The sequence below is a fragment of the Enterobacter sp. UPMP2060 genome (assembly GCF_053709655.1).
In genome coordinates this window covers 226,463-457,148 of the sequence record NZ_JBSKJQ010000001.1, presented here as the reverse complement: position 1 = coordinate 457,148, position 230,686 = coordinate 226,463, and the positions used below count along the sequence as shown (strand labels likewise).

Genomic DNA, 230,686 nt, shown 5'->3' with positions numbered 1-230,686 from the left:
CGCCAGGTGGCAGGCAAACATTCGCATTGAGGTGGTCGATCCGGGTAATCAGCAGATTTATCTGCCGGCATTTCCGCACTCAACGCCCATCGTTAACCTCAACCTGACCAACTTCCCGGGGCGGCCGGGAGGTAGTGAGATCCAGGGTGAAAACTCGCTGGATATGTGCCTTTACGACGGCAAAAACAGTACCAGCACCCGCGCCTATCTTCGCTTTGAGGATGACGGACTCCCCTCAGCGGATCGTGCCGAAGGCGCGTTTTCAATCAGGCGACGCGGCGGTAGCCAGACCGATGCGCGGGATCGTCTCGATTATCGGGTCTCCGTCACCAACCCAATCACAGGCGCAACCGAAGCCGTCGCGAACGGTAAAACCCTGGTCTGGCAAGGCACGAACGATCCGCAGCATCTGCGTCAGGTCGTGCTGCCCGGCGGACGCGAGAGCGTATTGTGCATCCCTGCCCCTATTATCCTGAAAACCCCAGCGTTTGCCGCCAGCAGCAAAAACGCGGGCGACTATACCGGCACGCTGCGCGTTATCTATACGCCCAGCACGTTATAACGAGGTCACCGTGAGTTACGCTATTCTCGACAATAATCGATTTTACGCCGAAGGGTTGCGCTACGCGCTGCTGCGTCGGGGCGTTCAGCCAGAGGTCCAAAGCGACACCGTGCAATGGCAGCCAGCGCTGCTTACCCGCCGCGTGGTTGTCGTACGCTGTCGTTTTTCCGTGGCGGGTACGCATCAGGCACTGATTAACATTTTGCTCAGACTGGAAGCCGCCCGCTGGCAAGGCAGCCTGTATCTGGTCTGCAATGAAAAGGGGTGGGCGCTGGCGACGCATTTACGCAAGCGTTTCAGTACGTTGACCCTTTATATCATCGATGACCGGATCGCCGTCGCTGATGCGGCATATTTGCTGGCAAAAGAGCCTCGCCGCGTCCGAAGTCTTGACTGCTGTCTTACCGGCCTTGAATTCAACGTGCTCGATCTGATGCTTACCGGCTTGCCGGTACGCCACATTGCCATCGTGACGCGTATGTCTGAGAAGCAGGTTTCGACCCATAAATGCAACGCGCTGAAAAAGCTTAATGCCAACAATCTGCTGCAACTGCTCCTGTAGGGCACGGCTTATCCTTCGGCGGCTTTTTTGCTACACTGTCGCCGTTTTTTTCACAGACGACAGAAGATTATGTTCATTTTTGCAGGCCAGGAAATTGAGACCGATAGCGAAGGCTATCTGAAAGATACGACGCTCTGGAGCGAGCCGCTGGCGGAGAAAATTGCGGAAAACGAAGGGATTACCCTCTCCCCCGAACACTGGGAAGTGGTGCGTTTTGTTCGCGAGTTCTATCTTGAATTCAACACCTCTCCGGCGATCCGCATGCTGGTTAAAGCCATGGCCAATAAGTTCGGCGAAGAGAAAGGCAACAGCCGCTATCTGTATCGTCTGTTCCCGAAAGGCCCGGCAAAACAGGCCACCAAAATTGCCGGCCTGCCTAAGCCGGTGAAGTGTATTTAATACCGAATCCCGAAGTTTACGTATTCCCGCCCGGGTTGATGCGGTTCCGTTAACACCTTATCAACCCGTGCGCTGCGCGGCCCGCCCGCTTTCAGCCACGCCACCAGCTTGTCGACCTGCTCCGCTTCGCCGCAGGCGACCACCTCAACGCTGCCGTCGTCCCTATTTCGCGCGTATCCCGTGAGCCCAAGCTCAACCGCTTCGCGCTGGGTGCTGTAGCGGAACCCCACGCCCTGAACAACGCCGTGAACCCAGGCAATGGTGCAGACTTTTGACATTTTTCTTCTCCTTAACGTAGCGTTTTCGGCAAACAGCCATAGTGCTGCCGGAAACGGGCGGTGAAACGAGAGCTGGAAAGATACCCACATTGTAATGCGATTTCGCCAATTGGTAATCGGGTTGACTGGAGCTGTGACAAAGCAACGGCCATCCTCACCTCCTCCACGATCTGGCGAAAACTCTGCGACTCTTCACGTAAGCGTCTGCGCAGCGTCGGCACGCTTAAGGCCAGACGGCTGGCAACGTCCTGCGCGGTCCAGTCTCTGGCGGGCGATAGCATAATGAATTGCCGCACCTGCTCGGTCAGGTTACTGTTGCGCTCAACAAGCAGCGGACCCGCCACGCCATCTTGCAGCAGGGCCAGCAAAAGGCCGAAAGCCTGATGCTTTTGTAGCGCCTCCGGTAAATCCTGACGCACGGCGTGCAGCAGATTGTCCCACATAAACGCCAACCCCTCGCTCAGCGGGGCGCAGAGCGAATGCAGCGTCGTGCGCGGCCAGGATTTCAGGTACTGCGCCTTAAACTCGGCGACGATCTCCGGGGATAACATCAGCAAATCCGAGTGAAACAGACCGTTTACAGGCTGATTGATAATCTCCATCGCCGTATTGGCCGGGATAATAATGAGCTCATCCCGTGTCGCCTCCAGGCGGTTATCATCCTGAACTATCACCTTAGTGCCGTGAGTGATATGACAAATAGCCGGAAAAAAGAGCTTAACCTGGTGCAGGCGATGCATTTTGCTGGCAGTCACTTCACCCGCGGTAAGATGGTTATGTCGAAAATGAAACTCCTGCACCCTGCCATCCTTATCTGCTGTAGGTTGCTGTTAACTGAGCCTTTGCCAGAACGTGACTATTGAGCATAAAACCGACCAGCGCGCCGCTGGCATTGTTGTCGACGGGCAGTTTATCCACGTCCAGGGCCCAGACGGTAATCTGATAGCGGTGAGGCTTGTCCCCTTCGGGTGGACATGCGCCGCCGAATCCAGAATAGCCGAAATCATTACGCCCCTGCACAACGCCGGCAGGTAATTTTTCGCCGTTCGGGTTACCGGCATCAGCGGGCAGCGTCATTGTCTTCGCCGGAATATTGGCTACGGTCCAGTGCCACCAGCCGCTGCCGGTAGGCGCATCCGGGTCATATACCGTGACGGCAAAACTTTTCGTACCGGCGGGCGGATTTTTCCATGCCAGCTGCGGTGAGATATTCCCACCGTGGCAGCCAAATCCCTCAAATACCTGCTGTTGCGCCAGCTGCCTTTCGCCGGAAATATCCCGGCTGGTGACGTCGAAAGGCGTTGTTGCTAAAACCTGAAAACTCATCGCCGCCAGAGCGGCTATGGCTATCACACTGCGCTTTTTCATGGGTGCTCCCTCTGCTGTACCGGAAGCCCTACTGTAAAGCCTGCTGCAATGCCGGAATGTGCCTAAGCGATTTGATTTTGTGCCGAAACGCTCAACGGTATCCGCAGATGATTGCGCCTTGCTGAATGTGGTAATCTACGCGCCATTTCCTGAAATCGACAGAACAGCAAATTATGAGTGTACGTTTAGTGTTAGCCAAAGGGCGCGAGAAATCATTACTGCGCCGTCATCCCTGGGTCTTTTCCGGCGCGGTTGCCCGTATGGAAGGCAAAGCCAGCCTCGGTGAAACCATTGATATCGTTGACCATCAGGGGAAATGGTTAGCGCGAGGCGCCTACTCGCCAGCGTCCCAGATCCGCGCTCGCGTCTGGACGTTTGATAAAGATGAAACCATCGACATCGACTTCTTCGTTCGCCGTCTGCAGCAGGCGCAGCAGTGGCGCGACTGGCTGGCAAAACGCGACGGGCTGGACAGCTACCGCCTGATTGCCGGTGAGTCCGACGGCCTGCCGGGCGTGACCATCGATCGCTTCGGTAACTTCCTGGTGCTGCAACTCCTGAGCGCCGGAGCGGAATACCAGCGTGCCGCGCTGATCAGCGCGCTGCAAATGCTGTTCCCGGAATGCGCCATTTACGACCGCAGCGATGTGGCGGTGCGCAAAAAAGAAGGCATGGAGCTGACTCAGGGGCCCGTAACGGGCGAACTGCCACCGGCCCTGCTGCCGATTGAAGAGCACGGCATGAAGCTGCTGGTGGATATTCAGGGCGGGCACAAAACGGGTTACTACCTCGACCAGCGCGACAGCCGTCTGGCTACGCGTCAGTACGTTGCCGACAAACGCGTGCTGAACTGCTTCTCCTATACCGGCGGTTTTGCCGTTTCGGCGCTGATGGGCGGCTGTGCTCAGGTGGTGAGCGTGGACACCTCGCAGGAAGCGCTGGACGTGGCAAAACAGAACGTCGAGCTCAACAAGCTGGACTTGAGCAAAGCGGAGTTTGTCCGCGATGACGTGTTCAAGCTGCTGCGTAAATATCGCGATCAGGGCGAGAAGTTCGACGTCATCGTGATGGATCCGCCGAAGTTTGTGGAAAACAAAAGCCAGCTGATGGGCGCGTGCCGCGGGTATAAAGATATCAACATGCTGGCTATCCAGCTGCTGAACCCGGGCGGGGTTCTGCTCACCTTCTCCTGCTCCGGCCTGATGACCACAGATTTATTTCAGAAAATCATCGCCGATGCCGCAATAGATGCTGGTCGTGATGTACAATTTATAGAGCAGTTCCGTCAGGCAGCCGATCACCCCGTGATTGCTACCTACCCGGAAGGACTGTATCTGAAAGGGTTTGCCTGTCGCGTCATGTAACTTGAAAAGAGAAATATTGCCCGCACATAACGTGTAAGTCGTATTTCCCGGGAGGTGACTATGATTGCCAGCAAATTCGGTATCGGCCAGCAGGTCCGCCACACTTTGCTAGGGTATTTGGGTGTGGTCGTGGATATCGACCCGGAGTATTCCCTTGATGAACCGTCAGCAGACGAGCTGGCGGTGAACGCAGAGCTTCGCGCCGCGCCCTGGTACCATGTGGTAATGGAAGGTGATGATGGACAACCCGTTCACACCTATCTGGCCGAAGCGCAGCTGAGTAGCGAGCTGCAGGAAGAGCATCCGGAGCAACCCACAATGGATGAACTTGCTCAGACTATCCGCAAACAGTTACAGGCTCCGCGCCTGCGGAACTAAGCGTGTAAAAAAAGCCCGATAAACGGGCTTTTTTTTATTACTTCGCCAGCCCCAGACGGGGGATGTCGATCGCCGGACAGCGATCCATGACGACCTTCAACCCCGCATCCCGCGCCAGCACGGCGGCCTGCTCGTTAATCACGCCCAGCTGCATCCACAGCGTTTTCGCCCCTACGGCGATAGCGTCCTGCGCCACTTCCCACGCTGCCTCGGAATTACGGAAGACATCGACCATATCGATTTTTTCCGGCACGTCCGCGAGCGTGGCGTAACCCTGCTGACCCAGCAATGTTTTCCCCGCCACTTTTGGTGAGACCGGGATAACGTGATAGCCCTGATCGAGAAGGTATTTCATCACCCGATAGCTGGGACGATCGGGTTTATCGCTCGCGCCCACCAGCGCAATGGTACGCGTGGATGTCAGAATCTCGGCAATATCGTTCTCTTTCATGGTTTTTCTCCTGGCTTTTTTAAAAGTGTACGCCAAACCGCACATCTCAACCATCCATCCCATACAGATGCATGAGGGCAAAACGGCGAAATATGTCTATATGTTAGTAAACGTGATTATCGAAAAATTTAGATACATTAATGCGGCGACAGGATTTCTGACGGGAGCCTTCTATGAAAACCGGTATTGCCACTGCCCTGATTGCGTTAGTGATGCCGGTCTGCGTTTTTGCTACCACGCTCCGGCTCTCTACCGACATTGATCTTCTTGTACTGGACGGAAAAAAGGTCTCCAGCTCGTTATTGCGCGGTGCAGACAGCATCGAGTTAGATAACGGGCCGCATCAGCTGGTCTTTCGGGTAGAAAAGTCGATCGGTCTGGCTAATCACGAGCAACGGATGTACATCTCCCCGCCGCTGATCGTCAGCTTTAATACCCGGCAAATCAGTCAGGTGAACATCACCCTGCCTCGCCTTGAAACGGAGAAGGAATCTGCGGCCTTCGACGCTTCACCCCGCGTTGAACTGCTGGACGGGAATGCGATGCCGATTCCGGTGAAGCTGGATATTCTGGCGTTAACGACCTCGCCGAAAGGCCCGGATTACGAGGCCGCGACCCAGACCTATAACAAAGCGGGAAAACGCGCATCGCTTCCGCAGTTTGCCACCATGATGGCGGATGACAGTACGCTTTTATCCGGCGTCTCTGAACTGGACGTTATTCCTCCCCAGTCCCAGACCCTGACGGAACAGCGCCTTAAATTCTGGTTCCAGCAGGCCGATCCCGACACGCGGGCCCGTTTTTTACAGTGGGCAAAACAACAACCTTCATCATAAGCCACATTTTTTACGCCTTTCTCTTGCAGCGTCAGACGGTTCCCGTCATCGTGTAGTCAGTTAACCTGATGGATATGATTATGGAACTGACAACACGCACGCTGCCTGAGCGCAAACACATTGCTCTTGTGGCGCACGATCACTGTAAACAAATGCTGCTTAACTGGGTTCGCCGCCATCAGCCTTCGCTGGAAAAGCACGCCCTGTCGGCGACCGGCACAACCGGTAACCTGATCCAGCGCGAAACGGGTCTGCAGGTGAATGCCATGCTTAGCGGCCCGATGGGCGGCGATCAGCAGGTCGGCGCGCAGATTTCCGAAGGGAAAATTGATGTGCTGATCTTCTTCTGGGACCCGCTGAACGCGGTTCCGCACGATCCGGATGTTAAAGCGCTGCTGCGCCTGGCGACGGTGTGGAATATTCCGGTGGCGACAAACCTGTCGACGGCGGATTTCATCATCGAATCGCCGCAGTTTAACTCGCCGGTTGATATCCTTATTCCGGACTATCAGCGTTATCTTTCCGACAGACTGAAGTAGCTTTTTTGCCGGGTGGCGGCTACGCCTTACCCGGCCTGGAAAATCTTTCCTGACATCGTTATGGCTTACGCGCCACCGGCAAATCAATACTCTTCAGGATATCGACAAACACGGATGGCTCCTCTTTATTGAACAGCAGCCACACGCGATGCCGCGCGCGGGTGATGGCCACATACAGCAAACGCCGCTCTTCGGCATCCGGGAAATCTTCCGGCACCGGCAGCAGGGCCTCTTCCATCACCGACTCGCGGGCCGGGGCCGGGAAACCGTCGCTGCCCTCTTTCAGCCCCAGCACAATCACATAGTCAGCCTGCTGCCCTTTGCTGGCGTGAATTGTCATAAATTCAAGCTGCAGTTTCGGCCAGCGGGTGGCGGCTTTTTCCAGCGCTGCGGGCTTAAGGTGATGGTAGCGCGCCAGCACCAGAATACGTTCATCGGGCTTCGCGTAGCCGCTGAGTTTGTCCAGCAGCGGCTCCAGCTGGTCATCTGCCAGCAGGGTGACCGCTTTTTTATCCCCTGGGCGCAGGCTATTGAGCGGCTTGGCCAGCTGATGCGGGTTTTGCTGGATAAAGCGGTTGGCGATCTCACCAATGCGTGAATTGAAGCGGTAGGTGGTGTCCAGATCGCTGCGATCCCCTTCGCCAAAATAGTGGTGGAACGCGGTTGTCAGGGAGAGCTGCGCCCCGCTGAAGCGATAGATGGCCTGCCAGTCGTCGCCCACCGCAAACAGCGACGTATGTTTATTTTGCGCCCGTAGCGCCGAGAGCAGTGCAGCACGCTGCGGAGAGATATCCTGGAACTCATCCACCAGAATGTGTTTCCACGGGCTGACAAAACGTCCCTTTTCAAGAATGATGATGGCCTGATGGATCAAACCGGAGAAATCGACGGCATTTTCCTCTTTCAGCGCGGTTTTCCAGGCTTTCAGCAGCGGAGCCATCAGCTTGACCCGCTTCGAAAACAGATCGCGGATCGCCTCCGGCGCGCTTTCAATCATCTCTGCCTGCGTTCCACCGTGCATTCGCATCAGGCTGACCCAGCGGTCAAGTCGCGAACCCAGCCGACGCGCCAGTTTGTCATCCTGCCAGAAGCTGCCCTCTGGCACCTCCCAGCCGAGCTCCTCCTCCAGCCACTGACGCCACCCTTTCGCCTGCGCCTTTTTCTCACTGCACTGCTGGCGCCACGTTTTGATGAACAGCGCCTGACGCGCCTGCGCGTCGTTTTCCAGCTTACTGATGGAAGGCTCTTTTTTACTGCCCTGCTGAATAATATGCAGCGCAAGGGCATGGAAGGTTCTGGCCGTGATATCCCGCGTGTGCAGACGTTCCTGGATACGTTCGTCCATCTCCTGAGCAGCCTTGCGGCCAAAGGCCAGAAGTAGTATTTGATCGGCTACCGCTTCTCCGGTCGTCAGCAGCCAGCCGGCACGCGCCACCAGTACCGACGTTTTACCGCTACCGGCCCCCGCCAGCACCAGCAGCGACTGCTCGCCGTTGACCACCGCGCGCGCCTGGGCCGGATTGAGCGGTGAAGATTCCACCGTACTGAAAAAGTCGGCGTATTGAGAAAGCATGGCGTCCGTCCAGGCCTGGTTATGGGCGAGACGGCTTTTATCCTTATCATTCAGCCACGCCTGACACTGGCGCCAGGCGTCGCGACAGTTGTCAAACTCGTCGAGACGCGTCACGGAGAGCGGCAGCGCCGAGAGTGCCTGTCGGATCTTTTGCTGCAGCCCGGCGGTCTGCTGACGGGTCAGCCACGCGTGCTGTGCGTTGCTCTGCGCGATATCGTCCAGCACCTGCTGCAGCACCCGGGCGGCAATCACGCTCATATCCTGGCTCCACTGCTGCCACAGTGCGTTCAGGTGATGATGGAAACGCTGGGTTTCCGCCCACTCGGTGCCGTGAAGACGCACGACTTTATCGTCAGGCAGAACGAACTCCAGCTCGCCCCACACCAGCCCGCGTTTACAGTGGATAGCCAGAAGCTGATTAAACGGAATAAGGTATTCGTGGCGTTCCCCGGAGACTTTCACCCCGGCATTAAGGAGAACCACCCTGTCGTAAGGGTGTTGCGCCAGGCGTTTGCCTAACGACGTTGCTTTCAGTTCCATGTTCCGCCAAATCCACGAAGAGATAATTTACCTGACAGTTTAACTGCCAGTTTTAAGGTGCTCCAGCCTAAAAAAACGTTACAATCATTGGGCGTTAATTTTATCGAAAGGAAGTGAGGGTTTATGCGTACCGTTCTGAATGTGTTGAATTTTGTGCTGGGCGGTTTTGCCACCACCCTTTCCTGGCTTTTTGCCACGCTGGTGAGCATCGTCCTGATTTTCACGCTTCCCCTGACTCGTTCCTGCTGGGAGATCACAAAACTCTCCTTAATCCCCTACGGGAATGAAGCTATCCACGTTGACGAACTCAATCCGGAGAGCAAAAACGCCCTGATGAATACGGGCGGAACCCTGCTGAACATACTGTGGCTGATTTTCTTCGGCTGGTGGCTGTGCATCATGCATATTTTTGCCGGTATTGCACAGTGCATCACGATTATTGGTATTCCTGTGGGGATCGCAAACTTTAAGATCGCCGCTATCGCCCTTTGGCCCGTCGGTCGCAGGGTTGTTCCGGTAGAAGTGGCCCAGGCGGCGCGTGAAGCAAACGCGCGTCGTCGTTTTCAGTAAATAAGGACCGGCCGCGTTTATGCTAAGCCCATTGCTTCGCCGTTATACCTGGAACAGCACCTGGCTATACAACGTCAGGATATTTATCGCGCTTTGCGGCACGGTTGCCCTGCCCTGGTGGCTGAATGATGTCAAGCTCACCATTCCGCTTACGCTGGGAGTGGTGGCCGGGGCGCTGGCGGACCTGGACGATCGTCTGGCCGGACGTTTACGTAACCTGGTCATTACGCTCGTCTGCTTTTTCATTGCGTCAGCGTCCGTTGAGCTGCTTTTCCCGTGGCCCTGGCTGTTTGCCCTGGGCCTTACGCTCTCAACCAGCGGGTTTATTTTGCTGGGCGGCCTCGGGCAGCGCTATGCCACCATCGCGTTTGGTGCATTGCTGATCGCCATCTACACCATGCTGGGCGTTTCCCTGTACGACCAGTGGTACCAGCAGCCGGTTCTCCTGCTGCTGGGCGCCATCTGGTATAACCTGCTGACGCTAACCGGTCATCTGATCTTCCCGGTTCGCCCGCTGCAGGATAACCTTGCCCGTAGCTTTGAGCAGTTAGCCCACTATCTGGAACTGAAATCCCGGCTGTTCGATCCGGATATCGAGGAAGAAAGCCAGGCTCCGCTCTACGATCTGGCGCTGGCAAATGGCCAGCTGGTCGCCACCCTTAACCAGACAAAAGCCTCTCTGCTTACCCGTCTGCGCGGCGATCGCGGTCAGCGCGGAACGCGAAGGACCTTACACTACTATTTTGCCGCCCAGGACATTCACGAACGTGCCAGCTCCTCGCACGTTCAATACGCGGCCCTGCGCGAGAAGTTCCGCTACAGCGACGTGATGTTCCGCTTCCAGCGCCTGTTGTCCATGCAGTCCCAGGCGTGCCAGCAGCTCTCGCGCTCCATTCTGCTGCGTACGCCCTATCAGCATGACCCCCGCTTTGAACGCGTATTCAGCCATCTTGATGCGGCGCTCGACCGCGTTCAGGCCAGCGGAACGTCACCGGAGCACATCAAAGCGCTGGGCTTTCTGCTGAACAACCTGCGGGCGATTGATGCTCAGCTGGCGACCATTGAGTCCGAACAGGCGATGGCGCTGCCGGGCAGTGAGGTGGAAAATCAGCTTGCTGATGACAGCGTGCACAGCGTTAGCGATATGTGGCTGCGTCTGAGCCGTAACTTTACGCCGGAGTCGGCACTCTTTCGCCACGCGGTAAGAATGTCGCTGGTGCTGTGCGTGGGGTATGCCTTTATCCAGATAACCGGGCTGCACCACGGCTACTGGATCCTGCTGACCAGCCTGTTCGTCTGCCAGCCAAACTATAACGCCACCCGACACCGTCTTGCGCTGCGTATTATCGGCACGCTGGTCGGCGTCGCGATCGGCCTTCCGGTGCTCTATTTCGTGCCCTCCGTTGAAGGTCAACTGATTCTGATTGTGATCACCGGCGTGCTGTTCTTCGCGTTTCGCAACGTGCAGTACGCCCATGCCACCATGTTCATCACGCTGCTGGTGCTGCTCTGCTTTAACCTGCTGGGTGAAGGGTTTGAAATTGCCCTGCCCCGCGTGATCGATACCCTGATTGGCTGTGCGATTGCCTGGGCTGCGGTCAGCTTTATCTGGCCGGACTGGCGTTTCCGCAATTTGCCGCGCGTGGTAGACAGAGCAATGAACGCCAACTGTCGATACCTTGACGCAATCCTGGAGCAGTACCACCAGGGGCGCGATAACCGCCTGGCTTACCGGATAGCCCGTCGCGACGCGCACAACAGTGATGCAGAACTGGCCTCCGTTGTCTCTAATATGTCAACGGAGCCTCGCGCCACGGTGGAGATTCGTGAGACTGCGTTCCGCCTGCTCTGTCTGAACCATACGTTCACCAGCTATATTTCGACGCTGGGTGCCCACCGTGAGAAACTCACCAACCCGGGCATTCTCAACCTGCTCGATGACGCCGTCTGCTACGTTGATGACGCACTTCATCACCGACCGGCCGATGAGCCGCGCGTTCAACAGGCCCTGGATGAACTGGCTCAACGCATTGCGCATCTTGACCCAGGAAACGACAGCAAAGCGCCGCTGGTTCTTCAGCAAATAGGCCTGCTTATCGCTCTGCTGCCTGAAATTTGCCGGCTGCAACAGCAAATCGCTACCTGGAGAAGTGATTCTCCTGTGGCTCAGGCAGCGCATTAAACCACTCCGTCAGCTCCCGGCGAATGCCTGCCGGGAGTGCCGCCTCATGCAGCCCCTCGATAGCCCCTTCCAGTGCGAAGAGAACCTTAATACCGAGCGCTTTGTTTTTTGCCCGCATCTTCAGCCAGCTCGCTCTGGCACCCAGCGCCCGCAGCGTTTCCTCATTGGTAATGCCCGCTTCAAAGAGCAAGACTTCAAGCTGAAAGGTCAGGTTTGGCAGATCCTTGAGTCGGTTTCGTTGATGGCGCTGATAGCGCTCTTTTCTTGCCGCACTGAGCGCAAACGAGGAGAGCTGAAGCAGGCGCTCTCTGTCCTGCCATAATCCGTCATCCACACGATAATAGTTGAGCAGCACCGGGCGGCCTCGCTTCATCAACGTCAAAAAAGAGGAGGCATTTTTTACACAGTATTTCGCACTCTCCTCACAGGCGCGAAGATAAAGCTCACCGTCTGACACCATGGCAAAAACCGCATCATCCACCGCCAGGGTATAGCCTCCAAACAGCGCGCGATGATGAATCTCGCCCAACGGGGAGAGGTATTCCTGGGATTTATAAATCCGTTCATAAGATATCTTTTTCATGATATTTCCCTTCAAAATCATAAAGTAACAACGAAATTTCTTACTAGCGGATCCGTTAGCAGGAAAATAGGCAACTTATTGCCGATGAGCAAGATGATTTTTCGAGGGACATCAACATTGAATGAATTTTGCGAGTCGCTTTCCGAAAATGAGGTTGATCTTTATGCATACAGGGGTTACTGTATATCCATACAGTAACTACAGGGCTGGAATGAATATGCACACTTCAGGCTATGCAAATCGCTCAACCTCTCTCTCTTCTACCGCAGGCAATGTCGCGCAGAATTCCGTCGAGCGTGTTTCCACGGGGCTTATCAGTGAAGTGGTTTATCGTGAAGACCAGCCCCTGTTGACGCAACTTCTTTTGTTGCCGTTATTACAACAGCTTGGTCAGCAATCGCGCTGGCAGCTTTGGCTCACGCCTCAGCAAAAACTGAGCCGTGAGTGGGTTCAGTCCGCAGGCCTTCCGCTTACTAAGGTCATGCAAATTAATCAGCTCCCGCCGTGCGATACCGTTGAGTCGATGATCCGCGCGTTACGCACCGGAAATTACAGCGTGGTGATTGGATGGTTACCGGAAGAATTGACGGAAGAGGAACATTTCCGTCTGACTGAAGCAGCCGAAGAAGGGAATGCGATCGGGTTCATTATGCGTCCGGTTCGATCGGATTCTTACCGCAGAGGACAACTTTCTGGGCTAAAAATTCACTCAAATTTGTATCATTGAGTGAAATTAAGATTTTTCCTGGAATTTTTTTTGACCACAAGATGGCATTAAAGTTCCCGGCCTGAAAATTGCGGCAAGGCTTGTCTGGTGCGGTTCTCCTTAATTTTATTGCACAAAATTCGTTCGAAAAATGTTAAATAATCGGTATACGGAACTTTTTTTTTCATATGCCTGACGGACTTCACACTTGTAAGTTTTCAGCTACGTTGTAGACTTTACATCGCCAGGGGTGCTCGGCCTAAGCCGAAGATATCGGTAGATTTATATTTGACCACGCCCCCCGGTGAAGGATTTAACCGTGATTCTCTCCTGAGACTTTCATGGCGAATTTTGGATGATAACGAGGCGCAAAAAATGAAAAAGACAGCTATCGCGATTGCAGTGGCACTGGCTGGCTTCGCTACCGTAGCGCAGGCCGCTCCGAAAGATAATACCTGGTATGCAGGTGGTAAACTGGGCTGGTCTCAGTTCCACGACACCGGCTGGTACAACAGCAGCCTGAACAATGATGGCCCAACTCACGAGAGCCAGCTTGGTGCAGGTGCGTTCGGTGGCTATCAGGTTAACCCGTATGTTGGTTTTGAAATGGGTTACGACTGGTTAGGTCGTATGCCATACAAAGGCGACACCATCAACGGCGCTTTCAAAGCACAGGGCGTTCAGCTGACCGCTAAACTGGGCTACCCAATCACTGACGATCTGGACGTGTACACCCGTCTGGGCGGCATGGTATGGCGCGCAGATTCCAGCAACAACATCTCTGGTGACAACCATGACACCGGTGTTTCCCCAGTATTCGCTGGTGGCGTTGAGTGGGCTATGACCCGTGACATCGCTACCCGTCTGGAATACCAGTGGGTTAACAACATCGGCGACGGTAACACCGTTGGTGTTCGTCCAGACAACGGCATGCTGAGCGTAGGTGTTTCCTACCGTTTCGGCCAGCAGGAAGAAGCAGCTCCAGTTGTTGCTCCAGCGCCGGCTCCAGCTCCAGAAGTACAGACCAAGCACTTCACTCTGAAGTCTGACGTTCTGTTCAACTTCAACAAAGCGACTCTGAAACCAGAAGGCCAGCAGGCACTGGATCAGCTGTACACCCAGCTGAGCAACCTGGATCCTAAAGACGGTTCCGTAGTGGTTCTGGGCTTCACCGACCGTATCGGTTCTGACGCATACAACCAGAAACTGTCTGAGAAACGTGCTCAGTCTGTTGTTGATTACCTGATCTCTAAAGGTATCCCAGCTAACAAGATCTCCCCACGTGGTATGGGCGAATCTAACCCAGTTACTGGCAACACCTGTGACAACGTGAAAGCTCGCGCTGCACTGATCGACTGCCTGGCTCCAGATCGTCGCGTAGAGATCGAAGTTAAAGGCATCAAAGACGTTGTAACTCAGCCAGCGGCATAAGTTATCGTCTTATAAAAAAACCCCGCCATGCGGGGTTTTTTATTGTCTGAAGAAAAGAAAAATCTATTTTTTACCCAACAGAGCCTGAAGGTCGTTCTTCAGCGTCGACATCTGGTTGGCGTACTTCTCTTTATGCTCGGCATCCTCAATCAGCTGCACGATGGTTTCCGAAAGCGTTTTGCCCCGTCGTTGTGCCAGCCCAGCCAGGCGTTGCCAGACCACGAACTCCAGGTCGATTGATTTTTTGCGAGTGTGCTGATGCTCAGCATTAAAATGCCGTTTGCGTCGCGCGCGGATAGTTTGCTTCATCCGGTTTAACAACGCTGGATTGATGTGTTTCTCAATCCAGCCGTTAACCTGTACCGGTTCATTTTCGAGGGTCAGCAAAATATCCACGGCTTCTTGCGCAGCGCTGGCTTCGACGTAGCAGGTGATCAGCTCCCCTTCACGGTGCTTTTTGACCAGGTACTTCCATTTCCAGCCGCTTTCGAGATTTTCCAGTTGTTGATATTTCATTGCGATCTCAGTGTTACCACGTAACTCTGTTCAGAATATCAGTTTTTTAGCAATCTGCTGAAAAGAAATCATATCCTGAGAGTGAATGCAGCCAATCGCCCTGTCGAAATCCCCAATCCTGCTTGGGTAGAGCCCCCCGCTTACGGTATACTCCACGCTTTTACATCTGACTAAAAAACATCAACTTTGACCATTACGAAACTTGCATGGCGTGACCTTGTTCCGGATACCGAAAGTTACCAGGAACTCTTTGCACAGCCCGAACTCGCAAAAGAACACGAATTCATCCTTAGCGATACGCAGCCTCGTTTGCATTATGCGCTGGAGCAGGTGTTAAGCCCATGGGCAACAGCGCCCTTCATGCTGCTCAAGGCCCCGGAAGAAGCGGAATACCTGACGCTGCTCGGTGATGCCGTGCGCCAGCTGAAGCCGGAAGCGAACGCAGTTTTTGGCGGCCAGTATCGTATTGCGGGACATGATGTCACTTTCGAACCAACGGCGCAGGCCGATGGCCGTTTTGCCGTTAAAGGCGAAGTGATTACCGCTAACTGGGTCGAGGCGGAACAACTCTTTGGTTGTCTGCGCCAGTTTAACGGCGAACTTTCGCTGCAGCCGGGGCTGGTTCATCGCGCAAATGGCGGTGTTCTCATCATCTCACTGCGTACCCTGCTCTCGCAGCCGCTGCTGTGGATGCGTCTGAAAACTATCGTCAACCAGCAGCGTTTCGACTGGGTCGGCTACGATGAGTCTCGTCCTCTGCCTGTCGCTGTTCCGTCTATGCCGCTGTCGCTGACCGTCGTGCTGACGGGCGACCGCGAATCGCTGGCGGACTTCCAGGAAATGGAGCCGGAACTGGCTGAGCAGGCGGTGTATAGCGAATACGAAGACAACATCCAGATTGCTAATGCCGACGATATGGCGCAGTGGTGCCAGTGGGTGATGGTCGTTGCTGAGCGTTTTGCGCTGCCAACCCCTGCGGCTGACGCGTGGCCGGGCTTAATCCGCGAAGCGGTACGCTACACCGGTGACCAGGAAACGCTGCCGCTTTGCCCACTCTGGATCGGCAAACAGCTGCGTGAAGTGGGTGTGATCAGCGGTAACGGGACGTTCACCGGAGAACAGCTCACTCAGATGCTGGCTCAGCGTGAGTGGCGAGAAGGCTATCTTGCCGACCGTATGCAGGATGAAATTCTGCTGGAACAAATTCTGGTGGAAACCGAAGGCGAACGCGTCGGGCAGATCAACGCCCTGTCGGTGATTGAATTTCCTGGCCATCCGCGCGCATTCGGGGAACCGTCCCGTATCAGCTGCGTTGTGCACATTGGCGATGGCGAGTTCACCGATATTGAACGAAAAGCCGAGCTGGGCGGCAACATTCACGCGAAAGGCATGATGATCATGCAGGCGTTTTTGATGTCAGAGCTGCAGCTTGAGCAACAGATCCCCTTCTCCGCCTCGCTGACGTTTGAGCAGTCCTACAGCGAAGTGGATGGCGATAGCGCCTCTATGGCCGAGCTGTGCGCCTTAATCAGCGCCCTGGCGGAAGTGCCCATCAATCAGAACATCGCGATCACCGGTTCGGTGGACCAGTTCGGTCGTGCACAGCCAGTGGGAGGCCTCAACGAAAAAATTGAAGGCTTCTTCTCTATCTGTCAGCAGCGCGATTTAAACGGCAAACAGGGTGTGATTATTCCTGCTCCCAACGCACGCCATTTGAGCCTCAGCCAGGATATTCTGGATGCGGTTGAGCAAGAGCAATTCACCATCTGGGCCATCGAAGGGATTGAGGATGCGCTACCCTTACTGACAAATCTGGTTTGGGATGGCGAAGGGCAAACTACCCTGATGCAGACTATCCAGGAGCGCATAGCTCAGGCGACACAGCAGGATGCTCGTCATCGTTATCCATGGCCGTTACGCTGGCTGGGCTGGTTTAGTTCGAACTGATCGGACTTGTTCAGCGTACACGTGTTAGCTATCCTGCGTCCTTCACTAAAATAAGGCTTACTGAGAACATGGTAGATAAACGCGAATCCTATACAAAAGAAGATCTTCTTGCCTCTGGTCGCGGTGAACTGTTTGGCGCTAAAGGCCCACAGTTACCGGCCCCGAACATGCTGATGATGGACCGTGTCGTGAAAATGACCGAAACCGGCGGCAACTTCGATAAGGGTTACGTAGAAGCAGAACTCGATATCAACCCGGACCTGTGGTTCTTCGGTTGCCACTTTATTGGCGATCCGGTAATGCCTGGCTGTCTGGGCCTGGATGCCATGTGGCAGCTGGTTGGCTTCTATCTGGGCTGGCTGGGCGGCGAAGGTAAAGGCCGCGCGCTGGGCGTGGGCGAAGTAAAATTCACTGGCCAGGTTCTGCCTACGGCGAAGAAAGTGACCTATCGTATTCACTTCAAGCGCATCGTTAACCGCCGCCTGATTATGGGCCTGGCAGATGGCGAAGTGCTGGTCGACGGTCGTCTGATCTATAGCGCAAGCGACCTGAAAGTTGGCCTGTTCCAGGATACTTCAGCTTTCTGATCGTGCTTTTGGCACCCACAGAAAGGCGAAACCTCCGCATTGCGGAGGTTTCTTTTTTGAAAGAGACGTTATCAGGCTATGAGTGCCCTGTCGCCGATGGCTTCTCGCCAGCCTCCAAGCCATTGTGACCTTTGATTTATCGTCTGATAAGGACACATTTCTTTAGAACGTCCAGCGATGCCGGCCTGATAACCACGTTGATGAGCCCGTTCCAGGCGATCTCGTTTCTGTCTCTTCATGCCTCGTTTCCCTCATTCTTTTGTCTGGTGGAAAGAAAACAGTGTCTGCACTCAATGCACAGGCACAGATAACGAATACCCCGAATTAGTCGCATCGTCAATGTTCAAAATTCATACGGGTGTCATATTTGTGAGCTAGCCGGAAGTTCATTTGTACAAAAATTGTGACGTGGCACAAGTAACAAACTGAACTGAAAACGAAAAAAAACCGCAATCAGCAACAGGCCAACTGCGGTTTTTGATGATGAATTTTACTTATGGCAGCCGGGAAATTTCTCTCGCGATGCTGGCCGACTCCTGTGCCCAACCCTGAGCCAGGACTTTCACCATTTCATCATAGCCATCTTTCTGCTGCTTAAGCTCCAGATGGAAAGGACGCTTAATCAGCTGCCCCTGATGGTTCAGCAACCACTCCCCGCTGATCACCACCGCACCGTCATAACGGCCGTGGAAGCCTGTTACCGTGACGTTAAGCGTATCCTGGTCGTTACCCAGCGGCTGCGACGCGACAACCCAGCCCGGAAGCTGGCTGCCCAGATTGGCCACCAGCGTGTTGCGCAGCTGCTGATCCAGCGGGCTGGCCCACAGGTTGTTCGTCGCAATCACGTATTTAACGTCGCTGGTCTGATAGACCACGCCGTTTCCTGCCAGATAATCCGGCACGGCAACCTGCTCAACCCACAGCTGGCGGTTTCCCTGGCTGGCCGTGCTTTGCCCACCGCTGTGGGTAGCCACAGGCAGCTGATAGTAGCTTTTATTATCTACCCCTGAACTGCACGCCGTTAACAGCAGAGCGCCAACCATCAATAGCCACTTTTTCATTCTTTTGCCCTCTTCGGCTCAGGATCCTTTTTATCTTTCGCTTCGAACACCAGCGCATTGCTCTTCTCGTTGAGAGTTTTCAGCACCGGCTGCAGTTCACGCAAGACCTGATCAAGACGCTGCATATCTGCCACCATCTTATTGTACGCCGCTGAACCCGGCTGGAAGCCCTGCATGCTGCGGTTCAGCTCACGCAGCGTTTTCTGCATATCCTGCGGCAGCTGCTGCATGCTCTGGCTCGCAGTGATCTTGTTGATGTTATCCAGCGTGGTTTGCAGACGACGCATCGTTGCCTGGCTTTCGCTCAGAGAGTTCGTCGCCGCTTCAATCATCGGATTCAGTGGCAGATTGTTGATCTTATCCAGCGTTTCCATCAGACGCTGCTGGATCTGAGCCAGACCGCTGCTCACCGTTGGGATGATCTTGTAGCCACCAAATTCACGAATACCGGTAATCGGCGGTGCTTTCGGGTAGAAGTCCATATCCACATACAGCGCGCCGGTCACCAGGTTACCCGTTTTCAAGGATCCACGCAGACCACGGTTCATCAGTTCGTTAATATGCGCCGCGATATCCTGGTTCTCGCCAATCTGGTTAAGCAGACGCTCCGGCTCAATGCGGATCAGCACCGGAATACGATAATCATCGTCCAGCATCTGGCTCAGGTCCGGAACAAAGAACGGAACTTGCCCCACCGTACCAAGACGAATACCGCGGAACTCAACGGGTGCGCCCGGCTGCAGACCGCGGACGGAATCCTTGAAGAACATCAGGAAGTCGATGTGGTCGGTATAGAGCGCGTCCTGAATGCTTCGCTGATCGTCAAAGAGTCTGAACGCCGTTTTCTCGGCAACCGGCTGCCCGAGATCCTGCCCTTCCGGCACATCAAAGCTCACCCCGCCGCCAAACAGCGTGGTTAAGGAACCCATTTCTACGCGCATTCCCGCCGACGTAAGATCGACCGCGATCCCGCTGTCCTTCCAGAAGCGAACGTTGCTGGTCACCAGACGATCGTTTGGCGCATTGATGAAAAGCTGATAGCTGATGGTACGCTTTTGCGCATCGAAGGTGCTGGTTTCAACGGAACCGACGCGGTAGCCGCGGAACAGTACTGGATCACCCGCCGTAAGCTGGCCCGCTTTTTTGCTGTCGAGGATCACGCGGATACCCTTGGCATCAGGCGGCGCAAGCGGCGGTGAGTCGAGAAGCTGATATTGCCCAGGCTGGCTGCCCTTCGTGCCGGGCTGCAGTTCAATGTAGGCTCCAGAGAGCAGCGTCCCTAAGCCGCTGATCCCTTCGCGCCCCACCTGCGGTTTAACGACCCAGAAAACGGAATCGCCGTGCAGCAGTTTTTCCATGCCGGCATTAAGGCGCGCCTTAATTTCCACATGGGTTAAATCGTCGGTCAGGGTTGCGCTTTCGACCACGCCCACATCCACGCTACGGCTTTTGATGGTCGTTTTACCGCCCTCAATCCCCTCGGCATTGGTGGTTATCAGCGTGACTTCCGGTCCCTGATGGCTGTAATGATAAAACAGGATCCATGCACCGATCAGCGCGGTCACGATGGGGAAAATCCACACCGGCGACCAGTTTTTGACCTTCTGCACTTTCGCCTCTCCACTCTTATTTTCCATGCTCTTACTCTTCCTCATGGCTTGATTCAGGCTCACGATCCCACGATAAACGAGGGTCGAAGGTCATGGCCGCAAACATGGTCATAATCACGACCAGTGCAAACATTAAAGCCCCCATCGCGGGATAAATACTCATCAAACCGCCCATCCGCACCAGTGCAGAGAGAACGGCGATGACAAACACGTCAATCATTGACCAGCGTCCGACAAACTCGACCACTTCATAAATCAGGTGCATGCGTTCGCTGTCGCGTTTTCCATGACCCTTCGCATCCCAACAGAGCCAGGCGATGGCGATCATTTTTAAGGTTGGCACCATAATACTGGCGATAAAGATCACGCCGGCGACAGGATAGGAACCTTCGCCCCACAGCAGGATCACCCCGGCGAGGATCGTCGAGGGCATTTTATCGCCGAGCAAATCGGTGATCATGATCGGTAGAATATTGGCTGGCAGATACAACATGATGGAGGTGACCAGCAGGGCCATCGTCCACTGAAGGCTATTTTTACGGCGTACGTGACCTTTCGTTTCACAGCGCGGACAAACGTCGAGATCGGCGGGCAGCACGGCGGTGCAGCATGGGCAGGAACGCAGCCCCTGACGAATGCCGGGCACGCCGACTTTTACCGTCTGCGCAAGCGTCGGTGCCGGGGCGATATCATCCCACGCCCAGCGTCTGTCCACGCACTGGAAGGCACGCAGCTGCAGGACACAGTACAGGCACCACGGAACAAAGCTGCTGCCGATCCCCACATCGCCGTACGCCATGAGCTTCACGAAACTGACCAGAATGCCCGCCAGAAAGATCTCGGCCATGCCCCAGCTTTTAAGCTGAAAAAGGATACGCGCGAGCCGGATTTTCAATGATGAGGGCATCCTGACGCGGTTGACCAGCAAAAGGATAACGACCAGGCAAAAAGCCGGGACTATCTGGACAAACAGGAGAAAAAAGGTGCCGAGGCTGGCGTAATCTTCCGAGAACATCACGCCCGGGATTTCAAGCAGATCCACCTGGCTGGTTATCCCTCCCACCTTCATATAGATGAAAGGGAAGAGATTGGAGAGCAGCAGCATGAACAATGCTGCCAGAGCGTAAGCAGTGGGACGCTGCCGCGGCGCGTCCCACTCGGTTGTCAACGTTGCGCCGCAACGTGGACACAGGGCTTTATGTCCGTGACCAAGCTCTGGCAACGCCACGAGCATATCGCATTGCGAGCATAAAATATGCCTGTCGGCATGGTGCTGGTCACACATATGTTATCCCTGTCTATGCGCCGTTTTTCAGAGACTCAAGGTACTCCCAGCGCTCAAATGCTTCTTCCAGGGCTTTTTCAGCCGCGGACAGTTCAGCCAGTACTTTCTGAGTATAGTCATGCGATTGGGTAAAGAATGACGCATCAGCGACCTGTTTTTGCAGATCCTCAAGCGCGGCCTCCAGCTCTTCAAGACGCTGCGGTAGCCCCTCCAGTTCGCGCTGCAGGTTATAGCTTAGTTTAGCCGAGGTTTTCTTGACAGTTTCTGCTTTTGTTACAGCAGGTTCTGAACTTATTTTGGACTTTGACTGTTTCTGCGCCAGAGACTGCGATTGCTGCCCTTTTGCATCGTGATAACCACCTACGTATTGTCCAATTCGCCCTTCACCTTCGAAGATCCAGCACTCGGTTACGGTGTTATCCACGAACTGACGATCGTGGCTGACCAGCATTACGGTCCCCTGATAACCGTCAATCAATTCTTCGAGCAATTCCAGCGTTTCGACATCCAGGTCGTTCGTTGGTTCATCGAGAATCAACAGGTTACTTGGTTTCAGGAACAGACGCGCCAGCAGCAGACGATTACGCTCTCCGCCAGATAACGCACGCACTGGGGTCATCGCACGTTTCGGATGGAACAGGAAGTCCTGCAGATAGCCCAGCACGTGGCGCGGTTTGCCGTTTACCATCACCTCTTGCTTGCCTTCGGCGAGGTTATCCATCACCGTGCGGTCCGGATCCAGCTCCGCGCGGTGCTGGTCGAAGTAGGCCACTTCCAGCTTAGTCCCACAGTGAATGCGGCCGCTGTCGGCCTGCACCTGGCCCAGCATCAGCTTCAGCAGCGTGGTTTTACCGCAGCCGTTCGGGCCGATAAGCGCAATTTTGTCGCCGCGCTGCACCTGGGCGGAGAAATCTTTCACCAGCACTTTGCCATCAACCTGATAGTTGACGTTTTCCATTTCGAAGACAATCTTGCCGGAACGGGACGCTTCTTCCACCTGCATTTTGGCGCTGCCCATCACTTCACGGCGTTCGCTGCGCTCACGGCGCATTGCCTTCAGAGCGCGCACGCGGCCTTCGTTACGGGTACGGCGGGCCTTGATGCCCTGGCGGATCCACACCTCTTCCTGCGCCAGCTTGCGGTCGAACTCCGCATTTTGCAGCTCTTCCACGCGCAGGTTTTCTTCTTTCTCCAGCAGATAGGTGTCGTAATCGCCAGGATAGGTGACCAGCTTGCCGCGGTCGAGATCGACAATACGCGTCGCCATGTTGCGAATAAACGAACGGTCGTGCGAGATAAAGATGATGGTGCCGCTGAAGGTTTTCAGGAAGCCTTCCAGCCAGTCAATCGCTTCGATATCCAGGTGGTTCGTCGGTTCGTCCAGCAGCAGCACCTTCGGCCCGCTGACCAGCGCGCGGCCCAGGGCCGCTTTACGCAGCCAGCCGCCGGAGAGCGCCGACAGCTCCATGTCCGCTTCCAGACCAAGCTGGGCCAGAACCTCGTTAATGCGGTTTTCAAGCTGCCACAGACCGTGGTGATCGAGCATCTCCTGCACTTTCGCCAGTTCGTTGAGGTTCTTGTCGCTCGGGTCGGTCATCACCAGATGCGAAATCTCGTGATAGCGCTTCAGGTATTCGGCCTGCTCAGAAATGCCTTCCGCCACGAAATCGTAAACGCTGCCTGTCACGTGACGCGGCGGGTCCTGCTGGAGGCGGGAGACGATCAGATCCTGCTCGTAAACGATGCGGCCGTCATCCAGCCCCTGTTCACGGTTGAGGATTTTCATCAGCGTGGATTTACCCGCGCCGTTACGGCCCACCAGACAGACGCGCTCGTTATCTTCGATATGCAGCTCTGCATTATCGAGAAGCGGCGAGTCGCTGAAAGAGAGCCACGCGCCGTGCATACTAATTAAAGACATTTATTTTTCCTTTCAGGCCGCGGTAATCAACCAGCAGTTATGAATTTGACGGTTACGGGCAAAGTCCTGAGACAGCGTTTTTTGGCTGATTTCTTGTGCTTTCAGTCCCAGGGCTGCTAAGCCGTCATGATCCATACGGAAGCCGCGTTTGTTGTTCGAGAACATAATGGTGCCGCCCTTGCGCAGCAGGCGCTTCAGGTCGGTCATCAGGCGCAGGTGATCGCGTTGAACGTCAAAGCTATCCTCCATGCGCTTGGAGTTGGAGAAGGTCGGCGGATCGATAAAGATCAGGTCGAACTGCTCGTCGGTATCACGCAGCCAGCCCAGCACGTCGGCCTGCATCAGACGATGCTGACGTCCGGTCAGCCCGTTAAGACGCAGGTTGCGCTCCGCCCACTCCAGATAGGTGCGGGACATATCCACCGTGGTGGTGCTCCGCGCACCGCCCAGACCCGCATGCACGCTCGCGCTGCCGGTATAGGAGAACAGGTTGAGGAAATCTTTGCCCTTGCTCATCTGACCCAGCATGCGACGGGCGATACGGTGGTCGAGGAACAGGCCGGTATCCAGATAGTCGGTCAGGTTCACCCACAGGCGAGCGTTGTATTCGCCCACTTCGATAAAGTCACCCTTCTCGCCCATCTTCTGGTACTGATTTTTCCCTTTCTGACGCTCGCGGGTTTTCAGCACCAGCTTGTTTGGCGCAATGCCGAGCACGGCGATGGTGGCCGCGATAACGTCCAGCATGCGCTGACGCGCTTTTTGCGCATCAATGGTTTTCGGTGGCGCATATTCCTGAATCACCACCCAGTCCGCGTAGCGGTCAACCGCCACGTTGTACTCCGGCAGGTCGGCGTCGTACAGGCGGTAGCATTCAATCCCTTCCTGCTTCGCCCACTTTTCATATTTTTTCAGGTTCTTGCGCAGGCGGTTGGCATAATCTTCCGCCACGCCGGATGGCTTACTGTCCGCCGCTTTCTCCGCCAGATGGTAGTTTTTCTGCACGCAGTCCAGCGGGCCGTTTTTCGCCTTAAACTGGCGATCGGCACGCAGCTGCAGGCAGCTCAGCAGCTCCGGCGAGGCGCTAAACAGCGACAGGTTCCAGCCGCCGAAGTAGTCCTTCATATTGCGGCCCAGCAGGCTGTGCAGGGCAATCAGCGCCGGCTCGCTGTCCAGACGCTCGCCGTATGGCGGGTTGCTGATCACGGTACCGTACGGGCCTTTTGGCAGCGGGTTGGTCAGGTTCGCCACGTCTTTCACCTCGAAGGTGACCAGCTCGCCGATACCGGCGCGACGGGCGTTGCTGCGCGCGCGTTCGATTACGCGCGGGTCACTGTCCGAACCGTAGAAGTGGGAGGTATACTCCGCCAGACCTTTACGCGCGCGGGTCTGCGCGTCGTCTTTGACCTCTTTCCAGAGCGCTTCGTCGTGCTGGGCCCAGCCTTTAAAGCCCCAGTGACCGCGATGCAGGCCCGGCGCGCGGTCGGTTGCCAGCATGGCCGCTTCAATCAGCAACGTACCGGAACCACACATCGGATCGAGCAGCGGCGTGCTCGGCTGCCAGCCGGAGCGCATTACAATGGCGGCGGCCAGGGTTTCTTTAATTGGCGCCATACCGGTACGATCGCGGTAACCGCGCAGGTGCAGGCCCGCGCCGCTAAGATCGAGAGAAATACTCGCCGTGTCACCGTTGAGCCAGACGTTAATACGCAGATCCGGATTTTCGCGATCGACGTTCGGACGTTCCTTATTTTTACGCGTGAAGCAGTCCACAATGGCGTCTTTTACGCGCAGGGCACCGTACTGGCTGTTGCGGATCTCGTCGTTCACGCCGTTGAAATGCACCGCAAAGGTAGCATTGGGCGTGAAGATCTCTGTCCAGTCGATCATCTGTACGCCGGTATAGAGGTCCAGGTCGCTATAGACCTTGCACTCCTTCATTGGCAGCATGATGCGCGACGCCAGACGGCTCCACATCAGGCTCTGGTAAATAAGCCGCGTGTCGCCCTCAAAGTGGACACCACCCTGAACCACCTGGCACTCTTGCGCGCCCAGGCTTTCCAGTTCAGTTTTTAACAGCTCTTCCAGCCCACGGGCCGTACTGGCAAACAGAGAATTCATATCGTCACTTTTACTCTTAGAAAATTGTCGCGCATTATAGCTAATATGGCGTGTATGTCATAAAGTTGAAGGCTTATTTTCATTTGTGGGAGTGTGCAGTGGCGACGTTATCCAGGCTTTTTATTCATCCGGTGAAATCCATGCGCGGCATCGGCGTCTCTCACGCGCTGGCCGACATGAGCGGATTCGCCTTCGATCGTATTTTTATGGTCACCGAGCCTGACGGCACGTTCATTACCGCACGCCAGTTCCCGCAGATGGTTCGCTTTACCCCTTCCCCGCTTCATGACGGTTTGCACCTTACCGCGCCGGACGGTTCCAGCGCGGTCATTCGCTTTGCTGATTTTGCGCCTGTCGATGCGCCAACGGAAGTGTGGGGCAATCATTTTACCGCGCGCATCGCCCCGGATGAGATTAACCGCTGGCTGAGCGGTTTCTTCTCCCGCGACGTGCAGCTGCGCTGGGTAGGTCCTGAACCGACGCGTCGCGTGAAGCGCCACGACGCCGTTCCCCTCTCCTTCGCCGATGGTTTCCCGTTCCTGCTGACTAACGAAGCCTCGCTGCGTGATTTACAAGGCCGCTGCAAGGCCGGCGTTCAGATGGAACAGTTCCGTCCGAACCTGGTGGTCACGGGCGCCGACGCCTGGGAAGAAGACACCTGGAAAGTGATCCGCATCGGCAGCGTCATCTTTGATGTCGTAAAATCCTGCAGCCGCTGCATTTTCACCACGGTGAGCCCTGAGAAAGGCCAGAAGCACCCTTCCGGCGAACCGCTGAAGACGCTGCAGTCGTTCCGCACCGCGCAGGATAACGGCGATGTGGATTTCGGGCAGAACCTGATCCCTCGCTCCAGCGGCGCAATCCGCGTCGGTGATGAGGTAGAAATTCTTGCCCGAGGACCTGCAAAAGCGTACGGCTCAGGTCAGGAAGAAGAAATGGTCGACGTTGTGACGAATGCCGCCTCTGCGGTAGATATTCACTGGCAGGGCAACGTCATCCGTGGCAACAACCAGCAGGTATTACTTGAGCAACTGGAGCAGGCAGGTATTCGCGTACCCTATTCCTGTCGCGCAGGCATTTGCGGATGCTGCCGCATCAGGCTGGTGGATGGAGAGGTCAGTGCGCTGAAAAAATCGGCAATTGGAAATGACGGCACAATTCTGTGCTGTAGCTGCATACCGAAAACGTCCGTACAGCTGGAAGCTTAAACCGCCTGTTCAAGGCTGAAGGAATCTACGCGCAGCTGCGGCTTCAGCCTGTCGTTCATCACTTTAATGGCATCGCCAAGCTGCATCGTCCGCCCGGCAATGGTTACGCCGGGCTGCGCCAGCAGGCAGAGCGCAGCATTTTCGCCTGGCTCAACCACCAGCAGGCTCACCTCTTCTGCGGTATCGCTCAGATTGACGCTGGCCGCGTCACCCGTTGCCGGGGTCCAGCTCATACCATGCGCAAGAAAATGCCAGCTTTTTGGCATTTGCGGTTTCAGGAAGCGGATAGCCACCAGCGCATTTAATACCAGCTCGGCACGCTGCTCTTTAGAGAGCACCAGATCGCGGCATTTTTCTTCAAAGGAGAAATAAAGCGCCGCATCGTCAACGCAAAAGCCCGACGGGGAAAATGCATCCGGGGTTAACATTCGGCGGGCAAAACGAGAACGAAACAACATGCCATTGGCTAAATCGAGCATCATTCGGTCATGCTCGTCGCAAAAATACCAGCGCCAGTTATCGTCAGGTTTAATTCGCATGTGTCTCTCCCGTCCCCAAACGTCCTGTACTAAAAATGTCCTGTTTGCCGCCTCGTTTATAACACCATTAATAAAAGACTATAATGACTAAATAAGCAACAGTGACGGAATATAAAACAACCAGGGCTGGAAATAAAGCCCTGGTTGTCTGATTAAGAGAAAAGATTAGATATGAGTAACGATTTCTTTAATCAGCGGCGGTCCTTTAAAAATAAAGCCGGAATAGATTTGCACCAGTGACGCACCTGCCGCCATCTTCTCGCGCGCAGCAATCACTGAGTCAATGCCGCCGACGCCAATAATCGGCAGACGTCCTTTTAATTCTGCAGACAGGGCGCGAATAATTTCGGTGCTTTTTAATTGCACCGGACGTCCACTTAACCCACCCGCTTCGTCACAGTTTTTCATTCCCTGCACGAGGGAACGATCGAGAGTGGTATTGGTCGCAATAACACCATCAATATTATGGCGAACCAAACTGTCGGCAACCTGGATCAATTCTTCAGGAGAAAGATCCGGGGCGATCTTAACCGCGACCGGAACATATTTACGGTGGATCGTCTGGAGTTCATTTTGTTTATTTTTAATGGCACTCAGAAGATCGTCCAGCGCTTCGCCATATTGTAAGGAACGCAGACCCGGAGTATTGGGTGAAGAAATATTCACCGCAATATAACCGGCATAGGCGTAGACTTTTTCCATACAAATCAGATAGTCATCTTTACCCTGCTCTACCGGCGTGTCTTTATTTTTACCGATATTGATGCCTAATATTCCGTCAAAATGGGCTTTTTTTACGTTCTCAACCAGGTGATCAACACCGAGGTTATTAAAGCCCATGCGGTTGATCAGCCCTTCGGCTTCAACCAGGCGGAACAGGCGCGGCTTGTCATTTCCCGGCTGCGGGCGCGGCGTGACGGTACCGATTTCAATGGAGCCAAAGCCCATCGCGCCCAGGGCATCAATGCACTCGCCATTTTTGTCCAGACCGGCCGCCAGACCCAGCGGATTCTTAAAGGTCAGACCCATGCACTGCACAGGTTTTTCCGGCACATTCTGACGCACCAGAGCGGCCAGCGGCGTTCCGGTAATACGACGTAATTGCTGGAATGTAAATTCATGAGCGCGCTCAGGGTCGAGCTGGAAAAGGGCTTTACGAACGAAGGGGTAGTACATGAACTCTCCTGGATTCCCGGTGTGCAAACCGGGAGGGGATTATGGGCGATCCACGCGCGAAAGGGAATTGACCTGCGGCAAAAAATCAGCGTAAAACGCAATCGTTTACCTCCCCCGTCTATTTCTTATGCACTTTTTCGCATTTTAATTGCAGATAAATCATTTAGTGGAATAACCGCGCGGTGTCACACTCCTGAAAATTGTTATGAATGTTAGATAAAAGCAAACAATTGGTTATAAGGAGGAAGTATGCGCGTCATTACCCTGGCCGGAAGTCCACGATTCCCTTCGCGCTCCAGCGCCCTGCTGGAATATGCCCGCGAAAAACTCAATGCCCTGGATGTGGAAGTGTGCCACTGGAACCTGCATAACTTCGAACCTGAAGATCTGCTCTACGCCCGCTTCGACAGCCCAGCGCTAAAAACGCTCATCGAGCAGCTTAACGGCGCTGACGGCTTAATTGTGGCCACGCCTATTTATAAAGCCTCTTTTTCCGGGGCGCTGAAAACCCTGCTCGATCTGCTTCCGGAACGCGCCCTGGACGGCAAAGTCGTGCTGCCGCTGGCAACGGGCGGTACGGTTGCCCATTTACTGGTCGTGGATTATGCCCTGAAGCCGGTGCTGAACGCGCTGAAAGCGCAGGAGATCCTCCACGGCGTTTTCGCAGATGACTCCCAGGTTATCGATTATCAACATAAACCTCATTTTACGCCGAACCTGCAAACCCGCCTCGATACTGCCCTGGAAACCTTCTGGCATGCCCTGCACCGCCGGGATATCCAGGCCCCGGCGTTTGGTCAGCCTCAAGGAGTCGCACATGTTTAAAACGTTAACCCGCATCGGCCTGGCAGGTCTGATGGCGCTTACCTCGCTGGCCCATGCCGCAGAAGCGGCTCCGGAAAGTTTGCGCATTGGCTATCAGAAAGGCAGCGTCAGCATGGTGCTGGCGAAAAGCCATCAGCTTCTGGAAAAACGCTTCCCGGACACCAAATTCTCCTGGGTGGAGTTCCCGGCTGGCCCGCAGATGCTGGAGGCCCTGAACGTCGGCAGTATCGATCTCGGCAGCACGGGTGATATTCCGCCGATATTCGCCCAGGCGGCGGGAGCGGACCTCGTCTATGTTGGCGTTGAGCCGCCCAAACCGAAGGCCGAAGTGATTCTGGTGCCTGAAAACAGCGATATTAAAAGCGTCGCCGACCTCAAAGGGCATAAAGTGGCTTTCCAGAAAGGTTCCAGCTCGCACAACCTGCTGCTGCGTGCCCTGCAGGAAGCCGGGCTCAAGTTCACTGACATTCAGCCCGTTTACCTGACGCCTGCCGACGCCCGCGCCGCGTTCCAGCAGAAGAACGTTGATGCCTGGGCCATCTGGGATCCGTACTACTCCGCCGCATTGCTACAGGGCGGCGTTCGCGTGCTGAAAGACGGTACCACGCTGAAGCAGACCGGCTCGTTCTATCTGGCCGCGCGTCCTTATGCGGAAAAGAACGGCGCATTTATCCAGGGCGTACTGGATACCTTTACCCAGGCCGATGCGCTGACCCAGACCCAGCGTCAGGAGAGCATTGCCCTGCTGGCGAAAACCATGGGCTTACCTGAGCCGGTGATCGCGAGCTATCTCAACCACCGTCCGCCGACCACCATTACGCCCGTGGACGCGCACGTCGCCGCGCTTCAGCAACAAACGGCTGACCTTTTCTATCAAAACCACCTGGTGCCAAAACAGGTCACTATTCGCGAACGCATCTGGCAGCCCGCAGGCAAAGAAGGAGCTAAATCATGAGTCTGAATCTTTTCTGGTTTTTACCCACCCACGGTGATGGACACTATCTTGGTACAGAAGAGGGCTCGCGCCCGGTTGACCACGGCTACCTGCAGCAGATTGCGCAGGCGGCGGACCGAATCGGTTTCACCGGAGTGCTGATCCCGACCGGACGTTCATGTGAAGATGCCTGGCTGGTCGCCGCGTCGATGATCCCGGTCACCCAGCGTCTGAAGTTCCTGGTTGCCTTACGCCCGAGCGTGGTCTCCCCCACCGTGGCGGCGCGTCAGGCGGCAACGCTGGACAGGCTGTCCAACGGCCGCGCCCTGTTTAACCTGGTGACGGGCAGCGATCCGCAGGAGCTGGCGGGCGATGGGGTGTTCCTCGACCATACCGAGCGCTACGAAGCTTCCGCCGAGTTCACCCGCGTCTGGCGACATCTGCTGGAAGGTGAAACCGTCACCTTTGAAGGCAAGCATATTCACGTTCGTGACGCGAAGCTCTACTTCCCGCCGGTGCAGCAGCCGCGACCGCCGCTCTATTTTGGCGGATCGTCGGACGTAGCCCAGGATCTGGCGGCAGAGCAGGTCGATCTCTATCTGACCTGGGGCGAACCGACTGAGCTGGTGAAAGAAAAAATTGCCCAGGTACGCGCTAAGGCGGCCGCCCATGGTCGCAAGGTGCGCTTCGGCATTCGCCTGCACGTAATTGTGCGGGAAACCAATGAAGAAGCCTGGCAGGCCGCCGACCGCCTGATCTCCCACCTGGACGATGAGACCATCGCCAGGGCGCAGGCCGCGTTTGCGAAAACCGACTCCGTCGGACAGCACCGAATGGCGTCCCTGCACAACGGCAAGCGCGAGAACCTGGAGATCAGCCCGAACCTGTGGGCGGGCGTTGGCCTGGTGCGCGGCGGTGCGGGCACGGCGCTGGTCGGCGACGGACCGACCGTAGCCGCCCGGATTAATGAATACGCAGACCTGGGTATCGACAGCTTTATTCTCTCCGGTTATCCGCATCTGGAAGAGGCGTACAAGGTGGGCGAGCTGTTATTCCCGCATCTGGATGTCGCCATCCCGGAGATTCCGCAGCCGCAGCGGCTTCAGCTTCAGGGCGAAGCCGTGGCGAACGAGTTTATTCCACGCAAAGCCGCACAGAGCTAAGGAGTGACCATGTCTGCCACCTCCCAAAAATGGCTGCTGCGCGCCGCGCCGTGGTTTTTACCCGTCGGCATTGTGGCTCTCTGGCAGCTCGCGTCGTCCACCGGCTGGCTGTCGAGCCGCATTCTGCCCTCTCCGGAGGGTGTTGTAGAAGCGTTCTGGTCGCTGAGCGTCAGCGGTGAGCTGTGGCAGCACCTGGCGATCAGCTCCTGGCGCGCGGCGATCGGGTTTTCCATCGGCGGCAGCATCGGTCTGGTTCTGGGCCTGATCAGCGGCCTCTCCCGCTGGGGCGAGCGGCTGCTGGATACGTCGATACAGATGCTGCGCAACGTGCCGCATCTGGCGCTGATCCCGCTGGTTATCCTGTGGTTTGGCATTGATGAGAGCGCTAAGATCTTCCTCGTGGCGCTGGGCACATTGTTCCCGATTTATATCAACACCTGGCACGGCATCCGCAATATCGATCGCGGTCTGGTGGAGATGGCGCGCAGCTATGGCTTATCGGGTTTTTCCCTCTTTATTCACGTGATTCTGCCGGGCGCCCTGCCCTCCATTATGGTCGGGGTGCGTTTTGCGCTCGGCCTGATGTGGCTGACGCTGATTGTGGCGGAGACCATCTCGGCCAACTCAGGTATTGGCTATCTGGCGATGAACGCCCGCGAATTCCTGCAAACGGACGTGGTGGTGGTTGCCATCATTCTGTATGCCCTGCTCGGCAAGCTCGCCGACGTCAGCGCCCAGTGGCTGGAGCGCAGCTGGCTGCGCTGGAACCCGGCCTATACCCTTCAGGAGGCGAAAGCATGAATACTGCACGACTGAACCAGGGAACGCCGTTACTGCTGAACGGCGTGACCAAACGCTACGGCGAAAACACCATTCTTAACGGGCTGGATCTGCATATTCCCGCCGGACAATTTGTGGCCGTTGTCGGGCGCAGCGGCGGCGGCAAGAGTACCCTGCTACGACTTCTGGCCGGACTGGAAGCCCCCAACGGCGGTGACATTCTGGCAGGAACGACGCCGCTTTCGAATATTCAGGACGATACCCGCATGATGTTTCAGGATGCACGCCTGCTGCCGTGGAAAACGGTTATCGACAATGTCGGGCTCGGTCTTAAGGGCAGCTGGCGGGATGAAGCCCGCCAGGCGCTGGCCGCCGTTGGGCTGGAAAATCGTGCGGGTGAATGGCCTGCCGCCCTCTCGGGCGGGCAGAAGCAGCGCGTGGCGCTGGCGCGGGCGTTGATTCACCGTCCGGGCCTGCTGTTGCTTGATGAACCGCTCGGCGCGCTCGACGCCCTGACGCGGATCGAAATGCAGGATTTGATTGGATCCCTTTGGCAGGCGCACGGCTTTACGGTACTGCTGGTGACGCATGACGTGAGCGAGGCCGTCGCGATGGCTGACCGGGTGCTGTTAATAGAGGACGGGAAAATAGGTCTGGATCTGACGGTGGATCTTCCGCGGCCTCGTCGCGTGGGCTCGGCAAGGCTGGCGGAGCTGGAAGCTGAGGTATTGGATCGGGTGATGAAGCGCGGGGGGACGGAGTTACAGCGAGCCAAGGCTAATGCCTGATGCCCTCACCCCGGCCCTCTCCCACGGGGAGAAAACACTAAAAACGGCAACCGAGGTTGCCGTTCTGCTTTTACCTGCCCACAGGGCAATTTTTTATTACGCTAAGGCCTTAGCAATCTTCTCGTACAGATCGCCAGACAGGTTCTCCAGCCCTTTCAGCTGCTCAAGCGCGGCGCGCATCTTCGCCTGACGCTTCGCATCGTAGCGTTTCAGACGGATCAGCGGCTCAATCAGGCGCGACGCCACCTGCGGGTTACGGCTGTTCAGCTCGGTCAGCATTTCCACCATGAACTGATACCCGCTGCCGTCTTCGGCGTGGAACGCGGCCGGGTTGCTGCTGGCAAACGCGCCAATCAGAGAACGCACGCGGTTTGGGTTGCTCAGGGTAAAGGAGCGATGCTTCAGCAGGCTGCGCACGTTGCTGAGCGCATCGGCCGCCGGGCTGGTCGCCTGCAGGATGAACCATTTGTCCATCACCAGGCCATCCTGATGCCACTTGTCGTCGTACTCCTGCATTAACGCATCACGGCACGGCAGTTCAGCGGCAACGCTTGCACCCAGCGCGGCCAGGGCGTCGGTCATGTTATCCGCTTCGTGGTACTGCTTGCTCACCAGGGTGTTCGCCAGCTCGGTTTCACCAAACGCCAGATAGCGCAGGCAGGTATTGCGCAGAGAACGTTTGCCAATGTCCGCGTGCTCAACGCGATAAGCGTCAAGCTTGTTGGCGTTATATATAGCCAGGAACTCATCGGCCAGCTCTGCAGCCAGCGTACGGGTCAACGCTTCACGCACCGCCACGATGGCAATCGGGTCGATGATGTCAAACAGCTCGGCGATTTCAGTCGCTGACGGCAGGGTCAGAATTTCAGCGGCCAGGGCCGGGTCAATCTTCTCATCCAGCAGGATCGCGCGGAACGCGTCAGCCACATGGACAGGCAGCGACAGCGGCTGGCCCTGCTGATGGCGGTTTACGTTGAGCTTGATGTAGGTCGCCAGCAGGCTTTGCGCCGCGTCCCAGCGGGAGAAGTCGTTACGCGCGTGACGCATCAGGAACGTCAGTTGCTGATCGCTCCACTTGTATTCCAGCTTCACCGGCGCGGAGAATTCGCACAGCAGCGCAGGCACCGGCTGGAAGTAGACGTTATCGAAGATAAAGGTCTGTTCGGCCTGAGTCACGTTCAGCACGTGGTGTACCGGGTGGCCGCCCTTCTGGAGCGGGATGACTTTGCCTTCGTTATCGTACAGCTCAATGCTGAACGGAATATGCAACGGATATTTCTCTTCCTGCTCCGCCGTCGGCGGCGTGCGCTGGCTGATGGTCAGGGTGTACTGCTCGGTTTCCGGATTGTAATCGTCTTTGACGGTGACAACCGGCGTCCCGGCCTGGCTGTACCAGCGGCGGAAGTGAGAGAGATCGACATTAGAGGCATCTTCCATAGCCTGCACAAAATCGTCGCAGGTGGCCGCGCTGCCGTCATGACGCTCGAAGTACAGCTGCATCCCTTTCTGGAAGTTCTCCTCGCCCAGAAGGGTGTGGATCATGCGGATAATTTCAGCGCCCTTCTCGTACACCGTCAGGGTGTAGAAGTTGTTCATCTCGATGACTTTATCCGGGCGGATCGGGTGCGCCATTGGGCTGGCATCTTCCGCAAACTGCAGGCCACGCATGGTACGCACGTTGTTGATGCGGTTCACCGCGCGTGAACCCAGATCGGAGCTGAACTCCTGATCGCGGAAGACGGTCAGGCCCTCTTTCAGGCTCAGCTGGAACCAGTCGCGGCAGGTGACGCGGTTACCGGTCCAGTTGTGGAAATATTCGTGGCCGATAACGCGTTCGATATCGAGGTAGTCTTTGTCCGTTGCGGTATCGGTACGCGCCAGCACGTATTTGGAGTTAAAGACGTTAAGGCCTTTGTTCTCCATTGCGCCCATGTTGAAGAAATCGACGGCGACGATCATATAGATGTCGAGGTCATATTCGAGGCCGAAGCGCTCCTCGTCCCACTTCATGGAGTTGATGAGGGAGGTCATCGCCCACGGCGCGCGGTCAAGGTTGCCGCGGTCAACAAACAGCTCCAGCGCCACCTCGCGGCCTGAGCGCGTTTTGAAGATGTCGCGCAGCACGTCGAAGTCCCCCGCCACCAGCGCAAACAGGTAGCACGGTTTCGGGAAGGGATCCTGCCACAGCACCCAGTGACGGCCATTCTCCAGCTCGCCTTCGCCTACGCGGTTACCGTTAGAGAGCAGGAAGGGATACAGGGTTTTATCGGCGATGATTTTGGTGGTGAAGCGCGCCAAGACGTCCGGACGATCGAGATACCAGGTTATGTGGCGGAACCCTTCCGCTTCACACTGGGTACACAGCGCCACGCCCGACTGGTAAAGCCCTTCCAGCGCGGTGTTGGCGGCTGGGCTGATTTCATTCACGATGCGCAGCGTAAACTGTTCCGGCAGGTTGTCGATGACCAGCTGGTTGTTTTCTTCTTTATAGTCTGACCAGGCTTCATCATTAATATGCAGGGAGACCAGCGTCAGGTCTTCACCATCCAGACGCAGCGGCACCGCAGTTGCGCTATGGCGCGTCACCTGGCTCACCGCCGTGACAACGGTTTTTGTGGCATCCAGGTCAAAAGTCAGATCGATTTCGCTAATCAGGTAATCCGGCGCACGGTAGTCGTGGCGGTATTTGGCTTGTGGCTGTTGTGTCATAGAAAACCTTATGCATCGTTTGTCGAGTAACGTTTCAATATATTCCTGTTGCGCAAATCGCGCTATGCAGAATGTTCATCTTTTCAGGGTCAAAACCTTTTTTTGCTACATTTGTATAACACGGGGCACAAAATGCCCTCGACCATAAAACGCGCTTATGTTGTGATCGGGGTTCAATAAATCACTAAACAAGGTATACTCCGGAGTTGTTTATTGTACTAAACGCTCCTGTGAGAGGATGCTACTGCGCACCTATGACTCAATTCGCTTCTCCAGTTCTGCATACGTTGCTGGATACCGACGCGTATAAACTGCATATGCAGCAAGCCGTTTTCCACCACTACTATGACGTTCACGTCGCGGCGGAATTCCGCTGTCGTGGCGACGACTTGCTCGGTATCTACGCAGACGCCATTCGTGAACAGGTCGATGCTATGCAGCATCTGACGCTGCAGGACGAGGAATATCAGTGGCTTTCTGGCCTGCCTTTCTTCAAAGCCGACTACCTGAACTGGCTGCGCGATTTCCGCTATAAGCCGGAGCAGGTCAGCGTGGTTAACGATAATGGCAAGCTGGATATTCGCCTTGAAGGTCCGTGGCGGGAAGTGATCATGTGGGAAGTGCCGCTTCTGGCGGTGATCAGTGAACTGGCTCACCGCTACCGTTCGCCGGAAAAAGGCGTCGAGCAGGCGGTCGCCGCGCTGGAAAATAAACTCGCAGCCTTCTCCACGCTGACCGAAGGGCTGGACTTGTCCCGCTTCCGCCTGATGGACTTTGGCACGCGTCGCCGTTTCTCGCGTGACGTTCAGGAGGCCATCGTTAAACGTCTGCAGCAGGAGCCGTGGTTCGTGGGCACCAGCAACTACGATCTGGCACGCCGCCTCAGCCTGACGCCAATGGGCACCCAGGCACACGAGTGGTTCCAGGCGCATCAGCAGATCAGCCTCGATCTGGCTAACAGCCAGCGCGCGGCGCTGGCCGCATGGCTTGAAGAGTACCCGAATCAGCTCGGAATTGCCCTCACCGACTGTATTACGATGGATGCTTTCCTGCGCGACTTTGGTCCCGAGTTCGCTGAACGTTACCAGGGATTACGGCACGACTCCGGGGATCCGGTTGAATGGGGCGAGAAAGCCATTGCCCATTACGAAAAACTCGGCATTGACCCGATGAGCAAGGTGCTGGTCTTCTCGGATAATCTCGACCTGGCGAAAGCGGTCGACCTCTATCGTCATTTCAACACCCGTGTGAACCTGAGCTTCGGGATTGGTACCCGTCTGACCTGCGATATTCCTCAGGTAAAACCTCTGAATATCGTCATCAAACTGGTGGAATGTAACGGCAAGCCGGTGGCGAAACTCTCCGACAGCCCGGGTAAAACCATCTGCCATGACAAAGCATTTGTCCGCGCATTGCGTAAAGCGTTCGACCTCCCCTTGATCAAAAAAGCCAGTTAAGCGCTTACGGGAGCCTTTATGGCTCCCTTCTTATTATTTATTTCTCAATTCTTCTCTTTTGACTGCGAAATTTACTTGTCTGATAGCGGATGGCAGGTAACATAGATATCCCCCCATAAGGGTGGACAAGTGTTTATTTTTTCCGACTATTAACAGAGAGAATATTATGAGCGTTGTGCCTGTAGCCGACGTACTCCAGGGCCGTGTCGCCGTTGACCAGGAAGTCACCGTGCGCGGATGGGTGCGTACCCGCCGAGATTCTAAAGCTGGCATCTCCTTCCTCGCCGTCTATGACGGTTCCTGCTTTGATCCTGTACAGGCCGTCATTAATAATTCTCTGCCCAATTACAATGATGACGTTCTGCGACTGACAACGGGTTGCTCCGTCATTGTTACCGGCGTGGTTGTGGCTTCACCGGGTCAGGGCCAGAGCTTCGAAATTCAGGCCACTGCGATTGAAGTCACCGGCTGGGTTGAAGATCCGGATACCTATCCGATGGCGGCAAAACGCCACAGCATCGAATATCTGCGTGAAGTCGCCCACCTGCGTCCGCGTACCAACCTGATTGGTGCGGTGGCGCGCGTGCGTCATACGCTGGCGCAGGCGCTGCATCGTTTCTTCGATGAGCAGGGTTACTTCTGGGTGTCTACCCCGCTGATCACCGCGTCCGATACGGAAGGTGCCGGTGAGATGTTCCGCGTTTCGACGCTGGACATGGAAAACCTGCCGCGCACGCCTGAAGGTAAAGTGGACTATGACAAAGACTTCTTTGGTAAAGAAGCCTTCCTGACGGTATCTGGTCAGCTCAACGGCGAAACCTACGCCTGCGCGCTGTCTAAGATCTACACCTTTGGCCCAACCTTCCGCGCCGAAAACTCCAACACCAGCCGTCACCTGGCGGAATTCTGGATGCTGGAGCCTGAAGTGGCGTTCGCCAACCTCGACGATGTCGCTGGCCTGGCAGAAGCCATGCTGAAGTATGTGTTCAAAGCGGTGCTGGAAGAGCGTCCTGACGACATGAAATTCTTCGCAGAACGCGTAGACAGCGATGCTGTAGCGCGTCTGGAGCGTTTCGTCTCTGCCGACTTTGCGCAGGTGGACTATACCGACGCGGTGGCGATCCTCGAGAAATGCGGTGAGACGTTCGAGAACCCGGTTTACTGGGGCGTTGACCTGGCGTCTGAACACGAACGCTATCTGGCCGAGAAGCATTTCAAAGCGCCGGTTGTCGTTAAAAACTACCCGAAAGACATTAAGGCCTTCTATATGCGCCTTAACGAAGACGGTAAAACCGTGGCAGCGATGGACGTTCTGGCGCCGGGCATTGGTGAAATCATCGGTGGCTCTCAGCGTGAAGAACGTCTTGACGTGCTGGACGCGCGTATGGAAGAGATGGGGCTCAACCCAGCTGACTACAGCTGGTACCGAGATCTGCGTCGTTACGGTACCGTACCGCACGCCGGTTTTGGTCTGGGCTTCGAGCGTCTGATTGCCTACGTTACCGGTGTTCAGAACGTACGTGACGTGATTCCTTTCCCACGTACTCCACGTAACGCCAGCTTCTAATCGGTATAAGACTGAAATGGCCAGCAGATGCTGGCCATTATTTTATTCTGTATTGTCAGTTTTCGTCAGCGCAAAGTCAGCGTCTTTAAACCTTCACCCCGTCACAACCACTACCTGTTACGTTTTGTTTCCGCGAAATATCCAGCCACAAAAAATAAACCCCATTCTTATTGCGATTATTACATCCTCAAGCGATAGCACAAATTTCAACCACTTTTACAGCCGTCCGGAAGGCCTTTCGCAGTCATAAGAAAAAACAAGCCGTTTAGCGTCTGTTTATATGAATCGCCTTTATCTCAATTAATCATAAGGAATTCATATATATAGGATATGGCTTGCTGTTTAATTCGCCAGGTCGTTCTGAAGTTTGAGGTGGTTCACAAAGTTCCCAAAAATACATATTTAGTTACATATATTTTCTTTCGGTTACTTAATCTTGAGAATTGTAGCACTTTCAGGCTAGCGAAACGCTTCGCCGAATGGAAAGATGCCTGTCAGATACATAAAGACACCAAACTCTCATCAATAGTTCCGGAAATATTTATTGACAGAATTTATTGACGGCAGTGGCGAGTGTCATAAAAAAACCAATGAGGGTAATAAATAATGATGAAGCGCAATATTCTGGCAGTGGTAATCCCTGCCCTGCTGGTAGCCGGTGCAGCTAACGCTGCAGAAATCTATAACAAGAACGGCAACAAGCTGGACTTCTACGGTAAAGTTGTGGGCGAACACGGCTTCACCACTTCTGGCGAACACAAAAACGCAGACTCCTCTTACGGCCAGATCGGCTTTAAAGGCGAAACTCAGGTTAACGAAAACCTGATCGGTTACGGTCAGTGGGAATACCGTGCGAAAGCTGGTGCAGCTGAAGGCGACCAGACTAACGTAACGCGTCTGGCATTCGCAGGTATCAAAGTTTCTGAAGCAGGTTCTCTGGACTACGGTCGTAACTACGGTATCGTTTACGACGTAGAATCCTACACCGATATGGCTCCGTCCTTCTCTGGCGAAACCTGGGGTGGTGGCTATGTTGATAACTACATGACCAGCCGTTCTACTGGCCTGCTGACCTACCGTAACAACAACTTCTTCGGTCTGGTTGATGGTCTGAACTTTGGCGTTCAGTACCAGGGTAAAAACGACCGTAGCGATCTGCGTAAAGCGAACGGTGACGGCGTTGGTCTGTCCCTGGGCTACGAGTTCGGCGAAGGCTTCGGTCTGATCGGTGCATACAGCACTGCAAACCGTACTCTGGATCAGAAAGAAGATGGTAAAGGCGATAAAGCTGAGTCCTGGGCAGTTGGCGCGAAATATGACGCGAACAACATCTACCTGGCGACCGTTTACGCTGAAACCCGCAACATGAGCATCCTGGGTGATAGTACAGCGACTGTGTACGACGTTGCTAACAAGACCCAGAACTTTGAAGTTATCGCTCAGTACCAGTTCGACTTCGGCCTGCGTCCTTCCGTTTCTTACGTTCAGTCCAAAGGTAAAGACCTGAACGGCATCGGCGACCGTGACCTGGCGAAATACATCACCACTGGTGCGACTTACTACTTCAACAAGAACTTCAACGTGTACGGTGACTACCGCTTCAACCTGCTGGACGACAAAGATGCGTCCACCAGTTGGGTTGGCTCTGACAACCAGGCTACCGTTGGCGTAACCTACCAGTTCTAATCAGTACACCACTTTGTTATATGCTTAATGAACAGGGCTTCGGCCCTGTTTTTTTATGCGTGACAGAAAATAATGGCGACTTTTGAAAAGCCGCACGCTTTTCGTCGCAAACGGTTGGCATTTTGTAAATCTACCGTTAACCTGATAGCGGATTTCACTTCTGTAATCACAATGGAACTTCGTCATGTTTGAGAACATTACCGCCGCTCCTGCCGACCCTATTCTGGGCCTGGCCGATCTGTTTCGTGCCGACGACCGCCCTGGCAAAATCAACCTGGGTATTGGTGTATATAAAGATGAAACCGGCAAAACTCCGGTACTGACCAGCGTTAAGAAAGCTGAGCAGTATCTGCTGGAAAACGAAACCACCAAAAACTACCTCGGTATTGATGGTATCCCTGAGTTTGGTCGCTGCACCCAGGAGCTGCTGTTCGGTAAAGGCAGCGCAATTGTGAGTGACAAACGTGCCCGTACAGCACAGACCCCAGGCGGTACCGGTGCGCTGCGCGTAGCGGCGGATTTCCTTGCGAAAAACACCTCTGTTAAACGCGTATGGGTGAGCAACCCAAGCTGGCCGAACCACAAGAGCGTGTTTAACTCTGCGGGTCTGGAAGTGCGTGAATATGCATACTACGACGCGGCAAACCACTCTCTCGACTTTGACGGCCTGCTGGCGAGCCTGAGCGAAGCGCAGGCAGGTGACGTGGTTCTGTTCCACGGCTGCTGCCACAACCCAACCGGTATCGATCCGACGCTTGAGCAGTGGCAACACCTGGCGAAGCTGTCCGTTGAAAAAGGCTGGCTGCCGCTGTTTGACTTTGCCTACCAGGGCTTTGCCCGTGGTCTGGAAGAAGATGCCGAAGGCCTGCGCGCGTTCGCAGCCGTTCACCAGGAGCTGATTGTCGCAAGCTCGTATTCCAAGAACTTCGGTCTGTACAATGAGCGCGTGGGTGCCTGTACGCTGGTTGCCGCTAACGAAGAGACTGTCGATCGCGCGTTCAGCCAGATGAAATCGGTTATCCGCGCTAACTACTCTAACCCACCGGCACACGGTGCGTCTGTTGTTGCCACTATCCTGAGCAACGATGCGCTGCGCGCTATCTGGGAACAAGAGCTGAACGATATGCGTCAACGTATTCAGCGCATGCGCCTGCTGTTTGTGAACACACTGGCTGAGAAAGGCGCGGACCGCGACTTCAGCTTTATTATCAAACAGAACGGCATGTTCTCGTTCAGCGGCCTGACCAAAGAGCAGGTTCTGCGTCTGCGTGAAGAGTTTGGCGTGTACGCCGTGGCCTCAGGCCGCGTGAACGTTGCAGGCATGACGCCTGACAACATGGCGCCACTGTGCGAAGCGATTGTCGCCGTACTGTAATTTGCGTCCATAAAAAAGCCTGCATTATGCAGGCTTTTTTTATTCTGGTTACCAGACAGGCATCTCATCCTGAAGGAACGGATTATGGAGCCGTTCGTAGCCCAGCGTCGACATCGGACCGTGTCCAGGGATAAACGTAACGTCATCACCCAGCGGCAATAACTTTTGCTTAATCGACTGAATCAGCTGCCCGTGATCGCCGCGCGGAAAATCGCTGCGTCCTACGCCACCTTTGAAGATCACATCGCCGGAAATCAGCAGACGGGACTGGTCATCAAAGAAGACGATATGGCCTGGCGTATGCCCAGGACAATGCAACACCTGTAAAGTCACATTCCCTACGTTAACGCGCTCTCCTTCGTTCAGCCAGCGATCGGGCGTCAGGGGCTGACACTCATCAAGGCCAAACATGCGGCTTTGGGCGGGTAACCCCTGCAGCCAGAACTCATCTTCTTTTTCCGGACCGACGATCGGCACACCGTAGTGTTTAGCGAGTTCAGCCGCTGCACCCACATGGTCGAGGTGACCGTGCGTCAGTAAAATCTGCATGAGCGTCACGCCGCTGTCGGCGACTTCCTGCTTGATTTTCTCAGCGTCACCGCCGGGATCGACAAGCGCGGCCAGTTTAGTCTGTTCGCACCAGATCAATGAACAATTCTGGGAGAACGCGGTAACCGGAATAATACGATAGTTCATACTGCTCCTGTGTTTCGTTATTACCAGTGCCGAACCGGACCGGTATCAATATGCACAAAGTTGCTGCTGGGGTAATATCCTACACCACCTGCGCGCATAGATAACGCGGCTTTGCGAATATTGGCTAACGAAACGCCTTCAATATGGAAATCCATTGCCTGTCCCTTCGTGTGATAGCTTTTTTTGGCTACCCCGCGACTGTGGGCGCGCAGTTCATTATTGGTATCAATCGAACGATAGCCAGAAATGAGCTGCACCGGCCTGCTGGTGCCCAGCAGGCCCTGAAGGCGGAAAATCTGATCAAACAGTCCTGGATCGATGGCTTTTATTTTATTCGCGCGGAAATCACGGAAAAAATGGTTAAGTCTTGCTAATTCATCCTGAATATAGCCTCTGCCATCGAAAAACTCCGCTTTTAGCGACTCACCGGTATGCAGGTTGTTGAGCGTTAAAACTCGCGGACGAGGTGTCGAGAGGGTGGCAAATGCTGGCGTCGGCAGGATGGCCGCTGCGCCAAGCGCAACACCACCTAACGCCAGCAGTTTGCGGCGATTAGCGTCAAATTTGTCCATGATAATCAGGTCTACAGGTAAAAGAAATCGTAATATGCTTAGCGCACGAAGGGCACCTTAACTGGCAAAACCAGGTACGTCAAGGCGCCCAACCCCAGTGAATACGCGGCTTACAGCGATATTGCCCCCTATTCACCCTAACTTACGACAATCATTTTTCCCGAACTGCTTCATTTACCTGATTAATTGTTCCGCTTTTGGCAAAATTTGTGCGCCGGATCGCGCGGTGAGATCATAATTGTAAATATCTGTACGATACTGGGTACGCCCGTCCTCACCCACAAATGCCGTCAGATAGTAAAGATTGACCGGAATATTGTGGCGAATATTCACGTAACGCGTATCCCCCTGCTTCAGGGCATCCGAGATACGCGTGTCGTTCCAGCCCGCATCCTGCAACAGCATATTGGCCAGCTCCGAGGCTTTGTTCACGCGCACGCAGCCAGAACTCAGCGCGCGCGTATCTTTCTGGAACAGATTGTGGTTCGGCGTATCGTGCAGATAAATAGCTTCTGAACTCGGCATGTTGAATTTGTAGCGCCCTAAAGAGTTATGCGCTCCGGGAGCCTGCTGGAAGCGGAACGGCAGATTCGACGCTGTGATGGTCGACCAGTCGACCATATAAGGATCGATGGCCTCTTTACTGTTCCATCCACGCATCACCGTGTAGCCATGACGCTCCAGATAACCCGGATCGTTCCAGACCTTCGGCAGAATGTCTTTACGCGCCAGCGTCGGCGGCACGTTCCACGGCGGGTTAACCACCACGTTATTCAGCGCGCTGCTCATCATCGGTGTTTTACGATCCGGACGCCCGACAATCACGCGCGACGCCAGCACTTCGCTGCCGTTCTGGTAATAGACCAGGGAATACGCCGGGATGTTAACCATAATTCCGGTAGAAAGCGTTCCCGGCAGCAAACGCAAACGCTGGATATTGAGCGCCAGCACCCCTGCCCGCTGCGCAGGCGATACGTTCAGCCAGTCGCGCGTCGTCTGGCCAATGACGCCATCGGCCCCCAGCCCCTGAGCGGTCTGAAACTGTTTAACGGCCGCAACCAGCTCGCGATCGTAAGCCGCGGGTTTGTTGCTCAGAACAACGGCTTTCTTCTCTTTCACAGGCGCTGACGGGCTGACGGCGACGCTTTGTGGATCGTCACCCGGGAGAACAATCTTTGGCCCGCCGTCAAGAAGACCGGAACGCGTCAGGATCTCGCGCAGGGCGGGCACATCGCTGCTCCACTGCCCCGGACGCAGCGTCGCGGTACCGCGCATCTGCGGCCATGGACGCGTGTCCCCCACCAGCGTGAGGAGCGACTGGTGCAGGGTGGCATAGTGTGGATGCGCCGGTGCCAGGCTGGCAATAAAACGCGGCAGTTCACCATTGTCCAGCGCGAGCTGCCACTGGTTAATCACCGACAGCGCCGGCGTCGCCAGCTTGTACGGCTTATCGCTGTACAGCCAGCGGTTGCCGTTGACCGGAATACCCGCCACGAACTGCAGGTAGCCCATCATGGCATCGGAAAGCACCACGTCACGCGCCTGCCCGGTGACGGCAGGATCGGTTAACAGCTCAACCCACTTTGTAAACTGCGGCTGAAACCCTGCAATCGCGACTTCCGCCAGCTGCTGCTGGAAGGCGCGCACGGCATCGCGGTTTTCCCACATCGGTTTCATATCGCGGGCGGCATAGAGGAGCGTGAGCTGGTTGATATAGACAGGCGTGTAGCCTGACGGCAGCCCCGACTGCAGCTGCTGGCTGAGCGATTCCGCGTCGATGCCTTCCGGCAGCGGTTTAATTCCGGCCATGATAGCCGTCGCCGGAGACTGGTCCAGCGGCTGGGACAACGACGTTGGCTGCGCGCCTGTCGTTGCCGAGCTGTCAGTCGGCACAATTTCAGGCTCGTCGGCCTGGGCGGTTAACAGCGGAGCAAACATCACTGCCAGGCATAAACTCAGCGCAGACAGCTGACGACCACATTCTTTCTTTAGCAACATCCCTTGCCCCCTGTTTTCACGACATGCCCATCACGCTGGGGCTTTCTTTCATTATAGGTAGACGGCTAAGCTGTTGCCTTACCTTATGTAAAGAAGTTTAAAGATAACGCAGCCCCAAGCACAAGTTAAGTTTAAAAAAAAAGCGGCGCCAGTGCGCCGCTTCGGGTCAGAAGACGCTTCAGGAAGCGTCCGCCGTGGTTTCCGTCAACGACTCCGGCGGCTGCGGCGCAAAGCCACGCAGCCCCACAACGTGAACGTGTTCGCTGTTCTGGAACACCTTACGCACCAGTTTGTAGGTGGTGCCCTTCTCGGGGCTGATGTTCTCCGGCGCCGCGATAATGAGCTGCATATCGAGACGTTCGCAAAGCTCGAACAGCGTGGCAATCGAGCGGGCATCAAGTCGCGCCGCCTCATCCAGGAACAGCAGTCGGCATGGCGAGATATCTTTGCCGCGCAGGCGGCGCGCTTCATCTTCCCAGCTCTGTACGACCATCACGAGAATTGACATGCCGGTACCGATCGCTTCACCGGTAGAGAGCGCCCCGGATTCCGCACGCAGCCAGCCGTCTGAGCCACGGTTTACCTCGACTTCCATTTCCAGATAGTTACGGTAGTCCAGCAGCTCTTCACCGATGGTTTGTGGCGTACGCTGGCCCATATCAATCTGCGGGTTCAGGCGCTGATACAGCTTCGCCAGCGCTTCGGAGAAGGTCAGACGGTTGCTGTTGAACAGATCCTGATGCTGCTCGTGCTGCTCTGAGAGCACTTCCAACAGCGTCGCGTGGGCTTCACGCACGTTGACGTTGAGGCGCACGCTGTTCACCTGGCCAAACGACACGCTCTGCAGGCCCTGGTTCAGCTGGCGGATACGGTTCTGCTCGCGCTGAATGGTTTTACGAATGATGTTCGCCACGCTGCGGGAGCTGATCGCCAGTTTCTGCTCGCGGGAGGTCAGTTCTTCCGTCAGACGGCCCAGCTCGATTTCCATCTGTTCGATGGCTTCAACCGGATCGTCGGTACGGATGATGTCCTGACGAATACGCTCGCGCAGGTGCTGGTAAACCGCCACGAAGAACTGAATTTTACGTTCCGGACGTTTCGGATCCTCCGACATGCGCAGCACGTCGCGCAGGTGTTCGTTATCCGCCACCGCCAGACGCAGCGCACCCAGCGCCTTATCCGACATGGAGCGCAGCTCATCGGCAGAGAGATACGCCAGCTCGCGGCGGTGCAGACGACGCTCAACGTTATTGTCTTTCACCATGCGCATCACCGCGCACCAGCCCGCCTTGGCGGTCACGACCTGCTCGCGCATTTCGTGATAGTCGCGTTCCAGCTTGCGCAGGCGACGGGTCAGGTTATCCATTTCGGCTTCGCAGAAGGTCAGCGCTTTTTCCAGCTGATTACGACGCGCGCGGTTATTGCTGAGCTGCGAATGCAGCTCGTCACGACGAATACGCGCGCGCTCTTCTGCCCCGCTGTCGGCACGAACGCCGATGTCCTGAAGCTCTTTCTGCAGATCGTTTAACAGCTCTTTCTTGGTGTCGAAGGAGCTTTTCAGCGAGGCCAGCACCTGGTTGTACTGGTTCAGCTGAGCGGAATGGCTGCGCATTGCTTCGCGGGCGCGAGTACGTTCCGCCTCCGCCTGCTCAAGGCGCTGACGCAGTTTTTCGTTCAGATCGCTGTTACCGCTCAGCATTTCAGCCGAATCGGAGTAGCCAAAGTGGGCCCGACGCTGCACCACTTCCGTCAGGGCAAACGCCTGCTGACGCGCTTCGCGCTGCACCTGCTGCGACCAGGCATAATCTTCTTTTAACTGCTCGAACTGTTCCGGGTCGCTCTGCAGGACAGACACGACGGGCTCCAGCTTCGCCAGCTGATTGCCGTGCTGCTGAACGAAACGCGCGGCTTCCTGCGCTTCATCCAGACGCTCCTGGATCTCATCCACACGGTCAGCCAGCGTGTCATCCGCCAGCAGATTCAGGCGCGGCAGAATGCGGTTAAGGGCAGCGACGCCCTCTTTCGCCTGTTCAAACTGAACGCGACTCTGCTGGTTATCGCTTTCATGGCTGGCAATCGCACGTTCCAGCTCGCCACGGCGGGTATTGAGCTTGCGGATTTCGGCTTCCGGATCCGCGTCAAACGCTACGGCGAGATGGCTGCCGATAAAGCGGCTGAACGACTGGTGCAAACGCTGGGTTTTCTGCACGTCAAACGACAGGGTCGCAAAACGTTCAGACAGCGTTTCACGCTCGGCGTGCAGGCTCTCGATGCGGCTTTCGCGCGCGGCGCGGCCAAACAGCGGCAGCTCCGGGAAGCGGGAATAACGCCACTGACGGTCGGCAATTTTCACCACCACCGCTTTTTCCAGCTCGTCGACGCTGAATACGCTGTCATCGAACGACTGCGGATCCCCTTCGATCAGGTAGAGATCTTCCGGGCAATCCTCCAGGCCGGCAAGCTGCTCAGAAATCAGCGACAGATCCGGGACCACAATCGCGTTGCGGGATGGACCGTACAGCGCGGAGAAGTACGGGGCATCATCGAGGCCAACGTCGTCATAAATCTCGGACAGCAGCACGCCGCCAAAACGCTCCGCTAGCGCATTCAGGCGTGGATCTTCTGACCCGCCCGGCTGGCTTAAGCGCTCAATTTCTTCATCGACGTCGCGCTTGCGGGCGCCCACTTCATCACGCTCAACGATGGCTTCACGTTCGCGCTCCAGCAGCTGCTGCAGGTATTCGGTCACTTCCTGACTGGATTCGAACTGCTCGCCGCACTGCTCGCTGAGCTGGTTCAGGCTGCTTTGAGCCGCCAGCCAGACCGGCGCACGCTCCAGGAGCGTCTTAGAACGGGACTGAATCTGCTCCAGCTCCTGACGCAGGGTCATACGCTGTTCGCTGGCGTTTGATACGGTATCGGACAGGGCCGCAATGCGCGCTTCCAGCTCCTGATGCAGGGCCTCAAGCTCGTCGAAATCGTAATTTTTTCCCTGACGCTTGCAGAATTCCGCCAGCAGACGCTCGGCTTCCTGCTGCTCGCGCAGGCGCTGCTCCAGCTCGTTCAGACGCATACGCAGCGGCTGAACCTGCTCGGCCAGATGACGCTGGTTCACACCGTCGCGCAGCAGTTCACGGGCAACGTCCCAGGCTTCGTTACGCGCCAGCGGGCCGTTAATCGCAACTACCAGCTGATAAGCCTGCTCAAACTGGCTGTGCGCCGTTTGCGCGACGCTCATTTTCTGTTCGAGGGAGAGCAGTTTCTCGGTGGCTTCCTGCTCTTTGGCCTGGAAGGTATCCAGCCACTCGTCGGCGCTGTCCGGCGTCAGGTCAGGCAGATGGCACAGCTCTTTTGCACGCTGTAATGCCTGCAGTGCCTGGGTGTACTGAATCGCTCGCGTCTGCTGCACGTCGAGTGCCTGCTGGTAATCGGCAAGCTGGCTTTTCAGCTCATCCACTTCCAGCTCGGCCGCTTCGGCGCGGGCTTCGTTCTCTTCCTGCATGTCGGCGGCTTCAGCCACCACTTCATTTTGCTCTTCGAGACGAATCTGCAGCTCATCGAGATCCGCTTCATAGCGCTCGATTTTTTCCTGCTGACGCAGCGCGGTCTGCACCAGGTTCAGGTGATCGCTGGCGGCCTGATAGTCGGCTTCCAGGTCGCCTTCAGCACCGTTGTGCTCACCCAGCTCGCGCGCCATTTCGACGTGCTTGTACTGTTCGGCCACAAGCTGTTTACGGGAGGTAAACAGCTCGCGACGGTATTCTAATGCCTGATCGAGATGCACGCGGCGCTCGTTGGCGTGGCGCATGTAGTCCGCCGCCACGTAGTTGGTGGCTTCGCTGATCAGGTGTTTAAACAGGTCGCGGTCAGACTGGGTAACGCGAATCGCTTCCAGCGTCATGCGGTTTTCGCGCAGCGCCGCTTCCATATCCTGGAAGGCCTTACGTACGCCGCTGTTTTCCGGCAGCAGGTAGTCGCGCAGGGAGCGGGTAATCGCGCTGGAGATACCGCCGTAAAGAGACGCTTCGATCAGGCGGTAGTATTTGCTACGGTCTGATGCCGTGCGCAGACGACGCGCCACCACGCCCAGATCGAACATCAGCGAGTGGTAGTCGGTAATGGAGTTAAACTGCTTGAACTGTACGCCTTCGATGGCTTCAAGCTTGTCTTTCAGCTCCTGCAGCGTCAGCACGCGCGCCTGGCGTTCGTTCAGGGTTTCCGTCAGCAGCGCCGTCGGCTGCACGGAGGTCGGCAGTCCCTGGATCGCAAACGGCTTGATATCCACTTTACGGTCGCGACCGGCGACCTGCTGCAGGCGCACGCCCACTACCACACGCTGATGACGGGAGTTAATGACGTCCAGAACCGAATAACAGACGCCGGCCTTCAGCTTACCGTGCAGACCTTTATCACGTGAGCCGCTTGTGGCTCCCGCTTCGGTGGTGTTACGGAAGTGAAGCAGCGTCAGATCGGGGATCAGCGCCGTAACAAAGGCCGCCATGGTGGTGGATTTACCCGCACCGTTACCGCCGGAGAGCGTCGTGACCAGCTCATCCAGATCGAACGTTCGGGCAAAGAAGCCGTTCCAGTTAATCAGCGTCAGTGAGCGAAATTTACCGCGTTCAATCATTACTCTTCCTCCCCGCTATCCGGCAGATTCTCTTCATGCTCGTCATTGAGCTGCAAATGGTTTTCCACCGGCATCGCTTCACCGTCGCGGATCATGCGGAGCTGCGCTTCACGCGCGTCATCGCCCGCGCGCACGTCGGCGCCGAAGCGGAAGACAGATTCCGTAATGCGGAATTTGCTGCTGTCGTGGCCCATAAACCAGACCATCCCCAGACGGCGCAGACGGTTCAGGGAAGAGCGAACTTTTTCCTGTAATTTCTGACGGTCAAGATCCGACCCCGTGGAGCGGTTGTTCACCAGCTTCAGCAGCTTGCTTTCATCTGCCAGCGTCAACAGCTCGTCGTAAAGTTCCTGCTGGGTGAAGATCCCTTCATTCGCCAGACGTTCCGGGCTGAGGTAGAGGTAGCAAAGAATTTTGCCGACCATCATATCCAGCTCGGAGAGCACGGAACGCGGGATCAGCGTCGTGGAGCGCGGACGCAGGTAGAAAAACCCTTCCGGCGCGCGGATAAGTTCCACGTTATAGCGTGCGTAAAACTCTTCCAGGTACTCCTGGAAGTCCATCAAAAAGGCGTGATTATCCAGCTCGTCTAATCCAATGTGACGACCGGCACGCAGCTGGCTGTCCAGCGCCGGAAATAACGGATTCGCCAGCGCCTGTGCCAGCTTAACTGGCATCACTTGTTCAATATTTGTCAATGACATGCGCCTGTACCTTGGCTCCGTAATCGTTGATTGGCTGCCACTTCGGCGGCAGTCCGGTGAAATCTGCTTGCGCAACGCCCAGGCGCACCGCCTGGTCTACCACAATGCGGGCAATGTCAAAGTGGCGCGCGCGTGGATATTGCGCCAGATAGTCGCGCACCACGAGCCCAAGATCCAGCGGCACTTGTCTGGTTTTATAGACAGCGAGCTGTTCTTCGATCATCGCCGCAAGCTGCTCGCGAATTTCGTTAAATTCTTCGTATTCCAGATCCGGCGGCAGTTCACCGGTCACCTCTTCATCGCGCAGCGCCATCTCTTCGTCGCGCATATCCAGCAGACGATCGGCATTGGCGTAGGTCAGCGCCCACGGCGCATCGAAATAGGTCTGCACCGACTGTCGCAGACGCTGAGCAAAGACGCGGTTTTTATCCATATCAATCGCGGTACGGATAAATTTATGCACGTGTCGGTCGTAGCCGATCCACAGGTCGATCGACTGCTGGCCCCAGCTGATAATGCGGTCGAGTTTGCTTTGCAGGTCGAAGACCAGACGATCGACAAAATGCAGATCGTCATGCGCCAGCGTCGCGTCCTGGATGCGCAGAAGATTCGCCTGCAGCTTGTCCCCTGCGGCTTCCAGGGTATCCTGGAGCTCACGCAGCGTGCCGGAGGTTTCTGACAGCAGAAGTTCACAGCTGGAGATGGCCGCTCGCCAGTCTTTATTCAGCAACTGGGCAATATCATCTTTCACCTGCTGCTGCTGTTCGTCCATCAGGCGCTGGGTGAGATCGATACTGTCGAAAATCTCGGCCACCGAATATTTCAGCGGCGCGTAGACGTTACGGTGCCAGTGGAATTCGTCACCGTTTTCATCCGCCGCGTCGGCGGCGCGCTTAAGCTCACCCGCCACGATCGAGAGCTGCATGGAAAGACGCAGCGTAGAAAATTCACGCTGGCGAATATAGTAATCGGTGATGCCGATGCCCAGCGGCGTCAGGCGATAGATGGCGTTTCCTTCCGCCTGCTCGCTGGTAAAGCGGTTCAGCAGACGTTGACGCACCATATCGTTGATTGCGTTGTTAGCACGCACGCTAATGGTTTCGCTGGTTTGCTCAAACGCATCACTGACATGGCGGAACGCATCCACCAGTTCACCCTCGCTCATTTCACCATCCAGCCGCTCGCCGTTCAGCGTGGCAACCGCCAGCAGGAAAGAGAGTCTGTCTACCGGCAGCGAGATGGAGAAATCGTTTTTCCTGGCCCAGGCAACCAGTTCGGGGACTGTCTGGGAAAATTCACTCATAGGTTATCCTTGCATCTGCGGCTTGTGCGCGGTGACGTGAATATAGCGGCCAAGGCTGATAAAAGGCTCCTGACGGCAATACCGCGTTTCTAATTCTGTTAAGGTGTCAAAACAGTCACGCTGTTTGTGTTTTTCACGCAGATAATCATGAAACACCCTGACGCCCGTCTTCCCGACGATCTGCCAGCCAATCGCTTCCAGCCAGCCATAAACCTGCTGTGGATCGCGCGGATAGTCCGGGGAAAGCGTGCGCTTTTTCTTTTTGGGCATCCCGACCTGCACATAGTCGAAGTTTCCTGCAACCATGTTGTGCATCAGGAAGCCGTTAGCATTGTAGAACATCAGCGACAGCGTGCCGCCCGGGCGCAACATAGACCACAGGGTTTGTAACACGCTTTGCGGATCGGCAACCCACTCCAGCACCGCATGAAACAATATCAGATCAACCTGTGTTTCCAAATGCTGTGCGATGTCCTGAGCGGCGCATTGTATAAAATGCATGTTGTCGCTCACACCTTTCTCTTCTGCAGCACGCGTCGCGCGGGCGACCATTTCAGCAGAAAGATCGCAAAGCGTGACGTGATGACCGCGCTCGGCCATTTTTATCGCCGTCTGCCCTTCACCGCCACCGGCGTCCAGCACGCGCAACGTTTGACCACCAAAGGTAGCCAGAATGGTGTCCAGATCCTGCCAGAGGATCGTCTGACGGAGCTGACCTTTCGTGGTGCCATAAATGTTGCGCGAAAACTTTTCCGCGATGTCATCAAAATTGCGATCCCGCATTGGGAAGTTCCACTCGCTAACTGCAAAACCGCTATTTTGTCACACCCGCGCGGAGAATGAACCTCTCTGGTGTAATATCACGGGTAATCACCTGCTATATGGTCAAAAAAGGAACCAAAAAGGATGCTTTTTACCCTTAAGAAATACATTGGAGGGATGATGCTTCCCCTTCCGCTGCTGCTCATCACCATCGCGCTGGGGCTGGCGCTGGTGTGGTTCAGTCGCTTTCAGAAGAGTGGCAAAACGCTTATCTCGCTCGGCTGGTTTGTCCTGCTGCTGTTGAGCCTGCAGCCGGTCGCGGATGGTCTGTTACGCCCCATCGAAAACACGTACCCAACATGGCAGGGAAATCAGAAAGTGGCGTACATCGTGGTGCTGGGCGGCGGATATACCTGGGATCCTGACTGGGCCCCCAGTTCAAACCTGATCAACAACAGCCTGCCGCGGCTAAACGAAGGCATTCGCCTCTGGCTGGCGAACCCGGGTTCAAAAATGATCTTCACCGGCGCGGCGGCCAAAACGAACCCGGTAAGTACGGCTGAAGCGGGTGCCAGGGTCGCAGAATCACTCGGCGTGCCGCGTTCCTCGATTATCACTCTGGACAGTCCAAAAGATACCGAAGAAGAGGCTGCCGCAGTGAAGCAGGCAATTGGCGATGTCCCGTTCTTACTGGTGACCTCCGCCTCACACCTGCCCCGCGCGATGATTTTCTTCCAGAAACAAGGCCTGCACCCGCTTCCCGCACCGGCAAACCAGATGGCCATCGACGCGCCGCTCAACCCGTGGGAACGGGCGATCCCATCCCCGGCCTGGCTGATGCATAGCGATCGCGTCGGTTATGAGACGCTCGGGCGCCTCTGGCAGTGGCTGAAAGGATCGTCAGGCGAGCCAGGGCAAGAGTGATTTTGTTGCCAGGTCGAAATTTGCGCGATTAAAACGTCCGGTGTTAACCAACTGCGCGACTTCGTCCCAGAGCAGGTAAAGCCAGCGCCGCCAGAGAAACGCTTCTGCAACGGGTGCGCGTTGAAGGTAGTGCCACAGTAGACCTTCCGCCGCCCCGCTGTCGCTGAGCCTGAACAGCTCGTATTCGCGCGGAGCCCAGAGCATGATCCCCGGCCCAAGCATCGCCAGAAGCTGATCGCTGCGGGAGTCCTTGAGCATGCTGCGCAGGGTGAAATTACCGTGAATCAGCACGCAGTTGTCATTAAAACCGTCGAATAGCGCCGGTAAGCACTCGCGGGTGCGAAACAGAATACGTTTGTCCTGCATGGTTAAACCGGTATTGCTGAACTGGTTAAGCGTTCCCCACAGCACTTCCACCCGCTGGCGATACCACAGCGGCCACAGGTTTTCCTGAGTGCTGTCGACCGGACCGACAAGCCCGCGGCTATCCTGACGGTGCCAGGCCAGCAGCGCCTCGACAATCTGGTCTTTTAACTGCTCCCAGCGTTCGGGTGTGCGCGCGGGCGCTTCAACGGGCACGCCGCGTAAACGCTCAATCAGCAGCACGTCCGGGCCGGGGTGTTCCTCGTGGGTCATCACGCCGTACACCGTCGGCATACGGACGGTTCCCTCCCGCGCCAGCATCGACATTTTCCATGCCAGCTGCCTGGCAACGCCCGGCGAGGTGAAACTTCTGGCCATCAGCGGCATTGGGTTGCCCTGACTGTCATACAACGACCAAAGCGCGGTATCGGCCTTTTCACTCACGCATTCGACCCGGCTTAATTTCTCACCCAGCAGATGGCTAAGTTCGGCACGCAGCTGTTCCATATGAGATTACCCCCATTAAGACTACTGCTTTTATAATGAGCGTCCTGAAGGGAGATGTCACCCGGAAGAGAACAATTAGGAAAAAGAAAGGGGAATTAGCGAGGGAGAGAACATCCCTCCGACAGGAGGGATGCAGGCGGGATTAGCGCAACTCGGCGCGAACGCGCTCAAGATCTTCCGGCGTATCAACGCCCGTTCCAGGCACTTCGCTGGCAACGGCAACGTGAATTTTTTCGCCGTACCAGAGCACGCGAAGCTGCTCCAGCATTTCGATCTGCTCCAGCGGACTCGGCGCCCAGGTAACATATCGACGAATAAAACCGGCCCGATAGCCGTAGATCCCGATATGACGCAGGAAAGTATCACCGATTGTCTCTTTAGAGAGCGCAAAGCGATCGCGATCCCACGGGATCGTGGCGCGGGAGAAATAGAGCGCATAGCCTTCGGCATCCATGACCACCTTCACCGCATTGGGATTGAATGCCTCTTCAGCGTGGTGAATGGGCACCGCGAGCGTCGCCATACCGACCTGACGCTGAGCCAGGTTTTCTGCCACCTGACGGATAATCACCGCCGGGATCATCGGCTCGTCACCCTGCACGTTCACGATGACCGTATCATCACCGAAGCCACATTTTTCAACCACTTCCGCCAGACGCTCGGTGCCGGACTGGTGATCGGCGCGGGTCATGCATACCTCACCGCCTGCCGCCTCAACCGCACGGGCGACGTCAGGATGATCGGTAGCAACAATCACGCGATCGGCACCGGATTCACGCGCACGCTCAAGGACATGCACAATCATCGGCTTGCCGTTGATATCCACCAGCGGTTTACCCGGCAGACGCGTTGAGGCATAACGCGCAGGAATAATGACAACAAAACTCATGGTTTGCTCTCTTCTGCCACCAGGGAACGAGCTTCATTTTCCAGCAGTACCGGAATGCCGTCACGCAGCGGGAAAGCCAGGCTGTCCAGCTTGCAGATCAGCTCCTGTTTGTCCTGGCTGTAGTAGAGTTTGCCGTTGCAAACCGGGCAGGCAATAATTTCAAGTAAACGGTGATCCATAGTTCCTCCGTATGGGTAATCGCTAAAGCTTAACACATTCCCTTTTCAGGGAGTGCCTGTTTCCCAGCCACTTCGACAGGATGTAAACAGCCCGTCGGGCACCCGGCCCAGCGTCACGTCGCGGGCACCCTGCCAGCGCGCGAATTCGCTAATGGCGAACGTTAACCCTTTTTCCAGGCTCGCCGTCACCCTGACGCCCTCTTCCAGATAAAGCGCAATGATTTCAAGCGTGCCGGTCTTGCGGTGCATTTTGGCGTCCATGCGCCCGACCAGTTGCCCCTTATGCAGCAGCGGGAGTACAAAGTAACCATACTGGCGCTTTGGCGCCGGGGTATAACATTCCAGCCGGTAGCTAAAATAGAACAGCTGCTCGGCGCGTTTTCTGTCCCAGACAACCGGGTCGAAAGGCGACAACACCGCACTGTGAGTTGCCTGAAGTTTCCCCTCCTGGGCCAGAGGCAGTAGCGGGAGGAGATCCGCATGCAGCCACATTTCGCCCAGCGTTTCCACCGTGACGGGGATGACGCGCTGTTCGCGTTGCCAGATGTCCAGCAGCGGTTTCAGCGCGGGCTGGCGAAGGCGATAATAATCAGCCAGCCATTGCGGGCGGAAAATCCCCAGGCTGCGGGCGCTGTTCTCCAGCATGATGGCCTCGGCCGCCTCCTGGGTAAGCAGGTCACGCTCGTCGTCCCAGTGTGGCATCACGCGATGCGTCAGGTCGTAGACGCGCTGAAAATTACGCCGCTCAATCACCATGACTTTGCCTGAGGTAAACAGCCCTTCGAGATGACGTTTATGCGGCTTCCACTCCCACCAGCCGCTGGTGCCTTTGCGCGGGTGTTCAAAATCGGCGGAGCGTACGGGGCCGTTTTCCTGAATATGCGCGATAAGCTGCTCAATTTCGGCCGCATGTTCCAGCATCCACGCCTGACGGTATTTCCAGCCCATCTTTTCAGGGGCAAGCATGCGGTGTCGAACCAGGGCAAAATCGCTGCGGGGCAGGAAGCAGGCTTCGTGCGCCCAGTACTCCATCAACCCCCCCTTGCTGAGTGCCTCATCCAGCCACTGCGAAGGATAATTTCCCAGTCGGCTAAACAGCACCAGGTAAGGGCTACGGGCCACAATGTTAATGGTGTCAATTTGAAGCAGCGACATGCGCTGGACGGTAGAGAGAATATCGGCAGGCTGCGCGCGGCGGCGGGGCTTTTTAAGAAGCCCCTGCGCGGCAAGGTGTAAATGACGTGCGGCTGAAAGCGAGAGTTGCGGTAAAGACATGCGTTTTCCTGTCAGTCAAAGCGCCACCAGAACCGCGTAAGCGTTTATTTCACCAACGCAATCAGTTCCTTGAGCAAACGTTCCGGCTGCTCGCCGCTGAGTTCAGCGTCAACCGGCAGATACCACCAGTTTTCTTTCGCGAAGGCACGGCATTTCACCGCATCTTTTTCGGTCATGATCAGCGACTGCCCGGGTACGGTCAGGGCGTCGACCTGCCCTTCCACCAGCGCCTGGTGGTCGGCCAGCGGAACGCGTTTTTCCAGCCGGGCACCGCACTGTTCCAGCGTCGCGAAGAAGCGCGGCGGATGTCCAATCCCCGCCATCGCCACCGGTGAAGGCAGCTCAGCAACCGACCGGCGTTCACCCGTCACCAGGTTGATCGCCAGGCCCGGCTGCAGGTACATCGGGATTTCACCCGCTTTTGCCTCACCACCGTTCACAATCACCGCATCAACGGACTTAAGACGCGAAGCGCGTTCGCGCATGGGCCCGGCCGGCAGCCACCAGCCGTTACCGAAGCGGCGAACCCCGTCGATGACCACAATCTCTTTATCACGCGCCAGGGCGTAATGCTGCAGGCCATCGTCAGTGATAATAATTTGTACCGCGTGTTCGGCAAGCAGTGCCTGAACGGCGTCGCTGCGCACCGGGGAGACCGCAACCGGCGCGCCGGTACGCTGGAAAATCAATACCGGCTCATCACCCGCTTCGGCAGTCGTGGTTTCCGCCGTCAGCAGCAGCGGATAACGCGCCGCTTTACCACCATATCCGCGCGATACCACCCCCGGGCGGATACCGCGTTTTTGCAATTGCTCCACCAGCCAGATCACTACCGGCGTTTTACCGTTGCCGCCCGCCGTAAGATTCCCGACCACCACCACCGGAACCGGCGCGCGCCAGGCGCGCTTCAGCCCCAGACGGTAAAGCAGACGGATAATGCCGCTCACCAGGCCGTATAGCCAGGAGAGCGGCAAAAGCAGGAGCCACAGCGGAGATTCACCGGACCAGATGCGTGCAATCATTCGCCAAACTGCATCTTATGAAGCTGGGCGTAAACGCCGCGGTGTTCCAGCAAATCAGCATGGCTTCCGCGTTCAACAATGATACCGTCCTCAACCACGACGATTTCGTCAGCCTGCTCGATAGTCGACAGACGGTGCGCAATCACCAGCGAGGTACGGTTCTTTTGCAGCTCATCCAGGGCAGACTGAATAGCGCGTTCAGATTCCGTATCCAGCGCGGAGGTCGCTTCGTCCAGGATCAGAATCGGGCTATCGCGCAGCAGCGCACGCGCAATGGCGATACGCTGACGCTGACCGCCGGAGAGCAGTACACCGTTCTCACCGATTATCGTATCCAGACCGTTATCCATCTTGTTGATAAAGTCCATTGCGTAGGCCATACGCGCGGCATTCTCAATCTGCTCACGGCTGTATTCATCCGTGCGCGCATAAGCAATGTTGTTTGCCACAGTATCGTTGAACAGGTGCACGTTCTGGGAAACCAGCGCCACCTGGTTACGCAGCGACTGCAGGGTATATTCCCGCAGGTCATGACCGTCCAGGAGGATCTCACCTTCGTTAATATCGTAGAAACGGGTGATCAGGCTGGCAATCGTCGATTTACCCGAGCCGGAACGGCCCACCAGCGCCACGGTTTTACCCGCCGGAATGGACAGGTTGATATTACGCAGCGCCGGCGTTTCACGTCCAGGATAGGCGAAAGTGACATTGCGGAATTCAACATCGCCACGGGCGCGCTCAATCTCGCGAGTACCTTCATCTTTTTCCTGTTCGGAATCCAGAATGCTGAACAGCGTCTGACAGGCGGCCATCCCGCGCTGGAACTGGGCGTTCACGTTCGTCAGGGATTTCAGCGGACGCATCAGGGCGATCATTGAGGAGAAGACCACGGTGATAGTACCTGCCGTCAGCGTCTCCATCACGCTAGGGAAACTTGCCGCATAGAGGACGAATGCCAGCGCCAGTGACGCAATCAGCTGAATAATCGGGTCAGAGATGGAAGAGGCCGAGACCATTTTCATCCCCTGCAGACGCATTTTATTGCTGACTTTATCAAAGCGTTTGGTTTCGACGTCCTGACCGCCAAAAATCAGAACTTCTTTATGCCCTTTCAGCATCTGTTCCGCGCTGGTCGTCACCTGCCCCATCGTGTTCTGCATATTCTTACTGATATTGCGGAAGCGCTTTGAGACGACGCGGATAGCAATAGAAACTATCGGTGCCAGAACGATAAGGATGATCGACAGCTGCCAGCTGTAATAGAACATCATCGCGAACAGGCCGATGATTGACGCACCCTCACGCACAACGGTGATCAGTGCGCTCGAGGACGAGGAGGCAACCTGCTCTGAGTCGTAGGTAATACGGGACAGCAGCGTCCCGGTAGACTGCTTGTCAAAGAACGAGACCGGCATGCCCATCATGTGGCTGAACAGGCGACGGCGCATGGTCATCACCACTTTCCCTGATACCCAGGAAATACAGTAGCTGGAGATATAGCTGGTGATGCCGCGTAAGATCATCAGTCCGATAACCACCAGAGGCATCCATAGCAACACTGAGCGATCCGTTTTACCAAAACCGTCGTCCAGTAACGGTTTGAGAAGCGATAGCATAAAAGTATCGCTGGCTGCGTTGAGGATTAACGCTACTCCCGCCACGATCAGGCCTGTTTTAAAGGGCGCAATCATCGGCCAGAGTCGGCGGAAGGTTTGCCACGTGGAGAGATCTTTGTCGTTATGCATTCAAAAAACCAGCATTCGTTGAAATAGCCGCATATTCTACCCGTTATCGACGGGCTCGCCAAACCACTGATGATACCAAACGGGTAAAAATTGCTCTCGCAAGCGCCGGATTTGCCAGTGATGTTGCGAGAATGTCACCGATATTTGTCCAGAATGAGGGGTATCGTGCCAGATATACCCCTCTTTTCGATAACGTCGAACAACTTTTGCCGACGGGAATCGCCATGCGTTATAGCGGGCCGCTGAATCCAGGGCGATCTGACCTTCCACCCGCTGTACCAGCGGCAATGACGACGAAGTATTGCTGCCATGATGGGGCACCTGTATAAGCGTGGACGTCAGATAACGCCAGTAATGGCTAAGCATAGCCTGTTCCGCTTGCGCTTCAATGTCCCCTGTTAGCAGAACACTCTGCTCACCGTCGTCCACCTTGACTACGCAGGAATGGTTATTTCCCTGAGCCGGGTAATTTTCGGGGGGGCAGTGGACGGTGAAGGAGAGTCCCTGCCATTTCCATCTCTGCCCGCGAAAACAGGGGCGATGTCCCGCCAGGCGCAATGGGCTTCTTACCCACGCGTCAGGCCACGCTTTTTGCAACGATGCGAGTCCTCCCGCATGGTCGAGGTGCTCATGACTGAGAATAACGCCTTCAGGCCGCAGGTGATGCCAGCGAAGCCACGGGATAATCAACCGCTGCGCGCTATCCCCGCCCGGCCAGGCGAGCCCGGTATCATAGAGAATGGCTTTTCCCTGCCGTTCAATGACCATCGCCAGCCCCTGCCCCACATCCAGCATATGCAGCGTCCAGCTCTCGCTTTTTTCCGTTCGCCACAGAGGAAATGTCAGTAAGGCACTTCCTGCAAGACAAACGGCAGGAAGGGTTTTCCAGGCACGAAAGCGCCAGCCGATGATGATAAGCCAGGGCAGTAATGTCATGTACTGCCAGCGTTGGTCGACATTTTGCCAGCCGTCAGGCAGGCGCATGAGGAGCCAGAACAGCCCCGCAAGTGATTTATCGGCTGCGAACCAGACGACGCTTTCAGGTGCCGCCAGCGGCAGCAGATGAAGCAGCATACCGAGCAGAATCAGCGGCACGGACACAAACGTCACCAGGGGAACGGCAAAGAGATTCGCGACCAGAGAAGAAATGCTGAAGCCGTGGAAAATCAGAACCTGTAACGGCATCAGCAGCATCAGCATGCCCACCTGCAGATAGATCAGGTTCAGCAGCGGCCGTAGACGTCGTGCCCTGCGCCAGCCAGGAAGAGGCAGCCACTGAAACCAGAAAATCAGCGCGGCGACGGCAAATGCAGATAAGAGCAGACTCTGCGAGAGTATGGCTAAGGGATCGCTTATCAGGATCGCCGCGATACAGCAGACCCACACCTGCCAGGGAGACCATTGTCGGGCAGCGATCCGCAACATTGCAAGCACAGCAAGCGCGATGACCGTTCGTAGCGCAGGCGGTTGAAGACCGGTAAGCCAGGCGTAGAAAGCGGCAAAGCATAACCCGGCCAGAAGAGGCATTTGCCAGTGGATCCAGTGGCTGGGTAATAAAAACTGTAGCCCACGTGCGAGTAACCAGGCGAGGGATGCCGCCAGCGCGATATGCAGTCCCGAAATCGCCATCAGATGCAGCGTCCCGGTTTCGCGCATCAGGTCTTGTATTTCCCGGGGCATATCCAGACGTTCACCCATTCCCAGTCCGAGGATAACCGCCCCCCATCGGTAAGCAGAAAGGCGGTTTTGCAGTGACATGAGATATTGCGCTCGCAGGCTGCAGCGTCCATCAACGAGTTCCGCACGGGTGAAACGCCCGCTCAGCGTTTGATGGCGGGCAAAAGCGCTGCGCTGAGAATCATAACCGCCGTCGTTCAGCTCGCCGTGGGCAGGCCTGAGCCTGAGCGTCATGGTCCAGCGCTGACCGGCACACGCTTTCTGTGGCAGATAATTGCCATACAGCGTTATGCCGGTAGAGGCCCACCAGCGCTTGCCATCAACGCTAAGAATGTTTCCCTGATGCTGCGTTGCGCCATCTGTGGCGGCGATCGCTACCTCAGCCTGCACGGCCCCCGTGGTTAAATGCTGCATCGACCAGACGCTCTCCTTCGCAGCCAAAATACCCCACACGCAAAATAACAGCGTGATACCCGCATACTTCAGTCGTACGTTTCGCCGTGCGGCCAGCACGATCCCGCCAACAATCATTATCCACACGGTATGACGTGATGGCAGTTCAGGTAACCAGAGTAACGGGGCTATCGCCAGAATGGCGCAGATACTAAGCGCGGGAATTCCCATTGCTACCTCCCTGTTTCAGAGGGGCAGTATGTAATCAGGTAGAAGGAATTGTCAGATGGTAAGAATGCGTTTTACAGCGCGCGCTGTGCTGTTTTTATCGGTTTGCAGAAAACGAAACGGAAAATGCGGGGTATCTTCAGAATGAAAGCGACAGAGACAAAAAAAGCACCCGCAGGTGCTTTCTTTCGAACCCAGTTTAACCGACTGGCTAAACTCAGTTACCGTAAATATTGGCGCGATCGCGCAGTTCTTTACCCGGCTTAAAGTGTGGAACGTACTTACCTTCCAGCTCGACTTTATCGCCAGTTTTCGGGTTACGCCCGGTACGTGGAGCACGATAGTGCAGAGAAAAACTACCGAAACCGCGGATTTCAATGCGCTCGCCCTGGGCAAGAGTGGAGGCCATATGCTCCAGCATCTCTTTTACGGCATCTTCCACTGCCTTGGCAGGGATATGCGGTTGCTGACTGGCAAGTCTTTCAATCAATTCTGACTTGGTCATGATTCCTCCGGTTCCTTTCAAACCAATTAGCTGAACAGCTCATTAAACAAGGGCGGCCGTAGCCGCCCTTTGTTATTGATTACAGGACGAATCCTGCAATCTGTCAAGTTTGCTCCTCATCCTTCACGCTGTAAATGCGTTACAGCGCAAATGATGCTGAGAACCTGATATTACTCGCCTTTAGCTGCTTTGAAAGCTTCAGCCATTGCGTTGTTAGAGAAGTTTGCATCTTCCTGTTTGTTAACAGTTGCGATTGCATCTTTCTCATCAGCTTCGTCTTTAGCACGAACAGACAGGCTGATTGCACGGTTCTTACGGTCAACACCGGTGAACTTAGCTTCAACGTCGTCGCCTACGTTCAGAACCAGAGTGGCATCTTCAACGCGGTCACGTGAAGCTTCAGAAGCGCGCAGGTAGCCTTCAACGCCGTCAGCCAGTTCTACGGTTGCGCCTTTAGCGTCAACTGCAGTCACTTTACCGTTTACGATTGCGCCTTTCTTGTTCAGTGCAACCCAGTTGTTGAACGGATCTTCTGCGAGCTGTTTAACGCCCAGGGAGATACGCTCACGCTCTGCGTCAACCTGCAGAACAACTGCAGCGATTTCGTCGCCTTTTTTGTATTCACGAACTGCTTCTTCGCCTGCAACGTTCCAGGAGATGTCAGACAGGTGAACCAGGCCATCGATGCCGCCGTCCAGGCCGATGAAGATACCGAAGTCAGTGATAGACTTGATTTTACCTTCAACACGGTCGCCCTTGTTGTGGGTTTCCGCGAACTGCTGCCATGGGTTGTTTTTGCACTGTTTCAGGCCCAGGGAGATACGACGACGTTCTTCGTCGATATCCAGAACCATCACTTCCACTACATCACCAACGTTAACAACTTTGGATGGGTGGATGTTTTTGTTGGTCCAGTCCATTTCGGAAACGTGCACCAGACCTTCAACGCCTTCTTCGATTTCAACGAAGCAGCCGTAGTCAGTCAGGTTGGTTACGCGACCAGTCAGTTTAGTACCTTCTGGGTAACGCTTAGCGATAGCTACCCATGGATCTTCGCCCAGCTGTTTCAGGCCGAGGGATACACGAGTACGCTCGCGGTCGAACTTCAGCACTTTAACAGTGATTTCGTCGCCCACGTTCACGATTTCGCTTGGGTGCTTAACGCGTTTCCACGCCATGTCGGTGATGTGCAGCAGGCCATCAACGCCGCCCAGGTCAACGAATGCGCCGTAGTCAGTGAGGTTCTTAACGATACCTTTGACTTCCATGCCTTCCTGCAGGTTTTCCAGCAGCTGATCGCGTTCTGCGCTGTTTTCGGATTCGATAACGGCACGACGGGAAACAACAACGTTGTTACGCTTCTGGTCCAGCTTGATTACTTTGAATTCAAGCTCTTTGCCTTCCAGGTGCAGAGTGTCACGAACTGGACGAACGTCTACCAGAGAACCTGGCAGGAACGCACGAATACCATTCAGCTCAACAGTGAAGCCACCTTTAACTTTGCCGTTGATAACACCGACCACAGTTTCAGCTTCTTCGTAAGCTTTTTCCAGCGTGATCCATGCTTCGTGACGTTTAGCTTTCTCACGAGAAAGCAGGGTTTCACCGAAGCCGTCTTCTACTGCGTCCAGAGCAACGTCAACTTCGTCACCTACCTGGATTTCCAGCTCGCCCTGGGCGTTTTTGAACTGCTCTGCCGGAATGGCGGACTCAGATTTCAGACCGGCGTCAACCAGTACTACGTCTTTGTCGATAGCAACAACAACACCGCGAACGATGGAACCCGGGCGGGTTTCGATTGTTTTTAAGGATTCTTCAAACAGTTGAGCAAAAGATTCAGTCATGTTTAATCTTCAGGTTAATATTAACGTCCACCTGGCTCCGTGCCGGATGGGGTTGTTTCACATACCCGCCGTCAATCCATTGCAGCGGGGGTACTGCTAAATCGGTCGCGATTACGCGAGTGCCAGTTTTTGGCGCGCATATTGTAGCGCTTTTTCAATCACTTGCTCAATAGTTAAACTGGTTGAATCCAGAACTAATGCATCTTCTGCAGGAACAAGTGGGGCGACGGCGCGGTTACGATCGCGGTCATCGCGCTCTTTTATCTCGGATAAAAGGCGATCAAAGTTAACACTAAACCCCTTTTCCTGCAACTGAAGCATGCGGCGTTGAGCACGTTCTTCCGAAGAGGCGTCAAGGAAAATTTTCACTGGCGCATCAGGGAATACCACCGTTCCCATATCGCGTCCGTCAGCGATCAGCCCCGGGGCTTCACGGAACGCGCGCTGACGACGTAACAGCGCCTCGCGAACGCGCGGGAACGCCGCGACTTGAGAGGCCGCATTAGCCACTTCCTGCGTACGGATTTCGCCGCTCACGTCTTCCCCTTCAAGGATGACTTCCAGGTTGCCATCGGTCGATACGAAACGCACATCCAGATGCGCAGCCAGCGGAACCAGCGCTTCTTCAGACGCGACATCCACATGGTGATGTAGCGCGGCCAGCGCCAGCACGCGATAGATTGCTCCCGAATCTAAAAGATGCCATTGCAATGCTTCCGCCATCGCTTTGCACAGAGTACCTTTCCCTGCGCCACTCGGCCCATCAATGGTGATTACCGGGGCAACTGCCGTCATCTTTTTCTCCTTAAATAAGGCATACCGTTTACATGAACGCCGCGCATTATACGCGCCAACGTGCGCAACTGTTACCTTTGCGTGCAAATTACGGAATGATTGAAGCAGAGTGTAGAAGAAATGAGCGGAGGTGTTCGTAATGAAGCGTAAGCAAATGCCGCATCGGGCGATGCGGCAATACGTTATCAGGCCAGCGTGCTAATGCGTGCCAGCTGTTCGAAGTAGTCCGGGAACGTTTTCGCCGTACATTTCGGGTCAAGAATGGTGACAGGCGTGTCTGACAGCGCCACCAGCGAGAAGCACATCGCCATACGGTGATCGTTATAGGTGCCGATTTCCGCAAACTGCAGTTTTGCCGGAGGGGTCACACGAATGTAGTCTTCGCCCTCTTCCACCTCGGCACCGACTTTTCGCAGCTCGGTCGCCATCGCGAACAGGCGGTCCGTCTCTTTTACGCGCCAGTTGTAGATGTTACGCAGCGTGGTAGTGCCTTTGGCAAACAGCGCCGCCGTGGCAATGGTCATCGCCGCATCCGGGATATGGTTCATGTCCATATCGATGGCGTTCAGCTCGCCGTGGGTACAGGAGATGAAGTCATCCCCCCAGGTGACAATGGCACCCATTTTTTCCAGCACGTCCGCAAAACGGATGTCGCCCTGCACGCTGTTACGGCCAATACCGGTCACTTTTACCGTGCCGCCTTTAATCGCCCCCGCAGCCAGGAAGTAAGACGCGGATGACGCATCCCCTTCAACCAGGTAGTTGCCCGGAGACTGGTACTGCTGCGCCCCGCGCACCACGAAGCGCTGATAAGACTGATTTTCCACCTCAACGCCGAAGGTTTTCATCAGGTGCAGCGTGATATCAATGTACGGTTTGGAGACCAGCTCACCTTTAATGGTGATAACCGTATCCTGCGGTGCCAGCGGCGCGGTCATCAGCAGTGCCGTCAGGAACTGGCTGGAGACGCTGCCGTCCACCTCGACGTGACCGCCGGTAAAACCGCCGCGCAGACGCAGTGGCGGATAGTTTTCCTGCTCCAGATACTCAATCTGCGCGCCGCCCTGACGCAGGGCGTCCACCAGGTGACCAATCGGACGCTCCTTCATGCGCGGCTCGCCGGTCAGCACGATGTTGTTGCTCCCCAGGCACAGGGCCGCCGCCAGCGGGCGCATCGCGGTACCCGCGTTGCCCAGAAACAGCTCAAGCTCTTCGCCCGAACGCAGCGCGCCGCCGTTGCCGGTCACTTCGCAGCGGGTACGATCGTCGGAGAGAGTGTAATGAACGCCCAACGCTTTCAGCGCATTGAGCATATGGCGCACGTCATCGCTGTCCAGCAGGTTTGTGAGGACGGTGGTGCCGTTTGCCAGAGCTGCCAGCAGCAAAGCGCGGTTCGAGACACTTTTTGAACCAGGCAGATTAATGGTGCCATCTACCCGCGCGATAGGTTGTAACGTCAGGGATTCCATGAAAACTAAACTCTCAACTCAACATAATAAAAACCCCGCAGGGACGCTGCGGGGGTGAAAAACAGCAAATTAACCGTGACGACGTTCGAAGTCGATCATGAAATCCGTCAGGGCCTTAACGCCTTCCAGCGGCATCGCGTTATAGATGGAGGCACGCATGCCGCCAACGACACGGTGACCTTTGAGCGCATGCAGACCTGCCGCGAAGGACTCTTCCAGGAATACTTTGTCCAGGCTGCTGTCCGCCAACTGGAACGGCACGTTCATGCGGGAACGGTTAGCGTTTGCCACATCGTTGCGGTAGAAATCGCTCTTGTCGATCACGCCATACAGCAGTTCAGCTTTCTGCTGATTGACCTTGTCCATCTGCGCCACGCCGCCGTTTTGCTTCAGCCATTTGAAGACCAGGCCGGAGAGATACCAGGCAAACGTTGGTGGGGTGTTGAACATCGAATCGTTATCGTTCAGCACGGTGTAATCGAGAATCGACGGACAGGATTTATGTGCTTTACCCAGCAGGTCTTCACGCACAACGACGATAGTCAAACCGGCCGGGCCGATATTTTTCTGCGCGCCCGCATAGATAACGCCGTAGCGGCTGACATCAATTGGCGCAGACAGAATGGTGGAGGAGAAGTCGGCGGCAACCACGACATCGCTACCGAAGTTTGGCGTCTCGTCAATGGCAATCCCGTCAATGGTTTCGTTCGGGCAGTAGTGCAGATACGCTGCGTTATCGGAAAGCTGCCACTCGCTCATTGGCTTCACGGCGCGCAGACCGTCAACGGTCACTTTGGCGTCGATAACATTCGGCGTGCAGTATTTATGCGCTTCTTTAACGGCGCTTGCCGCCCAGTAACCCGCGTCAACGTAGTCAGCCGTCGTTTTGTCGCCGAGGATATTCAGCGGAACGCCTGCAAACTGGCCACGTCCACCGCCGTGACAGAACAATACTTTGTAGTTCGAGGGAATATTCAGCAGATCGCGAAAATCCTTTTCTGCCTCTTCCGCCACCTGAATAAACTCTTTACCACGGTGGCTGATTTCCATCACCGACGTACCGAGACCGTTCCAGTCACAGAGTTCCTGTTGAGCCTGTTTAAGCACGTCTGCCGGTAACATCGCCGGACCTGAACTGAAATTAAAGACTTGAGCCATTTCCCCTCACCACGCTAAAAGCCATAAGTTATAACTGTGGATATCGGTTTTATCATTCAGTGACACGCGCCGCAATGTCTAAAACTTATGACCCGTGAAATGTGCCCCGCGTCACACAAAACAATCTGCCGCCTCGCCAGGACAAAACCGACAAAATGGCTGTCAGGTGATACGTTTGGCCCGGCTAACCTTCGTCCATTCCGGATTTGCACAGCGGGGGCATAATTGGCGATCCCCCGGCTGCATCGCGACTACATGGCTACATCTTACGCAAGCATACTCGCCTGACTCAGGTACGGTTCTGAAACGCTCGATCAGCATATCCGGCAGGATACACAGTCCCGGCTTCACCTCGTCGTCAGAATAGTAATAGACGCTGATCTGCCCGTTGGTTTCCATGATCGCCAGACGCACCTGCCCGAGCTGTTCAACGCTGTTCAGGCGAAGCTCCATAAAGAACTCAAACTCGGTCATATTGGCGCTTTGTACATTTTCCCAGGCCAGCTGTCCGTCCTCGACGATAACGACCGGCTTCCCTTCAAGCAGATCTTCCAGCTTTTCGCTTTTCGACATCAGCCACATGACAAGGCGATAAAGTAGCGCCAGTGAGACAAAAACGATAAACACCGGCACCATCGGCACGTCGTCATAAAAGGCGACGTCACCCGCCGCCGAGCCCAGCGTCAGGATGATCAACACCTCAAAGAGCGACATCTGCCGCACGCCTCGGCGGCCGGTGATTTTAAGAAACAGGAAGACGAGGACGAAGGTATACAGGCTGCGCAGCGCCACTTCGCCCAGAAATTCAGGAGGAACTTTATCAAACGCCATCCGCTGGAGATCAAATGCTTTCATTTTTCTATGCCTTAACAGTCAGTTACTGCCACTAAGCATAGCCCAGCCTTTTATTTTCGCCGAAGATAGCACCCGTCACGCAAAACCCGTATCATTGCGCGCTTTACGTACGATAAAAGTGAACGCCATGACTCAAACGTTTATCCCCGGCAAAGACGCCGCTCTGGAAGATTCCATCGCTCGCTTCCAGCAGAAACTGACCGACCTGGGTTTTAACATCGAAGAAGCCTCCTGGCTCAATCCGGTGCCTCATGTCTGGTCCGTGCATATTCGCGATAAAGACTGTGCCCTGTGCTTTACCAACGGTAAAGGCGCGACAAAAAAAGCGGCACTGGCCTCTGCGCTGGGTGAGTATTTTGAGCGTCTGTCCACCAACTATTTCTTCGCTGACTTCTGGCTGGGCGAAACCATCGCTAACGGCCCGTTCGTTCACTATCCAAATGAAAAATGGTTCCCGCTGACCGAAGATGACGAGCTGCCGGAAGGTATTCTCGACGCGCGCCTGCGTGCCTTCTACGATCCAGACAGCGAACTGACCGCCAGCATGCTGATCGATCTGCAGTCTGGCAATGAAGACCGTGGGATCTGCGCCCTGCCGTTCACCCGTCAGTCTGACGAGCAGACCGTATATATTCCGATGAACATCGTCGGCAACCTGTATGTGTCCAACGGTATGTCCGCCGGTAACACCCGCAATGAAGCACGCGTGCAGGGTCTGTCTGAAGTTTTCGAACGCCACATTAAAAACCGCATCATCGCTGAATCCATCAGCCTGCCACAAATTCCGGCAGACGTGCTGGCGCGCTACCCGGGCGTAGTGGAGTCCATCGCTAAGCTGGAAGCAGAAGGTTTCCCAATCTTTGCCTATGACGGCTCGCTGGGCGGTAAGTATCCGGTTATCTGCGTAGTGCTGTTTAACCCGGCCAACGGTACCTGCTTCGCCTCATTCGGCGCGCACCCTGACTTCGGCGTGGCGCTGGAGCGTACCGTTACAGAGCTGCTGCAGGGCCGTAGCCTGAAAGATCTCGACGTCTTCACCCCGCCAACGTTTGACGATGAAGAAGTGGCCGAGCATACCAACCTTGAAACCCACTTCATCGACTCCAGCGGTTTAATTTCCTGGGATATGTTCAAGCAGGACGCCGACTATCCGTTCGTGGACTGGAGCTTTGCCGGTACCACGGAAGAAGAGTTCGCCACACTGATGGCGATCTTCAACGCGGAAGATCGGGAAGTTTATATTGCCGACTACGAACACCTTGGCGTCTACGCGTGCCGCATTATTGTTCCAGGCATGTCCGACATCTACCCGGCTGAAGATCTGTGGCTGGCGAATAACAGCATGGGCGCGCACCTGCGCGAAACGCTGCTGGCTCTGCCGGGCAGCGAGTGGGAGAAAGAAGATTATCTGAACCTGATCGCCCAGCTGGACGAAGAAGGCCACGATGACTTTACCCGCGTACGCGAACTGCTGGGCCTGGCGACCGGTAAAGACAACGGCTGGTATACCCTGCGCATCGGTGAGCTGAAAGCGATGCTGGCCCTGGCGGGTGGCGATTTGGATCAGGCCCTGGCCTGGACCGAGTGGACCATGGAATTCAACCAGTCGGTCTTCTCTGCCGAGCGCACCAATTATTACCGCTGCCTGCAAACCCTGCTGCTGCTGGCCCAGGAAGAGGATCGCGAGCCGCTGCAATACCTGAATGCTTTCGTGCGGATGTACGGAGCTGAGGCCGTAGAAGCAGCCAGTGCAGCCCTGAGCGGCGAAGAGCCGTTCTATGGCCTGCAGGCTGTTGATAGCGATCTGAAAGCCTTCCCGGCGCATCAGTCGCTGCTGAAGGCCTACGAAAAACTTCAGAAAGCAAAAGCCGCTTACTGGTCAAAATAAGCGCACATAACATTACCAGCTGTAGGCGTATTCAATCGTCTGGGCTATATTACGGGGCAATTTCATTGCCCCGTTTTTTATTTTCTTCGGCAATGACTGTTGATTGTAATAATAAAGTTAAACATGGGTAAATATAATAATATTTACCCGGGCTTTACTGTTACTTTTTATGGTAAATACTCCATATTAATTAACTGCGTCAGGGGTGGCTGAACGAAAAAATTCAACTCTTTTCATAACTTTTAAAATTTATTTTTATACGGATAATCAATTACTTACTCCGCATTTACTGTAAAACCATACACACTGCGGGCCTATAAGCCAGGCGAGATATGATCTATATCAATTTCTCTTCTATAATGCTTTGTTAGTATCTCGTCGCCGACTTAATAAAGAGAGAGTTAGTGTGAAAGCTGACAACCCTTTTGATCTTTTACTCCCTGCTGCGATGGCCAAAGTTGCCGAAGAAGCGGGTGTCTATAAAGCAACGAAACACCCGATGAAGACGTTCTATCTGGCGATCACGGCTGGTGTGTTCATCTCTATCGCTTTCGTCTTCTACATCACCGCCACCACCGGTACTGCCGGAATGCCTTTCGGCATGGCCAAACTGATTGGCGGCATTTGCTTCTCACTGGGTCTGATTCTCTGCGTCATCTGCGGCGCCGACCTCTTCACCTCAACGGTGCTGATTGTCGTGGCAAAGGCCAGCGGAAGAATTACCTGGGGTCAGCTGGCACGTAACTGGCTTAACGTCTACGTGGGTAACCTGGTTGGCTGTCTGCTCTTTGTTTTGTTGATGTGGCTTTCTGGCGAGTACATGACCGCCAACGGTGGCTGGGGCCTTAACGTCCTGCAAACCGCCGACCACAAAATGCACCACACATTTATCGAAGCCGTTGCTCTCGGCATCCTCGCTAACCTGATGGTCTGCCTGGCTGTATGGATGAGCTACTCGGGTCGCAGCCTGATGGACAAAGCCTTAATTATGGTTCTGCCGGTTGCGATGTTTGTTGCCAGCGGCTTTGAGCACAGTATCGCGAATATGTTCATGATCCCAATGGGCATTGTCATCCGCGACTTTGCAAGCCCGGAGTTCTGGACCGCAGTTGGTTCATCCCCGGAAAGTTTCACTCACCTGACTATTATGAATTTCATTACTGATAACCTGATCCCTGTCACTATCGGGAACATTATCGGTGGGGGTCTGTTAGTTGGGTTGACATACTGGGTCATTTACCTGCGTGGCGACGATCATCATTGATGGTTTTCTCAGGCAGTAAATAAAAAATCCACTTAAGAAGGTAGGTGTTACATGTCCGAGCTTAATGAAAAGTTAGCCACAGCCTGGGAAGGTTTTGCGAAAGGTGACTGGCAGAATGAAGTAAACGTACGTGACTTCATTCAGAAAAACTATACCCCGTATGAAGGTGACGAATCCTTCCTGGCTGGCGCAACTGACGCGACCACCAAGCTGTGGGACAGCGTAATGGAAGGCGTTAAACTGGAAAACCGCACTCACGCGCCAGTTGATTTTGACACCTCCGTTGCTTCCACCATCACTTCTCACGATGCTGGCTACATCAACAAAGCCCTTGAGAAAATCGTTGGTCTGCAGACTGAAGCACCACTGAAACGCGCAATCATCCCGTTCGGTGGTATCAAAATGGTTGAAGGTTCCTGCAAAGCGTATAACCGCGAGCTGGACCCAATGCTGAAAAAAATCTTCACCGAATACCGCAAAACCCACAACCAGGGCGTATTCGATGTTTACACCAAAGACATTCTGAACTGCCGTAAATCTGGCGTTCTGACTGGTCTGCCAGATGCGTATGGCCGTGGCCGTATCATCGGTGACTACCGTCGCGTTGCGCTGTACGGTATCGACTTCCTGATGAAAGACAAGTACGCGCAGTTTGTTTCCCTGCAGTCCGATCTGGAAAACGGCGTAAACCTGGAAGCGACTATCCGTCTGCGTGAAGAAATCGCTGAACAGCACCGCGCGCTGGGTCAGATCAAAGAGATGGCGGCAAAATATGGCTGCGATATCTCTGGTCCGGCTACCAACGCTCAGGAAGCTATCCAGTGGACCTACTTCGGCTACCTGGCCGCTGTTAAGTCTCAGAACGGTGCAGCAATGTCCTTTGGTCGCGTATCCACCTTCCTGGATGCGTACATCGAACGCGACATCAAAGCAGGCAAAATCACCGAGCAAGACGCTCAGGAAATGATTGACCACCTGGTCATGAAACTGCGTATGGTTCGCTTCCTGCGTACTCCTGAATACGATGAGCTGTTCTCTGGTGACCCAATCTGGGCAACAGAATCAATCGGTGGTATGGGCGTAGACGGCCGTACTCTGGTAACCAAAAACAGCTTCCGCTTCCTGAACACCCTGTACACCATGGGTCCTTCTCCGGAGCCGAACATCACCGTTCTGTGGTCTGAAAAACTGCCTCTGAACTTCAAGAAATTCGCGGCTAAAGTGTCCATCGATACCTCTTCTCTGCAGTACGAGAACGATGACCTGATGCGTCCGGACTTCAACAACGACGATTACGCTATCGCTTGCTGCGTAAGCCCAATGGTTGTTGGTAAACAAATGCAGTTCTTCGGTGCGCGTGCAAACCTGGCGAAAACCATGCTGTACGCAATCAACGGCGGCGTTGATGAAAAACTGAAAATGCAGGTTGGTCCTAAGTCTGAGCCGATCAAAGGCGACGTTCTGAACTTCGACGAAGTGATGGAGCGTATGGATCACTTCATGGACTGGCTGGCTAAACAGTACGTTACTGCACTGAATGTTATCCACTACATGCACGACAAGTACAGCTACGAAGCCTCTCTGATGGCGCTGCACGACCGTGACGTTATCCGCACCATGGCGTGTGGTATCGCTGGTCTGTCCGTTGCTGCTGACTCCCTGTCTGCAATCAAATATGCGAAAGTTAAACCAATTCGTGACGAAGACGGCCTGGCTGTAGACTTCGAAATCGAAGGTGAATATCCGCAGTTTGGTAACAACGACTCTCGCGTTGATGACATGGCGGTTGACCTGGTAGAACGTTTCATGAAGAAAATTCAGAAACTGACTACTTACCGTAACGCTATCCCGACTCAGTCTGTTCTGACCATCACCTCTAACGTTGTGTATGGTAAGAAAACCGGTAACACCCCAGACGGTCGTCGTGCTGGCGCGCCATTCGGCCCAGGTGCTAACCCAATGCACGGTCGTGACCAGAAAGGTGCGGTTGCCTCTCTGACCTCCGTTGCTAAACTGCCGTTTGCTTACGCGAAAGATGGTATCTCTTACACCTTCTCTATCGTGCCAAACGCGCTGGGTAAAGACGACGAAGTGCGTAAAACTAACCTCGCGGGTCTGATGGATGGTTACTTCCACCACGAAGCGTCCATCGAAGGTGGTCAGCACCTGAACGTGAACGTCATGAACCGTGAAATGCTGCTCGACGCGATGGAACACCCTGAGAAATATCCTCAGCTGACCATCCGCGTATCTGGCTACGCAGTACGTTTTAACTCCCTGACTAAAGAACAGCAGCAGGACGTTATCACCCGTACTTTCACTCAGTCCATGTAAGTGGAATTGACTGAAATCACGCGTTAAAAAGCGTACAATAAAGGCTCCACGTCAGTGGGGCCTTTTTAGCACCCTCTCCACCTCAGTCTCTTTTGTCCGCTATCTATACTCTATGGATATCAGCCAAAACAGACTTCAACACAGCCGGCTTTGAGCTGTGCATACTCAGGCCCCGGACGGGCCGATGCTGGAGATATCACCGCAATGTCAATTATTGGTCGCATTCACTCCTTTGAATCCTGTGGCACCGTCGATGGCCCGGGTATCCGCTTCATCACCTTTTTCCAGGGCTGCCTGATGCGCTGCCTGTACTGCCATAACCGTGACACCTGGGATACCCATGGCGGTAAAGAAGTGACCGTTGAAGACTTGATGAAAGAGGTGGTGACCTACCGCCACTTTATGAACGCGTCCGGCGGCGGCGTCACCGCATCCGGCGGTGAAGCCATTCTGCAGGCCGAATTTGTCCGCGACTGGTTCCGCGCCTGCCACAAAGAAGGCATTCATACCTGCCTCGACACCAACGGCTTTGTACGCCGCTACGATCCGGTTATCGACGAGCTGCTTGAAGTGACCGATCTGGTGATGCTCGATCTCAAACAGATGAACGATGAGATCCACCAGAACCTCGTTGGCGTCTCAAACCACCGCACGCTGGAATTCGCCAAATACATTGCCGATAAAGGCATCAAAACCTGGATCCGCTACGTGGTGGTTCCCGGCTGGTCAGATGACGACGACTCCGCGCACCGCCTGGGGGAATTTACCCGCGACATGGGCAACGTCGAGAAAATCGAGCTTCTGCCCTATCACGAGCTGGGTAAACATAAATGGGTGGCAATGGGCGAAGAGTACAAACTCGATGGCGTGAAGCCGCCGAAGAAAGAGACGATGGAACGCGTCAAAGGTATTCTTGAACAGTACGGCCACAAGGTGATGTATTAAAGAAAAGGCCCGGTGAGAACCGGGCCTTTTTATATTCTATTTAAAGACGCCGTTAATAACGGAGGTCACAATGGCTGTACTCAGCGCAATTAAGACCAGGTCATCTCCGACCACGCGCCATTCATAGCCCGGGTAGGAAGGAAGCTGGCCCAGCATTGAGGCCGGCACGGTTTTCTTCGCAATGCCCGGAGGCAACGGCTTACCGCGCGCCAGGTTTTTCGCGATACCCGGAGGCAGAGAGTCATAGCCCGTTAAGCCATAATTCAGCGCCAGATGGCGGGCATGATCGAAGCTCACGCGAGCGTCGACATCGTTACCGACATCTTTACTGCTTTTAAAGCTTTTATCCGATTTTCCAGGGTTATCCTGACCGTTATTTTGCTTATTGCCATGGTTACCAGAATTCCCGTTACCATGATTACCGCCATTACCTTGCCCGCCACCGTTTCCGTGACCACCGCCATTCCCGTTTCCAGGATTAGCCATGACCGGAGCCGTTGCAAACGTTAAAGACAACACTACGGCAAGTGCGGTAGTGGAAAAACGACGAATAGACATGATTGCTGCCTTATAGTGGTAGGACTCACATGAATTATCGCCTGGCGCAATAAACAAACAATAAGTAAAACTCTTAGTTGTGACAGGGACAAAAAAGCCTGTCATCGACAGGCTTTTATTTAATCAGGCATGTGCCACAGGCGTTGGATGCTCGCCTGCTTTGCGCAGCAGCATCAAGAGATAAATAAACGACACGCTGGCGATCATGATAAACAATAAATTATCGGAATAATTCTGCATCAGCATCGCGGTAAACGTCGGCCCTAATAAACTGCCGATGGTATAGCTCAGTAACAGCGCCTGGTTCATTGCCACCAGCTGGTGATGTTCAACTTTCTCACAGGCCCAGGCCATCGCGACCGGATAGAGCGTAAAGCCAGCCGCCCCGAGAATAAACAGCGCAGGCGCCATCGCGGCGTTGCTGAGCATGGCAAGGCATCCCATAATGACCACAAAGACCTGCACGCGCAGCACCAGCAGACGACCGAAGCGGTCCGCCAGACGGCCAATCGGCCACTGCCCAACGATCCCCGCACTCACCATCACCGCCATCCAGAAGCCAATTCCAGAATCGCTGACGCCCTGATGATTCAGATAGAGCGGCATCAGGCCGTAGAGCGAGCCCAGTACAATCCCCGAGATAATGCAGCCGTTAACGCCCAGGCGCGCCTGACGGAGTCTGAGCATCGGCCAGACGTGGGTCGCTTCCTGATGCTCGCTGTTCTGGTTCACAATGCGCGTGAAGAGCAGCGGCAGGATCGCGGCCAGCACCATGCCCGTGACCCACGGCAGAACGCTCATCAGATCGGTTGGCAGCTTGCTGACCATCAGTTGACCCAGCACGGTGCCGACGTAATAAACCATCATATAGGCTGCCAGCAGGCGTCCACGGTTGCGCGAAGTGCCGCTGCACATCAGCGCGCTTTCAACCACCACCCAAATCATCGCGCAGCCTACGCCTGCGATAAAGCGCCATGCCATCCAGCTCCAGAAGCCGACCATCAGGCCCAGCCCGGCACACCCGGCGGCGAAAATCAGCGAAGCCAGATAATAGCTGCGATTAAAGCCAAAGCGCTTAATCAGGCTCCCGGTCATTAGCGTACCCAGCAGGTTCCCGGTAAAAAAGGACGAGCTGACCATACCCACCTGCCAGGTCGGTAAGTTTTCATGGGCGAGCCATAGCGGGACGAGCGTATTTAACACTGCGATCGCCAGGGTCAACAGAAGCAGGCCACAAAGCAACAGAAGCACTGGCCGGGTATAGGTGGTCATGGATTAAAAACCGTGAGGAAGTTCAGATTTCGTGCGCATCATGCCACTGGCAAAAACAAAGTCAATCCACTGATTTAGCCGCCTCGCACAATATGTTCCCTGTCGATTTAAAAAACTTATCCTGCTAATGCCACGCCTGCTATAGATATTAATTATGTGTCTGTTTTTATTTATTAATGAGCGAAATTAAAACAAAACGACAGTCGAAAAATTTCATGATCGAAAAAAGAAAAGCCGGGCACTCAGACCCGGCTTGATATAACTCAATGCAACGTTAACTGGCGATAGCCATACCTACGGTCATATGCAACCCGTAGAACACACCGCGGCCAATCAGTTCACCCGCCAGGACCAGCACAAAGGCCAGTGACAGCAGCGGCAGCGCGGGCTGATAACCTTTGAGCTGAGGAGCAATCCAGAATACCAACGCAGCGACCAGCAGAACGATGCGCCAGGCCATCAGAGAACCGTAGTCCGGCACCAGGGCAGAAGCCTGCTGGATAGAGCTGTGAATGGTTGCCAGTTCTGCCCCCTGCATCAGAGCGACCATCGCACTCACCACCAGCGCCAGCAGCGAAACAGCCGGCAGCAAACGCATTGCCCACCCGTCTACGCCCGCCACGCGCAGCAGCAGGTAGCCCAGCAGCGGCCCGCCGATAAACATCGTCAGGAAGAAGCTCATCGGCGTCCAGACGCTGTACCAGGTTGGAACGGTATCGATGGTGTTATAGACGCGCACCATCATCCACACGAACACCACGCCCAGCACCATGGTCACGATCAGCCACAGGCTGCGCAGACCCGCAGGCAATTTCTTCAAAGCGGCCAGCAGCCAGCCCAGCCCACCGACGGCAAAGAAAATTGCCCCGCTGGCAATCTCGTTACTGAGGGATGAGGCCCCCACGCGGTTCAGAGAGTTAAACGCGCGCATCGGCGAACCCAGGTGCAGCGTAGAGGCGATAAACCCAATCCCCATCAGCACCCACAGGCCAAACATGCTCAACACTAAACGCTGCTGCTGTTCAGCGTTGAGATTTCCCTTCAGCAGCGCCAGCGCGAGCACAATGAAACCGCCCGCCACACACTGGCCAAAGACCGTGAAGATCATCAGCGGCCATTCATGCCATCCACTTCCCATCTCACACCTCCTTCGGATTTGCCAGGTAGCCGGTGGTGTCACCTGTAGGACGGCTGTTGGCGTTAGGTTTAATCACAATGCTCGGCTTCGTGAAGTGCGCAGACGGCAGCGGTGCCACTGCGGCAAGCTGACCGTGTTTTTGACGCAGCTCTTCAATCGGACCGAAGTCCAGCGCGCGCAGCGGACAGGACTCGACGCAAATCGGCTTTTTGCCGTCCGCCACGCGGGTGTGGCAACCGTCGCATTTGGTCATATGACCTTTGGCGGCGTTGTACTGCGGCGCGCCGTACGGGCACGCCATGTGGCAGTACCGACAGCCGATGCAGACATCTTCGTCCACCACCACAAAGCCGTCTTCACGCTTGTGCATCGCCCCACTCGGGCAGACCTTGGTGCAGGCCGGATCTTCACAGTGGTTACAGGCAATCGACAGGTAATAGGCAAAGACGTTCTGATGCCAGACGCCGTTATCTTCCTGCCAGTCGCCCCCGGCGTATTCGTAGATGCGGCGGAAGCTGACGTCAGGAGTCAGGTCTTTGTAATCTTTACAGGCCAGCTCGCAGGTTTTGCACCCGGTGCAACGGCTGGAATCGATAAAAAATCCATACTGGGTTGTCATCGGCTACTCCTTAAACCTTTTCAACCTGGACAAGGTTTGTGTGGGATGGGTTGCCCTTCGCCAGCGGCGACGGACGCTGCGTGGTCAGCACGTTAATACTGCCCGCCTGGTCGATGCGGTTGGCATCAGGGTTGTACCAGGCCCCTTCCCCCAGCGCCACCACGCCTGGCATCATGCGCGGCGTCACTTTGGCCTCAATGTGCACCTCGCCGCGGCCGTTGAAGATACGCACGCGATCGCCATTGCTGATGCCGCGTGCTTTGGCATCCATCGGGTTGATCCACATCTCCTGACGGCAGGCGGCCTTGAGTACGTCGACGTTACCGTAGGTGGAGTGCACGCGCGCTTTGTAGTGGAAACCTGTCAGCTGCAGCGGGAATTTCGCCGTCAGCGGATCGTTATAGTTTTCAAAACCTGGCGTGTAGATCGGCAGCGGATCGATAACGTCCCCTTCCGGCAGCTCCCAGGTCGACGCGATTTTTGCCAGCTCTTCGGAGTAGATTTCGATTTTGCCCGACGGCGTGGTCAGCGGGTTCGCCTGCGGGTCTTCACGGAACGCTTTGTACGCCACGTGGTGCCCTTCCGGATCGCGCTGTTTGTACATACCCTGCTTGCGGAAGGTATCGAAATCCGGCAGGTCAGGGACCGCCTTACGGGAGAGTTCATGCAGATGGCGCATCCACCCTTCCTGAGTACGCCCCTCGGTAAACTGCTGCTCAACGCCAAGACGTTTCGCCAGCTCAGAGGTCATCTCATAAATGGTTTTGCACTCGAAGCGCGGTTTAATCGCCTGGTCGGTAAAGATCACATAGGACATGTTACCGCAGGAGGCATCCAGCGCGAAATCCATCTGCTCAGAGGCCGTGCAGTCCGGCAGCAGGATATCGGCATATTTCGCCGAGGAGGTCATGTGGCAGTCGATGACCACAATCATCTCGCACTTCTTATCATCCTGCAGGATTTCATGGGTGCGGTTGATTTCGGAGTGCTGGTTGATGAGACAGTTACCGGCATAGTTCCAGATCATCTTGATCGGCACGTCCAGCTTGTCCTTGCCGCGCACGCCGTCGCGCAGGGCGGTCATTTCAGGACCACGTTCGATCGCATCGGTCCACATAAACATGGAGATGCTGGTCTGAACCGGGTTATCCAGCGTCGGCATACGTTCAAACGGCACTTCATACGAGCCTTCACGCGCGCCGGTGTTACCGCCGTGAATACCGACGTTGCCGGTCAGAATGGAGAGCATGGAGATGGCGCGAGTCGCGATTTCGCCGTTCGCATGGCGCTGCGGTCCCCAGCCCTGGCTGATGTAGGCCGGTTTGGCCGAGCCAATCTCACGCGCCAGCTGAACGATACGCTCGGGCGGAATACCGGTGATGGTGGACGCCCACTCGGGTGTTTTCGCCACGCCGTCGCTGCCCTGCCCGAAAATATAGGCCTTGTAATGGCCATTTGCAGGCGCGCTGGCTGGCAGGGTTTTCTCGTCATAGCCGACGCAGTATTTATCCAGGAAAGGCTGATCGACGAGGTTTTCTGTGATCATTACCCACGCAAGCGCCGAGACCAGCGCTGCATCGGTACCCGGACGGATTGGGATCCACTCGTCTTCACGTCCGGCGCCGGTGTCGGTATAGCGCGGATCGATGATGATCATGCGGGCATTGGATTTGGCGCGGGCCTGTTCGAGGTAATAGGTTACCCCGCCGCCGCTCATGCGGGTTTCGCCCGGGTTGTTACCGAACAGGACGACCAACTTACTGTTTTCGATATCGGACGGGCTGTTGCCGTCCGCCCAGCCGCCGTAGGTGTAGTTCAGGCCCTCAGCAATCTGCGCCGATGAGTAGTCACCATAGTGATTAAGATAACCACCGCAGCAGTTCATCAGACGTGCCACCAGCGTTTTACCCGGTGGCCAGGAGCGGGTCAGCGTACCGCCGAGCGTCCCGGTGCCGTAGTTCAGGTAGATGGATTCGTTGCCGTACTCTTTGATAAGGCGCTGCATATTGGTGGCGATAATGTCGTAGGCTTCATCCCAGCTAATCCGCTCGAACTTCCCTTCCCCACGCTTACCGACGCGCTTCATCGGATATTTCAGGCGGTCCGGATTATACACGCGACGACGCATGGAGCGGCCGCGCAAGCAGGCGCGAACCTGATGTAACCCATCGTAGTTATCGTCCCCGGTATTGTCGGTTTCGACATATTTTATTTCGCCATCCACCACGTGCATACGCAGCGGACAACGGCTACCGCAGTTTACGGTACAGGCACTCCACACCACTTTTTCCGGAGCTGAGGCTGGGGATAGTGCATCAGCCGCTGAGGCCAGTCGGGTAAAAGGAAGCGTGAAGGCGCTGCTGGCTACGGCCAGGCCGCCTATTGCCGTGGTTTTCATCAACCCACGGCGAGTGACCTCGGCAGCCATTAATGCTTCAGGCGCGTTGATTTTCATAGAGACTCACTTTGGTTGCTCACAAAGAAAAGAGTGGCGGCGCAAACCGCTATGTAGTTTTATATACAACGAATTTTTACGTAATCAGCTTTTTATGCTGACTTTCATTCGGAGGAGTATTACTACTTTAGAGGGAGGGGGTATTGCGTCGTGTCAATTCAGAGGCATAAAAAAAGCGCCCAAAGGCGCTTTTTTGTTGTGAGGCAAAGAATTAGCCGATGTACTGCTGGCCTTTCATGTATGGACGCAGCACTTCAGGGATCTCAATACGACCGTCTGCCTGCTGGTAGTTTTCCAGCACGGCAACCAGCGTACGGCCCACAGCCAGACCAGAACCGTTCAGGGTATGCACCAAACGGGTTTTCTTGTCAGATTTGCTGCGGCAGCGTGCCTGCATACGACGCGCCTGGAAATCCCAGACGTTAGAGCAGGAGGAGATCTCACGATAGGTGTTCTGAGCAGGCACCCACACTTCCAGATCGAAGGTTTTGCAGGCGCCAAAGCCCATATCACCGGTGCACAGGGCCATACGACGGTACGGCAGGCCCAGCAGCTCCAGCACTTTCTCAGCGTGGCCGGTCATCTCTTCCAGCGCGTCCATGGACTCTTCAGGACGGACGATCTGCACCATCTCAACTTTGTCGAACTGGTGCATACGGATCAGACCGCGCGTGTCGCGACCGTAAGAACCTGCTTCAGAACGGAAGCACGGTGAATGTGCCGTCAGCTTAATTGGCAGGTCGTCTTCATCGATGATCTCATCACGCACGAGGTTAGTCAGCGGCACTTCAGCGGTTGGGATCAGCGCGTAGTTGCTGCTGTCTGCTTCCTCGTCCAGCGGACGGGTATGGAACAGATCGCCGGCAAATTTTGGCAGCTGGCCTGTACCGTACAGCGTATCGTGGTTGACCAGATACGGCACGTAGGTTTCGCTGTAGCCATGCTGCTCGGTGTGCAGATCCAGCATGAACTGCGCCAGTGCGCGGTGCAGATGGGCAATCTGGCCTTTCATCACCACAAAACGGGAGCCGGTCAGCTTAACCGCTGCCGCAAAGTCCAGGCCCACGTGCATTTCGCCCAGCGTCACGTGATCGCGCACTTCGAAGTCAAACTCACGAGGCGTACCCCAGCGTTTCACTTCAACGTTGTCGTTTTCATCTTTGCCGACAGGCACGCTGTCGTCAGGAATATTCGGGATAGCCAAGGCAATATCACGAATCTCGGCCTGAAGAACGTCCAGCTCAGCTTTTGCCTGATCCAGTTCTTCACCCAGTTTGTTCACTTCCAGGCGTAATGGCTCAATATCTTCCCCGCGCGCTTTCGCCTGGCCGATGGATTTCGATCGAGAGTTACGCTCTGCCTGCAGATTTTCAGTTTGTACCTGCAGAACTTTACGACGCTCTTCGAGAGCGCGCAGCTTATCTACATCCAGCTTAAAGCCCCGGCGTGCCAGTTTTTCAGCGACTGCGTCTGGCTCATTACGCAGCAGATTGGGATCGAGCATGCTTATCCTGTGCTTATCGAATTAAAATAGGAAAATGTGACCACAGCCTGCGGCCACAAGGATACATTGCCAACATTACCGCAACGATTGAACTAACGGTAGCGTTTTATAGGGCTATTTTGATCCTGTCCGGCGAGCCAGGTGAGCTTTTCACCAATCTTGCCTTCAAGACCTCTGTTTGTGGGGTGATAATAGCGCGTTTGTGCCATCTCCTGCGGGAAATATTCCTCCCCGGCAGCGTAGGCATTGGGTTCATCATGAGCGTAACGATACTCCTGCCCATACCCCATCTCTTTCATCAGTTTGGTCGGCGCGTTACGCAGGTGAACCGGCACATCGTAGTCCGGACGTTCACGCGCATCGGACATCGCCGCTTTAAAGGCGGTATAAACCGCATTGCTTTTCGGCGCGCAGGCCAGATAAACAATCGCCTGCGCAATGGCACGTTCGCCTTCCGCGGGCCCAACGCGGGTGAAGCAGTCCCAGGCCGACAGCGCAACCTGCATGGCGCGAGGATCGGCATTGCCGACATCTTCTGACGCAATCGCCAGACAGCGACGCGCGACATATAAAGGATCGCCGCCCGCAGTGATAATGCGCGCGTACCAGTAAAGCGCCGCATCCGGCGCGCTGCCCCGCACGGACTTATGCAGCGCCGAGATCAGGTCGTAAAAACGGTCGCCTTTGTTATCGAAACGCGCGCTGCGTTCACCCGCAATTTCGGTGAGCAGTTCCGGTTTCAGCACCCGCTTCCCGGCATCGTCGATTTCGGCCATATCGGCCATCATTTCCAGCGTATTCAGCGCACGCCGCGCATCACCGTTGACCAGCTCGGCAATCGCACGACGCGTGTCGTCAGGCAGAACGATATCCTGTCCGCCGTAGCCGCGCGCTTTGTCGTCCATCGCCTGGGTGAGAACCTTTTCGATATCCTCGGTGGTGAGCGATTTGAGCAGGTAAACGCGCGCGCGGGAAAGCAGCGCCGAGTTCAGTTCAAACGACGGGTTTTCGGTGGTCGCACCGATGAAGAAGATCGTGCCGTCTTCAATATGCGGCAGGAAGGCATCCTGCTGGCTCTTGTTGAAGCGGTGGACTTCGTCCACGAAGAGGATGGTACGCCGCCCGGCATTGCGGTTCTGCCGCGCACGCTCGATCGCCTCACGGATCTCTTTCACGCCGGAGGTGACCGCCGAGATACGTTCAACGTCCGCGTTGGCATAGCGGGCGATCACTTCTGCAAGCGTGGTCTTGCCGGTACCAGGGGGTCCCCAGAGGATCATGGAGTGAAGATGCCCGGCCTCAATGGCGCGCGGCAATGGCTTACCGGCAGCCAGCAGATGCTGCTGGCCGATGTACTGCGCTAAATTTTCTGGCCGCATACGAGCGGCCAGAGGTTGAAACGCGTTATCTGAAAAATCGAGCGACAGATTGCCCACTCACGCCTCTTACTTATTGCGTTGGTCGTCCACCGTTACGCCCTGCGGCGGGGTAAAGGTGAATTTCGATGCATCAACGGCGCCGTTCTGCTGAGACTTGAGCTGGTAGCTGCTGCGCTGATCGTCCTGCTCAACCGCGCCGAACTGATTAATCGTACCGTTGGTGCTTACGTTAATGGTGAACTGCTTCAGGTTGCCGTTACTGCCTTTCGGCGTCAGGACAAACTCGTCACCCGTCTGTTTAATATTGTACTGCTGCCAGTCGCTGGACTGGTTACGGGCAATCAGCATAAACGGCGTATTGCTGGTGGCATCTTTCAGCCAGGTCGCCGTTGCCTGCTCAACGAACGGGTTGAAGAACCATAAGGTTTTACCGTCAGAGACCAGGATGCTTTCATCCGGCTGAGTCATGTGCCAGTTGAACAGATTCGGGCGTTTTACCCACAAATCTCCCTGACCTTCCTGCACCGCGTTGCCGCTGCCATCCGTCACTTTTTGCGTGAAGCTGGCGTGGAAGCTGCTTACTTTATCCAGTCGGCTTTTAAGGTCGCTGGCTGCATCAGCCCAGACGCTGCTGGCGACAAAACTGGTGAGTAATGCACAGGCGATGGCGATTTTTTTCATTGTTATTCCTTAAAATACGTCTTCCCGATATGGGGTTTCCGTCTTCTATTCTGGACCTGCCCGAAGGCAGGCGACAGAAGAAAATGCTTAATTTTGGCTGATTTACCCTTCTTTGCAATCGCTGAAGGTTAATCAAACGGCGGCGGTGCCAGCACCTCGCGGTTACCGTTATGCCCCTGCTCGCTCACAATGCCCTGCGCTTCCATCTGCTCGATGATGCGCGCCGCGCGGTTATAGCCGATGCGGAACTGACGCTGCACGCCTGAGATGGACGCTTTGCGTTTTTCGGTAACGAAGTTAACCGCCTGATCGAATAACGGATCCAGCTCTTCGCCGCCGTCGAAGCCACCGCCGCCGCCTTCGCTTTCCGTGTCGCTGGTAATACCGTCAACGTATTGCGGACGACCGCGCGCCTTCCAGTCCTGCACGACGGCGTGAACTTCCTCATCGCGGACGAACGCACCGTGGACACGCACCGGAGAGGTGGAGTTCGGGCCGGAATAGAGCATATCACCCATACCCAGCAGCGACTCTGCGCCGCCCTGGTCAAGAATGGTACGGGAGTCAATTTTACTGGATACGGTAAAGGCGATACGCGTCGGGATGTTCGCTTTGATAAGACCAGTGATCACGTCCACGGAAGGACGCTGGGTCGCCAGCACAAGGTGAATACCGGCCGCACGCGCTTTCTGCGCCAGACGGGCAATCAGCTCTTCTACTTTCTTACCGACGGTCATCATCAGGTCAGCGAATTCATCGACCAGCACGACGATATAAGGCAGTTTTTCCAGCACCGGATGCTGGGCATCCATGCTGTCACCCGGCTTCCAGTAAGGATCCGGGATCGGACGCCCCATGCGCACAGCCTGGGCAATTTTCTCGTTATAACCGGCCAGGTTACGCACGCCCAACGCAGACATCAGCTTGTAGCGGCGTTCCATCTCGTTGACGCTCCAGCGCAGGGCGTTGGCGGCGTCCTTCATATCGGTGACCACTTCGGTCAGCAAATGTGGGATGCCTTCGTAGACCGACAGTTCGAGCATTTTCGGGTCGATCATAATGAAACGCACATCTTCCGGCTGCGCTTTATAGAGCATGCTGAGGATCATGGCGTTCACACCAACAGACTTACCGGAACCGGTGGTACCTGCTACCAGCAGGTGAGGCATTTTGGCGAGATCCGCGACTACCGGATCGCCAGCGATATCTTTACCCAGCACCACGGTCAGCGGAGATGGGTTATCGCGGAATTTGGTGTTATCCAGCACTTCACGCAGGTAGACGGTCTGACGTTTCTTGTTCGGCAGCTCAAGGCCAACGTACGGTTTGCCCGGTATTACTTCCACCACACGTACCGCCACGGTCGAGAGAGAACGCGCCAGGTCGCGGGACAGGTTGGAAATACGCGCGGCTTTAACGCCAGGCGCCAGGTTCAGTTCAAAACGGGTGATCACAGGACCCGGCGAGTAGTTCACCACGTCCGCCTTGATGCGGAAGTCAGCCAGACGCGCTTCAACCAGACGCGCCATCTGCTCCAGCGCGAAGGTATCGACCGGCTCCACTTCTGACGGCGGAGGCGTTAACAGATCCAGCGACGGCAGCGGAGTGCTTGGACGCTGCAGCGGACGGCTGTCACCGTTACGCATCAGCAGCGGGTGAATCAGACTTTCCTGCGGCTGAGGCGCAGGCTGCTGGAACTGCGGCGGCTGTGGTGGCTGTGGTGGCTGCTGCGGTTGCTGAACAGATTGGTGCGGCTGCGCATACGGCTGCTGAACAGGCTGCTGCGGCTGCGCGTAGGCCTGTGGTGCTGGCTGCTGGCGCACAGGCTCCGCTTCCGGCATCACGCTCGGGGTAAATAAAGGCTCGCTAGGGCCATCATCCACCAGATCCTTCATCGGCGAGAATTCAAAATCAGACAGCGAGAACGGATTTGCTCCAGCCGGTTGTTCACCGGAATAGCGCTGCTGCTGGGTGGCGGCGAACTGGCGCGCCAGTTCTGCTTCAGCCGCGTCCTCTTCGTCTTCCAGCATAGGTTCATCGTGCTGGTATTCATTACCGTAGCGCTGATTCTGCTGCGCGGCGAACTGACGGGCCAGCTCGTCCTGCTGCATTTCATCGGCGTCATCTTCGTACTCAGGCTCGCGCGCTTTCTCTTCCGCCATACGCTGGGAAGGCAGCTTGATGCCATAAGAGGCAAGCTCACGGCGGGTTGGAACGCGAACGCGGTTAGGGCGAGGCAGTTGCGGACCTATCCCCTCCTTCACCTGAGGACGTGGCGCGCCACTGGTTGCCAGGCTAAAAACAGGTGCAGCCACGGCAGCGGCCGCGGTAGCCTGCTTCACGCTTTCCGCTACGGGTGCGACTGCAGGCGTCGGGTCGATCGGTGGAACGGAAACTGAAGGCGCTTTCGTCACCGGCTCCTGCACCGGTTCAGGCACAGGCTGGTACCAGGCCGCCAGCTGCTCGCGTTCACGCGCACGACGCTCTTCAACTTCTTCAAAATAGTACATTGGTGGACGAGAGGGTTTTACCTCTTCCACGATTTCAGGTTCAGGCTGCGGCTCTACATAAGGCTGCACAGGTTCAACCGGTTCAGGCACATACTCCTGATAAGGTTGGGCCACAGGCTGTTCATAGTGCGGGTACTCTTGCGGTTCATACGCAGGCTGCGGCGGCTGATATGGCTGCTGCCACTGCTCCTGCTGTACAGGGATGTAGCTTTCAGGTTCAGGCGCGATAACCGGCTCCGGCGTGTGAACGCCTGGCGCAGTCTGCCAGTCAACCTGAGGCTGCTGAATAACGGATTCCGGCGGCGAAACCGGCGCGGATGGCATCACGGCGTCGACAGGCGCGGCATACGCCTGCGCAGCGGTCGTCGCGGCTGCGGCGGCTGCAACCGGCTCGGTAACCGAGTGGCCATTTAACAGCGGATCGTATTCGTCGAAGTCACCCGGAGTGGCCCGGCTGCCGGAGAAGAGCACATCGTCAGGATCGACGGCGACACCCGCAGCGCGATACGCCACCTGCTCGTCTTCATCCATGCGTTTACCGGAGAAGAGCGCCGCATCGGTTTTACGACCCAGCGGGTTGGCAAATTTCTCTGCAACACGCTGACGACGCGCCAGCGCGCCGCGCAGAATACGCGCACGACGAGACTCGCGACGCTGCACAGGCGCGTCATCTTCCTCTTCATCTTCGTATTCGTCTTCATCAACCCACGTATCGTCACGGCGGGTACGGTTGCTGGCGAAAGTCAGAATGGTGAGGATAAAACTTCCGATCTTCTCAGCAATGCTTACCCAGGACCAGCCGGTAAACAGCGTCAGCCCGGCAGCCCAGATGCACAGCAGCGCCAGCGTGCCGCCGCTGCTGTGCAGCATCGGCTGCAGAGCAGAACTGAGTAAACTGCCGATCACTCCGCCAGAGGCGAAGTACCAGATATCATCCGCATTGATTGCCGCCAGCCCGCACGAGGTGAGGATCAGCGCCAACGCGCCAATCAGGCGCAGCGACACGGCAAAATAGTCGATGTAATCATCGTTCTGACGATGACGCCACGCAAACCAGCATCCGCCAATGATAATGACGGGAAGGGTGTAGGCCATCACACCGAAAATGAAGAACAGCGTGTCCGCAAGCCAGGCACCGGGGACACCGCCTAAATTATGGATAGGCTCATGCCATGCAGTTTGTGACCAGCTGGGATCTGAGGGGTTGAAACTGAGTAAGGCTGCCATCAGCCAGACGGCAAAAAGGGCAATAACAATCAGCAAAGCCTCGAGGAGACGACGTCCGCTGCTTAGCTTCGATAGTGTGACTTCTTTGTCTTCAGTGTATTCCTGGCTCAAAAAAGGCTCTCCAGGTATCAGGCATATCCTGCCTTTTTGCTAAAACGGACAACAGCGCCGGGACTCCCCGGCACTGTTGCTGTATGGATTAACAGGAGTGTAATCAAACTACGCTGATTTTGCACCTGTTCCGTGTTAGCGCGTCTTAATAACCAGACGATTGCTCTGTTTGACCTCTTCCATCACCACATATGTACGGGTGTCGTTCACGCCTGGCAGACGCAGCAGGGTTTCCCCCAGCAGCTTACGGTAGGCGGACATATCAGGCACACGGGTTTTCAACAGGTAGTCGAAATCACCGGACACCAGATGACACTCTTGAATTTCTTCAAGTTTTTGTACAGCGGCGTTAAATTGCTCAAACACATCCGGCGCACCACGATTCAGAGTAATCTCAACAAATACCAGAAGTGAGGCATCCAGATAATGCGGGTTCAGCAGAGCAGTATAGCCCTGAATGAAACCCTGTCTTTCCAGTCGGCGCACACGCTCAAGGCACGGCGTCGGGGAAAGTCCCACACGTTTTGAAAGCTCGACGTTGGAAATACGCCCATCCTTTTGCAATTCATTAAGAATGTTACGATCGATACGGTCGAGATCTTTGCCAGGGCGCTTCTTGCTATCTACCATTATTATTGTCTCTCTGTATTCCTTCCCTACTCCTGCCTGGACCCTGTGCACATCACTGTTCAGAGCCTGTACCCGTTAGTCATCACATCGCCTGGTTTTGTATTAGACGCGATGCGGATTCGGGTTCTGTTGGTAAGAAGACCGTTGCCCGAAGGCAGTCACCGACATCACGTATGGCGTCTGTCCACGCCATGCGTAGATTTCACTGACCCGGTAAAAATGGCATTTACGTGCATGCCTATGCGGCATACGGTTAACGCGGTTTTTTTTCTTCCTTGAATGTTTTCGCAAAAGCGCAGGGGATTGTCAAAGCAAAACATCGTTTTTTAGTACAACATGCCGGATATTCATTACGGCAGGGTATTAATCCTCATTTTATTGCCTTACAAACGACCGGTTTTCAGGCGAAAGCGTGATGTTATAGCGCCTCATTCATCGCCCGTGGCTATTACACAGATTGATATCAAAATTGCTGCGCTCTTTTTTTACGACAACAAATTCCCTACAATCCAGCCAAATGTCTGCCAACAACAATGGGGATCTCATGGGCACGGCCAAACACAGTAAGCTGCTAATCCTTGGTTCTGGACCTGCGGGATATACCGCAGCGGTCTATGCTGCACGCGCTAACCTGCACCCGGTACTCATCACCGGCATGGAAAAAGGCGGTCAGCTGACCACCACCACCGAAGTGGAAAACTGGCCAGGGGACCCGAACGACCTGACCGGGCCGCTGCTGATGGAACGTATGCACGAGCATGCCGCTAAATTCGAAACTGAAATTCTGTTCGACCACATCAATAAGGTCGATCTGCAGAACCGTCCGTTCCGCCTGACGGGCGACAGCGGCGAATACACCTGTGACGCGCTGATCATCGCCACCGGCGCCTCTGCCCGTTACCTCGGTCTGCCATCCGAAGAAGCGTTCAAAGGCCGCGGCGTCTCTGCCTGCGCAACCTGTGACGGTTTCTTCTACCGCAATCAGAAAGTCGCGGTCATCGGCGGCGGCAACACCGCAGTGGAAGAAGCGCTCTACCTGGCGAACATTGCCTCTGAAGTGCACCTGATCCACCGTCGCGAAACCTTCCGCGCGGAGAAGATCCTGATCAAACGTCTGATGGATAAAGTGGCAAGCGGCAACATCGTGCTGCACACCAACCGTACCCTGGAAGAGGTGACGGGCGACCAGATGGGCGTTGCCGGTCTGCGTATCCGTGATACCCAGAACACCGATAACGTCGAAACGCTTGAAGTGGCGGGTCTTTTCGTGGCGATCGGTCACAGCCCGAACACCGCGATCTTCGACGGTCAGCTGGAGCTGGAAAACGGCTACATCAAAGTGCAGTCCGGCATTCACGGTAACGCGACCCAGACCAGCATCCCGGGCGTGTTCGCGGCTGGCGACGTAATGGACCATATTTATCGTCAGGCGATCACCTCCGCTGGCACCGGCTGTATGGCCGCGCTGGACGCTGAACGCTACCTCGATGGACTGGCTGAACAAGGTAAATAATCTTTACAAGTCAGTAACAAACGTAAATAAAGGCGGCGATAAGTCGCCTTTATTGTCTCCCCGTTGTAACATTGCGCTGCCCAATTTCTAATAACGTCACCTGCAAAGTACGCAATGGAAAAAACCCGTCAACAAGAGTTAACACGCTGGCTGAAACAGCAAAGCGTTATTTCCCGCCGCTGGCTTACGATTTCCCGTCTCCTGGGGTTCGTTAGCGGTCTGTTGATTGTTGCCCAGGCATGGCTGCTGGCCCGCATTCTTAATCACATGATCATGGAGAACATCCCGCGCGAAGCGCTGTTGCTACCTTTTATTGTCCTGATCCTGATTTTTATCCTGCGCGCCTGGGTGGTGTGGCTGCGTGAGCGCGTCGGTTTTCACGCCGGACAGCACATCCGCTACGAGATCCGTCGTCAGGTGCTCGATCGTCTTCAGGAAGCCGGGCCCGCGTGGATCCAGGGTAAACCGGCCGGTAGCTGGGCGACGCTGATCCTTGAGCAGATTGACGATATGCACGACTACTATGCGCGCTATCTGCCGCAAATGGCCCTTGCCGTCTTCGTTCCGCTGCTGATCGTGATCGCCATCTTCCCAGTGAACTGGATGGCTGCGCTGATTCTGATGGGCACCGCCCCGCTGATCCCGCTGTTTATGGCGCTGGTCGGCATGGGGGCAGCGGATGCCAACCGCCGTAACTTCCTGGCACTGGGTCGCCTGAGCGGCCATTTCCTCGATCGTCTTCGCGGCATGGAGACGTTACGCATTTTTGGCCGCGGTGAAGCGGAAACCGAAAATATTCGCCAGGCATCGCAGGACTTCCGTCAGCGCACCATGGAAGTGTTACGCCTCGCCTTCTTGTCTTCCGGCGTACTGGAATTCTTTACCTCGCTGTCGATTGCCCTCGTGGCGGTCTACTTTGGCTTCTCCTACCTTGGCGCGCTGGATTTCGGCCATTACGGCACGGCGGTGACCCTTTCTGCCGGGTTCCTGGCGCTGATCCTGGCCCCGGAGTTTTTCCAACCGCTTCGCGATCTGGGGACCTTCTATCACGCCAAAGCGCAGGCGGTTGGCGCAGCCGATAGCCTGAAAACATTCCTGGAAACGCCGCTGGCACACCCGGAGCGGGGTGACGTGACGCTGAATGCTAAAGATCCCGTGACCATTGAAGCGCAGGACTTTTCTATTCTGTCACCCGAAGGCAAAGTGCTCGCGGGTCCGCTGAATTTTACCTTACCTGCCGGACAACGGGTGGTGCTCGTCGGCACCAGCGGTTCCGGTAAAAGCTCGCTCCTGAATGCGCTATCCGGCTTTATGGCCTACACGGGTTCACTGCGGATCAACAAAACCGAACTGCGTAACCTCGATCCAGACGCCTGGCGTAAACAGCTCAGTTGGGTAGGACAAAACCCGCAGCTTCCAGCCTCTACGCTGCGTGAAAACGTCCTGCTGGCGCGCCCGGACGCGCGTGAAGATGAACTGCAGTCGGTGCTCGACCGCGCCTGGGTCAGCGAGTTTCTGCCGCTGCTTCCGCAGGGGGTAGATACCGTGGTCGGCGATCAGTCCGCCGGGCTGTCGGTCGGACAGGCGCAGCGCGTGGCCGTTGCCCGCGCGTTGTTGAATCCTTGTCAGCTGATGCTGCTGGATGAGCCCGCCGCCAGCCTGGATGCCCACAGCGAGCAGCGCGTAATGGAGGCCCTGAACGCCGCCTCCCGGCAGCAAACCACCCTGATGGTTACCCATCAGCTGGAGGGGATTGCCGACTGGGACCAGATCTGGGTCATGGAGAACGGCCGTATTGTTGAGCAAGGCGATTACGCCTCTCTCGTTGCCGCGCAGGGACCGTTTGCCGCCCTGCTGGCGAACCGTCAGGAGGACATCTGATGCGTGCTCTGCTGCCTTATCTTGCGCTCTATAAACGCCACAAATGGATGCTGACGCTGGGGATTGTGCTGGCGATTGTCACGCTGCTCGCCAGCATTGGCCTGCTCACGCTTTCCGGCTGGTTCCTGTCGGCCTCGGCCGTCGCGGGCTTTGCCGGTTTATACAGCTTCAACTATATGCTCCCGGCTGCCGGTGTTCGCGGTACCGCCATCACCCGTACTGCCGGTCGCTATTTCGAACGGCTGGTCAGCCACGACGCCACTTTCCGCGTGCTGCAGCACCTGCGCATCTACACCTTCAGCAAACTGCTGCCCCTCTCCCCTGCCGGGCTGGCGCGTTTTCGTCAGGGTGAGTTACTTAACCGTGTCGTTGCGGATGTCGACACGCTGGATCACCTGTACCTGCGCGTGATTTCCCCGATCGTGGGCGCGTTTGTGGTGATTGTGGTGGTCACGCTGGGGCTGTCTGTTCTGGATGTTTCCGTTGCGCTGACGCTGGGCGGGATCATGCTGCTGACGCTCATCATTCTGCCGCCGCTGTTTTACCGCGCCGGGAAATCCACCGGGGAAAACCTGACGCGCCTGCGCGGGGACTACCGCCAGCAGCTCACCTCCTGGCTTCAGGGGCAGGCAGAGCTGACGATATTTGGCGCCAGCAAGCGCTATCGCGCCCGCATGGAAAGTACGGAGCTTAACTGGCATGAGGCCCAGCGCCGCCAGTCGGAGCTGACAGCCTTCTCTCAGGCGCTGATGATGTTAATCGGCGGCGTGGCGGTGATTGCCATGCTGTGGCTGGCTTCCGGCGATGTCGGGGGGAATTCACAGCCGGGTCCACTTATTGCCCTTTTCGTCTTCTGCGCGCTGGCGGCGTTTGAGGCGCTGGCCCCGGTAACGGGCGCCTTCCAGCATCTGGGCCAGGTGATCGCCTCTGCCCTGCGCATCACGCAGATTGCCGAGCAGGAGCCTGAAGTCACGTTCAGTGCCGGGCAGACCGCGGTACCAGAGCAGGTTGCGCTGACGCTTGAAGAGGTCACCTTCGCCTATGACAAACAGGCGCAGAACGCGCTGGACGGTATCAACCTTTCTGTTAATGCAGGACAGCGGATGGCGATCCTCGGCCGTACCGGCTGCGGTAAATCGACGCTGCTGCAGTTGCTGACCCGCGCCTGGGATCCGCAGCGCGGCCAGATTCGTTTTAATAACACGTTGCTGACTGATTTCAGCGAGCAGGCCCTGCGCAAGACGGTGAGCGTCGTTCCGCAGCGCGTGCATCTGTTTAGCGCCACACTGCGCGATAACCTGCTGCTGGCCGCGCCAGAGGCCTCTGATGATGCGCTTCGCGCCGTGCTGGAGCAGGTCGGACTGCAAAAACTGCTTGAGGACGACGGGCTAAACAGCTGGCTGGGCGAAGGCGGCCGTCAGCTGTCCGGCGGTGAACTGCGCCGTCTGGCAATTGCGCGCGCGCTGCTGCACGATGCGCCGCTGATGCTGCTCGACGAACCCACCGAGGGGCTGGATGCCACCACCGAGAGCCAAATCCTTGATTTGCTGGCGAATGTCATGACCGGCAAAACCGTGCTGATGGTCACACACCGCCTGCGCGGACTGGCGAGTTTTGATCAGATAATTGTGATGGACAACGGACACATTATTGAGCAAGGTAGTCACGCAGAGCTGTTGGCGAAACAGGGTCGCTACTACCAGTTTAAACAGCGTCTGTAGACTATATTTGTAGCGTCCTTACTCGCGTACTGGAGTTTTGCTGTCATGCGCCTGGTCCAGCTTTCTCGTCATAACATCGCGTTCCCTTCTCCGGAAGGGGCGCTGCGTGAGCCCAACGGGCTGCTGGCCCTTGGTGGTGACCTCAGTCCCGCACGGCTTTTAATGGCGTACCAGCGCGGTATATTCCCCTGGTTTTCCCCCGGCGATCCGATTTTATGGTGGTCCCCCGATCCGCGTGCCGTGCTGTGGCCAGCGCAGTTTCACGTGAGCCGCAGCATGAAGCGTTTCCATGCGAAATCACCCTACCGCGTCACCCTCAACTACGCCTTTGGTCAGGTCATTGAAGGCTGTGCCGAAGACCGCTATGAAGGGACATGGATAACCCGCGATATTATTACCGCCTACCACCAGCTCCACGAGCTTGGCTATGCCCACTCCATCGAGGTGTGGGAAGGCGGAGCACTCGTCGGCGGCATGTACGGCGTGGCGCAAGGCACGCTATTTTGCGGCGAGTCGATGTTCTCTCGTGCGGTTAACGCCTCGAAAACCGCACTGCTGGTCTTCTGCGAGGCGTTTGCCCAGCGCGGCGGACGCCTGATCGATTGTCAGGTGCTCAACGAGCACACGGCCTCGCTGGGTGCTGTTGAAATCCCGCGACGCCAGTACATCGAACATCTCGATACCAGCCGTCAGGAGAAGCTCCCGCGCGACTTCTGGATACCGAGAACGCTCTTTATGCCCGATGCCTAAATGTTTTCCGCATATTTTTTGTGAGGGTGTTATAATTATGCCGCAGAGTAGCTTCTGCCTGTTGCCCCGCCGCCGTTTGGGACCCTCGCTTCAGATAACGTCCTGACGTTTATCCTGTTGTCTCCCCTTTACGAATGCGCTTCCTGTTCGGTTGTACCGTGACGCTTGGGCAATGCGCCGAAACTGTTTTGCTGCGTTTTAATCGCGCAATTCTTTACTTAATTGATGAATTTCGGCATTATCTTGCCGGTTCAAAACTTGGTAGTGATACCCCAGAGGATTAGATGGCCAAAGAAGACAATATTGAAATGCAGGGTACCGTACTTGATACGTTGCCTAATACCATGTTTCGCGTAGAGCTGGAAAACGGTCACGTGGTAACTGCGCACATCTCCGGTAAAATGCGCAAAAACTACATCCGCATTTTGACGGGCGACAAAGTGACTGTTGAACTGACCCCGTACGACCTGAGCAAAGGCCGCATTGTCTTCCGTAGTCGCTAATTGTTTTCGCCTGTAATGGCAGATGAATATTAAATAAGGCCGGGATTTTCCCGGCCTTACTTTTTTGTGCTGCAGGTTATTATTTGAACAATTATTTTTGCCGTTCGATACAGCGTCAGGGCTGTCTGTTCGACAGCAATGCCCTTTTAATGGCTGTATCTTGCTATGCTATCAGCCGTTTGCCACCTGATAACCTATATTTATCAAAGCATCAAGCTCGTCTTTTGCAAACAACCTTGCCCGGTAGCATTCACCAGGGAACTCTGGATAGCCATCCATCGAGCAAATCAGATCGTAGATTGTGGCAATAATATGGCCTGTTGCATCGCTGATAAAGAAAGAGCGTGCGTGGTTGGTGTAGATGCCATAGTAGTCACCATAATCTATTGCTGCCCCCATAAAATCAGTGACCTGAGGAACACGATCGGAGGGTAACTGGATAATGCTACCTGCCTGGGTTGCTGTATTGGCGACGAGATCAACAGCATAGAACATGACTCTCGCAGGATCGGTTTTGTAAGAATCAGCCGTTGAATCACGTGTAATATCTCGAGTAACCGCATTGCCTTCATTATCAACGCAGGAGCGATTATCAAAGAGCGAAAGAACAAATTTTCCTTCAGTCTCATTGCTTAACCCAGCAAAAGCGCTATTTTTAGTGACGAATACGGTATGAGCGCCATTTTCAAAACTCTCAATACCGGAAGTATCTATCTGCGTAACGCCCTGTCCTGCTGCGAAATTACCGTTAAATCCCCCGGTATTAATACTCCATAATATCTTGCCGTCGGCAGGAGAAATACCAAACGTCAGGCCTGCAGAGCGAGTATGGACAACAATCGCTTCAGCATTTGCCTCACCCGCGGGGATCCAGGAAAGCGAGTTAAGGTGAGCATCGTTTGTGGGGCTATTATTCAGGATCTGAGTATTATCAAATGCACGAGTATAATTTTTTGCCCACAGCATCACGCCTGTCTTTTCATCAAATTTTAAAATTGATGCGTCCTGTCTCATCGTGTTGGTCGAACGGTCCGGGTTATCATTACCAATCATGAAAAGATTATCGGCGGAATCCCAGATCAGATCGTGGGTGTTAGCATAGCGGTTACCATCGTGGTCACGTAAATCAAACTCCAGAATCTCGTTGCCCAAAATATCGATTTTGAAAAAGCGTCGCCCATACCAGTGTTCATCTTCATCACTGCCGATATAGAAATAACCATTATGCGTTTTTAGCATCTGATTACGGTAGGGCTGAGCATAATAGCAGCGAAGATCGCCGTTCCGGTCGTAGCCATCACAATTGGTAGTCATTAACCAACTGTTTCCCCATACGGTCGTGAAGTTAGCGGGATCCGTTTGCTCAATATCGATATGGAAAATTGTCCCATCGCGGTAGAGTTGTTCCTGTGTGCTTACCTGGATGGTTTGATTAAAAACTTCCACTCCGCTAAGGTTTTTAAAGACAACCTGCACATGGTTAAGGTAGTTTGCATACAGTCCAATAACCGGAATTTTTATCTCAGGTAAAGAGACAATGTCATTTGATGAATACGTAAAGTTTAAACTTGTCGTGCTAGTCGATCTTCCCAGTACCGTATAGGAATATGTTATCGCCTCATCAATTATAAACTTCAGATAGACCGCAAGCTGGTTGTTAGCAGGGGCGAGTTCCATTCCAAGATAGGTAATTGCCATATTATTCACCTGTTGTTAATTATTACTGTGTAACTTCTTTTACTCGCATCTCATTCACCTGTTGGGGAATGATCTTATTTCCTTTCACCAGGTAATCAATAACCGCATCGGAAAGGTTATATCCACCTTTTACCTGTTTGTTCTGACCATCAATGAATGCAGTAAAGCCATCGCCACCAGGAGCAAGGAAACTATTTGTCGCTACGCGATAGGTTTCAGAGTCTACAATTGGCTTGCCATTAAGCGTAAATAGTACAACGCGTTGTCCGACAGGTTTATGTTGGTCGTAGCGCATCTCCAGTCCTTTCGACATCTGCAAAACACCGTTAGTGAGTGACGCACTGTGCTCCATAAGATTTCGTAAGGATTTCCCATTCAAATCCATTACGGTAAGCTCATTTGGAAACGGAAACGCGCTGATAACATCGCCGAGGGTTATCGGACCGGCATTCAAATCAGCCCGCAGACCACCTGAATTAGTGAGCGCCAGTTGCGCATCAGGCGCAGCAGCAAGCATTGCATCGGTAAATAAATTGCCCAGCGAAGATGATTCTCCGTAGGCGCGCGTAAGCGTAACAGGCGTCTCTCCAACTTTTTGGCGAACCGTTTCGGAGAGCTGTTTATTCCAGCTATCAATAACACTCTGAGTTGCCGGATCGGGTTTCCATTCATCAGCGTAAAGGGTTTTAAGTTCGAAGCTTTTTATTTTGTTGTGATGTTTTTTTAGATCCACATCCAGGACCAGCTTACCAATATCAATCCCACCGCTGTCAGTCGAAAGCACCAGCGTGTTACCTACTTTAAGCGGCTCCGGCGTTCCAACATGCGCATGTCCGGTAATCAGAATATCCAGTCCTTTCACCTGCTTCGCCGTCTGGATATCCTTATCAAGGGCGCGTTTGACATCAGTATTGCCGATACTGGACTGGCGTGCAGGGAAACCTTCATGCATGAGTGCAACGGTTATATCTACTTTTCCACGTAGTTCATCCAGATAACGCTGGAGATATTTCACCTCGTCACGCGCTTCAATACCCTGACGCATTGACGATGAAACGGTATCATCGAAAGCGAATACGCCATGCAACCCAATGACCCCAATTTTAACGCCATCCTTTTCGATGATGGTATACGGCTTATTCCAGAAAAGGACATTACTATTTTTATAAAACACGTTCCCTAACAGTATCGGGAATTTAGCCTGACTGAGCTGTATCAGCGTATTATCCCATCCATGGTCGAACTCATGATTGCCGACAGATGCAGCATCAAATGACATTGTATTCATAATATCTATGATTGCCCGCCCTTTTGTCAGGCTGCTAATGTACGGACCGGTAAAGTAATCTCCAGCATCGAAATAAAAAGTAGCCTTATTCTTTTGCTTTTCTTGCTTAACGTAAGTCGCAATATTTGCGAAGCCACCGACAGCTCTTTTACCTTCTGCAACATAAGGGAGTTTATAGGGCTCAACATGTGCATGCAGGTCATTGGTATAAATGACGGTAACGTCCTGCGCTGGACTTAGCGAAGCATATCCCGATAGTAATAAAACCGCGATTACTGTTTTTTTCATTTTTTAACTCTCGAATTAAAGAAAGAATTTCATTATCGATTAGCAAAAAACAGATTTTGTGAACCTTCTCACGACATATGGAAAAGGGAGACGCGAAAATTTGCGACTAACAGAATCAGTTGGTGAAGCACATGGAATCCGCTCCAAAAATAGATCTCAATGTTTGTAAAAGCTGGTCATGTCCAAATCTCGGAATACCAGATGCGAGTGATTATGTTTTTCCTGTTTATCGTCTGGGCTACGCTGCTCTTGAATGTCAAAAATGTGGCAGTCTTCCTCCAATTTTTAATACAAAAGAATGTGACGAGTGGTTCAGTCAATTCATGCAACGAAAATTAGGAAATACAGGACAAGGTTGTCCCCGCTGTTTTACAGCGCACATCATTCGCTATGGATACACAAAAGCCAGAACACCCCGCTTTCAATGTTGCACCTGCCGTTATGTATTTACTCCACACTATGACAATGCTGTAGGCCTGAATAAAAATCTCACCCTTCTTTCCCAGCTCGAACAAGGGGTGCACTCTGGTGAAACGACAAACCAAAGGGTCCTTGCACACGCGGTTAACGGGTTCGAACACGATCTGCATGTTTCACTCCCTGCGCTAACAAGGGTGTCAACGACCACAATGGTTATACCGTTTCAGGGTCATTCTGCGAGGCAGAAACTGTATGTTGTGATCAGTGCCGATGCTGACTCCGGCAAAATTATTCAAGTAACAACCAACTATTGCGACTGGAAGGCAGGTGATTCATTGCTCTATCAGGGTTCTAAGTCTTTCCCTTCTTCGATACTACCGTCGAGCAATACCGATCTTATTCGGGAGCAAGAGATGCAATTTCTTAAACGGAGTCAATTTGATGAAATTCAGTACGGTAGTGCCGAGCTTAAGCGAAACGACCGGGGAAGCATGGTCCGTCCTGTCATTACCATACACAGTCATTTCCAGAGATTAAAACGACGCTTCCCGGGTGTAACCGATCATTATCTCGCCCACGAGTGCGTTTTGCGCGGCGGGGCTATAACGGCCTGGTCAACAGAAGTCCGACTTGGGAAAACCGATCTTTGGTTTGTGTCTGAAAATATTGAAAACGCCAACCTCTCTGACAAAGCATTTTGCCTTACTGGTAGCTGGAAAATAGGATGGTGGAAAAATGTGTGGCAGCGTTGGGATAATGGCGAGATATGCAAGATGATTGGCCTACTGACCGGACAGCAAAGTACAGCGGAGCCCGCGTTGATTTCACTTGCATCCTGCACTGCATTTGCTGTCTGGCTGAAATCCCATCCATGGTCATTACGATGTCATAACTTTGGGGCGCGGGTAGTGAGCCAGCATTTAGTGGGTCTTGGCTGTATTTACAACCAACAGATGAAGGAAAATTCAGGCAGTTAAGGGCTACATAACGCGAGCTGTACGGCAGCGAACTGCACTATTTTATTGTCATCAAAAGTTATTAACGTCTTCCCGTAACACCCATTTTTACGAAGATTAATCCATTTGGCGTCAGAGGAACTCCCCCGACGCCTCGGATCGACGTCAGGAAATAATGTGAATTACCGTTTTTGCACTTTGAGGTGCAACGACATCTGCGACCATCGAATGCGTTATGTCATGCAGCAGTCCCGTCAGGTGCGGCAACATATCGCGGTCAAAATGCGATACCAGCAGTATGTGGTTTAACGCCCGGCAGTAATCACACTTTGTTTCGGTATCTTCCAGCAGCCACTCTTTTTGTCGCGGTTGTTCCGCTTCGTCCTCAAATTCCACCACCTGAAAATCACACATTTATTCTGTGAGGCCAGCTTTCATTTCTTCCAGATACGCACCCAGGCAGCGGCAAACGGGCTGCGTTTGTGGGAGTGATGTGCAGTCGAGGAGGATTTCAGTGAGCAGTTTGCAGCGCTCTGCAAGGGTTGGGAGATCGGGGTTGAGGGAGAGTTCGCTGTAAAGCAGTGAAAGATTGTTATGTTCCATTTGATTTTGACTCCGTGTGAAATGATGAGATCTCCACCCGAACGCCAACTCAGGTGGCAGACTGAACCGGTTTGGCGTACCGACCCACACGGGAAAATCGGCGCTTCAAAAGAAGCCCCGGTTCAGCCCACCATAATTGAGTCTGCGGATTATATCGCTAGCTTTCAAAAGTGTGAACGAACCTGATGATAGTTGACGTATCAACATCATTTCTCATGTGTAATCAGGACGCCAATCCCGGCACCTGATTTTGCAGGTGCGCCGCCATTTTATTACTGTAGATTTATCCAGCAACTGACTTCGAAAGAAACTGGAAAGCGCCTTGCAAAATTCCTCTGCGGCCTGATGCCCTCTCCCACAGGGAGAGGGAGAAAACACTAGAAACGACAACACTGTTGTCGTTTTGCTTTTACCTTGGCAGGCATAAAAAAACCGGGCAAATGCCCGGTTTTTAACATTAACGTTTAACTCAGTGAGCCGCTTCCGGCTTGTGCTTCGCCGCACTCTGGAAATCATACGTCAGTTCGTTCTTCGCCTGGTCCAGCGCCACGGTCACCTGACCGCCGTCCACCAGCGAGCCAAACAGCAGCTCGTTCGCCAGCGGTTTCTTCAGGTTGTCCTGAATCACGCGCGCCATCGGACGGGCACCCATCGCACGGTCGTAGCCTTTCTCGGCCAGCCAGTTGCGGGCCTCCTGGCTCACTTCCAGCGACACGCCTTTCTGATCCAGCTGAACCTGCAGCTCGACGATGAACTTGTCCACAACCTGATGGATCACCTCGGTAGACAGGTGATCGAACCAGATAATGTTGTCCAGACGGTTACGGAACTCCGGCGTGAAGATCTTCTTGATCTCCTCCATCGCATCGGTGCTGTTATCCTGGTGGATCAGGCCGATGGATTTACGCTCGGTTTCACGCACGCCGGCGTTGGTGGTCATCACCAGCACCACGTTGCGGAAGTCCGCCTTGCGCCCGTTGTTGTCGGTCAGCGTCCCGTTGTCCATCACCTGCAGCAGGATGTTGAACACGTCCGGGTGCGCTTTCTCGATTTCATCGAGCAGCAGGACCGCGTGCGGATGCTTGATCACCGCGTCGGTGAGCAGGCCGCCCTGGTCAAAGCCCACGTAGCCCGGAGGCGCACCAATCAAACGGCTGACGGTGTGACGCTCCATATACTCGGACATATCAAAGCGCAGCAGCTCAATGCCCAGCGCTTTGGAGAGCTGAACCGTCACCTCGGTTTTCCCCACGCCGGTCGGGCCAGCGAACAGGAAGGAACCGACAGGCTTGTGGTCATGCCCCAGCCCGGCGCGGGCCATCTTGATTGCTTCGGTTAAGGCCTCAATGGCTTTATCCTGACCAAAGACCAGCATTTTCAGGCGATTGCCGAGGGTGCGCAGCGTGTCGCGGTCGCTCTGAGAAACGCTCTTCTCAGGGATACGCGCGATGCGGGCCACCACGGACTCAATATCCGCCACGTTGACGGTTTTCTTACGCTTACTGGCCGGCATCAGGCGCGCACGCGCCCCTGCCTCATCAATCACGTCAATCGCCTTATCCGGCAGATGACGGTCGTTGATGTATTTCACCGCCAGCTCCACCGCCGCACGTACCGCTTTCGCGGTGTAACGCACGTCGTGGTGCGCTTCATACTTCGGCTTCAGGCCGTTGATGATCTGCACCGTTTCCTCGACGGACGGCTCGGTCACGTCGATTTTCTGGAAGCGACGCGCCAGCGCACGGTCTTTCTCAAAGATGTTGCTGAACTCCTGGTAGGTCGTGGAGCCAATCACGCGGATCTTGCCGCTGGAGAGCAGCGGTTTGATCAGGTTCGCGGCATCTACCTGGCCACCGGAGGCCGCACCTGCGCCGATGATGGTGTGGATCTCATCGATAAACAGGATGCTGTTGGTGTCCTGCTCCAGCTGTTTCAACAGCGCCTTGAAGCGTTTTTCAAAATCACCGCGGTATTTGGTGCCCGCCAGCAGCGAGCCGATATCCAGCGAGTAGATGGTGCAGTCGGCAATCACTTCCGGCACGTCGCCCTGCACAATGCGCCAGGCAAGCCCTTCGGCAATCGCGGTTTTACCCACGCCTGACTCACCCACCAGCAGCGGGTTGTTCTTGCGGCGACGGCACAGCACCTGGATCGCGCGCTCCAGCTCTTTATCGCGACCAATCAGCGGGTCGATACCGCCAACGCGAGCAAGCTGGTTAAGGTTGGTGGTGAAGTTTTCCATACGATCCTCCCCGCCTGCTTGCTCTTCATTGTTATTGACCTGATTGCTGGAATCCGATGCCTGGTTAGGCTCGTCTTTGCGCGTTCCGTGAGAAATAAAGTTAACCACGTCGAGGCGGCTGACTTCGTGTTTGCGCAGCAGGTAGGCAGCCTGTGACTCCTGCTCGCTGAAGATGGCGACTAAGACGTTTGCGCCAGTCACTTCGCTACGCCCGGAAGACTGGACGTGGAATACCGCGCGCTGCAGCACGCGCTGGAAGCTGAGCGTCGGCTGAGTGTCGCGCTCTTCTTCACTGGCTGGCAGCACCGGTGTGGTTTGTTCGATGAAGGCTTCGAGTTCCTGACGTAGCGCCACCAGATCCACGGAGCAGGCTTCCAGCGCTTCGCGGGCAGATGGGTTGCTAAGCAGTGCGAGCAGTAAATGCTCGACGGTCATAAACTCATGTCGGTGCTCACGCGCTCTGGCGAAAGCCATGTTTAAACTGAGTTCCAGTTCTTGATTGAGCATAGGCACCTCCCCCAATTTTATGCCTTATCAGGCCTTTTCCAGCGTACACAGCAACGGATGCTCGTTCTCCCTCGCATAGTCGTTCACCATCGCCACTTTGGTTTCCGCCACTTCGGCTGTGAAGATGCCGCAGATAGCTTTGCCACGATAATGAACGGTAAGCATCAGTTGCGTTGCACGTTCTACATCATAAGAAAAGAACTTTTGTAGCACGTCAATAACAAATTCCATCGGCGTGTAATCATCGTTCATTAACATAACTTTATACATAGATGGCGGTTTTAGCGCGTCGCGCACTTTGTCTTCCGCCAGCTGGTCGAAATCCAGCCAATCGTTGGTCTTACCCATTATGCATAACCACTTTGAATCTACCTCAGATGTTAGATAACAATCATCTATTACTGTCATCCGCGATGTCTGTCACAAACTGTTGCAATAGCGTTAACTGCTTCAAACTTTGGTTGATTATTGTCCCATCTCCAGCGCCAAACGCTTGACGACTTCTTTCGTTTCTCTAAATTGTACAAGCGTGAGATGGCGAGGTTTTGAACAGCCCCCACTCCACCACCGGTTCATTCCATCTTAACTTATAAGATTTACGAAGGATGTCGAAGCATGGAAATGGGTACTGTTAAGTGGTTCAACAACGCCAAAGGGTTTGGCTTCATCTGCCCCGAAGGCGGCGGCGAGGATATCTTCGCTCACTATTCCACCATTCAGATGGATGGTTACAGAACGCTCAAAGCCGGGCAGTCCGTCCGGTTCGATGTACATCAGGGACCAAAAGGCAATCATGCCAGCCTAATCGTACCCGTTGAAGCAGAGACGGTTGCATAGCTCTCTGTTTTATTGTGTACATCCCGCAGTCAAAATGCCAGCCCGATCGGCTGGCATTTTTATTTTCGGGTTATTCCCGAGCCAGCGCGTCCACCGGATCCAGCCGCGCCGCGTTGCGTGCGGGCAACCAGCCAAACAAAATGCCGGTAAAGGTCGAACACAAAAATGCGGTGATAATGGCAACCGGCGAGAAGCCAATCTCCCAGCCGGGTAAAAAGAGCTGAAGCGCAAACGCGATCATCATCGAGAGCGCAATGCCCATCGCCCCGCCAACCAGACACACCAGCACCGCTTCAATCAAAAACTGCTGCAGCACGTCGCTGGCCCGGGCCCCGACCGCCATGCGAATGCCGATCTCCCGGGTACGTTCGGTGACCGACACCAGCATGATATTCATCACCCCGATACCGCCGACGACCAGCGAGATCACCGCCACCAGCGTGAGGAACAGCTGAAGAGTACGTGTGGTCTTTTCCGCCGTTTTCAAGAGGCCGTCCATATTCCAGGTGAAGAAATCTTTCTTCCCGTGGCGCAGGGTTAACAGCCGTTCAAGCTGCTGTTCGGCCAGCGCGCTGTCGTAGCCCTCCTTCACGCGTACGGTGATGGAGTTGAGCCATGACTGCCCCATAATCCGCCCTGAGATGGTGGTGTAGGGCAGCCAGACGCGCAGGATCTTACTGCTGCCAAACATCGACTGCTTCTCTTCCGCCACGCCGATGACCGTGGCAGGCATGTTGCCGACCAGAATCACTTCGCCCACCACATTGGCTTTGTTTGGGAAAAGCTGCCTGCGCGAGTTCGCGTCCAGCACCACCACCTGCGCCCTGCCCGCCAGCTGCTCGGCGTTGAAGGTAGCGCCTTCGCTGAAGGTCATGCCGTAGACGTTGAAGTAGTCTCCGCTCACGCCGTTAGCGCTGGCGGCCACGTCAACGTTGCCCACGCGCAGACGCAGGTTCTGCGAAACCGCAGGCGTGGCGGAGTTCACCCACGGCTGCTTCTGAATCGCCGCCAGATCGTCGTATTTCAGCGCCTGCTGATACTGCGGCTCGTCGTCGCCAAAGTCTTTGCCGGGATAGACGTCAATGGTATTGGTGCCAATGGCGCGGATATCGGCCAGCACCAGCTGCTTCGCCGCGTCGCCCACCACCACGATCGACACCACCGAGGCGATACCGATAATGATGCCGAGCATCGTCAACAGGGTACGCATTTTATTGGCCGCCATCGCCAGCCAGGCCATGGTCAGCGCTTCGCGAAAGCCGCTGGAGAACTGCCCCCAGCCGGTTGATGCCGGCAGCACTTCTTTCGGCGCCGCTGCCCTGGACTCACGCGGCGGCGGATTGCTGACCAGCTCGCCGTCGTGGATCTCAATAATGCGTTCCGCCTGCGCCGCCACCTGCGGATCGTGGGTGACGATAATCACCGTGTGGCCCTGATCGCGAAGCTGATGGAGGATTGCCATCACCTCTTCGCCGGAATGGCTGTCTAACGCCCCGGTCGGTTCATCCGCGAGGATCACCTGCCCGCCGTTCATCAGGGCGCGGGCAATACTCACGCGCTGCTGCTGGCCGCCGGACAGCTGCGAGGGCTGGTACTCCACCCGCTCCGCCAGCCCCAAACGCGTCAGCAGCATCTGCGCGCGCTCAAGTCGCTTTTTCCGCTCGACGCCCGCATACACCGCAGGCACTTCCACGTTCTGCGCCGCATTCAGGTGAGAAAGCAAATGGTAACGCTGGAAGATAAAGCCGAAATGTTCCCGGCGCAGCTTCGCCAGCGCGTCGCCGTCCAGCGTGGAGACATCCGTCCCGGCCACGCGATAGGTACCGCTGGTCGGTTTATCCAGACAGCCGAGAATGTTCATCAGCGTCGATTTACCGGAACCCGATGCCCCGACAATCGCCACCATCTCGCCCGCCTCGACGCGCAGGGAGATGCCCTTCAGCACCTCCACCGGACCGTCGCCTGACGGATAGCTGCGACGAATGTTATTCAGCTCAAGCAGCGCCGTCATTTAGCGGCTCCGGGCAGGCTTTCGCTGACAACAACCTCCTCGCCCTCTTCCAGACCTTTCACCACCACCACGTCGGTGTCGTTGCGCGCGCCGATCACGACCTCGCGTTCGCGCGTTTCGCCGTTGCGCAGCACTTTCACTTTATAACGGCTCTCCCCGGCGGACTCGCCGAGCGCAGAGAGCGGAATGGTCAGCACGTTCTTCACGCCGGTCAGCTGGATATGCACTTGTGCGGTCATGTCCAGACGCAGCACGCCCTGCGGGTTTGGCACCTCAAAGCGGGCATAGTAGAAGATAGCGTCGTTAACTTTTTCCGGCGTCGGCAGAATGTCTTTCAGCACGCCTTCGTAGCGCGTCTGCGGGTCGCCCAGCACCGTAAACCAGGCGTTTTGTCCGGGCTTAAGATGGATAACATCCGCCTCTGAGACCTGGGCTTTGACCAGCATGGTGCTCATGTCAGCCAGCGTCAGAATGTTTGGCGCCTGCTGCGCGGCAATCACCGTCTGGCCCTGCAGCGTGGTGATCTGGGTGACTTCGCCCGCCATCGGCGCGACGATTTTGGTGTAGTCGAGGTTAGTTTTTGCCGTATCCAGCGAGGCCTGGTTGCGTTTGATCTGCGCGTCAATCGTGCCAATTTGCGCCTGTTTGACCGCCAGTTCTGTGGTGGCAGTATCTAAATCCTGTTTTGAAATAGCCTGGGTTTTGGCCAGCGCCTGCTGACGGGTCAGCGTAACCTGAGCCAGGTTACGTTCTGCCAGCGCCTGCGCACGCTGCGCGCGCAGCTCCATCAGCGTGGCTTCCACCTCGCGGATCTGGTTCTCAGCCTGCTCAGGATCGATAACGCCGAGCAGCTGGCCTTTTTTCACCTTGTCGCCAATCTCAACCGACAGCGTTTTCAGCTGGCCGCTGACCTGAGCGCCGACGTCAACCTTGCGCAGCGCGTCAAGCTTGCCCGTCGCGAGGACGTTTTGCTGCAGTTCGCCCGGGCGAACAATCAGTGTCTGATACTGCGGCACCGGCGCATTCAGCACCTGCCATAGCCAGTACCCACCGGCTAAAACCGCGACCGCCAGCAGCAGAAACAGCGTTCTGCGTTTTCCCTTGAGGTTCATAAATATTCCAAATAAATGTTCTGGCAATTATAAATGTTGATTCTATCTAAACGACTCCTCAACGAAACCCCTGTTCTCCGAAATCGTCCTAATTTGTTTACGAGACGTTGACATTTCCCCTGTTGAAATAGCGATATTCCAAAAGGATTAGGATCTACCATGTCTTCTATCGTCGATACATCACTTTCAAACCTGCCGCAGCCAAAAACCGGCTGGCAACTCTTCAAAAACCTGGCTTTTGGTGAGATCGCACCCGGGCTGGCATGGGAAAAAACCGCCTACCGACGTAAGTTCATGCTGCGTTCACTGGCGACACCGCTCAGCACCGCTCGCCTGCTGTCTGATCTTGCGAAACATCCGCACCTGATGCAAATGCTCCAGGTTCAGCCGGGGCTGCCGTGTCGCCTTCATCGTCCGTGGCTGACGGTCAATATGGATCGACAGCGTGCGCTGGAATCGCTGTCCTGGCACTATCAGATGATGTGTCGCCAGCTGCCGGCAACGCTGACAAAGGGTTACCTTTCAAAGCAGGGCGTGACTCTGCTGACCTTAACCGGAAAAGATGAACAGCAATTTACCGTCCGCCTGTGTGCCGACGCGTTTATGGATAAAGAGGGAGAAGCTACCCTCGTTTTCTGTGACAGTCAAAATACGGCGCTGGCGGAGATGACCTTTACGCTATGCCAGTTTGAGGGAAAATCAACGCTGTTCATTGGCGGTTTGCAGGGCGCAAAAGCGCATGTTCCCCACGAGCTGATCCAGGGTGCGACGAAAGCCTGCCACGGTCTGTTCCCGAAACGTCTGCTGGTCGAGGCCGCAATGACGCTCGGCGCCGCGTTCCCGGTAGAGCAAATAGTCGCCGTCAGTAACGATACCCACATTTATCGCAGCTGGCGCTACCGTAAGAAAAAAGAGGGCAAACTGCTGGCCGATTACGACAGTTTCTGGCTCTCCATCGGCGGTGAAAAGCAGGACAACGGTAACTTTATGCTGCCGCTCGTCATGCCGCGTAAACCGATGGAAGAGATCGCCAGCAAAAAACGTTCCGAATATCGCCGCCGCTACGAGCTGCTGGATAGCCTGATTCAGCAGGTGAAACAGGCGACCCAGCGCTAATCCGCTTTCCCGCGTGCCAGCCACAGCACGCGGGAGAACATCTTCCGCAGCAGGGTCGGTACCGCCTCCACGCCGCGCCTTCCCGCTTCCGTCGCCACTTCAATGGCTAAATCCGGTTTTGACGAACGGTGAATGGCTTTGGCGATCACCCGCCGCATGTTCATTGGGACATCGACCGGCACCATGGCAATTCGGTGGAAGACGTCGTCGAACCCCTGCCGATACATAAAGTGTTCCATGTCCATCGCGGGCAGCATGGTTAAATGGTCGCGCTCTTCCTCGCGCTCGTTATTCAGCAGGCTCCGCACGGTCGAGGCATATTTTTTACCCGCCTCATCACCGTCGACCAGCACGTGCCACTCGATCCCCATCCGACGGGCAAATTTTATCAGCGGCTTTAATCCCGACTGGGCGAATTCGATCACCTTAATGCCTTCCGCATCAAAATGGTGGCCACACTGGCGCGCCAGTTCGTTGATGACCCAGGTTTCCGTCTCCCCCTCCACCAGCAGCCAGCAGCGGGCAAAGAGCGACGACGCCCGGTTAAAGCGAATATGAAACGCGATGCGCCGCCCGTCTTCCGCATTCAAACCGCCCGGCCCAAGCCGGAAAGCGGAGACGCGGGAGGATTCACGCACCAGGCGACAGACGTGTTCTACCGGCGTCAGCGATAATAATTCCCCGGAATTGGTGGTCGTAATGCGCTGGAGCGGCAGCAGGTTCAGCAGATGCCATGCCACGGAGAGCATGATGGGATGCAGGCGCGTTTCCGGGTCTTCCACCAGCAGCAGCGGCCGGGCGTCCCGGTCCAGACGAACGGTGCCTTTGGCCTGCAGAAGCGTTGAAAACAGCCCCAGCAGAATCACCCGATGGGTGCGACCGCCGGGCCGGTCGATCATCCGGTTAATGATGTCGAGGTAACGCCAGCTTCGCTGCTCATCATGAGAGCGGCGGCGCATCAGACGGTGGCGCGACTCAGAGGTTCCCTGCTCGGAAAAATAGTGCTCCAGGAGTTGCACCATTGCGGACAATCCCTGACGAATTTGGCCATCGGTCAGATTCTGCGGACGCGACACCAGCTCTCTGGCCAGAAAATCCAGCTCGCGGGCGGTGACTTCCACTTCCGGCATATTGGGTACGGTACCGTTACGAATACGCCGCATAAAGCGCGCATCGCGCAGGCGTAACACCGGCGTCAGGCGGATCAGGTGGCGGGCCAGGTCGTCGATATTGTCCAGCGGGATCGGGTTGGCTTTCTGATCGAGAAAATCACGCAGGGTGAGTACCCCCTCGTTCTCCGCCATCTCGCCTTCCAGCCGATAGAAAATCCGGTGGAAACCGTCATCGCACGGCACCCAGCAGGGTGACAGCGGGCGGAAGCGACGCACGCGGTGACGTCCGGGTTCGGATTCGCGGAACGTCAGGATGATATGCAGGTGCTTCTCGCGCCCCGTCACGTCGCCGGGCGGGAACCAGAAATCGTCGCGGACGAAGTGATACAGATCGTCCTCGGGCGAAAGCAGTAGCGTCAACGCATCCAGCAGGCTGGACTTACCCCACGCGTTCTCGCCGATCAGGACGTTGTTCTGCTCCAGCTGCAGCGACAGGCGGTTAATACCGCGAAACCCGACAATTTCCACACGTTCGAGAAGCATAAATCCCCCGCGATATGATCACTTTTTCCTTCAAGTTATCAGCAGTATAGCGGGATGCAGACGGGCTTGACACTGCAATCCGCCTCCATAACCTGGCGGAAGCACGAAAAATTCAGAATTTATCCATCAGGTTTCATTTGAAATAACCCACATCTCGCAAGATACTACCGCCCGCAAATTGGACTATGCTCTATTTACCTCCAGTTTGAACAAGGATTGACATCACATTGCCTTAAATCAAATTAATCGAATTTATTTAAGTGGCGAAGGGGTGTTGTTGGTTTTTAAAATACGGGCTCTTTGAGTCGTCATCCCTTTATGGCGATATATCCCGCACGCGGGAATGCGTGCGGATAATTATTTGAGGTGGTTATGTTTAGAAAATTGGCAGCAGAATGCTTTGGTACATTCTGGCTGGTATTTGGTGGCTGCGGTAGCGCCGTTCTGGCAGCAGCATTCCCGGAATTAGGTATCGGTTTTGTCGGCGTCGCGCTGGCGTTTGGTTTAACCGTATTAACCATGGCGTTTGCCGTGGGGCATATTTCCGGCGGTCATTTTAACCCGGCAGTGACGTTAGGTTTATGGGCGGGCGGCCGTTTCCCGGCGAAAGACGTGATTGGCTACATTGTGGCGCAGGTGGTTGGCGGTATTATCGCGGCGGGCGTTCTGTACGTGATTGCCAGCGGTAAAGCTGGGTTCGACGCGGCGGCCAGCGGCTTTGCCTCTAACGGCTTTGGCGAACACTCTCCGGGCGGCTACTCCATGCTGTCTGCCATTGTGATTGAAATCGTGCTGACCGCAGGCTTCCTGCTGGTGATCCACGGCGCAACGGACAAACACGCCCCAGCCGGTTTTGCCCCGATTGCCATTGGTCTGGCGCTGACGCTTATCCACCTGATTTCTATTCCGGTCACCAACACCTCCGTTAACCCGGCACGCAGTACCGCCGTCGCCATCTTCCAGGGCGGCTGGGCGCTTGAGCAGCTGTGGCTGTTCTGGGTGATGCCAGTTATCGGCGGTATTCTGGGTGGCGTGCTGTATCGCACCCTGCTGGAAAAACGCGATTAATCTTTCCTCTCTCTCCCCGTGGGAGAGGTCCGGGGTGAGGGCTTCAGGCCGCACACCCCACGTAGACACAAGCCGGGTAAAGCGTAGCCGCCACCCGGCTTTCTTTTGCCGCTTTACTGAACAGCCTTTATTGGGTAGTGTCACTGGCGCTTAACCGATACTAAAAAGGACCGGCTGTTCATGTTTTCAGGACTCCTCATCATTTTGCTGCCCTTGATCGTGGGCTATCTTATTCCGCTGCATCGTGAATCCGCATTAAGGCTCATTAATCGATTCCTGAGCTGGATTGTCTACGTTATTCTTTTCTTTATGGGGATTAGCCTGGCATTTCTGGACAACTTATCGGCGAATTTACTCTCCATCCTCCATTATTCTGTCGTCACCGTAGTGGTTATTTTGCTGTGCAATATTGCCGCGCTGCTGTGGCTGGAACGCACTATTCCATGGAAAAATCACCATCATCAGGAAAAACTCCCTTCACGAATTGCAATGGCGCTTGAATCATTAAAATTATGCGGCGTCGTGGTGCTCGGTTTTCTTCTTGGGCTGACCGGTTGGGCATTTTTACAGCACGCGACTGAGGCCAGTGAATATACGCTGATCTTCCTGCTGTTCCTGATCGGTATTCAGCTGCGAAATAATGGCATGACGCTGAAACAAATTGTCCTCAACCGTCGGGGAATGATGGTTGCGGTTATGGTTGTTGCCAGTTCAATGGTGGCGGGCGTCATCAACGCCTTTATTCTCGATCTTCCCCTGAAAACCGGCCTGGCGATGGCGTCCGGTTTTGGCTGGTATTCGCTCTCCGGTATTCTGCTGACCGAATCATTCGGACCGGTGATCGGCAGCGCCGCCTTCTTTAACGATCTGGCGCGCGAGCTGATTGCCATCATGCTGATCCCGAGCCTGGTTCGCCGCAGTCGTTCTACCGCGCTGGGCCTGTGCGGCGCGACGTCGATGGACTTTACCCTGCCGGTACTACAACGCTCCGGAGGTCTGGAGATGGTTCCCGCGGCTATCGTGCACGGCTTTATTTTAAGCCTGCTGGTTCCGGTCCTGATGGCCTTCTTCTCTGCCTGATACTTCTTTGGCGGTAGGTTTCCTGCCGCCAAAATTGCGCTAAATCAATCTCCCTCTATTTTGTAGCAGAAAGCCCTTTTCTCCGTTCTGGCACAGGCATAACCTTAAACATGTATATCAAATATAACTTTAACAGGTGTGATTATGTTTTGTGTGCAATGTGAACAAACCATCCGTACCCCGGCAGGCAATGGCTGCTCTTACGCACAGGGTATGTGCGGCAAAACCGCAGAAACATCTGACCTGCAGGACCTGCTGATTGCGGCTCTGCAAGGCCTTTCCGCATGGGCGTTCAAAGCCCGCGAATACGGCATTGTCGAGCACTACGTCGACAGCTTCGCCCCGCGCGCGTTTTTCTCCACGCTGACCAACGTTAACTTCGACTCTCCGCGCATTGTCGGCTACGCCCGCGAAGCGATTGCCCTGCGTGAGGCGCTGAAAGCCCAGTGCCTGAAGGCGGATGCCTCCGCTCGCGTGGAAAACCCGATGTCAGAACTGCAGCTGGTCAGCGACGATTTGGGCGACCTCCAGCGTCAGGCGGCAGAATTCACCCCGAATAAAGACAAAGCGGCGATTGGCGAGAACATTCTCGGCCTGCGCCTGCTGTGCCTGTACGGCCTGAAAGGCGCTGCGGCCTATATGGAGCACGCGCACGTTCTGGGTCAGTACGACAATGAGATTTATGCCCAGTACCACAAAATCATGGCGTGGCTGGGCACCTGGCCTGCCGATATGAACGCCCTGCTTGAGTGCTCAATGGAAATCGGCCAGATGAACTTCCGCGTGATGAGCATTCTGGATGCCGGTGAAACCAGCACCTACGGCCACCCGACGCCGACGCAGGTCAACGTCAAGGCAACCGAAGGCAAGTGCATTCTGATTTCCGGTCACGACCTGAAAGATCTCTACAACCTGCTGAAGCAAACCGAAGGCACCGGCGTTAACGTTTATACCCACGGCGAAATGCTGCCGGCGCACGGCTACCCGGAGCTGCGTAAATTTAAGCATCTCATCGGTAACTACGGCAGCGGCTGGCAGAACCAGCAGGTGGAGTTCGCCCGCTTCCCTGGCCCTATCGTGATGACCTCTAACTGCATTATCGACCCGACCGTCGGCGCGTACGATGACCGCATCTGGACCCGCAGCATCGTTGGCTGGCCGGGCGTGAGCCATCTTGAAGGTGACGATTTCGGTCCGGTTATCGCCCAGGCGCAGCAGATGGCAGGCTTCCCGTACAGCGAGATCCCGCACCTTATTACCGTCGGCTTCGGTCGTGAAACCCTGCTGGGTGCCGCTGATTCGCTGATCGATCTCGTCAGCCGTGAAAAGCTGCGCCACATCTTCCTCGTCGGCGGCTGCGACGGCGCGCGCGGCGAGCGTAACTACTTCACCGATTTCGCCACCAGCGTGCCGGAAGACTGCCTGATCCTGACCCTGGCGTGCGGCAAATACCGTTTCAACAAGCTGGACTTCGGCGACATCGAAGGTCTGCCGCGCCTGATCGATGCAGGCCAGTGTAACGATGCTTACTCGGCCATCATTCTGGCGGTCACCCTGGCGGAGAAACTGGGCTGCGGCGTGAACGACCTGCCGCTGTCGCTGGTGCTGTCATGGTTCGAGCAGAAAGCGATTGTCATCCTCCTGACCCTGCTCTCTCTCGGCGTCACCAACATCGTGACCGGACCGACCGCGCCTGGCTTCCTGACGCCGGACCTGCTGGCGGTGCTGAACGAGAAATTCGGCCTGCGTTCCGTGACCAACGTTGAAGATGATATGAAACAGCTGCTGAGCGCGTAAGGAGTTATTCATGACCATGCCAACCTCACAATGTCCGTGGCGGATGCAGGTTCATCACATCCATCAGGAGACGCCGGATGTGTGGACGCTGTCGCTGCTGTGCCATGACTACTATCCGTACCGTGCAGGCCAGTACGCGCTGGTCAGCGTTCGCAATTCGGCGGACACGCTGCGCGCCTACACGATCTCCTCCACGCCGGGCGTGAGCGAGTACATTACGCTCACCGTCCGCCGCATTGACGACGGCGCGGGCTCGCAGTGGCTGACGCGGGACGTCAAGCGCGGGGATTACATCTGGCTGTCTGACGCGCAGGGGGAATTCACCTGTGACGATAAGACGGACGATAAATTCCTGCTGCTGGCGGCGGGCTGTGGCGTAACGCCGATTATGTCGATGCGCCGCTGGCTGGCAAAAAATCGCCCGCAGGCCGATGTGCAGTCGATCTTCAGCGTCCGTTCCCCGGAAGATGTGATTTTTGCCGGGGAGTGGCGTGATTATCCGGTAACGCTGGTGGCGGAGCACAACGCGACCCACGGCTTTGTGCCCGGTCGCCTGAGCCGCGAGCTGCTGCAAAGCGTGCCGGATATCGCGAACCGCACCGTGATGACCTGCGGCCCGGCGCCGTACATGGATATCGTGGAGAAAGAGGTGAAAGCGCTTGGCGTGACCCGCTTCTTCAAAGAGCAGTTCTTCACGCCGGTGGCGGAAGCGGCAACAAGCGGCATTACCTTCACCAAACTGCAGCCTGCGCAGACCTTCTTTGGCCGCGTGGGGACCACGCTGCTGGAGGCGCTGGAAAGCAACAAGGTGCCGGTAGTGGCTGCCTGTCGTGCGGGCGTGTGCGGCTGCTGTAAGACGAAGGTGGTTTCCGGGGAGTACACCGTCACCAGCACCATGACGCTGTCGGACGCGGAAATTGCCGAGGGTTACGTGCTGGCATGCTCATGCCATCCACAGGGCGATCTCGTCCTCGCATAAACGGTAAACGTTCGATCGTAGGCCCGGTAAGCGTCAGCGCCACCGGGCTTTTTGTCGGGTGGCACTGCGTTTACCCGACCTACAATAACCCTACCGCCACGCGGGCGCTTTACCCAGCGCAAACCGCCCCGCCCCTAAAAACGCGACCGCCAGCGAGCCGATAAAGAAATACACCAGGCTTTCAATCGCCCATGCGCCTACCTTATCGAGGGCGAGCGTTTCCCCCATTCCCACCATCAGCCACGCCACAATCATCGTAAAGGCCAGCACCAGCGCGGCCGGACGCGTAAAGAGCCCGACAATAATCAGGATCGGTGCCACCACTTCGCCAACCAACACGCCGTAGGCGATAAATCCGGGCAGCCCTTTTTCCACCAGCATGCCGCTGATAAAGCCCACGCCGCCAAAAAGCTTGTGCAAACCATGAAAAAGCATCAGCCCGCCGACGGCAAGTCGTAACAAGAGTTTGCCAAGATCGTCGCACGATAGCTTTTCATTAAGAGCGATTAACAATGATTTAACCATTTGAAATACTTCCTGTTTTTACTGAGGTAGCACCAGATTATGCCGAATAATTGCGCATGAAAAGCACCTTTTAATTGGGGGGATGCGACGGGCAATACGGAGACTTTCTTCTAAGCTTGTAAGCGATATCACAAAAAGGAGACGGACAACCATGAAACAAACCGTGGCTGCATATATAGCGAAAACGCTCGAACAGGCTGGCGTGAAACGTATCTGGGGCGTAACCGGCGATTCCCTGAACGGACTTAGCGACAGCCTCAACAAGATGAAGACCATCGAATGGATGCCCACGCGCCATGAAGAGGTTGCCGCCTTCGCCGCAGGCGCTGAAGCACAGATCACGGGGGAACTGGCCGTCTGCGCCGGATCGTGCGGTCCCGGCAACCTGCATCTGATCAACGGCCTCTTTGACTGTCACCGTAACCACGTGCCGGTGCTGGCAATTGCCGCCCATATCCCCTCTTCCGAAATCGGCAGCGGCTATTTTCAGGAGACGCATCCGCAGGAGCTGTTCCGTGAATGCAGCCACTATTGCGAGCTGGTTTCATCCCCGGAGCAGATCCCGCAGGTGCTGGCGATAGCCATGCGCAAGGCCGTGCTGAACCGCGGCGTTTCTGTGGTCGTCATCCCGGGAGACGTGGCCCTCAAGGCCGCGCCGGAAGGGGCCAGCACCCACTGGTATCACGCCCCGCAGCCGGTGGTGACGCCTGCGGAAGAGGAGCTGAAAAAGCTGGCACAGCTGCTGCGGTACTCAAGCAATATCGCCCTGATGTGCGGCAGCGGCTGCGCGGGCGCGCACAAGGAGCTGCTTGAATTCGCCGGTAAGCTTAAGGCCCCTATTGTTCACGCCCTGCGCGGCAAAGAGCACGTCGAGTACGACAACCCCTTTGATGTGGGGATGACCGGTCTGATCGGTTTCTCCAGCGGCTTCCACACCATGATGAACGCCGACACGCTGATCCTGCTCGGCACCCAATTCCCGTATCGCGCGTTCTACCCGACGGATGCGAAAATCATTCAGATTGATATCAATCCGGCCAGCATCGGCGCGCACAGCAAGGTCGATATGGCGCTGGTGGGCGACATCAAATCCACGCTTGCCGCCCTGCTGCCGCTGCTTGAAGAAAAAACGGACCGCAAGTTCCTTGATAAGGCCCTGAGCGACTATCGCGACGCCCGCAAGGGGCTGGACGACCTCGCCAAACCGAGCGACAAAGCGATTCACCCGCAGTATCTGGCGCAGCAGATCAGCCATTTCGCTGACGACGACGCCATCTTTACCTGCGACGTGGGCACGCCAACCGTCTGGGCGGCACGCTATCTGAAGATGAACGGCAAGCGTCGACTGCTCGGCTCGTTCAACCACGGCTCGATGGCCAACGCCATGCCGCAGGCGCTGGGCGCAAAAGCGACGGCGCCGGAGCGTCAGGTGGTGGCGATGTGCGGCGACGGCGGGTTCAGCATGCTGATGGGGGATTTCCTGTCGGTGGTGCAGATGAAGCTGCCGCTGAAAATTGTAGTCTTCAACAACAGCGTGCTGGGCTTCGTGGCGATGGAGATGAAGGCCGGAGGCTATCTCACGGACGGCACCGAGCTGCACGACACCAACTTCGCACGCATCGCCGAGGCCTGCGGCATCACCGGTATTCGCGTGGAGAAAGCCTCAGAGGTGGACGAAGCCCTGCAGCGCGCATTTTCCATCGACGGTCCGGTGCTGGTGGATGTCGTCGTCGCCAAAGAAGAGCTGGCGATCCCGCCGCAGATCAAGCTTGAACAGGCCAAAGGCTTTAGCCTGTATATGCTGCGCGCCATCATCAGCGGGCGCGGCGACGAGGTGATCGAACTGGCAAAAACCAACTGGCTCAGGTAAAACATTTCGCATGACCTCTTAAAATAAAGGGATGTGAAATGATTGATTTACGCAGCGATACCGTAACCCGCCCGAGCCGCGCCATGCTCGAAGAGATGATGGCCGCCCCGGTCGGGGATGACGTTTACGGCGATGACCCAACGGTTAACGAACTGCAGCGTTACGCGGCAGAGCTGAGCGGCAAGGAAGCGGCCCTGTTTCTGCCAACCGGCACGCAGGCTAACCTGGTGGCGCTGCTCAGCCACTGCGAGCGGGGGGAAGAGTATATCGTCGGCCAGGGCGCGCATAACTATCTCTACGAAGCCGGCGGCGCGGCGGTGCTCGGCAGCATTCAGCCGCAGCCGATTGACGCCGCGCCGGACGGCTCCCTGCCGCTCGATAAAGTCGCGGCGAAAATCAAAGCTGACGATATTCACTTCGCCCGCACCCGACTGCTCAGCCTCGAAAACACCCACAACGGCAAAGTGCTGCCGCGCGAATACCTGAAAGCAGCGTGGGAATTCACCCGCGAGCGCCGGCTCGGCCTGCACGTTGACGGCGCGCGTATCTTTAACGCCGTCGTGGAGTATGGCTGCGAGCTGAAAGAGATTGCGCAATACTGCGACTCGTTCACCATCTGCCTCTCAAAAGGGCTGGGCACGCCGGTGGGCTCTCTGCTTGTGGGCGACGCGGACTACATCAAGCGCGCCAACCGCTGGCGTAAAATGACCGGCGGCGGCATGCGTCAGGCGGGTATTCTGGCGGCTGCCGGGCTGTATGCCCTGAAAAATAACGTGGCGCGCCTGAAGGACGATCACGACAACGCCACGTGGATGGCGGCGCAGCTGCGCGAGATTGGCGCCGACGTGATGCGCCACGACACCAACATGCTGTTCGTACGCGTGGGCGATGACCGCGCCGCCGCGCTGGGTGAATTTATGAAATCACGTGGCGTGCTGATCAACGCCTCACCCGTCGTGCGCCTGGTCATGCATCTCGACGTGAGCCGCGAACAGCTGGCGGACGTGGTGAAACACTGGCAGGCGTTTTTACAGCGATAAGGAGCATCACGTGCCGCAACGAATTCTGGTGCTCGGCGCCAGCGGGTACATCGGTCAGCATCTCACCGCGGCGTTAAGCCAGCAGGGACACCAGGTGCTGGCAGCGGCACGCAACACCGAACGCCTGCAAACGCTCAGTTTGCCTGGCGTCACCTGCCACAGCGTTGACCTCAACTGGCCGAAGGAACTTCCCGCCCTGCTGGAAGGGGTCGACACGCTTTACTACCTGGTGCACAGCATGGGCGAAGGCGGGGATTTCATCGCCCACGAGCGGCAGGTGGCGATGAACGTTCGCGACGCCCTGCTGCAAACCCCGGTGAAGCAGGTCATTTTTTTAAGCTCGCTCCAGGCGCCCGAACACGAGCAGTCCGATCACCTGCGCGCCCGCCAGCTGACGGCTGACACCCTGCGCGGGGCGAATATCCCCGTCACCGAACTGCGCGCCGGGATCATCGTCGGCGCAGGCTCCGCCGCCTTCGAAGTGATGCGCGATATGGTCTACAACCTGCCCGTACTCACGCCGCCGCGCTGGGTACGCTCGCGCACCACGCCGATTGCGCTGGAGAATTTACTGCATTATCTGGTGGCCCTGCTGGATCGCCCGGCGGAGCAACACCGCGTGCTGGAGGCGGCAGGCCCTGAAGTGCTGAGCTATCAGGAGCAGTTCGAACATTTCATGCGCGTCAGCGGCCGCCGCCGCTGGCTGATCCCCATCCCCTTTCCAACCCGCTGGATTTCGGTGTGGTTTTTGAATGTGATCACCTCGGTGCCGCCGACGATCGCCAAAGCGCTGATCCAGGGGCTCAAACATGATTTACTGGCGGACGATCGCGAACTGCGGGCACTCATTCCCCAGGATCTGATCCGCTTTGATGATGCCGTGCGCAATACGCTGAAAGAGGAAGAGCAGCTGGTGAACTCCAGCGACTGGGGCTACGACGCCCAGGCGTTTGCCCGCTGGCGGCCGGAGTACGGCTATTACTCGAAACAGGCGGGCTGCACGGTGAAAACTTCCGCCAGCCTTGCAGATCTGTGGGAAGTCGTGAACCAGATTGGCGGCAAAGACGGTTATTTCTTCGGCAATATCCTCTGGCAAACGCGCGGAGCAATGGATCTGCTGGTGGGGCACAGGCTGGCAAAAGGCCGCCCGGCACGCCCGTATCTTGAGGTGGGCGATGCGGTCGACAGCTGGAAGGTCATCATCGTCGAGCCGGAAAAACAGCTGGCGCTGCTGTTCGGCATGAAAGCCCCGGGGCTGGGCCGACTCTGCTTTACCCTGAAAGACAAAGGCGATTGTCGTGAACTGGACGTCCGAGCCTGGTGGCATCCGCACGGAATGCCGGGTCTGTTCTACTGGCTGTTGATGATCCCCGCCCACCTGTTTATCTTCCGCGGGATGGCAAAGCGGATTGCGCAACGGGCAGAACAAAAGACGGAAAAGATCTAAATAAAACTCTCTTTCTTTCACCTTTCCCATTGCATAGCGCCGTAATTCACGAAAGAATGCGCACGAAATTCTTTTCAACACAGTGGATTGATATGAAGGTACTGGTTACCGGGGCGACCAGCGGCTTAGGCCGAAATGCGGTCGAATTTCTGCGCAACAAGGGCATCAGCGTCAGGGCTACCGGTCGCAACGAAGCGATGGGAAAGCTGCTGCAAAAAATGGGCGCGGAGTTCGTCCATGCTGACCTGACGGAGCTGGTCTCCTCTCAGGCGAAAGTGATGCTCGCCGGTATCGACACGCTGTGGCACTGCTCCAGCTTCACCTCCCCGTGGGGTACCCAGGAAGCCTTTGATCTCGCCAACGTGCGGGCAACCCGCCGTCTGGGCGAATGGGCCGTTGCCTGGGGCGTGCGTAACTTTATTCATATCTCGTCACCTTCACTCTATTTCGACTATCACCACCATCGTGACGTGCAGGAAGATTTCCGTCCCGCTCGCTTTGCCTGCGAGTTTGCCCGCAGCAAGGCGGCCAGCGAAGAGGTGATTGACCTGCTGGCACAGTCGAACCCGCACACCCGTTTTACGGTCTTACGTCCGCAGAGCCTGTTCGGGCCGCACGACAAAGTGTTTATTCCGCGCCTGGCGCAGATGATGCACCACTACGGCAGCGTGCTGCTGCCGCGCGGCGGCGATGCGCTGGTGGATATGACCTATTACGAAAACGCCGTTCACGCCATGTGGCTGGCAAGCCAGCCGGACTGCGATAAGCTGATCTCCGGTCGCGCCTACAACATCACGAACGGCGAACCCTGCACGCTGCGCAGCATTGTGCAGCGTTTAATTGACGAGCTGCAGATCGACTGCCGCATCCGTTCAGTCCCTTACCCAATGCTGGATATGATTGCCCGCAGCATGGAGCGTTTTGGCAGTAAATCGGCCAAAGAGCCTGCGCTGACGCATTACGGCGTATCGAAGCTTAACTTTGATTTCACGCTGGATATTTCGCGGGCGGAGAACGAGCTTGGGTACAAACCGATCGTAACGCTGGATGAAGGGATTACGCGTACGGCGGCGTGGCTGCGGGATCACGGTAAGTTGCATCGGTAGATCGGGTCCTGCATTTTTACGATGAGAAAAAAACGGCAACCCGAAGGTTGCCGTTTGTCATTTTGCTGTTGTGCTGATTACAGCGCAGTCCACGCGTCCTGCCATGCAATCCCTTTACCTGGCTCGTAGTAGGATGGCGCGTTATTGCACCAGCCGCTGTACGGATAAGGTTTGCACTGGAACAGCTGGCCGCGGTTGTTAACGATATCGCCTGCTTTCCATTTGGTTTTGGAGGTCCAGGTCGGGTAAGTCCCGGTCTGGCCGCCGTTGGTCTGCTTAGCCTGTACGTTCAGCGTATAGGTGGTAGTGCTGCTCAGCTCGCCGTCACTGACGGTAAGGTTGATCGGGTACTGCGTCGCCGCCGCCACTTCCGGTGCATTGAACGTAATAATCGCTTTATCATCGCCGCTTACGGTCTGGCCGTTCGGAGCCGTCCAGGTATAAGTCAGGTGGTTACCGTCTTCGTCAGTCGAGCCAGACGCGTTCAGAGAAACAGATTTACCCGCTTCAACCGCCCCCACCGGACCGGCGATTTTTGCTACCGGCGCATGGTTTACCGGCGCTGGCGTATTATCTTCCGGAGCCGGGGTGTTATCGTCCGGCACCGGCGTGGTGTTGCCTTCGTCCGTTGGGTCGACAGGGGTCGGCGTCGGAGCTGGCGTGACGCTACCGCCGTCGGAAGTGCCGTCTTCACCCACCACGTTGACGTTGAAGTAATGCTTCACGCATTTGGTGTAGTCACCCTCTTTAAAGGCGCTGAATGGCGTCTGGTAACCCACCAGCTGGCAAGAGTAGGTCTGGCCTGACGGGGTATCCGCGCTCCATCCCCAGTCCTGTTCCCAGTAGATCTTCAGCGCGCCGGCACCGCCTTCGTCGAACTGCTTCATGTTGGCGCAGCCCAGCACTTCGTTAGACGGAACAGGCACCTTCAGGTAGTTGGCGAACTCTTTGTAGTATTTGATACGGTTTTGAGACTGGGCGATCTCAGTCGGGCCACCGCACTCCACGCCGCCGTTGATGATCTGCGTGGTCACGCCGAAGCCCGGAACCAGACCATTCGCCTTATCGTGATCGTTCGGCTGCCAGGTGCCGTCGATAACCTGCAGCATGCTCGGTTTTGGCGGCTGCGGGTAGGCGAAGAAGAAGATCGCGGAAGCAAGGTTCAGCCAGGTGTCCGCCACCAGCTCAGGTTTGTCCAGCAGTACGCGGACGTCGCCGTACATCGCTTCAGAGAACGGGCCGTAGTTGTAGTTATAGGAGAGCTGTTTCGCACCGCGACCAAAGTAGCTAACGAAATCGCCATCTTTGTCTTTACCGCACGGCCAGGTCTGACCCTGCCAGACATCCGGGTTACATTCGCCGTTATAGCCGCCCTTCTGACCTTCGCTCCAGCCCATCTCACGCACGTAAACCAGCGCCTGACGCCACTCGGCTTCCGGACGCCAGGACTCGTGGCCGCCGGTTTCCTGCGCGAAGTGCGCGAACATGGTTGCCAGAGACTTACGGCAGATGGCATCGCTGTTACGACCATCGGTATAGGTCTGGCACAGTGCCGGGAATTTACCGACCGCTTTCAGGAAGTTGCTGTAGGTATATTCCGGCGCACGCAGTGGGAAGAGATATTCCCAGTCGCTGGCCTTGATGATCCCTTCCACGCGCTTGACGTTTTCTGGGTTCGTCGATTTACCCGGCTCAATTTGTTCCACCAGGCTGTTGTCCAGCGTGCGAATGGTTGACTTCACTGAAGCCATCAGCGGGAAGTTGGTCAACTCCTGCTCTTTCTTCTGCAGATCGCTGGCCTTAACGGTGTAAGGTTCGCTGCTGGCCTGCAGCTGGGTTGCCTGAGCCATAAACGGTGCAACACATGCGCCCGCAATAAGAACACTGAGTAATGTTCTTTTGTTCATGTCAATGGTCCTCTTAATTATATTAAGGGTATATAAAAGTTAATTTGTTTCGCGGTTTATTTATTAATCATTTAATAAATAAACCCGGGAGCAGTTTTCGTTTTATGAAGAGCACCAGTCGGTACTCTTCAAAAAACAAAAATCAATAATAATAACGGTTACGGGTGCTACGTTTTAATTTCTGATATTTATTCCAGACCTTACGGGCATAGACCATGCGCTGCGGGTAATTCTCTTTTTTCAGACCCGCGTTATAGGCGCCGACCGCCTCCCAGTTATAGCCATAAACTTTAATCATTCCGGATAATATCGATGCGCCAACCATAATCGAGGTGCAGGGCTCGGTAATTAACCGGTACTCATTAATGCCTTTTCGCTCCAGCTCGGAAAAATGTGAACTATTAATCTGCATCAGGCCCACATCACGCGTGCCATCATTATTCTGTCCAATCGCATTGGGATTCATTCCCGATTCAACATTAGCAATGGCATACAACAGATAAGGATCCACATGGTAATAACTGGCGGCTTTATCCCAGCAGTTGGCAAAGACGCTATGGCTTATTATCAGCAACAATAAAAATAACGTTTTCATTTTCAGTCCGGCTCTTTTTCATTGTCTCCTTACGCGCTTATCGCGCTGTTTCCTGATTTACGGCCCACGCCCGTCTCGGGACGTGGACCGTGATGGCGGGCAAGTTACTTACCCGCATCGTTATGGCTATGACTTACTGGCAGTCAGCCGCAGGGCCTTTTTTCACCCATACATCGCTGCTACCGGGTTTATCACCCTTCGTCCACCATTTCGCGGTGTAGGAGTAACCGTTGTAGGTAGTGGTGTCGCCGCCGTTATAGACCACGTCGGAGCGCCAGTTGAATTTCACCTGACTTACCAGCTCCCATGCATCCACACCGAAGCCCGGCTGGTTGCCCTGAGTCCAGTATTTTGCTTTCCAGACCAGGTTGTCGAAGCTGACGGTATTGCCCGCGTTGTAAACCTTGCTTGCACTCCAGGCAGCGTATTTGCTGGCGTTGGCGTCAACAGGCTTATCGCAGCTACTGGTGGCAGAACCTTCGTCAGACGGCGTATTGCCTTCATCGGATGGGGTGTTACCTTCGTCAGACGGCGTGTTGCCTTCATCGGATGGGGTATTACCTTCGTCAGACGGCGTGTTGCCTTCATCGGAAGGGGTATTGCCTTCGTCAGACGGCGTTTCCGCCGCTTTAGGCGTTACCGTCACCTGCACGTTAGTCTGTACGCTGGACTTGCCATCGCTTACCACCACGGTCAGCGTGTAAGTTGATTCCGCGTCCACGTCCGGTGCGGTGATGTTCAGGTTCGCGGTGTCTGCGCCTGTCGCCTGCATATTCGCAGGAACGCTCCAGGAGTAGGTCAGCGCGTCGCCATCAGGATCGTTAGCCTGAGCGTGCAGAGAGTAGCTCTGGCCCGCTTCCAGCGTCACGGCTTCCATCTGGTTCACGACCGGCGCCTGGTTTGCTTTCGGCGCTTTGTTCACGACCTGGACGTCAGCGGTGCTGCTCAACCCTTTCGCATCAGTGACCGTCAGGCGGAACGCCAGAGTCTGGTTACTGGTGACAGCGGCAACGTTGAAGGTCGCTTTCGCTTTGGTGCTGTTGGTGAGGGTCACCGACGGGCCAGAGATCTGCGTCCACTTGTAGGTGATGGCATCGCCATCCGGATCGGTAGAAGCCGAGCCATCCAGGGTCACCGTCGCCGGACCGGTTACGCTCTGGTCCGCGGAAGTCGCCACCGGCGCATGGTTGGTCACCACCGGATCAACCGGCGCAGCGCCGCCGCCTGTCAGGCTTTCATTCATCGCGTTCAGAATGTCTCCGGTATCGGAGTCGATAGACCAGGCAAACAGACCGCCCAGGTTTTTCGCCAGCACATACTGACCTTTCGCCGTTGCGGAACGCGCATCTTCATAGGTGATCAGATCGCCGGTGGTTTTGTTAAACAGATACGGCGCTTCAGCGGTGGCATCATAGTTGTATTCCCAGCCCGCTTTGCCTTTGTACTCGTTAACGATCTGACGATAGTCAACCACGCCCGGTTCCCAGGTCCCTTTCACCATGCCCGTTGCCGTGCCGGTGAACGGGTTGTTATTGCTGTAACCGTGAACGCCGGTCCAGCCGCGGCCATACATGGCCGTCCCCACGACAATTTTGCCGGGCTGTACACCCTGCGCCAGCAGCGCATTGACGCCGTTTTCGGTGGTGTAATTGGTATCCGGTTTGTTCGCCGGCGCACGCAGTGCCGCCTGGTGACCCAGATCGGTATTGCTCCAGCCGCCGTAGAAGTCGTAGCTCATCAGGAAGATGTGATCCATGTACTGCTGGGCAGTGGTGTAATCAACGTCTTCAATTTTGTCGCTGCCTGAACCGATTGCTGAGGTCAGTTCAAAGGTACGGCCGGTTTCGGCTGACAGTTCATTCATCATGGCGCGCAGTTCGCGCATCAGTGCGGTATACGTCTCTTTATCCTGCTGCGGGTTGCCCAGCGTTTCGTTCTGACCGCCGCCGCCCGGGAATTCCCAGTCGATGTCCACGCCGTCGAAGAATTTCCAGGTTTTCAGGAAATCTTTCACGGAAGCCACGAAGCGATCGCGGATCGCTTTGTCATGCATTTTGAAGAACGGATCGGAGAGGGTCCAGCCACCGATAGACGGCAGTACTTTCAGTCCTGGATTGGCTTTCTTCATTGCCATCAGCTGGCCGAAGTTACCTTTGTAGGGCTCGTCCCAGCTGTCGAGGCCAGTCCGGGATTGCTGCAGTGCGGCCCACGGGTCGTGAATCGCCACCTGGAAGTCCTGACGGCCCGCACAGGCGCGCTTCAGCGCTTCGAAGCTGTTACCCCCTTCGATGGTTTTCAGGCTGTCGTTGATGCCATCGCCGCCGCAGATTGGAATGAAGCCATACAGAATGTGGTTAAGGTTAGCTGCCGGGATTTTATCCACCGGGAATTTACGGTCATAAACGCCCCACTCAGGGAAATAGGCACCGACCACTTTATCGGTATGCTTAGAGAGGGTTTTATTATTTTCCTGCATGGTGGTGTTAAGCGGCAGCAGATGGCTACCGTCGGTATCCGCGACGATAATCAGTTTGCTGGCGCTGGTGCTGCACCCGCTGGCATTGCAGAGTTCAACCGTTTCCTGATAGCGACCGCCTTTGGTCACTTTAAATGCTGCCGTGCCGGACATGCTGCCTGCACCGGTCCAGACGGTTTTGCCGTCGAGCAACACTTTCGCTGAAGTCGGCGCCGCGCCGCTCCAGACATCCCACTGCACTTTAACATCGGCGCCATCATGGACTTTGACGAGGTTGTTGTAAGCAGTAGCAGACTGATCAACTTCGACAATGGCAAATTTATCATTACCACTGGCGATAGTTGCTTTACCTGGCACGGCTGCGAACACCGGGCTTGCAGCCGCTGCAACGAAGAGTGCCAGATATTTAGGCTTCAGAAATTTCATTATTTGATCCTGATAATACGATTTGTGAAATTAAATACCCATGCTTTTCCATTAAACATGGACAAACGTTATTTACTGATAAATTAATCGTGAACGTTTCTGGTTCGCGAAAGACCTGCTTATTATTGCGCTGTACCTTCCTCCACTCATAAACTTCGACAAATGTTTTATTGCGTAGAGAAGAATACAGTGGGGAATTTATTTTCGCCTTTCATTCCCCCGATGAAAAAATTTCAAAAAAAACTTGACTGCATTATTTAAAAGATGAGGCGTGGGATTTGCGCGATAAATACAGCCAGCCCGGAAAATGCAATATATGGACCAAAGGAAATAAGGTTATTTTTATTCTCAAAGGGCTTTAACAGGCAATGCATGATAATGCCCCCCAGCGCCGCCAGCAGCTTAAAATCACCATAGCCTAATCCTTCCCGGCCGGTCAGCAGGCGGAATGCCCAGAAAACCAGCCAGAGCGAGAGATATCCCGCCACTGCGCCATAGATAGCATCGGTCAGCGGTAGCGTACGGAACAGGGCATGGAACATCAGCCCCGTCCACAGCAGCGGCTGGGTCAGACAGTCCGGCAGCAGCATATGGCGCGCGTCGATCACCACCAGCGGCAGCAGCAGACTCCACATCACCCACAGCGCAATCAGCGCCAAAAACGACGGCGCCAGCGCAGCGCTGGCGGCAAAGAAGAGAGCGCTACAGACTTCCACCAGCAGCAGTCGCAGCGGAATCGCGCTATGGCAGTGGCGGCAGCGGCCGCGCAGCGCACACCAGCTAATGATGGGAATATTTTCCCACGCGCTCAGGGCGTGGTGGCATTCCGGGCAGTGAGAGGCGGGAAACAGCAGATTGCCTGCCCCCTCTTCTTCCATTACCAGCGGCGGAATACGCTCCGCCACGACGCCGAGGAAACTGCCGAGGATCGCGCCCAGCGCTCCGCTCATGACGCACAGACCCGGCAGATTCGCCTGCTGCAACAGCATTAGTGGGTTCATGCGCTTTTCGCCCAGCTCAGCGTAATGTGCGCTTTCACGTCACTCTGACGATCCACCGGCGTTAACGCGAGTTTCTCCAGATGGATACCGGAAGAGACGTTCATTTCACGCAGCCAGTTTTGCAGGGCAGAAACGCTGACGCGCTCGACATCAAAGGTCAGCGACTGCTCTTCCTGACGCACGTTTGTCAACGCGACGTGCACGACTTTGGCACTTTCTTCCACCACGCTGCGCGGGTTCGGGGTATTGACGATTCTGGACTGGAGATGGTTTTTATCAATTTCCTGGCGCATCCAGTTCAGCGTCTGCTTCTGCTTAAATAACACGGCCTCGTTATTTTTGATGAGAGTATCGAGCGGCATCATCGCGCCGTAATAAACCATCGCGCAGCAGAGTGCCCCGCCGCAGAGTTTAAATAAATTACGCTCGCGTGGACTGTAATGTTGCCAGCGGTTTTTTAACTGGGCTATTTGCGTTTTCATTTATAGCTCCCGGTAATAATGGCGGTATAAGGCGCCTCGCCGGAAATCGGCTGCATCGTAAATTCAAAGGTTTCGGCGCTGCGGGCGACAAAATCCTGCAGGGTCTGTTTATCCATGGATTTCACATTCAGCGTCAGCTGATTTTGCGTTTCGTCATATTCCACGTTATTGATCTCCAGCGACGGCAATGACTGCCTGATTTGATTCAGCGCTTCGAGCTGCAGGAAGATCCCTTTCTTCGCCTTGCTGATATTTTGCCCGACGTAGTATTTCAGGTTGCTGGTCTGGCGCAGGGTCGGGAAATAGTGCTGCGCTACGGTGGTCATCTCCCGGTGGATCTCGTTTTGCTGATGAGTGAGCATCCACGCCATACCAACGCGGGGGCCGATCAGCAGTCCGACGCAAAGCAGCGCCGCCGCCGCGAGGGCCTTTTTCGCGTGGCGAAAACGCGGACCGCTGGCGCTGCGCCCGGAAAACTCCCCGTGCAGCATGTTGATACGACAGCCCTGCCACTGGGGCTGGATCAGCACCAGCGGATGCTGCCACGCCAGCCGTTCATCCACCTGTACCTCCTGCGGCGCATCGCCGTAGCAGCACACCTCACCCGCCCGGCATTTACTCAACAGCAGCGGCAGCAGGACCGTATCGGCTTCGCCAGCGCTGCCGGGGGAAAAACGCAGCCAGTAGCTCTCCTCCAGGCTCACCAGCGTCGTGCCCCCTTCGCTCACCGGCAGCAGCCAGGCATCCGGCAGCGCCTGGGCCACCGTGAGCCCCGCCTGAGCGAACAGCTCCAGCCAGTGGCGCAGACGTTCAGCGTCGATGGCCACGGCATCCACCTCCGGCCCCTTTTTGTTCAGCACCGTCCAGTGCAGCGTATCTACCTCGCCGAGCAGCGTCTCTTCCGCCATCCACGAGAACTGCGCCGTCTGGGCGGAAAGTCCTTTTTTCGGCAGGGTAAAATGACGAAAGATCGTCTCGCTCGCCGGCAGCAGCAGGCACACCTGCTGAGAAAGCGGGTGGCAGGAAAGTTCGCTCAGTGCGCTCCAGCCCGTCAGATATTCCACCCGATCGTTACCGGATTCACACCACCAGATTTTGCCGTCCTCACGGGTGTCGGGACGAATAAAAAGCACCTTTTTCATTATCATCTACTTATCTTATTCAACCATTCGGTAGCGGCGTTGCCAGGTCACGACCTTGCCAGCCTCACTGTCAACGTGAAGCTGGCTGACGACGCGCAGCGTTAAATCATCGGTATTGCCGGTGGTTTCCACCCGAAAATAGCGACTGATGACCGCAACCCTGTCCTGAATCTGCGCCAGGATATCTTTGGTCTGCGGATAGTTGCTCTCCAGCACTTTGCTGAATGCCTCCAGCGACGCCCACCCCTCCTCCGGGCGTGAATCGATCAGGCGGGCAGCGTCGTCCGTGTTTAGCACGCCGGTAAAAACCGCCGCCAGCAGCGGTGCCTGTTCGCGTGTTAAGGTATTGACATTTATGGTGCCATCCGTATCCGGCAAGGCGCACAGCAGCTTGCCGACCTTCGGCCACGCTGCCTGCGGAAAGGCGGGCAGCAGTCTGATTTCGTTGATGGTGCGCATCATTTGATTCGCCGGACCGCGGGCGGGCGTCACGCTCGCCCAGGCGTCGACCTCCTGGCCCTGTTTCGCCGTCACGTCGTCGGCGTCAAGATAATCCACCAGCTGCTGGTAAATCTCTTCTGCCGCCAGCGTACCGACGCCACTTTCAGCCAGCAGCTGTTCGATAATCTGCTCTTTGACCGGTTTTTCCGGCAGCGCAGTTGGGTCGGCCGGGGCCGCTGGCGCCGCGTCACCGCCCAGCAGACTATTGACGTTAAAGCAGGTCCGGGCATCCTCCACCTGACTCACCACGGTGTAATTATCCCCGTGGGTTTTCAGCGGCTGTGCCCAGTCACCTTGCGGCGACAGCCCCGCCCCTTCTGAACTGGCCGCTTTCTGCAACACGTTTTCCAGTACCTTCTGTTGACGGGCAATGGCCCAGCGCAGCGTCTGCTGGCTGACCTGATAATGCGTTTTTTGCAGGTGGCGGCAGAACTGCTGACTGATTTTCGCCGCCAGGGCGGACATCATCACCAGCAGGATCAGCACCACCAGCAGCGCCACGCCACGCTCTTTTCGCGCTGTTTTGCCGCTCATGAACTCACTCCTGGATCGACTGCCGTATCGGGCTGCGGGGTTGTTACGGGCTGGGCCGCATTCTCCGCTGCCGGCTGCGCCGGGTCCGCATTCGTCTCTTTTGGCGCGGTCTGGATCTCAGGCATATCGCCGGGAGTGAGAAAAACCCAGCGCCAGGTTTCGCCGTTTTCCATGGTCAGATTCAGCTCAACGCCATCAGGCTGATGGGCGATGTCGGTCCATTTTTCCTTCCAGCCTTCGTGCCAGAAGCGCCATTTCATCTCTTTCACATCGCTCAGAATCGGCACTTCTTCCGGCTGCGCGCTGGCAGGACCGTCGATAGCAGCCCAGACGTTGCGCCACACGCGCTTGTCCTTTAACGTCCAGCGCACCCGCTCCAGCTGCACCTGGCCGCTAATGCCGTTCAGGGTTGTCATTTCCACCCCATTCTGCTGCTGGACGAACACCTCGCCGCTGTTGCGCGGCGCGCGCGCCTGTTGCTGATAAAAGTCACGCGAGAGGAGGTTGTACGTGCGCTGAAGCGCCGTCACTTTTGTCGCCGCCTCGTCGCTGGCCGTCGAGGTCCGCATCGCGCCGTCGAGCGTTTGCCAGGCGAGAATGCTGATCACCGCGAAGATGGCCAGCGCAATCATAATTTCCAGCAGGGTAAAGCCCTGCTGACGCTGCACCTTACTCACGATCTACCTCCGGTTCGGCGAGCTGAAGCGCCACCACCGGTTGCGCATCGCTTGCTTCGCTGTAAACCCGTACCTCATCGGCAAAGGTATTTTCGGCGGTTTTCACCCGCTGGATATGCCAGGTCCAGGTTTGTCCGCCCATGGTTTCGGTACCCACCTGCTCGGCGTCCGGGAAGTCGGTCTGAGCCAGCTGCGCTTGCGCCAGCTGATTTTCCGCCACCCAGCCGGCCTGCAGCGTTTCCGACAGGCTGTGGGTAAAGCGCACGTTCAGGGTGACGGAGTTCATCAGCGCCAGCGCCGCGGTGGAGAAAATCACCAGCGCCACCATCACTTCCAGCAGGGTCATCCCCTGCTCTTTGGTTTTGCGTTTAGTCATCGTTTTCCACCACCACGGGAACAGAGCCCTGTGACGTCACGTGAAAGCGCTGCTTTTTATCCAGGCTTTCGAGGCTGAGCGTGAAGCGGCTAAGCTCGCCGTCCGGCAAAAAAATGATTTGCGGTTCATCGTCCAGCGTGGCCGCCAGCGTTCGCGATGAGAGGGAGACATGCATCTCCTCAGGAAACTCGCCGCGTGTGGCGATCCGCCCCGACTTTAACGGTGCCCAGTGGCGCTCGCCGTTATTTACAACCTGCGTCACCAGTTCAAATTCTGACGAGGTCATCACCAGCCCGACAATATTTCCGTCCATTACCGCACGGTCAGAACCATATTCAACGAGGGATTTTAGCTGCTGACCAAATGTATCTGCGCCGCTGCGTGATGGAATGGTAGTGACCACCATCATGGCGCTCAGGGCGAATATCACCAGCGCCACGATAATTTCCAGCAGGGTAAATCCACGTTGCTTATTCATTACTTAGCTTTTTTATCAAAAGACCAGTTGCTGATATCGTCGGCAGTATTAGCTTCTGCATCCGGACCGGCTGAGAAAATATCAACAGCGCCATGTTCACCCGGGCTGACCAGAATATAGTCATTGCCCCATGGGTCCTGCGGCAGGCGACGAATATAGCCATCGTCACGGTAGCCTTTCGGAACAGGCGCAATTTCAGGTTTGGTCACCAGCGCCTGCAACCCCTGCTCGGTGGTCGGATAGCGATGGTTGTCGAGTTTGTACATATCCAGCGAACCTTCCAGCGCCACAATATCGCTGGTCGCTTTCTGAATATCGGCTTTTTCTTTATTGCCCATTAAATTAGGCACAACCATACTGGCCAGCACACCGAGAATAACGATAACTACCATTAATTCGAGCAGCGTGAACCCCGCCTGACGCTTCAGGCTATTTTTTTTCAAAGACATGATTAACCCACCATATTATTAAGTTGAAGAAGCGGTTGTAATATTGAAAGAACGATAAATAAAACAACGGTCGCCATAGTTACTACCAGTGCCGGTTCAAATACCGACAGCGTTAACGTAATTCGATGCTGTAATGCAGATTCCTGGTTTTCCGCCGCACGATCCATCAGCGAGCCCAGCTCGCCGCTCTCCTCCCCGGAGGCCACCATGTAGAGCATGGTGGGTGGGAAAATTTTCGCCTGTTCCAGAGCGTTGTAGAGGGATGCCCCCTGGCGCACGGTGTCCGCCGCCTGCTCAAGCACCTGCCGGGCATAGAGGTTTTCAATCCCGTCCATCGCGATGTACATCCCCTCCAGCAGCGGAACGCTGCTGGCCTGCAAAATACTCAGCGTACGGATGTAGCGCGCGCTGTTGATGGCGCAGACCAGTTTTTTCAGCGGTGACTTTAGCAACAGCCACCGATGGTAAACAAACCGGTTCTTTTCTACTTTTATCCAAAATTTAAAGCTCGCCGACGCCCCGAACAGGCCGCCGGCGATAACGATGCCCCAGGCCTGTAAAAAGTCGCTCACCGCAATCAGCGTGCGGGTGGTTACCGGCAGCTCTTGTTTCATGTGGGTGAACTGGTCGATGACCTGCGGCACCACGGCGACCAGCAGAATGGAGATCACCGCGATCGCCACCACCGTCAGGGTGATGGGGTAGACCATCGCCTGGGTGAGCTTGCTTTTCATCTTCTGGCGCTGCTCGTTGTACTCGGCGAGCTTTTCCAGCACGCCACCGAGATGACCGGTCTTTTCACCGGCCATTACCAGGGTGCAGTAGAGCTTGTCGAAGCTGCGCGGAAACTGGCTGAAGGCGTCGAACAGCGTGTGACCTTCCACAATCTTGTCGCGGATCTCGGTCACCATCGCCGCCAGGGTTTTATCTTCCGTCTGCTTCGCAATCGCCTTCAGCGCACTCTCCAGCGGCAGCGCGGCATTGACCAGCGTCGCGAGCTGTCGGGTAAACATCGACAGCACCGGAATCGACAGTTTTGCCCCTTTACGGGCGTTTTTTCCCGCCGCCGGATCGCTGGTCGGCGCAATGTTCACTGGCATCAGCTTCTGTTCGCGCAGCATCTGGCGCACCTGCTTTGGCCCTTCGGCCTGCAGGTTGCCGCGCTGGGTTTTCCCCGTAGCGTCCGTCGCGGACCACGCATACCAGGCCATTACGCATCCCCCCCGCGCTCGGCGGTGACGCGCATCACCTCTTCCAGCGATGTCACGCCGGAGATCACCTTCAGCAGACCGTTTTCACGCAGGCTGTAGGCCTCTTTGAAAAGCTGCGTTTCGATGGACATCTCATCTTTGTCTTCATGGATCGCACGGCGCATGGCGCTGTCGACCACCAGAAATTCATGGATGCCTGCGCGTCCCTGGTAGCCGCTCTGGCGACACTGTTCACAGCCCACGGCGCGATAAATCGCTTTCGGCGGCGTTTCCATAAAGGTGAACAGCGCTTTCTCATTGTCATCCAGCGGACTGGTCGTGCGACAGTGCGGACACAGCCGACGCACCAGACGCTGGGCAATGACGCCAAGCAGCGACGAACCGATTAAAAATGACTCCAGCCCCATATCACGCAGACGGGTAATAGCGCCCGCAGCGCTGTTGGTGTGCAGCGTGGACATCACCAGGTGTCCGGTGAGCGAGGCCTGTACCGCGATTTGCGCGGTTTCCCCGTCACGAATTTCCCCGATCATCACCACGTCCGGGTCCTGGCGCAGAATGGCGCGCAGTCCGCGCGCAAAGGTCATGTCCACGCGCGGGTTGACCTGGGTCTGCCCTACCCCTTCCAGTTCATACTCGATCGGATCTTCCACGGTCAGAATGTTGCGTTCATGGCCGTTAAGCGCCGACAGCAGCGCGTACAGGGTGGTACTTTTCCCCGAACCGGTCGGGCCGGTCACCAGGATGATGCCGTGCGGACGTTCAATCAGTCCCTTTAACTTCACCAGCTCTTCGTCAATCAGACCGAGCTTGTTGATGTCCGGCTTAAGGTTGCTTTTGTCCAGCAGACGCATCACCACGCGTTCGCCGTACTGAGACGGAATAGTGGAGACACGCACGTCAATGGCCTTACGACCAATGCGCAGCGAAATACGACCGTCCTGGGGAAGGCGTTTTTCGGCGATATCCAGTTTGGACATCACTTTGATACGCGACACCAGCAGCGGCGCGAGCTTGCGCGCTGGCTGCAGCACCGGACGCAGCACGCCGTCAACGCGAAAACGAACGCTCAGGGTACGCTCGAAGGTCTCGATATGAATATCGGAGGCCCCCTCTTTCACCGCTTCGCCCATAATGGCGTTGATCAGGCGGATCACCGGCGAGTTCTCGTCGTTATCGAGCAGATCTTCATTGTCAGGGATCTCCTCGGTTAACGCCATCAGGTCAATATCGGCGTCCATGTCGTCCACCAGCTGCTGCGAGACGCCGCTGTTCTGCTGCCAGATGTTGGTCAGCAGTTCGTCAAACGCTTCCGCCGTCAGGATCGTCGGGGCATAGGAGCGCCCCAGCACGCGGCGCATCTCCAGCAGGGCATACGCCTGCGCATCCTCGCGGATATAAACCTCATCGTTATAGAACAGGACCCCGTTCTCTTTCGCCCAGGTGCTGGTACAGAGCGCATTACTCATCTCGGTCATGTCGCTTGCACCTTACTCTTTAAACGGGTTGCGGGACGACACCGGCGCACTGGCGCTCACCGGCGCGGCGCGGCTCTGGGACGGATAGGCTGGCAGCATCGGTGAATCCGCATTCTCTACGATGCCCAGCTTGTGCTCTTCCATACGATGCTGCTGACGCGCCTGGATCTGCTCATATTTTTCTTTCGACGCCGCGCCGTAGTTGTCGTCGTCGCGCAGTACGGTGGTGTGGATAAACACCATCAGGTTACGTTTGGCGCTGTCCTGGGAGGTATAGCGGAACAGCTGACCCACCACCGGAATATCGCCCAACAACGGCACTTTCGAGACCGACTGTTTGGTGACGTTTTCCATCAACCCACCCAGCACCACCGTCTGCCCGCTGTGGACCATCACTTCGTTGTTGATGGTGCGGGTGTTGAACGTTGGGCCCAGGCTGGCATCGGCCGTCGAGGTGTTATCCACGCTGGAAACTTCCTGCTCGATCTTCAGATGGATCATGTCGCCATCGTTGATCTGCGGTACGATTTTCAGCTTCGTACCGACGGTTTTACGTTCCACCGAGTTAAAGACGTTATCGCCGCTGGTGGTCTGCGAACCGGAGAGGACCGGAACATCCTGACCGACGTTGAACGACGCCTCTTTGTTATCCAGCGTCACCACGCTCGGCGTCGACAGAATGTCGTTTTTGCCGTTAGTGGACAGCGCCGTCATCAGCGCGCCAAAGTCGCCGTTAAAGAAACCGGTCGCCAGGCCCGTATAGCTGCCAATGACTTTTGACTTCTTGATCTGGCTGATCGGCAGGCCGGTCGAACCAAACTGAACCCCACCGTGTTTACTGGTCCACTGCACGCCCAGATTCAGACCGTTACCGTCCTGAACTTCGGCGATGATCGCCTCCACCAGCACCTGCGGACGGCGGATATCCAGCTTGTCGATCACTTTTTCCAGTGAATTCATGACGTTTGGCTGGGCGGTGATCACCAGCGAATTGGTAGACTCGTCGGCGGAAATATTCAGATCGCCTGCCATCGGCGCGGCTTTGCTCTTGCCACCGCCCGCTTTATCCTTCAATTGCTCGCCGATCCCCGTCAGCACCGGCACAACTTTGCTGGCGTTGGCGTATTTCAGGTAGAAGACGCGGGTGTTGCCCTCGTTGTTCTGCTCGCGATCGAGCTGGGAGATCAGCGTCCGGGTGCGCTGACGCGCCTCCGGGCTGCCGCTGATCACCAGGCTGTTAGTTTCATCGTCGGCGACCACTTTGGTCGCCAGCTGCGGAGCGTTTTGCCCTTTCTGCTCTTCGTTGTTGAGGTTGTTCAACATGTCAGAAAGCTCTTTGGCCGAGGCAAAACGCAGTGGCACGATTTCACGGCGCTGGACGCCGCTTTGGTCCACACGCTGCACCAGATCCACCAGGCGGTTAACCACCGAGGCTTTGCCGGTTAACAGCAGCACGTTTGACGGTTCAAAATGGACCACGTTACCGATGCCGGAGGCGTCGTTAAGCTGACGCAACAGGGGGGCCAGCTCACGTACCGGAACGTTCTCCATCCGCACCACGCGGGTGATGACTTCGTCGCCTTTGCCTGGGTTTTTGCTGTCGGCAATGGGTGCGCCCGACATGCGGGCCACCGACGAGCGCACGACTTTCACCATCCCGTTATCCATCGGAATCACCGACAGACCATAGAGATCCAGCACGCTCAGGAAGAACTGGTAATATTCATCTTCCGTCAGTACGTTGTAGGTGCGAACCGACACCGTTCCCTGAACGGAAGGATCGACCAGAATGGTTTTATTGAGGTTACGCCCGACGGTATCGATAAATTCGCGGACATCGGTATTTTTAAAACTGGCGCTAAAGTTCGCCGCGAACAGCGAACCTGAATATAACGACAATGCGGTCAGCGCTACGCACGCCCATGGAAATTTCTTCATGTCTGTACACTTATTAATTGTTAAGAACATTGACCCGAATATTTTCAAGGTGAGCGTGACGCCGGATAACGACATCCGCTTCTTTCATTTTTGACCAGCGGGCAACGAGCTCTTTTGCCTGCGCCTCTTTAGTCATATCCACATCGTCAACTTTTACCACCACATCACCTTTTTCCAGGCCAGCATGGCTGTAGAAAGGCGACGCATTGCGTGGATTAATGTTGTAGCCTTCCAGCTGGCCTTTTTCGATTAATGGTTTTAACACCAGATAATCATCCAGATGCAGATTATCTAACCCTGCATCTTTCTTCGATTTGGTTACCGGGGCGCTGTCAACGCCGCCTTTGAAATAGTCTGGTTTTTTAAGTGAAATAACCTGCGGTGCGCCTTCATAATTCACCACCACATTATCAGGATGAATTTCGGCAATATAGGCATTGTCAAAACCGGCGAGCATTTCGCCCTCGCGATAGCTCTTTTGTCCTGCAGGAGTTTTTATCACCGCAAAGGACAGCCAGGCTTCATCGCTGCTGAGAATACCTTCGATTTCCGCACTGAGCGGCTTTTTCACCGCCGCTGGCTGTTTCGCTGGCATCACCGCCGGCGTAAAAAGCACAAACTGGGTTTCATCGTGACTTTTTTTTGCATAGTCTTTTTTGAATCAGACAACCTGTTCGTCACTTTTTTATAATCTTTATAAACCATATACCCTTGCTGGCCGCAGAATATAAGCAGCACAAACATGACGCAGGGCATAATCAATTGAGTAACAAATGACATCCGCATTTTTTAACGAGCCTTTCTGCCAGTCAGTAATTCACAGCACAGGGCTGTATGAGTAAGTGGCGTAAATACTAATGTGTATCCTCACTCCCGCCTATTCACACTTCCGCTAACAATAATTTAGAAAAAGATTGATCGTTAAATAAACCTATGATAGAGGCGCAGACAGAATATTTTTATCCTGCATTCAAATTGCCCCTTCCGCCTATATCCTTTACTTTTCCGGCTCCTTGCTATGAATCAAAGAGACGGTAATACGCTATGTATATGCGCCATTTTAATTTCACTACCCAGCCTTTCCGGGCTATCACCCGGATGTCAGGTGATTTTTTTGTTCCGTATCATCAGGATGTGTTCGGTTTGCTGAAAGAGAAGTGCCAGACAACAGGCGTCACTGCGCTCTTTAGCGACGACAGCTATCTCGCCTCGCAGTTTTGCGATGCGCTGAAAAAGCATGACGGCACGCTGCTTGCCATTAACGCCTTCCCAAAACTCAGCGCCAGCGGCCTGCTCTATAAACTCAACGCCACCACTAAAGAGAGCAAAACCCGGATCCAGGCTATTGATGCCGTGCTGCGTCAGTGGCAGGACGAGATGGTGTCCCGCAAAACCACGCGTAAAGTGCTGGTCATTTCGCATATTCAGTCGATGAAAGCGAATTGCCATGAGGCATTGTCCATGTTGTTAACCCGCGCGCAGGAGCTGGATGTGGCTCTGTCGGTTGTGTTGATGGGATCGGCCGACCAGGAAGCCGCCCTCCAGCAGTCCGGGTTGCGTGAATCTCTTCATACGCACCACACGCTCCGGCCCCTCACCTGCCGCGAGTCCCTGAGCTATGTTCAGGCCCAGTGTGAAGCGCATGGCAGCGACGCGACGCCGTTCACCCGGGCCCGCATGCGCAGGATGCATGTTCTGACCAAAGGACAGACAGGCAAACTCAACGAGCTGGCGCACCTTGCGATGCTAGCCGCCTGGACCGAGCGTTCAGCGCAGGTATCGCCGCGCCATCTGCGCCTCGCCGCAGGAGAAGTTCTGCCGGCGAAACCGAAGGGCAAACGCCTTGCCGTTATGGGCCTTTTTGCCTCCGTACTGTTTGCCGCCTGCGGCTGGACATTGATGCCCACCATTACCGCCAGACTGCCGGTACAGCTGCCCGTGATGGCCAGCTGGAAACCGCAGACGCCAAAAACCGACGCCCCAGCGGTGCCGGTTATTGATAATGAAGTGGTGAATAAGCCCGATGCGATGCATCAGCTCTATACCATGTGGGGTTATGACGCCACGATGGAAGAGGCGCTCTGCCAGAACGCCGGGCAGGTCAACCTGATGTGTAAGGAGGGCAGCGCTCCGGTCGAGGAGCTGGCAAAAGAGGGTTACCCGTGGATCGGCGAGATCAAAACAGGCGATCACCTGAACTATGCCGTGGTGGCCAGAGTAGATGATAACTCGCTGGATCTGCTGATGAATAATCGCACCTGGCAGGTGAGCCGTAGCTGGTTTAACCAGCATGCGACCGGCAATTACACCCAATTGCACCGCCTTACGCCGCAGGGGAAAGATGCCGTGAGCGCCGAAAGCAGCGCCAAAGATCTGGGCTGGATGGATCAGCAGCTTAGCCTGGCGCTGAATCTACCCGAAACCCATACAAAGGCGTGGACGGCCGAACTGATGCAACGTACCCGCGAGTTTCAGCAGAAAATGCATCTGCACGTGGACGGGATTGCGGGTGAAGATACATTGATGCAGTTAATGCGTGAAACCCGGACTACGCCAAGCGTACTTATTCAGTCCGCAAATGTATCTGCGACCCCCACCGCGCAGGAGAAACATTCATAATGTCGACAATTACTCTGGCTGCTCAGCGCAGCTATACCCTGAACGCACCGGTCTGGTTTTCTTACCGGCGCCCCTCGCTGAAAAAAGCGGTCTGCACCACCCTGCTCTGGGTGGTGGGAATAGTGATGACGATCGCTGCGGGACTCTACGCTCATCTCTACTGGGATCTGCGCCATCCGGCACCTGAGCCAATAAAAGCGAGCGCCGTTAAGCCAGAAACGACGCTATCGGATATGCATTATGTCTATGTCAGTAAACCGTTCCCGCAGCCTGAACCAAAGCCAGAACCAGTAACAAAAGAGATGCCGCCGCTGCAGGAGATGCCCATTGATAGCGGCGATGCCGACTGGCAGCAGGCGCCCGACGGTGAAATGCCGAATAATCTTTCCCGGGATACACTGCCAGGGACAGAAGTGAGCCATTCTGCTATCCCCGAACGGGATAATACCGGTCAGACAGTTGATGACGGGGCGATCAAGGCATTATTGATGAAGGCGTTAAAAGAGCAGGAAAAAGATTATTCGCAAGGGAAAATGCCCGCGCCTCCTGTAGATGAATCCACGGCAGGAACGCAGGCAAATAATGTAATGAACCATAGCCCTCCTTTCAGTTAAAAAGGAGGTAAATAGCGATTAATATTTCTCCGGCAATGCTGATAAATACATAAGGCGGCCTTTCTCAACCTGAATATAATTACCTTTTTTCAGGTCGGCGAGAATTTTAATAATGGTACTGCGGGCCAGGCTGGTATATTCCTGAATATAGTCATAAATATTGATATCGCGCTGATGGTGCACAATCAGTTCGTTAATTTCCAGCAAGAACTCGCGAACAATCGAGTACGCGCTGCGGGCCACCAGCACTTCGTCACGCTTGCTGAGCAGGCAAACGTACCAGGAGAGGACTTTACTCAAGGCTTCCCACAGGTTTTTTTCGCTTATCAGACGGACAAAATCATCTTTTTTAATGGTGCGCACCACGGTATTGGCACGAACCAGGCCGTACATATGCGTTGAGTTGTAATAAATAGAGGAGAGACCAAAAATACATTTATTCTGTAAGGTGAACATACACAGTTCATCCGACTCGCGGCGGAATTCAACTTCACCGCTAACGATAAAATGAATATCTTCGTTGTTATCGGTACTGATACGCTGCCATTTGCGTAAGGTTCTTTCTTCAAAACCTTCAGTTGCCGCGATAAGGGCGTCAAGTTCTGCTTGTGGACGGCTATTTTTACTGTAGATACTTAACATTGTTATACCTATTAATATTAAATTGAAAAAGGTGAACGTGTGCAATCACAGCGCATAAATGCGTAGTCCATTTAACAAATGTAAAGTAAAGCTAAGACTTTAGAACATCCGTATTTCTTATTTGTCGTGCTGATATATTGTCAACCACGTTTGCGAGTAATTTCGACTGAGGAAACTATAAAACATTTACGACGTGAATGTGATTAAAATATCAGTCCAAAAGAAGACCCTATAAAGGTGAAGTCGGGTAACCCGAAGGATTACCCCTGCCCGTAGCGCTCCAGCAGCGCCTCCGCGATAGCCAGCGTTTCGCGATCGGCCACGCCGTCCCAGCGCGCCGGGCGAAAATGCATCTGAAACGCGACGATAACGCGCTTCTGCTGCGCATTTGTCATGTTATCGGTCAACTCATAGCCGTAGCGCGCCAGCAGATCGAGCAGCACCTTCGGCTCCACGAGCTCATCGCGCGGCTTGCCGTTCAGGTAAAACGCCACCCGCGCCGGGTCGGGCCATGCACCAATCCCCTGCTGCGCCAGCTCACGCCACGGGAACAGCGGGCCGGGATCGTCTTTGCGCTGCGGGGCGATGTCCGAATGGGCCACCACGTTTTCAGGTCTGATGTTGTAGCGGGTAATAATGTCTTTGGCGAGCGGAACCAGCGCCGCAATTTGCGCAGGCTCAAACGGCGTAAAATGCTTAACGCCCGACGTTTTTTGCCAGCCGCGGTTCTCCAGCTCAATGCCGACAGACGTATCGTTAATCCGGTTGGTGCCGCGCCAGAAGCTGATGCCCGCATGCCAGGCCAGTTCGCTTTCAGGCACCAGCTGCCAGATGCGGGGCTTACCGTCCGGAGCAGGGGGTTTAGCCGGGATCAAATAGTGGGAGCTGACGTTCTTATCCGTCAGCGTGGCCAGCGAGCTGTCAAAGTCATCTGCGGTGTAGTGGATCACCAGCACCTTGATGCGCGGGTAAGCCGCCTGCGCCTGATGACGCGTGTCCAGCTCGTAGGCGCCTTTGTCGATAATCCCTTTTTCCGTGACGCATCCTGCCAGCAACAGCGCCAGCAGGAGCGTGGCAAACGAACGCGTCATCGGAGGGTTTTCACCGCCGTACCGCTTACGCTCACCATCAGCATGCTGGCATCTTTCCCGACCGTTTCGTAGTCGATATCAATCCCCACAACCGCATCAGCGCCGAGGGCTTCCGCCTGCTCGCCAAGCTCTTTAAAGGCGATTTCGCGCGCTTTACGCAGCTCTTTTTCGTATGCGCCCGAGCGGCCGCCAACGATATCGCGGATGCCGGCAAAAAAGTCGCGGAAGATATTGGCGCCGAGAATGGCTTCGCCGGTAACCACACCGCAATACTCGGTTATTGTCTGCCCTTCCAGGGTTGGCGTTGTTGAAAACTGCATGGTTTCTCTCCTTCTTTAGCGTTCAATGCCTTAGGCACAGCATTATCGGTTCGTTACGCTATGATTGAAAGGATAGTTAATAAATAAGGAAATCAACATGCGCTATTCTGCTTTAACACTTTTGGTGCCCTGCGCGCTGGTGCTCAGCGCCTGTACCACCACGGTCACGCCAGCCTTTAAGGATATCGGTACCCGCAGCGGCCCCTGCATTGAGGGCGGCCCGGACGCCGTGGCGCAGCAGTTCTATGATTATCGCATTCAGCACCGCAGCAACGATCTCACCGGCCTGCGCCCGTATCTGAGCGACGGTCTGGCAAAACTGCTTAACGACGCTAACCGCGATCCGCAGCATAACGCCCTGCTGAAATCCGATCCGTTCTCGAGCCGCACCACGCTGCCGGACAGCGCCGAAGTAGCCAGCGCGTCAACCATCCCGAACACGGATGCGCGTAATATTCCGCTGCGCGTTAAGCTGACGCAGGGAACCCAAACCTGGCAGGATGAAGTACTGATGATCCGTGAAGGACAGTGCTGGGCGGTAGACGACGTGCGCTACGTTGGCGGCAGCGTTCATGCCCCGGCAGGCACGCTTCGCCAGTCGATTGAGAATCGCTAAACTCGCCGATATAACCTGGTAACCCCCGTAAAATGTGCGGCATTTCATGCGGAATGCCGACATTTATTCTCGCCGACCTTACCGTTCGCTATTTTGTGCTATGTTTAAGAGGAAACACGGGTTATATTTAACTTTTAACGCATAAATATTGCATAACTATTCTGTCAACGGTACTATCTGCGGCCTCAATTGCTATAGATTGCCTGGATGAGTAAAGACTGCCCCGATGAGTATTAAACTAAACGGCATTAACTGCTTCTACGGCGCACACCAGGCGCTGTTTGACATCACGCTGAACTGCCCGGAAGGCGAAACGCTGGTTTTGCTTGGCCCAAGCGGTGCAGGCAAAAGCTCCCTTCTGCGCGTCCTTAATCTGCTTGAAATGCCCCGTTCAGGTACGCTGGCAATTGCCGGTAACCATTTTGACTTCGCGAAAACGCCGTCTGATAAAGCGATTCGCGAACTGCGTCAAAACGTCGGCATGGTCTTCCAGCAATACAATCTCTGGCCGCATCTGACCGTCCTGCAAAACCTGATTGAAGCGCCGTGCCGCGTGCTGGGGTTAAGCAAGGATCAGGCGATCGCGCGCGCTGAAAAGCTGCTGGATCGTCTGCGCCTTAAGCCCTACAGCGACCGCTATCCGCTGCACCTTTCCGGTGGCCAGCAGCAGCGCGTAGCCATTGCCCGCGCGCTGATGATGGAGCCTGCGGTACTGCTGTTTGATGAGCCAACCGCGGCGCTGGACCCGGAAATTACCGCCCAGATCGTCAGCATCATTCGCGAGCTGGCGGAAACCAATATTACTCAGGTTATCGTCACCCACGAAGTGGAAGTGGCGCGTAAAACCGCCAGCCGTGTGGTCTACATGGAAAACGGGTATATCGTTGAGCAAGGTGATGCGAGCTGCTTCGCGAACCCGCAAACCGATGCCTTCAAAAACTATTTATCTCATTGATTGTGTCAGGGGAAATATAATGAAAAAAGTATTACTTGCCGTGCTGCTTGCTGGCGTTACCCTTTCCGCTACCGCAGCCCAGACCATTCGTTTCGCCACGGAAGCCTCTTACCCTCCGTTTGAGTCCATTGATGCGAACAACAAAATTGTTGGCTTCGACGTGGACCTGGCTAACGCCCTGTGTAAAGAGATCGACGCGACCTGTACCTTCAGCAACCAGGCGTTCGACAGCCTGATTCCAAGCCTGAAGTTCCGCCGTATCGACGCCGTGATGGCCGGTATGGACATCACCCCGGAGCGTGAAAAGCAGGTTCTGTTCTCTACGCCTTACTACGACAACTCCGCCCTGTTCATTGGTCAGAAAGGTAAATTTACCTCTGTCGATCAGCTGAAAGGCAAAAAAGTTGGCGTGCAGAACGGCACCACGCACCAGAAATTCATCATGGATAAACATCCGGAAATCACAACCGTTCCGTATGACAGCTACCAGAACGCGAAGCTGGATCTGCAAAATGGCCGTATCGACGGCGTATTTGGTGATACCGCGGTCGTAACCGAGTGGCTGAAAGCCAACGATAAACTGGCGCCAGTGGGCGACAAAGTGACCGATAAGGATTACTTCGGTACCGGTCTGGGGATTGCCGTTCGTCAGGGCAACACTGAGCTGCAGCAGAAATTCAACGCTGCGCTGGAAAAAGTGAAGAAAGACGGCACCTACGAAACCATCTACAAAAAATGGTTCCAGAAGTAATTCCTGATGAATGAAATTTTTCCTTTAGCAAGCGCCGCCGGGATGACCGTCGGCCTTGCCGTTTGCGCACTGATTATCGGCCTCGTGCTGGCGATGTTCTTTGCGGTGTGGGAATCCGCGAAATGGTTCCCCGTCGCCTGGACAGGCTCCGCGCTGGTCACCGTGCTGCGTGGGCTTCCGGAAATTCTGGTGGTCCTGTTTATCTATTTCGGCTCCTCACAGCTGCTGCTGACGCTGTCGGACGGTTTTACGATCAATCTTGGCTTTGCGCAGATCCCGGTGCAGATGCAGATTGAAAACTTCGACGTCAGCCCGTTCCTGTGCGGCGTGATTGCCCTCTCCCTGCTCTACTCCGCGTACGCGTCGCAAACCCTGCGCGGTGCGCTGAAAGCCGTGCCGCAGGGTCAATGGGAGTCGGGTCAGGCGTTAGGCCTGTCGAAATCAGCGATCTTCTTCCGTCTGGTCATGCCGCAGATGTGGCGCCATGCCCTGCCGGGCCTCGGCAACCAGTGGCTGGTGCTGCTGAAAGATACCGCGCTGGTGAGCCTGATCAGCGTTAACGATTTGATGCTGCAAACCAAAAGCATCGCCACCCGTACGCAGGAGCCTTTTACCTGGTACATTGTGGCGGCGGCTATCTACCTGGTGATCACGTTGCTCAGTCAGTACATCCTCAAGCGTATTGACCTGCGTGCGACGCGCTTTGAACGGAGACCAGGCTGATGCTTGAATATTTCCCCGAGCTGATGAAAGGGCTGCACACCAGCCTGACGCTGACCGTGGCGTCCATTATCGTGGCGCTGATCCTGGCCCTTATCTTCACCATCATCCTGACGCTGAAAACGCCGGTGCTGGTGTGGATTGTGCGCGGCTACATCACCCTGTTTACCGGTACGCCGCTGCTGGTGCAGATCTTCCTGATTTACTACGGCCCGGGCCAGTTCCCGTCGCTGCAGGAGTATCCGGTTATCTGGCATCTGCTTTCTGAACCGTGGCTGTGTGCCCTGATTGCCCTTTCGCTGAACAGTGCGGCCTATACCACCCAGCTGTTCTACGGGGCGATCCGCGCCATTCCGGAAGGACAATGGCAGTCCTGCGGAGCGCTGGGCATGAGCAAGAAGGACACGCTGGCGATCCTGCTGCCGTACGCCTTTAAGCGCGCGCTTTCCTCTTACTCCAACGAAGTGGTGCTGGTGTTCAAAAGTACCTCTCTGGCTTACACCATCACCCTGATGGAGGTGATGGGTCACGGACAGCTGCTGTACGGGCGCACCTATGACGTGATGGTGTTCGGTGCGGCAGGCGTGGTTTACCTGGTGGTTAACGGCCTGTTGACGCTGATGATGCGCCTGATCGAGCGTAAAGCGCTGGCGTTTGAGCGCAGATCGTAGGCCGGGTAAGCGCAGCGCCACACGGCAAGAAGTGCATAAATGTGATTAATCAATGCGGGTAACTTTCTGGTTATCCGCTTTTTTTTGCCATAAAAATAATATTTAATCATTTTTATTGCATACAAATTCATTAAATGGCATTGTACATCCATGCCGCAGACACGGCGCATAAATAAGACAGACGGGAGTATTACAATGAAAAAGTTAGTTCTGGCCGCATTGCTCGCCACCTTCGCCGCTGGCGCATCCGCAGCTGATAAAATCAATTTTGGCGTGTCCGCCACCTATCCGCCGTTTGAATCGCTGGATGCCAGCAACCAGATCGTGGGTTTCGACATTGACCTGGCGAAAGCGCTGTGCAAACAAATGCAGGCCGACTGCACCTTTACCAACCATGCCTTCGACAGCCTGATCCCGTCGCTGAAATTCAAAAAATACGACGCGGTGATCTCCGGGATGGACATCACGCCTGAGCGCAGCAAGCAGGTTGCGTTTACCGACCCGTACTACGCCAACTCGGCGGTCGTGATTGCGAAGAAAGGCGCCTATACCTCTTTCGATCAGCTGAAAGGCAAACGCATCGGGATGGAAAACGGCACCACGCACCAGAAATACCTCCAGGACAAACATCCTGAAGTGAAAACCGTGGCTTATGACAGCTACCAGAACGCGATTATCGACCTGAAAAATGGCCGTATCGACGGCGTGTTCGGCGATACCGCCGTGGTGAACGAATGGCTGAAAACCAATCCGCAGCTGGGCACCGCAACCGAGAAAGTGACCGATCCGCAGTACTTCGGCACGGGTCTGGGCATCGCGGTACGTCCGGAAAACAAGGCCCTGCTGGAAAAACTGAACGGCGCGCTGAAAGCGATTAAAGCTGACGGTACGTACCAGAAAATCAGCGAGCAGTGGTTCCCGCAGTAAGATTTTTTTGCCGGGTGGCCCGGCCTACGGGGGTGGTAGTCTGTAGGCCGGGTAAGGCGAAGCCGCCACCCGGCACTCTCTCACAACGGCACAAAGAACCTGAACCGCGCCCCGCTCACCGACTCCATCAGCCTGATCCCACCGCCGTGCAGCTCCAGCATACGTTTCACGATTAACAGCCCCAGCCCGCCGCGATTCTCCCGCGATGCCTGGGTGTTCAACGCCGATGGCCGCTGGAACAGATCGTCGCGCAGCGAGGCATCCACGCCCGTTCCGCTGTCAGCCACTTCGACCTGAAGCCGTTCATTCTCCTGCCAGACCGCCAGACGAATTTCCCCGCCAGATGGCGTATGGCGCATCGCGTTATCGAGCAGGTTGGTCACCACGCGTTCGATCATCGACACGTCGGCGTTAATCAGCGGCAGCGGTCCCGGCACGTCAATATGCAGATTCACTTCGCGCGTGCGGGCGGTGAGCTCAAACTTCTGCGCCACGTCGGAAATCAACTCCCCCATCGCGAAACGCTCGCGCTGCGGCTTAATGCCGCCGTGCTCAAGGCGCGCCAGCTCGAACAGCTGCTGCGATAGATGACGGACTTTTTGCCCCTGACGCAGCGCGGTGGCGAGATACTGCTGGTGCTCCTGCGGCGTCAGCGTGGCGGATTTTAGCGACAGGGTTTCCAGATAGCCCAGCAGCGAGGTCAGCGGCGTACGGAGATCGTGCGAAATGTTGGCGATAAACTCCCGGCGCTGGCGATCGCTGTCGGCCAGCTGGTCCCACTGGCGGGTGATTTTGTGTGCCAGCTCGATAAAGCTGTTGCGCAGGATCGCCACTTCATCCCTGGCCGCCGCGTCCAACGGCTGCGCCGCCAGCTGTCTGATAGCGCTGATGCTGTCCTGCTCCAGCCCGGCGACCTCCACCGTCAGCTGTTTTACCGGGCGCGTGACCCAGTACCAGACCAGTAAACCTGCCAGCAGGCCAAACAGCGCGACCCACAGCAATGACCACAGTACCGTGCTCCACAGCGCCTTATGCCAGGCCATTTCAGCCAGGGCGTTTGACTCTTCGCCCTGCAAAATAATGTACAGATAGCCTTTTAGCTCGCCGTCCTGCCGCAGCGGCGTGGCGCTAAAGACCTTTTTATTTTGACTGCGAGGATCGTCGCCCAGAACCGGTATGGCGGTACCGCTCAGGAAGGTCTGAACCGGAGCCAGATCGATTTTTTGCCGCTGAATGTGGCCCGGCGGTGCGGCATCGGCCAGGATATCGCCGTCCGGGGAGACAACGTACAGCTCAACGCTCGGATTAAAGGTCATCAGCCGATCGAACAGCGGCTTGAGCGCCGTTCGGTCGACCCTGCCCTGCGCGTCCAGAATCGGTTCACGCTGAACGATCTGCTGCGCCAGCCCGCCCGACAGCCGCTGCACCATCGCGTTGCCGTACTGCGTACTGGTGTAGAGTTGTACCGCACAGGCGACGGTGGCGCAGAGCATCATCAGCAGGATAAACAGCAGCGTCAGGCGCTGGCCCAGGCTAAAGCGGCGCATCATGATTTGGCTCCGCAAATTTATAGCCCTTGCCCCAGACGGTGCGAATAATCTCCGGCTCGGCGGCGTCCTTCTCAATCTTGATGCGCAGGCGGTTGATATGGGTGTTAACGGTGTGCTCATAGCCTTCGTGCTGATAGCCCCAGACCTGCTCCAGCAGCGCCAGACGCGAAAAGACCTCGCCAGGATGACGGGCAAAGAAGTACAGCAGCTCGAATTCACGCGGGGTGAGATCCACCACCTGGCCGTGAAGCAGCACGCTGCGCGCCAGCGGATCGATGGTCAGACCGTGGGCCTGAATTTGACCGTCGGTTTGCGCCTGCCCCATCGCCTGCTGGCGGCGGAACAGCGCTTTGATGCGCGCAATGAGTTCCTGCACCGAGAACGGCTTCGCCAGATAATCATCGGCGCCGGTTTCCAGCCCGGTAATGCGGTCGGTCTCGCTGCTGCGGGCGCTGATGATGATCACCGGCAGGTAGCGCGTCATCTGACGGATGCGGCGGCAAATCTCCAGACCGTCAACGCTGGGCAGCATCAGGTCGAGGATCACCGCATCCCACGGCTGTTTTTCAAGACGCAGTAAGGCCTTGCCCCCGTCGGGCTCGTGGGTGATGGCGTAGCCTTCGTCTTCTAAATTGAGTCGCAGAAGCGCCGCGATATCGTGGTCGTCTTCCACCAGCAGGATCTGCTTCATGGGTAAGCCTTTATTCATCTCTTATGAAGTAAGCTTACCTGATTTCGAGCGGGGGAAGAGTTCACATTTTGTTTAAGATTTCACGAGCAACGTCAGCACTTCGTAATGCGCGGTATGCGGGAACATATCGAAAAGCTGAACGCGTTCAATGCGGTAGCCCGGCAGGCTGGCGATGTCTTTCGCCATGGTCTGGGCGTTACAGCTGGAATAGACGATGTACTCGGGTGCCATCTGGCTCAGGTAGTCGCACAGCGCCTTGCCGATGCCGCGGCGCGGCGGGTTGACCAGCACCAGCTCCGGCACGTTGCCCTGGCCGGTCGCAAACTGCGTGGAATCCAGCGCCTGGAAGTGCAGATTCGTTAACCCCAGCCCGGCGGCGGACTGTTTCGCGCAGGCAATCGCTTCGGCAGAAATCTCAATGCCGGTGAGCTGCATCTCTGGCGTGGCGCAGTGCAGGCCAAAGCCGCCCACGCCGCAGAAGAGATCCCACATATGATGGACGTTTAACGCACGAACCCAGTCGCGGGCGGTGGCGTACAGGCTGCTTGCCACGGTCGGGTTGGTCTGGAAGAAGCTTTGCGGGCGGATCCACAGCGGCACGCCGTTGAAGCTTTCGGCCAGCGCGTGCTGGTCGGTGAAGAATATCTCTTTCTCCCCTTCCATGATCGCCATATGCACCGGCTGAATATTTGCGGTAATGACCTTCAGCTGCGGCAGCTGTTCCTGCAGCCACGGCAGCGCCGCGCGCAGCTGCTCCAGCTTGGCTTCCGAGCGCAGCACGAAGCGCAGCATCATGCCGCCGTCGAGTTGGCTTTCCGTCAGCAGAAGGTACTTCAGCTCGCCGCGCCTGCGGGCGACGTTGTAAGGCGTTAACCCTGCACGCGCGATAAACGGTTTCAGCGCGGCAAAGACGGGTTCGAACGAGGCGGGATACAGCGGGCAGCCGGTCAGGTCTTCCGGTGTGCCGTCGCGGTGCAGCATTCCCAGCAGCGGTTTTTCAACGCTGCCGCTAACCACCATTTTGGCTTTATTACGAAAGCCCTGCTCCGGGCCGCTGACGGGTGCGCACCACTCGCCCACCGCGTGTGCTGCCAGCAGCTGTTGCAGGTCGGCCATTTTGGCGGTGAGTTGTTGAGAGACCGGCTGTTCTATCCACTGACAGGAGCGGCAGCGTCCGGCGTCATAGAGTGCGCACTGCATATGAAAACCTTAAGAATCACGAGGGCTGCGATTATACACATTATTGCAGGCGGAAGAACCGCCGGCTTGAGGCCGGAACGAAGAGTAGACAGAGCACCAGCATATCCGGAAGTTTTTGCATAAACAGCGCGCGCAGGATCTCGCGTTTGGATTCCCCGGCAATGCTGAACAGCTCCGGGTAACCGTATCCCAGCGAGGCGGCCCACAGATAGCTGGCGGCGGTAATTTGCGTCAGCAGATAGACCCAGCGCGCCCAGTTGCGCCCTTTGACCAGCGAAAACGCGCAGTAGATCTCGATAAACACCAGCACCAGGCTGCTCAAAAAGACCAGCGTCAGATTCCACGTCTGCACGCTGCGGTGAATGAATTCACCGATGCCGCGCACGCCCAGGGTGTTCAGAATCATCAGCACGTCCAGGCAGCGGATCATAATAATGGCGAGCGCCGCCACCTGAACCAGAGCAGGTACGTTAGGACGCGCGTGCGTAGTACGTGATTTTTTTAATAATCCCAATGTTTTACTTCCCTGAAAAACAGTGCCGCGTCATGCGCGGCACTTCACTGGAAATTTTAAATCCTTCAGCCGCGTCTTGCACGCTGGATATCGCGCACGCGCTGTTTTTCCGCGCGCGCCATCAAATACCAGGCGATAAATCCGACAATTCCGACCACGCCGAGGATGATGGAAGCCAGGGCGTTGATCTCCGGGTTGACTCCCATGCGCACGCTGGAGAAGACCAGCATAGGCAGCGTCGTCGCGCCCGGTCCGGAGACAAAGCTGGCGATAACCAGATCGTCCAGCGACAGCGTAAACGCCAGCAGCCAGCCGGAGATCACCGCCGGCATAATCATCGGCAGGGTAATGATGAAAAAGACCTTCAGCGGCGTCGCGCCAAGATCCATCGCCGCCTCTTCAATGGAGCGATCCAGCTCGCGCATGCGCGAGGAGATCACAACCGCCACGTAGGCCGTACAGAAGGTGACGTGCGCCAGCCAGATGGTGAGCATGCCGCGATCCGCCGGCCAGCCGATGGCGTGCGCCAGGGCCACGAACAGCAGCAGCAGCGCGAGTCCGGTGATCACGTCCGGCATGACCAGCGGCGCGGTGATCATAAAGGCGAACCCGTTTGAGCCGCGAAAACGCCCGAAGCGCACCATCACCAGCGCGGCGATCGTGCCCAGCACCGACGCCATTGTCGCCGCAAGGGCAGCAATGGTCAGGCTCAGCCCCACCGCGCTCATCATCGCATCGTCGTGAAACAGCTCGCTGTACCAGCGCGTCGACCAGCCCGCCCAGACCGTTACCAGCTTAGAGCTGTTGAACGAGTAGATCACCAGCATCAGCATCGGCGCATACAGGAAGGTAAAGCCGATAACGAGAATCGCAATTCGCCACGGGGAGCGCACTACCGGTAAGTTGTTCATCCGTGGTCTCCCATCTGTTTCTGCTGATGCTTGTGGAACCACATGATCGGCACGATCAGCAGCAGGAGCATAACAATCGCTACCGCCGAGGCCACCGGCCAGTCGCGGTTATTGAAGAACTCCTGCCACAGCACGCGGCCAATCATGATGCTGTCCGGGCCGCCGAGCAGTTCAGGGATCACAAACTCCCCTACCGCCGGGATAAAGACCAGCATTGACCCGGCGATAATGCCGCCTTTGGTCAGCGGGACAATCACGCTGAAGAAGGTTTTTAACGGACGGGCGCCAAGATCGAGCGACGCTTCCACCAGCGAGTAATCAATACGCGTCAGGGCCGTGTAGATCGGCAGAACCATAAACGGCAGATAGGCGTACACAATACCGATATAGACCGCGAGGTTGGTGTGCAGGATCGTCAGCGGCTGATCGATAACCCCGAGCCACATCAGGAAGTTATTCAGCACGCCGTTGTTTTTCAGGATCCCCATCCAGGCGTAAACGCGGATCAGGAACGAGGTCCACGACGGCAGGATCACCAGCAGCAGCAGGATGTTACGCGTCGACGGTTTGCTGTGCGCCACCGCCCACGCCAGCGGGTAGCCCATCACCAGACAGCAGAGCGTCGAAATCGCCGCCACCTGCAGCGACTGCAGATACGCTTCGAAATAGAGCGGATCGTCGGTGAGCTGCAGGAAGTTGCCGAGATTAAGCGTCAGCGTCAGCTGCCCGTCGGCCCAGTCCAGCAGGTTGGTATAGGGCGGGATCGCCCGCGCCATTTCCGCCAGGCTTATCTTGAAAACAATCAGGAACGGCAGCAGGAACAGCAGGATCAGCCACACATACGGCATGGCAATCACCAGCTTGCGGCCGTGGTTCATCTGCAAGCGCGTTAGCCACTGGGCAAAACCGCCCGGCTTTTCTGCGCGAGCTGGAGGTTCAAGTGCACTCATTTGCAGCTCCTTATACCGTCAGCACGACGCAACTGTCAGCATCCCAGCACAGGCGCACTTCGTCACCCCATGTTGGCTGCCCCTTGCGGTAGCGATGTTCGTTCTGTAGCTGCGCGCTGAGCATCTGCCCGCTTTTCAGCCGCACGTGGTAGATAGACAGATCGCCCAGGTAGGCAATGTGCACCACTTCGCCCACGGCAAAGTTATAGCCATCGGCAGGCGGATCCTCACAGAGCATGATCTTCTCCGGACGCAGCGCGACGTAGACCGGCACGTTATCCACCACGGAGTTATCCGGATCGACCTTAAGCGGATGCTGCAGCCCCGGCGATTCGATGACCAGGCCATCCTCCTGACGATCTTTCAGCAGCCCTTCGAAGACGTTGACCGAGCCGATAAACTCCGCGCTGTAGCGGGTGGTCGGGTGCTCATAAATCTCTTCCGGCTCGCCAATCTGCACGAACTTCCCGCGGTTCATGATCGCGATGCGTCCGGCCATGGTCATCGCTTCTTCCTGGTCGTGGGTCACCATCACGCAGGTCACCCCCACGCGCTCGAGGATATCCACCACTTCGAGCTGCATACGGTCGCGCAGCTTTTTATCCAGCGCGCCCATCGGCTCATCGAGCAGCAATAATTTCGGGCGTTTTGCCAGACTGCGGGCCAGGGCCACGCGCTGGCGCTGGCCGCCGGAGAGCTGGTGCGGCTTACGCTTCGCGAACTCCTGCATGTGCACCAGGCTCAGCATCTCGGCCACGCGCGCGGTAATTTCGGCCTTCGGCAGCTTGTCCTGCTTCAGGCCAAAGGCGATGTTCTGCTCCACCGTCATGTGCGGGAACAGCGCGTAGGACTGGAACATCATGTTAATCGGGCGCTGATACGGCGGCACGCTGGAGAGATCCACACCATCCAGCATGATTTGCCCGGCGGTGGGCTGTTCAAACCCGGCCAGCATACGCAGCAGGGTCGATTTACCGCAGCCAGAAGCCCCCAGAAGGGCAAAAATCTCGCCTTTATAGATAGTCAGGCTGACGTCGTCCACGGCATGCTGGCCATCGAAAGATTTGGTGAGGTTACGAATTTCAAGAAGCGGGGTCAGCGCTTTACGGACTTTCGCCTGCGGGCGGGGGATCGCGTCATTCACGGGGTGTTCTCCGGCATAGATCAGTACTGGTGCAAACGCACCGTCAGGGTGCGCATCGCCGGGCGGCGCTAACGCTTGCCCGGCCTACGGGTTGTACAGGCCCGGTAGGCGACAGCGCCACCGGGCAACAATACCCAACGCCGTTATTTACCGCTTTTCACCTTGGTCCACGCGCGGGTACGCACGCGGTCAATTTTTGGATCCTGAACTTTCAGGGTGAAGAGCTTGGCGAACACATCCGCTGGCGGATAGATAGCCGGGTTGTTACGGATTTCTTCGCTTACCAGCGGCACGGAGGCCTTGTTACCGTTCGCGTAGTAAACGTGGTCGCTGATGTGGGCGATCACCTCAGGACGCATCAGGTAGTTGAGGAACTGATAGGCTTCGTCTTTGTTTTTCGCATCAGCCGGCATCGCGAAGACGTCAAAGAAGGCCAGCGCCCCCTCTTTCGGAATGAAGTAAGAGACGTTCACGCCGTTTTTCGCCTCTTTCGCGCGGTTAGCCGCCTGCCACACGTCCCCTGCCCAGCCGATCGCGACGCAGATGTCGCCGTTCGCCAGGTCGTTAATGTACTGAGACGAGTGGAAGTAACGAATGTTTGGACGCAGCTTCAGCAGCAGATCGGTCGCCGGGCCGGTGTAATCATCGGCTTTACTGCTGTTCGGGTCTTTGCCCAGGTAGTTCAGCACGGTGGCGAAAATCTCTTCCGGCGCATCGAGGAAGGAGACGCCGCAGCTTTTGAGCTTCTCAAGGTTTTCCGGCTTCAGCACCACGTCCCAGCTGTCCAGCTTGACGTCCGGGCCCAGCACCGCTTTGACTTTATCCACGTTGTAGCCGATACCGGTGGTCGCCCACAGGTAAGGCATGGCGTATTTGTTGTCCGGGTCATGCTTCGCCACCAGCTTCAGCACTTCCGGATCGAGGTTTTTCCAGTTCGGTAACTTGCTCTTGTCCAGAGGCTGGAAGACGCCTGCCGTCAGCTGGCGCTCGAGGAAGCTTGCAGAAGGCACCACGAGATCAAACCCGGTGCTGCCCGCCATCAGTTTTCCTTCCAGCACTTCGTTGGAATCGAATACGTCGTAGACCACTTTAATGCCGGTCTCTTTTTCAAAATTCGCCACCGTGTCCGGCGCGATATAGTCAGACCAGTTGTAAACGTGCAGCGTTTTTTGTTCCGCAGCGAGCGTGCCGGCAGAGACGGCCATCAGAGCACCCGCAACCAGACCCGATAACCATTTTTTATTCAAGGCGATCATATCTTTATTCCTTCTGAAAGCTCGTTAACAAACGAACTAAAACTGTGCAATCTGAAGATATGCAATAATCATGCATAGTTTGTCGCTCTGCCCAAAATAAAAAGAAACCTCTTTACCCAGCAGCTTCCGCTCGCTTTTTTTAAGCATCGCAAGAATAACTGTAGCCCGTGTCTCCGGCTATAGCCCAGACGAAAAAACGCCTTTTATCAATTTTTTATGCAGGTTATGTCTACGTGATAAGCCGAAACGGCCTTCAGGGAGGTGAAAAATTCTTTAAAGAAAGGTTAAAAGCAGCAGAAAAAATGGCCTTCTGCAGCCGCTATGGCAGCGACTGCGCAAAAGTCAGACAGGTTCAGTGAAGAAAATTGGGAGATGCATCATTATTCTCTGCATCATCTTCCGCGCTATACAGCAGATGGTGTGCATTGGCTTCCATCATGACCATGGAAATTTGCTCTTCGCTCAAGCGCATAAACCAGGAGAACTGCTTGAACGACAGCCCGGCACCGGAGAATAAAGACTGGCAAACGACCAGTTTTGGCAGATTATCATCCTGTATGTCGAGAAATGCTTTCACCGTCAAAGAACTGGCGTTGATCGCTGACAGGTCGGAGGCCAGCGCCAGCAGCGCGGAGGGCTTCACTTCGGCCAGCGCGGAGAAAAGGATCACGTCGTTAATGAGATCGATTTTGGCATCGAAAATGCCGTCGAAATTCTGCATATGAGGCAGATGCAGCGCCTGGCAGGAATCGCATTCGAAGAACGTAATTCCGGCATCATCAAGCCATTGACGTAACGTATCCAGTGTAGGTACGACCTGTAAATCCATCGCTGTGCAGCCTCTTAAATAAAAACTTTGCATATACCCGTCATACTTCAAGTTGCACGTGCGTTGGCTGCACTCGTTCACCCCAGTCACTTACTAATGTAAGCTCCAGGGGATTCACTCCCTTGCCGCCTTCCTGCAACTCGAATTATTTAGGGTATAGATTACGCAAAAAGTGCGTTCAATACCATTTAACCGCCCGTTTTCAGACAGTAGCCTGGCGTGGCATGACGCTCGATCCATGCGATCATTTTACCTGCAATATCGACACCTGTGGTTTTTTCTACGCCTTCCAGCCCCGGCGAAGCGTTCACCTCCATGACCAGCGGCCCGCGCGTCGCCCGCAGAAGGTCTACGCCCGCCACGTCCAGCCCCAGGGTTTGCGCCGCTTTGACGGCAATTTCCCGTTCGCGATCGCTAATATCAGCTACCCGCGCCACGCCGCCGCGGTGAAGGTTAGAGCGGAAATCGCCCTCTTTCGCCTGGCGCTCAATGGCCGCCACCACTTCATTGCCGACCACGAAGCAGCGAATATCGCGCCCTTTCGCCTCTTCGATGTACTCCTGCACCAGAATGTGGGCATTGAGACCCCGAAAGGCATCAATCACGCTCTCCGCCGCCTGACGCGTTTCCGCCAGCACCACGCCAATGCCCTGCGTGCCTTCCACCAGCTTGATGACCAAAGGCGCACCGCCCACCATATCGATAAGATCGCTGGTGTCGTCCGGTGAATGGGCAATCCCCGTAACCGGAAGATCGATCCCCTGACGGGCGAGGAGCTGCAGCGAGCGCAGCTTGTCGCGGGCGCGCGAAATGGCGACGGATTCATTGAGCGGATAGCTGCCCAGCATCTCGAACTGGCGCAACGCGGCGGTGCCGTAATAGGTGATCTGGGAGCCGATGCGCGGGATCACGGCATCAAAGTGCGGCAGCTTGCGGCCTTTGTAGTGAATCGACGAGGCGGCCGGGTCAATGTTCATATAGCAGGACATCGGGTCGAGGATCTCAACCTGATGCCCGCGTTTCGCCGCCGCGTCTCGCAGGCGCTTACATGAATAGAGCGTTCCATCCCGGGACAATATGGCAATTTTCACCCTGCACCTCTCTGAAGACATGGAAAAAGCCTGCATATCATATACGCAGGCAGGCGCAGGCGGAATGGACTATCGCGTCGCCCAGCCCTGTTTGTGCAGGTAATCAAGAATAAACGGTCGGTTTTCTTTAATGATGGTGCGACGAATATGGTCAGTCCAGGTATCCCGACGGTTATTGCTGCCGCGCGTCAGGTAGTAGTTCGCCAGCTCTTCGTCATATTGATTCAGGACGTCCTGATCGACCGGCTGGTAGTGGTTTTCGTGCACCAGCATGGCGGCAGGAATGCGCGGCTTCAGATCCGGGTTATCCGCAGGCCAGCCGAGGCACAGGCCGAACAGCGGCAGGACGTGTTTTGGCAGCTTCAGCAGCTCGGTCACGCTTTCAATGTTGTTACGCAGGCCACCGATGTAGACACCGCCTAATCCCAGCGACTCCGCCGCCGTAAAGGCGTTTTGCGCCATCAGCGCGGTATCCACCACGCCCAGCAGCAGCTGTTCGGCCAGCCCCAGCTCGGCCTCAGGGCAGATCTGCAGGTGGCGGTTAAAGTCGGCGCAGAACACCCAGAACTCCGCGGCCTGGGCCACATGCTTCTGTCCGCCGGTCAGCGCGACCAGCTGTTCACGCATGGCCGGGTCGGTAATGCGGATAATCGAGCTGCACTGCAGAAAGCTGGAGCTGGAGGTCGCTCTGGCGCTGTTAATAATCGCTTCGCGCTGCGCCTCGGTAATCGGCTCGTCGGTGAAGTGGCGAATGGAACGGTGGGATGTGAGCAGGTCTATGGTTGGCGTCATCTTGTCTCTCTTTGTCTTGCTTAAACCGTATGGCAGCCAGTATAGGCAATGATTTGCGCGGTGTAATTGGCGAAACATAGCCTTACTGTATCAAAGCGACAGGCGAAACCTTCTTTAATGGCGGCAGGTTATCGGGCACTATATGTCCTATTCGCCGTCAGGCTTGTTTTTTGAGGAGAGAGAAATGTTTGCAGTAATTTTTGGTCGTCCAGGGTGCCCTTACTGTGTGCGCGCGAAAGAGCTGGCTGAGAAACTGACCGAAGAGCGCGATGACTTCAACTTCCGCTACGTGGACATCCACGCGGAAGGCATCACCAAAGCGGATCTCGAAAAAACCGTCGGTAAGCCGGTTGAAACCGTACCGCAGATCTTCCTCGATCAGAAACACATCGGCGGTTGCACTGACTTTGAAGCTTACGCCAAAGAGCATCTGGGCCTGTTTGCCGCCCAGTAATGCGAAGACGCCCTCACCCGGAGGGCGTTTTTATTTGTGGTGCCGTCGATGCTTAATCAGGCTGCACACAAACAAATAGCACAGCGCGCCGAGGGCGCACCAGAAGACGCCGCTCAGCAACCACGCCATCTCCTGCCAGAAACTTCGCGTTGACACATACAGCATGCGCATCAGCAGCAGACACAGCGGTGCCGCCAGCATTGCGCCAATAAGCGGCTTGACCACTTCTCCTTTACGGGAAAGAAAACTGGCTGCCGCTCCCGGCAGGGTAAAAAAGAGCAGCCCCAGCTCCGGGTGTCCGGCAGCCCTGAATGCCCCCTTCACATTAAAAGCGAGCGACATGCATACGACGGTAAACAGCAAAAAGCAGCTGATCACCCCCGCCCAGTTTCGTTTAATGTTCAAACTATCCTCCTGACTTATCTCTATCAAATACACCTTCGTCGGGTAGACGCCCAGTCAGATAAAGCAATGCGGCAATCCTTGCCAAAGTACGCACAGGGTGATGCGATAATAGGTAGCTGTCAGTAGCTAATACGATTAAACTATCGGCCAGCTAATGTTTTAGGGAATAAATTAGGTAACAGGGAGGGTTGAAAGCGTTCCCTGGCTCAGAAAACAGTAGCCCAAATAGTCCTTTCATTCAACAACTTACTGGTAAACAAGAAGTTAGCCTCCGTGAATATAAACGTCGCAGACTTGTTAAATGGGAATTACATCCTGTTATTATTTGTGGTACTGGCGCTGGGCCTCTGCCTGGGTAAATTGCGCCTGGGTTCAGTTCAACTTGGTAATTCCATTGGCGTTTTAGTCGTCTCCTTATTATTAGGCCAGCAGCACTTCAGCATTAACACGGACGCGCTCAACTTAGGCTTTATGCTGTTTATTTTTTGTGTTGGCGTGGAAGCGGGACCGAACTTTTTTTCAATTTTCTTCCGCGACGGCAAAAATTATCTGATGCTGGCGCTGGTGATGGTCGGCAGCGCGCTGCTGATCGCGTTAGGGCTGGGTAAACTGTTTGGCTGGGATATCGGGTTAACGGCCGGTATGCTGGCAGGCTCCATGACCTCCACCCCCGTGCTCGTGGGTGCCGGTGATACCCTGCGCCATTCCGGCATGGCAGGCGCGCAGCTCTCTACCGCCCTCGACCACCTGAGCCTGGGCTATGCCCTGACCTATCTGATTGGTCTGGTGAGCCTGATCGTCGGCGCGCGCTACCTGCCAAAACTTCAGCATCAGGATCTGCAGACCAGCGCCCAGCAAATCGCGCGCGAGCGCGGTCTCGATACCGATTCCAAACGTAAAGTCTATCTCCCGGTGATCCGCGCCTATCGCGTTGGGCCAGAGCTGGTGGCATGGGCTGACGGCAAAAACCTGCGCGAGCTGGGGATTTATCGCCAGACGGGCTGCTATATCGAACGTATCCGCCGCAACGGCATTCTGGCGAACCCGGACGGCGACGCGGTGCTGCAGATGGGCGACGACATCGCGCTGGTGGGTTACCCGGACGCCCACGCCCGTCTCGACCCGAGCTTCCGTAACGGCAAAGAGGTGTTCGATCGCGATCTGCTCGACATGCGTATCGTTACCGAAGAGATCGTGGTGAAAAACCATAACGCCGTGGGCCGCCGTCTGGCGCAGCTGAAGCTGACCGACCACGGCTGCTTCCTCAACCGCGTGATCCGCAGCCAGATTGAGATGCCAATCGACGATAACGTCGTGCTCAACAAAGGCGATGTTTTGCAGGTCAGCGGCGACGCGCGACGCGTGAAAACCGTTGCCGACCGCATCGGCTTTATCTCCATTCACAGCCAGGTCACCGACCTGCTGGCCTTCTGCGCCTTCTTTATCGTTGGCCTGATGATCGGGATGATCACCTTCCAGTTCAGCAACTTCAGTTTTGGCATCGGTAACGCCGCCGGGCTGCTGTTTGCCGGGATCATGCTGGGCTTCCTGCGAGCCAACCACCCAACCTTCGGCTACATTCCGCAGGGCGCGCTGAACATGGTGAAAGAGTTCGGTCTGATGGTCTTTATGGCAGGCGTGGGCTTAAGCGCGGGAAGCGGTATCGGCCACAGCCTGGGCGCTGTCGGCTGGCAGATGCTGGTTTCCGGACTTATCGTCAGCCTGGTGCCGGTGGTGATCTGCTTCCTGTTCGGCGCCTACGTGCTGCGCATGAACCGCGCCCTGCTGTTCGGGGCGATGATGGGCGCACGTACCTGTGCGCCGGCCATGGAAATCATCAGCGACACCGCGCGCAGCAACATCCCGGCGCTGGGGTATGCGGGTACGTACGCTATCGCTAACGTGCTGCTGACCCTGGCGGGTACGCTGATCATCATTATCTGGCCCGGACTCGGATAACTCCTAAGTTTGCGCGCGGGGAAAATTATTTTCGTCACGCGCAGAACTTTTTTATCAGGGGGCAGTCATAACTATTGCCACTGCTTTTCTTTGATGTCCCCAATTTGTGGAGCCCATCAACCCCGCCGTTTTGGTTCAAGGTTGATGGGTTTTTTGTTGCCTGAAATTCCCGTACCTCTCATCTCCGCTTCTATCCTGCAATCAAAACATATATGATTAAACATATATAAAACATTCCACCTGCAGGAACGCCCATGCTCCACCCACTCCAGCTCTTCAAAACCCTCTCCGACGAAACGCGACTCGCCATCGTCATGCTGCTCCGTGAAGCGGGCGAGCTGTGCGTATGCGATCTCTGCTCCGCAACCACCGAGTCTCAGCCTAAGGTCTCCCGCCACATGGCGTTGCTGCGCGAGTCCGGGCTGGTTATCGACCGTCGCGAGGGGAAATGGGTCCATTACCGTTTGTCTCCCAACATGCCTGCATGGGCGGCAACCGTTATCGACAACAGCTGGAACTGCCTGCGGGAAGAGACGCGCATGAAGCTGAAAAACCGACTTTCAGGCTCGTGCTAGGCAAAACACATTCACAAAAACAGATATAACGGAGTAGAAGATGTTTCTGGCAGGGGCTATTTTTCTGTTTACGCTGGTACTGGTCATCTGGCAGCCCAAAGGGCTCAGTATCGGCTGGAGCGCGACTATCGGCGCCGTACTGGCGCTGGCCAGCGGCGTGATTCACATTAACGATATTCCGGTCGTGTGGAATATCGTCTGGAACGCCACGGCAACGTTCATTGCCGTCATCATCATCAGCCTGCTGCTGGATGAGTCCGGCTTTTTCGAGTGGGCGGCGCTGCACGTTGCCCACTGGGGGAACGGTCGCGGGCGATTGCTGTTTACGTATATCGTGCTGCTGGGCGCAGCCGTGGCGGCGCTGTTTGCCAATGACGGTGCGGCGCTGATCCTGACCCCTATCGTGATCGCCATGCTGCTGGCGCTGGGGTTCAGCAAGCAGGCCACGCTGGCGTTTGTGATGGCGGCGGGCTTCATCGCCGATACCGCCAGCCTGCCGCTGATTGTGTCTAACCTGGTCAACATCGTGTCGGCAGACTTCTTTAAGCTGGGGTTCAGCGAATACGCCTCGGTGATGATCCCTGTAGATATCGCCGCGATTGCCGCAACGCTGGTGATGCTGCATCTGTTCTTTCGCAAGGAAATCCCCCCGGAATATGACCTGGCAAAACTCCGCGAGCCCGCGCGGGCCATTCACGATCTCCCGACGTTCAGAACGGGCTGGATCGTCCTGCTGCTGCTTCTCGTCGGTTTCTTTGTGCTTGAACCTCTCGGCATTCCGGTCAGCGCCATCGCGACCGTCGGCGCGCTGATTTTATTCGCTGTCGCAAAACGCGGACATGCGATAAACACCGGAAAAGTGCTGCGCGGCGCGCCGTGGCAGATCGTTATCTTTTCGCTGGGGATGTATCTGGTGGTGTATGGCCTGCGCAATGCCGGGCTGACGGACTCTCTCACAGGCGTACTGGATATCCTGGCCGGACACGGGCTGTGGGCCACCACGCTGGGAACCGGGTTCATCACCGCGTTTCTGTCATCCATAATGAACAATATGCCCACCGTGCTGATTGGCGCGCTCTCCATCGAGGGCAGTACGGCGACAGGTTTGATCAAAGAAGCGATGATTTACGCCAACGTGATTGGCTGCGATCTGGGGCCGAAAATCACGCCTATCGGCAGCCTCGCTACCCTGCTCTGGCTCCACGTGCTGGCGCAGAAAAACATGACGATCACCTGGGGCTACTATTTCCGGACGGGCATCGTTATGACGCTGCCGGTCCTGTTTGTGACGCTCGCCGCGCTGGCGCTACGTCTCTCCTTCACACTGTAATGAGCCACTGATATGAGCCACATCACCATTTATCACAACCCGGCCTGCGGAACCTCGCGCAACACGCTGGAGATGATCCGCAACAGCGGCACGGAGCCAGAGATTATCCTTTATCTGGAAACCCCGCCGTCGCGCGATAAGCTGACCACCCTGATTGCCGAGATGGGCATTTCAGTGCGGGATCTGCTGCGTAAAAACGTGGAGCCCTATGAACAGCTCGGCCTTGCCGACGATAAGTTCACCGACGACCAGCTTATTGATTTTATGCTGCAGCACCCGATCCTGATTAATCGCCCGATCGTGGTGACGCCGCTGGGCACCCGCCTGTGCCGACCGTCTGAAGTCGTCCTCGACATCCTGCCGGATGTGCAGAAAGGGGCGTTTACGAAAGAGGATGGCGAAGCCGTCGTGGACGCCAGCGGCAAAAAAATCTCGCCAAAGTAACCCGTTGATAATGGCGCAGTAAGGCCTTCCAGCCGCATACCCCACCCATCTGCCAGGTTGCATCAGCCGAAACCCGGCACATACTTCTGAGGGTTAATCCTGGTGAGGGTATGCAGCTATGGGCTTTAAGAACAAAACCGCCGTTATCTTCGGCGGAAGCGGCGCCATCGGCAGTTCAGTGGCGCACGCTCTGGCGCGCGAAGGGGCGGATGTGTACCTCGCCGCACGCGACCACACCAGGCTGGAGCAGGTCGCCAGCCGTATTCGCGCCGCCGGTGGGTCTGCCAGCACGTTTATGTTCGATGCACTCGATGATTCCTCGCAGCTCCCGGACCTTGCCCGCATTGATATCGTCGTCAACGCCACGGGCTTTAAGCACGTTCAGGGCAAACGCCTTGAGGCGTTAACGCTCGATGAGTTCAGGCAGGGTTTCGATCCTTTCCTGGCCGCCTCCTTTAACATTGCGAAAGCCGTGTCGCCCCGCATGGGCGGCGAGCATGGTGGAGTCATTATTACCGTCGTCGCGCCTGCCGCGAACATGACGATCGTGGGCCACCTCGGGCATATCGTCGGCTGCGCGGGAACGGAAGCCTTGACCCGGGCGCTGGCGGCGGAGCTGGGGACAAAAAATATTCGCGTGCTGTGCGTGCGTTCGCACGCTATAGCCGACGCGGTGCAGGCGGGTTCGTATGTGGGAGCCATTTTCGCCGCCCGGGCGCAGGCGATGGGGATTACGGTTGAGCAGTTTCTCAGCGGTGCCGCGCAAAGCACCCTGACGCATCGCCTGCCGACGCTGGCACAGGTGGCAGACACGATTACGTTTCTGGCCTCAGATGCGGCAGGCGCTATGACGGGAACCACCGTCAATATGACCGCGGGCGCAACCTAGCAGCCACCCTCGCCCGCAATTCTCCCCACCATCGCCCGGATCTCCTCCCGGGTTAACGGCGCCCGGTCGGTGACATAGTGCAGCGTCATCCCTTCGATAAACGCGTCCAGGGCGCGGGTGGTAACCGGGTCGAACCACTGCTCCAGCGTGGTCTGGCTCATTTTCATCCAGTCCTGCATCACCGTTTTGAGCGCCGCGCTGCGGTGCATAAAGGCGTAGAGCTGATACATCAGCGCCATGTTGTGCGGCGTGGTCACCTGCGAGCTGTGGATCAGCGTGGTGATGGATTCACACGCCATTTCCGGCCCGGTGACGCCCGCAAAGAAATCCCGGTACTGCTGCGACATCTGCCGGGTAAACCACGTGAAGGCCTCCTCCAGCAGCGGCTCCATGCCGTCGAAATAGTAGGTCATCGACCCCAGCGGCACGCCCGCGCAGGTGGCGATTTTACGGTGCGTGACGGCGTGAATGCCGTGCTCGGCAATGGTATCGAGCGTTGCCTGCAGGATCTTCTCCCGGCGATTCGGATCGTTCGGTGGTCTGCTCATAAATTCCTCACGTGGTTTGTGTACAAATGTACACAAACTTGCTAGTGTTGTCGCTATTGTTGTACTTCTGGTGCTACCCCAATGACGCAGACCTCTCCCCGTAAAGCCCTACAGCGACGCCTGTGGGCGCTGTTTATGTTCTTCTTTATTCCCGGCCTGCTGATGGCCTCCTGGGCCACGCGCACCCCCGCCATTCGCGATATTTTGTCCGTTTCTACCGCCGAGATGGGCATCGTGCTGTTCGGCCTGTCGATAGGCTCCATGAGCGGCATCCTCTGCTCCGCGTGGCTGGTAAAGCGCTTTGGTACGCGAGCGGTGATCCGCACCACCATGTGCTTTGCCGTGTTCGGGATGGGCATATTAAGCGTGGCGCTGTGGTGTGCCTCGCCGGTGCTGTTCGCCCTGGGCCTGACGGTATTTGGCGGCAGCTTCGGTTCGGCGGAAGTTGCCATCAACGTGGAAGGGGCGGCGGTCGAACGTGAGATGAATAAAACCGTGCTGCCGATGATGCACGGTTTTTACAGCCTCGGCACGCTGGCCGGTGCGGGCGTGGGGATGGCGCTGACGGCCACCGGCGTAAGCGCGAATCTGCATATCCTGCTGGCGGCGCTGGTGTGCATCATTCCGATCCTGACCGGCATCCGGGCCATCCCGGACGGCACCGGTAAAAACTCCGCTGACGAACAGCACTCGGCTGAAAAAGGGCTGCCCTTCTACCGCGACTTCCAGCTGATGCTGATCGGCGTGGTGGTGCTGGCGATGGCGTTCGCGGAAGGTTCCGCCAACGACTGGCTGCCGCTGCTGATGGTGGACGGTCACGGCTTTAGCCCGACCTCCGGCTCGCTGATTTACGCCGGGTTTACGCTGGGGATGACCGTCGGGCGCTTCACCGGCGGCTGGTTTATCGACCGCTACAGCCGCGTGGCGGTGGTGCGCGCCAGCGCCCTGCTCGGCGGCCTGGGTATCGCGATGATCATCTTTGTGGACGTGGACTGGATTGCGGGCGTTTCCGTGATCCTCTGGGGACTGGGGGCATCACTTGGCTTCCCGCTGACCATTTCCGCCGCCAGCGACACCGGCCCGGATGCCCCGACGCGCGTCAGCGTGGTGGCAACTACCGGTTATCTGGCCTTCCTGGTCGGGCCGCCGCTGCTCGGCTTCCTCGGCGAGCACTACGGGCTGCGCAGCGCCATGCTGGTGGTGTTAGGGTTGGTCATCATCGCGGCGCTGGTGGCGCGCGCGGTGGCAAAGCCGGAAACGAATCAAACGACACTGGAGAAGGGATATGAGCGTTAAACTGATCGCCGTAGACATGGATGGTACTTTTCTGAGCGATGCCAAGACCTATAATCGGCCGCGCTTTCTGGCGCAGTACGCCCGCATGAAGGCGCAAGGCATTCGCTTCGTGGTCGCCAGCGGCAACCAGTATTACCAGCTGATCTCCTTTTTCCCGGAGATAGCGCATGAGATCGCGTTCGTCGCCGAAAACGGCGGCTGGGTCGTGAGCGAAGGTGAAGACGTCTTTAACGGCGAACTGCCGAAAGCCCATTTCGAGACCGTCGCGAACGTGTTAAACGAGGTTCCGGGCATTGAGATTATCGCCTGCGGGAAAAGCAGCGCGTACACGCTGAAATGCTATGACGAGGGCTTTAAGGATATCGCGGCGAAGTATTACCACCGCCTCGAAATGGTCAGCGATTTCGATAACCTGAACGATATTTTCTTCAAGTTCGGGCTTAACGTGTCTGACGATGAAATTCCCCGTATTCAGGCGCTGCTGCATGAAAAGCTGAGCGACATCATGGTGCCCGTCACCACCGGTCACGGCAGTATCGACCTGATTATCCCCGGCGTGCACAAAGCTAACGGCCTGCGGATACTGCAAAAGCGCTGGGGCATAGACGATAGCGAAGTAGTGGCCTTCGGCGACAGCGGCAACGACGTGGAGATGCTGCGCCAGTCCGGGTTCAGCTTTGCGATGGCGAATGCCAGACCGCATATTAAAGCGGCCGCGCGTTTTGAAGCGCCGCATAATAATGATGAAGGCGTTTTAAACGTGATTGAGAAGGTGTTGAACGGAGAGGCGCCGTTTAATTGACCGCGTGCGGTCTGGTGCCCTCGCCCCTCACCCTGGCCCTCTCCCCAAAGGGGAGAGGGGAAAAAAGATTATGGTTGCAGGGCGTTCCCGACGCGTTTGTCTTTCAGGAACACCACCATCAGTCCAACCCACAGCACGCCGTTGGCGAGGTTAAACAGGCTGAACAGCCCGTTGCCGCCCATCGCGTAGGCATGCTTGCTCACTTCAATACCGACGGTAAAAATCAGCATCTGCAGCATTCCCATCGCCGCTGACACCGTGCCTTTACTCATCTCGCTGGCAAACAGCGTCAGGCGCACCAGCCCGGCGTTGGCCACGCCAATTCCGAAGGCATAGAGGCTGAGCCCCGCCGTCATCCACAGATAGGCGTGGGATGACGCGACGGTCGCCACCGCAGCCAGAATCAGCCCTGCCGCAATCGGCCAGCCGCCCATGATAATCAGTGAACGCACGGTGCGGCGTGACGTCAGGCGTGCCAGCACCAGGTTCCCGATAATCAGCGCTCCAAAGATCGGCACCTGCAGCAGGCCATACTCGTAGCTGCTGAGTTTTTCACCGCTGATGATAATGACCGGCGACTGCGCAATCCACGCCAGCAGCGGCAGGCTAACGAACCCGGTCGCCAGCGCGCCCGCCACAAAGCGGCCGTTCTTCAGCACTTCTTTGTAATCCCGACCCAGCTCTTTCAGCGAGAGTTTCTCGCCGATGCGTGTGGCCGTTTCCGGCATCGCCCGGTGCAGGCCAAAGAACGCGATGGCGGCAAGAAGCGCAAAGAGCACAAACATCCCTTCCCACGGCGCAACGTGCACCCACGCGGCACCCACCAGCGGCCCGAGTAAGGGGGCGATCAGCGCCACGTTCGCCATCAGCGCGGTAATTTTGATACACACCGCCTCTTCAAACGACTCCTGAATGGCGGCATACCCCACGGCGCCGATAAAGCACAGGCTCACCCCCTGCAGGAAGCGCAGCAGGGTAAATTGTTCAATGTTTTGCGCCAGCAGCGTGGCGAGACAGGTGACGATGAACCACACCACGCCCGTCAGCATTACCGGACGACGGCCAATACGATCCGACAGCGGGCCTAACAGCCACTGTAAAAACATGCCGCCGGCCAGATAGGCGGTCATGGAGGTCGGCACCCACTCAATACCCGCGTTGTACTGCGCCACAACGGCCAGCATACCGGGCTGGATCATATCGTTGCCGATATAGGTAGAGAATTCGTAGAGCACCAGACACAGAGGGAAAAGCAACGCCTGACGACCCAGACGTGAACCAGAAGAAGAACGGTTTAACATGCAATCTCTTTATCATGACAAAATCGCGACGAGTTTAATGAAATGCCGCAGCCCGAGATAGTGATTTATCGAGGATAAACAGAAATAAAGCACATATCGTCTTCGTTTAAGGTTTCCTTAAGTTGACACTTTTATGATAGCGCGATTACTCGTCAACGATCCCAAATTATGGCACTCACCTCCAGCCGTTCAGAATTGTCTAACTTACAGACAAATAAGACAAAACGACTTTACCGCTTGCCGACCCGCTTTTATGGTTATCAGCTTTTCGTACTGATTGCCCTTGCCGTGGTCTTTACGTGGCTATCGCGCAGTGAAGCGCTCGACAGATGGATCACCGGCTTTTGGTATGACGCGGCAACGCAGAGCTTTCCGCTGCAGAAGGACCACCTGCTGGATCTGCTGAACCACCGCCTGGCGAAGTACATCGCCATCGGCTTAGGTGCCGTGGCGCTGTTTTACGGCGCCTACAAGCGCAACGCAAGGCTGGTGACGGCGGCGCTGCTGATGGGCGTTGGCGCGCTGGTGGTAGGCGCGCTGAAAAGCGTGAGCCATCACAGCTGCCCGTGGGATCTGGTGGAATATGGCGGTAAGGCTATGTCTTATCCCCTGTTCAGCGCCGTCCCTGCTGACAGCGGTCCGGGGCGCTGTTTTCCCGGCGGTCATGCCTCCAGCGGCTTTATGGTGATGGGGCTGTTTTTTGCCTTCTGGCGCGAGCGTCCGCGTCTCGCCTGGTGCTTCGTCGCGCTGGGCGTGGTGTTAGGTCTGGCGATGGGCTACGGCCAGGTCATGCGCGGGGCGCATTTTTTCTCTCACAACCTGTGGGCCGGGTGGTGGGTCTGGTTTTCCCAGGTGGTGGTCTACGGACTTATTTCCATCCGGTTTGCTAAAGAGTGATAACGCTATGTTAGAGAATCTGAATTATCAGCTGTTTTATCTGATCAACGCCACGCCAGCCTCGCCTGAGTGGTCGATCGATTTTGCCACCTTTCTGGCAAAAGATCTGATCAGCATCGTGCCTGCACTGGCTGCGATTCTCTGGCTGTGGGGTCCCCGCAGCCAGGTGAAGGCGCAGCGCCAGCTGGTGATCAAAGTCGCGATGGCGCTCGGGGTAAGCGTACTGCTGAGCTACATTCTGGGTCACGCCTTCCCGCACGATCGTCCTTTTGTCGATCATGTCGGCTATACCTTCCTGCACCACACGCCGGATGACTCGTTCCCGAGCGATCACGGAACGGTGATCTTTACCTTCGCGCTGGCTTTCCTGTTCTGGCATCGCCTGTGGTCCGGTGCGGTCCTGATGGTGGCGGCCCTGGCTATCGCCTGGTCTCGCGTTTACCTGGGCGTTCACTGGCCGCTGGATATGGTGGGCGGTTTCCTGGTGGGGCTGATTGGCTGCGTGAGCGCGGCTATCCTGTGGAGCCTCTTTGGCGAAGCGCTTTTCCGCACGCTGTCTTCGCTTTATCGCGCCATTTTCGCTATCCCGATCCGCAAAGGCTGGATACGTGACTAACCCCAACCTGACAGGTTACACTTGAGCCCCCGCCCTGCGGGGGTTCACTTTTTTATCCCGAGGAACTATGGAAACACGTCGCGATGACCGCATTGCTCAGCTGCTACAGGCGCTGAAGCGCAGCGATAAGCTGCATCTTAAGGAAGCCGCCAACTTCCTCGGCGTCTCAGAGATGACCATTCGTCGGGATCTGAACAGCGAAAGCGCGCCCGTCGTGCTGCTGGGCGGATATATTGTGCTTGAGCCGCGTAGCGCCAGCCATTATCTGATCAGCGACCAGAAGACGCGCCTGGTGGAAGAGAAGCGCAAAGCCGCCCGGCTTGCGGCCTCACTGGTACAGCCGCACCAGACGCTGTTTTTTGACTGCGGAACCACCACGCCGTGGATTATCGAAGCCATCGACAGCAGCATCCCTTTTACCGCCGTGTGCTACTCCCTGAACACCTTTCTGGCGCTTCAGGAGAAACCGGAGTGCCGGGTGATCCTCTGCGGCGGCGAGTTTCACGCCAGCAACGCCATCTTTAAGCCGCTCAACCTGCAGGACACGCTCAGCAATCTCTGCCCGGATATCGCGTTTTATTCCGCCGCAGGCGTCAACGTGCGTCAGGGTGCGACCTGCTTTAACCTGGAAGAGCTGCCGGTGAAGCACTGGGCGTTAAGCGCCGCGCAGTACCATGTGCTGGTGGTCGATCACAGCAAGTTTGGCAAGGTGCGTTCGGCAAGAATGGGTGAGCTGGCGCAGTTTGACGCCATCGTCAGCGACTGCCGCCCGGACGACGAGATCGTGGCCCACGCGAAGGCGCAGCAGGTTAAGTTAATGTATTAAGGGGGGGCGGTCTGATGCCCTCACCCCGGCCCTCTCCCACAGGGAGAGGGAGAAAAAACGTAGGCCGGGTAAGCGCAGCGTCACCCGGCAAAAAACTTAGCTAAACCAGCTGCCGAACCACCCGTGGAATTTCATCATCACGAAATCCCACATCCGGCTGAAGAAGCCGCCCTCTTCCACCGCTTCCATTACAATCAGCGGACGCTGTTCAATCGACTTACCGTTTAGCTGGAAATCAATCGTCCCGACCACCTGGCCTTTTTTCAGCGGAGCCGTGAGCTGCGGGTCGGTCAGGGTATAGCTGGCCTTCAGGTTTTTCAGCTGACCGCGCGGAATGGTCACCGAGCCGCCTTCACCCGCCCCGAGATTGACTTCACTCTTGTCGCCAAACCAGACGCGCTGGCTGACGAAGGTGGCATCCGGTTTAATCGGCGTCACGGTTTCATAGAAGCGGAAGCCCCAGGTCAGCAGTTTTTCTGACTCATTAAAGCGAATACGGTCGGTTTTGGTGCCCAGCACCACCGAAATCAGGCGCATGTCGCCCTGGGTCGCGGAGGCCACCAGGTTATAGCCCGCGCCCGCCGTGGTGCCGGTCTTCATTCCGTCCACGTTAACATTGCTGCTCCACAGCAGGCGGTTGCGGTTCGGCTGGCGGATTTTATTGAAGGTAAACTCTTTCTCTTTATGGATGGCGTATTCATCCGGCACGTCGTGGATCAGCGCTTTCCCCAGCAGCGCCATGTCACGCGCGGTACTGAACTGTCCCGGCGAATCCAGACCGTGAACCGTTTTGAACGTGGTGTTGGTTAAGCCCAGTTTCTGCGCGTAGCCATTCATCAAGCCAATGAAAGAATCCTGGCTGCCGGCAACGTAATCGGCCAGCGCGATGCACGCATCATTTCCCGACTGAATAATTACCCCTTTGTTCAGATCGGAAACGGAGACCTGATCCCCCGGCTTCAGGAACATCACCGAAGAGCCCCGCAGCGCCGGGTTGCCGGTCGCCCAGGCATCCTTCCCGATGGTGACCATATCGTCCAGCTTGATCTTGCCCGCTTTCAACGCCTGGCCGACCACATAGCTGGTCATGATTTTGGTCAGGCTTGCCGGATCGAGTTTCTCATCCGCGTTGCCTTCCGCCAGCACTTTACCGCTGGAGTAGTCCATCAGGATCCAGGCGCGCGCATCCACAGGCGGCGCTTCGGGCACAGCCTGTTCAGCTGCGTAGAGCGTTGGTGCAAACAGGAAAAGGAGCGCAGAGCCTGTCGCAAGGCTGCGCAGAGAAGTCATTTTACGCGTCATAAATGCCACCCGAGTGTCCATTCAAAAATTACGTCACATCACCGTGTCGCAAGAAGCGATGAGTAATAGCGCACTAAAACGGTTAAAGAAACCCAACGAGGGTAAAGTTATTAAAGTTTATGCAATAACATTCAGATACGCTTTGATTCAGACGATTTTTTTGTCTTCTGTTGCGTAATTGTTAGGTTTATCTCACCATGGCGAAAGCTGACCCGGATTCACATCTCATCAGGAGTAAATATGATTACGCTATGGGGCAGGAACAACTCGACCAACGTTAAGAAAGTGCTCTGGACGCTCGAAGAGCTGGATTTACCGTTCAATCAAATCATGGCCGGCATGTCGTTCGGCGTGAACAAAGAGGCCGACTATCTGGCGATGAACCCGAACGGCCTGGTGCCGCTGCTGCGCGATGATGAAACCGACGCGACGCTTTGGGAATCCAACACCATTGTCCGTTACCTTGCTGCCCAGTACGGTCAGGGCCGCCTGTGGGTAGAGAGCCCGGCCCGTCGCGCCCAGGGCGAAAAGTGGATGGACTGGGCAAACCAGACGCTATCGCCAACCCACCGCGTGATCCTGATGGGGTTAGTCAGAACCCCTGAAGCCGAGCGCGACTACCCTGCCATTCATGCCGCTCAGGATGCGTGTGAAAACCTGTTTGCGATGATGGATGACGAACTGGCGAAGCACGCCTGGTTCTCCGGTGAGGCGTTCGGCGTGGGCGATATTGCCGTGGCGCCGTTCGTCTGGAACCTGACCAACCTCGGCCTGAAGTGGACGCCGCGCCCTCACCTTGAGCGCTGGCTAAAACAGCTGAGCGATCGCCCGGCGTACCGCAACGTGGTAATGATCCCGGTCACCTGATTACGCACCGGACGGGCTGACTTTTAACAGCTGCCCGTCCGTCTCGTCGGTCAGAACGTATAAATAGCCGTCCGGCGCCACCCGCACATCGCGAATACGTTTATCCCGATCGCCGAGAATTCGCCCGTCCTCCGTCACCTTATTGCCGTCCACGCTCAGCACGATAACGTCCTTTTCCTTCAGCGCGCCGATAAACAGCTTGTTTTTCCACTGCGGGAAAACGTCGCTGTTGTAGAACGCCATGCCGCTCACGGCGGGTGACACTTTCCAGACGAACAGCGGTTTTTCGGTTCCCTCAACGTGCTCGCCTTTGGCTTCCGGAATTTTCAGACCGCTGTAGTTAATGCCGTGCGTCGCCAGCGGCCAGCCGTAGTTCTTTCCTTTCTCCGGGATGTTGATCTCATCCCCGCCGCGCGGACCGTGCTCGTTCAGCCACAGCGCGTCGCTCCAGGGGTTCATCGCCATCCCCTGCGGGTTGCGAATGCCGTAAGACCAGATTTCGGGTCGCGCGCCGGGGGTATTCACAAACGGGTTATCCGGCGGCACTTTTCCGTCTTCGGTGAGGCGCACCACTTTACCCTGCAATTTATCCAGATCCTGCGCCGTCGGACGCTGGTTATTCTCGCCGAGTCCGATAAAGAGCGAGCCTTTGCCGTCGAATACCAGTCGCCCACCAAAATGGTTCCCGGTGGAGAGTTTCGGCATCTGGCGGAACACCACCTGGAAGGCTTCAATGCGCGTCAGATCGTCACTCAGTCGGCCATAGCCCACCGCCGTTCCGGCCTTGCCGTCACTCCCGGCTTCGGCGAAGCTCAGCCAGATGCGGCGTGATTTTTTAAAATCCGGGGCGAGGACCACGTCCAGCAATCCTCCCTGACCGTTTGCCCAGACCTTCGGCACGCCGACAATCGGATCGGACAGCCCTTTTCCGGCCTGCCAGCGTTTGAGCTGACCGCCCTTCAGGGTCACCAGCAGGCCTTTATTGTCCGGCAGAAACGCCAGAGACCAGGGATGATCGAGTTTGTTTTGCAGCACCTCGACCTTGACCGCCTCTGGGGCAGCAAGAAGCGAAAACGGAATGAACAGCGCAGGCAGGGAAATTAGCGAGGATCGAGGCATAACGCACTCCTTTATCGGCATATGGCATAAAGGTTAGCCACTGCATCCGGGCGCGTTACCACTTTTACAAAAGCTTAATCAGAAGGGGGAGTTGCCTCCCCCTGGGTCAGTGCTGTTCAAGCTTCTCGTGCTCGTTCAGGCACATGATGCATAGAGAGAGCGTGGTCAGGCAGTTTTCAAGCTTCTCCGCGTTAACAGCGATAAAATTCGGGCAGTCGTGGCGTCCGTTCATCAAACATACCCCAGCTATGGAGAGCACCTCAGCGGCGCGGCGCAGGGCGATCAGCTCACTTTCGCCGTATTTCGCCTTCAGGGTCGGTGCTTTTTCACGCATGAAATTGCAAAGTTCAAACAGGTTATCACGCAGATGTTCGCTTTCGCTGACTGACATATACCCTTTTGCCTTCCTCAACTGCAGGTACGCGGCCAGGTCGATTCGGGCGTTGATCAGCTTGTTAAGCAGATCGCGTTTTAGTCTGTCAACGGTCATGCTCTTTCCTCCTCTGTCAGCCATTGTGCATAATCAGGATAAGTACATTTTTTGTACAGTTTAATGCCTGGGATCAATTTTTATTAACTGATTAACATTATTTACAATGTTACAACGTCTGCCCGGCGCATCCGCCTTGCAAAGAGTGTATAAATCCCCCGCGATACGCTGTAAAATCCCGCCCTGATAACTCCATAATTGATGAATTTTTAACCTATGAGCAATGTTACGCACCAGCCGAAAATCGGCTTCGTCTCACTGGGTTGCCCGAAAAACCTCGTGGATTCCGAACGCATCCTGACCGAACTGCGCACCGAGGGCTATGACGTGGTGCCAAGCTACGACAACGCCGATATGGTGATCGTGAACACCTGCGGGTTTATCGACAGCGCGGTTCAGGAATCACTGGAAGCCATCGGTGAAGCCCTGACGGAAAACGGCAAAGTGATTGTTACCGGCTGTCTGGGCGCGAAAGAAGACCAGATCCGCGAAGTGCACCCGAAGGTGCTGGAGATCACCGGCCCGCACAGCTACGAGCAGGTGCTGGAACATGTTCATCACTACGTGCCAAAACCAAAGCACAACCCGTTCCTGAGCCTGGTGCCAGAGCAGGGCGTGAAGCTGACGCCGCGCCACTACGCTTACTTAAAAATTTCCGAAGGCTGCAACCATCGCTGCACCTTCTGCATCATCCCGTCCATGCGCGGCGATCTGGTGAGCCGTCCGATTGGTGAAGTGCTGGCGGAAGCTAAACGTCTGGCCGACGCGGGCGTGAAGGAACTGTTGGTCATCTCCCAGGACACCTCGGCTTACGGCGTGGACGTTAAACACCGCTCCGGTTTCCACAACGGCGAGCCGGTGAAAACCAGCATGGTAGGCCTGTGCGAACAGCTGTCTAAGCTCGGTATCTGGACGCGTCTACACTACGTCTATCCGTATCCGCACGTTGACGACGTGATCCCGCTGATGGCGGAAGGCAAAATTCTGCCGTACCTGGATATCCCGTTGCAGCACGCCAGCCCGCGTATCCTGAAGCTGATGAAGCGTCCTGGATCCGTTGATCGCCAGCTGGCGCGCATCAAGCAGTGGCGCGAGATCTGCCCGGATCTGACCCTGCGCTCCACCTTCATCGTCGGCTTCCCGGGTGAAACCGAAGAAGACTTCCAGATGCTGCTCGACTTCCTGAAAGAAGCGCGTCTGGACCGCGTAGGCTGCTTCAAGTACAGCCCGGTAGAAGGCGCAACCGCCAACGAGCTGGCGGACCAGGTGCCGGAAGAGGTGAAAGAAGAGCGCTGGAACCGCTTCATGCAGCTGCAGCAGCAGATCTCTGCCGAGCGTCTGCAGGAAAAAGTGGGCCGCGAGATCATGGTCATCGTTGACGAAGTGGACGAAGAAGGCGCGATTGGCCGCAGCATGGCGGACGCCCCGGAAATCGACGGCGCGGTGTACCTGAACGGCGAAACCAGCGTTAAGCCGGGTGATATTATTCGCGTGAAGGTTGAAAACGCGGACGAGTATGACCTGTGGGGTAGCCGGGTTTAATTACATTCCCCTCACCCCGGCCCTCTCCCCAAAGGGGCGAGGGGGAAAACCGCACCGAGCAGTCCCCTCTCCCCTCCGGGGAGAGGGTTAGGGTGAGGGGCAATAAACCTACCCCTTAATCCTCGGATCCAGCGCGTCGCGCAGCCCGTCCCCCAGCAGATTAAACGCCAGCACGGTCAGGAAAATAGCCAGACTCGGGAAGATCGCCACGTGTGGCGCAATCACCATATCCGCCCTCGCCTCGTTCAGCATCGCGCCCCACTCCGGCGTCGGAGGCTGCGCCCCTAGCCCCAGAAACGACAGGCTGGCCGCCGAGATAATCGACACGCCGATGCGCATGGTGAAATAGACCACGATGGACGACACCGTACCCGGCAGAATATGGCTGAACAGGATGGTGGCATCGCTGGCCCCCATGCTGCGCGCGGATTCGATAAACGTCTGCTGTTTCAGCACCAGCGTGTTGCCGCGCACCAGGCGCGCGAACGCCGGAATCGAAAAGACCGCGACCGCAATGATGACGTTCGCCATGCCGCTGCCCATGATCGCCACCACGGCAATCGCCAGCAGAATGCCGGGAAAAGCAAACAGCACGTCGCAGATGCGCATGATGATGCGGTCCCACCAGCCTTCGTAATACCCGGCAACGAGACCCAGCACGGTACCGATGGCCGCGCCAATCAGCACCGCGAACACCCCGGCGGCAAGCGAGATCTGCGCCCCGACCAGCACGCGGCTAAAGATATCGCGCCCGAGTGAGTCCACGCCGAACCAGTGAAGCATCGACGGTCCGTCGTTCAGACGATCGTAGTCAAAATAGTTTTCCGCATCAAACGGCGCCACCCACGGCGCAATCACCGCCACCGCAATCAGCAGCAGCACAAACAGCCCCGCGGTCATCGCGACCGGCTGACGGCGAAAACGCCGCCAGAATTCAGACCACGGGGTGCGGACGTGGTCCGGTTTTAGCCCCGGCATCGCGTTTAAAACGGCCTGACGTCGCCAGTTCAACAATCGCATCTTACTTGTACCTGATGGCCGGGTTAATGGCGGCGTAGAGCACGTCCACCACTAAGTTGATAAGAATAAACTCCAGCGAAAAAAGCAGGACTTCCGCCTGAATCACCGGGTAGTCGCGCATCTCGACGGAATCGACCAGCAGGCGTCCCAGCCCCGGCCAGTTGAAGACCTTTTCCACGACGATCGAGCCGCCGAGCAGGAAGCCAAACTGCAGCCCCATCATCGTCACTACCGGGATCATTGCATTGCGGAATCCGTGCTTGAGAATGACCCACTTCTCGCTGACCCCTTTCGCCCGCGCGGTGCGAATATAATCTTCGCTCAGCACGTCAACGAACGAGGCGCGGGTAAAGCGGGCCATTACCGCCGAAACGGCAGCCCCCAGCGTCATGGAAGGCAGGATGTAGTGCTTCCAGGTATCAGCCCCGACGGTCGGCAGCCAGCCCAGTTCGACGGAGAAGATCTGCATCAGCAGCATCCCCAGCGCGAACGCCGGGAAGGAGATGCCGGTCACCGCCAGCGCCATGCCGAGCTTGTCCGGCCAGCGGTTGCGCCAGACGGCCGCGATAATCCCGGCGCCAAGCCCGAACACGACCGCCCAGCTCATGCTGGCTATCGTTAACCAGAACGTCGGCATAAAGCGGCTGGCAATCTCCTCCGACACCGGACGGCGCGACACCATTGAGATACCAAAATCGCCCTGCAGAACGTTGCAAATATAATGGATGAACTGCATATACAGCGGCTGGTCGAGGCCAAGCTGCTTACGCACCAGGTCAATAACGGTGGCATCCGCCTCAGGCCCGGCGACCAGACGCGCCGGATCGCCCGGCAGCATATGGACAAACAAAAACACCAGGACCGCCACAATCAGCAGCGTCGGAATAAGCCCCAGCAGGCGTTTACAAACATAATTCAGCATGAGGTTTATTTTAAATCCGCATCGTCAAAGCTAAAGCCCGTGTCCGGCATGATGTAGAACCCCGTCAACGCTTTGTTATGGGCTGACACCAGTTTCTCCACCACCAGCGGCACCCACGGTGACTCTTTCCAGATAATATCCTGCGCGTCTTTATAGAGACGCGCCTTCTCTTCCGGTTTGGTGGTTTTCAGGGCATCGGCAAGGTCTTTGTCCACCTGCGGGTTGCTGTAAAACGCGGTGTTGAACAGGGTTGGCGGCCAGTTTTGCGAGGCAAACAGCGGCGACAGCGCCCAGTCGGCCTCACCGGTCGAGGCCGTCCAGCCGGTGTAGAACATCCGCACGCCGCTCTCTTTCTGCCCTTTCCCTTCCACTTCTGCCGCACGCTGTCCCGCATCCATTGCGGTGACCTGTACCTTGATCCCCACCTGCGCCAGCTGCTGCTGGGTAAATTGCAGCACCTTCTGGGCGGTACTGTGATTATGCGAGGACCACAGCGTGGTGCTGAAACCGTTCGGGAAGCCCGCCTCTTTCAGCAGCTCGCGCGCTTTAGCCGGATCGTACGGCCACGGCTGATAGCTTTGCGCATAGGCGATCGCCGGCGGCAGCACGCCGGTGGCCGGAGTGGCATAGCCGGCAAAAGCGACCTTCACCAGCGCCTGACGGTTAATGGCGTAGTTGATGGCTTCACGCACCTTCGGGTTATCGAACGGCTTTTGCGTGACGTTCATGCTGATGTAGCGCTGCATGATCGACGGGCTGGCGACCAGCTCCAGCTTGCTGTTTTTCTGCAAAATGGCGGCCTGCTCGTAAGGGATCGGGAAGGCAAACTGCGCCTCGCCGGTTTGCAGCATCGCCGCGCGGGTGTTGTTGTCCACCACCGGGCGCCAGGTGATGGTGTCGAGCTTCGGCAGCCCCTGCTGCCAGTATCCCGCGAATTTCTTCACCTTCACAAAATCGGTCTGGTTCCAGGTGAGCAGTTCGTAAGGGCCGGTGCCAACAGGGTGGAAGCCGATCTCCTTGCCGTATTTTTTCAGCGCGGCAGGGGAAATCATCGCCGTTGCCGGATGCGCCAGGATATTGATAAACGCGGAGAACGGCTCTTTCAGGGTGATTTTGACCGTCGCCGGGTCGACCACCTCGGTGCTGGCGATATTTTTATACAGGTTATAGCGCTTGAGGCTATTTTCCGGATTGCTGGCGCGGTCCAGGTTAACCTTCACCGCCTCCGCATTGAAGTCTGTCCCGTCCTGGAACTTCACGCCGGTCCTGAGTTTGATGGTATACACCAGCCCGTCGTCGGACACGGTATACCCCTCCGCCAGCACGTTTTTGAGCTTCATCTCTTTATCGAGGCCAAACAGGCCCTGATAGAACGATTTCGCCACCGCCTGAGAGAGCGTGTCGTTGGCGTCATACGGATCGAGCGTGGTGAAATTGGAGCCGACGGCGACCACCACGTCTTTGGCAGCGAACGCGGGGGCAGCGGCCAGGGCTGCCGTCACGCTCGCGGCTAACAACCATCTACGCGCTACAAATGTAACCATTGTGTTCTCCTGCCTGTTGTAAGTTATAACCGCGAAAAAGCGTTGTCCTGACGCGGGGGAGCGACGAAATGACCCGGCCCGACCTCGCGCAGCGTCACGCGCTCCACGGCCTCGCCGCGTTTATGAATATTGCTCGGCATTTCATCCTGCAGCAGCACGCGCTGGCCGTGACGATGCGCCGGATCGGCTACCGGGACCGCCGCGATAAGCTTGCGGGTGTACGGGTGCTGCGGGTTTTCAAACACCGCCCTTCGCGGCCCAATCTCCACGATCTGCCCCATAAACATCACCGCCACGCGATGGCTGATGCGCTCGACCACGGCCATATCGTGCGAGATAAACAGGAAGGCGATGCCCATATCCCGCTGTAAATCCAGCAGTAAGTTGATGATTTGCGCCCGGATAGAGACATCCAGCGCCGAGACGGACTCATCGGCAATCACCACTTTCGGGTTCAGCGCCAGCGCGCGGGCGATGCAGATACGCTGCCGCTGTCCGCCGGAAAACTCGTGCGGATAACGCCATGCGTGCTCCGGCTTCAGGCCGACGCGCTCCAGCAGCCAGGCCACGCGACGCTGGGCCGCTTCGCCGTCGAGCAGGTTATGTACCCGCAGCGGCTCCATGATCGAATACCCCACCGTATGGCGCGGATCGAGGGAGGCATACGGGTCCTGGAAAATAAACTGAATATCCCGCCGCACCGCCTGCAGCTTGCTGTCCGGAAGGGTATCAATGCGCTCGCCGTTAAAGGTAATGCTGCCTTCCTGTGATTCCACCAGACGGAGCAACGCGCGTCCGGTGGTGGATTTACCGCAGCCGGACTCCCCCACCAGCGCCAGCGTTTCGCCCGGCCAGAGATCGAAACTGACGTTTTCCACCGCGTGCACTTCGCGCTTAACGCGGTTCAGTACGCCGCTGCGCAGCGGAAAACGGGTGACCAGATCGCGCACTTCCAGAATGGGCTTACCCGGCACCACGGTGTCCTGCTCGCGCTCCTCCTCCTGTAGCTCAGACGCCTCAAGAGAAATCAGCGGGAAGCGGCGCGGCAAATCGCTGCCGTTCATCGCCCCCAGGCGCGGAACCGCCGCCAGCAGCGCTTTGGTGTAAGGATGCGCGGGCGCGTGAAAAATCTGCTCAACCGGGCCGGTTTCCACCGCGCTGCCCTTGTGCATCACCAGCACCCGATCGGCGATATCGGCGACTACGCCCATATCGTGGGTGATGAATATCACCCCCATCTCCATCTCCTGCTGCAGCACTTTGATGAGCTGCAGGATCTGCGCCTGAATCGTCACGTCCAGCGCCGTCGTCGGTTCATCGGCAATCAGCACCGCCGGACGGCAGGAGAGCGCCATGGCAATCATCACCCGCTGGCGCATGCCGCCGGAAAGCTGATGCGGGTAGCGACCCAGAATGGCCTGCGCCTCCGGGATGCGCACCAGTTCCAGCATCCGTCGGGCCTCTTTGAGCGCTTCATCGCCGCTCAGCCCCTGATGCAGGCGGATGGACTCGGCGATTTGTTCCCCGACCGGGAAAACCGGGTTCAGGGAGGTCATCGGCTCCTGGAAGATCATCGCAATATCCGCCCCGCGCACGCCCTGCATCTGCGAACCGCTTAGCTCATTTAAATCAATGACCTGACGGTTACGGCGGCGCAGGAGCATTTTCTCGCTGCTGATTTGCCCGCCCGTCTGTTCCAGCAGGCGCATCAGCGCCAGCGCGGTGACCGATTTACCGGAACCAGATTCGCCAACTATCGCCAGCGTCTCGCCGCGCCTGAGCGTGAACGATAAATTCTCTACTGCGGGGATGAACTGCCGCTCTTCCTGAAACGCAATATTGAGCTGATGGACAGCCAGCACTTCGCGGTTGTCCAGTTCTTCACTGTGCGGCACGCGCTGCCCCCTTATTCACGATAGATGCCCGTGCTCGGCTCATCACCGGCATAACCCCAGGCGCGGTACATACCTTCGCTGTTGAATGGCAGAGCCACGTTGCCCTCACGATCCACCGCAATGAGCCCGCCAACGCCGCCCAGGGCGGGCAGTTTCTCCATCACCACGCGCTCGCAGGCTTCGCTGAGGCTTAAACCGCCGTAATCCATCAGCGCGGTGATGTCGTAGGCCGCGAGGGCGCGGATAAACACTTCCCCGGTGCCGGTACACGACACCGCCGCCGTCGCGTTATTGGCGTAGCAGCCGGCGCCCGGCAGCGGGCTATCGCCGACGCGCCCGGGCAGCTTGTTGGTCATCCCGCCCGTTGAGGTCGCCGCCGCGAGGTTTCCGGCCTTATCCAGCGCCACCGCGCCGACCGTGCCCATTTTGGTGGTTTCATCAAGCGGCGCTGTATGGTCAAGCTGCGTCATGCCCGCCGAACGGGCTTCCAGCAGCTGCTGATAGCGCTCCTCCGTGGAAAACAGATCCGGCGATACCGGTTCCATTCCGTGCCCGAAGGCAAACGCCTCTGCCCCGGCCCCTGTGAGCAGGACGTGCGGACTCGCCTCCATCACCAGACGCGCCGCCAGCACCGGATTGCGCAGATGACTCACGCCCGCCACGGCGCCCGCTTTCAGGGTGACGCCGTCCATCACGCAGGCATCCAGCTCGTGCGTTTCATCCCGGGTAAAGACCGAACCGATCCCCGCATTAAATAACGGACATTCTTCCAGCAGGCGCACCGCCTCGGTGACCACGTCCAGCGCGCTTTCGCCCGCTTCCAGCATTTTCTGACCCGTTTCCACAATGGCGTACAGCGCGTCGATATAGCGCTTTTCCTGCTCGGGACTGAGCTGTGCTCGGGTGATTGCCCCGGCGCCACCATGAATTGCGATTACCGCATTAACCATTCGCATCACCCGTTAGCCTGATTTGCGGCTTTTTCTATAAATATCATTATCGTCGATGAAACTTCAGATGATTTTTGAATATAGAAAGACGTAACTGTGATGTAAAGCGTACACCCATCGGGTCATACAGTTAGCCGCACTTTTCTGCCATAATGGCCGCTTTCGTTGTTACTCCGCAGGAGCCCACCATGGATTTTACCGCCGGACTGATGCCGCTTGAGACGGCACTCACGCAGATGCTTGACCGAGTTTCCCCGCTGCATGACGTTGAGACGCTGCCCCTCGTGCGCTGTTTTGGCCGTATTGCCGCGCGCGATATCGTCTCTCCGCTTAACGTGCCGGGGTTTGATAATTCCGCGATGGACGGTTACGCGGTACGCCTGGCGGATCTCCAGACGGGTAACGCCCTGCCGGTGGCGGGTAAAGCCTTTGCGGGCCAGCCGTTTAACGGTGAATGGCCTGCGGGCACCTGCGTGCGCATCATGACCGGCGCGCCGGTTCCGGCTGGCTGCGACGCCGTGGTAATGCAGGAAGAGACCGAACAGACCGACGACGGCGTGCGTTTTACCGCGAACGTCAAAGCGGGCCAGAACATCCGCCGCACGGGCGAAGATATCACCCTTGGCGCGACGGTCTTTTCTGCCGGGCAGAAGCTGACGGTAGCGGAGCTGCCGGTGCTGGCGTCGCTCGGCATCGCGGACATTGAGGTGATCCGCAAGGTTCGCGTCGCCGTCTTTTCCACCGGCGACGAGCTGCAGCTTCCGGGCCAGCCGCTGCAGGACGGCCAGATTTACGATACCAACCGCCTGGCGGTACACCTGATGCTGGAGCAGCTGGGCTGCGAGGTCATTAACCTCGGCATTATTCCTGACGATCCGGAAAAACTGCGCGCCGCGTTTATCGAGGCAGATAACGCTGCCGACGTGGTTATCAGCTCCGGCGGCGTCTCCGTGGGCGAAGCGGATTACACCAAAACCATCCTCGAAGAGCTGGGGGAAATCGCCTTCTGGAAGCTGGCCATCAAGCCGGGAAAACCGTTCGCGTTTGGCAAGCTCCAGCACAGCTGGTTCTGCGGCCTGCCGGGTAATCCGGTCTCGGCGGCACTCACCTTCTACCAGCTGGTGATCCCGCTGCTGGCGAAGCTTTCCGGCAACAGCGCCAGCCCGCTGCCGGAACGCCAGCGCGTGCGCGCTTCCACGCGCCTGAAAAAATCGCCGGGCCGCCTCGATTTCCAGCGCGGCATCCTGGCGCGCAACGCGGACGGCGAGCTGGAAGTGAGCACCACCGGGCACCAGGGCTCACACATTTTCAGCTCCTTCAGCCAGGGCAACTGCTTTATCGTCCTGGAGCGCGAGCGCGGCAATGTGGAAGCAGGCGAGTGGGTTGAGATCGAGCGTTTTAACCACCTGTTCGGAGGCTGACATGACGGTGGAGCTGAGCGACCCGGAGATGATGCGCTACAACCGCCAGATTGTGCTGCGCGGGTTTGATTTCGAAGGCCAGGAAGCGCTTAAGGCAGCAAGCGTGCTGGTTGTCGGTCTGGGCGGTCTGGGCTGCGCCGCCGCGCAGTATCTTGCCGCGGCGGGCGTGGGCAGAATGACGCTGCTGGATTTTGATACCGTGTCGGTGTCAAATCTCCAGCGCCAGACGCTGCACAGCGACGCGACGGTTGGCCAGCCGAAGGTGGACTCTGCCCGCACGGCGCTGGTGCGCATCAACCCCAACGTTCAGTTCACCCTGATTGACGCGATGCTGGATGACGAGGCGCTGTCCGCGCAGATTGCACAGCACGACCTGGTGCTGGACTGCACCGATAACGTCACCGTCCGTAACCAGCTGAACGCAGGCTGCTTTGCCCACAAAATCCCGCTGGTTTCCGGCGCGGCGATCCGCATGGAGGGGCAAATCAGCGTCTTCACGTACGGGGAAGGCGAACCCTGCTACCGCTGCCTGAGCCGTCTGTTCGCCGAGAACGCCCTGACCTGCGTTGAGGCGGGCGTGATGGCGCCGCTGGTCGGCGTGATTGGCTCCCTGCAGGCGATGGAAGCGATCAAAGTGCTGGCGCGCTACGGCACGCCTGCCGCGGGGAAAATCGTGATGTATGACGCGATGACCTGCCAGTTCCGCGAGATGAAGCTGATGCGTAACCCGGAGTGTGAGGTTTGCGGAGGTTAAAGCAAACGGCAACCTTCAGGTTGCCGTTTTAGTGTGTGCTCCCTCTCCCTGTGGGAGAGGGTTGGGGTGAGGGCATCAGGCCGCACCCGTCAGATCGACATCCGTCCAAACGCGCCCTGCCAGTCCTGCTCAAACTTCACAATCGCCGCATCCACGGCCGGAGAAGTAATAAACTGCTGCGCCACGTCCAGCGGCAGCGTGATGGACTCGCAGCCCGCCAGCAGGCAGTCCAGCGCCTGACGCGGCGTTTTGAAGCTCGCGGCCAGCACCTTTGACTGCGGGGCGTGCAATGTCAGCAGCTGTTGCAGTTCAACCACGGTCTGGATCCCGTCCCCGCCCTGCGCGTCCAGGCGGTTAACGTAAGGCGCTACATACTCCGCCCCCGCCAGCGCGGAGAGCATCCCCTGCGCAGCACCGTAAACCGCCGTACCCAGCGTCGGGATCCCTTCCGCTTTCAGCATCTTGATTGCCGCCAGTCCTTCTGCGGTCACCGGCACTTTCACCACCAGATCGTTAATGATGGCGCGCAGCTTGCGCGCGTCCTCCACCATCCCTTCAGCGGTGGTCGCCATCACCTGGGAGAAAAGACGGCCTTTGCCGCCCAGCGCGTCGTGCAGCGCTGGCAGCAAAACGTCCAGCGGCGTTTTACCTGCCGCCACAATGCTTGGGTTGGTGGTCACGCCCGCCAGCGGGAAGATACGCGCCAGCTTTTTGACTGCCGCAACGTCAGATGTGTCGAGATAAAGTTCCATGATGTCACCCTCAAATTTAGCCTGCACTTACCCTATCACGACAAAACCTGCTCAGTAGTTGACCTGCATCAAGATAACTTTCATTCGAAAGTAATTTAATCTTCATATGCAATACGAGAGGCGAAATCATGATCTTCAATATTCAGCGTTACTCTACCCACGATGGCCCCGGTATTAGAACCGTGGTGTTCCTGAAAGGCTGCTCGCTGGGCTGTCGCTGGTGCCAGAACCCGGAAAGCCGCTCCCGCAGCCGGGACGTGCTGTTTGATGCGCGCCTGTGCCTGGACGGTTGTGACCTGTGCCAGCAGGCGGCACCGGGCTGTATCGAACGCGCGCTGAATGGCCTGGTTATCCACCGCGAGAAGCTTGATGAAGCGACGCTCAACGCCCTTAGTGACTGCTGCCCGACGCAGGCGCTGACCGTCTGCGGTGAAGAGCAGCAGGTCGAGGAGATCATGGCGACCGTACTGCGCGATAAACCCTTTTACGACCGCAGCGGCGGCGGGATCACCCTCTCCGGCGGCGAGCCGTTTATGAACCCTGAGCTGGCGCACGCCCTGTTTAAAGCCAGCCACGAACAGGGGATCCACACCGCCGTCGAAACCTGCCTTCACGTGCCGTGGCACTATATCGAGCCGTCATTACCGTACGTCGATCTGTTCCTCGCCGACCTGAAGCACGTCGACGGTGAGGTGTTCAAACAGTGGACGGACGGCTCGGCTAAGCGAATCCTGGACAACCTGAAACGCCTTGCCGTCGCCGGAAAAAAAATCACCATCCGCGTGCCGCTAATCCAGGGCTTTAATGCTGACGAAGCGTCCATCACCGCCATTACCAACTTCGCCGCCGACGAGCTCGGCGTCGACGATATTCATTTTCTGCCGTATCACACGCTGGGCATGAACAAATACACCCTGCTCGGCCAAGCCTACTCTGCCCCTGACAAACCGCTGGATAACCCTGCCCTGCTGGATTTCGCGCAGCAATACGCCTGCCAGAAAGGGTTAACCGCGACCTTACGAGGATAAACCTATGACAACCCTGAATCTCAACACCCTCAGCGAGCGCATTAAAGCGCACAAAACGGCGCTGGTGCATATCGTTAAGCCGCCGGTCTGTACCGAGCGCGCCCAGCATTACACCGAAATGTACCAGCAGCACATGGACAAGCCGATCCCGGTACGCCGCGCTCTGGCGCTGGCGCATCACCTGGCCGAGCGTACCATCTGGATCAAACACGACGAGCTGATTATCGGTAACCAGGCAAGCGAAGTGCGCGCCGCGCCGATTTTCCCGGAATACACCGTCTCCTGGATTGAGAAAGAGATCGACGATCTGGCGGACCGCCCGGGCGCGGGCTTTGCGGTGAGCGAAGAGAACAAGCGCGTGCTGCACGACATCTGCCCGTGGTGGCGCGGCCAGACGGTGCAGGACCGCTGCTACGGCATGTTCACCGACGAGCAAAAAGGCCTGCTGGAAACCGGCATTATCAAAGCCGAAGGCAACATGACCTCCGGCGACGCGCACCTGGCCGTTAACTTCCCGCTGGTGCTGGAGAAAGGCCTCGACGGCCTGCGCGCTAAGGTGGCGGAACGCCGCTCGCGCATCAACCTGACGGTGCTGGAAGACCTGCACGGCGACCAGTTCCTGAAGGCGATCGATATCGTGCTGGAAGCCGTAAGCCTGCACATCAAACGCTTTGCCAATCTGGCGCGTGAAATGGCGTCCACAGAAACCCGCGAAAGCCGCCGCGACGAGCTGCTGGCGATGGCGGAAAACTGCGACATCATTGCCCACGAGCCGCCAAAAACCTTCTGGCAGGCGCTGCAGCTGTGCTACTTCATTCAGCTGATCCTGCAGATTGAGTCAAACGGCCATTCCGTCTCCTTCGCGCGTATGGACCAGTATCTCTATCCGTACTACCGCCGCGACGTCGAGTTAAACCAGAGCCTCGACCGCGAGCACGCTATCGAGCTGCTGCACAGCTGCTGGCTGAAGCTGCTGGAAGTGAACAAAATCCGCTCCGGCTCGCACTCCAAGGCTTCCGCCGGTAGCCCGCTGTACCAGAACGTCACCATCGGCGGCCAGAAGCTGGTCAACGGTGAGCCGATGGACGCGGTGAACCCGCTCTCCTACGCGATTCTGGAGTCCTGCGGCCGCCTGCGCTCCACCCAGCCAAACCTGAGCGTGCGCTACCACGCGGGCATGAGCAATGACTTCCTCGACGCCTGCGTGCAGGTGATCCGCTGCGGCTTCGGGATGCCCGCGTTCAACAACGATGAAATCGTCATTCCGGAATTCATCAAGCTCGGCGTTGAACGAGACGACGCCTACGACTACGCGGCCATCGGCTGTATCGAAACCGCGGTGGGCGGCAAGTGGGGCTACCGCTGCACCGGCATGAGCTTTATCAACTTCGCCCGCGTGATGCTGGCCGCGCTGGAAGGCGGGCGCGACGCCACCAGCGGCAAGGTGTTCCTGCCGCAGGAGAAAGCGCTCTCCGCCGGTAACTTCGACAACTTCGACGAAGTGATGGCGGCGTGGGACAGCCAGATCCGCTACTACACCCGCAAATCTATCGAGATTGAGTACGTGGTGGATACCATGCTGGAAGAGAATGTCCACGACATTCTCTGCTCGGCGCTGGTGGATGACTGCATCGAACGTGCGAAAAGCATCAAGCAGGGCGGCGCGAAGTATGACTGGGTCTCCGGCCTGCAGGTGGGCATCGCCAACCTCGGCAACAGCCTGGCTGCGGTGAAGAAGCTGGTGTTCGAACAGGGCACTATTGGTCAGCAGCAGCTGGCGGCGGCGCTGGCGGATGACTTCGACGGGCTGACCCACGAGCAGCTGCGTCAGCGCCTGATCAACGGCGCGCCGAAGTACGGCAACGACGACGACAGCGTGGACATGCTGCTGACGCGCGCCTATCAGACCTACATCGAAGAGCTGAAGCAGTACCACAACCCGCGCTACGGTCGCGGCCCGATTGGCGGTAACTACTACGCGGGCACCTCTTCCATTTCCGCGAACGTGCCGTTTGGCGCGGCAACGATGGCCACCCCGGACGGACGTAAGGCGCACACCCCGCTGGCGGAAGGAGCAAGCCCGGCCTCCGGTACGGACCACCTCGGCCCGACGGCGGTAATTGGCTCGGTGGGTAAACTGCCGACGGAAGCGATTCTCGGCGGCGTGCTGCTGAACCAGAAGCTGAACCCGTCGACGCTGGAAAACGACAGCGATCGCCAGAAGCTGATGGTGCTGCTGCGCACCTTCTTCGAGGTGCATAAAGGCTGGCATATCCAGTACAACATCGTCTCGCGCGAAACGCTGCTGGAAGCGAAGAAACATCCTGACCAGTATCGTGACCTGGTGGTGCGCGTGGCGGGCTACTCGGCGTTCTTCACCGCCCTGTCGCCGGACGCGCAGGACGATATTATCGCCCGTACTGAGCACACGCTGTAACGGCATATCCTCTCACTCCTGGTGGTGAGGGGATATGCGCACGCTGATGCCCTCACCCCGGCCCTCTCCCACGGGGATAGGGAGAAAACACTAAAAACGGCAACCTCGGTTGCCGTTTTGCTTTTACTTTCGAATGAAATTAAATTTGTGCTCCCCGTCACCTTGTTATTAGAATGTTTCAAAACGCAGTGACCCAGGAGCACAGAATGACCGTTAAAGTTATCGTCACCGATATGGACGGAACTTTCCTTGATGATGCCAAGCAGTACGATCGTGACCGCTTCCAGGCACAGTTTGAACAGCTTAAAGCCCGCGACATTGAATTCGTTGTCGCCAGCGGCAACCAGTATTACCAGCTCATCTCCTTCTTTCCGACGCTGAAAGACCGGATCTCCTTCGTGGCGGAAAACGGCGCGCTGGTGTTCGATCGCGGCGAACAGATTTTCCACGGCGAGCTGACGCGTCATGAATCGCAGATCGTGATTGGCGAACTGCTGAAAGACAAAGGGCTGAACTTCGTGGCCTGCGGGCTGGAGAGCGCCTGGGTCAGCGACCAGGCTCCTGAAGAATTCGTGGCGCTGATGTCAAAGCACTATCATCGCTTAAAGCGCATCAGCGATTACCGCGAAATTGACGACGTGCTGTTTAAGTTCTCCCTGAACCTGCCGGACAGCGATATCCCTAATCTGGTGGATAAACTGCACGTCTCCCTGGACGGCATCATGAAGCCGGTCACCAGCGGCTTTGGATTTGTGGATTTGATTATCCCCGGCCTGCACAAGGCCAACGGCATTAGCCGTCTGCTGAAACGCTGGAAAATCTCCCCGCAGGAGTGCGTGGGCATTGGCGACAGCGGCAACGATGCCGAGATGCTGAAGCTGGTGAAATATTCCTTTGCGATGGGCAACGCGGCAGAGAGCATCAAAGAAATCAGCCGCTACGGCACCGACGACAACAACCATCAGGGCGCGCTGAACGTCATCCAGGCCGTGCTCGACAACCATTCCCCGTTCGACGTCTGATCCTCTCCTCGCCGGAGCGTCGCTCCGGCCTCTCACTCTTTTTCCGACCTGTGGCTTGCGTCAAGTTTTTAAACTTGCATTAACTTATTTTTAACTTAAAGTATCACTTGTAGACACTTTTACTTTCGAATGAAAGATGCGAGGCAGTTATGACCTTTACCAGTGAAACCTTGCCAGCGGATCACAAAGCGGCAATCCGTCAGTTAAAACGTGAGCTGCGCGCGCAGATCGGCGACGTGCAGGCAGTGTTTAATAAGCTCAGCGACAAAATTGCCACCCGCGTGGCGGAAATCAACGCGCTTAAGAACAAAGGCGAATCCGTCTGGCCGGTGATCCCGTTTGCGGATGTGAAAAACGGCACCATTACCGACGCACAGCGCGAGGCCGTTAAACGCCGCGGCTGCGCGGTGATTAAAGGTCACTTCCCGCGCGAGCAGGCGCTGGCGTGGGATCAGTCGATGCTCGACTACCTCGATCTGAACAAGTTTGACGAGGTCTACAAAGGCCCGGGCGATAACTTCTTCGGCACCCTGACGGCCTCTCGTCCGGAGATTTACCCGATTTACTGGTCTCAGGCGCAGATGCAGGCGCGCCAGAGCGAAGAGATGGCGCAGGTGCAGTCGTTCCTGAACCGTTTGTGGACATTCGAGAGCAACGGCAAACAGTGGTTCGACCCGGACGTGAGCGTGATTTACCCGGACCGTATCCGCCGCCGTCCGCCTGGAACCACCTCGAAAGGACTGGGCGCGCATACCGACTCCGGCGCGCTGGAGCGCTGGCTGCTTCCGGCCTATCAGCAGGTCTTTGCCCGCGTGTTTGACGGCAACGTCGAGAAATACGATCCGTGGAACGCCGCGCACCGTACCGAAGTGGAAGAGTACACCGTCGATAACACCACTAAATGCTCGGTGTTCCGGACCTTCCAGGGCTGGACGGCGCTGTCGGACATGATCCCAGGTCAGGGGCTGCTGCACGTCGTGCCAATCCCGGAAGCGATGGCTTACATTCTGCTGCGTCCGCTGCTGGACGACGTGCCGGAAGACGAGCTGTGCGGCGTGGCGCCGGGGCGCGTGCTGCCGGTTTCCGAGAAGTGGCACCCGCTGCTGATCGAGGCATTAAGCAGCATTCCGGCACTCGAGGCGGGCGATTCCGTGTGGTGGCACTGCGATGTGATCCACTCCGTGGCGCCGGTGGAAAATCAGCAGGGCTGGGGCAACGTGATGTACATCCCTGCCGCGCCGATGTGCGAGAAAAACCTCGCCTACGCGAAGAAGGTCAAGGAAGCGCTGGAAACCGGCGCGTCGCCGGGAGACTTCCCGCGCGAGGATTATGAAAAAAGCTGGCAGGAACGCTTTACCGTGAACGATCTCAACATCCACGGCAAGCGCGCGCTGGGCATGGTTTAACTGTCATACAGCCCTTCCCGCTCCACGGCGGTGCGTCGTTTCCCCTGACGTATCCGCCGTACCGATTCCCGCACGGCCAGCGTGCCGTTAAGCAGCAAGGTTCCCACCGGCGCGTCCGGGCGCATCAGCCGCTGCTGGAGCATATATACCGCTTCGGTTCCCAGCTCATCGCGCGGAACGTGCACCGCCGTTAATGGAACATCCTGAATCGCCGCCAGGTTAAAGCCGTCAATGCTCATCACCGACACGTCCTGCGGCACGCGCAGGCCGTGGTTTTGTAATGCGCTAATGGTGCCCGCCGCCATAAAATCGCCGCCGACCAGGAACGCGGTAGGTAAATCCTTCCCCTGCACTTCACTGAGCCAGCCGCTGACCATCTGTTCCGTTTCGCGCGCGCTGAAGCTGGGCACCACCAGCAGATCGCGTTTATCGATGAATTTCAGGTTGTGAGACTGCCACGCGTCGCGGATCCCCGCCAGGCGCAGCTCCATGGTGTAGCGGCGCAGGCACAGCACGTTCATCACCTCACGGTGTCCCATCTCGAACAGATATTCCGCCGCCCGCTCGCCGATAGCGCGATGATCCGGCGCGACGGCAGGCAGACGCATGTGCCGGTCGCGGCAGTTAATCAGCATGCAGGGTTTACCCACGTCCACCGCCAGATCGTGGATATGGGGATCGTCGATGCCAAGAAGGATTGCCGCCTGAGTGTCCGCTTCGTTCATGCGTGCCAGAAACAGCTGGGCGTCGCTGTCGTTCTCCTCCAGCGCGCAGTAGCGAAGACGCACATCGTGGGACGCCAGGCCTTTACTCACGCTCTGGATCACGCGGTAGTAAAAGATGTCGGACCGCTCGTCAAACGCCCGCTGCGGGGCAAAAACCACCAGGCTGTTAAGCAGCAGACGCCCTGCCGCCATGCCGTCCATGACCCCCAGCTCCCGCGCGCACGCCAGCACCTTTGCGCGCGCTTTTTCACTGGTATTCGCTTTTCCCGCCAGCACTCGCGACACGGTGCTGATCGAGAGCTGCGTCCGGGCCGCGATTTCGGTGATTTTTAGCCTTTTGTCCATTTTGTGATCTGGCTCCATTTGCGAAATGAAAAAATTTTCATAGCGTATTGGTCAGACAATAGCTGACATAAAAGGCATCGTGCCAGAGGGTTTACGTCAGTTATGAGAAATTTTGCACAAAATCCACTTTTGCCCACTCATTTTCTTCCTTAAGGTGAACTTGTCACACAACTTCCATACTAGTTGTATACCAACTTAAGCATTTTAAACGGATATAAATCAAAGGCATAAAAATCCGTGTGACACCTGAACCTCCGTCCCCTTACCGTCCGTCTTGTGGAGAGTAAAATGAGTCAGGACATCAATAACACCGTAGCGACAAGCAAAACCCGTCGCGTCATCAAGAACCTGCGCTGGTACGTGCTGGTGCTGTTCTTACTTGGCGTCACCGTTAACTACATCACCCGTAACTCACTCGGGATCCTCGCCCCGGAACTGAAAGAGAGCCTCGGGATCACCACCGAGCAATACTCCTGGATCGTCGGTGCGTTCCAGATCGCCTATACCATTTTCCAGCCCCTGTGCGGCTGGCTGATTGACGTCATCGGCCTGAAGATTGGCTTTATGGTCTGCGCTGGGATCTGGGCGCTGATGTGTATTTTCCACGCGGGCGCCGGAAGCTGGCTGCACCTCGCTATTCTGCGCTTCTTTATGGGTGCCTCTGAGGCCGCCGCTACCCCGGCAAACGCCAAAACCATCGGCGAATGGTTCCCGAAATCAGAGCGACCCGTTGCCGCCGGCTGGGCGGGCGTAGGCTTCTCCATCGGCGCGATGCTGGCCCCGCCCATCATCTATTTCGCTCACGCGTCGTTCGGCTGGCAGGGCGCATTTATGTTTACCGGCGTGCTGGCGCTGCTGTGGGTGATCCTGTGGTGGGCGTTCTACCACAACCCGGAGCAGCACCCGAACCTGAGCAAGGACGAGCTGGCGTTCATCAAGCAGGATAACGAACCGCCTGCGGTGAGACTGCCCTTCCTGACCGCGCTGAAAACCGTCTCGAAAAACAAACGCTTCTACGGTATCGCCATCCCGGCCTTTATGGCGGAACCGGCCTGGGCGGTGCTGAGCTTCTGGGTGCCGCTGTACCTCGCCAAAGAGCACGGCATGGATCTGAAGCAGATTGCGATGTTTGCCTGGCTGCCGTTCCTCGCCGCCGACCTCGGCAGCGTGGCGAGCGGCTACCTGACGCGTCTGTACACCCGTCTGTTCGGCTGCTCGCGCGTTAACTCGGTCGTTGCCAGCTCCGTGACGGGCGCGTTTCTGATGATCTCGCTGGGCATCGTGGCCATTACCCGCGACCCGTACATCACCATCGTGCTGATCTCCATCGGCGGTTTCGGGCACCAGATTATCTCCTGCATGCTGAGCGCCCTGGTCGTTGAGTCGTTCGACAAAGGCCAGATGGCGACCGTCAACGGCATGCGCGGCTCTGCGGCGTGGATCGCCAGCTTCCTGTTCTCGCTGTTAATCGGCGTGACCGCCGACAAAATCGGCTTTAACCCGCTCTTTATTGCCATGGGCTTCTTTGACCTGATTGGCGCTGTCTTCCTGGTAGCATTTATTGCTGAACGTCGCGCCAAGCGCGCCTGATAGTGGATGTATTGCATATGAAAACCCTGAAAAACTGGACCCTTGATACGCAGTCGGCAAACCATCTGGAACTGCTGGTCGATAACCAGCACCGCCTGTGCCTGTATGTGCTGGAAGAGAACCTGTTCCGCGTGCTGATTAAACGCAAAGGCGAGCTGGCGCTGGACCGCACCTGGAGCATCGCGCCGGAAAAAGACGTGCCGTGGGAAGGCCGCCGTCGTGAGGATATAAGCGGTTTTTCCTGCCCGGCCTGGACCCTGACGCAACAGGATGAGACGCTCACGGTGGCAACCGAACAGCTGCGCGTGACGGTCCACCAGCCGCTGTGGCTGGAGTGGCACTACCGCAATGAGGCGGGCGAGTGGCAGCCGCTGGTCAACGACCGTCCAACCAGCGCCTACCTGCTGAACGCCCACGGCGACGGCGTGGCGCACTACCTCAGCCGCCACAAGGACGAGCGTTTCTACGGCCTGGGCGAAAAAGCGGGCGATCTGCAGCGCAACGGCAAGCGCTATGAGATGCGCAACCTCGACGCAATGGGGTACAACGCGGCCAGCACCGACCCGCTCTACAAGCATATTCCGTTCACTATCGCCCGCCGCGACGACGTCAGCTACGGCCTGTTCCACGACAACCTGAGCAGCTGCTGGCTGGATCTGGGTAACGAAATCGACAACTACCACACCGCCTACCGTCGCTGGCAGGCGGAAGCGGGCGATATCGATTACTACATTTTTACCGGCAAGCGCGTGCTGGACGTCACCAAAGCCTTTGTGCGCCTGACCGGGAAAACGCTGTTCGGACCGAAATGGAGCCTGGGCTACAGCGGCTCGACCATGCACTACACCGACGCGCCGGACGCGCAAAACCAGCTGATGAACTTCATCCGCCTGTGCGAAGAGCACGCCATTCCGTGCGACTCGTTCCAGCTCTCCTCCGGCTATACCTCTATCAACGGCAAGCGCTACGTCTTCAACTGGAACTATGACAAGGTGCCGCAGCCGAAGGTGATGAGCCAGGCCTTCCACGACGCGGGGCTGAAGCTGGCGGCAAACATCAAGCCGTGCCTGCTGCAAGACCATCCGCGCTATAACGAAGTGGCGGAGAGCGGCCTGTTCATTCGCGATTCAGAAACCGATGCACCGGAACGTTCCAGCTTCTGGGATGACGAAGGCTCGCACCTCGACTTTACCAACCCGCAGACGGTGCAGTGGTGGCAGAACGGCGTGACCACGCAGCTGCTGGAGATGGGCATCGACTCCACCTGGAACGACAACAACGAATATGAAGTGTGGGACGGGGAGGCGCGCTGCTTTGGCTTCGGCAAAGAGATCGCCATCAAGCACATTCGCCCGGTGATGCCGCTGCTGATGATGCGCGCCTCGCTGGAAGCGCAGCAGCGTTTCGCGCCGGAAAAACGTCCGTACCTGATCTCCCGCTCCGGCTGCGCCGGGATGCAGCGCTACGTTCAGACCTGGAGCGGCGACAACCGCACCAGCTGGGACACCCTGCGCTATAACATCCGCATGGGTCTGGGCATGAGCCTGTCCGGTCTGTTCAACGTCGGTCACGACGTCGGCGGTTTCTCCGGCGACAAGCCAGACGCCGAGCTGTTCGTGCGCTGGGTGCAGAACGGCGTGATGCACCCGCGCTTTACCATTCACTCGTGGAACGATGACCACACCGTGAACGAGCCGTGGATGTACCCGGGCGTCACGCCAGCCATTCGCGGCGCGGTTGAGCTGCGCTACCGCCTGCTGCCGTACCTCTATACCCTGCTCTGGCAGGCGCACGCCGACGACGAGCCGATGCTGCGCCCGACCTTCCTCGATCACGAGCATGATGCGCAGACGTTTGAGGAGTGCGATGACTTCCTGCTGGGCCGCGACCTGCTGGTCGCCAGCGTCGTCGAAGCCGGGCAGCGCGAGCGCCGCGTCTGGCTGCCGGATAACGCCACCGGCTGGTATGATTTTTACACCCACGCGTGGTATGCGGGCGGCCAGTCAATCGTCCTCGACGCGCCGCTGGAAAAACTGCCGCTGCTGGTGCGCGCCGGTGCCGCTCTGCCGCTGAGCGAACGCATTACGCATGTGAGTGCCGAAAACGATACGACCCGCGAGCTGAAGCTGTTCCCGGTGAAGGGCGTCGGCACGACCACCGGAATGCTGTTTGAAGACGACGGCGAAAGCTGGGGCTACCAGAACGGCAACGCGCTGTGGGTGGAGTGGGAAATGGTGTGCGACGGCGCAACCATCAACCTGAAGGTCAACGCGCGCGGGGATTATCGTCCGGCGTGGAAATCGCTTAAGGTGTCGCTGCCTGCAGGGGAAAAACGTACGCTGCTGGTGAACGGGGTCGAAGGGGGCGAGTGGGTGGTCTAGTGCGGCCTGATGCCCTCACCCTAACCCTCTCCCACGGGGAGAGGGAACAGAACGTAGGCCGGGTAAGGCGAAGCCGCCACCCGGCTTTTTTTTAGTTCTCGATACCTTTACTGCGCAGGTAATCTTCGTAATTACCGGTGAAGTCCACCACGCGCTCTGGCGTAATTTCGATCACGCGGGTCGCCAGCGAGCTGACGAACTCACGGTCGTGAGAGACGAAGATCAGGGTACCCTGATACATCTCCAGCGCCATGTTCAGGGATTCGATAGATTCCATGTCCAGGTGGTTGGTCGGTTCGTCCATCACCAGGATGTTTGGTTTTTCCATCATCAGCTTGCCGAACAGCATGCGGCCCTTCTCACCACCGGAGAGCACCTTAGCCGGCTTTTTGATGTCGTCCTGGCTGAAAAGCAGACGACCCAGGATGCTGCGCACCGCCTGCTCGTCGTCGCCTTCCTGCTTCCACTGGCTCATCCAGTCGAAGACGGTGAGGTCGTTTTCGAACTCATATTCATGGTCCTGCGCGTAGTAGCCAATCTGCGCGTTTTCAGACCACTTCACGGTGCCGTTATCCGGCTGCAGTTCGCCGACCAGGGTTTTCAGCATGGTGGATTTACCCACGCCGTTGGCACCGAGGATGGCAATCTTCTCGCCCACTTCCAGCAGCAGGTTGAATTTTTTAAACAGCGGACCGTTCTCAAAGCCTTTTTCAAGGGCTTCCACTTCCAGCGCGTTACGGAACAGCTTCTTGTCCTGCTCGAAGCGGATGAACGGGTTCTGACGGCTGGAGGCTTTGACTTCGTCCAGCTTGATTTTGTCGATCTGACGCGCACGCGAGGTCGCCTGACGCGACTTAGAGGCGTTGGCGCTAAAGCGGCTGACGAAGGACTGCAGGTCAGCAATCTGCGCTTTCTTCTTGGCGTTATCCGCCAGCAGACGTTCACGCGCCTGGGTGGCCGCCGTCATGTACTCGTCATAGTTGCCCGGATAAACGCGCAGCTCGCCGTAGTCCAGATCCGCCATGTGCGTACAGACCATGTTCAGGAAGTGACGGTCGTGCGAAATGATGATCATGGTGCTGTCGCGATCGTTCAGCGTCTGCTCCAGCCAGCGGATGGTGTCGATGTCCAGGTTGTTCGTCGGTTCGTCGAGCAGCAGGATGTCCGGGTTAGAGAACAGCGCCTGTGCCAGCAGCACGCGCAGCTTCCAGCCTGGCGCAACTTCGCTCATCGGGCCGTAATGTTGTTCAACAGGAATACCCACGCCGAGCAGCAGCTCGCCCGCGCGCGCTTCCGCAGAGTAGCCGTCCATCTCGCCGTACTGCGTTTCCAGATCGGCTACTTTATAGCCGTCTTCTTCGCTCATTTCGGCCAGCGCGTAGATGCGATCGCGCTCCTGCTTCACTTCCCACAGTTCCCCATGCCCCATGATCACGGTGTCGAGCACGGTGAACTCTTCGAAGGCGAACTGATCCTGACGCAGCTTACCGATACGCTCGTTAGGGTCGAGCGATACGTTACCGAGCGTCGGCTCCAGGTCACCGCCGAGGATCTTCATAAAGGTGGATTTTCCGCTACCGTTGGCACCAATCAGGCCGTAACGGTTGCCGCCGCCAAATTTGACGGAAATGTTTTCGAACAGCGGCTTACTGCCAAACTGCATAGTGACGTTGCTGGTAACTAACACGGGGAGATTCCTGCGAAAAGTGTGATAAACACGGCATTATGCCACAATTCCGAATTGAGATCCCGTGTTGCGGCAATCCACTAAACTTTAACAAAATCGAAAAAAATGTGATTTCGTACACATCTGAATTCCCTGTTAGCGGGAATGCACATATAATGCGCTCCCATCACAGATTCAGACTTATCAACTCATCGCCAGAATGGCTTAGATACCTCGCACAACATGAACATGAAATTAACAACGCTTTTTGCGGCGGCGTTAGCCGTAGTAGGTTTTTGTAAGACCGCGTCTGCGGTGACGTATCCCCTGCCAACAGACGGTAGCCGTCTGGTAGGCCAGAACCAGGTTGTGACGGTACCAGAAGGTAACTCTCAGCCACTGGAGTATTTCGCTGCGCAGTACCAGCTGGGCCTGTCTAACATGCTGGAAGCGAACCCGGGCGTTGACCCGTATCTGCCGAAAGCGGGCACCGTGCTGAATATCCCTCAGCAGCTGATCCTGCCGGATACCGTTCATGAAGGTATCGTGATTAACAGCGCCGAAATGCGTCTGTATTACTACCCGAAAGGCACCAACACCGTTATCGTGCTGCCAATCGGTATCGGCCAGCTGGGTAAAGACACCCCAATGAACTGGACCACCAAAGTTGAGCGTAAGAAAGCGGGCCCAACCTGGACGCCGACTGCCAAAATGCACGCGGAATACATCGCTGCGGGCGAACCGCTGCCAGCCGTTGTACCGGCAGGCCCGGATAACCCAATGGGTCTGTACGCGCTGTACATTGGTCGTCTTTACGCTATCCACGGTACCAACGCCAACTTCGGTATCGGCCTGCGCGTAAGCCACGGCTGCGTGCGCCTGCGTAACGACGACATCAAATTCCTGTTCGAAAACGTGCCGGTCGGTACGCGCGTGCAGTTCATCAACGAACCGGTGAAGGCGACCTCTGAGCCAGACGGCAGCCGCTACATCGAAGTGCACAACCCGCTGTCCACCAGCGAAGACCAGATCAACAACAACGAAATCGTCCCTGTTACGCTGAACAGCGCGGTGCAGGCGGTGACTTCTCAGCCAGACGTAGAAACGGCGATTGTTGACCAGGCCGTGCAGAACCGCTCCGGTATGCCGGTGCGTTTGAACTGATAGCGAAGCATTAAAAAAGCGGGCCTCGTTGCCCGCTTTTTTTTATCCGTTATTCACGATCACGATCCCGCCGTGGTCGTACCGATAGTGGCAGTGGGCATACTCCAGCGGCGTGCCGTCCTCCAGATAAATCACCTGCTCCACTTCCAGTACGGGATCGGTCTGCTCGCAGACCAGATGCTCCCTGTCCAGCGCGTTGGGCTTAAGCGCCCGCACAACTCGATACGACCCCATAATTTTCAGCCCCAGCGTCTCCTGCACGTACTGGAACACTGAACCTTCAAGATGGTTTTTCGTCAGGCCCGGCACCAGATTCATCGGCATCACCGTGGAATCCAGCGACATCGGTTCGCCGTTCAGCAAACGGAGGCGAATGAAGTCATAGATCGGCGCATCGGCGTTAATCATCAGCGACGCCTGCTCTTTTTCGTTCGGGAAGCGCAGCTCGAAATGCACTACCCGGCTGGTCACCGTGCCCAGATGCGCCCAGGTTTTGGTCGCGCCAAAGTAGTCGCTGCCGGAGAGGTCCCACTGCGAGAGCTGAAGGAAGTTTTTGCGGATGAACGTGCCCTGGCCCTGGCGGGTATAGACCAGACCTTCGACGATCAGCTGGCGCATCGCCTGCTGAATGGTCATCCGGCTGGAGTTGAACTCCGCCGCCAGCGCAAACTGGTCCGGCAGGGGTTCATTGGCGGCGTACTGCTGGCTGATAATGCGTTTCTTAATTTCCCGCGCTATGGTGATGTACTTCGCCGCCATCGTCCTTCCTTTCAGTTAGTTTTCTATCCCGCTGTTTTTCAACGCCACTCTCTCGGCAATCTTGAGGAAAGGCAGGTAGAAGAATACACCAAATACGATGATTGCCAACTGCACCACCACCGCCCGCCAGTCCCCTGCCGTGGCCAGCCAGGCGCTGAGAATGGGCGGCGTGGTCCACGGGATCATCACCACGCAGCGCGACATTAACCCCAGCGTGGTACAGAGCCAGGCGAAGTAAATGCCGATGGCGGGCAGCAGCACAAACGGGATCATCAGCGGCAGGTTAAACACGATCGGCAGGCCGAAAATCACCGGCTCGTTGATGTTGAACAGACCGGGCGCCAGCGACAGACGCGCCACCTGCTTCGCCGATTTTTGTCGGGAGAAGATAAAGATAGCAATCAGCAGCGATATCGTGCTGCCCGTGCCGCCCACCATGCCAAACGTCGGCACGAAGATGTTGTTGATGATATGCGGGATGGGCTGACCGTTGGCGAAAGCCAGCATGTTCTCGTTGGTGTTGATCAGCAGGAACGGCTCCAGCACCACGCTGTTAACGACTGACTGATGAATACCGAGCGTGAACAGGAAGTTACCGAAGCTGTAGATGAAAATCGTCCCCGGCAGGCTGGTGTTGATCAGCCGCAGCGGCTGCTGGATAAAGGTGGTAATAAGATGGATCAGGTCCGTGTGCAGCACGTTTGCCAGTATCGCCGCCAGCACCGCGAACAGGGAGAGCGTGAGGATGGTCGGGATCAGCGCGGTAAAGGATTTGCTCACCGCCGGAGGCACGTTTTCCCCGAGGGAAATGTTCAGCGCCTTCAGCCGCGAAATGGCGATAAACAGTTCCGTTGAGAGCAGCCCGATCAGCACCCCGGCGAAAATCCCGGTTGAGCCAATATTGGTGAACGTCAGCACCTGGGTGACGTTCACCGCGGCATCGCTGCCGACGGGCGTAATCTGCAGGCGCATCGGCATCATGATGATGAAGCTGCTGACGGCGATAACCACTGCCGAGACCGGATTGTCGAAATCTTTGTTGCGCGCCAGCGACCAGGCAATCATCGGAGCCAGCAGCAGCGCGGCGATGTTCAGCGTGCCGTTGATAATCGCCTCGCCCCATACCTTAAACTGCGCGAGCGTGTCGCCGTGAAAAATCCACGGAAATACCACGTTGTTCACCAGCACCGCCAGGCCGGCGAGGATGAAAATGGGCATCACCGTGGCGAAAGCGTCGCGCAGGGAGCGCAGGTGCACCTGATTAGCCAGGCGCGCCGAGAACTCTACAAACTTATCGACAAAAGACTGCATGTGCGGTGTTATTTTTGTTTCAGACATAGCGGATAGTTCCCATCAATCAGTCACAAAAACGGCCCGGCAGCGTACGGCTTACATCTCGCGTCCGTTGGTATGGATAACCTGTTTTAACCACGCGTAGCTCTTCTTCGGCACGCGCTTCAGGTCTTTCAGGTCGTGGTTTTCCCGGTTGACATAGACCACGCCGTAGCGCTTACGCATGTCGCCCTGGGAGCTGAGAATGTCGATTAACCCCCAGCCGAGGTAGCCGATCACCTCTGCCCCGTCCTCGAACATCGCCTCCTTCATGGCATTGATATGCGCCCGGTGGTAGTCGATGCGGTAGGTGTCCTCGATCGGATTGACGCCGTCCCAGGACTCAATCACCCCGATGCCGTTTTCGATCGGGAAGACCGGCATCCGCCAGTCGTTGGCGTAGCGGGTGATGATGGTGCGAAAGCCCAGCGGATCGATCTGCCAGTTCCACTCGGTGGCCTTCAGGTACGGGTTGTTTTTCTCGCCGTGCAGCAGGTAATAGTTCACCGGCGTGCCTTCCGGGATCGCATCGCTGTCCAGCGTTTTGCTGGCGTAGTAGCTGAAGGCCATATAGTCGTTTCTGGTGCGCGCCAGCAGCGCTAAATCCTCGGCGCGGTAGATATCGCCAAAGCCCTCCTGCTCCACCACCGCCATCACCGCCGGGCTGTAGCCCTGCCCTGCGAAGACGCGCAGCAGGTTCTGGTTGAGGAACTCGTCGTACTGCTGGGCGCAGAAGATATCGCGCGGTTTGCAGGTGGCCGGGTAGATCAGCTGGTGCGCCAGCATGCCGCCCATCAGCTGGCCCGGTCTGGTCTGATGCAGATATTCGGTCAGCGCCATGTGCGCCACCATCGTATGGTGCTGCAGCTCGTACAGCTCGCGCAGGGTTTTGTCGCCGTGCATATAGCCGGAAATGCGGAAGGCTTCCGGCATATGGAAGATGTTCTGCTCGTTGAAGGTCAGCCAGTACTTCACGCGGTCGCCATAGCAGTCGATCATCTTTTTGCCGTAGCGGATAAAGGCCTCCATCACGCGGCGGTCGTTGAAGCCGTTGTACTCCTGCGCCAGCGCCAGCGGCATATCGAAGTGGTACAGGCAAACCATCGGCTCGATGCCGCGGGCGATGAGATCGTCAATAAAGCGGTCGTAAAACGCGATGCCTTCGTCGTTAAAATCGCCGTCGCCCTGCGGGCAGACGCGGCTCCATGAGATCTGAAAGCGGTAGCAGTTCATGCCCAGATCCTGCATCAGGTCGAAATCTTCCCGGTAGCGGTGATAGGAGTCGGTCGCGACTTTCCAGTCGGAGACGTTCTCCCCGGCTTCGCGAATGTCGTAAACCGACATCCCCTTCCCACCCTCGTTCCATGCGCCTTCCGTCTGCATGCTGGACACCGAGTTGCCCCATAAAAAATTGGCCGGCAGCGAATTGTTCATGCTCTCTCCCTATATGACTAGTCATTTAAAATTTCATGACTAGTCATATAGGCGAAGATGAAATGGGGATCAAAGAGGAGGATCGTTTTTTGTGAGCAATGCGGGAAAAAAAGCCCCGGTTAGCGATGCACTACCGGGGCAAGGAAGGTTATTGTTGCGCGAGCTGATTGCGGCGATATTCCCCCTGCCGCTCCAGCATCCAGCCCGGGTATTCGCGCGGCAGCGCGCTCACCGTATCAAGCTGCTTGAGTTCGTCTTCGCTCAGTCGGATCCCGGTCGCGGCGATATTGTCGTCCAGCTGTTCGACGCGTTTCGCGCCAATGATGACGCTGGTCACCGCTTTCTGATGCAGCAGCCAGGCCAGCGCGATTTGCGCGACGGAGGCGCCCTTGCTTTCGGCGATAGTGCGCATCACGTCCACGCAGTCGAAGGCGCGATCTTTGTTCACCGGCGGGAAGTCAAACTCCAGACGACGACCGCCGGCTTCACTCTGACCGTCGCGGCCATATTTTCCGCTCAGCAGACCGCCCGCCAGCGGGCTCCAGACCATCAGCCCGACGCCTTCGCTCTGCATCATCGGTACCAGTTCGCGCTCAAGATCGCGTCCGGCAATGGTGTAATACGCCTGCAGCGACGCGAAACGCGCCAGCCCAAGACGTTCAGAAATACCGAGCGCTTTGGCAATCTGCCACGCCGCCCAGTTCGAGACGCCGATGTAGCGCACGTGGCCGTGCTGCACCAGGTTATCCAGCGCGTAGAGCATCTCTTCAATCGGCGTTGCGGGGTCGAAGCCGTGAAGCTGGTAGAGATCGATATGATCGAGCTGCAGGCGGCGCAGGCTCTCCTTCACGCTGCTGATGATGTGATAGCGCGAGCTGCCGCGCGAGTTCACCCCTGCCGTTCCCGTTTCGCCGAACACTTTCGTCGCGACCACCACGTTCTCGCGAGGGATCTTCAGGTTTTTCAGCGCCTGACCGGTGATCTCCTCCGAGCGTCCTTCCGAGTAAACGTCCGCGGTGTCGATAAAGTTGATCCCGGCATCCAGCGCGCGGCCCACCAGCTGCTCGGCTTCACTTTGCTGGAGCTGGCCAATCTTGCCCCACATGCCGCCCTCACCGCCAAAGGTCATGGTGCCGAGGCACAGTTCAGAAACAAACAGACCGGTGTTGCCCAGTTTTTGATAACGCATAACTTATTCCTCGCATGTCGATTGGGTACCCGATAGTTATACCCGCCCCTCAGCCATCGCGAATGTGGTGTTCCTGTCCGTTTCTTGCCCAATCCTCTGAATTTATCCGCGCGGGGCGTCGCCAAAGACGCTGTAGTTCGGTAACTGCACCTGCTGATACGGCTCCCAGCCGCCGCCGAGGGCCTTGTAGAGCGCCACCAGATCGAGCGCGCTCTGCACCTGCGCCTGCGCGCGCTGCTGCTGGGCCTGCGCCAGCTGACGCTGGGCGTCCAGCACGTCGATAAAGCTGGCAATCCCCTGGCGGTAGCTGTCGCTTGCCAGGTTAAAGGCGTTTTGCAGGGCGTCGATCGTTTTTGCGAGACCCGCTTCACGCTGCTGGTCGGTGCGATAGCTCACCAGCGCGTTTTCGACATCGCCGAGCGCGGTCAGCACCGTCTGGCGATAGTCCAGCACCGCCGCCCCCTGCTGCGCGCGCGCCACCTTGACGCTGGAGACCAGTCGACCGCCCTGGAAGATGGGAATGGAGACCTGCGGGCCGAAGCTGTAGAAGTGGCTGCTCCAGTCGGTCAGCCAGTTGGTTTCGCTGTTGCGCAGGCCAAACTGCCCGGAGAGCGTAAAGCTCGGGAACAGCTCCGCCACCGAGACGCCGATTTGCGCCGTGGCGGCATGAAGGTTCGCCTCCGCTTCGCGCACGTCCGGACGGCGTCGTGCCAGCGTGGACGGAATGCCGGTCTGCACGATATCCGGCAACGCCGGCATCGGCTGCGCAGACTGAAGTTCGCCATCCAGCGCCCCTGGGGGCTTGCCGAGCAGGATCGCCAGGCCGTTCATCGCCTGCCGCTCCTGCGCCTGATATTGCGGAAGCTGTGCTTCAAGGTTGCCTAACTGCGCCCGGGCGTTTTCCACATCCATCTGCGGCGACAGCCCGCCCCGCTGGCGGCTTTCGGTGAGATCCAGCGTCTGCTGCGCGCTTTTAATCTGGGTGTTCAGCGTGGCGATAATGCTCTGCGCCCCGCGCAGCTGGAGCCACGCGCGCGCCACTTCGGCCTCCAGCGATACCAGCGCGTCGTTACGCTGCTCGATAGCCGCTTTCTGCTGCGCTTCGGCGGCTTCCACCTGACGACGCACCTTGCCCCACAGGTCGATTTCCCACTGGGCGTCGAAGCTGCCCTGGTAGAGGTTAATCGGCTGCGTCAGCGGCCCCAGCGCGCCCTTCAGGTTGGGATCAATACTATCCACCTGGTCATACACGCCGTGGGATTTCAGCTCTCCTTCCAGTCCAAGCTGCTGGCGCGTCGCCTGCAGATTGCCGTTGACCGACGGATAAAACGCCCCGCCCGCCTGATTAATCTGCTCTCGCGCCCCGGTGATGCGCAGCACCGTCTGCTGCAGCGTCAGGTTTCCGGCAATGGCGCGCTCAACCAGGCTGTCGAGCTGCGGCGAGCCGAAGGTCTTCCACCAGCGCGGATTGGTCGCAGCGGAAGTAGTTTGCGATTTCACCGCGCTGTCGCCCTTATCGTTCCAGTGCGTAACGGCGGGCGGCGCAGGCTGCTGGTAGTCAGGCCCAACGGCGCAGCCCGCCAGCAGCATCATTATCATCAGGGGGTGTAAACGTCTGTGTATCATCAATGTGCTCCTGCACTCCCCTCGCTCTTAACCGGCGAGAGCAACAAACAAAACGGAATCAGTAACAAGGCCACCGCGCTCAGGATGGTAAAGACGTCGATGTAGGCCAGGATGCGTGACTGCTCAATCATGGTCTGGTACATGCGTCCGGTGGCGATGCCGGTGGGGTCGCCCACCTGGGTGGTGAAGTTCTGGATCGCCTGGGCGCTTTCGCGTATCGCCTGCTGGAACTGCTCGTTAAGCGGCGAGGCGTGGTACGCAAGATGCGCGCTGTGCGCCTGGGCGCGTTCGGTGATGGCCGCCGTCGAAAGGGATATGCCAATCGAGCCCGCGACGTTGCGGAACATGGTAAACAGCGCCGCCGCATCGGCATTCAGCCGCCTCGGTATTGAGATAAACGCAATCGTCGTGAGCGGCACAAACAGGAACCCCAGCCCTATCGACTGGGCGCTGCGAAACAGCACCAGGGTTTCGAAGTCGATATCCGGCGTCAGCGTTCGCGACCAGAAGAACGACACCGCCAGACAGGTAAATCCAAAGGCGATAATCCAGCGCGTCTGCACCACCGGCATCAGCTTCAGCACCAGCGGAATGGTTAACACAATCAGCACCGCCCCGGGCGACAGCACCAGCCCCGACCAGGTAGCGGTGTAGCCCAGATCCTGCTGCGCCAGCTGCGGGATCACCACCGAACTGCCGTACAGGATCATCGCCATCCCCGCCATCAGCAGGCTGGAGATGGCAAAGTTGCGGTCCTTCATGCAGTGCAGATCCACCACCGGCTTTCTGGCATACACCAGCCAGTAGATGGCGCCGATAATGCCGACAAGCGTCAACACGCCGAAGGTGCGGATAAAGTTCGAGTAGAACCAGTCCTCATCTTCTCCCCGGTCGAGCATCACCTGCAGACAGCCCAGCCCCAGCGCGATCAGGCCGATCCCCGTCCAGTCGATAGTCAGCTTCTCTTTTGATTTGCTCTCCCACGGCGGATCTTCCAGCAGCTGGTAGATCGCCAGCACCGTGACAATCCCCACCGGAATGTTGATAAAGAACACCCAGCGCCAGGAGTAGTTGTCGGTGATCCAGCCGCCCAGCGTCGGGCCGAGCACCGGCGCAACGATAATCGCAATGGAGGACAGACCAAACGCTTTGCCCCTGTCTTCGGGTTTGAAGTAGTCGAGCAGCACCGACTGCTGCGTGGGCTGCAGCCCGCCGCCAAAAAAGCCCTGCATCACGCGGAACAGGATGATCTGCCACAGCTCGGTGGCAATCCCGCACAGGAACGAGCAGACGGTGAACATGACGATGCAAATCAGGAAGAACTGCTTGCGGCCAAACACCCGGCTCAAAAACGCCGAGATGGGCAGCACGATGCCGTTCGCGACCAGATAGCTGGTTAACACCCAGGTGGATTCGTCATAGCTGGACGAGAGCGAGCCTGCCACGTGGGGCAGCGCCACGTTGACGATGGTGGTGTCCAGAATTTCCATGAATACCGCCAGGGTGACGACAATCGCCACCGCCCACGGATTGCTGGCGGGTTTCCAGCTGTCGTGGCTGTGATCCGTCATTCCACCGTCACCTTCGGTGCAACCGACAGCCCCAGCGGCAGCGGTTTGTTTGGATCCAGGCCCTTATCAATCACGATTTTGACCGGCACGCGCTGCACAATTTTGACAAAGTTACCGGTGGCATTTTCTGCCGGGAAGGCGGAGAAGCGCGAGCCGCTGCCCTGCTGGATACTGTCGACGTGGCCCTCAAGCTCCATATCCGGCCACGCGTCGACGGACACGGTGACCTTATCGCCCGGCTTCATGCGCTCGAGCTGCGACTCTTTAAAGTTCGCGACCACCCACACGTTCGGGGAAACCAGCGAGAACAGCGCCGTCCCCGCCTGCACCAAGGTGCCGGGCTGCACGTTGCGTTTGGTGACAACGCCGTCGAACGGGGCGCGGACTTCGGTATAGGAGAGGTTAAGGTTGGCCGTTTCCAGCTGCGCTTTAGCCTGATCGACCTGACGCTCGCGCGCTTCAACGTTGGTTTCCTGCTGGCGGATTTGCAGCTGGACCTGCTCTGCCACTTCCAGCTGCGCCTGAGCGCTGGCCAGCTCCGCCTGTGCGCTACGCAGCTGTGCGTTCGCGGAGTCGATACTTTGCTGAGTGGTCGCACGCGGGTCGACGCCGCGCTGACGACGGTACTCTGCCTGCGCGTTCGCCAGATCGGCCTGCGCTTTCAGCACCTGCGCTTTGGCTTCGTCACGCTGGGCGGGATATTGCACCTTCGAGAGCGCCAGCTGTGCCTGCGCCTGATGCAGTTGCGCGATAGCCAGCCCAAGCTGGGCCTGAGCCTGATCGCGCTGCGCGGTGGTGTCACGCGGATCGATAACCACCAGCAGATCGCCCTTTTTCACGCGCTGGTTATCGCGCACACGCAGCTCGGTAACGTAGCCCGCCGTTTTGGGGGCAATCGTCACCACGTCGCCGTCGGTAAAGGCGTCGTCGGTCGTCTCTTCGTTACGGGTTAAAAACCACCAGACCAGCGCCACGACCACCATTACCACCACGACAATGCCGAGGATAATTAACGGTTTCTTGCCCGGGCGCTTACGCTCATTATTGTTTTTGTCCTGCTCGTCAGCAGGCGGGTTTTGATCTTCAGCCATAGTTCAGCAACGGTCCTGTCAGTGAGCGGCATCACACTATGCCGTTCACTAAAGCTAGGACGTTGCTATACGTTTGCCAGGAAAAACTGACAAATTGCGCACTATATGAGAAGGAATATTCCGAAACCGATCGCCGCGGCCCAAACCAGCATCGGAATCGACCAGACGTGGAAACGCCACCAGATACGACGGTCGTTGGCCATGCGCAGAGCGATCAGGTTTGCCAGCGAGCCGGGCAGCAGCCCAAACCCGCCGATGTTGACCGCCCAGGCCAGAAGCGTATCGGGCGGAACATAGTTGAGCAGCAGAATGGTGGACGGCACGTTGCTGATAAACTGCGACAGGCCAATCGCCGTCAGCCACAGTCCCGGCTGAGACAGCGTGCTGACGCTGTGCAGAACGTTCTGCAACACCGGAAGCTGGATAAGGAGATGCACATCAATAAACATCGCCATAAAGACCAGCAGCAGCGTCCAGTCCACGCTCACCAGCACGCGACGCGCCAGGACGACAAAGCCTGCGGCAACGAGCAGGACGCCCGCCAGCTCATACTTCAGCTCCAGCGCGAACAGGAAGACGATGTATAACCCGAGACAGCTCCACACCAGGCGCGGCTGCCACTGCGGGCCGGTTGTGCCGCTGTGGTACTGCAGCTTTTTATCCGGAAACGCAAACCAGCACACCGCCATCAGCGACAGCATCATCACCAGCGCCAGAGGGGCCATCTGCCAGGTAAAGGCGGCGAACGACAGCCCGGACCGTCCCCACAGAAGGATATTTTGCGGGTTGCCGATTGGCGTCAGAAGCGAGCCCGCATTGACGGCCAGCGCTTCAAAGATGATCAGCCGGCTGACGGGGATCTCGCACAGCTTACGCAGCGTGAGCGTGAGGGGTACGATGATAAACAGCGCCACATCGTTGGTCAGAAACGTCGACAGCACCGCGGCGGAGAACACCATAAACAGGGACAGCCTGCGCTCGGTGGCAAAGCGGCGCACCATTTTACGGCCCAGAACGTCAAAATAGCCGCTCAGCTCGACCCCTTTGGTGAGCATCATCAAGCCGCTCAGGGTAATGATGGTGCGCCAGTCAATTGCGGCGGGCCAGGCGTGTGGCGCAAAAGGCACAAAGAGGCTTAACGCTGCGCCAATGATTAATAAGAGATGGAAGAAACGATCGCGTGCCAGGGCCTGCAGTCCGGGGATTTTCATTCAGCGGAGGGACCATATTTAAGGGTAAATTCGCGAAACTTCACCAGCGTCTCTTCGCTGACGTGGTGTTCCATGCCTTCCGCATCCCGGCGGGCAATCTCCGGGCTGACGCCCAGCACCAGCAAAAAATTCTCGACAAGCTGATGGCGCTCGCGGCTCTCCTGCGCGAGTTTCTCCCCTTCCGGCGTCAGAAAAACACCGCGCCAGGGGATCATTTCAATTAAGCCCACGGAGGCCAGGCGTTTTAACATTTTAGCGACAGTTGGCTGTGAAACCCCCAGCCTGGCGGCCATATCGACCTGGCGCGCTTCACCGACCTCACGAATCAGATCGGAAATGAGTTCAACATAATCATCAATCAGTTCACGCCGGTGCGCTTCACGGACCTGGCGAAAACCTTCGACATGTTCTTCAACATTCACCAGTTGCGTCGTTTTCCTCATTGTCGGATGACCTGCGCGACGGTTCATTGTACTTCCTCAGTGGGGTGACGCTTCCAGCGCCCGGATTCGAGAGCGCACATTGTAAACCATAGCTCCGCAAGCACAAAAAATTAACGAAATAGCCATAGCTATACAATATAGCCTATGCTATATCTGTATGTAATGCAGTCACCCTTCACGGATCGAAGGGATCAAAACTCAGGAGGTCTTATGAACGAATTCAAGAGGTGCATGACCGTGTTTACCCACTCTCCCTTTAAAGTGCGCTTAATGCTGTTGAACATGCTGTGCGATATGTTTAACAACAAACCGCATCAGGACGACAAACCTTCCCACTAAGCGGCGTTGCGGTACGCCGCTTCATTTTCCCGTCACAATCTCGCTCTAAACTGGTTCCCAGCCGCCTTATTCCCGATCTTTTTTACGGATTTGCAGTCCCCTTCGCAAAACATCTGCTTAGCAACTGTTGATATTCTTTAGCGCTCGCACTATCTTCTTGCAGCCCTGCACAATTTGCGGCTCGCTGAAGCGGACCCTCATTCCCTCTCCACGCACTGTCAGGCAGGTTATGACCCTTGACGCCAGGGTGAGCACATGGCGTTTTCATCCATGATAGTGACCTATGAATGTAACCCTGATAGATACCGTTGTGACCCGCAGCCGGGCCTTAAGCCCGTGGACGGGTTTTTACTTTTTGCAGTCATTACTGATTAACTTTGCGCTGGGTTATCCCTTTAGTTTGCTCTACGCGGTGGCTTTCACCTGCGTTCTGCATGTGCTGTGGCGAACCGCACCGCGCGTGCAAAAAGCGTTAATCGGGATCTGCTCGCTGGTCGCTGCACTCTATTTCCCGTTTGGTCAGGCTTACGGCGCGCCAAACTTTAATACCCTGCTGGCGCTGCACTCGACCAATATGGAAGAGTCAACGGAGATCCTGACGATCTTCCCGTGGTACAGCTACGTGGTCGGGATCTTTATCTTCGCGTTGGGCGTCATCGCCATCCGCCGTCAGCCGGGCGAGAAAAAACCCTGGGGTAGGATCGAAATCCTCTGTCTGGTGTTCAGCGTTGCCGTGGCGTTTGTCGCCCCCATCCAGAATATTCCCTGGGACGGTAAGCTAAGGCTCACCAATATCGGCTATCCGGTTTTCCGCTTCGTGAAGGACGTCGTTGTCAATAATAAAGAGGTTCTCGACGAGCAGGCGCGCATGGCTGAGCTTTCCAATATGAAAGACACCTGGAACGTGCTGGCCGTTAAGCCGAAATATCACACCTATGTGGTGGTGATTGGCGAAAGTGCACGTCGCGATGCAATGGGAGCCTTCGGCGGACACTGGGATAACACACCGTTTGCCAGTTCGGTTAAAGGCACGCTGTTTACCGATTATGTCGCGGCCAGCGGCTCGACGCAGAAATCGCTCGGCCTGACCCTAAACCGTGTCGTCGACGGCAAACCCCAGTATCAGGATAATTTTGTCACCCTGGCAAACCGCGCGGGTTATCAGACCTGGTGGTTCTCCAATCAGGGGCAAATTGGCGAATACGATACGGCCATCGCCAGTATCGCCAAACGTGCCGACGAAGTGCAGTTCCTGAAGAACGGCGACTTTGAAGCCGACAAAAACACCAAAGACGAAGCGCTGTTGAAAATGACGGCACAGGTCTTCGCCACCCCGCGCACCCAGCCTCAGCTGATCGTCCTGCACCTGATGGGGTCGCACCCGCAGGCCTGCGATCGCACCGGCGGGAAGTACGCGGAGTTCGTGCAGTCCAAAGAGACCTCTTGCTATCTCTACACCATGACGCAAACCGATGAGCTGCTGAGCAAGCTGTACGATCAGCTGCGCAATACGGGCGACAGCTTCTCCATGGTCTATTTCTCGGATCACGGGCTGGCGTTTAAAGAGCGTGGTAAAGAGGTGCAGTACCTGGCGCACGATGACAAGTTCCAGCAGAACTTCCAGGTGCCGTTTATGGTGCTGTCGAGTGATGATAAAACGCATCGCGTGATTAAAGCGCGCCGTTCGGCTAATGATTTCCTGCAGTTCTTCTCGCAGTGGACGGGGATTACAGCCGAGCAGATAAAAACGGCTTACCCGTTTGTCTCTAACAAGAAAGCTCCCCCAGTGTACGTTACCAACTTCAAGTTACAGAAAGTTGACTACAACCATCTGGGTACGGATATTTTCGATATTAAGAGTAAGTAATTGCCGTCTCGTGCGGACTGATGCCCTCACCCTGGCCCTCTCCCACGGGGAGAGGGAACAAACACTAAAAACGGCAACCTGGGGTTGCCGTTTTGCTTTTACCTTCAAAAAAAAATCCGCCACATTGGGCGGATTTTTTATTAGCTCACCGGAGTGATTAGAAGCGGTAACCTACGCCCGCAATCCAGGTGCCAACGTCAACGTTGCGGATACGGCTCTGCTCATAGGAGAAGTCCAGAGCAACGTCCTGGATTGGGTTGAACTGCAGGCCTGCGCCATAGGAGAAGCCATAGTCGCTGTTGCTTGCAGTGCGGCTTTCGCTCTGGTTTTCAGTCTGCTGGAATTTACCGTAGCCAACACCTACAACACCGTAGATGCTCGCCCAGTCATTCAGACGGTAAGCTGGACCAGCGGTGATACCGTAGTACTGGCCTTTGTTGTATGCGCCGTTTTCAGAACGATCTTTCTCGGTGTAGGTGAAAGAACCGATCACGCCCAGTGGGTTGTTATCCTGCTCGTAGCGATACTTCAGGTTGAAACCGTTAGCTTTGTTCATCACGCCCTGATAGTCGCTCTGAGCGTAACCACCAGTAACAGTAGAAGTAGCAGCTACAGCGGTACCTGCGGAAACAGCCAGTACAGCGGCCAGTGCTGAAAGACATGCAATTTTTTTCATAACCACCTCAAATGTGCTTCAAGTAAGTCCGTAAGTTTTAAATATATCAAAAAATTTTGCGAAACTCTTTGTGATTCGTGATGTCTAATGAAACCTTTCCTGTAACAGAACGTTTCCAGCATCAGCTATCTCTTTCAAATCACATGCAATTTTCACTACTAAATGCGCATATTGCGCGTACGCGCCGTTACATTCATCCAGATTATTCCTAATCTATCAGGCGATAAATCCACCAGCGCTTAACCATTTTACGGATTTGACACGGTTTTTTTTCAACAGCGCCTCAACCGTTGCCGCTTATTTCCTTTACACTGCAACCTTTACCTCATTTGACATAAGCTGACAGGAGAAAGGATGCCTGGGTTATCCCGCACGTCGTCGGTCTGGTTGCCGGTGGCAGTCATACTCATTGCCATGTTGTCCATTCAAAGCGGTGCTTCGCTGGCAAAATCACTTTTCCCGCTGGTTGGTGCGCCAGGCGTGACTGCCCTGCGTATCGTGCTGGGCACGGCGATACTGGTGGTCATTTTCAAACCCTGGCGTCTGCGCTTCAAAAAGGAGCAGCGTTTACCCCTGCTGTTTTATGGACTTTCCCTCGGGGCAATGAACTATCTGTTCTACCTTTCTATTCAGACGATACCGCTGGGGATCGCCGTCGCGCTGGAGTTTACCGGCCCGCTGGCGGTGGCGCTTTTCTCCTCGCGACGTCCGGTCGATTTTATCTGGGTCGTGTTAGCCGTTCTGGGCTTATGGTTCCTGCTGCCGCTGGGCCAGAGCGTCGCTGAGATCGATCTGACGGGCGCAGCCCTGGCGCTGGGTGCTGGCGCCTGCTGGGCCGTCTATATACTTACGGGCCAGCGTGCAGGAGAAGAGCACGGTCCGGCGACCGTCGCGTTAGGTTCCCTGATCGCAGCCATCGTCTTCGTGCCTATCGGCATGGCGCAGGCGACCGAATCTATCTGGCAATGGTCCGTCATGCCCATCGGGCTGGCGGTCGCGATTCTCTCTACCGCACTCCCCTACTCTCTGGAGATGATTGCCCTTACGCGTCTGCCGACGCGTATATTTGGCACCCTGATGAGCATGGAGCCTGCGCTAGCCGCCATTTCCGGAATGGTGTTTCTCGGCGAAACCCTGACATTGACCCAGACGCTGGCGCTCTGCTCGATTATCGCGGCATCAATGGGCTCGACGCTCACCATGCGCCCGGAACCTAAAGTTGAGAAAGTGGATATCAGCTAAGGCCATATATTCTGCATGGCTTCCATGCCATGCAGAATAAAGGCCAGAAAGACAGTCGTTATAATTTCTTACACACTTTGCGCTATTTTCGAAATATCCCTCTGCGTTTACTTCCCCATCCAGCAATTAAGATTGATCTGTATCAATTTTAAAATTACCCATTCATTTCAATGAATTAAATTCACAAGCCACTTCTCGCTATTAAACCGATAGGCACAGCCAAACCGCAGAGAAAAAATCCGGTGCTATACTTAGTTCCGTAATTACCTGGGACATAAACATCAAGAGGATATGAGATTATGAGTACCGCTAAACTGGTGAAAACGAAAGCGTCTAATCTGCTTTATACCCGTAACGATGTATCGGATAGCGACAAAAAAGCGACCATTGAGTTGCTGAATCGCCAGGTGATCCAGTTTATCGATCTTTCGCTGATCACCAAACAGGCCCACTGGAATATGCGCGGTGCAAACTTTATTGCCGTTCATGAAATGCTGGATGGCTTCCGCACAGCACTGGTGACCCACCTCGATACGATGGCTGAACGTGCCGTTCAGTTAGGCGGCGTGGCGCTGGGTACCACGCAGGTGATCAACAGCAAAACGCCACTGAAGAGTTATCCGCTGGATATCCATACCGTTCAGGATCACCTGAAAGAGCTGGCGGACCGCTACGCGATTGTGGCCAATGACGTGCGCAAAGCGATCGGCGAAGCCAAAGACGAAGATACCGCAGACATTTTCACCGCCGCCTCCCGCGACCTGGACCAGTTCCTGTGGTTTATCGAATCTAACATCGAATAATTCATACGAATTTTCTATCAAACCCTCGCCCTCCGGCGAGGGTTTTGCACATCTATGGTGCACAGTTTTTGTCTGCACACCTGCAAAAGTGAACGAAATGTAATAATCACCTCACACAACCGTTAACGGAAGATTGTTTTTTCGTCAGAATTTACGCTAAATATCTCCCCGTCAGTTGAGCCAAACGAAGCGCACCAAAACGGTGCTCCACTTTGGTGCAATAAAGCCTCATTGCCCCATTTATTGTGCAATGCATGACATCATCCCCTTTGCAAAACAATAGCTTGTAAAGTTGGCACGATTTTTTCATTGTGCCACCTGTTCTCGCAGGGGATCGCCCCGTGGATATAAAAGGAAATGCTATGAAGTCTGTATTAAAAGTTTCACTGGCTGCACTTACCCTGGCTTTTGCAGTGTCCTCTCAGGCTGCCGACAAACTGGTTGTGGCGACCGACACGGCGTTCGTTCCGTTTGAATTCAAACAGGGTGATAAATACGTTGGTTTTGATGTGGATCTGTGGGCCGCTGTCGCAAAAGAACTCAAGCTGGATTACACCCTGAAGCCTATGGACTTCAGCGGCATCATCCCGGCACTGCAAACCAAAAACGTTGATCTGGCGCTGGCAGGCATCACCATTACCGATGAACGTAAAAAAGCGATCGACTTCTCTGACGGCTACTACAAAAGCGGCCTGCTGGTAATGGTCAAAGCCGATAATAACGACGTAAAAAGCGTGAAAGATCTCGACGGCAAAGTGGTGGCAGTGAAGAGCGGCACCGGTTCTGTTGATTACGCGAAAGCAAATATCAAAACCAAAGACCTGCGTCAGTTCCCGAACATCGACAACGCGTACATGGAACTCGGCACCAGCCGTGCTGACGCTGTTCTGCACGACACGCCTAACATCCTGTACTTCATTAAGACAGCCGGTAACGGCAAGTTCAAAGCCGTTGGCGAGTCTCTGGAAGCGCAGCAGTACGGTATCGCGTTCCCGAAAGGCAGCGACGACCTGCGCACGAAAGTTAACGGCGCGCTGAAAACGCTGAAAGAGAACGGCACCTATAACGAAATCTACAAAAAATGGTTCGGTACCGAGCCTAAATAATAAGACGTAAAAATGACGTTCACTCGGGGGCGACCTTTCGCCCCTGCTATTTTTGAAACACGGTAACAGTAACAGGAAATTATCATGCAGTTTGACTGGAGCGCCATCTGGCCTGCCATTCCACTCTTGCTTGAAGGCGCTAAAATGACCCTGTGGATTTCGGTCCTGGGTCTGGTTGGTGGGTTGATTATCGGTCTTGTCGCCGGTTTCGCCCGCACCTACGGCGGCTGGATCGCAAACCACATCGCACTGGTTTTCATCGAAGTGATCCGCGGCACGCCTATTGTCGTGCAGGTCATGTTCATCTACTTCGCCCTGCCTATGGCGTTCACCGACCTGCGCATCGACCCGTTCAGCGCAGCCGTCGTCACCATTATGATCAACTCAGGCGCCTACATTGCGGAAATCACCCGCGGTGCGGTGCTGTCGATTCATAAAGGTTTCAGTGAAGCCGGTCTGGCGCTAGGTCTTTCTCGTCGCGAAACGATCCGCCACGTTATTCTGCCGCTGGCGCTGCGTCGCATGCTGCCGCCGCTCGGTAACCAGTGGATCATCAGCATTAAAGATACGTCGCTGTTCATTGTTATCGGCGTGGCAGAGCTGACCCGCCAGGGGCAGGAGATCATAGCTGGCAACTTCCGCGCGCTGGAAATCTGGAGTGCGGTAGCCGTTGTCTACCTGATCATTACTCTGGTTCTGAGCTTCGTTCTGCGTCGTCTTGAAAGAAGGATGAAAATCCTGTGATTGAATTTAAAAACGTTTCCAAGCACTTTGGCCCAACCCAGGTGCTGCACAATATCGATCTGAACATTAAACAGGGTGAAGTGGTGGTGATTATTGGGCCATCCGGCTCCGGTAAATCCACCCTGCTGCGTTGCATCAACAAGCTGGAAGAGATCACCAGCGGCGATCTGATCGTCGACGGCCTGAAAGTGAACGATCCGAAAGTGGACGACCGTCTGATTCGTCAGGAAGCGGGCATGGTGTTCCAGCAGTTCTACCTGTTCCCGCACCTCACGGCGCTGGAAAACGTGATGTTTGGCCCGCTGCGCGTGCGCGGTGCCAGCAAAGCGGCGGCGGAAGCGCTGGCAAAAGATCTGCTGGCGAAAGTCGGCCTGGCAGAACGTGCGCACCACTTCCCTTCCGAGCTCTCCGGCGGTCAACAGCAGCGTGTGGCGATTGCCCGCGCCCTGGCGGTCAAACCGAAAATGATGCTGTTTGATGAGCCTACGTCCGCACTCGACCCGGAGCTGCGCCACGAGGTGCTGAAAGTCATGCAGGATCTGGCGGAAGAAGGGATGACGATGGTTATCGTAACCCACGAAATCGGCTTTGCCGAGAAAGTGGCGTCCCGCCTGATCTTTATTGATAAAGGCCGTATCGCGGAAGACGGTAACCCGCAGGAATTGATTGCGAACCCGCCGAGCCAGCGTTTGCAGGAGTTCCTGCAGCACGTCTCCTGATCTATCGCTTTACGCTAAGCCGGGCTTGCCCGGCTTTTTTACGCCAGATTGTTCCCAAAAATCCCCCTCCTCGCCTCGACTTCTATACTTATCATTTTGTTCGACATTTTCACCGGAGGACGCCGTGCCGTGGATCCTGCTGCTGTTGATTAGCCTGTTTAGTGCGCCTTCGTTCGCCGTCGCGATCCCCGGCGTCACCACCGGAACCCCTGCGACCCAGCAAAATACGCCGCCTCCGGAACCCGATGTTGAACAGAAAAAAGCCGCCTACGGTGCGCTTGCCGACGTCCTTGAAAACGACACCTCCCGGCAGGAGCTCATTGGCCAGCTGCGCAAAGCCGCCGCCACGCCGCCGCAGGAGTCGGTGCCAACCCTCACCCCGCCGCAGGTTGAGGAGCAAAAAACGGTGCTGGAAAACGTCACCGACGTGAGCCGCCACTATGGGGAAGCGCTCTCCTCACGCTTCGCTCAGCTGTACCGCAACCTGATTGGCTCCCCGCACAAGCCGTTTAACCCGCAAACGTTTACCACCGCCGCCACGCAGTTCCTGATGCTGGCGGGTGCGGTATTTCTTTTTTACTGGCTGGTGCGTCTGTGCGCGTGGCCGCTGTACCGCAAAATGGGGCAATGGGGACGCAGGAAGAATCAGCATAAAAGCAGCTGGCTGCACCTGCCGTTGATGATAGCCTCAGCGTTTATCATCGATTTACTGCTGCTGGCGTTGACGCTGTTTTTAGGCCAGATGCTGGCCGACAGGCTGAATGCAGGCAACAAAACCATCGCCTTCCAGCAGTCGCTTTTCCTGAATGCCTTTGCCCTGATTGAGTTCTTCAAGGCGCTGCTGCGGTTACTCTTTTGTCCGCACGTGCCGGAGCTGCGGCCTTTCTCCATTCGGGATGCGAGCGCGAAGTACTGGGCGCTGCGTCTGAGCGTGCTCAGCGGGCTGATTGGCTACGGCCTGCTGGTTGCCGTGCCGATCATCTCCAACCAGGTGAACGTCCAGTTTGGCGCGCTGGCAAACGTGCTGATCATGATCTGCATTACCGTCTGGTCGCTGTATCTTATCTTCCACAATAAAAAAACCATTACCCAAAGCCTGCTGAATCTGGCCGATCGCTCCCTCTCGTTCTTTAGCCTCTTTATTCGCGCGTTCGCCCTGGTGTGGCACTGGCTGGCAAGCGCTTACTTCATCGTGCTGTGCTTCTTCTCGCTGTTTGACCCGGGCAATAGCCTGAAATTTATGATGGGGGCGACGTTCAAAAGCCTGGCCATTATCGGCATCGCGGCGTTTGTGTCGGGGCTGCTGTCGCGATGGATCTCGAAAACCATCACCCTGTCGCCGCAGGTGCAGCGTAATTACCCGGAACTGCAAAAACGGGTAAACGGCTGGATGTCGGTATCGCTCAAAGTGGCGCGCATTCTCACCGTCTGCGTGGCGATTATGCTGCTTCTGAATGCGTGGAGCCTGTTTGATTTCTGGAACTGGCTGCACAACGGTGCGGGTGAAAAAACGGTCGACATCCTGATTCGCATCGCGCTGATTCTCTTCTTCTCCGCCGTCGGCTGGACGCTGCTGGCGAGCCTTATTGAGAACCGCCTGGTATCGGATATTCACGGCAGGCCCCTACCCAGCGCCCGGGCAAGAACGTTGTTAACCCTGTTCCGCAACGCGCTGGCGGTAATTATCAGCACCATCACCATTATGATTGTGCTGTCGGAAATCGGCGTGAATATTGCCCCGCTGCTGGCGGGTGCCGGTGCCCTGGGGCTGGCCATCTCCTTCGGCTCACAAACGCTGGTGAAGGATATTATTACCGGCATCTTTATCCAGTTTGAGAACGGGATGAACACGGGCGATCTGGTGACCATCGGGCCGTTAACCGGCACCGTGGAGAGGATGTCCATCCGTTCGGTTGGCGTGCGTCAGGACACCGGGGCCTACCACATCATCCCCTGGTCTTCGATCACCACCTTCGCCAACTTTGTGCGCGGGATTGGTTCCGTTGTGGCGAACTATGATGTGGATCGCCACGAGGATGCAGATAAAGCGAAGCAGGCGCTGCGCGATGCGGTAGAAGAACTGATGGGGATGGAGGATATTCGCGGGCTGGTGATCGGAGAGCCGTCATTTGCCGGCATCGTCGGGCTGACGAACACGGCGTTTACCCTGCGCGTGTCGTTCACCACCCAGCCGCTGAAGCAGTGGACGGTGCGCTTTGCCCTCGACAGCATGGTGAAAAAACACTTCGATATGGCGAACGTGCGGATGCCCGTGCAGACGTATCAGGTATTGCCGCCGCCCGCATCGCCGCTCCCGCCGCAGGAGCCGACGCTATAACCGAGCCGGGTGGCGGCTTCGCCTTACCCGGCCTACGACAGGGTGCTATTTGCGACGTTTGTTATTGTCCATAAACGTCCAGGCGATAAACCGGCTCTGTTTCTGGCCCTGCGCCATCTCTTTTTTCACCACTTTTACGGCGCCCGCTTCGGTCAGCGCGCGGTAGAGCGGCGGCAGGTTATCCCCGCGGGAAACCAGCGTAGTGAACCATTTCACCTGGCGGCCAAACTGTTTGCTTTCCGCAATCATGCGCAGGATAAACGCCACTTCGCCCCCGTCGCACCAGAGCTCCTGCTGCTGTCCGCCGAAGTTCAGCGCGGCGTCTTCAGCCTGACCCAGGTTACGGCGCTTGCGCTCGCTGCCCGCACGGGCCGATGCCGCCGAATCATGGAACGGCGGGTTGCACATCGTGGCGTCATAGCTTTCATTTTTGTGAATAATGCCGTTGAAGATCGACGCCGCGTCTTTCTGACGACGCAGGCGAATGGCGCGGCTTAATCCCGGGTTAGCGCTGATAATCGCCTGGGCGCTGGCAAAGGCCTCGTCACCGATTTCGCTTCCGGTAAAGCGCCACTGATATTCATGCGCCCCGATCAGCGGGTAAATCAGGTTCGCCCCGGTGCCAATATCCAGAATGGTAGCCTGCTGTGGAACGACACCCTCATTGCCTTCGGCAAGAAGGTCGGCAAGGTGATGAACGTAATCCGCGCGGCCCGGCACGGGTGGACAGAGAAAGCCTTCCGGAATATCCCAGTGAGCCACACCGTAAAAATGCGCCAGCAGGGCTTTGTTCAGCATTTTAACCGCCTGCGGGTCGGCAAAGTTAACCGAGGGCTCACCCGCTGGGGTCTGAACAAGATAGTCCTGCAGCGGCGGGCAGCTCAGGCATAACGCGTTCATGTCGTAGCGGCTGCGGTGGCGATTTCGCGGGTGCAATCCCGGCTTTTGGGCAGTCATGGCATTCTCCTTTAAACAGCGGCGTAAGATACCCTTTGCTGGCCCAACGGTAAATCTTTCTCTGCGGCGTTCAAAAAATAGCCATAAATCAAACACCTTTATGTCTATGATCCGTCAGCGAATTGTCAATTTGTATCGTTCAAAAAATAAGCAGATCATCATCAAATATTTGCGCTAAGTCACACTCGTCAGGCTTCTAAACTTAAAGGGAATCACCTGTTGTTTCCTCATGAGGATGTGATTATGAAAAAGTACCTGACCCTTGCTGTTATCGCAGCCGCCCTCGCGACCGCGTCCTTCTCTGCCATGGCCGTTCAGTCACTCACCCAGAGTACCGATACGAGCCAGCTACGTCCTGCAGGCACCGTTTCGGTAAGCCGTGCCAGCAACCTTGACGATCTGCAGGCTAAGCTCGCCGAAAAAGCCCGTCAGGAAGGTGCAAAAGGATTCGTGGTGAACTCCGCTGGCGGAGATAACCATATGTACGGCACTGCGACCATTTATAAATAAGCTGTCTCTTCCACAAGACTGCATCTGCCCAACGGGTGCAGTTCTCTTCTCCCTTCGCCTTGATTGTTCATTTTTTAACCCCATAGTAAACGTATGGCCTAAACCGATTTCAGGAGGACGCTATGGCTTCCGGCTGGGCAAATGACGACGCTGTTAACGAACAGATCAACAGTACAATTGAAGATGCGGTTGCGCGTGCCCGCGGTGAAATTCCGCGCGGCGAAAGCTTAACGGAATGCGAAGAATGCGGAGAACCTATTCCGGAGGCGCGCCGAAAAGCCATTCCCGGCGTGCGGCTTTGCATTGCCTGCCAGCAGCATAAAGATTCAAAAAATGCATCACACTCGGGATATAATCGCACAGGTTCGAAAGACAGCCAGTTACGTTGACTTTGCTTTACCCAGGCTAACCGAGCCTGCACGTTCCTTTACGCTCACGGTTTTTAGCCAGACGCGTAGCAAAACGTGCCCTTCGTATCGCTTCTGTAAAGCGCATCCACAAGAAGTGTAAAGCGGCACTTTGAATTTATTAATATTCAATAAGTTATTTGTCATTCAATTTTTTTGAGCAACCACGTCAATTCTCTTCGATTTTATCTCTCGTAAAAAACCGTGATACTTATCACATCGACGGAACATCGTCCCCTTAACAGAAACACCTGCGAGAGATTAATTATGAAAACCATCAAATATGCTGTAGCTGCTGTTGCCCTGTCCGCTCTGTCTTTCGGCGCTTTCGCCGTAGAGCCTGTCTCTTCTACTCAGGCACAGAACATGAACAAAGTTGGTGTGGTCAGTGCTGATGGCGCCACCACGCTGGACGGTCTGGAAGCCAAACTGGCTGAGAAAGCCGCTGCTGCCGGTGCAAGCGGATACACCATTACCTCCGCTAACGGCAATAACAAGCTGAGCGGTACCGCGGTTATCTACAAATAATCGACTGAATGAATGCTGTACCCTCGCCATACCCTCTGGTGAGCTGCTCCACCCTCATTGACCCTGTTGTTGTTACCCTTGCTTGCCCGTCCGCCACTGGACGGGCTTTTTTTGTCTAAAACGCCTGCGCCACGCGTTCAAGCCCGGCCTGAACGGATTCCACTTCTCCGGTAGCCAGCAAACAGCAGGCCATCTGCAGCTTGATCGAATGCGGAACAGGAACATTTCCGGCAAGGCACTGCTCAATCCAGTGGGCTGTAGTATGCGGATCTTTTGCCTCAGGCAGTATCACACCGGTATTCTCTTCCCCGCGCTCAAGAATGGCGCGCGTGCCTGCAGAATCAATCAGCATCACCTGCGGGCAGCGCTGCGGGTTCGCATAAACCTCTCCTTCCGTTCCGTGCATCAGCAACGCCCTTGCGCCAATTGCCTCAAAGAACTGCCCCACGCGCGCCACGTATTCCGGGTGCGAGACGCTGGAAAGACGCAGGGCGGCATCTTCACCAAACGGCGTGGCCAGTTTCGCCAGCGTGTGTGCGCTGTTGCGCACGCCCATGCGCCAGCGCATATCGAGCTGCTTTTCCAGCGGCGGGCAGAGCGTGCCGACCGGGATATAAACAGGCTGATGGCCATCCAGCTTCGCCTGCGCCTGGCCGGCATGACGCGTTGGCTCGATGCCCAGCATCCCGAAAATGGTCTCCGTCAGCACGCGGGTGGGATCTTCGCTAACGCCGTGCACCACCACCGGGAACCCCAGCTTGTGTAACAGGATAGCGAGCAGCGGGGTTAAATTTGCCTGCTTGCGCGCGCCGTTATAGCTCGGGATCACAATCGGCATCGGTTTCGCCACCGGCGGCGTTAAGCGCAGCGTTTGCGCCTGCATGGCATCATAGAAACCGCGCATCTCCGCTTCACCTTCGCCTTTGATACGCAGCGCAATAAGAATACCGCCCAGCTCCAGCTCCGGTACCTCGCCGTTAAGCATGCGGGTGTAAAGCGCACGCGCGGTTTCATGGTCCAGATCGCGGGCGTGGTTTTTGCCTCTGCCTACCTCTTTGATAATTTTACGATAATCCACGACATTTCTCCTTACAGCAGGTTATCAACAATATAGCCCTGATGATGACTCCGCTGTTAGTTTTTTTGCCCACCCTGCGTTTTTTTATAATCAGTTGTTTTAGTAAGAAAAATTATTTTTCAAGAATTAATTGAATTATTTGGAAGCCGCGCGGGACCTTTCCCGGCCTGAATTTTCTGATTAAATAGCCAGCGGTGAGTAGTTGAGACATAACTTCGAATAATGCGGGATGCAGATGTCGAAAGGAGAAACATACAGGTTTAAATATGAAAAAAGTCACTTTAGGTATATTCATTGCTGCCGCTTTGGGATGCTCTGCATCTTCTTTCGCAGCATCCACCGGTGAAGGGCAAATTAACTTCACAGGTGAAATTATCGATTCCGCCTGTCAGGTGGTTAACGGCTTAAGCAGTCCGCTGAATGTTGCGCTGGGCAAAGTCTCCAAAACAGCGTTTACCGGCGCAGGCTCTACCAGCACCTTAACGAAATTTGATATTCAGTTAAAAAACTGCCCGGAAACGGTCACATCTGCAGCCATCAACTTCGGTGGTACGCCAGATGCGGATAATAACACCACGCTGGCCTTGACCCCGGGTGCGACGACGGCAACTGGCGTGGCGATTCAGCTGGTGGATTCTTCCGAACAGCCCGTCAGTTTATATACGCCTTCGAAGCAGTATCCTTTAGCTGCTGGCACGACGGTAAATAATCTGGAGTTTGGCGCACGTTATATACAGACACAGGCATCGATCACTGCCGGCCAGGCTAACTCAGCGTCTACTTTTACAGTTATTTATAACTGATACGATCAATAAGGAGATATTCGCCTTCACGCGAAGGTTAATATCTCCTCTTTCTTTGAGACAGATTTATGCGACACAGTTATTTATTAAGCGCACTTTTACTGACCGCAGTAACAGCCCATGCAGGTGTGATTATTAATGGCACCCGACTGGTTTATCAGGGAGAGAAAAAAGAGTCTTCGATTGGGATTTCCAATCCGGATGATATTAACTATCTGGTACAGTCCTGGGTGGATACCGGCTTGAAAAAAGGCGGTAAAGCGCCATTTCTGATTACCCCGCCTCTGTTCCGTCTGAACGCTAAAGAAGACAACGTGCTGCGCGTGGTGCGCACCGGCGGAAATATGCCAGAAGATCGCGAGTCGTTGTACTGGTTAAATATTAAAGCCATTCCTTCTTCAAGTCATGAAGAGGGCGTTAATACATTACAAATAGCCATTAATACCCGTATTAAATTGCTGTATCGCCCTGCATCGATTAAAGGCAAACCTGAAGCAGTGGCTGATAAACTGGAATGGCACCGCGAAGGTAATGATCTGGTGGTAAACAACCCCACGCCTTTCTATATGAATTTCCAGAGTGTAACGCTGAACGGCCAAAAAGTGGCAAAAGCTACCTGGGCTGTGCCAGATACCTCTACCCGCTTTGCCCTTCCGGCAAATATGAACGGTAACACCGTAAGCTGGTCGGTCATTAACGATTACGGAAGCATCAGTAAAACCTGGTCTGCACCCGTTCGTTAATACTCTATTCAACGCCTGGATAATCATGTACAGCACAACTAAGCCGCTATTACGTCGACTGCGTGAAATGCTGCCCACTTTTTGTGGGATAGCGGTGACATGCTGCGCGCTGCAGGCCCACGCTGATGATTATTTTAACCCCGCCCTGCTGGATATTGATAATCCAGAGCAGGCAAAGACCGATCTCTCTGTTTATGAAAACGGTCCCGGTCAGGCGCCAGGTAAATATCAGGTCACGATGTTCGTCAATAACAATAAAATCGACACCCGTGACGTCCTTTTTACATTACAAAAAGATGCGCAGGGAGATGATTCCCTGCAGCCATGCCTGAGTCTGGATGAATTAACGCATCTGGGCATCAAAACCAAAGATTATCCAAAGCTGGCGGCAAAAGGGGAATGCGCGGATCTCAGCGCCATCCCTTCGGCCTCGGCGACTTTCCGCATCAAAAACCAGCAACTACTGCTGAGTATTCCCCAGTCGGCGCTGGGCCAGGTGCCTCGCGGCTACATCGATCCGAAAGAGTATGACGAAGGGATCACCGCGGGCATCCTGAACTATAGCGTTAACGCCAGCCAAAGCCACGCCCGCCAGCATGGGAAAGAGGACAACAGCAGCCAGTTTATTAACCTGCGCCCCGGTTTTAACACCGGTGCCTGGCGCGTGCGAAATTACAGCACCTGGAACCACAATTCGGATGGCGGTCAGGGCGACGGCAAGCTGACCCCGGTCTATACCTATGCCCAGCGCGATATCGTGGGGCTGAAGAGCGAGCTGACCGTGGGACAGAGCAGCACCCAGGCCGACGTTTTCGACAGTGTCTCTTACACTGGCGCGCAGCTGGCTACCGAAAGCGACATGCTGCCGGACAGCGAGCGCGGGTATGCCCCGGTGGTACGCGGGACGGCGCACAGTAACGCCCAGGTGGTGGTTCGCCAGAATGGCTACGTTATCTACCAAAACACCGTCGCCCCCGGCGCGTTTGAGATTAACGATCTCTACCCCACCGGCAGCAGCGGCGATCTGAACGTCACGGTAAAAGAGACCGACGGCAGCGAGAGTCACTTCGTGGTGCCGTTTGCCTCCGTGCCGGTGCTGCAGCGGGAAAAACACCTCAAGTACAGCGTCGCTGCAGGGCGCTATCGTTCATACGATAAAGAGGTTGAGAAGACCCCTTTCGCCCAGGGCAGCGCCATCTATGGCCTGCCACACGGCGTCACCGTTTACGGCGGTACTCAGCAGAGTTCGCATTACCACTCCGCCGCGCTCGGCGCAGGGAAAAACGTTGGAGACCTCGGCGCGTTCTCCGTAGACGTTACCCGCGCCAAAGCGTTACTGAAAAAGCGCAAAACCAGCAAAGGGCAATCCCTTCGTCTGCGCTACAGCAAAAATTTTATCGCGACCGGCACTCACTTTTCGCTGGCGGGTTATCGCTACAACAGCAAAGGCTTTTACACCCTGCAGGACACCATGGAGTCCTGGACCAGTGCAAACGACTGGTCCGCTCCACAGCAGCGCCGCGCACGGGCGGAGGCCACCGTCGACCAGACGCTGGGCGACAAGTGGGGTTCGGTGACGCTAAGCCTGGTGAAAGAGAGTTACTGGAGCCAGCGTCAGGATATGACCTCCCTGAGCGTTAACTACAACAATAGCTGGCACGGCGTGAGCTATAGCCTGAGCTACAGCATCAATAAAAACAGCGACGACACGGACGAGGACGGTAAATCCATCAGCTATGACCGACAAATCGGCCTTAACGTGTCGGTTCCGCTCGACCGCTGGCTGCCTAACACCTGGGCAAACTACAGCCTGAACAACGGTAAAGACGGCACCACCCACAACCTGGGCCTGAATGGTACCGCGCTGGAGGGAGACAAGCTGAGCTGGAACGTTCAGCAGGGACTGGACAGCGCCAATAACAACACCTCCACCAGTATGAATGCGGATTACAAAGGCACCTACGGTGAAGTGCGCGGCGGCGTAAGCCAGGACAGCCATCAGCACACCGTGAACGCCGGGATCCAGGGCGGCATCGTCGCCCACTCTGACGGCGTCACCTTCGGTCAGACCCTGGGCGAAACCGTGGTGCTGATTAAAGCGCCGGGAACGCACGGCACGCACGTTGCCAACCAGACGGGCGTGGAAACGGACTATCGCGGCTATACGCTGGTGCCGTTTGTCACTCCGTGGCGTCACAACCCAATTTCGCTGGATACCGAGACGCTGCCAGACGATGCCGACGTGACACACGCCTCGCAGACGGTGACACCAACGCGCGGCGCGATAGTTCGCGCCAGCTTCGATACTCGCGTGGGCAACCGCGTCTTAATGACGCTGGCCTGGAAAGACAAACCGCTGCCCTTTGGCGCAACGGTCACCACGGAAGACAAGAGCAGCGAATTTATCGTCGGTAACGACGGCCTGGTGTATCTCACCGGACTGCCGCAGCAAGGACGCCTTTTCGTTTCGTGGGGCAAGGAGGCGAGCGAGCATTGCGTCGCCGATTACGCCCTGACGCAAGAGAAGGATGACACCAACATTATTAACGCTGCCGCGCAGTGTCACTGATTAACACCGGACCGATCAGAATGCAGATAGCAAAATCGTTTTTCTTACTTTTAGTTCTGGCGACGGCAGCACTCTTCATGCCGCACGCAAAGGCCAACTGTGTCTCACCAAATTTACCAGCGCTGCTATCGTTAGCGTCTATTTCAGTGCCTACCAGCCTTCCCGTGGGAGAGACCATCCCGGGAACGGAACGTTCGGCTCACATTGCGGGGGGCTGCTATACAGCCGAAGACGCAGGCCGTCAGATCATTGCCTGTTACCACGGCCTGGGTAGAGAGACTCCCAATATCCCTGGTGTTTATGAGTCGGGTGTTGCCGGGATCGGCGTGTCGCTCCGAAACAGTAAAGGGGAGCGTGTGATGGGAGCAGCAGACCAAATCTGCACAACTAAGTCTTCTGTGGGTCAAGTGTCTGATTCGAGCGGTAGCGATGGTTCATTTGCGTTTAGCTTCGACGTCTCGCTGGAACTGGTGAAAACCAGCGAGGTGGTAACCGCCGGTACACTCACATCCAGTAACACACAATTTGGCTTTGGTGTTGAGCAAGTAGAAAGCTTGAGTTATCCAAACACCCTCTCCTACTCAGGTAACGTGGTGGTTAAAGCAGTCACCTGCACCGTATCACCCAAATCTCTGACCGTCACGCTGGGGGATTTTCCGGTGAGCCGTTTTACCGGTCCGGGAACCCTGGTCTCCCAGTCGGTATTCAATATCGACATGCTCTGCGATCAGGATGTACAGCCGGAAATGATGATCACCAGCGCCAATGGCTATGAAACGAATTTTCCTGGCGTGATCAAATTAACGCCGGAAAACGGCGTGGCGACCGGCGTGGGGGTGAGAATGCTCTTTAACGGTCAGATACCTGTTTTCGGGCAATATATGGATACCTTTACCGCCTATGCCAATATCCGCTCGCAATATCCCTTCAGCGTCTCTTACGAACAAACCAGTTCGGAGGTGACGCCCGGAACGGCGAATGCCGTCGCAACCATTACGGTGGCCTACAAATGAAAACCTTATTAGCCCTTGTACTCCTTGGAGTCGCCAGCCAGAGCCTGGCGGAAGAGATTCAGCTCGATATTCGCGGAAACATTTACGCCAACGCCTGCCAGGTAGACAGCGCCAGCCAGAACCTGACGGTCAATCTGGGCAAAGCGAATGCCGGCGATTTTAAGGATGTGGGCGATACCGGACAATGGCATTCATTCGACTTAACCCTGTCGAAATGCCCAACCACTTCCGTGCTGGCCACGGCCACCTTTCACGGTCAGCCAGACAGCATTCATCCGACTAAATTCGCCAGCACCGGAACCGCGAAAGGACTGGCGCTGGAGCTTGCCGACCCGCAGGATCAGATCTCGCTTGCCCCGGACGCCAGCTTCAGCGTGTTGATCAACCAGGACAATCACACGGCGGATTTCCCGCTGGCCGCCCGCTATTACGCCACCTCATTGCCGGTCACGGCAGGAACGTTCAGCAGCGTGGTGCAGGTGACCTTCATTTACCAGTAGGACCGCGCCCCTTAGCACGGAGGCTTTTCTTGCGCCCTGCGGTCAGTTTGACCGGCGTTTTTTTTACCTCGGGCACTTCCGGCTGTTCGATCGGGAAGATCGGCAGCGCGTTCAGGAGCCGTTGGCCGTAATTTTTGGTGAGCAGACGTTTGTCATAAATCACCACCTCGCCCCAGCAGCCGTGGCTACGAATCAAGCGCCCGACCTGCTGAATCAGGTTAAACGACGCCGCAGGCAAACTCTGCACCTCAAACGGATAGCGGTTGAGGCTTTTCAGCCACTCCCCCTCGGTAATCACCACCGGGCTGTCGATAGGCGGGAAGGCGATTTTATGGATATGCACCTGCGTCAGGTAGTCGCCTTTCAAATCCAGACCTTCAGCAAACGACTGCAACCCCACCAGCACGCTGCGCTCGCCGTTATCAATGCGCTTACGGTGGGTTTCCACCAGCCGGTAGCGCGGCTGATCCCCCTGCACCAGCAGGAGTAAACGCAGATCGGTGACGTGTTCGAGGAAACGCTGCATCGCCCGCCCGCTGGCAAACAGCACCAGCATACCGGGGTACTTTTTACTCTCGACCTGCTCGCGGAAGTAGGCCGCCATTTCCGCGATGTGCTGCTCTTCGTTGTCGATGAGCGGCTCGAATTTCATGCGCGGAATGACCAGCTTGCCCTGCTCGCAGTGGTTAAACGGCGAGTCCAGCGCCACGAAACGGTCGCCCGCTTTCTCTTTTAGCCCGCTCATCTCCTGCAGCCTTGAGAAACTGTTCAGGGAACGCAGCGTGGCAGAGGTGACAACCACGTGCGGCACGCTGCGCCAGATCAGCTTTTCCAGCTGATCGGCCACGCGGATGCCTACGCAGTGGAAAAAGAGGTGCACCTGCCCGTCCCGCACTTCGCGGGTGGCCCATTTGGTGACCGGCGCGCCGGACGCCTGCGCCATCGAGGCCAGCCGCCAGAGCTTGCTCTGCGCTTCGAACATCCCCAGCGCGCGGTTCATCTGCAGCAGAACGCGGTGCAGACGCACCACGTCATGCGAGCCGGTTTTCTCGCTGAGATCGTTTAAGAACATCTCCGCCAGCCCGCGCAGCTTTTCCAGATGTTTCGCCAGCTGCTGGCAGATCTCCATCACCTCTTCCGGTAGCTCACCCATCGCAAAGCGGTGTTCGGCTTCCTGGGTTGCTGGAAGATAAAGATTCAGGATGTTGTTCAGGGATGAAATGAGGCTATAGACCTCTTCACAGTGGTCGCTCAGCCGCTCCGGCACCGCCAGCGGCGGCGTGGTTTTCGGGCGGAACTGCTCCATGCAGGTCGCTACCAGCTTGCAGAAGAGATCCAGCTGCAGGCGGAACCACGGAGCGGTGATTTCGGCGCTCATCTCCAGCGCATCCCGCGCCACGTCCGGCAGATGGTGGCCTTCGTCGAGCACCAGCAGCAGGTTTTTGGGCTCCGGCAGCACCGCTTCGCTCTCCAGCGCCGCCATCACCAGCGCGTGGTTTGCCACAACCACTTCCGCCTCCTGAATCTCGCGCCGGGCGACAAAGAACGGGCACTCGCGGTAGTAGTGACAGTTGCGGTTCAGGCAGCTCGCTTTGTCGGTGCTGAGCCTGCGCCACAGGTCGTCGCTGATGGCCTGGCTGGTGTGATCCCGCAGGCCGTCCCACTTATAGCCGTCGAGCTCGACTTTGAGTTTTGCACACTGCTCCTGCTCGGCCTTATTGTTTGGCGTTAGCTCGTCATCCAGAAACGCGAGCAGATCCTGCTGATTCGGCTCGCTGCTGGCCAGCGCCGCCAGGTTGCGCGGGCATACATAACGCCCGCGCCCAAAGGCTGCCGTAAACCGCAGATCGGGGATGATTTTGCGCAGCAGGGGCAAATCTTTGCTGAAGATCTGGTCCTGCAGCGCCACGTTGGCGGTGCTGACCACCAGCGTTTTGTCCTCTTCCCGCGCAATCGCGATGCCGGGAATAAGATACGACAAGGTTTTCCCGACGCCGGTTGGGGCTTCAATCGCCAGATGTCGCCCGTCGTCCCCGGCGAGCGTTTTTGCCACGTCAGCAATCATCTGCCGCTGCGGCGCTCGGGGGATAAAGTCGGGGATCTGCTGCTGTAGCGCCTTATACCATGCGCCAATTTGCGCCTTGAGCGCAGCGGTTAAAGCCATTGGAAAACCTGAAATACTGTATAAACAGCCACTATTGTGGCACTTTCTCTTCGCTGCCGCAAAAAGAAAAGCCCGGCTTTACGACCGGGCTTCCAGATTACTGCGGGTTAGCAGGCTTGCGCGGGCGGCGTCGACGCTGCCCTTCTCCTGCCGGTTTCCCCTCGCCGCTGCGCCACGGGTTTTCACCCGCCGGTTTGCTGTCGTTGTTACGACGCGGCAGTTTGCCGGATGATTTCGGCGCGCCGCCTTCGGCACGACGCGGCTGCTGACCGCGACCGCCGCCGCCCTGACCACGTCCACCGCCGCCCTGACGACCGTTCTGAATCGGCTCGGCTTTGATCGACGGGTCCACTTCGTAACCCGGGGTTTCGATGCGCGGGATCTCTTTCTTCAGGAGGCGCTCGATGTCGCGCAGCAGCTTGTGCTCGTCCACGCAGACCAGAGAGAGCGCTTCACCGGTTGCCGCCGCGCGGCCGGTACGGCCGATACGGTGAACGTAATCTTCCGGCACGTTTGGCAGCTCGTAGTTCACCACGTGCGGCAGCTCTTCAATGTCAAGGCCACGGGCGGCGATGTCGGTCGCCACCAGCACGCGGATGTCGCCGGATTTGAACTCAGCCAGCGCACGGGTACGCGCGCCCTGGCTCTTGTTGCCGTGGATCGCCGCACTGCGAATGCCGTCTTTGTTCAGCTGTTCCGCCAGGTGGTTGGCGCCGTGCTTGGTGCGGGTAAAGACCAGCACCTGCTGCCAGTTGCCCTGGCCGATCATCTGGGAGAGCAGTTCCCGCTTGCGCTTTTTATCCACAAAGTGAACGTGCTGCGTCACCTGCTCGGAGGCGGTGTTGCGGCGCGCCACTTCCACTTCCAGCGGGTTATGCAGCAGCTTTTCCGCCAGCGCCTTGATCTCGTCGGAGAAGGTCGCGGAGAAGAGCAGGTTCTGACGACGCGCGGGCAGCTTGGCCAGCACGCGACGAATATCGTGGATAAAGCCCATGTCGAGCATGCGGTCGGCTTCGTCCAGCACCAGAATTTCAACCTGGTCCAGCTTCACCGCATTCTGGTGCTCCAGATCCAGCAGGCGACCTGGAGTCGCAACCAGAACGTCGACGCCGCTGCG

The 230,686-nt window shown here is 56.3% G+C and carries 200 protein-coding genes and 2 pseudogenes (2 of these 202 cut by a window edge); 90 read left to right on the top strand and 112 right to left on the bottom strand.

The genetic code is table 11. The annotated features are described in order from the left end of the window. The 3 genes from ACWKXN_RS02165 to tusE all read left to right on the top strand — a co-directional run. On the top strand, nucleotides 1–562 hold the 3' end of the coding sequence (locus ACWKXN_RS02165; protein WP_064672239.1) for a CfaE/CblD family pilus tip adhesin. 596 nt of this gene lie to the left of the window's left edge; only the last 562 of its 1,158 coding nucleotides appear in the window; its start codon lies off the left edge, out of view; it ends in the stop codon at nucleotides 560–562. A 10-nt stretch (nucleotides 563–572) separates the two neighbouring features. Beyond that, complete coding sequence (locus ACWKXN_RS02160; RefSeq protein WP_047061513.1) at nucleotides 573–1,124, top strand: LuxR C-terminal-related transcriptional regulator; 552 nt, start codon at nucleotides 573–575, stop codon at nucleotides 1,122–1,124. A gap of 69 nt (nucleotides 1,125–1,193) precedes the next feature. Beyond that, nucleotides 1,194–1,523, top strand: coding sequence for a sulfurtransferase TusE (tusE, locus tag ACWKXN_RS02155; protein WP_008499913.1), 330 nt, complete (start codon nucleotides 1,194–1,196; stop codon nucleotides 1,521–1,523). On the opposite strand, the gene yccX is transcribed toward tusE, so the two are convergent. Genes yccX through ACWKXN_RS02140 form a run of 3 tightly spaced genes read right to left on the bottom strand, consistent with a single transcriptional unit; the run spans nucleotide 1,520 to nucleotide 3,169 of the window. Then, nucleotides 1,520–1,801 (bottom strand): acylphosphatase, encoded by a 282-nt coding sequence (gene yccX, locus ACWKXN_RS02150; protein WP_033145129.1) that lies wholly within the window; start codon nucleotides 1,799–1,801, stop codon nucleotides 1,520–1,522. The two genes, tusE and yccX, sit on opposite strands and share 4 nt — an antisense overlap. A gap of 11 nt (nucleotides 1,802–1,812) precedes the next feature. Beyond that, complete coding sequence (locus ACWKXN_RS02145; RefSeq protein WP_454543256.1) at nucleotides 1,813–2,601, bottom strand: helix-turn-helix transcriptional regulator; 789 nt, start codon at nucleotides 2,599–2,601, stop codon at nucleotides 1,813–1,815. Nucleotides 2,602–2,611: 10 nt separating this feature from the next. Beyond that, on the bottom strand, nucleotides 2,612–3,169 hold the full coding sequence (locus tag ACWKXN_RS02140; RefSeq protein WP_454543255.1) for a kinase inhibitor: 558 nt from the start codon (nucleotides 3,167–3,169) through the stop codon (nucleotides 2,612–2,614). Nucleotides 3,170–3,342: 173 nt separating this feature from the next. On the opposite strand from ACWKXN_RS02140, the gene rlmI reads away from it, so the two are divergent. Both rlmI and hspQ read left to right on the top strand, forming a co-directional pair. Further along, the gene (gene rlmI, locus ACWKXN_RS02135; protein WP_047061512.1) at nucleotides 3,343–4,533 is read left to right on the top strand and encodes a 23S rRNA (cytosine(1962)-C(5))-methyltransferase RlmI; all 1,191 of its coding nucleotides are present in this window, start codon (nucleotides 3,343–3,345) and stop codon (nucleotides 4,531–4,533) included. Between the two features lie 60 nt (nucleotides 4,534–4,593). Continuing rightward, nucleotides 4,594–4,911: a heat shock protein HspQ gene (gene hspQ, locus ACWKXN_RS02130; RefSeq protein ID WP_008499919.1), complete on the top strand. Its 318-nt coding sequence runs from the start codon at nucleotides 4,594–4,596 to the stop codon at nucleotides 4,909–4,911. 37 nt (nucleotides 4,912–4,948) lie between these two features. Here the strand turns inward: hspQ and ACWKXN_RS02125 are convergent, their stop codons facing one another. After that, complete coding sequence (locus ACWKXN_RS02125; RefSeq protein ID WP_028012609.1) at nucleotides 4,949–5,362, bottom strand: CoA-binding protein; 414 nt, start codon at nucleotides 5,360–5,362, stop codon at nucleotides 4,949–4,951. A gap of 173 nt (nucleotides 5,363–5,535) precedes the next feature. Between ACWKXN_RS02125 and csgI the strand changes: the two genes are divergently transcribed. Both csgI and mgsA read left to right on the top strand, forming a co-directional pair. Beyond that, a complete protein-coding gene (csgI, locus tag ACWKXN_RS02120) occupies nucleotides 5,536–6,198 on the top strand; it encodes a curli synthesis inhibitor (RefSeq protein WP_033145125.1) in 663 nt (220 codons plus the stop codon). 80 nt (nucleotides 6,199–6,278) lie between these two features. Continuing rightward, on the top strand, nucleotides 6,279–6,737 hold the full coding sequence (gene mgsA, locus ACWKXN_RS02115; RefSeq protein ID WP_033145124.1) for a methylglyoxal synthase: 459 nt from the start codon (nucleotides 6,279–6,281) through the stop codon (nucleotides 6,735–6,737). 58 nt (nucleotides 6,738–6,795) lie between these two features. On the opposite strand, the gene helD is transcribed toward mgsA, so the two are convergent. Continuing rightward, on the bottom strand, nucleotides 6,796–8,850 hold the full coding sequence (gene helD, locus ACWKXN_RS02110) for a DNA helicase IV (protein ID WP_454543254.1): 2,055 nt from the start codon (nucleotides 8,848–8,850) through the stop codon (nucleotides 6,796–6,798). Nucleotides 8,851–8,973: 123 nt separating this feature from the next. Between helD and ACWKXN_RS02105 the strand changes: the two genes are divergently transcribed. Together ACWKXN_RS02105 and yccS are read left to right on the top strand one after the other, a co-directional pair. Further along, nucleotides 8,974–9,420, top strand: a complete 447-nt coding sequence (locus ACWKXN_RS02105; protein WP_023311032.1) for a YccF domain-containing protein — start codon at nucleotides 8,974–8,976, stop codon at nucleotides 9,418–9,420. Between the two features lie 19 nt (nucleotides 9,421–9,439). After that, on the top strand, nucleotides 9,440–11,602 hold the full coding sequence (yccS, locus tag ACWKXN_RS02100) for a YccS family putative transporter (protein WP_454543253.1): 2,163 nt from the start codon (nucleotides 9,440–9,442) through the stop codon (nucleotides 11,600–11,602). On the opposite strand, the gene ACWKXN_RS02095 is transcribed toward yccS, so the two are convergent. Beyond that, the gene (locus ACWKXN_RS02095; protein ID WP_048979351.1) at nucleotides 11,559–12,185 is read right to left on the bottom strand and encodes a TfoX/Sxy family DNA transformation protein; all 627 of its coding nucleotides are present in this window, start codon (nucleotides 12,183–12,185) and stop codon (nucleotides 11,559–11,561) included. The genes yccS and ACWKXN_RS02095 overlap by 44 nt on opposite strands. Nucleotides 12,186–12,402: 217 nt before the next feature. Between ACWKXN_RS02095 and sulA the strand changes: the two genes are divergently transcribed. Further along, entirely contained in the window at nucleotides 12,403–12,912 is a 510-nt protein-coding gene (sulA, locus tag ACWKXN_RS02090; RefSeq protein WP_033145120.1) for an SOS-induced cell division inhibitor SulA, read from the top strand. Between the two features lie 354 nt (nucleotides 12,913–13,266). Further along, a complete protein-coding gene (ompA, locus tag ACWKXN_RS02085; RefSeq protein WP_023311028.1) occupies nucleotides 13,267–14,322 on the top strand; it encodes a porin OmpA in 1,056 nt (351 codons plus the stop codon). 63 nt (nucleotides 14,323–14,385) lie between these two features. Here ompA and matP read toward each other — a convergent pair whose 3' ends face one another. Continuing rightward, nucleotides 14,386–14,838: a macrodomain Ter protein MatP gene (matP, locus tag ACWKXN_RS02080; protein WP_032658161.1), complete on the bottom strand. Its 453-nt coding sequence runs from the start codon at nucleotides 14,836–14,838 to the stop codon at nucleotides 14,386–14,388. A 186-nt stretch (nucleotides 14,839–15,024) separates the two neighbouring features. Here matP and ACWKXN_RS02075 point away from each other — a divergent pair, with 186 nt between their 5' ends. Both ACWKXN_RS02075 and fabA read left to right on the top strand, forming a co-directional pair. Further along, a complete protein-coding gene (locus tag ACWKXN_RS02075; RefSeq protein WP_454543252.1) occupies nucleotides 15,025–16,785 on the top strand; it encodes an AAA family ATPase in 1,761 nt (586 codons plus the stop codon). Between the two features lie 68 nt (nucleotides 16,786–16,853). After that, nucleotides 16,854–17,372 (top strand): 3-hydroxyacyl-[acyl-carrier-protein] dehydratase FabA, encoded by a 519-nt coding sequence (fabA, locus tag ACWKXN_RS02070; protein WP_008499931.1) that lies wholly within the window; start codon nucleotides 16,854–16,856, stop codon nucleotides 17,370–17,372. A 71-nt stretch (nucleotides 17,373–17,443) separates the two neighbouring features. Here the strand turns inward: fabA and rmf are convergent, their stop codons facing one another. From rmf to rlmKL, 6 genes are all read right to left on the bottom strand, one after another. Next, entirely contained in the window at nucleotides 17,444–17,611 is a 168-nt protein-coding gene (rmf, locus tag ACWKXN_RS02065) for a ribosome modulation factor (protein ID WP_013097261.1), read from the bottom strand. Nucleotides 17,612–17,866: 255 nt separating this feature from the next. Then, nucleotides 17,867–18,433, bottom strand: a complete 567-nt coding sequence (gene pqiC, locus ACWKXN_RS02060; RefSeq protein WP_024907767.1) for a membrane integrity-associated transporter subunit PqiC — start codon at nucleotides 18,431–18,433, stop codon at nucleotides 17,867–17,869. Beyond that, nucleotides 18,430–20,070: an intermembrane transport protein PqiB gene (pqiB, locus tag ACWKXN_RS02055; RefSeq protein WP_454543251.1), complete on the bottom strand. Its 1,641-nt coding sequence runs from the start codon at nucleotides 20,068–20,070 to the stop codon at nucleotides 18,430–18,432. Before pqiB ends, pqiC begins: the two co-directional genes overlap by 4 nt. Nucleotides 20,071–20,074: 4 nt before the next feature. After that, nucleotides 20,075–21,328: a membrane integrity-associated transporter subunit PqiA gene (gene pqiA, locus ACWKXN_RS02050; protein ID WP_048979354.1), complete on the bottom strand. Its 1,254-nt coding sequence runs from the start codon at nucleotides 21,326–21,328 to the stop codon at nucleotides 20,075–20,077. Nucleotides 21,329–21,341: 13 nt separating this feature from the next. Further along, nucleotides 21,342–23,249, bottom strand: coding sequence for an ABC transporter ATP-binding protein (locus tag ACWKXN_RS02045; protein WP_454543250.1), 1,908 nt, complete (start codon nucleotides 23,247–23,249; stop codon nucleotides 21,342–21,344). Between the two features lie 12 nt (nucleotides 23,250–23,261). After that, nucleotides 23,262–25,370: a bifunctional 23S rRNA (guanine(2069)-N(7))-methyltransferase RlmK/23S rRNA (guanine(2445)-N(2))-methyltransferase RlmL gene (gene rlmKL, locus ACWKXN_RS02040; RefSeq protein WP_454543249.1), complete on the bottom strand. Its 2,109-nt coding sequence runs from the start codon at nucleotides 25,368–25,370 to the stop codon at nucleotides 23,262–23,264. Between the two features lie 98 nt (nucleotides 25,371–25,468). Between rlmKL and ACWKXN_RS02035 the strand changes: the two genes are divergently transcribed. Then, a complete protein-coding gene (locus ACWKXN_RS02035) occupies nucleotides 25,469–26,578 on the top strand; it encodes a YcbX family protein (RefSeq protein ID WP_087822280.1) in 1,110 nt (369 codons plus the stop codon). Here the strand turns inward: ACWKXN_RS02035 and zapC are convergent. Continuing rightward, a complete protein-coding gene (zapC, locus tag ACWKXN_RS02030) occupies nucleotides 26,575–27,117 on the bottom strand; it encodes a cell division protein ZapC (protein WP_023311020.1) in 543 nt (180 codons plus the stop codon). The genes ACWKXN_RS02035 and zapC overlap by 4 nt on opposite strands. Before the next feature lie 165 nt (nucleotides 27,118–27,282). Next, a complete protein-coding gene (gene pyrD, locus ACWKXN_RS02025; RefSeq protein ID WP_454543248.1) occupies nucleotides 27,283–28,293 on the bottom strand; it encodes a quinone-dependent dihydroorotate dehydrogenase in 1,011 nt (336 codons plus the stop codon). A 249-nt stretch (nucleotides 28,294–28,542) separates the two neighbouring features. On the opposite strand from pyrD, the gene ssuE reads away from it, so the two are divergent. The 5 genes from ssuE to ssuB are packed head-to-tail and all read left to right on the top strand — an operon-like array spanning nucleotide 28,543 to nucleotide 32,783. Further along, complete coding sequence (ssuE, locus tag ACWKXN_RS02020) at nucleotides 28,543–29,118, top strand: NADPH-dependent FMN reductase (RefSeq protein WP_454543247.1); 576 nt, start codon at nucleotides 28,543–28,545, stop codon at nucleotides 29,116–29,118. Beyond that, a complete protein-coding gene (locus tag ACWKXN_RS02015; RefSeq protein WP_039261603.1) occupies nucleotides 29,111–30,073 on the top strand; it encodes a sulfonate ABC transporter substrate-binding protein in 963 nt (320 codons plus the stop codon). The genes ssuE and ACWKXN_RS02015 overlap by 8 nt, the downstream gene beginning before the upstream one ends. Continuing rightward, nucleotides 30,070–31,215 carry an FMNH2-dependent alkanesulfonate monooxygenase gene (gene ssuD, locus ACWKXN_RS02010; protein WP_454543246.1) on the top strand — a complete coding sequence of 382 codons (1,146 nt, stop codon included), beginning with the start codon at nucleotides 30,070–30,072 and terminating at the stop codon, nucleotides 31,213–31,215. The genes ACWKXN_RS02015 and ssuD overlap by 4 nt, the downstream gene beginning before the upstream one ends. Nucleotides 31,216–31,224: 9 nt before the next feature. Next, nucleotides 31,225–32,016 carry an aliphatic sulfonate ABC transporter permease SsuC gene (gene ssuC / locus ACWKXN_RS02005; RefSeq protein ID WP_115874645.1) on the top strand — a complete coding sequence of 264 codons (792 nt, stop codon included), beginning with the start codon at nucleotides 31,225–31,227 and terminating at the stop codon, nucleotides 32,014–32,016. Continuing rightward, on the top strand, nucleotides 32,013–32,783 hold the full coding sequence (gene ssuB, locus ACWKXN_RS02000) for an aliphatic sulfonates ABC transporter ATP-binding protein (RefSeq protein ID WP_032658179.1): 771 nt from the start codon (nucleotides 32,013–32,015) through the stop codon (nucleotides 32,781–32,783). The genes ssuC and ssuB overlap by 4 nt, the downstream gene beginning before the upstream one ends. Before the next feature lie 96 nt (nucleotides 32,784–32,879). Here the strand turns inward: ssuB and pepN are convergent, their stop codons facing one another. Next, on the bottom strand, nucleotides 32,880–35,492 hold the full coding sequence (gene pepN, locus ACWKXN_RS01995) for an aminopeptidase N (RefSeq protein ID WP_454543245.1): 2,613 nt from the start codon (nucleotides 35,490–35,492) through the stop codon (nucleotides 32,880–32,882). A 254-nt stretch (nucleotides 35,493–35,746) separates the two neighbouring features. Here pepN and pncB point away from each other — a divergent pair, with 254 nt between their 5' ends. From pncB to aspC, 4 genes are all read left to right on the top strand, one after another. Next, nucleotides 35,747–36,949: a nicotinate phosphoribosyltransferase gene (pncB, locus tag ACWKXN_RS01990; RefSeq protein ID WP_454543244.1), complete on the top strand. Its 1,203-nt coding sequence runs from the start codon at nucleotides 35,747–35,749 to the stop codon at nucleotides 36,947–36,949. Nucleotides 36,950–37,115: 166 nt separating this feature from the next. Continuing rightward, nucleotides 37,116–38,516 (top strand): asparagine--tRNA ligase, encoded by a 1,401-nt coding sequence (asnS, locus tag ACWKXN_RS01985; protein WP_033145107.1) that lies wholly within the window; start codon nucleotides 37,116–37,118, stop codon nucleotides 38,514–38,516. A gap of 606 nt (nucleotides 38,517–39,122) precedes the next feature. Continuing rightward, nucleotides 39,123–40,202, top strand: a complete 1,080-nt coding sequence (locus tag ACWKXN_RS01980) for a porin (protein ID WP_274621618.1) — start codon at nucleotides 39,123–39,125, stop codon at nucleotides 40,200–40,202. Nucleotides 40,203–40,386: 184 nt separating this feature from the next. Then, a complete protein-coding gene (gene aspC / locus ACWKXN_RS01975) occupies nucleotides 40,387–41,577 on the top strand; it encodes an aspartate transaminase (RefSeq protein ID WP_033145106.1) in 1,191 nt (396 codons plus the stop codon). Nucleotides 41,578–41,625: 48 nt separating this feature from the next. Here the strand turns inward: aspC and ACWKXN_RS01970 are convergent, their stop codons facing one another. The 7 genes from ACWKXN_RS01970 to cmoM form a co-directional block, all read right to left on the bottom strand. Then, nucleotides 41,626–42,273, bottom strand: a complete 648-nt coding sequence (locus ACWKXN_RS01970; protein ID WP_033145105.1) for an MBL fold metallo-hydrolase — start codon at nucleotides 42,271–42,273, stop codon at nucleotides 41,626–41,628. A gap of 20 nt (nucleotides 42,274–42,293) precedes the next feature. Then, nucleotides 42,294–42,845 carry a YcbK family protein gene (locus ACWKXN_RS01965; protein ID WP_033145104.1) on the bottom strand — a complete coding sequence of 184 codons (552 nt, stop codon included), beginning with the start codon at nucleotides 42,843–42,845 and terminating at the stop codon, nucleotides 42,294–42,296. Between the two features lie 174 nt (nucleotides 42,846–43,019). Continuing rightward, on the bottom strand, nucleotides 43,020–44,843 hold the full coding sequence (gene ldtD / locus ACWKXN_RS01960; RefSeq protein WP_454543243.1) for a L,D-transpeptidase: 1,824 nt from the start codon (nucleotides 44,841–44,843) through the stop codon (nucleotides 43,020–43,022). Nucleotides 44,844–45,021: 178 nt separating this feature from the next. After that, the gene (mukB, locus tag ACWKXN_RS01955; protein WP_069303890.1) at nucleotides 45,022–49,473 is read right to left on the bottom strand and encodes a chromosome partition protein MukB; all 4,452 of its coding nucleotides are present in this window, start codon (nucleotides 49,471–49,473) and stop codon (nucleotides 45,022–45,024) included. Then, nucleotides 49,473–50,177, bottom strand: coding sequence for a chromosome partition protein MukE (gene mukE, locus ACWKXN_RS01950; RefSeq protein ID WP_008499954.1), 705 nt, complete (start codon nucleotides 50,175–50,177; stop codon nucleotides 49,473–49,475). The genes mukB and mukE overlap by 1 nt, the downstream gene beginning before the upstream one ends. Then, complete coding sequence (gene mukF / locus ACWKXN_RS01945) at nucleotides 50,158–51,480, bottom strand: chromosome partition protein MukF (protein WP_033145101.1); 1,323 nt, start codon at nucleotides 51,478–51,480, stop codon at nucleotides 50,158–50,160. The genes mukE and mukF overlap by 20 nt, the downstream gene beginning before the upstream one ends. 3 nt (nucleotides 51,481–51,483) lie before the next feature. Continuing rightward, nucleotides 51,484–52,263, bottom strand: coding sequence for a tRNA uridine 5-oxyacetic acid(34) methyltransferase CmoM (gene cmoM / locus ACWKXN_RS01940; protein ID WP_023311004.1), 780 nt, complete (start codon nucleotides 52,261–52,263; stop codon nucleotides 51,484–51,486). Between the two features lie 123 nt (nucleotides 52,264–52,386). On the opposite strand from cmoM, the gene elyC reads away from it, so the two are divergent. After that, a complete protein-coding gene (gene elyC, locus ACWKXN_RS01935) occupies nucleotides 52,387–53,166 on the top strand; it encodes an envelope biogenesis factor ElyC (RefSeq protein WP_048979731.1) in 780 nt (259 codons plus the stop codon). Here the strand turns inward: elyC and ACWKXN_RS01930 are convergent. The 13 genes from ACWKXN_RS01930 to ACWKXN_RS01870 form a co-directional block, all read right to left on the bottom strand. Further along, on the bottom strand, nucleotides 53,143–54,036 hold the full coding sequence (locus ACWKXN_RS01930) for a YcbJ family phosphotransferase (RefSeq protein WP_047651301.1): 894 nt from the start codon (nucleotides 54,034–54,036) through the stop codon (nucleotides 53,143–53,145). The two genes, elyC and ACWKXN_RS01930, sit on opposite strands and share 24 nt — an antisense overlap. A 142-nt stretch (nucleotides 54,037–54,178) precedes the next feature. After that, on the bottom strand, nucleotides 54,179–54,925 hold the full coding sequence (gene kdsB / locus ACWKXN_RS01925; RefSeq protein WP_039261582.1) for a 3-deoxy-manno-octulosonate cytidylyltransferase: 747 nt from the start codon (nucleotides 54,923–54,925) through the stop codon (nucleotides 54,179–54,181). Then, a complete protein-coding gene (gene ycaR / locus ACWKXN_RS01920) occupies nucleotides 54,922–55,104 on the bottom strand; it encodes a protein YcaR (RefSeq protein WP_006174474.1) in 183 nt (60 codons plus the stop codon). Before ycaR ends, kdsB begins: the two co-directional genes overlap by 4 nt. 45 nt (nucleotides 55,105–55,149) lie before the next feature. Then, nucleotides 55,150–56,379, bottom strand: a complete 1,230-nt coding sequence (locus ACWKXN_RS01915; RefSeq protein ID WP_454543242.1) for a winged helix-turn-helix domain-containing protein — start codon at nucleotides 56,377–56,379, stop codon at nucleotides 55,150–55,152. Nucleotides 56,380–56,423: 44 nt separating this feature from the next. Next, on the bottom strand, nucleotides 56,424–57,401 hold the full coding sequence (lpxK, locus tag ACWKXN_RS01910) for a tetraacyldisaccharide 4'-kinase (protein WP_087822273.1): 978 nt from the start codon (nucleotides 57,399–57,401) through the stop codon (nucleotides 56,424–56,426). Next, nucleotides 57,398–59,146, bottom strand: coding sequence for a lipid A ABC transporter ATP-binding protein/permease MsbA (msbA, locus tag ACWKXN_RS01905; RefSeq protein WP_033145094.1), 1,749 nt, complete (start codon nucleotides 59,144–59,146; stop codon nucleotides 57,398–57,400). Before msbA ends, lpxK begins: the two co-directional genes overlap by 4 nt. Nucleotides 59,147–59,182: 36 nt before the next feature. Next, nucleotides 59,183–61,447, bottom strand: coding sequence for a ComEC family protein (locus ACWKXN_RS01900; RefSeq protein WP_454543241.1), 2,265 nt, complete (start codon nucleotides 61,445–61,447; stop codon nucleotides 59,183–59,185). A 214-nt stretch (nucleotides 61,448–61,661) separates the two neighbouring features. Further along, entirely contained in the window at nucleotides 61,662–61,949 is a 288-nt protein-coding gene (ihfB, locus tag ACWKXN_RS01895; RefSeq protein WP_008499965.1) for an integration host factor subunit beta, read from the bottom strand. A gap of 170 nt (nucleotides 61,950–62,119) precedes the next feature. Next, nucleotides 62,120–63,793, bottom strand: a complete 1,674-nt coding sequence (gene rpsA / locus ACWKXN_RS01890; RefSeq protein ID WP_014169387.1) for a 30S ribosomal protein S1 — start codon at nucleotides 63,791–63,793, stop codon at nucleotides 62,120–62,122. A gap of 111 nt (nucleotides 63,794–63,904) precedes the next feature. Continuing rightward, a complete protein-coding gene (gene cmk / locus ACWKXN_RS01885; protein WP_013097305.1) occupies nucleotides 63,905–64,588 on the bottom strand; it encodes a (d)CMP kinase in 684 nt (227 codons plus the stop codon). 185 nt (nucleotides 64,589–64,773) lie between these two features. Next, the gene (gene aroA / locus ACWKXN_RS01880; protein ID WP_032658201.1) at nucleotides 64,774–66,057 is read right to left on the bottom strand and encodes a 3-phosphoshikimate 1-carboxyvinyltransferase; all 1,284 of its coding nucleotides are present in this window, start codon (nucleotides 66,055–66,057) and stop codon (nucleotides 64,774–64,776) included. Between the two features lie 69 nt (nucleotides 66,058–66,126). After that, entirely contained in the window at nucleotides 66,127–67,215 is a 1,089-nt protein-coding gene (gene serC, locus ACWKXN_RS01875) for a 3-phosphoserine/phosphohydroxythreonine transaminase (RefSeq protein ID WP_039261569.1), read from the bottom strand. Between the two features lie 162 nt (nucleotides 67,216–67,377). Beyond that, nucleotides 67,378–68,070, bottom strand: a complete 693-nt coding sequence (locus tag ACWKXN_RS01870) for a DUF421 domain-containing protein (RefSeq protein ID WP_023310994.1) — start codon at nucleotides 68,068–68,070, stop codon at nucleotides 67,378–67,380. A gap of 127 nt (nucleotides 68,071–68,197) precedes the next feature. On the opposite strand from ACWKXN_RS01870, the gene ycaO reads away from it, so the two are divergent. The 4 genes from ycaO to pflA all read left to right on the top strand — a co-directional run bounded on the left by ycaO (nucleotide 68,198) and on the right by pflA (nucleotide 74,501). Further along, a complete protein-coding gene (gene ycaO / locus ACWKXN_RS01865; protein ID WP_454543240.1) occupies nucleotides 68,198–69,958 on the top strand; it encodes a 30S ribosomal protein S12 methylthiotransferase accessory factor YcaO in 1,761 nt (586 codons plus the stop codon). A 406-nt stretch (nucleotides 69,959–70,364) separates the two neighbouring features. Continuing rightward, a complete protein-coding gene (focA, locus tag ACWKXN_RS01860) occupies nucleotides 70,365–71,222 on the top strand; it encodes a formate transporter FocA (protein WP_454543239.1) in 858 nt (285 codons plus the stop codon). A gap of 51 nt (nucleotides 71,223–71,273) precedes the next feature. Next, a complete protein-coding gene (gene pflB, locus ACWKXN_RS01855) occupies nucleotides 71,274–73,556 on the top strand; it encodes a formate C-acetyltransferase (RefSeq protein WP_033145088.1) in 2,283 nt (760 codons plus the stop codon). A 204-nt stretch (nucleotides 73,557–73,760) separates the two neighbouring features. Next, nucleotides 73,761–74,501, top strand: coding sequence for a pyruvate formate lyase 1-activating protein (pflA, locus tag ACWKXN_RS01850; protein WP_023310991.1), 741 nt, complete (start codon nucleotides 73,761–73,763; stop codon nucleotides 74,499–74,501). 36 nt (nucleotides 74,502–74,537) lie between these two features. On the opposite strand, the gene ACWKXN_RS01845 is transcribed toward pflA, so the two are convergent. The 10 genes from ACWKXN_RS01845 to lrp all read right to left on the bottom strand — a co-directional run bounded on the left by ACWKXN_RS01845 (nucleotide 74,538) and on the right by lrp (nucleotide 88,585). After that, entirely contained in the window at nucleotides 74,538–75,059 is a 522-nt protein-coding gene (locus ACWKXN_RS01845; RefSeq protein ID WP_023310990.1) for an anti-virulence regulator CigR family protein, read from the bottom strand. A 123-nt stretch (nucleotides 75,060–75,182) separates the two neighbouring features. Next, entirely contained in the window at nucleotides 75,183–76,331 is a 1,149-nt protein-coding gene (locus tag ACWKXN_RS01840) for an MFS transporter (RefSeq protein WP_047742311.1), read from the bottom strand. A gap of 274 nt (nucleotides 76,332–76,605) precedes the next feature. After that, the gene (locus tag ACWKXN_RS01835; protein ID WP_029739492.1) at nucleotides 76,606–77,469 is read right to left on the bottom strand and encodes a dimethyl sulfoxide reductase anchor subunit family protein; all 864 of its coding nucleotides are present in this window, start codon (nucleotides 77,467–77,469) and stop codon (nucleotides 76,606–76,608) included. Nucleotide 77,470: 1 nt separating this feature from the next. Beyond that, entirely contained in the window at nucleotides 77,471–78,088 is a 618-nt protein-coding gene (locus ACWKXN_RS01830) for a DMSO/selenate family reductase complex B subunit (protein WP_021240882.1), read from the bottom strand. Nucleotides 78,089–78,098: 10 nt separating this feature from the next. Further along, nucleotides 78,099–80,543: a dimethylsulfoxide reductase subunit A gene (dmsA, locus tag ACWKXN_RS01825; protein ID WP_454543238.1), complete on the bottom strand. Its 2,445-nt coding sequence runs from the start codon at nucleotides 80,541–80,543 to the stop codon at nucleotides 78,099–78,101. A 211-nt stretch (nucleotides 80,544–80,754) separates the two neighbouring features. After that, nucleotides 80,755–82,047, bottom strand: coding sequence for a serine--tRNA ligase (serS, locus tag ACWKXN_RS01820; protein ID WP_064672211.1), 1,293 nt, complete (start codon nucleotides 82,045–82,047; stop codon nucleotides 80,755–80,757). Between the two features lie 92 nt (nucleotides 82,048–82,139). Further along, nucleotides 82,140–83,483, bottom strand: coding sequence for a replication-associated recombination protein RarA (gene rarA, locus ACWKXN_RS01815; RefSeq protein ID WP_033145084.1), 1,344 nt, complete (start codon nucleotides 83,481–83,483; stop codon nucleotides 82,140–82,142). A gap of 9 nt (nucleotides 83,484–83,492) precedes the next feature. After that, nucleotides 83,493–84,107 carry an outer membrane lipoprotein chaperone LolA gene (gene lolA / locus ACWKXN_RS01810; protein WP_023310983.1) on the bottom strand — a complete coding sequence of 205 codons (615 nt, stop codon included), beginning with the start codon at nucleotides 84,105–84,107 and terminating at the stop codon, nucleotides 83,493–83,495. Nucleotides 84,108–84,235: 128 nt separating this feature from the next. After that, complete coding sequence (ftsK, locus tag ACWKXN_RS01805; RefSeq protein WP_454543237.1) at nucleotides 84,236–87,955, bottom strand: DNA translocase FtsK; 3,720 nt, start codon at nucleotides 87,953–87,955, stop codon at nucleotides 84,236–84,238. A 135-nt stretch (nucleotides 87,956–88,090) separates the two neighbouring features. After that, complete coding sequence (lrp, locus tag ACWKXN_RS01800) at nucleotides 88,091–88,585, bottom strand: leucine-responsive transcriptional regulator Lrp (RefSeq protein ID WP_000228469.1); 495 nt, start codon at nucleotides 88,583–88,585, stop codon at nucleotides 88,091–88,093. A 544-nt stretch (nucleotides 88,586–89,129) separates the two neighbouring features. Here lrp and trxB point away from each other — a divergent pair. The 5 genes from trxB (at nucleotide 89,130) to infA (ending at nucleotide 94,953) form a co-directional block, all read left to right on the top strand. After that, the gene (gene trxB / locus ACWKXN_RS01795; protein WP_032638969.1) at nucleotides 89,130–90,098 is read left to right on the top strand and encodes a thioredoxin-disulfide reductase; all 969 of its coding nucleotides are present in this window, start codon (nucleotides 89,130–89,132) and stop codon (nucleotides 90,096–90,098) included. A 114-nt stretch (nucleotides 90,099–90,212) separates the two neighbouring features. Continuing rightward, nucleotides 90,213–91,979, top strand: a complete 1,767-nt coding sequence (gene cydD / locus ACWKXN_RS01790) for a heme ABC transporter permease/ATP-binding protein CydD (protein ID WP_032658216.1) — start codon at nucleotides 90,213–90,215, stop codon at nucleotides 91,977–91,979. After that, entirely contained in the window at nucleotides 91,979–93,700 is a 1,722-nt protein-coding gene (gene cydC / locus ACWKXN_RS01785; protein ID WP_248180149.1) for a heme ABC transporter ATP-binding protein/permease CydC, read from the top strand. The genes cydD and cydC overlap by 1 nt, the downstream gene beginning before the upstream one ends. Nucleotides 93,701–93,745: 45 nt before the next feature. After that, the gene (gene aat, locus ACWKXN_RS01780; protein WP_454543236.1) at nucleotides 93,746–94,450 is read left to right on the top strand and encodes a leucyl/phenylalanyl-tRNA--protein transferase; all 705 of its coding nucleotides are present in this window, start codon (nucleotides 93,746–93,748) and stop codon (nucleotides 94,448–94,450) included. Nucleotides 94,451–94,734: 284 nt separating this feature from the next. Next, entirely contained in the window at nucleotides 94,735–94,953 is a 219-nt protein-coding gene (gene infA / locus ACWKXN_RS01775; protein WP_002211347.1) for a translation initiation factor IF-1, read from the top strand. Between the two features lie 171 nt (nucleotides 94,954–95,124). Here the strand turns inward: infA and ACWKXN_RS01770 are convergent, their stop codons facing one another. Next, a complete protein-coding gene (locus tag ACWKXN_RS01770) occupies nucleotides 95,125–96,651 on the bottom strand; it encodes an aryl-sulfate sulfotransferase (RefSeq protein WP_454543235.1) in 1,527 nt (508 codons plus the stop codon). Between the two features lie 22 nt (nucleotides 96,652–96,673). After that, the gene (locus ACWKXN_RS01765) at nucleotides 96,674–98,227 is read right to left on the bottom strand and encodes a bifunctional metallophosphatase/5'-nucleotidase (RefSeq protein ID WP_182931719.1); all 1,554 of its coding nucleotides are present in this window, start codon (nucleotides 98,225–98,227) and stop codon (nucleotides 96,674–96,676) included. Nucleotides 98,228–98,349: 122 nt separating this feature from the next. Between ACWKXN_RS01765 and ACWKXN_RS01760 the strand changes: the two genes are divergently transcribed. Continuing rightward, nucleotides 98,350–99,624 (top strand): transposase, encoded by a 1,275-nt coding sequence (locus tag ACWKXN_RS01760; RefSeq protein WP_454543234.1) that lies wholly within the window; start codon nucleotides 98,350–98,352, stop codon nucleotides 99,622–99,624. 144 nt (nucleotides 99,625–99,768) lie between these two features. On the opposite strand, the pseudogene ACWKXN_RS01755 reads toward ACWKXN_RS01760, so the two are convergent. The 3 genes and pseudogenes from ACWKXN_RS01755 to clpS all read right to left on the bottom strand — a co-directional run bounded on the left by ACWKXN_RS01755 (nucleotide 99,769) and on the right by clpS (nucleotide 103,303). Continuing rightward, a pseudogene (locus ACWKXN_RS01755) lies at nucleotides 99,769–100,206 on the bottom strand (hypothetical protein). Between the two features lie 469 nt (nucleotides 100,207–100,675). Continuing rightward, nucleotides 100,676–102,955: an ATP-dependent Clp protease ATP-binding subunit ClpA gene (gene clpA, locus ACWKXN_RS01750; protein WP_008499992.1), complete on the bottom strand. Its 2,280-nt coding sequence runs from the start codon at nucleotides 102,953–102,955 to the stop codon at nucleotides 100,676–100,678. Nucleotides 102,956–102,982: 27 nt separating this feature from the next. Beyond that, nucleotides 102,983–103,303 (bottom strand): ATP-dependent Clp protease adapter ClpS, encoded by a 321-nt coding sequence (gene clpS, locus ACWKXN_RS01745; protein WP_006174393.1) that lies wholly within the window; start codon nucleotides 103,301–103,303, stop codon nucleotides 102,983–102,985. A gap of 267 nt (nucleotides 103,304–103,570) precedes the next feature. On the opposite strand from clpS, the gene cspD reads away from it, so the two are divergent. Next, nucleotides 103,571–103,792 (top strand): cold shock-like protein CspD, encoded by a 222-nt coding sequence (gene cspD, locus ACWKXN_RS01740; protein WP_006809408.1) that lies wholly within the window; start codon nucleotides 103,571–103,573, stop codon nucleotides 103,790–103,792. 70 nt (nucleotides 103,793–103,862) lie between these two features. Here cspD and macB read toward each other — a convergent pair whose 3' ends face one another. Both macB and macA read right to left on the bottom strand, forming a co-directional pair. Further along, complete coding sequence (gene macB / locus ACWKXN_RS01735; protein ID WP_029739484.1) at nucleotides 103,863–105,803, bottom strand: macrolide ABC transporter ATP-binding protein/permease MacB; 1,941 nt, start codon at nucleotides 105,801–105,803, stop codon at nucleotides 103,863–103,865. Continuing rightward, complete coding sequence (gene macA / locus ACWKXN_RS01730; RefSeq protein WP_045887634.1) at nucleotides 105,800–106,915, bottom strand: macrolide transporter subunit MacA; 1,116 nt, start codon at nucleotides 106,913–106,915, stop codon at nucleotides 105,800–105,802. The genes macB and macA overlap by 4 nt, the downstream gene beginning before the upstream one ends. A gap of 159 nt (nucleotides 106,916–107,074) precedes the next feature. Here macA and ACWKXN_RS01725 point away from each other — a divergent pair, with 159 nt between their 5' ends. Continuing rightward, on the top strand, nucleotides 107,075–108,031 hold the full coding sequence (locus ACWKXN_RS01725; RefSeq protein ID WP_182931716.1) for a VirK/YbjX family protein: 957 nt from the start codon (nucleotides 107,075–107,077) through the stop codon (nucleotides 108,029–108,031). Here ACWKXN_RS01725 and ACWKXN_RS01720 read toward each other — a convergent pair. Next, on the bottom strand, nucleotides 108,028–109,686 hold the full coding sequence (locus ACWKXN_RS01720) for an ATP-dependent endonuclease (protein ID WP_454543233.1): 1,659 nt from the start codon (nucleotides 109,684–109,686) through the stop codon (nucleotides 108,028–108,030). The two genes, ACWKXN_RS01725 and ACWKXN_RS01720, sit on opposite strands and share 4 nt — an antisense overlap. A gap of 372 nt (nucleotides 109,687–110,058) precedes the next feature. On the opposite strand from ACWKXN_RS01720, the gene aqpZ reads away from it, so the two are divergent. From aqpZ to hcr, 4 genes are all read left to right on the top strand, one after another. After that, nucleotides 110,059–110,754 carry an aquaporin Z gene (gene aqpZ / locus ACWKXN_RS01715; protein ID WP_033145073.1) on the top strand — a complete coding sequence of 232 codons (696 nt, stop codon included), beginning with the start codon at nucleotides 110,059–110,061 and terminating at the stop codon, nucleotides 110,752–110,754. 180 nt (nucleotides 110,755–110,934) lie between these two features. Continuing rightward, nucleotides 110,935–111,834, top strand: coding sequence for a lysine exporter LysO family protein (locus tag ACWKXN_RS01710; protein ID WP_033145072.1), 900 nt, complete (start codon nucleotides 110,935–110,937; stop codon nucleotides 111,832–111,834). Between the two features lie 144 nt (nucleotides 111,835–111,978). Continuing rightward, nucleotides 111,979–113,631, top strand: a complete 1,653-nt coding sequence (gene hcp / locus ACWKXN_RS01705; RefSeq protein ID WP_202774126.1) for a hydroxylamine reductase — start codon at nucleotides 111,979–111,981, stop codon at nucleotides 113,629–113,631. A gap of 10 nt (nucleotides 113,632–113,641) precedes the next feature. Then, the gene (gene hcr / locus ACWKXN_RS01700; protein WP_214538259.1) at nucleotides 113,642–114,610 is read left to right on the top strand and encodes an NADH oxidoreductase; all 969 of its coding nucleotides are present in this window, start codon (nucleotides 113,642–113,644) and stop codon (nucleotides 114,608–114,610) included. Nucleotides 114,611–114,700: 90 nt separating this feature from the next. On the opposite strand, the gene ACWKXN_RS01695 is transcribed toward hcr, so the two are convergent. Beyond that, complete coding sequence (locus tag ACWKXN_RS01695) at nucleotides 114,701–115,135, bottom strand: DoxX family protein (protein WP_454543232.1); 435 nt, start codon at nucleotides 115,133–115,135, stop codon at nucleotides 114,701–114,703. A gap of 151 nt (nucleotides 115,136–115,286) precedes the next feature. On the opposite strand from ACWKXN_RS01695, the gene poxB reads away from it, so the two are divergent. From poxB to ACWKXN_RS01675, 4 genes are all read left to right on the top strand, one after another. Then, nucleotides 115,287–117,005 carry a ubiquinone-dependent pyruvate dehydrogenase gene (poxB, locus tag ACWKXN_RS01690; RefSeq protein ID WP_039261536.1) on the top strand — a complete coding sequence of 573 codons (1,719 nt, stop codon included), beginning with the start codon at nucleotides 115,287–115,289 and terminating at the stop codon, nucleotides 117,003–117,005. A gap of 38 nt (nucleotides 117,006–117,043) precedes the next feature. Continuing rightward, nucleotides 117,044–118,045 (top strand): low-specificity L-threonine aldolase, encoded by a 1,002-nt coding sequence (ltaE, locus tag ACWKXN_RS01685; protein ID WP_454543231.1) that lies wholly within the window; start codon nucleotides 117,044–117,046, stop codon nucleotides 118,043–118,045. A gap of 10 nt (nucleotides 118,046–118,055) precedes the next feature. Continuing rightward, the gene (locus ACWKXN_RS01680; RefSeq protein ID WP_454543230.1) at nucleotides 118,056–119,492 is read left to right on the top strand and encodes a DUF2867 domain-containing protein; all 1,437 of its coding nucleotides are present in this window, start codon (nucleotides 118,056–118,058) and stop codon (nucleotides 119,490–119,492) included. Nucleotides 119,493–119,584: 92 nt separating this feature from the next. Then, the gene (locus tag ACWKXN_RS01675) at nucleotides 119,585–120,598 is read left to right on the top strand and encodes an NAD-dependent epimerase/dehydratase family protein (protein WP_045354430.1); all 1,014 of its coding nucleotides are present in this window, start codon (nucleotides 119,585–119,587) and stop codon (nucleotides 120,596–120,598) included. Nucleotides 120,599–120,675: 77 nt separating this feature from the next. Here ACWKXN_RS01675 and ACWKXN_RS01670 read toward each other — a convergent pair whose 3' ends face one another. From ACWKXN_RS01670 to ACWKXN_RS01600, 15 genes and pseudogenes are all read right to left on the bottom strand, one after another. Then, on the bottom strand, nucleotides 120,676–122,505 hold the full coding sequence (locus ACWKXN_RS01670; protein WP_029739472.1) for a chitinase: 1,830 nt from the start codon (nucleotides 122,503–122,505) through the stop codon (nucleotides 120,676–120,678). A gap of 142 nt (nucleotides 122,506–122,647) precedes the next feature. Next, on the bottom strand, nucleotides 122,648–123,100 hold the full coding sequence (iagB, locus tag ACWKXN_RS01665; RefSeq protein ID WP_029739471.1) for a type III secretion system invasion protein IagB: 453 nt from the start codon (nucleotides 123,098–123,100) through the stop codon (nucleotides 122,648–122,650). 133 nt (nucleotides 123,101–123,233) lie between these two features. Then, nucleotides 123,234–126,002 (bottom strand): glycosyl hydrolase family 18 protein, encoded by a 2,769-nt coding sequence (locus ACWKXN_RS01660; protein ID WP_182931709.1) that lies wholly within the window; start codon nucleotides 126,000–126,002, stop codon nucleotides 123,234–123,236. 257 nt (nucleotides 126,003–126,259) lie between these two features. Continuing rightward, entirely contained in the window at nucleotides 126,260–127,003 is a 744-nt protein-coding gene (locus tag ACWKXN_RS01655) for a prepilin peptidase (RefSeq protein WP_454543229.1), read from the bottom strand. Then, complete coding sequence (gene gspM / locus ACWKXN_RS01650) at nucleotides 127,000–127,485, bottom strand: type II secretion system protein GspM (protein WP_033145062.1); 486 nt, start codon at nucleotides 127,483–127,485, stop codon at nucleotides 127,000–127,002. The genes ACWKXN_RS01655 and gspM overlap by 4 nt, the downstream gene beginning before the upstream one ends. After that, nucleotides 127,482–128,627 (bottom strand): type II secretion system protein GspL, encoded by a 1,146-nt coding sequence (gene gspL / locus ACWKXN_RS01645; protein ID WP_217072673.1) that lies wholly within the window; start codon nucleotides 128,625–128,627, stop codon nucleotides 127,482–127,484. Before gspL ends, gspM begins: the two co-directional genes overlap by 4 nt. A 15-nt stretch (nucleotides 128,628–128,642) precedes the next feature. Then, a complete protein-coding gene (gene gspK, locus ACWKXN_RS01640) occupies nucleotides 128,643–129,662 on the bottom strand; it encodes a type II secretion system minor pseudopilin GspK (RefSeq protein WP_039261521.1) in 1,020 nt (339 codons plus the stop codon). Further along, on the bottom strand, nucleotides 129,659–130,339 hold the full coding sequence (gene gspJ, locus ACWKXN_RS01635; protein WP_096151227.1) for a type II secretion system minor pseudopilin GspJ: 681 nt from the start codon (nucleotides 130,337–130,339) through the stop codon (nucleotides 129,659–129,661). Before gspJ ends, gspK begins: the two co-directional genes overlap by 4 nt. Further along, nucleotides 130,332–130,715: a type II secretion system minor pseudopilin GspI gene (gspI, locus tag ACWKXN_RS01630; protein WP_023310955.1), complete on the bottom strand. Its 384-nt coding sequence runs from the start codon at nucleotides 130,713–130,715 to the stop codon at nucleotides 130,332–130,334. Before gspI ends, gspJ begins: the two co-directional genes overlap by 8 nt. Further along, the gene (gspH, locus tag ACWKXN_RS01625; protein WP_023310954.1) at nucleotides 130,708–131,193 is read right to left on the bottom strand and encodes a type II secretion system minor pseudopilin GspH; all 486 of its coding nucleotides are present in this window, start codon (nucleotides 131,191–131,193) and stop codon (nucleotides 130,708–130,710) included. The genes gspI and gspH overlap by 8 nt, the downstream gene beginning before the upstream one ends. Further along, a complete protein-coding gene (gspG, locus tag ACWKXN_RS01620) occupies nucleotides 131,193–131,642 on the bottom strand; it encodes a type II secretion system major pseudopilin GspG (protein WP_072210895.1) in 450 nt (149 codons plus the stop codon). Before gspG ends, gspH begins: the two co-directional genes overlap by 1 nt. A gap of 2 nt (nucleotides 131,643–131,644) precedes the next feature. Then, nucleotides 131,645–132,853 (bottom strand): type II secretion system inner membrane protein GspF, encoded by a 1,209-nt coding sequence (gspF, locus tag ACWKXN_RS01615; protein ID WP_182931704.1) that lies wholly within the window; start codon nucleotides 132,851–132,853, stop codon nucleotides 131,645–131,647. Then, nucleotides 132,853–134,331 (bottom strand): type II secretion system ATPase GspE, encoded by a 1,479-nt coding sequence (gene gspE, locus ACWKXN_RS01610; protein WP_182931703.1) that lies wholly within the window; start codon nucleotides 134,329–134,331, stop codon nucleotides 132,853–132,855. Before gspE ends, gspF begins: the two co-directional genes overlap by 1 nt. Nucleotides 134,332–134,343: 12 nt before the next feature. Beyond that, the gene (gspD, locus tag ACWKXN_RS01605) at nucleotides 134,344–136,269 is read right to left on the bottom strand and encodes a type II secretion system secretin GspD (RefSeq protein ID WP_454543228.1); all 1,926 of its coding nucleotides are present in this window, start codon (nucleotides 136,267–136,269) and stop codon (nucleotides 134,344–134,346) included. Nucleotides 136,270–136,282: 13 nt separating this feature from the next. Next, nucleotides 136,283–137,013 (bottom strand): annotated as a pseudogene (locus tag ACWKXN_RS01600) (type II secretion system protein N). 300 nt (nucleotides 137,014–137,313) lie between these two features. Between ACWKXN_RS01600 and ACWKXN_RS01595 the strand changes: the two are divergent. After that, nucleotides 137,314–138,888 (top strand): ExeA family protein, encoded by a 1,575-nt coding sequence (locus ACWKXN_RS01595; protein ID WP_101744457.1) that lies wholly within the window; start codon nucleotides 137,314–137,316, stop codon nucleotides 138,886–138,888. Then, nucleotides 138,888–139,502 carry a hypothetical protein gene (locus tag ACWKXN_RS01590; protein ID WP_048979692.1) on the top strand — a complete coding sequence of 205 codons (615 nt, stop codon included), beginning with the start codon at nucleotides 138,888–138,890 and terminating at the stop codon, nucleotides 139,500–139,502. The genes ACWKXN_RS01595 and ACWKXN_RS01590 overlap by 1 nt, the downstream gene beginning before the upstream one ends. An 18-nt stretch (nucleotides 139,503–139,520) precedes the next feature. Here ACWKXN_RS01590 and ACWKXN_RS01585 read toward each other — a convergent pair whose 3' ends face one another. The 3 genes from ACWKXN_RS01585 to ACWKXN_RS01575 all read right to left on the bottom strand — a co-directional run bounded on the left by ACWKXN_RS01585 (nucleotide 139,521) and on the right by ACWKXN_RS01575 (nucleotide 141,555). Beyond that, the gene (locus tag ACWKXN_RS01585; protein ID WP_058842134.1) at nucleotides 139,521–140,144 is read right to left on the bottom strand and encodes a helix-turn-helix domain-containing protein; all 624 of its coding nucleotides are present in this window, start codon (nucleotides 140,142–140,144) and stop codon (nucleotides 139,521–139,523) included. Nucleotides 140,145–140,404: 260 nt separating this feature from the next. Beyond that, nucleotides 140,405–141,235 (bottom strand): N-acetylmuramoyl-L-alanine amidase, encoded by an 831-nt coding sequence (locus ACWKXN_RS01580; protein WP_447723062.1) that lies wholly within the window; start codon nucleotides 141,233–141,235, stop codon nucleotides 140,405–140,407. Continuing rightward, nucleotides 141,232–141,555 carry a heavy metal-binding domain-containing protein gene (locus ACWKXN_RS01575; protein WP_023310944.1) on the bottom strand — a complete coding sequence of 108 codons (324 nt, stop codon included), beginning with the start codon at nucleotides 141,553–141,555 and terminating at the stop codon, nucleotides 141,232–141,234. Before ACWKXN_RS01575 ends, ACWKXN_RS01580 begins: the two co-directional genes overlap by 4 nt. Before the next feature lie 97 nt (nucleotides 141,556–141,652). Here ACWKXN_RS01575 and ACWKXN_RS01570 point away from each other — a divergent pair, with 97 nt between their 5' ends. The 6 genes from ACWKXN_RS01570 to artJ all read left to right on the top strand — a co-directional run bounded on the left by ACWKXN_RS01570 (nucleotide 141,653) and on the right by artJ (nucleotide 146,195). Beyond that, nucleotides 141,653–142,171 (top strand): lipoprotein, encoded by a 519-nt coding sequence (locus ACWKXN_RS01570; RefSeq protein ID WP_454543227.1) that lies wholly within the window; start codon nucleotides 141,653–141,655, stop codon nucleotides 142,169–142,171. A 226-nt stretch (nucleotides 142,172–142,397) separates the two neighbouring features. Beyond that, complete coding sequence (artP, locus tag ACWKXN_RS01565; RefSeq protein ID WP_023310942.1) at nucleotides 142,398–143,126, top strand: arginine ABC transporter ATP-binding protein ArtP; 729 nt, start codon at nucleotides 142,398–142,400, stop codon at nucleotides 143,124–143,126. Between the two features lie 19 nt (nucleotides 143,127–143,145). Then, nucleotides 143,146–143,877 carry an arginine ABC transporter substrate-binding protein ArtI gene (gene artI, locus ACWKXN_RS01560; RefSeq protein ID WP_033145049.1) on the top strand — a complete coding sequence of 244 codons (732 nt, stop codon included), beginning with the start codon at nucleotides 143,146–143,148 and terminating at the stop codon, nucleotides 143,875–143,877. Between the two features lie 6 nt (nucleotides 143,878–143,883). Further along, nucleotides 143,884–144,600 (top strand): arginine ABC transporter permease ArtQ, encoded by a 717-nt coding sequence (gene artQ, locus ACWKXN_RS01555; RefSeq protein ID WP_023310941.1) that lies wholly within the window; start codon nucleotides 143,884–143,886, stop codon nucleotides 144,598–144,600. Continuing rightward, nucleotides 144,600–145,268, top strand: a complete 669-nt coding sequence (gene artM / locus ACWKXN_RS01550) for an arginine ABC transporter permease ArtM (RefSeq protein WP_033145048.1) — start codon at nucleotides 144,600–144,602, stop codon at nucleotides 145,266–145,268. Before artQ ends, artM begins: the two co-directional genes overlap by 1 nt. A gap of 195 nt (nucleotides 145,269–145,463) precedes the next feature. Next, nucleotides 145,464–146,195 carry an arginine ABC transporter substrate-binding protein ArtJ gene (gene artJ, locus ACWKXN_RS01545; protein ID WP_454543226.1) on the top strand — a complete coding sequence of 244 codons (732 nt, stop codon included), beginning with the start codon at nucleotides 145,464–145,466 and terminating at the stop codon, nucleotides 146,193–146,195. Nucleotides 146,196–146,275: 80 nt separating this feature from the next. Here the strand turns inward: artJ and ACWKXN_RS01540 are convergent, their stop codons facing one another. The 11 genes from ACWKXN_RS01540 to nfsA form a co-directional block, all read right to left on the bottom strand. Then, nucleotides 146,276–147,745 (bottom strand): sensor histidine kinase, encoded by a 1,470-nt coding sequence (locus ACWKXN_RS01540; RefSeq protein ID WP_454543225.1) that lies wholly within the window; start codon nucleotides 147,743–147,745, stop codon nucleotides 146,276–146,278. Then, nucleotides 147,729–148,436, bottom strand: a complete 708-nt coding sequence (locus ACWKXN_RS01535; RefSeq protein WP_033145045.1) for a response regulator transcription factor — start codon at nucleotides 148,434–148,436, stop codon at nucleotides 147,729–147,731. The genes ACWKXN_RS01540 and ACWKXN_RS01535 overlap by 17 nt, the downstream gene beginning before the upstream one ends. A 72-nt stretch (nucleotides 148,437–148,508) precedes the next feature. Then, the gene (gene rlmC / locus ACWKXN_RS01530) at nucleotides 148,509–149,636 is read right to left on the bottom strand and encodes a 23S rRNA (uracil(747)-C(5))-methyltransferase RlmC (protein ID WP_454543224.1); all 1,128 of its coding nucleotides are present in this window, start codon (nucleotides 149,634–149,636) and stop codon (nucleotides 148,509–148,511) included. A gap of 40 nt (nucleotides 149,637–149,676) precedes the next feature. Continuing rightward, nucleotides 149,677–150,150: a YbjO family protein gene (locus ACWKXN_RS01525; protein ID WP_023310935.1), complete on the bottom strand. Its 474-nt coding sequence runs from the start codon at nucleotides 150,148–150,150 to the stop codon at nucleotides 149,677–149,679. A 65-nt stretch (nucleotides 150,151–150,215) separates the two neighbouring features. After that, entirely contained in the window at nucleotides 150,216–151,061 is an 846-nt protein-coding gene (gene potI / locus ACWKXN_RS01520; protein WP_029739447.1) for a putrescine ABC transporter permease PotI, read from the bottom strand. Next, nucleotides 151,058–152,011, bottom strand: a complete 954-nt coding sequence (gene potH, locus ACWKXN_RS01515) for a putrescine ABC transporter permease PotH (RefSeq protein ID WP_033145043.1) — start codon at nucleotides 152,009–152,011, stop codon at nucleotides 151,058–151,060. The genes potI and potH overlap by 4 nt, the downstream gene beginning before the upstream one ends. A 10-nt stretch (nucleotides 152,012–152,021) precedes the next feature. Further along, the gene (gene potG, locus ACWKXN_RS01510; protein ID WP_024907855.1) at nucleotides 152,022–153,155 is read right to left on the bottom strand and encodes a putrescine ABC transporter ATP-binding subunit PotG; all 1,134 of its coding nucleotides are present in this window, start codon (nucleotides 153,153–153,155) and stop codon (nucleotides 152,022–152,024) included. A gap of 143 nt (nucleotides 153,156–153,298) precedes the next feature. Further along, a complete protein-coding gene (gene potF, locus ACWKXN_RS01505; RefSeq protein ID WP_023335062.1) occupies nucleotides 153,299–154,411 on the bottom strand; it encodes a spermidine/putrescine ABC transporter substrate-binding protein PotF in 1,113 nt (370 codons plus the stop codon). Between the two features lie 352 nt (nucleotides 154,412–154,763). Then, a complete protein-coding gene (locus ACWKXN_RS01500; RefSeq protein WP_014169308.1) occupies nucleotides 154,764–155,240 on the bottom strand; it encodes a YbjN domain-containing protein in 477 nt (158 codons plus the stop codon). Between the two features lie 188 nt (nucleotides 155,241–155,428). Beyond that, nucleotides 155,429–156,331, bottom strand: a complete 903-nt coding sequence (rimK, locus tag ACWKXN_RS01495) for a 30S ribosomal protein S6--L-glutamate ligase (protein WP_033145042.1) — start codon at nucleotides 156,329–156,331, stop codon at nucleotides 155,429–155,431. A 69-nt stretch (nucleotides 156,332–156,400) separates the two neighbouring features. Further along, complete coding sequence (gene nfsA, locus ACWKXN_RS01490) at nucleotides 156,401–157,123, bottom strand: nitroreductase NfsA (RefSeq protein WP_033145041.1); 723 nt, start codon at nucleotides 157,121–157,123, stop codon at nucleotides 156,401–156,403. Nucleotides 157,124–157,307: 184 nt separating this feature from the next. On the opposite strand from nfsA, the gene ACWKXN_RS01485 reads away from it, so the two are divergent. After that, nucleotides 157,308–157,577: a GrxA family glutaredoxin gene (locus tag ACWKXN_RS01485; RefSeq protein ID WP_006809455.1), complete on the top strand. Its 270-nt coding sequence runs from the start codon at nucleotides 157,308–157,310 to the stop codon at nucleotides 157,575–157,577. 30 nt (nucleotides 157,578–157,607) lie between these two features. Here ACWKXN_RS01485 and ACWKXN_RS01480 read toward each other — a convergent pair whose 3' ends face one another. Beyond that, complete coding sequence (locus tag ACWKXN_RS01480) at nucleotides 157,608–157,982, bottom strand: inner membrane protein YbjM (protein WP_033145040.1); 375 nt, start codon at nucleotides 157,980–157,982, stop codon at nucleotides 157,608–157,610. Between the two features lie 273 nt (nucleotides 157,983–158,255). Between ACWKXN_RS01480 and ACWKXN_RS01475 the strand changes: the two genes are divergently transcribed. From ACWKXN_RS01475 to ACWKXN_RS01455, 5 genes are all read left to right on the top strand, one after another. Beyond that, a complete protein-coding gene (locus ACWKXN_RS01475; RefSeq protein ID WP_014169303.1) occupies nucleotides 158,256–159,941 on the top strand; it encodes an aspartate:alanine antiporter in 1,686 nt (561 codons plus the stop codon). A gap of 254 nt (nucleotides 159,942–160,195) precedes the next feature. Next, on the top strand, nucleotides 160,196–160,516 hold the full coding sequence (locus ACWKXN_RS01470; protein ID WP_045142923.1) for a metalloregulator ArsR/SmtB family transcription factor: 321 nt from the start codon (nucleotides 160,196–160,198) through the stop codon (nucleotides 160,514–160,516). Nucleotides 160,517–160,556: 40 nt separating this feature from the next. Continuing rightward, entirely contained in the window at nucleotides 160,557–161,846 is a 1,290-nt protein-coding gene (locus ACWKXN_RS01465; protein ID WP_454543223.1) for an arsenic transporter, read from the top strand. Between the two features lie 12 nt (nucleotides 161,847–161,858). Further along, on the top strand, nucleotides 161,859–162,290 hold the full coding sequence (gene arsC / locus ACWKXN_RS01460) for a glutaredoxin-dependent arsenate reductase (RefSeq protein WP_047061470.1): 432 nt from the start codon (nucleotides 161,859–161,861) through the stop codon (nucleotides 162,288–162,290). Nucleotides 162,291–162,408: 118 nt separating this feature from the next. Then, nucleotides 162,409–163,179, top strand: coding sequence for an SDR family NAD(P)-dependent oxidoreductase (locus ACWKXN_RS01455; protein ID WP_454543222.1), 771 nt, complete (start codon nucleotides 162,409–162,411; stop codon nucleotides 163,177–163,179). Here ACWKXN_RS01455 and ACWKXN_RS01450 read toward each other — a convergent pair. Further along, entirely contained in the window at nucleotides 163,176–163,727 is a 552-nt protein-coding gene (locus ACWKXN_RS01450; RefSeq protein ID WP_447752605.1) for a TetR/AcrR family transcriptional regulator, read from the bottom strand. The two genes, ACWKXN_RS01455 and ACWKXN_RS01450, sit on opposite strands and share 4 nt — an antisense overlap. A gap of 81 nt (nucleotides 163,728–163,808) precedes the next feature. On the opposite strand from ACWKXN_RS01450, the gene ACWKXN_RS01445 reads away from it, so the two are divergent. Both ACWKXN_RS01445 and ACWKXN_RS01440 read left to right on the top strand, forming a co-directional pair. Beyond that, nucleotides 163,809–165,023, top strand: coding sequence for an MFS transporter (locus ACWKXN_RS01445; RefSeq protein WP_048976812.1), 1,215 nt, complete (start codon nucleotides 163,809–163,811; stop codon nucleotides 165,021–165,023). After that, on the top strand, nucleotides 165,013–165,825 hold the full coding sequence (locus tag ACWKXN_RS01440) for a Cof-type HAD-IIB family hydrolase (RefSeq protein WP_048976811.1): 813 nt from the start codon (nucleotides 165,013–165,015) through the stop codon (nucleotides 165,823–165,825). The genes ACWKXN_RS01445 and ACWKXN_RS01440 overlap by 11 nt, the downstream gene beginning before the upstream one ends. Before the next feature lie 68 nt (nucleotides 165,826–165,893). On the opposite strand, the gene ACWKXN_RS01435 is transcribed toward ACWKXN_RS01440, so the two are convergent. Then, nucleotides 165,894–167,126, bottom strand: a complete 1,233-nt coding sequence (locus tag ACWKXN_RS01435) for an MdfA family multidrug efflux MFS transporter (RefSeq protein ID WP_454543221.1) — start codon at nucleotides 167,124–167,126, stop codon at nucleotides 165,894–165,896. 168 nt (nucleotides 167,127–167,294) lie between these two features. Between ACWKXN_RS01435 and ACWKXN_RS01430 the strand changes: the two genes are divergently transcribed. From ACWKXN_RS01430 to deoR, 3 genes are all read left to right on the top strand, one after another. Further along, nucleotides 167,295–168,023: a phosphatase PAP2 family protein gene (locus ACWKXN_RS01430; RefSeq protein ID WP_033145032.1), complete on the top strand. Its 729-nt coding sequence runs from the start codon at nucleotides 167,295–167,297 to the stop codon at nucleotides 168,021–168,023. A gap of 7 nt (nucleotides 168,024–168,030) precedes the next feature. Further along, nucleotides 168,031–168,639, top strand: a complete 609-nt coding sequence (ybjG, locus tag ACWKXN_RS01425; RefSeq protein ID WP_454543220.1) for an undecaprenyl-diphosphate phosphatase — start codon at nucleotides 168,031–168,033, stop codon at nucleotides 168,637–168,639. Between the two features lie 67 nt (nucleotides 168,640–168,706). Beyond that, nucleotides 168,707–169,465 carry a DNA-binding transcriptional repressor DeoR gene (gene deoR / locus ACWKXN_RS01420; RefSeq protein ID WP_454543219.1) on the top strand — a complete coding sequence of 253 codons (759 nt, stop codon included), beginning with the start codon at nucleotides 168,707–168,709 and terminating at the stop codon, nucleotides 169,463–169,465. A gap of 96 nt (nucleotides 169,466–169,561) precedes the next feature. Here the strand turns inward: deoR and dacC are convergent, their stop codons facing one another. Continuing rightward, nucleotides 169,562–170,767 (bottom strand): serine-type D-Ala-D-Ala carboxypeptidase, encoded by a 1,206-nt coding sequence (gene dacC, locus ACWKXN_RS01415; RefSeq protein ID WP_454543218.1) that lies wholly within the window; start codon nucleotides 170,765–170,767, stop codon nucleotides 169,562–169,564. 240 nt (nucleotides 170,768–171,007) lie between these two features. On the opposite strand from dacC, the gene ACWKXN_RS01410 reads away from it, so the two are divergent. Then, on the top strand, nucleotides 171,008–171,634 hold the full coding sequence (locus tag ACWKXN_RS01410) for a glutathione S-transferase family protein (protein ID WP_039261465.1): 627 nt from the start codon (nucleotides 171,008–171,010) through the stop codon (nucleotides 171,632–171,634). Here the strand turns inward: ACWKXN_RS01410 and ACWKXN_RS01405 are convergent, their stop codons facing one another. Together ACWKXN_RS01405 and bssR are read right to left on the bottom strand one after the other, a co-directional pair. After that, complete coding sequence (locus tag ACWKXN_RS01405) at nucleotides 171,635–172,753, bottom strand: PQQ-dependent sugar dehydrogenase (RefSeq protein WP_454543217.1); 1,119 nt, start codon at nucleotides 172,751–172,753, stop codon at nucleotides 171,635–171,637. It lies immediately after the preceding gene. A gap of 106 nt (nucleotides 172,754–172,859) precedes the next feature. Next, a complete protein-coding gene (gene bssR / locus ACWKXN_RS01400) occupies nucleotides 172,860–173,243 on the bottom strand; it encodes a biofilm formation regulator BssR (protein WP_023310914.1) in 384 nt (127 codons plus the stop codon). A 216-nt stretch (nucleotides 173,244–173,459) separates the two neighbouring features. On the opposite strand from bssR, the gene rimO reads away from it, so the two are divergent. Continuing rightward, complete coding sequence (rimO, locus tag ACWKXN_RS01395; RefSeq protein ID WP_058841665.1) at nucleotides 173,460–174,785, top strand: 30S ribosomal protein S12 methylthiotransferase RimO; 1,326 nt, start codon at nucleotides 173,460–173,462, stop codon at nucleotides 174,783–174,785. Between the two features lie 108 nt (nucleotides 174,786–174,893). Here the strand turns inward: rimO and gsiD are convergent, their stop codons facing one another. The 5 genes from gsiD to iaaA are packed head-to-tail and all read right to left on the bottom strand — an operon-like array spanning nucleotide 174,894 to nucleotide 181,116. Next, nucleotides 174,894–175,805 (bottom strand): glutathione ABC transporter permease GsiD, encoded by a 912-nt coding sequence (gsiD, locus tag ACWKXN_RS01390; RefSeq protein WP_024908682.1) that lies wholly within the window; start codon nucleotides 175,803–175,805, stop codon nucleotides 174,894–174,896. Between the two features lies 1 nt (nucleotide 175,806). Next, the gene (gene gsiC, locus ACWKXN_RS01385; protein WP_023310911.1) at nucleotides 175,807–176,727 is read right to left on the bottom strand and encodes a glutathione ABC transporter permease GsiC; all 921 of its coding nucleotides are present in this window, start codon (nucleotides 176,725–176,727) and stop codon (nucleotides 175,807–175,809) included. A 5-nt stretch (nucleotides 176,728–176,732) separates the two neighbouring features. Next, complete coding sequence (gene gsiB, locus ACWKXN_RS01380) at nucleotides 176,733–178,271, bottom strand: glutathione ABC transporter substrate-binding protein GsiB (RefSeq protein ID WP_033145024.1); 1,539 nt, start codon at nucleotides 178,269–178,271, stop codon at nucleotides 176,733–176,735. 23 nt (nucleotides 178,272–178,294) lie between these two features. Beyond that, entirely contained in the window at nucleotides 178,295–180,166 is a 1,872-nt protein-coding gene (gene gsiA / locus ACWKXN_RS01375) for a glutathione ABC transporter ATP-binding protein GsiA (protein WP_033145023.1), read from the bottom strand. An 11-nt stretch (nucleotides 180,167–180,177) separates the two neighbouring features. After that, a complete protein-coding gene (iaaA, locus tag ACWKXN_RS01370) occupies nucleotides 180,178–181,116 on the bottom strand; it encodes a beta-aspartyl-peptidase (protein ID WP_033145022.1) in 939 nt (312 codons plus the stop codon). 188 nt (nucleotides 181,117–181,304) lie between these two features. Here iaaA and moeA point away from each other — a divergent pair, with 188 nt between their 5' ends. Both moeA and moeB read left to right on the top strand, forming a co-directional pair. After that, complete coding sequence (gene moeA, locus ACWKXN_RS01365) at nucleotides 181,305–182,537, top strand: molybdopterin molybdotransferase MoeA (protein WP_454543216.1); 1,233 nt, start codon at nucleotides 181,305–181,307, stop codon at nucleotides 182,535–182,537. A gap of 1 nt (nucleotide 182,538) precedes the next feature. Further along, nucleotides 182,539–183,291, top strand: coding sequence for a molybdopterin-synthase adenylyltransferase MoeB (moeB, locus tag ACWKXN_RS01360; RefSeq protein ID WP_454543215.1), 753 nt, complete (start codon nucleotides 182,539–182,541; stop codon nucleotides 183,289–183,291). An 89-nt stretch (nucleotides 183,292–183,380) separates the two neighbouring features. Here the strand turns inward: moeB and fsa are convergent, their stop codons facing one another. Next, a complete protein-coding gene (gene fsa / locus ACWKXN_RS01355; RefSeq protein WP_454543214.1) occupies nucleotides 183,381–184,043 on the bottom strand; it encodes a fructose-6-phosphate aldolase in 663 nt (220 codons plus the stop codon). Between the two features lie 128 nt (nucleotides 184,044–184,171). On the opposite strand from fsa, the gene ACWKXN_RS01350 reads away from it, so the two are divergent. The 4 genes from ACWKXN_RS01350 to ACWKXN_RS01335 all read left to right on the top strand — a co-directional run bounded on the left by ACWKXN_RS01350 (nucleotide 184,172) and on the right by ACWKXN_RS01335 (nucleotide 189,936). Then, the gene (locus ACWKXN_RS01350) at nucleotides 184,172–185,071 is read left to right on the top strand and encodes a glycyl-radical enzyme activating protein (protein ID WP_454543213.1); all 900 of its coding nucleotides are present in this window, start codon (nucleotides 184,172–184,174) and stop codon (nucleotides 185,069–185,071) included. Between the two features lie 4 nt (nucleotides 185,072–185,075). Beyond that, nucleotides 185,076–187,508, top strand: coding sequence for a formate C-acetyltransferase/glycerol dehydratase family glycyl radical enzyme (locus ACWKXN_RS01345; protein WP_454543212.1), 2,433 nt, complete (start codon nucleotides 185,076–185,078; stop codon nucleotides 187,506–187,508). A gap of 206 nt (nucleotides 187,509–187,714) precedes the next feature. Further along, on the top strand, nucleotides 187,715–188,530 hold the full coding sequence (locus ACWKXN_RS01340) for a Cof-type HAD-IIB family hydrolase (RefSeq protein WP_454543211.1): 816 nt from the start codon (nucleotides 187,715–187,717) through the stop codon (nucleotides 188,528–188,530). A gap of 149 nt (nucleotides 188,531–188,679) precedes the next feature. Continuing rightward, nucleotides 188,680–189,936, top strand: coding sequence for a DUF1479 domain-containing protein (locus tag ACWKXN_RS01335; RefSeq protein WP_454543210.1), 1,257 nt, complete (start codon nucleotides 188,680–188,682; stop codon nucleotides 189,934–189,936). Here ACWKXN_RS01335 and ACWKXN_RS01330 read toward each other — a convergent pair. Beyond that, complete coding sequence (locus ACWKXN_RS01330) at nucleotides 189,933–191,006, bottom strand: LacI family DNA-binding transcriptional regulator (RefSeq protein WP_096151248.1); 1,074 nt, start codon at nucleotides 191,004–191,006, stop codon at nucleotides 189,933–189,935. The two genes, ACWKXN_RS01335 and ACWKXN_RS01330, sit on opposite strands and share 4 nt — an antisense overlap. A 288-nt stretch (nucleotides 191,007–191,294) precedes the next feature. Here ACWKXN_RS01330 and ACWKXN_RS01325 point away from each other — a divergent pair, with 288 nt between their 5' ends. Next, nucleotides 191,295–192,596 (top strand): MFS transporter, encoded by a 1,302-nt coding sequence (locus ACWKXN_RS01325; protein WP_023335029.1) that lies wholly within the window; start codon nucleotides 191,295–191,297, stop codon nucleotides 192,594–192,596. A 17-nt stretch (nucleotides 192,597–192,613) separates the two neighbouring features. After that, nucleotides 192,614–194,977 carry a TIM-barrel domain-containing protein gene (locus tag ACWKXN_RS01320; protein WP_454543209.1) on the top strand — a complete coding sequence of 788 codons (2,364 nt, stop codon included), beginning with the start codon at nucleotides 192,614–192,616 and terminating at the stop codon, nucleotides 194,975–194,977. A 91-nt stretch (nucleotides 194,978–195,068) separates the two neighbouring features. On the opposite strand, the gene ACWKXN_RS01315 is transcribed toward ACWKXN_RS01320, so the two are convergent. Next, a complete protein-coding gene (locus ACWKXN_RS01315) occupies nucleotides 195,069–196,664 on the bottom strand; it encodes an ABC-F family ATPase (RefSeq protein ID WP_039261438.1) in 1,596 nt (531 codons plus the stop codon). A 222-nt stretch (nucleotides 196,665–196,886) separates the two neighbouring features. Between ACWKXN_RS01315 and ldtB the strand changes: the two genes are divergently transcribed. After that, on the top strand, nucleotides 196,887–197,807 hold the full coding sequence (gene ldtB, locus ACWKXN_RS01310) for a L,D-transpeptidase (RefSeq protein ID WP_029740604.1): 921 nt from the start codon (nucleotides 196,887–196,889) through the stop codon (nucleotides 197,805–197,807). Nucleotides 197,808–197,849: 42 nt separating this feature from the next. Here ldtB and ACWKXN_RS01305 read toward each other — a convergent pair whose 3' ends face one another. The 9 genes from ACWKXN_RS01305 to mntR all read right to left on the bottom strand — a co-directional run bounded on the left by ACWKXN_RS01305 (nucleotide 197,850) and on the right by mntR (nucleotide 208,490). Continuing rightward, nucleotides 197,850–198,566: a GntR family transcriptional regulator gene (locus ACWKXN_RS01305; RefSeq protein WP_048976797.1), complete on the bottom strand. Its 717-nt coding sequence runs from the start codon at nucleotides 198,564–198,566 to the stop codon at nucleotides 197,850–197,852. A gap of 15 nt (nucleotides 198,567–198,581) precedes the next feature. Beyond that, nucleotides 198,582–199,904 (bottom strand): PTS sugar transporter subunit IIC, encoded by a 1,323-nt coding sequence (locus ACWKXN_RS01300; RefSeq protein ID WP_454543208.1) that lies wholly within the window; start codon nucleotides 199,902–199,904, stop codon nucleotides 198,582–198,584. A 51-nt stretch (nucleotides 199,905–199,955) separates the two neighbouring features. Further along, on the bottom strand, nucleotides 199,956–201,332 hold the full coding sequence (locus ACWKXN_RS01295; protein ID WP_048976795.1) for a glycoside hydrolase family 1 protein: 1,377 nt from the start codon (nucleotides 201,330–201,332) through the stop codon (nucleotides 199,956–199,958). A gap of 148 nt (nucleotides 201,333–201,480) precedes the next feature. Continuing rightward, nucleotides 201,481–202,521: an aldo/keto reductase gene (locus ACWKXN_RS01290; protein WP_454543207.1), complete on the bottom strand. Its 1,041-nt coding sequence runs from the start codon at nucleotides 202,519–202,521 to the stop codon at nucleotides 201,481–201,483. A gap of 102 nt (nucleotides 202,522–202,623) precedes the next feature. Then, complete coding sequence (locus tag ACWKXN_RS01285; protein ID WP_454543206.1) at nucleotides 202,624–204,147, bottom strand: efflux transporter outer membrane subunit; 1,524 nt, start codon at nucleotides 204,145–204,147, stop codon at nucleotides 202,624–202,626. Further along, nucleotides 204,147–205,718, bottom strand: a complete 1,572-nt coding sequence (locus ACWKXN_RS01280; RefSeq protein ID WP_047061442.1) for a DHA2 family efflux MFS transporter permease subunit — start codon at nucleotides 205,716–205,718, stop codon at nucleotides 204,147–204,149. The genes ACWKXN_RS01285 and ACWKXN_RS01280 overlap by 1 nt, the downstream gene beginning before the upstream one ends. After that, complete coding sequence (locus ACWKXN_RS01275) at nucleotides 205,715–206,809, bottom strand: HlyD family secretion protein (RefSeq protein ID WP_454543205.1); 1,095 nt, start codon at nucleotides 206,807–206,809, stop codon at nucleotides 205,715–205,717. The genes ACWKXN_RS01280 and ACWKXN_RS01275 overlap by 4 nt, the downstream gene beginning before the upstream one ends. Before the next feature lie 101 nt (nucleotides 206,810–206,910). Then, nucleotides 206,911–208,020, bottom strand: coding sequence for an anion transporter (locus ACWKXN_RS01270; RefSeq protein WP_033145002.1), 1,110 nt, complete (start codon nucleotides 208,018–208,020; stop codon nucleotides 206,911–206,913). Then, entirely contained in the window at nucleotides 208,017–208,490 is a 474-nt protein-coding gene (mntR, locus tag ACWKXN_RS01265; protein ID WP_023310887.1) for a manganese-binding transcriptional regulator MntR, read from the bottom strand. The genes ACWKXN_RS01270 and mntR overlap by 4 nt, the downstream gene beginning before the upstream one ends. Before the next feature lie 183 nt (nucleotides 208,491–208,673). On the opposite strand from mntR, the gene mntS reads away from it, so the two are divergent. Both mntS and ACWKXN_RS01255 read left to right on the top strand, forming a co-directional pair. Then, entirely contained in the window at nucleotides 208,674–208,802 is a 129-nt protein-coding gene (gene mntS, locus ACWKXN_RS01260; protein ID WP_014831181.1) for a manganase accumulation protein MntS, read from the top strand. Between the two features lie 283 nt (nucleotides 208,803–209,085). Beyond that, nucleotides 209,086–210,669 (top strand): phosphoethanolamine transferase, encoded by a 1,584-nt coding sequence (locus ACWKXN_RS01255; protein ID WP_454543204.1) that lies wholly within the window; start codon nucleotides 209,086–209,088, stop codon nucleotides 210,667–210,669. Nucleotides 210,670–210,826: 157 nt separating this feature from the next. On the opposite strand, the gene ompX is transcribed toward ACWKXN_RS01255, so the two are convergent. Continuing rightward, nucleotides 210,827–211,345: an outer membrane protein OmpX gene (gene ompX, locus ACWKXN_RS01250; protein ID WP_023310884.1), complete on the bottom strand. Its 519-nt coding sequence runs from the start codon at nucleotides 211,343–211,345 to the stop codon at nucleotides 210,827–210,829. Nucleotides 211,346–211,699: 354 nt separating this feature from the next. On the opposite strand from ompX, the gene rhtA reads away from it, so the two are divergent. The 6 genes from rhtA (at nucleotide 211,700) to ybiO (ending at nucleotide 218,297) form a co-directional block, all read left to right on the top strand. Beyond that, nucleotides 211,700–212,587, top strand: a complete 888-nt coding sequence (gene rhtA, locus ACWKXN_RS01245; protein ID WP_023334998.1) for a threonine/homoserine exporter RhtA — start codon at nucleotides 211,700–211,702, stop codon at nucleotides 212,585–212,587. A gap of 299 nt (nucleotides 212,588–212,886) precedes the next feature. After that, nucleotides 212,887–213,390: a DNA starvation/stationary phase protection protein Dps gene (gene dps, locus ACWKXN_RS01240; RefSeq protein WP_010428924.1), complete on the top strand. Its 504-nt coding sequence runs from the start codon at nucleotides 212,887–212,889 to the stop codon at nucleotides 213,388–213,390. Nucleotides 213,391–213,752: 362 nt separating this feature from the next. After that, a complete protein-coding gene (glnH, locus tag ACWKXN_RS01235; RefSeq protein ID WP_033144999.1) occupies nucleotides 213,753–214,496 on the top strand; it encodes a glutamine ABC transporter substrate-binding protein GlnH in 744 nt (247 codons plus the stop codon). An 84-nt stretch (nucleotides 214,497–214,580) separates the two neighbouring features. Beyond that, a complete protein-coding gene (gene glnP / locus ACWKXN_RS01230) occupies nucleotides 214,581–215,240 on the top strand; it encodes a glutamine ABC transporter permease GlnP (protein ID WP_003858462.1) in 660 nt (219 codons plus the stop codon). Continuing rightward, nucleotides 215,237–215,959 (top strand): glutamine ABC transporter ATP-binding protein GlnQ, encoded by a 723-nt coding sequence (glnQ, locus tag ACWKXN_RS01225; RefSeq protein ID WP_032641580.1) that lies wholly within the window; start codon nucleotides 215,237–215,239, stop codon nucleotides 215,957–215,959. Before glnP ends, glnQ begins: the two co-directional genes overlap by 4 nt. A gap of 124 nt (nucleotides 215,960–216,083) precedes the next feature. Then, nucleotides 216,084–218,297, top strand: coding sequence for a mechanosensitive channel protein (gene ybiO / locus ACWKXN_RS01220; RefSeq protein WP_182931671.1), 2,214 nt, complete (start codon nucleotides 216,084–216,086; stop codon nucleotides 218,295–218,297). Nucleotides 218,298–218,342: 45 nt separating this feature from the next. Here the strand turns inward: ybiO and rlmF are convergent, their stop codons facing one another. Beyond that, nucleotides 218,343–219,254: a 23S rRNA (adenine(1618)-N(6))-methyltransferase RlmF gene (gene rlmF / locus ACWKXN_RS01215; protein ID WP_048976788.1), complete on the bottom strand. Its 912-nt coding sequence runs from the start codon at nucleotides 219,252–219,254 to the stop codon at nucleotides 218,343–218,345. 243 nt (nucleotides 219,255–219,497) lie between these two features. On the opposite strand from rlmF, the gene mcbA reads away from it, so the two are divergent. The 3 genes from mcbA to ybiJ all read left to right on the top strand — a co-directional run bounded on the left by mcbA (nucleotide 219,498) and on the right by ybiJ (nucleotide 220,699). Next, complete coding sequence (mcbA, locus tag ACWKXN_RS01210) at nucleotides 219,498–219,764, top strand: DUF1471 family periplasmic protein McbA (RefSeq protein ID WP_032661263.1); 267 nt, start codon at nucleotides 219,498–219,500, stop codon at nucleotides 219,762–219,764. A gap of 122 nt (nucleotides 219,765–219,886) precedes the next feature. After that, on the top strand, nucleotides 219,887–220,153 hold the full coding sequence (locus ACWKXN_RS01205; RefSeq protein ID WP_454543203.1) for a DksA/TraR family C4-type zinc finger protein: 267 nt from the start codon (nucleotides 219,887–219,889) through the stop codon (nucleotides 220,151–220,153). A 285-nt stretch (nucleotides 220,154–220,438) separates the two neighbouring features. Further along, the gene (gene ybiJ, locus ACWKXN_RS01200) at nucleotides 220,439–220,699 is read left to right on the top strand and encodes a DUF1471 family protein YbiJ (protein WP_023310874.1); all 261 of its coding nucleotides are present in this window, start codon (nucleotides 220,439–220,441) and stop codon (nucleotides 220,697–220,699) included. 115 nt (nucleotides 220,700–220,814) lie between these two features. Here ybiJ and ybiB read toward each other — a convergent pair whose 3' ends face one another. Further along, nucleotides 220,815–221,777, bottom strand: coding sequence for a DNA-binding protein YbiB (gene ybiB / locus ACWKXN_RS01195; protein WP_048979628.1), 963 nt, complete (start codon nucleotides 221,775–221,777; stop codon nucleotides 220,815–220,817). A 266-nt stretch (nucleotides 221,778–222,043) separates the two neighbouring features. Here ybiB and ACWKXN_RS01190 point away from each other — a divergent pair, with 266 nt between their 5' ends. The 5 genes from ACWKXN_RS01190 to ACWKXN_RS01170 all read left to right on the top strand — a co-directional run bounded on the left by ACWKXN_RS01190 (nucleotide 222,044) and on the right by ACWKXN_RS01170 (nucleotide 227,405). Next, the gene (locus tag ACWKXN_RS01190) at nucleotides 222,044–222,580 is read left to right on the top strand and encodes a fimbrial protein (protein ID WP_029739812.1); all 537 of its coding nucleotides are present in this window, start codon (nucleotides 222,044–222,046) and stop codon (nucleotides 222,578–222,580) included. A gap of 68 nt (nucleotides 222,581–222,648) precedes the next feature. Next, on the top strand, nucleotides 222,649–223,323 hold the full coding sequence (locus ACWKXN_RS01185) for a fimbrial biogenesis chaperone (RefSeq protein WP_087822216.1): 675 nt from the start codon (nucleotides 222,649–222,651) through the stop codon (nucleotides 223,321–223,323). A gap of 25 nt (nucleotides 223,324–223,348) precedes the next feature. Beyond that, the gene (locus tag ACWKXN_RS01180) at nucleotides 223,349–225,892 is read left to right on the top strand and encodes a fimbria/pilus outer membrane usher protein (RefSeq protein ID WP_454543202.1); all 2,544 of its coding nucleotides are present in this window, start codon (nucleotides 223,349–223,351) and stop codon (nucleotides 225,890–225,892) included. A gap of 20 nt (nucleotides 225,893–225,912) precedes the next feature. Continuing rightward, complete coding sequence (locus ACWKXN_RS01175) at nucleotides 225,913–226,905, top strand: fimbrial protein (RefSeq protein WP_045887598.1); 993 nt, start codon at nucleotides 225,913–225,915, stop codon at nucleotides 226,903–226,905. Beyond that, nucleotides 226,902–227,405: a fimbrial protein gene (locus tag ACWKXN_RS01170; RefSeq protein ID WP_213729496.1), complete on the top strand. Its 504-nt coding sequence runs from the start codon at nucleotides 226,902–226,904 to the stop codon at nucleotides 227,403–227,405. The genes ACWKXN_RS01175 and ACWKXN_RS01170 overlap by 4 nt, the downstream gene beginning before the upstream one ends. On the opposite strand, the gene dinG is transcribed toward ACWKXN_RS01170, so the two are convergent. Both dinG and rhlE read right to left on the bottom strand, forming a co-directional pair. Continuing rightward, nucleotides 227,392–229,569, bottom strand: coding sequence for an ATP-dependent DNA helicase DinG (gene dinG, locus ACWKXN_RS01165; protein WP_454543201.1), 2,178 nt, complete (start codon nucleotides 229,567–229,569; stop codon nucleotides 227,392–227,394). The two genes, ACWKXN_RS01170 and dinG, sit on opposite strands and share 14 nt — an antisense overlap. Before the next feature lie 97 nt (nucleotides 229,570–229,666). Further along, on the bottom strand, nucleotides 229,667–230,686 hold the 3' portion of the coding sequence (rhlE, locus tag ACWKXN_RS01160; RefSeq protein ID WP_454543200.1) for an ATP-dependent RNA helicase RhlE. Its footprint extends 366 nt past the window's final position; the window shows 1,020 of its 1,386 coding nt (coding positions 367–1,386); the start codon falls outside the window, past its right edge; it ends in the stop codon at nucleotides 229,667–229,669.

Bases quoted from the DNA above. Each gene is read 5' to 3' on its own strand.
- moeB (WP_454543215.1), top strand. From the start codon at position 182,539: ATGACGGTGGAGCTGAGCGACCCGGAGATGATGCGCTACAACCGCCAG.
- helD (WP_454543254.1), bottom strand. From the start codon at position 8,850: ATGGAACTGAAAGCAACGTCGTTAGGCAAACGCCTGGCGCAACACCCT.
- cydD (WP_032658216.1), top strand. From the start codon at position 90,213: ATGGAAAAAACCCGTCAACAAGAGTTAACACGCTGGCTGAAACAGCAA.
- zapC (WP_023311020.1), bottom strand. From the start codon at position 27,117: ATGCGAATTAAACCTGACGATAACTGGCGCTGGTATTTTTGCGACGAG.
- rlmI (WP_047061512.1), top strand. From the start codon at position 3,343: ATGAGTGTACGTTTAGTGTTAGCCAAAGGGCGCGAGAAATCATTACTG.
- hcp (WP_202774126.1), top strand. From the start codon at position 111,979: ATGTTTTGTGTGCAATGTGAACAAACCATCCGTACCCCGGCAGGCAAT.
- ACWKXN_RS01660 (WP_182931709.1), bottom strand. From the start codon at position 126,002: ATGAAATTTCTGAAGCCTAAATATCTGGCACTCTTCGTTGCAGCGGCT.
- ACWKXN_RS01835 (WP_029739492.1), bottom strand. From the start codon at position 77,469: ATGGGAAGTGGATGGCATGAATGGCCGCTGATGATCTTCACGGTCTTT.
- lrp (WP_000228469.1), bottom strand. From the start codon at position 88,585: ATGGTAGATAGCAAGAAGCGCCCTGGCAAAGATCTCGACCGTATCGAT.
- aqpZ (WP_033145073.1), top strand. From the start codon at position 110,059: ATGTTTAGAAAATTGGCAGCAGAATGCTTTGGTACATTCTGGCTGGTA.
- ACWKXN_RS01435 (WP_454543221.1), bottom strand. From the start codon at position 167,126: ATGTTAAACCGTTCTTCTTCTGGTTCACGTCTGGGTCGTCAGGCGTTG.
- ACWKXN_RS01175 (WP_045887598.1), top strand. From the start codon at position 225,913: ATGCAGATAGCAAAATCGTTTTTCTTACTTTTAGTTCTGGCGACGGCA.
- bssR (WP_023310914.1), bottom strand. From the start codon at position 173,243: ATGACCGTTGACAGACTAAAACGCGATCTGCTTAACAAGCTGATCAAC.
- ompX (WP_023310884.1), bottom strand. From the start codon at position 211,345: ATGAAAAAAATTGCATGTCTTTCAGCACTGGCCGCTGTACTGGCTGTT.
- pqiB (WP_454543251.1), bottom strand. From the start codon at position 20,070: ATGGAAAATAAGAGTGGAGAGGCGAAAGTGCAGAAGGTCAAAAACTGG.
- ACWKXN_RS01185 (WP_087822216.1), top strand. From the start codon at position 222,649: ATGCGACACAGTTATTTATTAAGCGCACTTTTACTGACCGCAGTAACA.
- ACWKXN_RS01410 (WP_039261465.1), top strand. From the start codon at position 171,008: ATGATTACGCTATGGGGCAGGAACAACTCGACCAACGTTAAGAAAGTG.
- nfsA (WP_033145041.1), bottom strand. From the start codon at position 157,123: ATGACGCCAACCATAGACCTGCTCACATCCCACCGTTCCATTCGCCAC.
- ACWKXN_RS01980 (WP_274621618.1), top strand. From the start codon at position 39,123: ATGATGAAGCGCAATATTCTGGCAGTGGTAATCCCTGCCCTGCTGGTA.
- ACWKXN_RS01930 (WP_047651301.1), bottom strand. From the start codon at position 54,036: ATGGAACAGCTGCGTGCCGAACTTAGCCATCTGCTGGGTGAGAAATTA.
- ACWKXN_RS01340 (WP_454543211.1), top strand. From the start codon at position 187,715: ATGACCGTTAAAGTTATCGTCACCGATATGGACGGAACTTTCCTTGAT.
- ACWKXN_RS01670 (WP_029739472.1), bottom strand. From the start codon at position 122,505: ATGAACAAAAGAACATTACTCAGTGTTCTTATTGCGGGCGCATGTGTT.
- ACWKXN_RS01500 (WP_014169308.1), bottom strand. From the start codon at position 155,240: ATGGATTTACAGGTCGTACCTACACTGGATACGTTACGTCAATGGCTT.
- ACWKXN_RS02140 (WP_454543255.1), bottom strand. From the start codon at position 3,169: ATGAAAAAGCGCAGTGTGATAGCCATAGCCGCTCTGGCGGCGATGAGT.
- rpsA (WP_014169387.1), bottom strand. From the start codon at position 63,793: ATGACTGAATCTTTTGCTCAACTGTTTGAAGAATCCTTAAAAACAATC.
- poxB (WP_039261536.1), top strand. From the start codon at position 115,287: ATGAAACAAACCGTGGCTGCATATATAGCGAAAACGCTCGAACAGGCT.
- msbA (WP_033145094.1), bottom strand. From the start codon at position 59,146: ATGCATAACGACAAAGATCTCTCCACGTGGCAAACCTTCCGCCGACTC.
- dinG (WP_454543201.1), bottom strand. From the start codon at position 229,569: ATGGCTTTAACCGCTGCGCTCAAGGCGCAAATTGGCGCATGGTATAAG.
- yccS (WP_454543253.1), top strand. From the start codon at position 9,440: ATGCTAAGCCCATTGCTTCGCCGTTATACCTGGAACAGCACCTGGCTA.
- pepN (WP_454543245.1), bottom strand. From the start codon at position 35,492: ATGACACAACAGCCACAAGCCAAATACCGCCACGACTACCGTGCGCCG.
- ACWKXN_RS01345 (WP_454543212.1), top strand. From the start codon at position 185,076: ATGACAACCCTGAATCTCAACACCCTCAGCGAGCGCATTAAAGCGCAC.
- clpS (WP_006174393.1), bottom strand. From the start codon at position 103,303: ATGGGTAAGACCAACGATTGGCTGGATTTCGACCAGCTGGCGGAAGAC.
- ACWKXN_RS01290 (WP_454543207.1), bottom strand. From the start codon at position 202,521: ATGCGTTATCAAAAACTGGGCAACACCGGTCTGTTTGTTTCTGAACTG.
- hcr (WP_214538259.1), top strand. From the start codon at position 113,642: ATGACCATGCCAACCTCACAATGTCCGTGGCGGATGCAGGTTCATCAC.
- iagB (WP_029739471.1), bottom strand. From the start codon at position 123,100: ATGAAAACGTTATTTTTATTGTTGCTGATAATAAGCCATAGCGTCTTT.
- csgI (WP_033145125.1), top strand. From the start codon at position 5,536: ATGAAAACCGGTATTGCCACTGCCCTGATTGCGTTAGTGATGCCGGTC.
- rmf (WP_013097261.1), bottom strand. From the start codon at position 17,611: ATGAAGAGACAGAAACGAGATCGCCTGGAACGGGCTCATCAACGTGGT.
- ACWKXN_RS01595 (WP_101744457.1), top strand. From the start codon at position 137,314: ATGTATATGCGCCATTTTAATTTCACTACCCAGCCTTTCCGGGCTATC.
- ACWKXN_RS01430 (WP_033145032.1), top strand. From the start codon at position 167,295: ATGGCACTCACCTCCAGCCGTTCAGAATTGTCTAACTTACAGACAAAT.
- mntS (WP_014831181.1), top strand. From the start codon at position 208,674: ATGAACGAATTCAAGAGGTGCATGACCGTGTTTACCCACTCTCCCTTT.
- ACWKXN_RS01830 (WP_021240882.1), bottom strand. From the start codon at position 78,088: ATGACAACCCAGTATGGATTTTTTATCGATTCCAGCCGTTGCACCGGG.
- ACWKXN_RS01465 (WP_454543223.1), top strand. From the start codon at position 160,557: ATGTTTCTGGCAGGGGCTATTTTTCTGTTTACGCTGGTACTGGTCATC.
- hspQ (WP_008499919.1), top strand. From the start codon at position 4,594: ATGATTGCCAGCAAATTCGGTATCGGCCAGCAGGTCCGCCACACTTTG.
- lolA (WP_023310983.1), bottom strand. From the start codon at position 84,107: ATGAAAAAAATCGCCATCGCCTGTGCATTACTCACCAGTTTTGTCGCC.
- ACWKXN_RS01455 (WP_454543222.1), top strand. From the start codon at position 162,409: ATGGGCTTTAAGAACAAAACCGCCGTTATCTTCGGCGGAAGCGGCGCC.
- gspI (WP_023310955.1), bottom strand. From the start codon at position 130,715: ATGACTAAACGCAAAACCAAAGAGCAGGGGATGACCCTGCTGGAAGTG.
- fsa (WP_454543214.1), bottom strand. From the start codon at position 184,043: ATGGAACTTTATCTCGACACATCTGACGTTGCGGCAGTCAAAAAGCTG.
- deoR (WP_454543219.1), top strand. From the start codon at position 168,707: ATGGAAACACGTCGCGATGACCGCATTGCTCAGCTGCTACAGGCGCTG.
- trxB (WP_032638969.1), top strand. From the start codon at position 89,130: ATGGGCACGGCCAAACACAGTAAGCTGCTAATCCTTGGTTCTGGACCT.
- gsiC (WP_023310911.1), bottom strand. From the start codon at position 176,727: ATGCTGAATTATGTTTGTAAACGCCTGCTGGGGCTTATTCCGACGCTG.
- gspH (WP_023310954.1), bottom strand. From the start codon at position 131,193: ATGAATAAGCAACGTGGATTTACCCTGCTGGAAATTATCGTGGCGCTG.
- lpxK (WP_087822273.1), bottom strand. From the start codon at position 57,401: ATGATTGCACGCATCTGGTCCGGTGAATCTCCGCTGTGGCTCCTGCTT.
- ACWKXN_RS01300 (WP_454543208.1), bottom strand. From the start codon at position 199,904: ATGTCTGAAACAAAAATAACACCGCACATGCAGTCTTTTGTCGATAAG.
- mntR (WP_023310887.1), bottom strand. From the start codon at position 208,490: ATGAACCGTCGCGCAGGTCATCCGACAATGAGGAAAACGACGCAACTG.
- fabA (WP_008499931.1), top strand. From the start codon at position 16,854: ATGGTAGATAAACGCGAATCCTATACAAAAGAAGATCTTCTTGCCTCT.
- ACWKXN_RS01580 (WP_447723062.1), bottom strand. From the start codon at position 141,235: ATGACGCGTTCGTTTGCCACGCTCCTGCTGGCGCTGTTGCTGGCAGGA.
- ACWKXN_RS01765 (WP_182931719.1), bottom strand. From the start codon at position 98,227: ATGAAAAAAACAGTAATCGCGGTTTTATTACTATCGGGATATGCTTCG.
- artI (WP_033145049.1), top strand. From the start codon at position 143,146: ATGAAAAAAGTATTACTTGCCGTGCTGCTTGCTGGCGTTACCCTTTCC.
- ACWKXN_RS01170 (WP_213729496.1), top strand. From the start codon at position 226,902: ATGAAAACCTTATTAGCCCTTGTACTCCTTGGAGTCGCCAGCCAGAGC.
- sulA (WP_033145120.1), top strand. From the start codon at position 12,403: ATGCACACTTCAGGCTATGCAAATCGCTCAACCTCTCTCTCTTCTACC.
- rlmC (WP_454543224.1), bottom strand. From the start codon at position 149,636: ATGCAGTGCGCACTCTATGACGCCGGACGCTGCCGCTCCTGTCAGTGG.
- gspK (WP_039261521.1), bottom strand. From the start codon at position 129,662: ATGAGCGGCAAAACAGCGCGAAAAGAGCGTGGCGTGGCGCTGCTGGTG.
- mukE (WP_008499954.1), bottom strand. From the start codon at position 50,177: ATGTCATTGACAAATATTGAACAAGTGATGCCAGTTAAGCTGGCACAG.
- cmoM (WP_023311004.1), bottom strand. From the start codon at position 52,263: ATGCGGGATCGCAATTTTGATGACATCGCGGAAAAGTTTTCGCGCAAC.
- ACWKXN_RS01205 (WP_454543203.1), top strand. From the start codon at position 219,887: ATGGCTTCCGGCTGGGCAAATGACGACGCTGTTAACGAACAGATCAAC.
- ACWKXN_RS01180 (WP_454543202.1), top strand. From the start codon at position 223,349: ATGTACAGCACAACTAAGCCGCTATTACGTCGACTGCGTGAAATGCTG.
- ACWKXN_RS02095 (WP_048979351.1), bottom strand. From the start codon at position 12,185: ATGAAAAAGATATCTTATGAACGGATTTATAAATCCCAGGAATACCTC.
- ACWKXN_RS01295 (WP_048976795.1), bottom strand. From the start codon at position 201,332: ATGAACAATTCGCTGCCGGCCAATTTTTTATGGGGCAACTCGGTGTCC.
- ACWKXN_RS01535 (WP_033145045.1), bottom strand. From the start codon at position 148,436: ATGAAGCAGATCCTGCTGGTGGAAGACGACCACGATATCGCGGCGCTT.
- clpA (WP_008499992.1), bottom strand. From the start codon at position 102,955: ATGCTCAATCAAGAACTGGAACTCAGTTTAAACATGGCTTTCGCCAGA.
- artM (WP_033145048.1), top strand. From the start codon at position 144,600: ATGCTTGAATATTTCCCCGAGCTGATGAAAGGGCTGCACACCAGCCTG.
- rlmKL (WP_454543249.1), bottom strand. From the start codon at position 25,370: ATGAATTCTCTGTTTGCCAGTACGGCCCGTGGGCTGGAAGAGCTGTTA.
- rhtA (WP_023334998.1), top strand. From the start codon at position 211,700: ATGCCTGGGTTATCCCGCACGTCGTCGGTCTGGTTGCCGGTGGCAGTC.
- glnH (WP_033144999.1), top strand. From the start codon at position 213,753: ATGAAGTCTGTATTAAAAGTTTCACTGGCTGCACTTACCCTGGCTTTT.
- macB (WP_029739484.1), bottom strand. From the start codon at position 105,803: ATGACGGCGCTGCTTGAGCTGAATAACATTCGTCGCAGCTATCCGTCA.
- aspC (WP_033145106.1), top strand. From the start codon at position 40,387: ATGTTTGAGAACATTACCGCCGCTCCTGCCGACCCTATTCTGGGCCTG.
- gsiB (WP_033145024.1), bottom strand. From the start codon at position 178,271: ATGGTTACATTTGTAGCGCGTAGATGGTTGTTAGCCGCGAGCGTGACG.
- arsC (WP_047061470.1), top strand. From the start codon at position 161,859: ATGAGCCACATCACCATTTATCACAACCCGGCCTGCGGAACCTCGCGC.
- potF (WP_023335062.1), bottom strand. From the start codon at position 154,411: ATGATCGCCTTGAATAAAAAATGGTTATCGGGTCTGGTTGCGGGTGCT.
- ybjG (WP_454543220.1), top strand. From the start codon at position 168,031: ATGTTAGAGAATCTGAATTATCAGCTGTTTTATCTGATCAACGCCACG.
- dps (WP_010428924.1), top strand. From the start codon at position 212,887: ATGAGTACCGCTAAACTGGTGAAAACGAAAGCGTCTAATCTGCTTTAT.
- ACWKXN_RS01675 (WP_045354430.1), top strand. From the start codon at position 119,585: ATGAAGGTACTGGTTACCGGGGCGACCAGCGGCTTAGGCCGAAATGCG.
- ACWKXN_RS01335 (WP_454543210.1), top strand. From the start codon at position 188,680: ATGACCTTTACCAGTGAAACCTTGCCAGCGGATCACAAAGCGGCAATC.
- tusE (WP_008499913.1), top strand. From the start codon at position 1,194: ATGTTCATTTTTGCAGGCCAGGAAATTGAGACCGATAGCGAAGGCTAT.
- ACWKXN_RS01305 (WP_048976797.1), bottom strand. From the start codon at position 198,566: ATGGCGGCGAAGTACATCACCATAGCGCGGGAAATTAAGAAACGCATT.
- gspL (WP_217072673.1), bottom strand. From the start codon at position 128,627: ATGAAAAAGGTGCTTTTTATTCGTCCCGACACCCGTGAGGACGGCAAA.
- ACWKXN_RS01570 (WP_454543227.1), top strand. From the start codon at position 141,653: ATGCGCTATTCTGCTTTAACACTTTTGGTGCCCTGCGCGCTGGTGCTC.
- mgsA (WP_033145124.1), top strand. From the start codon at position 6,279: ATGGAACTGACAACACGCACGCTGCCTGAGCGCAAACACATTGCTCTT.
- ihfB (WP_008499965.1), bottom strand. From the start codon at position 61,949: ATGACCAAGTCAGAATTGATTGAAAGACTTGCCAGTCAGCAACCGCAT.
- ACWKXN_RS01870 (WP_023310994.1), bottom strand. From the start codon at position 68,070: ATGAAAGCATTTGATCTCCAGCGGATGGCGTTTGATAAAGTTCCTCCT.
- ssuC (WP_115874645.1), top strand. From the start codon at position 31,225: ATGTCTGCCACCTCCCAAAAATGGCTGCTGCGCGCCGCGCCGTGGTTT.
- ACWKXN_RS01710 (WP_033145072.1), top strand. From the start codon at position 110,935: ATGTTTTCAGGACTCCTCATCATTTTGCTGCCCTTGATCGTGGGCTAT.
- ACWKXN_RS01190 (WP_029739812.1), top strand. From the start codon at position 222,044: ATGAAAAAAGTCACTTTAGGTATATTCATTGCTGCCGCTTTGGGATGC.
- ACWKXN_RS01350 (WP_454543213.1), top strand. From the start codon at position 184,172: ATGATCTTCAATATTCAGCGTTACTCTACCCACGATGGCCCCGGTATT.
- pqiC (WP_024907767.1), bottom strand. From the start codon at position 18,433: ATGAAAAAGTGGCTATTGATGGTTGGCGCTCTGCTGTTAACGGCGTGC.
- gspG (WP_072210895.1), bottom strand. From the start codon at position 131,642: ATGTCTTTGAAAAAAAATAGCCTGAAGCGTCAGGCGGGGTTCACGCTG.
- ycaR (WP_006174474.1), bottom strand. From the start codon at position 55,104: ATGGATCACCGTTTACTTGAAATTATTGCCTGCCCGGTTTGCAACGGC.
- ACWKXN_RS01965 (WP_033145104.1), bottom strand. From the start codon at position 42,845: ATGGACAAATTTGACGCTAATCGCCGCAAACTGCTGGCGTTAGGTGGT.
- potH (WP_033145043.1), bottom strand. From the start codon at position 152,011: ATGAGTGCACTTGAACCTCCAGCTCGCGCAGAAAAGCCGGGCGGTTTT.
- ACWKXN_RS01405 (WP_454543217.1), bottom strand. From the start codon at position 172,753: ATGCCTCGATCCTCGCTAATTTCCCTGCCTGCGCTGTTCATTCCGTTT.
- gspM (WP_033145062.1), bottom strand. From the start codon at position 127,485: ATGAAAACGCAAATAGCCCAGTTAAAAAACCGCTGGCAACATTACAGT.
- asnS (WP_033145107.1), top strand. From the start codon at position 37,116: ATGAGCGTTGTGCCTGTAGCCGACGTACTCCAGGGCCGTGTCGCCGTT.
- pqiA (WP_048979354.1), bottom strand. From the start codon at position 21,328: ATGTGTGACCAGCACCATGCCGACAGGCATATTTTATGCTCGCAATGC.
- ACWKXN_RS01915 (WP_454543242.1), bottom strand. From the start codon at position 56,379: ATGTCTTTACCGCAACTCTCGCTTTCAGCCGCACGTCATTTACACCTT.
- ACWKXN_RS01585 (WP_058842134.1), bottom strand. From the start codon at position 140,144: ATGTTAAGTATCTACAGTAAAAATAGCCGTCCACAAGCAGAACTTGAC.
- ACWKXN_RS01900 (WP_454543241.1), bottom strand. From the start codon at position 61,447: ATGGGAATTCCCGCGCTTAGTATCTGCGCCATTCTGGCGATAGCCCCG.
- artJ (WP_454543226.1), top strand. From the start codon at position 145,464: ATGAAAAAGTTAGTTCTGGCCGCATTGCTCGCCACCTTCGCCGCTGGC.
- ACWKXN_RS01440 (WP_048976811.1), top strand. From the start codon at position 165,013: ATGAGCGTTAAACTGATCGCCGTAGACATGGATGGTACTTTTCTGAGC.
- gspD (WP_454543228.1), bottom strand. From the start codon at position 136,269: ATGAAGAAATTTCCATGGGCGTGCGTAGCGCTGACCGCATTGTCGTTA.
- elyC (WP_048979731.1), top strand. From the start codon at position 52,387: ATGCTTTTTACCCTTAAGAAATACATTGGAGGGATGATGCTTCCCCTT.
- ACWKXN_RS01590 (WP_048979692.1), top strand. From the start codon at position 138,888: ATGTCGACAATTACTCTGGCTGCTCAGCGCAGCTATACCCTGAACGCA.
- ACWKXN_RS01970 (WP_033145105.1), bottom strand. From the start codon at position 42,273: ATGAACTATCGTATTATTCCGGTTACCGCGTTCTCCCAGAATTGTTCA.
- serS (WP_064672211.1), bottom strand. From the start codon at position 82,047: ATGCTCGATCCCAATCTGCTGCGTAATGAGCCAGACGCAGTCGCTGAA.
- gspE (WP_182931703.1), bottom strand. From the start codon at position 134,331: ATGACCGAGATGAGTAATGCGCTCTGTACCAGCACCTGGGCGAAAGAG.
- aroA (WP_032658201.1), bottom strand. From the start codon at position 66,057: ATGGAATCCCTGACGTTACAACCTATCGCGCGGGTAGATGGCACCATT.
- ldtB (WP_029740604.1), top strand. From the start codon at position 196,887: ATGAACATGAAATTAACAACGCTTTTTGCGGCGGCGTTAGCCGTAGTA.
- artQ (WP_023310941.1), top strand. From the start codon at position 143,884: ATGAATGAAATTTTTCCTTTAGCAAGCGCCGCCGGGATGACCGTCGGC.
- ompA (WP_023311028.1), top strand. From the start codon at position 13,267: ATGAAAAAGACAGCTATCGCGATTGCAGTGGCACTGGCTGGCTTCGCT.
- ACWKXN_RS01325 (WP_023335029.1), top strand. From the start codon at position 191,295: ATGAGTCAGGACATCAATAACACCGTAGCGACAAGCAAAACCCGTCGC.
- ACWKXN_RS01275 (WP_454543205.1), bottom strand. From the start codon at position 206,809: ATGGCTGAAGATCAAAACCCGCCTGCTGACGAGCAGGACAAAAACAAT.
- ACWKXN_RS01655 (WP_454543229.1), bottom strand. From the start codon at position 127,003: ATGAACCCACTAATGCTGTTGCAGCAGGCGAATCTGCCGGGTCTGTGC.
- ldtD (WP_454543243.1), bottom strand. From the start codon at position 44,843: ATGTTGCTAAAGAAAGAATGTGGTCGTCAGCTGTCTGCGCTGAGTTTA.
- pflA (WP_023310991.1), top strand. From the start codon at position 73,761: ATGTCAATTATTGGTCGCATTCACTCCTTTGAATCCTGTGGCACCGTC.
- kdsB (WP_039261582.1), bottom strand. From the start codon at position 54,925: ATGAGTTTTGTTGTCATTATTCCTGCGCGTTATGCCTCAACGCGTCTG.
- ybiJ (WP_023310874.1), top strand. From the start codon at position 220,439: ATGAAAACCATCAAATATGCTGTAGCTGCTGTTGCCCTGTCCGCTCTG.
- ACWKXN_RS01445 (WP_048976812.1), top strand. From the start codon at position 163,809: ATGACGCAGACCTCTCCCCGTAAAGCCCTACAGCGACGCCTGTGGGCG.
- ACWKXN_RS01270 (WP_033145002.1), bottom strand. From the start codon at position 208,020: ATGAAAATCCCCGGACTGCAGGCCCTGGCACGCGATCGTTTCTTCCAT.
- ACWKXN_RS01255 (WP_454543204.1), top strand. From the start codon at position 209,086: ATGAATGTAACCCTGATAGATACCGTTGTGACCCGCAGCCGGGCCTTA.
- ACWKXN_RS01330 (WP_096151248.1), bottom strand. From the start codon at position 191,006: ATGGACAAAAGGCTAAAAATCACCGAAATCGCGGCCCGGACGCAGCTC.
- pyrD (WP_454543248.1), bottom strand. From the start codon at position 28,293: ATGTACTACCCCTTCGTTCGTAAAGCCCTTTTCCAGCTCGACCCTGAG.
- ACWKXN_RS01320 (WP_454543209.1), top strand. From the start codon at position 192,614: ATGAAAACCCTGAAAAACTGGACCCTTGATACGCAGTCGGCAAACCAT.
- ACWKXN_RS01280 (WP_047061442.1), bottom strand. From the start codon at position 205,718: ATGACGGATCACAGCCACGACAGCTGGAAACCCGCCAGCAATCCGTGG.
- ACWKXN_RS01485 (WP_006809455.1), top strand. From the start codon at position 157,308: ATGTTTGCAGTAATTTTTGGTCGTCCAGGGTGCCCTTACTGTGTGCGC.
- cydC (WP_248180149.1), top strand. From the start codon at position 91,979: ATGCGTGCTCTGCTGCCTTATCTTGCGCTCTATAAACGCCACAAATGG.
- ssuD (WP_454543246.1), top strand. From the start codon at position 30,070: ATGAGTCTGAATCTTTTCTGGTTTTTACCCACCCACGGTGATGGACAC.
- infA (WP_002211347.1), top strand. From the start codon at position 94,735: ATGGCCAAAGAAGACAATATTGAAATGCAGGGTACCGTACTTGATACG.
- mcbA (WP_032661263.1), top strand. From the start codon at position 219,498: ATGAAAAAGTACCTGACCCTTGCTGTTATCGCAGCCGCCCTCGCGACC.
- ACWKXN_RS01695 (WP_454543232.1), bottom strand. From the start codon at position 115,135: ATGGTTAAATCATTGTTAATCGCTCTTAATGAAAAGCTATCGTGCGAC.
- matP (WP_032658161.1), bottom strand. From the start codon at position 14,838: ATGAAATATCAACAACTGGAAAATCTCGAAAGCGGCTGGAAATGGAAG.
- dmsA (WP_454543238.1), bottom strand. From the start codon at position 80,543: ATGAAAATCAACGCGCCTGAAGCATTAATGGCTGCCGAGGTCACTCGC.
- ACWKXN_RS01725 (WP_182931716.1), top strand. From the start codon at position 107,075: ATGTCTTCTATCGTCGATACATCACTTTCAAACCTGCCGCAGCCAAAA.
- macA (WP_045887634.1), bottom strand. From the start codon at position 106,915: ATGAACCTCAAGGGAAAACGCAGAACGCTGTTTCTGCTGCTGGCGGTC.
- rimO (WP_058841665.1), top strand. From the start codon at position 173,460: ATGAGCAATGTTACGCACCAGCCGAAAATCGGCTTCGTCTCACTGGGT.
- glnP (WP_003858462.1), top strand. From the start codon at position 214,581: ATGCAGTTTGACTGGAGCGCCATCTGGCCTGCCATTCCACTCTTGCTT.
- ACWKXN_RS01720 (WP_454543233.1), bottom strand. From the start codon at position 109,686: ATGCTTCTCGAACGTGTGGAAATTGTCGGGTTTCGCGGTATTAACCGC.
- ACWKXN_RS01450 (WP_447752605.1), bottom strand. From the start codon at position 163,727: ATGAGCAGACCACCGAACGATCCGAATCGCCGGGAGAAGATCCTGCAG.
- ssuB (WP_032658179.1), top strand. From the start codon at position 32,013: ATGAATACTGCACGACTGAACCAGGGAACGCCGTTACTGCTGAACGGC.
- gspF (WP_182931704.1), bottom strand. From the start codon at position 132,853: ATGGCCTGGTATGCGTGGTCCGCGACGGACGCTACGGGGAAAACCCAG.
- rlmF (WP_048976788.1), bottom strand. From the start codon at position 219,254: ATGACTGCCCAAAAGCCGGGATTGCACCCGCGAAATCGCCACCGCAGC.
- mukF (WP_033145101.1), bottom strand. From the start codon at position 51,480: ATGAGTGAATTTTCCCAGACAGTCCCCGAACTGGTTGCCTGGGCCAGG.
- pflB (WP_033145088.1), top strand. From the start codon at position 71,274: ATGTCCGAGCTTAATGAAAAGTTAGCCACAGCCTGGGAAGGTTTTGCG.
- ycaO (WP_454543240.1), top strand. From the start codon at position 68,198: ATGACTCAAACGTTTATCCCCGGCAAAGACGCCGCTCTGGAAGATTCC.
- ACWKXN_RS01575 (WP_023310944.1), bottom strand. From the start codon at position 141,555: ATGCAGTTTTCAACAACGCCAACCCTGGAAGGGCAGACAATAACCGAG.
- gsiD (WP_024908682.1), bottom strand. From the start codon at position 175,805: ATGCGATTGTTGAACTGGCGACGTCAGGCCGTTTTAAACGCGATGCCG.
- dacC (WP_454543218.1), bottom strand. From the start codon at position 170,767: ATGACGCGTAAAATGACTTCTCTGCGCAGCCTTGCGACAGGCTCTGCG.
- artP (WP_023310942.1), top strand. From the start codon at position 142,398: ATGAGTATTAAACTAAACGGCATTAACTGCTTCTACGGCGCACACCAG.
- ACWKXN_RS02045 (WP_454543250.1), bottom strand. From the start codon at position 23,249: ATGTCTTTAATTAGTATGCACGGCGCGTGGCTCTCTTTCAGCGACTCG.
- iaaA (WP_033145022.1), bottom strand. From the start codon at position 181,116: ATGGTTAATGCGGTAATCGCAATTCATGGTGGCGCCGGGGCAATCACC.
- ACWKXN_RS01770 (WP_454543235.1), bottom strand. From the start codon at position 96,651: ATGGCAATTACCTATCTTGGAATGGAACTCGCCCCTGCTAACAACCAG.
- ssuE (WP_454543247.1), top strand. From the start codon at position 28,543: ATGCGCGTCATTACCCTGGCCGGAAGTCCACGATTCCCTTCGCGCTCC.
- ACWKXN_RS01540 (WP_454543225.1), bottom strand. From the start codon at position 147,745: ATGATGCGCCGCTTTAGCCTGGGCCAGCGCCTGACGCTGCTGTTTATC.
- ACWKXN_RS02105 (WP_023311032.1), top strand. From the start codon at position 8,974: ATGCGTACCGTTCTGAATGTGTTGAATTTTGTGCTGGGCGGTTTTGCC.
- ACWKXN_RS01470 (WP_045142923.1), top strand. From the start codon at position 160,196: ATGCTCCACCCACTCCAGCTCTTCAAAACCCTCTCCGACGAAACGCGA.
- cmk (WP_013097305.1), bottom strand. From the start codon at position 64,588: ATGACGGCAGTTGCCCCGGTAATCACCATTGATGGGCCGAGTGGCGCA.
- serC (WP_039261569.1), bottom strand. From the start codon at position 67,215: ATGGCTCAAGTCTTTAATTTCAGTTCAGGTCCGGCGATGTTACCGGCA.
- mukB (WP_069303890.1), bottom strand. From the start codon at position 49,473: ATGATTGAACGCGGTAAATTTCGCTCACTGACGCTGATTAACTGGAAC.
- aat (WP_454543236.1), top strand. From the start codon at position 93,746: ATGCGCCTGGTCCAGCTTTCTCGTCATAACATCGCGTTCCCTTCTCCG.
- ACWKXN_RS01840 (WP_047742311.1), bottom strand. From the start codon at position 76,331: ATGACCACCTATACCCGGCCAGTGCTTCTGTTGCTTTGTGGCCTGCTT.
- pncB (WP_454543244.1), top strand. From the start codon at position 35,747: ATGACTCAATTCGCTTCTCCAGTTCTGCATACGTTGCTGGATACCGAC.
- cspD (WP_006809408.1), top strand. From the start codon at position 103,571: ATGGAAATGGGTACTGTTAAGTGGTTCAACAACGCCAAAGGGTTTGGC.
- ACWKXN_RS02015 (WP_039261603.1), top strand. From the start codon at position 29,111: ATGTTTAAAACGTTAACCCGCATCGGCCTGGCAGGTCTGATGGCGCTT.
- moeA (WP_454543216.1), top strand. From the start codon at position 181,305: ATGGATTTTACCGCCGGACTGATGCCGCTTGAGACGGCACTCACGCAG.
- ACWKXN_RS01285 (WP_454543206.1), bottom strand. From the start codon at position 204,147: ATGATACACAGACGTTTACACCCCCTGATGATAATGATGCTGCTGGCG.
- yccX (WP_033145129.1), bottom strand. From the start codon at position 1,801: ATGTCAAAAGTCTGCACCATTGCCTGGGTTCACGGCGTTGTTCAGGGC.
- ACWKXN_RS02125 (WP_028012609.1), bottom strand. From the start codon at position 5,362: ATGAAAGAGAACGATATTGCCGAGATTCTGACATCCACGCGTACCATT.
- ACWKXN_RS01845 (WP_023310990.1), bottom strand. From the start codon at position 75,059: ATGTCTATTCGTCGTTTTTCCACTACCGCACTTGCCGTAGTGTTGTCT.
- ltaE (WP_454543231.1), top strand. From the start codon at position 117,044: ATGATTGATTTACGCAGCGATACCGTAACCCGCCCGAGCCGCGCCATG.
- potI (WP_029739447.1), bottom strand. From the start codon at position 151,061: ATGAACAACTTACCGGTAGTGCGCTCCCCGTGGCGAATTGCGATTCTC.